The sequence below is a fragment of the Streptomyces sp. R818 genome, assembly GCF_056172735.1.
Window position 1 is genome coordinate 57,672 of record NZ_JAOCNE010000003.1, and the last position, 169,824, is coordinate 227,495.

Genomic DNA, 169,824 nt, shown 5'->3' on the forward strand with positions numbered 1-169,824 from the left:
CAGATGCTCGACTTGCCGTCGCTCTGGTCGTCGACGGACGTGCGGCGGATGTCGACGGTCTCGTCGTCCCCGGCGGTCCAGCGGCCCATCACGTACCAGGGCGTCTTCGTCTTGTCGGTGTACGTGCCCTGGAGCTCGACCTGGATCCAGGTGCCGGGCGGGGTGTGGGCGTTCCAGGAGGCGATGACCTCGGTGGCGGGGACGCGCAGACGGTGGACCGGGGAGGTCCAGGTCGCGTACTCCCAGTCGGACGTCCTGTTCAGGTGCGGGTCGGTGTAGGTGAGCGTGCCGGCCGCCTTGGCGAGGGTCACGCCGGGGCGGGCGCCCGAGACGGCGCGGGTGCCCTTGGCGGTGCCCGAGCGCCAGTCGGTGTACGTCGTCCAGGTGTGGTTGTCCACGGTGCCCACGGGGCGTGCGGGAGCCTTCTTCCGGGCGGCGGACGAGCCCGCCGCCGCCTGCGCGGTGGTGCCGGCGGCCGCCGTGGCGGCGAGCGCGATGCCCGCGGCCGCGGCGAGCACGGTTCTGCGGGCCGGACGGGAGTCCTGATCGGGTCGGTTCATCGGGTGGTCCCCCAGTCGACGGGTCTGACGGGTCGGGCGGATCGGGCGGATCGGGCGGGTCTGACGGTGGTGCGGATCGGTCGGGCGTGCGGATCGGTCGGGCGGGTCGTGTGAATTGGGCGGTTGTGCGGGCGGACGGGACGTGCTGACCGGACGGTCGTGCGGATCAGACGGCCGTACGGGATCGGACGGATCTGACGGTCGCGCGGAATCGGATGGGTCGTGCGGGCGGACAGGCTGTCGCTGATCAGCGGGTCGCACGGATCGGACGGATCGTGCGGACGGACGGGCTAGGGGACCAGACGGGTTGTACGGGCAGACGAGTCATGCGGATCGGACGGATCGTGCGGGCGGACGGGTCGTACGGATCGGACAGGTCGTGCGGCGGACAGGTCGTGCGGGCGGGCCAGGTGCGGCCCCCGCGCTGCTTGTCGTGGTTCAGGGGAAACGGTGCGCCAACTATGGCCGCAGTGACGCGATTTCCACCAGCGTTTCGGGGCCTGTCACCCGTACCAATATTGGTCTCCACCACTGGAATGACCTGCGGCGGCGCACATGAAACCCGCCCGGGCCGGCACGTAACCTGGCGGTTGTGAGCTATCAGCCCGTGCCCCTCGCCGCGTACGCCGACCGCCTGCGCCGGCTGCCGCCCTCGTGCGGCCCCGTACGTCTCGTCGGCATCGACGGGCACGCGGGATCCGGGAAGTCGACCTTCGCGACGCGGCTCGCCGCGGCGCTCGGCGGGGCCCCGGTGCTGCGCCTCGACGACCTCGCGAGCCACGACGCCCTCTTCGCCTGGACGGACCGACTGCGCGAACAGGTACTCGCTCCCCTCTCGCGGGGCGACGCGGCGCACTACGCGACCTACGACTGGCACGCCCGGCGCTTCGACGCCGTACGGGTCATCGAGCCCGCCGAGGTGATCCTCGTGGAGGGCGTGGGCGCGGGCCGGCGCGCTCTGCGGCCCTCCCTGGCGCGGCTCGTGTGGATGGATCTGCCGCGGGAGACGGCGTGGGCGCGCGGGCGGGCCAGGGACGGCGCGGCGCAGGAGAGCTTCTGGGACGGCTGGATACCGGCGGAGCGCGAGCATTTCACTCGGGACCCGTCCCGCCCCTTCGCCGGGGAATTGGTACGGGAGTGCCCCGAGGGGTACGAGGTGCGTGTGGGGCCTGGCGGGACCCTGCGAAACCACCCTGTCGTCACACAGGGTGAGGAACCGCCAGCGGTACGCTGACGCCCTCGATACGGCCTTCCGCCACTTTCTCCGAGTGCCTCAACTCTGCTTGACCGGGGGGCCGTACAGGACTTACGTTTCCAATGAGCGGCCTTCGACGGCCGCCGCCAGACGCGAAGCCCCCGGTTGTTCCCCCGTGATCGGGGGCTTCGTTCTGCCCGCAATGTCCATGTCGATCCGCGCCGGGCCGCTCATCGCTCACCCTGGGTCACCATGCGGCAGGGCGCTCACCTGCGCGAAATCCCGCGTCTCCGGCCCGATCCGGGGCTGCCGCGCCCTACGGCCGACCACGCCCCCGCAGGTACGATGCCTTCGGTGCGGTCTACGGACGGCTCGCTGTCCGCATCGTGACAACTCCCGTCCATGACAGAGCGGTTCATCGGGGGCACGGCTTGTGGGGGACGTGATGGACTTCGGCACCGGCGCGCCGACGGGCCCGGCCGACCTCGCCTGGCTGCGGGGCGTCGACGCGTACACGATGGGCGCGTATCCGCAGGCGGAGGAGGAGTTCCGGACCGCCGTGCGGCTCGATCCGGGGATGGCCGACGGCTGGCTCGGACTGCACGCGCTGCGGATCGACACGACGACGGCGCTGCTGCGGATGTTCCGCCACCGCGACCGGTTCGGCGAGCAGCGCACGAGACACCGCCGCACGCTCAACTCCTGGTACTGGCTGGGCTGGTGGGTGCAGCCGGTCCTGGAACGCCCGCGCGACCTGCTGCTCGCGCACGCCTCGCACTGGCTGGACGGGCGCCACGTCCCGGAGCTGGACCGGGCCCTGTCCACGCTGCCGCAGGCGGACGCGGACCCGCAGGTGCGTTTCCTGCACGCCTGCCGGGCCTACCTGGTCAAGGACTGGGACCAGCTGGTCCGGCAGACGGACTCGCTGATCGACGATCCGATGCTCGGCATCGAGGCCGGGCTCTTCGGCGGCATGGCACGAGTCCGCCTGGAGATGTACGGGCAGGCGGAGCCGCTGCTCTCGTCGGCCCTGATGCGCTGTCGCAGCGAGCAGCCGCAGCGCAAGGAGTTGCGGTACTGGCTGGCGCGGGCGCACGAGGGCACGGGCCGTTCGGCCGCCGCGATGCCGCTGTACCGGGCCGTGCACCGGGTGGACCCGGCGTTCATGGACACCTCGGCGCGGCTCGCGGCGATCGCCGAGGGGGACGGGTACGGGGACTTCGGCGACGGCCCCGATCTCGCCCCGCTCCCCCTGACCGGGTATCAGGACACCGCGGACGGCGGGGAGTCGGTCGAGCCGCTGTACGCGGGCGACGGGCGGGATGTGAAGGTCACCGAGCCCGGTCTGCCGACCCCGAGCACGGTCGGCGCGGACGAGCCCGACATGGTGCGGGAGAAGGCCGTCGTACCGGTCTCCGCGCCGCTGCCCGCCGGGCCCGCCGATCCGGTACTCCTTGAGGAGGCGCTCTCCGAGCTGGAGCTGATGGTCGGCCTGGAGCCGGTGAAGCGGCAGGTCAAGGCGCTCTCCGCGCAGCTCAACATGGCGCGCCTGCGCGCCGGGCAGGGCCTGCCGGTCCAGCCGCCGAAGCGTCACTTCGTCTTCTCGGGCCCCTCGGGCACCGGCAAGACGACGGTGGCCCGCATCCTCGGCCGGGTCTTCTACGCGCTCGGCCTGCTCGGCGGCGACCACCTCGTGGAGGCCCAGCGCTCGGACCTGGTCGGCGAATACCTCGGCCAGACCGCCGTGAAGGCCAACGAGCTGATCGACTCCGCGCTCGGCGGCGTCCTCTTCGTCGACGAGGCGTACGCGCTGTCCAACTCCGGCTACGGCAAGGGCGACGCGTACGGCGACGAGGCCCTGCAAGTGCTGCTCAAGCGGGCCGAGGACAACCGGGACCACCTCGTGGTGATCCTCGCCGGGTATCCGGAGGGCATGGACCGGCTGCTCGCCGCCAACCCCGGCCTGTCGTCGCGCTTCACGTCGCGGGTCGACTTCCCCTCGTACCGGCCGCTGGAGCTGACCTCGATCGGCGAGGTCCTGGCGGCGGAGAACGGGGACGCGTGGGACGAGGAGGCCCTGGAGGAGCTGCGCTCCATCGCCGGGCACGTGGTGGAGCAGGGCTGGATCGACGAGCTGGGCAACGGACGGTTCCTGCGCACGCTGTACGAGAAGTCCTGCGCCTACCGCGATCTGCGGCTCACCGGCTATCTGACCGAGCCGTCCCGCGACGACCTGGCCACGCTGCGGCTGCCCGATCTCATGCAGGCGTACGGAGAGGTGCTGTCCGGGCGGGGGCCGCAGGACCCGATGGGGCTGTAGGGTCCCGCGGCCGTCCCGCCCGGCGGCTACGTCAGCGCCTCCTGCTTCGTCCGGGCCACCGGGACCTCGGGCTCCGCGGGCCGCTCCGGCTCGTCCCGGTGCGCCGGGTCGCGGACCTCGCCGACCAGGAGCTCCAGGACGTCCTCCAGGGCTACGAGGCCGAGGACCCGCCCCGAGGCGTCGGCGACCTGCGCCAGGTGCGTCGCCGCGCGGCGCATCACCGTCAGGGCGTCGTCCAGCGGCAGCTCGGCGCGCAGCGTGGTCATCGGGCGCCAGATCTGCTGCGGGACCGCGCGGTCCGTGCCGGGGCCCTCGATCAGGTCCAGGACGTCCTTGATGTGCAGGTAGCCCATGAAGGCGCCGCCCTCCGCGCAGACCGGGAAGCGGGAGTACCCGGTGCGCGCCGTCAGGGCGACGATCTCGGCCGGGGTGACCGAGGGGCCGACCGTGACCAGGTCCGCGCGGGTCAGGAGGACGTCGGTGACCGGGCGCGAGCCCAGCTCCAGGGCGTCCTCCAGGCGCTCCTGCTCCTCCGGGTCGAGCAGCCCGGCCTCGCCGGAGTCCTCCACCAGGCGGTTGAGCTGCTCGCTGGTGAAGACCGCCTCGACCTCGTCCTTCGGCTCGACCCCGAACAGCTTCAGGATGACGCGGGCGCAGGCGCCGAGCGCGATCGTCACCGGCTTGCACAGCCGGGCGAAGGCGACGAGCCCCGGGCTGAACCACAGCGCGGTCTTCTCGGGCGCCGCCATCGCCAGGTTCTTCGGCACCATCTCGCCGATGACCAGGTGCAGGAAGACGACGGCCGCGAGGGCGATGGCGTAGCCCAGCGGGTGGACCATGCCGTGCGGGATGTGGACCGCCTCGAAGACGGGCTCCAGGAGGTGGGCCACCGTCGGCTCCGCCACCGCGCCGAGCGTCAGCGAGCAGACGGTGATGCCGAACTGGGCCGCCGCCATCATCTGCGGCAGGTGTTCGAGCCCGTACAGGACCTGCCGGGCGCGCTTGCCCGGCAGCGGTTCGATCTGGCTGCGGCGGACCGAGACCAGGGCGAACTCCGCGCCGACGAAGAAGCCGTTGGCGAGGACGAGCAGGATCGCGAAGAAGAGTTGCAGGGCGCTCATCGGGCCGCCTCCAGGACGGCGGCCGGGGCGTCCGCGAGCTTGACGATGCGGACGCGCTCGGCGCGGTAGTGGTCGACCTGGCGCACGGAGAGCCGCCAGCCGGGCAGCTCGGCCCGGTCGCCCGGAGCCGGGATGCGGCCCAAGAGGTCGGCGACGAGGCCGGCCACCGTCTCGTACGGGCCCTCGGGGACGTCGAGACCGATGCGGCGCAGGATGTCGACGCGGCAGCTGCCGTCGGCGTCCCAGGCGGGGCGGCCGTCCTCGGCGGGGGCTGCCGCGAGTTCGGGCAGGTCGAGCCGGTCGTGCTCGTCGCGGACCTCGCCGACGAGTTCCTCCACGATGTCCTCCAGGGTGACGACCCCGGCCGTGCCGCCGTACTCGTCGACGACGACGGCGATCGGCTGCTCGCTGCGCAGGCGCGCGAGGAGCGGCTGCACGGGCAGGGTCTCCGGGACCAGGAGCGGGGCCTGGGCGATGCGCACGACGGGCGTGCGCAGGCGCTCGTGCGCGGGCATCGCCAGGGCGTCCTTGAGGTGGACCATGCCGATGACCTCGTCGATCCGCTCCCGGTAGACGGGGAAGCGGGAGAGGCCGGTGGCGCGGGTCAGGTTGACGACGTCCTCGGCGGTCGCGGAGGCCTGCAGCGCGCTGACCTTCACGCGGGGCGTCATGACGTGCTGCGCGGTCAGTTCGCCGAGCGACAGCGTGCGGACGAACAGGTCGGCGGTGTCCTGCTCCAGGGTGCCCGCCTGTGCCGAGTGGCGGGCCAGCGAGACCAGCTCGCCCGGGGTGCGGGCGGAGGCCAGCTCGTCGGCCGGTTCGACGCCGAGGGCGCGGACGAGGCGGTTGGCGACCGTGTTGAGCAGGGCGATCACCGGGCGGAAGAGGCGGGCGAAGGCGTGCTGGGGGCCGGCCACGAAGCGGGCCACCTGGAGCGGCTTCGAGACCGCCCAGTTCTTCGGTACCAGCTCGCCGATCACCATCTGCACGGCGGCCGCGAGGAGCATGCCGACGACGACCGCGATGCCGCGCGCGGCGCCCTCGGGGATGCCGACGGCGGTGAAGGGGCCGCGCAGCAGTTCGGCGAGGGCCGGTTCGGCGAGCATGCCGACGATCAGCGAGGTGATGGTGATGCCGAGCTGGGTGCCGGAGAGCTGGAAGGACAGCTCCTTGAGCGCCTCGACGACGGTACGGGCGCGCTTGTCGCCGGTGTCCGCCGCCTCCTTGGCGTCCTGGCGCTCGACGGTGACGAGCCCGAACTCGGCCGCCACGAAGAACCCGTTGGCGAGGATCAGGAGAAAGGCTGCCGCGAGGAGCAGCAACGGGATGGTCATGCCGCCGCCTCCGGGGACCTGCGCGCGAGGGGCGCGCTATGTCGGGAGGGGGCGGCGCAGGTACTGCCGGACGATCCGTCCATCGCTGGAGGGAGTCACTCCTTGGTTAGCAGGAGCCCCCGCCCACCCGTCCGGGCGCGTCAGGGGCGGGGCGGCACATGGCGCACGCCCCGCCCAACAGATTAATCAAGTCCACGGCAAAGGTGGCAGGGGCCGGGGCCCTGGTTCAGCCCTGAGGTGCGGTCGGCTCAGTTCTGGAGGCCCGTGCGGGCCTCTGCCAGGGCGCGGAGCGTCTTCGCGTCGCGGATGGCGCTCTGCTTGGCCAGGGCCGGCTGGATGCCCATGGCGGCCAGGCTGGTGCCGTCGGTGAGGTTGAGGAAGACCCAGGGGTCGCCGGGGCGCAGGTTGACCTGGACGATCTCCGCCCAGGCGAGGCGGCGGCCACGGGCGATGTTGACGACCGTGACGCCCTCCTCGTCGGCGACGACCTTGGGCCGCGCGAGCAGCCCGAGCACGCCCCAGAAGAGGGCCGCGGTGAAGACGAAGCTGATCTTCTCCCCCGGGCTCATCGTGTCGATCATCAGGGCGATCGCGGTGATCACGACGAAGCAGGCGGCGCCGAGCGCGTGCAGGATCACACGGGTGTGGCCGGGCCGGAAGGTGACCGGAAGAGCGGGAGGGGCTACGGGGTCGGACATGGCTCGGCGTCCTCAGAGGCGGCAGGCGTGGATGGCCGTGGTGAGGATGGCCCGCGCGCCCAGGGCGTACAGGTCGTCCATGATGCGCTGCGCGTCCTTGGCGGGGACCATGGCGCGCACGGCGACCCAGCCCTCGTTGTGCAGCGGGGAGACGGTCGGCGACTCCAGACCCGGGGTGAGGGCGACGGCCTTCTCCAGGTGCTCGGCGCGGCAGTCGTAGTCCATCATCACGTACGTCCGCGCGACGAGGACGCCTTGGAGGCGGCGCAGGAACTGCTGCACCTTCGGGTCCTCGGCGCTGTCGCCCTTGCGGCGGATGACGCACGCCTCGGACTTCATGATCGGCTCGCCGAAGACCTCAAGGCCCGCGTTGCGCAGCGAGGTGCCGGTCTCCACGACATCGGCGATGGCGTCGGCGACGCCCAGCTCGATGGCGGTCTCCACGGCGCCGTCGAGGTGGACGACGGAGGCGTCCACACCGTGCTCGGCGAGGTACTTGCCGACGATGCCCTCGTAGGAGGTGGCGATCGTCTTGCCCGCGAGATCGGCGAGGTCCTTGACCGCGCCGGGCCGGGACGCGAAGCGGAAGGTGGAGCGGGCGAAGCCGAGCGGCAGGATCGTCTCGGCGTTGGCCCCGGAGTCGATCAGGAGGTCCTGGCCGGTGAGGCCGATGTCGAGCTTGCCGGACGCCACGTAGATCGCGATGTCCTTGGGGCGCAGGTAGAAGAACTCGACCTCGTTGTCCGGGTCGACCGTGACGAGTTCCTTGGACTCCTTGCGCTGGCGGTACCCGGCCTCATGGAGCATCGCCGACGCAGGCCCGGACAGTGAACCCTTGTTGGGGACGGCGATGCGCAGCATGAGGACGGATTCCTTCGCGTAAGGGGGAGAGAGGTGAACGGACTCGGGGGCCGGCTCAGAGATGGGCGTACACGTCGTCGAGGGAGATGCCGCGGGCGACCATCATCACCTGCACGTGGTAGAGCAGCTGCGAGATCTCCTCGGCGGCGGCTTCCTTGCCCTCGTGCTCGGCCGCCATCCAGACTTCGGCGGCCTCCTCGACGACCTTCTTGCCGATGGCATGGACGCCCTTGCCGACCAGCTCGGCGGTGCGGGAAGTGGCGGGGTCGCCGGTGGCGGCCTTCTGCTGGAGCTCGGCGAAGAGCTCCTCGAACGTCTTATTGGACATGGTGGCCCCTACTTTACGCGGCTCTCCCCCGCCCCTAACGCCAGGGTTCGGAGACGGTACGCAGCGTGGTGGCGGTGGCCACGGCCGCGGTGACCGCTTCGTGCCCCTTGTCCTCGCGGGAGCCCTCGATGCCGGCCCGGTCCAGCGCCTGCTCCTCGGTGTCGCAGGTGAGGACGCCGAAGCCGATGGGGACGCCGGTGTCGACGGAGACCTGGGTGAGGCCCTGGGTGACGCCCTGGCACACGTACTCGAAGTGCGGGGTGCCGCCGCGGATGACGACGCCGAGCGCGACGATCGCGTCGTAGCCGCGGCCCGCGAGGACCTTGGCGACGACCGGCAGCTCGAAGCTGCCGGGGACGCGCAGGACGGTGGGCTCGCTGATGCCCAGCTCGCCCAGTGCGCGCAGGGCGCCGTCGACGAGCCCGTCCATGACCTTCTCGTGCCACTGGGCGGCGATGACGGCCACGCGCAGGTCGCCGCAGTTCTTCACGCTCAGTTCGGGGGCACCCTTGCCGCTCACGCGCTTCTCCTCGTACGTAGATGGGTTCAGGGAACAGCTGGACTTACTGGTTACTGGTTGGTGCAGGCGGACGTCTTGGGCGTGTCCAGCCAGGGCAGGTCGTGGCCCATCCGGTCCCGCTTGGTGCGCAGGTAGCGGAGGTTGTGCTCGCCCGCGGTGATCGGCATGGGCTCGCGGGCGGTGACGACGAGGCCGTGCCGGGTGAGGGCGTCGGTCTTGTCGGGGTTGTTGGTCATCAGGCGCAGGGTGCGCACGCCGAGGTCGTCGAGGATCTGGGCGCCCGCCGCGTAGTCGCGGGCGTCGGCGGGCAGGCCCAGCTCCAGGTTGGCGTCGAGGGTGTCGCGGCCCTGCTCCTGGAGCTCGTAGGCGCGCAGCTTGGAGAGCAGGCCGATGCCGCGGCCCTCGTGGCCGCGCAGGTAGACGACGACGCCGCGGCCGTTCTCGACGATGCGGCGCATCGATTCCTCCAGCTGGGGACCGCAGTCGCAGCGCAGGGAGTGGAAGACGTCGCCGGTGAGGCACTCGGAGTGGATGCGGACCAGGACGGGCTCGTCGTCGGAGGCGTCGCCCAGGTCGCCGTGGACGAGGGCGACGTGCTCGACTCCGTCGACCGTGGAGCGGTAGCCGTACGCCGTGAACTCGCCGAAGGCGGTGGGCAGATGGACGGTCGCCTCGCGCTTGACCGTGGGCTCGGCGGAGCGGCGGTAGGCGATCAGGTCCTCGATGGAGATGATCGTCAGGCCGTGCTTGCGGGCGAACGGGATCAGCTCGGGCAGGCGCAGCATGACGCCGTCCTCGCCCGCGATCTCCACGATGGCCCCTGCCGGACGCAGGCCCGCGAGGCGGGCGAGGTCGACGGCGGCCTCGGTGTGGCCGTTCCTGGCCAGGACACCGCCGGTGCGGGCGCGCAGCGGGAAGATGTGGCCGGGCCGGACGAAGTCGCCGGGTTCGGCCGTGCCGCTCGCGAGGAGCCGGAGCGTCACGGCGCGGTCGGCGGCGGAGATGCCGGTGGTGACGCCGTGCGCGCCGGAGGCGTCGACGGAGACGGTGAACGCGGTCTTCATCGACTCGGTGTTGTCGCCGACCATCTGCGGCAGGGCGAGCCGGTCCAGCTCCGCGCCCTCCATGGGCGCGCAGATCAGGCCGCGGCACTCGCTCATCATGAACGCGACGATCTCGGGCGTGATCTTCTCGGCGGCGACGACGAGGTCGCCCTCGTTCTCCCGGTCCTCGTCGTCGACGACCACGACGGGGCGGCCCGCGGCGATGTCGCGGATGGCCTGTTCGACCGGGTCGAGGCCGAGGTCGGTGTCGGCGGTGATCTCGTACAGGTGGGCTGCGGTGCTCATGCGTGGGCTCCTTCGAGCGCGGGGGCCTTGGCCGCGGCGGCGCGGGACCGCAGCCACCAGTCGCGCATGCCCCACAGGACGAGCGCGCCGTAGATGACGTAGACGAAGCCGGAGAAGGCGAAGCCGTTGGCGAAGTTCAGCGGGACGCCGACGAGGTCGACGAGGAGCCAGGCGAACCAGAACTCGACCATGCCGCGCGCCTGGGCGTACATGGCGACGACGGTCCCGACGAAGATGTAGGCGTCCGGCCACGGGTCCCACGACAGCGTCGGGAACGCGGTGAACAGGCCGCCGACGGCGAGGGTGCCGAGCGCGGCGGCGCCGACGAGGGCGCCCCGCTCGCGCCAGGTGGCGAACCGCACGGCGATGGAGCCGTCCTGCGCCGTGCCCTGGCCGCGGTTCCACTGCCACCAGCCGAAGAGGGCGACGACGATGACGACGAGCTGCTTGCCCGCGCTGCCCGAGAGGTGGGCGGTGGCGAACGCGGTGAGCAGGATCGCGCCGGAGACCAGCTGGGCGGGCCAGGTCCATATGGAGCGGCGCCAGCCGAGCGCGAGGGCTATCAGACCGATCGTGTTGCCGATCATGTCCGACCAGAGGATGTGCTGGTCGAAGAGGGTGAACGCTTCCGTGTTGAGCCAGTTCACTTGGTGCCCCCCTGAGCGCTGTTCCGGCCGGTGTGCTGATCGCTGCCCTGGTAACCGAGCATCCGCTCGACGTATTTCGCGAGGACGTCGACCTCGAGGTTGACCGGGTCGCCGGGCTGCTTGATGCCGAGCGTGGTCAGGTCGAGGGTGGTGGGGATGAGGCTGAGGGTGAAGTAGTCGGCGCCCGCCTCGACGACGGTCAGGCTCACGCCGTCGACGGTGATGGAGCCCTTCTCGACGACGTACCGGGCCAGCTCGTCGGGGAGCGAGATCTTGACGATCTCCCAGTGCGTGGAGGGAAGACGTTCGATGATCGTGCCGGTGCCGTCGACGTGGCCCTGCACGATGTGGCCGCCGAAGCGGCCGTCCGCGATCATCGGGCGTTCGAGGTTGACGCGGGAGCCGGTCGCGAGCGCGCCGAGGCTGGAGCGCTTGAGGGTCTCGGCCATGACGTCGGCGGTGAAGGAGTCGCCGTCGTGCTCGACGACGGTGAGGCAGACCCCGTTGACCGCGATGGAGTCACCGTGCTTGGCGCCTTCGGTGACGACGGGGCCGCGGACGCGGAAGCGACATGCCTCGACCGGGCTGCCGAACGTCTCGACGGCGGTGATCTCGCCCAGCTCTTCGACGATTCCGGTGAACACTTCCCGGGTCCTCCCTCTGAGGGACTGGACTCCGGGGCACTGTCGCGCGACGACGACAGAACGTACGGACTGCGGCACCGGTTCATTACAGGGACGACGCCGAACGGCGGGACCGGCCACGACACGTGGACGGCACCCGGAACAGACGGCGACGCGCACCCTGGGGTGCCCGCCCGCCGCGCACTGCCTCCCATCCGGACTTTAACCGTCGGTCCAGGAATTTCACCTGGTCAACCGGCCACTGGACGTGACCGGGTCGCGGACTGTAACCGCCGGTTCGGACTTTCACCGACCCCGGAGTGCGCTGCTTCTGGTACACGGCCAGTGTGCCACGTCCGATCGATGTGCATGCATGGGTGTGCTGTGTGCTGGCTCACAGGGGTGCGGGCGCCGGCGGGCCCGTCTGACAGGCTGCGTACGTGACGACCAGCTCAGCCACCCACCCTGCCGACGGCCCCGGGCGCGCCGCCGAGTTCGAGCGGCACCGCCCGCGGATGTTCGGTCTCGCCTACCGGATGCTCGGCTCCGCCGAGGAGGCGCAGGACGTGGTGCAGGACGCCTACCTGCGGTTCGCCGGTACCGAGCCGGGTTCGATCGAGCACCTCGGGGGCTGGCTCGCCAAGGTCGTCACGAACCTCTGCCTGAACCGGCTGACGTCGGCCCGGGCGCGGCGCGAGCAGTACGCGGGGCCGTGGCTGCCCGAGCCGGTCCTCACCTCCGACGGCGCGCTCGGCCCGCTGGAATCGGCGGAGCAGCGCGACTCGGTCTCCGCCGCGCTTCTGGTGCTCCTCGAGCGGCTGACGCCGACCGAGCGCGCCGTGTACGTGCTGCGCGAGGCGTTCGCGTACGGCTACCGGGAGATCGCCGGGGTCCTGGACCTGGGCGAGGCGCACTGCCGTCAGCTGTACCGGCGGGCGACGGCCCGGATCGGGGAGCCGGGGGCGCGGTTCGAGCCGTCGGAGCGGGTGCGGCGGGAGCTGGCGGAGGCGTTCACCGGGGCGGCGCGCGAGGGCGATCTGGCCGCGCTGGAGAACATGCTCGCCGCCGACGTGGTGTGGTGGAGCGACGGTGGCGGCAAGGTCAGCGCGGCGCGCAGGCCGGTCGCGGGCCGCGAGAAGGTGCTGCGGTTCCTGGTGGGCATCGCGGAACGGTATCTGGTGGGTGCGGAGCTGTCGGTCGCCGAGGTCAACGGGGGTCCGGGGCTCGTCGCCACGGTCGGGGGCACGGTGTTCGCGGTCGTCACGTTCGAGGTGCGGGGCGGTCTCGTGGTGGCCGCGCAGACGGTCGTCAGCCCGGACAAGCTGGAGTTCGTGAACCGTCAGCGGGCCTCGTCCGGAGATTTCTGAGCGGAAATCCCCGGAGGCTGTCACATTCGCGCGGGTCCGCCGGTTCTCAGTTCCGTACGGGTGCTCCACGAGGGAGCGCTCCGGATGCGGAGGAGCTGATGCGGCCGTGACCACGATCGTGGTGACCGGGGGTACCGGGACGCTGGGCCGGCTCGTCACCGAGCGGCTGCGCGAGGGCGGGCACGAGGTGCGGGTGCTGAGCAGGAAGTCCGAGCGGTACGCGGTCGACCTGCGCGAGGGCGGACCCGCGCTCGACCGGGCCGTCGAGGGGGCGGATGTCGTCGTGCACTGCGCGTCGTCGCCGCGCGGCGGGGACGAGGAGGCCGCGCGGAACCTGATCGGGGCCGCGCGCCGGGCGAAGGTCCCGCACCTCGTCTACATCTCCATCGTCGGCGTCGACCGGGTGCCGTTCGGCTACTACAAGGCGAAGCACGCAGTGGAGCGGCTGGTCGAGGAGTCCGGGATCGGCTGGACGATCCTGCGCGCGACGCAGTTCCACGGGTTCGTCCACGACATCCTGCGCACCTTCGCGAAGTCACCGGTGATGGTGCTCCCCGCAGGACTCGACGACCAGCCGATCGAGGTGGCGGAGGTCGCCGACCGGCTGGCCGTGCTGGCCCTTGAGCCCCCGGCGGGCCGGGTCCCCGACATGGGCGGCCCCGAGATCCGCACGTTCAAGGACCTGGCCCGCGCCTACCTGCGGACGGAGGGGAAGCACCGGGCGGTGGTGAGCGTGCCGCTGGCGGGGAGGACGTACCGGGCGTTCCGCTCGGGCGGCCATCTGGCACCGGAGCGGGCGGTGGGGAAGGTGACGTTCGAGGAGTATCTGCGGCGCTGATCCTCCGGGGCGGGGCTAGCCACCCGCCCCGAAGACCTCCTCCTGCGCCGCCTCCCGCGCCATCAGGAGCGCCCCGCGCAGCACCGCTTCGCCGCCCAGCGCCCCGGGCCGGACCTCCGTCGCCAGCGGGGACATGCGGCTCAGGCGGGTGGTGACGCGGTGGGCCAGGGTCTCGGCGCCCGCCCGGCCCACCTCGCCGGCGAGGACCAGGCAGCCGGGGTCGAGGACCGCGACGATCGCGGCGGCGCCGAGGACGACGCGGTCGGCGAGGGCGTCGAGGAAGGCGTCCGCGCCGGCGGCGACCGCGTCGCGGACCACCTCGGCGGCGCGCTCCACCGGCTCGCCCGGCGCCACGAGACCGTGCGCGGCGGCCAGTTCGAGGATCGCGGCGGAACCGGCCAGGGAGTGGTAGCCGCCGCCGCAGTCGATGGCGGTGGGCAGTCCGGTCGTGCCGGGCACGGGCAGGAAGCCGACCTCCCCGGTGCCGCCGGAGGCACCGCGGCGCAGCTTGCCGTCGAGGACGACGGCCGCGCCGATGCCGAGCCCGAGCCAGAGCAGCACGAAGGTGTCCTGCGCGCGGGCGGCGCCGTCGACCTGCTCGGCGAGGGCCGCGAGGTTCGTCTCGTTCTCGACCAGGACCCGGGCGGGCAGCCGCTCCTGGAGCACGGCGACCAGACGGCGGTGCCACTCGGGGAGGCCGGAGGAGTCGCGGAGTTCGCCCGACGCCGGGTCGATCAGGCCGGGGGCGCCGATGCCGACGGTGTGCAGCCGGTCGACGCCCGCTTCCTTCGCCGTGTGTTCCAGGAGGGCGACGGCGCGCTCGACGGCGGCGCCGGTCCGCTCCCCCGCCTCGACCGGCAGGGACGCCCGCGCGAGCACCGTGCCGAGGAGGTCGGCGACGACGAGGCGGACGCTCTCGGTGCGCACGTCGAGCGCCGCGAGGTGCGCGCGGTCGGCGACGATCCCGTACAGCCGGGCGTTGGGGCCGCGGCGCTGGGCGCCCGCCTCCCCCACGACCCTGACGAGCCCGGACGCGGTGAGCCGCTCGACGAGGTCGGCGACCGAGGGCCGGGAGAGCCCGGTGCGGTCCTTCAACTGCCCGGCGGTGAGCGGGCCTTCGTCCTGGAGGAAGCGCAGCGCGAGCCGGTCGTTGATGGCGCGGGCGGTCCTCGGAGTCGCGGGCATGGCGGGATCCTACGCCGAAAAGAGGGGTAACTATCAGGCAGGGTTCCTGATAGTTTACGGCGGCCACCTCGAACGCGCGGTCGGGACGCGTACGGGGACCTACGGGAGGGGCCCGCCGGATGAGTGAAGTGACGTACGCGCTGCCGAGCGTGAAACGGGCGCGCTACGCCGTCGCGACCGTGTTCTGCGTGCACGGCGCGGTGACCGGGTCCTTCGCGACCCGCGTGCCGTGGATCCAGGACCACGCGGGCGTCAGCGCGGGCCAGCTCGGCCTCGCGCTCGCCTTCCCCGCGATCGGCGCGTCCGTGGCGATGCCGCTCGCGGGCAGCGTGACCCACCGGTTCGGCGCGCGGACGGCGCTGCGCGGCCTGCTCGCCCTGTGGACGCTGGCCCTGGTCCTGCCCTCGCTCGCCCCCAACCTGCTCACGCTCTGCGCGGTCCTCTTCGTCTACGGCGCGTCGGCCGGCATGTCGGACGTGGCGATGAACGCGCTCGGCGTCGAGATCGAGACCCGCCTCGACAAGTCGATCATGTCGGGGCTGCACGGCATGTGGAGCGTGGGCGCGCTCATCGGCTCGGCGGGCGGCACCCTCGCCGCGCACATGGGCGCCGACGCCCGCCTGCACCACCTGCTGGCCGCCGCGGTGCTGACCGTGGCCGGTTTCACCGCCTGTCAGTGGGTGCTCGACCTGCGCCCGGCGGAGGACGAGGAGGCACCGCCGCGGTTCGCGCTGCCGCCCAAGTCCGCGCTGCTCATCGGCGCGGTCGGGTTCTGCGCCGTCTTCGCCGAGGGCGCGAGCCTGGACTGGTCGGCGGTCTACCTGCGCGACGTCCTCGACACCTCAGCCGGGCTCGCCGCCGCCTGCACCACGGCGTTCACGCTCACCATGGCGGTGGCCCGGATCGCGGGCGACGCGATCGTGGACCGGTTCGGCGCGGTGCGCACCGTACGGGTGAGCGGCGTCATGGCCACGGTCGGCGCGCTGCTCGTGGTGACCGCCCCGAACCCGCCGGTCGCGATGGCCGGGTTCGGACTGCTCGGCCTCGGCATCGCGGTCGTCGTCCCGCTCGCCTTCGCGGCGGCCGGGCGCAGCGGACCCAACCCGAGCCAAGCCATCGCGGGCGTCGCCACGATCACGTACACCTCGGGCCTGATCGCCCCGTCGGCCATCGGCACGGTCGCCGACATGACGAGCCTGGTGGTGTCGTTCGGCCTGGTCACGGCGTTGACCTGCGGGCTGGTGGTGTGCGCCGGGGTGCTGCGCGGGGCGGACCGGACGACGACGGCCCCGAAGGACGCGTCGGTGGCGCGCACCGACTGAGCGCCACCCGAGTGGCTCGGCGCCGGGCAGGGCTCGTACGTACGTGCCCTTACCATGAGGCGATCGTTTCGAGCCACAGAAAGCAGAACTCACATGGACCTCGGCGTGCGCTGGAAACTCCACGGCGGCGACGGGCGAACCCCGGCCCCCGGCGCCGTCGTCCGCCCCGACGAGCGGCTGACGTGGCCGCGCACGATCGGGCTCGGCGCGCAGCACGTGGTCGCCATGTTCGGCGCCAGCTTCGTGGCCCCCGTACTCATGGGGCTCGACCCGAACCTCGCCATCATGATGTCCGGCGTCGCGACGGTGATCTTCCTGCTCGCGACGCGCGGCCGGGTCCCCAGCTACCTGGGCTGTTCGCTCTCCTTCGTCGGGGTCGCGGCCGTGATCCGGGCGCAGGGCGGCACCAGCGCCACCGTGACCGGCGCGGTCCTCGTCGTCGGCGCCGTGCTCTTCCTCGTGGGTCTCGCGGTGCAGCGGTTCGGGGCGCGGATCATCCACGCCGCGATGCCGCCCGTGGTCACCGGCGCGGTCGTCATGCTGATCGGCTTCAACCTGGCGCCGGTCACGGCGTCCACGTACTGGCCGGCCGACCAGTGGACGGCGCTCCTCGTGATGCTGTTCACCGGTCTGGCCGTGGTGTGCCTGCGTGGTTTCTGGTCCCGCATCGCGATCTTCCTCGGCCTGATCTTCGGCTACGTGATCTCGTGGCTGTTCGACCGGATCTTCGGCAAGATCCACTCGGTGAACGGCGGCACCGCTGCGGTCGACCACTGGCGCCTGGACTTCTCGGCGGTCGGCAAGGCGGACTGGATCGGCCTGCCCACCTTCCACGGCCCGTCCTTCCAGTGGTCCGCGATCCTCGTCGCGCTGCCCGTGGTCATCGCCCTGATCGCGGAGAACGCCGGACACGTCAAGGCCGTCGGCGAGATGACCGGCGAGAACCTGGACGACAAGCTCGGCACCGCGATCTCCGCGGACGGCGTCGGCTCGATCCTCTCCACCGCCGTCGGTGGCCCGCCCAACACCACGTACTCCGAGAACATCGGCGTCATGGCCGCGACCCGCGTCTACTCCACGGCCGCCTACTGGGCGGCGGCCGGTTTCGCCCTGCTCTTCGGCCTGTGCCCGAAGTTCGGCGCGATCGTCGCGGCGATCCCGGGCGGCGTCCTCGGCGGCATCACCGTCATCCTCTACGGCATGATCGGCCTGCTCGGCGCGCAGATCTGGATCAACGCCAAGGTCGACCTGCGCAACCCGCTGAACCTGGTCCCCGCCGCCGCGGGCATCATCATCGGCGTCGGCAACGTCTCCCTGAAGTTCTCCGACAACTTCTCCCTCAGCGGCATCGCGCTCGGCACGATCGTCGTGATCACCGGGTACCACGCGCTGCGCGCGATGGCGCCCGCGCATCTGAAGACGCAGGAGCCGCTGCTCGACTCGGGCACGTCGACGTACGACGAGGAGGCGCGGCGGTAGGTCCCTGTTCGCTCGTTCTGGGGAAGCCGCGAGCGAGGCCGCGCCCGCGGCGTGCCACGGCTGCGACTCTTCGCTCATGGCGCAGTCGCAGCAGCAGTACGAGCCGCCCGCAACGGCACAAGGGGGCCACCAGGGCGTCGCCCTGCAGGCCGCTCAAGGGGTCGACGCGGTGATCGCGCGGATGCGCGTGCTCGCCGCGGAACTGCCGCCCCGGGACGGTGTGGCGGTCTTTCAACCGGGGTCTACCTCGCCGTCACCGAGGCCGTGGACCGGGCCATCGACAGCGGCCCGGCGGGCGGCTTCCCCGACCCACCGCCGCCGTCACCCTCGACGTCCGCTTCGCGGAGCGCTACCTCACGGCCGTCGACGCGGCCTCCCCCGGGCTGCTGCTCGGCCCGGCGTGCTGGCGCCCGCTCCGCCGCCACCCCGGCGTCCGCCGCTCCAGTTCGCGCTGGCCGGATCAACGCGCACATCGGCCACGATCTGGCGCTCGCCGTGTGGACGCGTGCCACGTGCTCGGCTGCGAACCGGCGCCTGGAGGACGAGTTGAGCGCGTCGGCGACCTCCTCGTCACCTGGAGGAGCGGATCCGCGAGGAGCTGATGCCGGGCCCCGACCTCCTCCAGGTCGCCGACCCGCTCACCCACCTGCTCGGTTCGTGGAGCCTGGAGCGGGCGCGCGACGCGGCGTGGGGCGCGGCCCGCGCGCTGTGGGCGCTGCGCGGACTGCCGGGCGTCGCGGCCGAGTTCGCGCGCTCCATGGACACGTCCGTCGGTCTGGTGGGCCGCATGCTGCTGACCCCGCTGCCGGAGTAGAAACGTTCGGCATACACGGAACTCCCGTGCGCCGCTCGCGCGTTGATCCTGCGACATCCGATGCGCACGCGACGAAGGAGCACGGTATGGCGACCCGCCTCGGCCTCGGCCTCCCGCAGATGCGACAGTACGACACCGGCCGCGACATCCCGGACGTGGCCCGCGCCGCGGAGGCCACCGGGTACGACAGCCTCTGGGTCTTCGAGCGGATCCTGTTCCCCGAGCCCGCCCGGCAGGGGCTCTACGGCGTCCCGGGCCTCCCCTGGCCCGACCGGTACCGCTCGGTCGCCGACCCGCTGGTCTCGCTCACCCTTGCCGCGGCGGTCACCTCCCGCGCCCGGCTCGGCACGAGCGTCCTGGTGGCCCCGCTGCACGTACCGTTCCAACTGGCCCGCGCCCTCGCCTCGTTGGACGCGGCGAGCGGCGGACGGGTCGTCGCCGGGCTCGGCACCGGCTGGTCGCACGACGAGTACGCGGCGGCGGGTGTGGCGCCCTTCGAGCGGCGCGGCAAGGTCCTGGACGAGCTCCTCGCGGTCTGCCGCGCGGTGTGGGGCCCGGACCCGGTGGCGTACGAGGGCGAGCTGACGACGATCGCGCCGTCCGTGGTGGGCCCGAAGCCCGCGGGACCGCTGCCGATCCTGCTCCCCGCGAACAGCGCGAAGGCCGCGCGCCGCCTGGTCGACCACGCGGACGGCTGGCTGCCCGCCGCGACCGGCGCCGAGGCGCTGAAGCAGCAGTGGGCCGAGCTGCGCGCGCTCGCCGAGGAGCGGGGCCGCACGGCGCCGCTGCGGAGCGTGCTGCGGGCGAACACGCTCTACACGCGCGAGCCGTACACGGCCGACGACCGCCGCCCGTTCCAGGGCAGCGCCGACCAGATCGTCGAGGACCTGGTCGCGCACGACGAGGTGGGCCTGGAGGAGATCCTCGTCGACCTCCAGGGCGACTGCCGCGACGCCCAGGAGCTGAAGGACGTCGCGGCGGAGGTCTACGAAAAGGCCAGGTCGGCCGGTATCTGAGAGCCTGTCCGCAAGGGCTCAGTCCTCGGGGAGTTCGACCGGCGCGATCTCGTCGTACACGTCGCCGGGCCCGGGGTTGGTCGCGTCGGTGGCGCCGCCCAGATGGTGCATGACGCCCCACACGGCGTTGAGCGCGGTCTGCACGGCGCCCTCGGCCCAGCCCGCCGTCCAGGAGATGTCGTCGCCGGCGAGGAAGATGCCGCGCCGGTCCTCGGGGAGGCGGTCCTGCATGAAGTGGGTGAAGAGGCGGCGCTGGTAGCGGTAGTGGCCGGGCAGGTTGGCCTTGAACGCGCCCATGAAGTAGGGCTCGTTCTCCCAGGAGACGGTGACCGGGTTGCCGATGATGTGCTTGCGGATGTCGACGTCCGGATAGATCTCGCCGAGCGACTTGAGCATGACCTCCATGCGCTCGTTGGCCGAGAGCGGCAGCCACTTCAGGCTGTCGTCGCACCAGGTGTAGGAGAGGCAGATGACGGCGGGCTTGTCGGGGCCGTCGTCCAGGAGGTAGGTGCCGCGCGTCATGCGGTCGGTGAGCGTCATCGACATGGTGTCGCGGCCGGTCGCCGGGTTCTTGTCCAGCCAGAACGGCCGGTCGACCGGGACGAACAGCTTGCTGGACTCCATGTAGTGGGTTCGCTCGATCGCCGTCCAGTGGTCGATCGGGAAGAGCGCGTCGTCGCAGGCCACCTTGGAGAGCAGCATCCAGGACTGCGCGGTGAAGATCGCGGCGCGGTAGGTCCGGATGTCGCCGTCCGCGTCGGTGACGGTGATGTGGTTCCCGGCGGTACGGGCGAGCCGCGTCACGGCGGGCCGGGGCGTCCCCGCCTCGTGCAGCGACGCGAGCGAGGTCCCGGGCGCCCAGTGCACGATCTTCTCGGGCTCGCGCTCCCACAGCCGCAGCGGAAGCTGCTGCGAGCCGCCGACGATGCCGCGGTGGTGGTCGTCGGCCTCGGTGTAGACGACGCGCAGGATCTCCAGGATGGAATTGGGGAAGTCGGTGTCCCAGCCGCCGGTGCCGAAGCCGACCTGGCCGAAGATCTCGCGGTGGCGGAAGGACTTGAACGCCTCGGAGTCGCAGAGGAAGCCGTAGAAGGTCTGGTTGTCGAGCTTCTCGACGAGCTGCGACCAGATCTCGCGGATGCGCGGCACGTCGCGCTCGCGCATCGCCTGGTTCATGTCGCTGAAGTCGGCGCCCTCCTCCAGGCAGGCGCCCCACGCGGCGGCGACGTCGCGGTAGACCTGCGGCAGGTCACGAATCGTCTCGGCGTAGTGGCTCTCGCCCTTGAGGTCGACGACGGTGGAGGGGGTCGCCGGGGAGAGCGGGTTCGGGAACGGCCGCGTCCGGAGGCCCACCAGGTCGATGTAGTGCTGGAGCGCGGTCGAGGACGGCGGGAAGCGCATTGCGCCCATCTCGGCGCTGAGTCCGGCCGCGTCCGGCGGCGTCCCGTCGAAGCCGACCGTGCGCAGCCGCCCGCCGATCTTGTCCGCCTCGTAGACGACGGGCTTGAGCCCCATCTTCATCAGCTCGTACGCGGCGACGATGCCCGACAGGCCGCCGCCGATGACGGCGACCTCGGTGCCGTGCTCGGTCGCCGGTATCTGCCCGAGCCCCGCCGGGTGCGCGAGGAAGTCGTCGTACGCGTACGGGAAGTCAGGGCCGAACATGGTGATCGGCGGCTGCGCTTCGGTGTGCTGGACGGCGGTCGGCACCGTGGACGTCATGGGGTACGGACTCCTTGCGGTTACGGGGTTCGCGGCGACGACGGCATGGCTGTGCTCAGGGACGTACGACCGTGTGGGAGGGGCCGCCGGGGCTGCCGGGGGCCGCTATGACGGTACGTTTCGGCGCGGTCGGCGGGGAAGACCGGACCGTTGCGTCTGTACGTGCGATGCGTTGCGCGCGGCGGAGCCGGAACGGCGATTCGTTGCGCGGAGCCGGACGTGTCCTCAGACGGGTGAGCCCGAGGTGAAGCGGCGCATCAATGGGGAGAGCACGAGCACCGACTTGGTCCGCTCGACGAAGGGCTCCCCCGCGATCCGCTCCAGGACGCGTTCGAAGTGGCGCATGTCGGAGGCGAAGACCTGGACGAGCGCGTCCGCCTCCCCGGTGACGGTGGAGGCGGCGGCGACCTCGGGGTAGCGCTCCAGGCCCCGCCGGATCGCGTCCGGCGAGGTGTTGCTGCGGCAGTAGATCTCGATGAACCCCTCGGTCTCCCAGCCGAGCGCGGCCGGGTCGACCCGCACGGTGAAGCCGGTGATCGCCCCGGTGGCCCGCAGCCGGTCCACGCGCCGCTTCACGGCGGGCGCGGACAGGCCGACGATCTGGCCGATGTCGGCGTAGGAGCGGCGGGCGTCCTCGGCGAGGGCGTGCACGATGCGTTCGTCGAGATCGTTCAGCAAGGCAGGAGGTTCACTTCTGGGGGTGTGCGGGAGCGGCGAGACGGGAGCGGCGCATCCCGTAGCAGAAGTAGAACACGAGGCCGACGGCCATCCAGACACCGAAGACGATCCAGGTGATCGTGGACAAGCTGCCCATCATCCAGAGGCAGAGCGCGAAGCCGACGGCCGGGAAGAGCGGCGAGAGCGGCACCCGGAACGTGCGCTCCATGTCGGGCCGGGTCCGGCGCAGCACGATCACGGCGATGTTGACCAGGGCGAAGGCGAAGAGCGTGCCGATGCTGGTGGCGTCGGCGAGCTGGCCGAGCGGCACGGCGGCGGCGAGCACGCCGCAGAACAGGGAGACGAGGACGGTGTTGACGCGCGGCGCCCCGCTCTTGGCGTGGACCTTGGAGAACACCTTCGGCACGAGCCCGTCGCGGCTCATGGCGAACAGGACGCGGGTCTGCCCGTAGAGCACGGTCAGGACGACGGAGGCGATGGCGATGACGGCGCCCGCGGCGAGCAGCGTCGCCCAGAACGACTGGCCGGTGACGTCCTTCATGATCCCGGCGAGCGCGGCCTCGGAGTCGCTGAACTGCTTCCAGGGCCGGGCCCCGACGGCGACCGCGGCGACGAGGACGTACAGCGCCGTGACGATGATCAGGGAGAGCATGATCGCGCGCGGCAGGTCGCGCTGCGGGTTCTTGGCCTCCTCGCCGGCGGTGGAGGCGGCGTCGAAGCCGATGTAGGAGAAGAAGAGGGTGGCTCCGGCGGCGCTGACGCCCGCCATGCCGAGCGGCATGAAGTGCTCGTAGTTGCCGGACTGGAACCCCTTGAGGCCGATGGCGCAGAAGAGCAGCAGCGACACGATCTTCACGACGACCATGATCGTGTTTGCGCGCGCGGACTCCCTGGCGCCGCCGAGCAGGAACACCATGGCGAGCAGTACCACGATCAGGGCGGGCAGGTTGAAGATGCCGCCGTCGCCGGGCGGCGCCGACAGGACGTCGGGGATGGTGACGCCGATCGTGCCGTCGAGCAGCTCGCTGAGGTACTCGCCCCAGCCGACGGCGACGGCGGCGACGGAGACCCCGTACTCCAGGACCAGGCACCAGCCGCAGACCCAGGCGATCAGCTCGCCCATCGTTGCGTATGCGTACGAGTAGGAGGAGCCCGCGACCGGGATGGAGCCGGCCAGTTCGGCGTAGGAGAGGGCCGAGAAGAGGGCCGTGAGGCCCGCGATCACGAACGACAGCGTGACGGCGGGGCCCGCCTTGGGGACGGCCTCGCCGAGGACGACGAAGATGCCGGTGCCGAGCGTGGCACCGATGCTGATCATGGTCAGCTGCCAGAGCCCGAGCGAGCGCCGCAGGTGACCTCCCTCACCCTGGCCACCCTCCTCGACCAGGCGCTCCACCGGCTTGCGGCGCATCAGACGGGCGCCGAGGCCCGCGTGCGCGGACTCGTCGTGGGGGTTGCGCGGGGGTGCGCCGTGGTCGAGCACGGACTGGCTCCTTCATCGCTGCCGGTTGGGGGCCGGGCAGGGCGAGGGGCGTCTGTTCGGTCACACCGCGAAGGGGGAGGCGCCGAGCAGCGCGTTCCCGCCGTGCCGCGTACAGCGGATGACTCTAGAGGACGCGACTTCCCGGCTGTAATGCAGCAACCTTGCGCGCGGCCGGATGATCGTTGCGCGGATCCCGGTTGCACGGGTGTTCGTTGCGGCGTCCGTTTCGTCTGTTGCGTACGCGGTGTGGTCGGGCTCACACGGGCTCACGTGGCGTGAACACGCACTTCCTGGGTACGCGGTGGGGCCGTCCCGTGCGTCGGCCGCAGGCCGGCCGCCACGGGGCGGCGACGCGTCGGCCCCTGGTCGGCACGGTGAAGATTTGGTGTGTGCATCATGTGTGCGGGGTGCGCAGTCCGTACGGCGAAGATCGAAGAGAACGGTGTGAAGAGGGGCTTGTGAGTACCAGCGAAACCGACATCCGCAAAGTGCTGCTCGCGGCGCTGCGCGATCAGGAGGGGCAGATCGCCGACCGCTGGACGGCGCTCCAGCTGGAGCAGGCGGCCCTCGGCGCGGACCTGCCCGAGAGCGAGCTGCGCGAAGAGGCGCACCTGATCGTCGACGCGCTCACCGAGGCCCTCTCCAGTGACGTCCCCGTCGAGCGGCTCGTGACCTCGCACCACGGTCTGCGGGCGACGGTGACACAGCTCTCCCTGCGCCGGGTCCGGTCCGGCGCCACCCCCACCGACACCGCGCTCGCCCTCCTCTCCCTGAAGGAGGCGCTCCTGGCGGCGGTGCGGCACACCACCCTCGACACGAGCGAGCTGTTCGCGGCGGCCGTCCTGGTGAACCGGATGCTCGACGCCGCGGGCGCCCTCTCCTTCGAGACCTTCGTCGAGGGCCGCGAGGAGATCATCCAGCGCCAGAGCCGGCAGCTGATGGAGCTGTCCACTCCTGTCGTCCAGCTGTGGCGGCACGTGCTCGCCGTGCCGCTGATCGGCACGCTCGACACGGCGCGGACCCAGATCGTCATGGAGTCGCTGCTCCAGGCGATCCAGGACGACGAGGCGAAGATCGCCATCATCGACATCACCGGGGTGCCGACCGTCGACACGGCGGTCGCCCAGCACCTCATGCACACGGTCAACGCGGTCCGGCTGATGGGCGCGGACTGCGTCATCAGCGGGATCCGGCCGCCCATCGCCCAGACCATCGCCCAGTTGGGGATCGATCTGTCCACCATCCTGACCCGCGCGACCCTGGCCGACGCGCTCGCCGACGCGATGCGGCTGGCCGAGCAGCCCGCCGTCGCCCCCGTCCTGACCGGGTCGGCCGCCGAGTGACCACACCACCGGCGCCGCACCCGACGGGCGTCCCCATCCTGCGGCTCGCGGACGTCCTGGTGACGGGGCTCCTCAACGAGCTGGACGACCGCTCCGCGATCGCCTTCACCGAGGAGCTGACCGAGCGGATCGTCGCCGACCGCGCCCGCGGCGTGCTCATCGACATCTCGCGGCTCGAACTGATCGACTCCTTCGTGGCCCGCACCCTGATGGAGCTCACGCACATGGCCCGGCTCCTGGGCGCGCGGGTCATCGTCGCGGGCATGCGCCCCGCCGTCGCGATCACCCTGGTCGAGCTGGGCATCCGGCTGACCGGCGTGGAGACGGCGCTCAACGCCGAGCAGGGACTCGCCGCGCTCGGCTGGCAGCGGACCCCGGAGGGCCCAGGCCGTGACCATGTCCGATGAGCTGGCCCCGCACCCGGTGCGGCACGGCGCGGCGGCCCGGGTGACCGTGCGCCGCGACTACGAGGTGCGCTCCGAGGACGACCTCCTCACGGTCCGGCACGCCGTGCGCGCGGCCACGATCGAGTGCGGCTTCGGCCTGGTCGACCAGACCCGCGTGGTGACCGCGGCGAGCGAACTGGCCCGCAACGCCTACATCCACGGCGGTGGCGGCACCCTGACCGTCGAACTCCTCAAGCGGGGCCCGGCGGACGGCATCCGTCTCGTCATCCAGGACGAGGGCCCCGGCATCCCGGACCTCGGCGCCGCCATGACCGACGGCTGGACCTCGGGCAACGGCCTCGGCCACGGGCTGGGCGGGGCGCGGCGGCTGATGGACGAGTTCCACGTGGAGAGCCGCCCCGGTGCGGGCACGACGGTCTCCGTGGTCCGCTGGACGGTGCGGTGACGGCCTTCGCCGACGTCGCCGTGACCGCACACGTCGTCGTCGACCACCCCAGCGCCGTGCACCACGCGGCGACCCTGACCAAGGACGCCGCGCGGGCGGCCGGTCTCGCCGGGACCACCGTCGAGCGGGCCGCCGTGCTCACCACCGAGCTGGCCGAGAACCTCCTGCGGCACGCCGTGGAGGGCGCGATCTACATCCAGCGCCACGGCGAGCAGGGCGGCCTCGACGTGATCGCCGCCGACCGGGGACCCGGCATCGCCAGCCCCGACCGCGCCATGGCCGACGGCTACAGCACCGCCGGCACCCTCGGCTACGGGATGGGCGCGGCCCAGCGCCTCGCGGACGAGCTGACCCTGCGCACCCTGCCGGGCGTCGGCACGCTGATCTGCGCCCGCTTCCACGCTCCCGGCATCGCTCCCGCGGCATCCGACCTCGGCCTGGTCTGCCTGCCGCTGCGCGGCGAGAAGCTGTGCGGGGACAGCGCGGCCGTGGTCGACGACCCCGCCGGCCGGACCGCGGCCGTCGTGGACGGGCTCGGGCACGGCGCGGAGGCCGCCGGGGCGAGCGCCGAGGCCGTGCGGGTGTTCCGGGAGAACCCCGGCGGCCCCCTGCCCGAGCTGCTCACGACGATGAACCGCGCGCTGCGGGGCAGCCGCGGCGCCGCCGTCTCCCTGCTGCGTCTGCGGCCCGGTACGGTCGAGCACTGCGGGGTCGGCAACGTACGCCTGCTGCTCGTCGGACACGCCGGCATCGCCGCCCGCGACACCGGGCAGCCTGGTGTCGTGGGCTGGAACATGCCAAGGCCGCGAAGCCGTACGCTGCCGATGCCCGAGGACAGCGCGGCGGTCCTGCACAGCGACGGCATCGCGCCGCGCTGGGCGGACTCCGCGCCCCCGTTCCTGCTGGGGCTCCCGCCCCGGCTGCTGGCCGCGGCCCTCGGGCACGGCCACCGCTCGGCGCGGGACGACGCGACCGCCCTGGTCTCCGGGGCGGCAAGGAGGAACACATGACCGACCGGGCAGCCGTGCCCGCCCAGCGCTCGACCCACCGCTCGGCGGCCGATCTGCGGGCCGCCGTGCGGGCGCTGGCGGTGACGTTCCGGCTCTCGGCCGAGCTGCGCACCCGGCTCACCCTCTCGGTGGCCCGCGTCGCCGACCCCGAACTGCGCGCGGGCCGGCCGGTCACCCTGGAGTCGGCGTACGAGCACTCCGCGCACCGGCAGTCCCTGACGGTGCGGCTGCACGCCGCCGCGACACCCTGGGCCGCCGCCGTGGAGACGCTGCCGCTGCCCGGCACCCGCGAGGCGGACACCACGGTGTGGCAGGTGCCGCTGCCGGGCCAGCGCCGCCCGCCGGCCGTGGAGAGCGCCGAGCCCTCCCCCACCGCCCTCCTGGAGGAGGAGCTGCGGGCCGCGGTCGCCCGCGCCGAGGCCCTGGAGGCCGACCGGCGCCGCCTCACCCACGAACTGGACGAGACCAACAGCGGCGTCCTCGCCCTCTACGTCCAGCTGGAGGAGCGCGACGAGCAGCTGCGCCGCGCCCACGGCCAGATGCTGCGCGAACTGGAGGACGCGCTGCGCCCCGGCCCGATGAAGGTGGACGGCCTCGAACTGGCCATCCACTACGCGCCCGCCGAGAGCGACGCGCCGACCGGCGGCGACCTCTACGACTGGTTCCAGCTGCCCGACGGCACCGTGCACATCACGGTCGTCGACGCGCTCGGCCACGGCCTCACCAGTACCAGCAGCGCCCTGAACGTGACGCACGCCGTGCGCACGCTCGCCCTGGAGGGCCACCCCCTGGAGACGATCGTCGCGCGCACCGACGAGATCCTGCTGCCCTACGACCGCGAGCTGATGGCGACGGTCCTGCTCGCCCGCATCGACCCGGCCACGGGCCATCTGGAACTGGCCAACGGCAGCCACCCGCCGCCGCTCCTGGTCTCCGACGACGGCACGGCCCGCTTCCTGGAGGTGCGCGGCCGTGGCGTCGGCTACCCGATGGCCGGCAGCGACCGCCTCTGGCACGAGCAGCTCGCCCCCGGCGACCTGCTCGTCCTCTACACGGACGGTCTGACCGAGAGCCGCCGCGACCCCCACGAGGGCGAGCGCAGGCTCGTCGAGGCCGCCGTCCGCCACCGCCACCGGCCCACCGAGGACATCCCCGGCGCCCTCGCCGAGGACATGCACACCGTGATCCTGCACCCCGACGACACACTCGCCCTGACCGTACGGAGGAGCCGATGACGCACGCGGCACCCGAGTCCATACCCGACGGGCCGCGCCCGGCGCGGGCCCGTACCGTGACAGCCGGTCCCGACGGGCCCGTCATCACCCTCTGCGGCGACCTCGACTACGAGACGGCGCCGGACCTGCTCGCGGCGGTGACGGCGCTCGCCGCGGAGCCCGGCACCACCGTCACCCTCGACCTGTCGGCCGTGCAGTTCTTCGACTCCGGCGGCATCAACGTGCTGCTGCGCGCCCGCGGCCACCTCCAGGAGCGCGGCGCCGCGCTCGCGATCAGCCGCGTCTCCCCCGCCGTGGAGCGGATCTTCCGCATCACGGGCCTCGACACCGTCCTGCCGCCCTCAGGGGGCGGGGACCATGAAGATCCGGCGGCGGGGTAGCTGTCGACTATGGAGATCGTGGTGGACGGTCCCGTCACGGGGACACAGGCCCGGGGCGCCGCTGCCCGGTTCCTCGCCGAGCACTGCACGTGGGCCGATGCCGACGCGGTGCTGCTCGTCGTCTCGGAGCTGGTCACCAACGCGTCCCGGCACACCGGCGCCCTCTCCCGCCTGCATCTGCGGGTGGACGACGGCGGGCTCGCGGTGACGGTGGAGGACGGCGACCCGCGGCCGCCGGTGCCGCGCGCCCCCGACATGGGCGGCGGCGGCGGATTCGGCTGGCACATGGTGGAGCGGCTCGCCGAGAGCCTCGCGGTGCTCCCGGCGCCCGGCGGCAAACGCATCGAGGCGGCCTGGTCGATGCCGTCGGCGCCGGCCGTCTGACCGGAACCGCCCCGCGCCGCCTCTCAGCACATGCAGGACATCAGCTCCAGCTGGCGTGCAGCGGCTTGCCCTCGGCGTAACCGGCGGCGGACTGGATCCCGACCACCGCCCGCTCCTCGAACTCGGCGAGCGAGTTGGCGCCCGCGTAGGTGCAGGACGAGCGGACGCCCGCGATGATCGAGTCGATCAGGTCCTCGACGCCCGGACGCTGCGGGTCCAGGAACATCCGGGAGGTGGAGATGCCCTCCTCGAACAGCGCCTTGCGGGCACGGTCGTACGCGGACTCGTCCGAGGTGCGGTTCTTCACGGCGCGGGCGGACGCCATGCCGAAGGACTCCTTGTAGGCGCGGCCCTGCGCGTCGTGCTGGAGGTCGCCCGGGGACTCGTAGGTCCCGGCGAACCAGGAGCCGATCATCACGTTGGAGGCGCCCGCGGCGAGCGCCATGGCGACGTCGCGCGGGTGGCGGACACCGCCGTCGGCCCAGACGTGCTTGCCGTACTTCCTCGCCTCGGCGGCGCACTCCAGGACGGCGGAGAACTGCGGGCGGCCGACGCCGGTCATCATGCGCGTGGTGCACATGGCGCCGGGTCCGACACCGACCTTGATGATGTCGGCGCCGGCCTCGATCAGGTCCTTGACGCCCTCGGCGGCGACGATGTTGCCCGCCACGATCGGCACCTGCGGGTCGAGCGCGCGCACCGTCCTGATGGCGCTGATCATCGACTCCTGGTGGCCGTGGGCGGTGTCGATGACGAGCGTGTCGACGCCCGCGTCGAGGAGCTGCTTGGCCTTGCCCGCCACGTCGCCGTTGATGCCGACGGCGGCGGCGATGCGCAGCTTGCCGTCCGCGTCGGTGGCCGGGGTGTAGAGCGTGGCGCGCAGGGCGCCGGTGCGGGTCAGGATGCCGGCGAGCTTGCCGTCCTTGCCGACCGCGGGGGCGTAGCGGCGGTTGGCGCCGTCCAGCTTGTTGAAGGCGTCGCGCGGGTCGATGTCCGCGTCGAGCAGCAGCAGGTCACGGGACATGACCTCGGAGAGCTGGGTGAAACGGTCGACGCCGGTCAGGTCCTCGTCGGTGACGACGCCGACGGGGCGCAGCTCGTCGTCGACGACGACGCCCGCGTTGTGCGCGCGCTTGGGAAGGAGCGCGAGGGCGTCGGCGACCGTCTGGCCGGGCGAGAGGATGATCGGGGTGTCGAGGACCAGGTGGCGGGTCTTGACCCAGGAGATGACCTCGGTGACGACCTCGATCGGGATGTCCTGCGGAATGACGACGAGGCCGCCGCGGCGGGCGAGGGTCTCGGCCATGCGGCGCCCGGCGATCGCGGTCATGTTGGCGACGACCAGCGGGATCGTGGTGCCCGTGCCGTCCGGCGAGGAGAGGTCCACGGCCTGGCGGGAGCCGACGGCGCTCCGGCTCGGCACCATGAAGACGTCGTCGTACGTCAGGTCGTACGCGGGCTTGATGTCATTGAGGAAACGCACGTGCGGACATCCCAGTCGGTAGAAGGGGTCCCCGGGAGGAACCCTCCGGGGCACAAAGCACGTACTTCATTTTCCCACGGGCGCCGCGAAGCCGTCTCCGGGCCGAACCTCCCAAGGTCGGAGGCCCGGCTCGGACAATCATCCAAGAGCGACGATCATTGCAGGCGCAGCTCGACGGTGTCCGCCTCGCCGAGCACCGCGCGGGCCGTCGCCCACTCCCCGGGGCACCGTTCGGCGAACGCCGCCCAGCCGGTCACGACGAGCACGAGCTCGCGCTCGCGCAGCACGTCGGCCAGCGCGTCCCAGTTCCGCCCGAACCAGTCCGGCAGGGCGAGCGCGGTGGCGCAGCGCTCCATGAACGCGGCCTTGTCCCCGGCCCCGTCGAGGTCGAGGACGACCGTGTCAGTCATCCGGGTCCGTGCGCTGGAGCGCGGGGCGCGGCGTGGATCCGGCGGCGAGCAGGAAGTCGGCCGCGGCGGTGTCGGTGACCAGGCTGGTGACGAGGCCCGAGCGGAGCACGGCGTCGATGGCGGCGGCCTTGCGCTGGCCGCCCGCGATGGCGACGACCTCCGGTATCCGCCGCAGCCGGTCCGCCTCGACCGTGATGCACCGCTCGCCGAGGTCGCGGCCGACGCGGCGGCCCTGGGCGTCGAAGAGGTGCGCGGACATCTCGGCGGCGACGCCGAGGGACGCGTAGTGGGCGCGCTCCTCGTCGCTGAGCATGTCGTGCACGGTCGAGATGCCGGGCTCCCAGGAGCCGATCGACACACAGGCCACGGTGACCTTGTCGAAGTACTCGAAGGCGCGGGCGATCCCGGTCTGGTTGCGCAGCGCGGTCGCGGTGGCGGCGTCGGGGAGCAGCATCGGCGCGTAGATGGGGTGCGCGTCGCCGCCGGAGACCTGGGCCGCGCGGCGCACGGCCTCCACCGAGCCGCGCTCGGCCGTCCCGGCGTCGTACACGCCGGTGAGCTGCACGACGGTGCACGGCGGGAGCCGGTCGAGGGCGGCGGCCATGTGGATGGTCGAGCGGCCCCAGGCGAGCCCGAGGACATCGCCCTCGGTCACCAGTTCGCCCAGCAGATCCGCGGCGACCTCGCCGAGGTTCTCCGGGTCGGGCGACTCCTCGGCCTCAGCGGGCGACTCGACGACGACCGCGTGCCGCAGGCCGTAGCGGGCGCGCAGCGCGTCGGAGCGCTCGGCGTCCAGCTCGGCCGGGACCCGGATCTCGATGCGTACGAGATCCCGCTCCAGGGCCGTCTCCAGGACCCGGGCCACCTTGAAGCGGCTGACGCCGAACTCCTCGGCGATCTGGATCTTGGACTTGCCCTCTAGGTAGAAGCGACGGGCCATGGCCGCCGCCTGCACCAGCTCCGCGGGCCCCATCCGCAGGGCTGACCGACCTGCCGATGATGCGGACACGGCGATCTCCTCACTGCTCTTCTGCTCTTCTGCACGACTCACTGCGTTCACAACCTGGATACGCGGCTCATCCTTGCAGATCCTTCGGGCTTGATCAGCCCTGATGACGGGCGTTCACGTATCCGTGGCTCAGTGGTCGCATGCCCAGGGCGCGGACGCCATGGCGCTCTGCGCCTGGGTGCGCAGTGCACGTACCGCTTCGGCCGGGTCGTCGGCGCCGTACACGGCCGAACCGGCGACGAAGACGTCCGCCCCGGCCTCGGCGCACCGCTCGATCGTCTTGGCGGAGACGCCGCCGTCGACCTGGAGCCACAGTTCGAGGCCGTGCCGGTCGATGAGCTGCCGGGTCCTGCGGATCTTGGGCAGCATGATGTCGAGGAACGCCTGGCCACCGAAGCCCGGCTCGACCGTCATGATCAGCAGCATGTCGAGCTCGGGGAGCAGGTCCTCGTACGGCTCGATCGGCGTCGCGGGCTTCAGCGCCATGGAGGCGCGGGCGCCCTTGGCGCGGATCTCGCGCGCGAGGCGCACCGGGGCCCCGGCCGCCTCCGCGTGGAAGGTGACGGAACCCGCACCCGCTTCGACGTACTGCGGAGCCCACTGATCGGGGTTCTCGATCATCAGATGGCAGTCCAGCGGGGTGTCCGTCGCCCGCGCCAGCGACTCTACGACCGGCACCCCGAGCGTGAGGTTGGGGACGAAGTGGTTGTCCATGACATCGACATGGAGCCAGTCGGCGCCTTCGACGGCCTTTGCCTCGTCGGCGAGGCGCGCGAAGTCCGCGGACAGGATGCTGGGGTTGATCTGAGCCATGCCCCCACCCTGCCATGGACCGGACCCCGTATCCGCCTCGGTCTGGACCAGTGCGCCGAACCGATGCCGAGCCGTGCCCTCCCGTGCCCTCCCGTGCCATGGTTGGTCGACCACGAAGGGCGAACTGGAGCACCGCGCACGACGCAGCGGGGGGCGCGCCATGGCGGACGTACAGACCGATGCCCGGACCACGAAGCCCGTGCCACGGCGCGGAGTCGCCTGGCTGGTGTGCGGGCGGCGCAGCAAATGGGTCGTGGTCGTGCTGTGGCTGGTGGTGCTTGTCGGGGTGGCGCCGCTGGCCCAGAAGCTCACCGACGCGCAGGACAACGACGCCCAGTCCTGGCTGCCCGGCTCGGCCGAGTCGACCCAGGTGCTCGACCTCTCCAAGGACTTCCGCCCGGAGACCATCCCCGCGATCGTCATCTACGCGCGCGAGGGCGGCCTCACCGTGGCGGACCGGGCCCGTATCGCGGCCGACGCCCGGCAGATCCGGCAGCTCGACGACCACGGCCTGCGCGGCGCGCAGACCGTCGGGCCCGTCCTCGACAAACCGCTGCGGCCGTCGGCGGCGCAGATCGCCGTGCCGATCACGATGGACGAGAAGGGCTGGGAGCGGATCGGGCCCGCCGTCGACTCCATCCGTGACCGGACGGGCCGGTCGGCCGACGGCCTCACCGTCCACATCACCGGCCCCGGCGGCACCTCGGCGGACTTCTCGAAGGCCTTCGAGGGCATCGACTCGACGCTGCTGCTCTCCGCGCTCGGCATCGTCATCGTGATCCTGCTCTTCACCTACCGCAGCCCCACGTTGCTGCTCGTGCCGGTGGTGAGCGTGGTGGCGGCCCTGTTCACCGCGCAGGCGCTGATCTATCTGCTCGCCACGCACGCCGGGCTGACCGTGAACGGACAGAGCGCGGGCATCCTCACCGTCCTCGTGTTCGGCGCGGGGACGGACTACGCGCTGCTCCTGGTCGCCCGCTACCGGGAAGAACTGCGCCGCCACGAGGACCGGCACGAGGCGATGGCGCTCGCCCTGCACCGGGCGGGCCCGGCCGTCCTCGCCTCCGGCGCCACCGTCGTGTGCAGCATGCTGGTGCTGCTCACCGCCGACATGAACTCCACGCGCGGCCTCGGCCCGGTCGCCGCGATCGGCGTCGCCATCGGCCTCCTCGCCATGCTGACGCTGTTCCCCGCCCTGCTCGTCGTCTTCGGACGCTGGCTGTTCTGGCCGGTGATCCCGCACCTGGGCTCCGCGGAACCCACCGAGCGCGGCGTCTGGTCGCGGATCGGCCGCCGCATCGCGCACCGCCCGCGCGTGGTGTGGACGGCGACGGCGATCGCCCTGGCCGTCCTCTCCCTCGGCCTGCTGCAACTGCGGGCCGAGGGGATCAGCAACGCCGACTCGTTCACCGGCGAGCCGGACTCGATCAAGGGCCAGAAGGTCTCGGAGAAGTACTTCCCGGCCGGCGCCGGCGATCCGCTCGTCGTCGTCGCGAACAGCGAGCAGAACGCGCGGGTGCGGCTCGCCGTCGCCCGTACGGACGGCGTCGTCGCGCGCAGCATCACCGTGCCGCCGAACACCGCGCGCGAGCACGACGGCCGCGTCCTGTTCGAGGCGACGACCACGGCACCGTCCGACAGCCAGGCGGCCCGGGACACCGTGCAGCGGGTGCGCGACGCGGTCCACGGCGTACCGGACGCCGACGCCAAGGTGGGCGGCGGCTCCGCGACCCTGCTCGACATGGACCGCGCGACCGCCCACGACAACAAGCTCGTGATCCCGCTGGTCCTGGTGGTCGTGCTGCTGATCCTCGGGCTGCTGCTGCGCGCGGTGGTCGCGCCGCTGCTCCTGATCGGGACGGTCGTCCTGTCGTTCGCCGCGGCGCTCGGCGTGAGTGCGCTCGCCTTCCGCCACCTGTTCGACTACGCGGGCGAGTCGACGGACTTCCCGCTGTTCGTCTTCGTGTTCCTGGTGGCGCTCGGCATCGACTACAACATCTTCCTGACCACCCGCATCCGCGAGGAGGCCGCCCGCCAGGGCACCCGGCCCGGCGTCGTCACCGGCCTCTCCGCGACCGGCGCGGTGATCACCTCGGCGGGCCTGGTCCTGGCCGGCACGTTCCTCGCCCTCGGCACGCTGCCGATGGTCGCCTTCGCCGAGATCGGCTTCGCGGTCGCCCTCGGCGTCCTCCTGGACACCTTCATCGTGCGCTCGGTCCTGGTGACGGCGCTGTTCCTGGACGTGGGGCCCCGCGTGTGGTGGCCCGGCGCGCTGGCAAGGACGTCGGCAACCTCAGGGACCTCAGGCGGTGCGGCGGATCAGCGCTAGGTACATCGCGTCGGTGCCGTGCAGGTGCGGCCACAGCTGGACGTCGGGGCCGTCGCCGACGGCCGGTACGCCGTCGAGCAGGGGCCGCGCGTCGATGAGTTCGGTCCCGCCGACGGACTTGAGCACGTCGTCGACGACGGCCCGCGTCTCCGCCATGTGCGGCGAACAGGTCGCGTAGCCGACGACACCGCCGACCCGCACCGACTCCAGCGCCATGCGCAGCAGGGAGCGCTGGAGCGGCGCGAAGCCCTCCAGGTCCTGCGGGCGGCGCCGCCAGCGCGCCTCGGGCCGCCGCCGCAGGGCGCCGAGCCCCGTGCAGGGCACGTCCACCAGGACCCGGTCGAAGGTGCCGGGCCCCCACGGCGGCCTCGTACCGTCCGCGGCGATCACCTGGTACGGGCCCGGGTTCCCGGCCAGCGCCTTCGCGACGAGCCCCGCGCGGTGCGGCTGCTTCTCCGCGGCGAGCAGCGTCGCCCCGCGCTCGGCGGCGAGCCCGGCGAGCATCGCGGCCTTGCCGCCGGGCCCCGCGCAGCCGTCCAGCCACTTCTCGTCCCGGCCCTCCACGGGGGCGTTCGCGAGTGCGAGTGCGACGAGCTGACTGCCCTCGTCCTGCACCCCGGCCCGGCCGGACCGCACGACGTCGAGCGCGCCCGGCTCCCCGCCCTCGGTCAGCCGCACGGCGTACGGGGACCAGCGGCCGGGAAGCCCGGACTCCTCGCCCACCTCGTCGAGGACGGCGTCGGCGGTGATCCGTCCGGGGCGCGCCACGAGCGTCACCTCGGGCCGCTCGTTGTCCGCCTCCAGGAGGTCCTCGATCCCGGCGCGACCGCCGCCGAGCGAGTCCCACAGCGCGGAGACGATCCATCGCGGATGCGAATGCACCACGGAAAGGTGTTCCTCGGGATCCTCGTCGTAGGGCGGCGCGACCTTCTCCAGCCAGGTGTCGAGATCGTGCTGCGAGACCTTGCGCAGCACGGCGTTGACGAACTTGGCGCGGCCGTCGCCGAGCACGACGCGGGCCAGCTCCACGGAGGCGGAGACCGCCGCGTGGGTGGGGATGCGCGTGCCGAGCAACTGGTGCACGCCCATGTTCAGGACGTCGAGCACCGGCGGGTCGACCTCGCGCAGCGGCCGGTCGATGCAGGCCGCCACGATCGCGTCGTACGTGCCCTGGCGGCGCAGCGTCCCGTACACCAGCTCGGTGGCGAGCGCGGCGTCCCGGCCGTCGAACTTCCCGGGCCCCTCCTTCTCGCGGGCCTTGCGCAGCAGCGGCGGCAGCACGAGGTTCGCGTAGGCGTCCCGCTCGTCGACCGCGCGCAGCGCCTCGAACGCGAGAATGCGCACGGGGTCCTTCTGCGGACGGCGGTGCGGCTTGCCGGGCTTACCGGACCTGCCCGGCTTCTGGGGACGGCGGTTCGACGGGGTCGGCTGGTCGCTCAAAAGTGCTCCGCTGGTGGGGTCGTACAAGGAGTACGCAGAGGTCGTACGGGCGTACGTACATGGTGGACGACGCACGCCGGGATGAACCCTCCCAGCGTACGTCCAGGCCGCCGGCCTGCGGGAACCGGCTCAGCCCAGCCGCTCGCCCGACGTGATGCGCACCCCGCGCGCCCAGTCGGCGGCGGCCATCGGCTTCTTGCCCTGGGCCTGCACCCAGAGCAGCTCGACGGCGTGCGAGCCCGTGCCCACGTACAGGTTCTTCTTGCCGACGCCCAGCTCGCCCGGGGCCAGGTCCGTGCGGTCAGGGGCGAGCACGGCCGTGCGCACCTTCAGGCGCTCGCCGCGGAACTCGGTCCACGCGCCGGGCGCGGGCGTGCAGCCGCGCACCACCCGGTCGACGCGGAGCGCGGGCGTGGCCCAGTCGATCCGGGCGTCCTCGACGGTGATCTTCGGGGCGAGGGAGACGCCGTCGGCGGGCTGCGGCACGGCCTTGAGGGAGCCGTCCTCGATGCCGTCCATCGTGGCGACGAGCAGCCCGGAGCCCGCGAAGGCCAGCCGGGTCAGCAGGTCGCCGCTGGTGTCAGTGGAGCGGACCTGCTCGGTCACCGTGCCGTACACGGGCCCGGAGTCGAGGCCCTCCTCGATGAGGAAGGTGGAGGCGCCGGTGATCTCGTCGCCCGCCATGACCGCGTGCTGCACGGGCGCCGCGCCGCGCCAGGCGGGCAACAGCGAGAAGTGCAGGTTCACCCAGCCGCGGGCGGGCACGTCGAGGGCGACCTTCGGCAGCAGCGCGCCGTAGGCGACGACCGGGCAGCAGTCCGGGCCGATCTCGCGCAGCCGGGCGAGGAAGTCCTCGTCGCGCGGCCGGTTCGGCTTGAGCACCTCGATGCCGGCCTCCTCCGCCCGCTCGGCGACCGGGCTCGCGACGAGGCGTCGGCCCCGGCCCGCGGGCGCGTCGGGCCGGGTCACCACGGCGGCGACCTCGTGCCGGTCGGAGGCGATCAGTGCGTCCAGAGCGGGAACGGCGACCTCGGGGGTGCCGGCGAAGACGAGCTTCATCGGTGGCTTACGGCCTCTCGGGGCAGGGTCACGGGCAGCGCACCAGTCTATGGGGCGCACGCCGGAACACGCGCCCCGCACGGGAACGGATACACCGCAACAGCGTGACCCCTCACTGGATGGCGCGTTGGTCAAGAAAGAGTTGACCAGACCAGGGGTCGTGCTCACCCAGCTCACTCAGGCGTCGGCGCAAGCCGATCGCTTGCTGCGTGCGCGGCCCGACCGTTCTCATCGCCGGTTCGAGAGGCTTGTACATGGCCGACCACGCAACCCACGACGCCCAGGCACGGGCCAGCCTGCACCTGCTTGTGCGGGACATCGAGCGGGTCCGCCGGCAGGTGGACGCACTGCGCACCCTCACCGCACAACTCGGCAACGTCTACCGGCCGCGCCGCTCCGGCCCCGCCGCGGGCTTCGTCGTCTACGGGCGGGCGCCCGCGCCGACCGTCCGCCTCGCCCAGGAGCTGCGGGACAGTGTCGAGACCCTGGTGACCGCCGCCGTGGACTTCGACCGTTCGCTGGGTTTCTCGTGGGACGCCGTGGGCTCCGCCCTCGGCGTCACCAAGCAGGCGGTCCACCGCAGGTACGGGGCGCGCAGGGCGGTCGCCCAGGCGGCGGCCGACGCCGAGCGCGCCGGCGACACGCCCACGTCCCCGCGCCCCGCCCTGCCGCTGACCACGGGCCCCCTGCCCTCGGTACCGGCCGCCCGCGCCATGCCGACCCAGCCGACCGCGAGCAGCCAGGGCCTGCGCGACGAGACCCGTCCGAACGCCTTCCCCGGCCCTCGCAACGGTTGAAGCCGTGCGCTCCTTGCTGCCTCCTCGCCCACCGGGCGGGGAGGCAGCGGCGTTTCGACGCCCCGGGCGACGCGGACCCGCTGCCGGCCGACACCGGGCGGATCCACCCACACCGGGTCCATCCCGCCCCGCGCCCACCCGCACCGGGTCCATCCCGCCCAGCGCCATCGGCGCTTCCCGGCACCTACGGCCCGGGCCCACCGTCCACCGATGCCCGGCGGGTCCACCCGTATCCGCACCGGGTCCGTCCCACCTCGCGCCGTCGGCGCTGACCGGCACGTACGGCCCGGGCCCACTGTCAGCCGATACCGACGGGCCCACCCGCACCCGCACCGAATCCGTCCCACATCGCGCCATCCGCGCTGACCGGCACGGACGGCCCGGGCCCACCCTCAGCCGATACCGACGGGCCCACCCGCACCCGCACCGGATCCGCCCCACATCGCGCCATCCGCGCTGACCGGCACGGACGGCCCGGGCCCGCCGTCAGCCGATGCCGGGCGGATCCACCCGCACCCGCACCGGATCCGTCCCGCCCCGTGCCATGCGTGCCGCCTGTGCCTGTTTCAGGGCGCGGGCCAGGGCGGCGCCGCTGCCCGGCGGTACACGGACCAGGTACCGCTCGCCCGGCTCCTCCGGCGGCGCCGTCCCCGTCCGCCGCGCGGGCGGCAGCGGGACCGGGCCGAGGACCTCCGCGTCCGCGGGCAGGTCGACCGCGCCGAGGAAGTCCGTGAGCGCGTCCGGCGCCCCGCTCACCGACGCCATGCGGGAGACCGGCGGGAAGCCCAGCTCGGCGCGGTCCGCTAGCTCGCGCACCGCGTGCCCCGCCGGGTCCCAGCGGACCAGCGCCTGCACGGGCCGCAGCGTCGGCTCGGCCATGATGACGACGGTGCCGCCCGCCTCCTGTGGCCGGACCAGCGCGGCGGCGGCGATCCAGCGGCGCAGCGCGTCCTCCCCCGCCCGCAGGTCGGGCCGCCCGAGCATGGCCCACCCGTCGAGCAGCAGCGCGGCCGCGTAGCCGCCCTCGGCGACGGGCTCGGCCCCCGGCGTGCTCACGACCAGCGCGGGCGCCGCCGACACCGTGTCGAGCACCTGCTCACGCCCCGACGTGCGCACCGGCACCGTCGAGAAGGCCCGGCCCAGCTCCTCCGCCGTGCGCCGCGCCCCGACGACCTGCGCCCGCAGCCGCGTGCCGCCGCACTCCGCGCAGTGCCAGTTCGCCTCCTCCCGGCCGCACCAGCCGCAGGCCAGGACCCCGGTCGCCTCCCGCGCCTCCAACGGGCCCGCGCAGTGCCGGCACCGGGCGGGCTCCCGGCACCGCTGACAGGCGAGGCGCGGCACATATCCGCGCCGGGGCACCTGCACGAGGACAGGGCCGTCCCGCAGCGCGGCCCGCGCCACGTCCCAGGCGAGGCTGGGCAGCCGGGCGGCCCGCGCCGCCTCGTCCCGCGCTACGTCCAGATCCCCGACGGTCCGTACGAGCGGAGCGACCCGCCGCACCGCTTCCCTGGGCGCGGCCACGGCAGCGGCCCACCCGCTGCGCACCAGCTGAGCCGCCTCGACGGTGCAGCTCCAACTCCCCAGCAGGAACGCGCACTTGTCCCGCGTGGCCCGCAGCTCAAGGACTTCGCGCACATGCGGGAACGGCGCCCGGTCGTCACTGTGGTGCGCGTCCCCGTCGTCCCACACCACCACGAGCCCGAGGTTCCGTACGGGGGCGAACATGGCGGCCCGCGTCCCCACCACGGCCCGCACGGCGCCCCGCCGGACGGCGAGCCACTCCGAATAGCGCCGCTGCTGCCCCGCGTCGGCGGTCAGCAGCGCATGCTGCCCCTCCCCCAGCGCCTCGCGCAACGCGGCGTCGACCCGCGCCGCGAGGCGTACGGTCGGCACGACCACGAGCGCCCCGCGCCCCGAGGCGAGCGTCGCCTGCACGGCGCGGGCGATCTCCCCGGCCCACTCGGGCCCGGGCAGCGCGGTCCACACGGCGCGCGGCGCACCCCCGGCGGCCAGGGACGCGACGAGATCGGCCCCGCGCTCGTACCGCTGCCACGACCCGGGTTCGGGCGCGGGCGGCGCGGGCGGCGGCGCCGGGAACTCCCGTGCCTCCGCCTTGCCGTGCCGGGGCGGCACCGCCAGTTGCAGCACGTCGGCGAGGCTGCCCGCGTACCGGTCGGCGACAGCCCGGGTGAGCCCCAACAGCTCCGCGTCGAGGACGGGTTCGGGCGAGAGGACCTGGGCGAGCGCGGCGAGCGGCCCCTGGTACTCCGCCTCGGCGACCCGCTCGATCAGGAACCCGTCGATGAGGCCGCCGCCCTCGCGCCGCCCGTCCCGCACGTTCTTCGACCCGGCCCCGAACCGCACCCGTACGCGCACACCCGGCTGCGCGACCGCGTCCAGCTCCTCCGGTACCGCGTACTCGAAGTACCGGTCGAGGTGGAGCACGCCCTTGTCGACGAGGACCCGGGCCACCGGCAGCTCCTTGGCGAGCGCCGCCCCCCGCCACGTGCGCGGCTTCGCCTTCGGCGCCTTCGCCCTGCGCACGCTCTCCCGAATGAGCGCAAGCTGCTCCGGTTGCTCGGGGGTGTCGTTCTCGCTGCTCACAGCTGTATTCCTACCAGAGGGCACCGACAGCGCCGGGCCCGGGAAAAACGCCGGGGCCCGGCCCTCCCGAAGGAGAGCCGGGCCCCGGAAACCAAGGCACCCAGGATTTACACGCCCGCGGCCTTGCGCAGCGCGTCCACGCGGTCCGTCTTCTCCCACGTGAAGTCGGGCAGCGGGCGCCCGAAGTGGCCGTAGGCGGCCGTCTGGGAGTAGATCGGGCGCAGCAGGTCGAGGTCGCGGATGATCGCGGCCGGACGGAGGTCGAAGACCTCGGAGATCGCCGACTCGATCTTGTCCGTGTCGACCGTGTTGGTGCCGAAGGTCTCCACGAAGAGACCGACCGGCTCGGCCTTGCCGATCGCGTACGCGACCTGGACCTCGCAGCGCGCGGCGAGACCCGCGGCCACCACGTTCTTCGCGACCCAGCGCATCGCGTACGCGGCGGAGCGGTCGACCTTGGACGGGTCCTTGCCGGAGAAGGCGCCGCCGCCGTGGCGGGCGTAGCCCCCGTAGGTGTCGATGATGATCTTGCGGCCGGTGAGGCCCGCGTCGCCCATCGGGCCGCCGATCTCGAAGCGGCCGGTCGGGTTGACCAGGAGGCGGTAGCCCTCGGTCTCCAGCTTGATGCCGTCGTCGACGAGCGCCTTCAGCTCGGGCTCGACGACGAACTCGCGGATGTCGGGGGCGAGCAGCGAGTCCAGGTCGATGTCGCTCGCGTGCTGCGAGGAGACGACGACCGTGTCCAGGCGGACCGCCTTGTCGCCGTCGTACTCGATGGTGACCTGGGTCTTGCCGTCGGGGCGCAGGTACGGGATCGTCCCGTTCTTGCGGACCTCGGACAGGCGGCGCGACAGCCGGTGCGCCAGGTGGATCGGGAGCGGCATGAGGTCCGGCGTCTCGTCGCACGCGTAGCCGAACATCAGGCCCTGGTCGCCGGCGCCCTGCTTGTCGAGCTCGTCCTCATCGCCCTCGACACGCTTCTCGTACGCCGTGTCGACACCCTGCGCGATGTCGGGCGACTGCGAGCCGATGGAGACCGAGACACCACAGGAGGCGCCGTCGAAGCCCTTCTTCGAGGAGTCGTAGCCGATCTCGAGGATCTTGTCGCGCACGAGCTGCGCGATCGGCGCGTACGCCTTGGTCGTGACCTCGCCGGCCACGTGCACCAGGCCGGTGGTGATCAGCGTCTCGACGGCGACGCGGGACGTGGGGTCCTCGCGCAGCAGCGCGTCGAGAATGGTGTCGCTGATCTGGTCAGCGATCTTGTCGGGGTGACCCTCGGTCACGGACTCCGAGGTGAACAGGCGACGGGACACAACGCTCCCTGTGGTTGCAGCGGCTGCTGGCTGATCATTGTTGGACTGCCGGGAGCTGCGCCCGGCGGTGTCCGCGTTCAGTTTATCGGTCGCGCTCGGTCGCCGGACCACGAATCCCACCCCTTGGGAGGGCTGTGACCTGCGACACGGCATTCTGCGACACGATGAACCGTCTCCGGAAGACTACTGGGCGCCCGGAATCGGCGGGTTTTCAGACACGCCGGACGACATGCCCGACGACACGCGGGACGACCTCGTCCCAGATCCGGTCCGCGAGCGCCTCCTTCGGACCGTACGGGATGGGCGTCTCGCTGCCGTCGGCGCCCAGGATGACGGCCTCGTTCTCCTCGGCGCCGAAGGTCTTGCGCTCCCCGACCTCGTTGACGACGAGCAGGTCACAGCCCTTGCGGGCGAGTTTGGCGCGGCCGTTGGCGAGGACGTCGTCGGTCTCGGCGGCGAAGCCGACGACCACTTGGCCCTCGCGGGCGCGGGTCCGGGACACCTCGGCGAGGATGTCCGGATTGCGGACGAGCGCGATCGGGGCGGGCTCCTCGCCGTCCTTCTTCTTGATCTTGCCGGTGGCGTAGGTCTCGGGGCGGAAGTCGGCGACGGCCGCCGCCATGACCACCGCGTCGGCGTCCGCCGCCGCCTTCAGGACCGCCTCCCGCAGCTGCACGGCCGTGCCCACGTGGACGACGTCGACGCCCGCCGGGTCCGGCAGCGTCGCGTTCGCGGAGAGAAGAGTCACGCGGGCGCCGCGCGCGGCGGCGGTGCGGGCGAGCGCGTAGCCCTGCTTGCCCGAGGAGCGGTTGCCGAGGAAGCGGACCGGGTCGAGGGGTTCGCGGGTGCCGCCCGCGCTGACCACGACGTGCTTCCCGGCCAGGTCCGTCGTGGCCGCGTCGGCGCCGCGCGCCAGGACCCGGCGCACGTACTCGAAGATCTCGACCGGGTCGGGGAACCGGCCCTTGCCGGTGTCGACGCCGGTCAGCCTGCCGACGGCGGGCTCGATGACGAGGGCGCCGCGGCGGCGCAGCGTCGCCACGTTCTCCTGCGTCGCCGGGTGCTCCCACATCTCGGTGTGCATGGCGGGCGCGAAGACGACCGGGCAGCGGGCCGTGAGGAGCGTGTTGGTGAGCAGGTCGTCGGCGAGGCCGTGGGCGGCCTTGGCGAGCATGTCGGCGGTGGCCGGGGCGACGATCACCAGGTCCGCGTGCTGCCCGATCCGTACGTGCGGCACCTCGTGGACGGACTCCCAGACCTCGGTGGAGACCGGGTTGCCGGAGAGCGCGGACCAGGTGGCGGCGCCGACGAAGTGGAGCGCGGAGTCGGTGGGGACGACGCGCACGTCGTGGCCGGACTCGGTCAGGCGGCGCAGCAGCTCACACGCCTTGTAGGCGGCGATTCCGCCACTGACCCCGAGCACGACCTTGGGCTTGGACGACACCGGCTCTCCCCTGGCTTCAGAAAAACGTACGACTCCATGACACACCACAGGCCCGACAGACGGGCTGTCGGGCCTGTGGGAAAGCTGACGGAGCTACTGCGCCGGGCCCTCGATGGCCTCGGACGTCAGCAGACCCGCGTTGATCTCGCGAAGGGCGATCGAGAGCGGCTTCTCGTGGACGTGCGTGTCCACCAGCGGGCCGACGTACTCGAGGAGACCCTCACCGAGCTGCGAGTAGTACGCGTTGATCTGACGCGCGCGCTTGGCGGCGTAGATGACCAGGCTGTACTTCGAGTCGGTGGCTTCGAGCAGCTCATCAATCGGCGGGTTGATGATGCCCTCGGGCGCGGTGATGGAAGAGGACACTCTCTGCCTTCCGATGGGGGCCGGGACCGGGGTCCCGACTGGGGTAAAGATCAAAGAACCTTCATCAAGGCTAGCAGCTCACGCGCCACGTCCTCGACGGAGGTGTTGACCAGGGTCGTGTCGAACTCCGCCTCGGCGGCCAGCTCCACCTTCGCGGCCTCGAGCCTGCGCTCGATGACCTCCGGCGCCTCGGTGCCGCGTCCGGTGAGCCGGCGGACCAGCTCCTCCCAGCTCGGCGGGGCGAGGAAGACCAGCTGCGCCTCGGGCATCGACTCCCTGACCAGGCGAGCACCCTGGAGGTCGATCTCGAGCAGCACCGGCTCCCCCGCCTCCAGGCGGTCGAGCACGGCGCCGCGCGGGGTGCCGTAGCGGTTCCCCGCGAACTCGGCCCACTCGAGGAGCTCGCCGTTGGCGATCAGCTTGTCCATCTCCTCGTCGGTGACGAAGAAGTACTGGACTCCGTGCTGCTCGCCGGGGCGCGGCTTGCGGGTCGTCGCCGACACCGAGAGCCAGACCTCGGGGTGTTCCTTGCGCATATGAGCGACGACCGTGCTCTTGCCGACCCCCGAGGGGCCGGAGAGCACGGTCAGCCGCGGACGTTCACTCATGCAGCGATTATTCCAGTTGTTCCGGAGTGCCCCGGACCAGCCCGGGGGCCGGCCCATGGCCTCAGGCTCCGGTGCTGCCGAACTCGCGCTCCAGGGAGGCGATCTGGTTGGAACCGAGACCGCGCACCCGGCGGGATTCGGAGATCCCGAGACGCTCCATGATCTGCTTGGCGCGGACCTTGCCCACGCCCGGCAGGGACTCCAGGAGGGCGGAGACCTTCATCTTGCCGATGACGTCGTTCTCCTGGCCCTGCTTGATGACCTCGTGGAGGGAGGCGCCGGAGTGCTTGAGTCGATTCTTCACCTCGGCCCGCTCCCGGCGAGCCGCGGCGGCCTTTTCGAGCGCGGCTGCGCGCTGTTCAGGGGTAAGGGGCGGAAGAGCCACGCCTACGTCACCTCGGATGTCGAAACTGTCGGATACGGACCGGTGAGGAACGTAGCCGCCCCACACCTCTCGACGGAGACTAGCGGCCTGGGCCGCCTGAGTCAGCGAGAACGAACGAAAAGTCCTGGTCAGCCTCTATGGAGCCGCGCATTTCCGACAAAACAACCCGCAAATCGGTCAGGATTCGGACGCGGGCCGGAAAGTCGGCACGGAGTGCCACCCCGGAGCACCTCTCATCAGGCGCCTTCGACCGCCTCACGCACCTCGTCCGCGAACCGCACGGCCGCGTCCCGCAGCGCCGCGACCGAGGGCCCGGCCTTGAGGACGCCTCGGCTCACGTTCGGTACGACGTTGCGCACGGCGGCGCCGAAGACCGTCGGGAGATCGGCGGCGGTGGCACCCTGCGCCCCGATGCCGGGGGCGAGGAGCGGACCGTTGATCGCAAGGTCGTACGAGGAGAGGTCGCCCAGGGTCGCGCCGACGACCGCGCCGAAGGAGCCGAGCGGGCTCTCCCCCGCGTTCTCCTCGGCGAGGTGGGCGAGCATCGTCGCGCCGACATTGCGGCCGTCGGCGCGCACCGCGTGCTGCACCTCGCCGCCCTCCGGGTTGGAGGTGAGGGCGAGGACGAAGAGGCCCGCGCCCGACTCGCGCGCGAGGTCGACGGCCGGCTTCAGCGACCCGTAGCCCAGGTACGGGGAGACGGTCAGCGCGTCGGAGAACAGCGGGGAGTCCTTGTGCAGGAAGGTCTCCGCGTAGGCGGCCATGGTGGAGCCGATGTCGCCGCGCTTGGCGTCCATGACGACGAGGGTGCCGGCGGCCCGCAGGTCGGCGACGGCGCGCTCCAGGACGGCGATGCCGCGCGAGCCGAACCGCTCGAAGAACGCCGCCTGGGGCTTGACCACGGCGACGGTGTCGGCCAGGGCCTCGACCGACGTCCGCGTGAAGGTCTCCAGGCCCGCGATGTCGTCGCTCAGGCCCCAGGAGGAGAGCAGGGCGGCGTGCGGGTCGATGCCGACGCAGAGCGGGCCGCGCTCGTCCATGACACGGCGCAGCCGGGCGCCGAAGGGTTCGTTCGCACTCATGCGGCCACCTGCTTGTTCCTGGTGTCGGCGCCGACTGCCTCGGCGAGCGTGGCGTACGGGGAGTTGTTCAGGCGCGCGGCAAGGCCCTTGTGGATGGCGCGGGCGTAGAACGGGCCCTCGTAGATGAAGGCCGAGTAGCCCTGGACCAGGGTGGCGCCGGCGAGGATGCGCTGCCAGGCGTCCTCGGCGTTCTCGACGCCGCCGACGCCGATCAGGGTGAGCTGGTCGCCCACGCGCGCGTAGAGGCGCCTCAGGACCTCCAGGGAGCGCTCCTTGAGCGGCGCCCCGGACAGGCCGCCGGCCTCGTCCACGACGGCGCCCTGGGTGCGCAGGCCCTCGCGGGAGATCGTGGTGTTGGTGGCGATGATGCCGTCCAGGCCGAGTTCGACGGCGAGGTCGGCGACCGCGTCGATGTCCTCGTCGGCGAGGTCGGGCGCGATCTTCACCAGGAGCGGGACGCGGCGCGTGCGCACGGTGCGGTCGGCGGCGTCGCGCACGGCGGTGAGCAGCGGCCGCAGCGCCTCCGTGGCCTGGAGGTTGCGCAGGCCCGGCGTGTTCGGCGAGGAGACGTTGACGACGAGGTAGTCCGCGAAGGCGGCGAGGCGCTCGGTCGACTTCACGTAGTCCGAGGCGGCGTCGGCCTCGTCGACCACCTTGGTCTTGCCGATGTTCACGCCGACCGTCGTCTTGAAGACCGGGTTGCGGGAAGCAAGGCGGGCCGCGACGGCCAGCGAGCCCTCGTTGTTGAAGCCCATGCGGTTGATGAGCGCGCGGTCCTGGACGAGCCGGAAGAGGCGCTTCTTGGGGTTGCCGGGCTGCGGCTCGCCCGTGACGGTGCCGATCTCGACGTGGTCGAAGCCGAGCATCGCCATGCCGTCGATCGCGACAGCGTTCTTGTCGAACCCGGCGGCCAGGCCGAAGGGGCCGTGCATACGGAGGCCGAGGGCCTCGGTGCGCAGCTCCTTGTAGCGCGGCGCCAGGGCGGCGGCGATGTAGGTGCGCAGGACGGGGACGCGGGCGGCGCCCCGGATCCAGCGGAAGGCGGCGTAGTGGGCCTTCTCGGGGTCCATGCGCTTGAAGACGAGGTGGAAGAACAGCTTGTACATGGCGGGGTCCTCAGGAGTCCTCGGGAGTCGGGCGGCCTCATGAAGAGGGGGACACCGTTTCCGGTGTCCCCCTCGGGGCTGCTAGTCGCGGGCCGCGGTCAGGTGTTCCGCGTGTTCCTGCAAGGAGCGGACGCCGACGTCGCCATGGGTGAGGGCGTCGATGCCCTGGACGGCGGCGGCGAGCGCCTGGACCGTCGTCAGGCAGGGCACGGAGCGGGCCACGGCCGCCGTGCGGATCTCGTAGCCGTCGAGGCGGCCGCCGGTGCCGTACGGGGTGTTGACGATGAGGTCGACGTCGCCCGAGTGGATCAGCTGGACGATCGTCTTCTCGCCGTTCGGGCCCTCGCCCTCGGACTGCTTGCGCACGACCGTGGCGTTGATGCCGTTGCGCTTGAGGACCTCGGCGGTGCCGGAGGTGGCGAGCAGCTCGAAGCCGTGGGCGACCAGCTCGCGCGCCGGGAAGATCATCGAGCGCTTGTCGCGGTTGGCGACGGAGATGAACGCGCGGCCCTTCGTGGGCAGCGGCCCGTAGGCGCCCGCCTGCGACTTGGCGTACGCCGTGCCGAAGACGGTGTCGATGCCCATGACCTCGCCGGTGGAGCGCATCTCCGGACCGAGGACCGTGTCGACGCCGCGGCCCTGGATGTCGCGGAAGCGCGACCAGGGCATGACGGCCTCCTTGACGGAGATCGGCGCGTCGAGCGGCAGCGTGCCGCCGTCGCCGTGCTTGGGCAGCAGGCCCTCGGCGCGCAGCTCGGCGACGGTGGCGCCGAGCGAGATGCGGGCGGCGGCCTTCGCGAGCGGCACCGCGGTCGCCTTCGAGGTGAAGGGGACGGTGCGCGACGCGCGCGGGTTGGCCTCCAGGACGTAGAGGATGTCCCCGGCGAGCGCGAACTGGATGTTGATCAGGCCGCGGACACCGACGCCCTTGGCGATGCCCTCGGTGGAGGCGCGCAGGCGCTTGATGTCGAAGCCGCCGAGGGTGATCGGGGGCAGGGCGCACGCCGAGTCGCCGGAGTGGATGCCGGCCTCCTCGATGTGCTCCATGACGCCGCCGAGGTAGAGCTCCTCGCCGTCGTAGAGGGCGTCGACGTCGATCTCGATGGCGTCGTCGAGGAAGCGGTCCACGAGCACGGGGCGGCTCGGGCTGATCTCCGTCGACTCCTCGATGTAGGAGGAGAGGCGGGTCTCGTCGTAGACGATCTCCATGCCGCGGCCGCCGAGCACGTAGGACGGGCGGACGAGGACCGGGTAGCCGATCTCGTCGGCGATCGCCTTCGCTTCCGCGAACGTGGTGGCGGTGCCGTGCTTGGGCGCCGGGAGACCGGCCTCGGCGAGGACGCGGCCGAAGGCGCCGCGGTCCTCGGCGGCGTGGATCGCCTCGGGCGGGGTGCCGACGACCGGGACGCCGTTGTCCTTGAGCGCCTGGGCGAGGCCGAGCGGGGTCTGGCCGCCGAGCTGGACGACGACGCCCGCGATGGGCCCGGCCAGGGACTCCGCGTGGACGATTTCGAGCACGTCCTCAAGGGTCAGCGGCTCGAAGTACAGGCGGTCGGAGGTGTCGTAGTCGGTGGAGACGGTCTCCGGGTTGCAGTTGACCATCACGGTCTCGTAGCCCGCGTCGCTGAGCGCGAAGGAGGCGTGGACGCAGGAGTAGTCGAACTCGATGCCCTGGCCGATGCGGTTCGGGCCCGAGCCGAGGATGATCACCGCGGGCTTCTCGCGCGGCGCGACCTCGGACTCCTCGTCGTAGGAGGAGTAGAAGTACGGCGTCTTCGCGGCGAACTCGGCGGCGCAGGTGTCGACCGTCTTGTAGACCGGGCGGACGCCGAGCGCGTGCCGGACCTCGCGGACGACGTCCTCGCGCAGGCCGCGCAGCTCGGCGATCTGCTGGTCGGAGAAGCCGTGGCGCTTGGCCTCGGCGAGCAGCTCCGCGTCCAGGCGCTCGGCGGCGGCCAGCTCGTCGGCGACCTCCTTGATGAGGAAGAGCTGGTCCACGAACCACGGGTCGATCTTCGTGTAGTCGAAGACCTCCTCGGGCGTGGCACCGGCCCGGATCGCCGCCATGACGGTGTTGATCCGGCCGTCGGTCGGGCGCACGGAGGCTTCGAGCAGCTCCTTCTTGTCGCCGACCGGGCCGACGAAGGTGAACTGGCTGCCCTTCTTCTCCAGGGAGCGCAGCGCCTTCTGGAACGCCTCGGTGAAGTTGCGGCCGATCGCCATGGCCTCGCCGACCGACTTCATGGTCGTGGTGAGGGTGGAGTCGGCGCTCGGGAACTTCTCGAAGGCGAAGCGCGGGGCCTTCACGACCACGTAGTCGAGCGTCGGCTCGAAGGAGGCCGGGGTCTTCTCGGTGATGTCGTTCGGGATCTCGTCGAGCGTGTAACCGACGGCCAGCTTGGCGGCGATCTTCGCGATCGGGAAGCCGGTGGCCTTCGACGCGAGCGCCGAGGAGCGGGAGACGCGCGGGTTCATCTCGATGACGATGACGCGGCCGTCGACCGGGTTGATCGCGAACTGGATGTTGCAGCCGCCGGTGTCGACGCCGACCTCGCGGATGATCGCGATGCCGATGTCGCGCAGGCGCTGGTACTCGCGGTCGGTCAGCGTCATGGCGGGCGCGACGGTGATCGAGTCGCCGGTGTGGACGCCCATCGGGTCGAAGTTCTCGATGGAGCAGACGACTACGACGTTGTCGTTCTTGTCGCGCATCAGCTCCAGCTCGTACTCCTTCCAGCCGAGGATGGACTCCTCCAGGAGCACCTCGGTGGTCGGGGAGAGCGTGAGGCCCTGACCGGCGATGCGGCGCAGCTCCTCCTCGTCGTGGGCGAAGCCGGAACCGGCGCCGCCCATCGTGAAGGAGGGGCGGACGACGACGGGGTAGCCGCCGAGGGTGTCGACGCCCTTGATGACGTCGTCCATGGAGTGGCAGATCACCGAGCGGGCGGACTCGCCGTGCCCGATCTTCTTGCGGACCTCCTCGACGACGTCCTTGAAGAGGTCGCGGTCCTCGCCCTTGTTGATCGCCTCGACGTTGGCGCCGATCAGCTCGACGCCGTACTTGTCGAGAACGCCCTGGTCGTGCATGGAGATCGCGGTGTTGAGCGCGGTCTGGCCGCCGAGGGTCGGCAGGAGCGCGTCGGGGCGCTCCTTGGCGATGATCTTCTCGACGAACTCGGGGGTGATCGGCTCGACGTACGTGGCGTCGGCGATCTCCGGGTCGGTCATGATCGTCGCCGGGTTGGAGTTGACGAGGATGACGCGCAGGCCCTCGGCCTTGAGGACGCGGCACGCCTGGGTGCCGGAGTAGTCGAACTCGGCGGCCTGGCCGATGACGATCGGGCCGGAGCCGATGACCAGGACGGACTGGATATCGGAGCGCTTAGGCACGCTGGCCCTCCATCAGGGTGACGAAACGGTCGAACAGGTAGGCGGCGTCGTGCGGTCCGGCCGCCGCCTCCGGGTGGTACTGGACGGAGAACGCCGGCTGGTCGAGCAGCTGGAGGCCCTCGACGACCTGGTCGTTCAGGCAGACGTGGGAAACCTCGGCGCGGCCGAAGGGCGTCTCGCTGACCTTGTCGAGCGGCGCGTCCACGGCGAAGCCGTGGTTGTGCGCGGTGACCTCGACCTTGCCGGTGGTGCGGTCCTGCACCGGCTGGTTGATGCCGCGGTGGCCGTACTTCAGCTTGTACGTGCCGAAGCCGAGGGCGCGGCCGAGGATCTGGTTGCCGAAGCAGATGCCGAAGAGCGGCGTCTTGCGCGCGAGGACGGCGCGCATCAGCGCGACCGGCCCTTCGGCGGTGGCCGGGTCGCCGGGCCCGTTGGAGAAGAAGACGCCGTCGGGGGCGGCCGCGTAGACCTCCTCCTCGGTGGCGGTGGCGGGCAGGACGTGCACCTCGATGCCGCGTTCGGCCATGCGGTGCGGGGTCATGCCCTTGATGCCGAGGTCGATCGCGGCGACGGTGAACTTCTTCTCACCGACGGCCGGGACGACGTAGGCCTCCTTGGTGGCGACCTCCTCGTACAGGCTGCGGCCCTTCATGCCGGGCTGGGCCTGGACGCGCTCGACCAGCTCGGCGTCGGACGGCAGTGTCTCGCCGGAGAAGACGCCGGAGCGCATGGAGCCGCGCTCGCGCAGGTGGCGGGTGAGGGCGCGGGTGTCGATGCCGCTGATGCCGACGACGCCCTGGGCGCTCAGCTCGTCGTCGAGGGTGCGCTTGGAGCGCCAGTTGGACGGCACGCGCGCGGGGTCGCGCACGACGTAGCCGGAGACCCAGATGCGGGCCGACTCGTCGTCCTCGTCGTTCCAGCCCGTGTTGCCGATCTGCGGGGCGGTGGCGACCACGATCTGGTGGGCGTACGACGGGTCGGTGAGGGTCTCCTGGTAGCCGGTCATGCCGGTGGAGAAGACGGCCTCGCCGAAGGTCTCCCCCACGGCCCCGTAGGCGCGGCCGCGGAACACCCGGCCGTCCTCCAGGACGAGAACGGCGGGAACCTTGCTGGTTCCCCTTGTGGAGGTGGTCATCGTGCGGTGCCTTCCGTCGTGATGTGCTTCTTGCTCATGTCATTGATGGCGGTGACCCACTCGGCCTGCTCGGCGGCGTGGTCCGCGCGGAAGCCGGAGTCGATCAGCTTGTCGCCGTGGGCCCAGGTGACGATCAGGAGACCGCCCTCCGTGAGGACCTTGCCGGCGATGCCCTTGTCGAGCCGGGCCTCGCGCAACGCGTCCGCCGGGACGAAGAAGTCGGCCGCTCCGGGGCGTACGACGTCGAGTCCGGCGTCCGTCAGCGTCAGCTCGACGCGGCTGCGGGTGCCCAGGCCGTGCGCCACGATGCGGTCGAGCCACTGCCCGGCGGTGGTGGAGCCGTGGTAGCGACCGCTCATGCTCAGTTTCGGCTCGCCAGGCGTCTCGGGCGACTGCGGCAGGGGCGGTACGTCGCCTTGCAGCGTGCCGCGCCACTTCCAGCCCTGGCGCATCAGCCAGTACACGAGGGCGACGAAGAGGCCGAGGCCGACGATCCAGCCGATCCGGTCGGGCCAGTCGGTCACGTCCGCCGACTTCTGCTCGGCGGCCAGGACCAGGGGGCGGATGGGGTGCAGAGGTGTCACGCGAGCTTCCCGTCGGCGAGGGTGGCCTTGCCCCGCAGCCAGGTGTGGGTGACGCGCCCCGGCAGCTCACGGCCCTCGTAAGGGGTGTTGCGGCTGCGGGAGGCGAAGCCCGCGGGGTCAACGCTTCCACGGTAGTCCGCGTCGACCAGAACGAGGTTGGCGGGCTCACCTGCCGAGACGGGCCGTCCGTGCCCCTTGGCCTGCCCGATCTCGGCGGGCTTGAAGGACATGCGGTCCGCGACACCGGCCCAGTCGAGCAGCCCGGTCTCCACCATGGTCTGCTGCACGACGCTCAGCGCCGTCTCCAGGCCGACCATGCCCATGGCGGCGGCGGCCCACTCGCAGTCCTTGTCCTCGTGCGGGTGCGGGGCGTGGTCGGTGGCGACGATGTCGATCGTGCCGTCGGCCAGCGCCTCGCGCAGCGCCATGACGTCCTTCTCGGTGCGCAGCGGCGGGTTGACCTTGTAGACCGGGTTGTAGGAGCGCACCAGCTCGTCGGTGAGGAGCAGGTGGTGCGGGGTGACCTCGGCGGTCACGTCGATGCCGCGGGACTTGGCCCAGCGGACGATCTCCACGGACCCGGCGGTGGAGAGGTGGCAGATGTGGACGCGGGAGCCGACGTGCTCGGCGAGCAGCACGTCACGGGCGATGATCGATTCCTCGGCGACGGCGGGCCAGCCGCCGAGGCCCAGCTCGGCGGAGACGGTGCCCTCGTTCATCTGGGCGCCCTCGGTGAGGCGGGGCTCCTGCGCGTGCTGGGCGACGACGCCGCCGAACGCCTTCACGTACTCCAGGGCGCGGCGCATGATCACGGCGTCGTGGACGCACTTGCCGTCGTCGGAGAAGACGGTGACGCCGGCGGTGGAGTCGTGCATGGCGCCCAGCTCGGCGAGCTTCTGGCCCTCCAGGCCGACCGTGACGGCGCCGATGGGCTGCACGTCGCAGTAGCCGTGCTCCTGGCCGAGCCGGTGGACCTGCTCGACGACGCCGGCGGTGTCGGCCACGGGGAAGGTGTTGGCCATGGCGAAGACGGCGGTGTAGCCACCGGAGGCGGCGGCCCGGGTGCCGGTGAGGACGGTCTCGGAGTCCTCGCGGCCGGGCTCGCGCAGGTGGGTGTGGAGGTCGACGAGGCCCGGAAGCAGGACCTTGCCGTCGGCCTCGACGACCTCGTCGACACCGTCGGCGCTGAGGCCGCTGCCGACCTCGGCGATGACGGCCCCGTCGATCAGCACGTCCTGCGGCTCGCCGCCAAGGACCTTCGCACCGCGGATCAGGATCTTGCTCATTGGTTACTTCTCCTCGGTACGAGAGTGGGTGACGGCGGGCTCGGCGCCGCCGAGCAGCAGGTAGAGGACGGCCATCCGGGTGTGGACGCCGTTGGCGACCTGTTCGATGGCGGTGCAGCGGTCGGAGTCGGCGACCTCGGCGGTGATCTCCATGCCGCGCACCATCGGGCCGGGGTGCATCACGATCGCGTGCTCCGGCATCTTCGCCATGCGGTCGCCGTCGAGCCCGTAGCGGCGCGAGTACTCGCGCTCGGTCGGGAAGAACGCGGCGTTCATGCGCTCGCGCTGGACGCGCAGCATCATCACGGCGTCGGACTTGGTGAGCGTGGAGTCGAGGTCGTAGCTGACCTCGCAGGGCCAGGTCTCGACGCCGACGGGCAGCAGGGTGGGCGGGGCGACGAGGGTGACCTCGGCGCCGAGCGTGTGCAGCAGGTCGACGTTGGAGCGGGCCACGCGGCTGTGCAGGACGTCGCCGACGAGCGTGACGCGCTTGGCGTCGAGGCCCTGGCCGATCCCGGCGTCGGCGCCGACGAGGCGGCGGCGCATCGTGAAGGCGTCCAGGAGCGCCTGCGTGGGGTGCTGGTGGGTGCCGTCACCGGCGTTGATCACCGGGGCGTCGATCCAGCCGGAGGTGGCGAGCCGGTACGGGGCGCCGGACGCGCCGTGCCGGATGACGACGGCATCGACGCCCATCGCCTCCAGGGTCTGCGCGGTGTCCTTCAGGGACTCGCCCTTGGAGACGCTGGAGCCCTTGGCGGCGAAGTTGATGACGTCGGCGGAGAGGCGCTTCTCGGCGGCCTCGAAGGAGATCCGGGTCCGGGTCGAGTCCTCGAAGAAGAGGTTGCAGACGGTCCGGCCGCGCAGCGCGGGCAGCTTCTTGATGGGCCGGTCGGCGACGCGGGCCATCTCCTCGGTGGTGTCGAGGATGAGGACGGCGTCGTCGCGGCTGAGGTCGGCGGCCGAGATGAGGTGTCGCATCATCGGGGTGCTCCGTAGGGAAGATCAGAACATAAGGGGCATACGGGCGCGCGAGGGCACACCTGCGGAGGCGTACGGCCCGGTACGGGCGCGCACGCGCGCGGGGTGGGCTACTGCTCGGCCGCCTTGGCGTCCGGCTTGGCACCGAGCAGCACGGCGTCGCGGCCATCCTCCTCGGCGAGCTGGACCTTGACCGTCTCCCGCAGCGACGTGGGGAGGTTCTTGCCGACGTAGTCGGCGCGGATCGGGAGTTCGCGGTGGCCCCGGTCGACCAGGACCGCGAGCTGCACCGCGCGCGGGCGCCCGATGTCGTTCAGGGCGTCGAGGGCGGCGCGGATGGTGCGGCCGGAGAAGAGCACGTCGTCGACGAGGACCACCAGGCGGCCGTCGATCCCCTCGGCGGGGATGTCGGTGCGGGCGAGCGCACGCGGCGGGTGCATGCGCAGGTCGTCGCGGTACATCGTGATGTCGAGGGAGCCGACGGGTACGGCGCGGCCGGTGATCTCCTGGAGCTTCTCGGCCAGGCGGCGAGCGAGGAAGACGCCTCGCGTGGGGATGCCCAGGAGGACCACGTCCTCGGCGCCCTTGGCGCGCTCGACGATCTCGTGGGCGATACGGGTCAGCACCCGTGCGATGTCAGGACCTTCGAGGACGGACCGGGCATCGGAATTCTGCGTGTCCATACGAAACGGACCCCCTTCTCCGCCTCACGGGACGGATCTTAAAGGACGTCGGAATTGCGCCATCCACAGTACCAGGACCCGAACGGCGCTGATCACCCCCCTGGCGGAGCGCACGAGGTGCGAGATCGCCCGATTTGGGAGAAGGTCGGTACGGACCATTCGGCTTGACGCGGCCAAGTAACGCTGCGTAACCTCACAGTGAGTTACCAGCCACGCGGCGCAGCCGCACAGTGATGCAGTGTCCGGGGAGCTATATGTCCAGCGAATACGCCAAACAGCTCGGGGCCAAGCTCCGCGCGATCCGTACCCAGCAGGGCCTTTCCCTTCACGGTGTCGAGGAGAAGTCCCAGGGACGCTGGAAGGCGGTCGTGGTCGGGTCGTACGAGCGCGGCGACCGTGCCGTGACCGTGCAGCGCCTTGCCGAGCTGGCGGACTTCTACGGGGTTCCGGTGCAGGAACTGCTGCCGGGGACCACCCGGGCGGCGCTGCCGAGCCGCCGCCGAAGCTCGTCCTGGACCTGGAGCGCCTGGCCCACGTGCCGCCGGAGAAGGCGGGCCCGCTGCAGCGGTACGCCGCCACGATCCAGTCGCAGCGCGGTGACTACAACGGCAAGGTGCTCTCGATCCGCCAGGACGACCTGCGCACCCTCGCGGTCATCTACGACCAGTCGCCCTCGGTCCTGACCGAGCAGCTCATCAGCTGGGGCGTCCTGGACGCGGACGCGCGGCGCGCGGTGGCGCACGAGGAAGCCTGATCCGGGCCTTTTTACCGATGTAACGAAGAAACGTCACACCCCGAGGGGCGGAGCCACCTGGTTCCGCCCCTCGGGCGTTCTCAGACCGCGTAGAGCCGCCCGATGACCTCCGGCAGCAGCCGCTCGCTCAGCCTCGGCGGCAGCGCCTGCAGGACGGCGAGCACCGGCGCCATCCGCCCGGGCAGCCGGCCGTCCGCGCCGACGCCCGCGAGCGTCAGCGCCAGCTCGACCTCCTCCGGGGTGAGCGCCTCCGGGTCGAGCGACGCGGCGGCCTCGACGATCGCCGGGTCCACCCGTACCGGACCGGCCGCGCGCGCCCGCGCCACCGCCTTCTCCAGATCGGCCAGGAGCAGCCGTACGGTCTCCTCGTCCGCGACGGCGGCGGTCACCGTCAGATGCAGAGTGGCCGGGGACGCGCCGAAGGCGGGCTGCGGCTGGAGGTACCAGCCGTTCCCCCGGATCTCGTCGGCGACCACGAACACGTCGACGTCCGGGTCCTCGGCGGCGACCGCGAGCAGTGCCGCGTCGGGCCGCGCGAGCAACCGCAGCCCGTCGATCCGGCCGATGCCGTCGGCGAGGCCGAGGGTCGCCCTGTGCACGCGCGCCGACAACGCGGCGTAACCCTCGGTCCCGACGCGCTCGGTCACGGCCCAGGCCGCGGCGAGCGGTCCGGCCGCCTTGGTGCCCTGGAGCGTCGCGTTGACCACGGGGTAGCCGGGCCAGGAGGCGTGCGCGAACCAGCCATGGCGGCGCAGTTCGGCGTCCCGGAAGAGGAGGAGCGAGGCGCCCTTCGCGGTGTAGGCGTACTTGTGGAGGTCGACGGAGAGGGAGGTGACCCCGGGGACGCACAGGTCGAACGGCTCCACCTCGGGCCCGCCCGGCACCCCGCGCAGATGCCCCAGGTACCAGCCGCCGATGCAGGCGTCCACGTGACAGAGCACCCCGCGACGCGCGGCCTCCGCCGCCACCTCAGAGACCGGGTCGATGACGCCATGCGCGTACGAGGGCGCCGAGACGACGACCAGGGCGGTGCGGTCGGTGATCGCCGCCGCCATGTCCGCCGCGCGCACCCGGAACGTCTCCGGGTCGACCGGCACGCTCACCACCCGCAGCCCGAACACCTCGGCGGCCTTGTGGAACGCGGCGTGCGCCGTCTCGGGCAGGACCAGCTCGGGGTCGCTCACCCCGCGCGCGCGGCGGGCGTGCTGCCGGGCGGTCAGGGCGGCGAGCAGGCAGCTCTCGGTGCCGCCGCTGGTGAAGGTGCCCGCACCGCCGCCGAGGAGGGCCGTGGCACGGCGCACCAGGTCGTTCTCCAGCTGAACGACGCTGGGGAAGGCCGTCATGTCGAGCCCGTTGACCCCGGCGAAGGCGGCGTGCGCGGCGTTCGCGAGCTCCTCCAGGCCGTCGAGCCCGGAGTCGTAGACGTAGGCCATGGTGCGGCCGCCGCGGACGGGGAGGTCGCCCGCGCGCAGCTCGGCGAGGCGTGCGAGGAGCGGATCGGGCGACGGCGGAAGGGGCACACTCGGCTGAGGCATGGCCAGAACCTAGTGAGGGTCCGGAGAACGCACCAGGCCCGAAGCAGAACATTGTTCAGGTTCTGCTTCGGGCCTGCGGTGGTACGTGCGCTTCGCGGCGGTTACGCCTGGTCGCGGCGGAGCGAGGGCTTCAGGTCCTTGAAACGGCCCAGAAGCCCGTTGATGAACGCCGGGGACTCGTCGGTGGAGAACTCCTTGGCCAGCGAGACGGCCTCGTCGAGCACCACGGCGTCCGGGGTCCCGTCGACCCAGACCAGTTCGTAGGCGCCGAGCCGCACGATGTTGCGGTCGACGACCGGCATCCGGTCCAGGGTCCACCCGACCGCGTACTGCGCGATCAGCTCGTCGATCCGGCCCGCGTACTCCGCGTACCCCTCGACCAGCTCCATCGTGTACTCGCTGACGGGCGGCTGGCGCGTGTCGGTGCGGGAGTGCCGGATCCAGTCCGCGAGGACCGTCGTGACGGAGTCACCGCGCTGGTCCGCCTCGAAGAGGATCTGGAAGGCGCGCTTACGGGCCGTGTTACGGGCAGCCACGGTTAGCTGTTCACCCGGCCGAGGTAGCCGCTGTCACGGGTGTCGACCTTGATCTTCTCGCCCGTGGTGATGAAGAGCGGCACCTGGATCTGGTGGCCGGTCTCCAGGACGGCGGGCTTGGTGCCACCGGTGGAGCGGTCGCCCTGGACGCCCGGCTCCGTCTCCTTGATGGTGAGCTCGACGGCGGCCGGCAGCTCGACGAAGAGCACCTCGCCCTCGTGCTGCGCGACCGAGGCGGTGAAGCCCTCGATCAGGAAGTTGGCGGCGTCACCGACGGCCTTGCGGTCGACGTGCAGCTGGTCGTAGGTCTCCATGTCCATGAAGACGAAGTAGTCGCCGTCCATGTACGAGAACTGCATGTCGCGCTTGTCGATCGTGGCCGTCTCGACCTTGACGCCGGCGTTGAACGTCTTGTCGACGACCTTGCCGGAGAGCACGTTCTTGAGCTTGGTGCGCACGAAGGCCGGGCCCTTGCCGGGCTTGACGTGCTGGAACTCGACGACGGACCAGAGCTGGCCGCCTTCGAGCTTGAGCACCAGGCCGTTCTTGAGGTCGTTCGTGGAAGCCACGGTTGCGGAATCTCCTGGACTGACGTGGACGACCCCGGCGCAGGCGCTCCGCGTCAAGCTAGAGCGCGAGCAGCTCCTTGGTCGTGATGGTGAGTAGCTCGGGTCCGCCGTCCGCCTCGGGGCGGACGACGAGCGTGTCATCGATCCGGACACCGCCCCGGCCCGGGAGGTGGACCCCCGGTTCGACGGTGACCGGCACACAAGCGTCCAGTTTACCCATGGCGGCGGGGGCCAATTGCGGGTCCTCGTCGATTTCGAGCCCCACCCCGTGTCCGGTGAGCTGTGGAAGGGCCGCGCCGTGCCCGGCCGCGTCCAGTACGTGCCGGGCGGCCCGGTCCACCTCGCGGCACTCCGCGCCGGGCAGCAGCGACTCCCTGCCCTGCCGCTGAGCGGCGAAGACGAGGTCGTACAGCTCGATCTGCCAGTCCGCGGGCGAGGTCCCGATGACGAAGGTCCGGCCGACCTCGCAGCGGTAGCCGCGGTAGGTGGCGCCCAGGCAGACGGAGAGGAAGTCGCCCTCCTCGACGCGGCGGTCGCTCGGGCGGTGGGCGCCGAGACCCGAGTGGGGTCCCGTGCCGACGCTCGTCGGGAAGGCGGGGCCGTCTGCGCCGTGGTCGACAAGTCGACGTTCCAGCTCCAGGGCCAGGTGGCGCTCGGTGCGGCCGACGAGGATCGACTCCAGGAGTTCGCCGAGCGCCTGGTCGGCAATCTCGGCGGCGATCCGCAGACAGGAGATCTCCTCCTCGTCCTTGACCAGGCGCAGCTGTTCGACGGCCTTGTGCAGATCGGTGAGGAGCAGGCCGGGGGCGACGGAGCCGATCTCCCGGTGCCTCGCCATCGTCAGATGATGCTCCTCGACGGCGAGCGAACCGGCGCCCTGCGCGAGCGCCACGTCGGCGGCGGCGACCGCCGGGTCACCCCCGGGCGCATCCAGGATCTGCACCCGCAGCCCCTCGTCGGCCCGGCCCTCGGCGGGCTGCCCGCTCGGCTGCCGCGCGCAGAGCAGGACGTCGCCGCTGCCGCCGGCGTCCGGGCCGACGAGCAGCACGGCGCCGGGCGGGGCCGCCCCGGTGAGATAGCGGACGTTGGCGGGGCGCGACACCAGCGCGGACGCGCTGCCGCCCGCTGTAGCGCGCTGTCTGAGCCGGTCCCGTCGTGCCGCGTACGCCTCTGCCATGAGGCCAACGTACGAGCGGGCGCGCCGGGCGGCCGGTTCAGCGCGTCCGGACGGGCGGCGCCGCTACCCGCAAGCCGCTACCCGCACCGGGTCACCACTGGGGCGGGCTCGCGATCGCGCGGGCGAGCACCTCGTCGAGGACCTGCGCCGTGCCCGCCACGTCGAGCTGGGAGTTGTCGATGATCGGCAGGCCCGAGCCGTACCAGCCCGCCATCCGGCCGTGGATCGCGGCGACCTCCTCGTCGCTGAGGCGGCGGTTGCCGCTGCGCTGCGCGTTGCGCTCCAGGACGATCTCCAGGCCCGGCAGCAGGACGACGGGGAGCAGTCCCGGGCCGACGTGCCGCTTCCAGCCGCCGAGGCCGACGACCGGCCGGTCCGGGAAGACGGCGTCGTCGAGGATGCAGGAGATCCCGTTCGCCAGGAAGTTACGGGCGGCGAAGCCGCAGGTGCGGCGGGCGAGACGGTACTGCGCCTCACTGTTGTCGTTCCACCCGGTCTGCGGGTCGGCGAACCCCGAGCGCACCCATTCCCGTACGTCGTCCAGGCTGATGTGGGCCGTGGGGACGCGGCGGCGGTCCGCCCAGAACTTGGCGACGCTGGTCTTGCCCGCGCCCGCGGGGCCGATGAGCAGCACCGCGAGGGTGGTCGCCGCCGGATCGGCGGGCGCCTGCGCGGGCGGCGGGCTCGGCACGGCGACGGGGGCGCCGGGCGGGAGCTGGACGTGGCCCGTGGTGTCGCGCGGCGGGCCCTGCGGGGGCGGAGCCTGCGGGTGCGGCGGCGGGCCCTGCGGGGGCGGGGCGCCGGTGAACCCGGGCGCGCCGGGGTGCTGCTGCGCCTGCTGCGGCGCGGGCCAGGGGCCGGCCGCTCCGTGCCCCGGCCGGTGGGGCGGTGGCAGCGGAGATCCCACTGCGTGCTGCATCCGGTGCCACTCCGTCTCGTACAAGCGTCGTTGGGGCGCCGGCGATCAGGGCGCTACCGAAAGGTACCGTCCCCGGCCGCCGTTGTGTGAACGGCCGGGGCGGTCGCAACGTGCCCTGCGCGCAACCGGCGCGGTTATTCGGCCACTTCGCCGTAGGCGGCGAGGAGGACGGCCGGGTCCGGGCCCTCCAGGACGGTGGGCTTGCCGAGGCCGTCGAGGACGATGAAGCGCAGCAGGTCGCCGCGGGACTTCTTGTCGACCTTCATGTTCTCCAGGAGCTTGGGCCACTGGTCATGGCGGTAGCTCAGCGGGAGGCCGACGGACTCCAGGACGGCACGGTGCCGGTCGGCGGTCGCGTCGTCCAGGCGCCCCGCGAGGCGGCCGAGTTCGGCGGCGAAGAGCATGCCGACGGAGACGGCCGCGCCGTGGCGCCACTTGTAGCGCTCGTTCTTCTCGATGGCGTGCCCGAGGGTGTGCCCGTAGTTGAGGATCTCGCGCAGGCCCGACTCCTTCAGGTCGCTGGAGACGACCTCGGCCTTGACCTTGATGGAGCGCTCGATCAGCTCGGCGGTGTGCGGGCCCGCCGGGGTGCGCGCCGCCTGCGGGTCCTCCTCGATCAGCTCCAGGATCCGCTCGTCGGCGATGAACCCGGCCTTGATGATCTCGGCGAGCCCGGACACGTAGTCGTGGACCGGGAGGGAGTCGAGGGCGGCGAGGTCGCAGAGCACGCCGACCGGCGGGTGGAAGGCGCCGACGAGGTTCTTGCCCTCGGCGGTGTTGATGCCGGTCTTGCCGCCGACCGCCGCGTCCACCATGGCGAGCACGGTGGTGGGGACGGCGATCCAGCGCACGCCGCGCAGCCAGGTCGCCGCGACGAACCCGGCGAGGTCGGTGGTGGCGCCGCCGCCGACGCCGATGACGACGTCGGAGCGGGTGAAGTGGGACTGCCCGAGCGCCTTCCAGCAGTAGGCGGCGACCTCGGCGGTCTTGGCCTCCTCGGCGTTGGGCACCTGGATGGCGACGGCCTCGTAGCCCTGCTCGGCGAGGTCGGCGCGGAGCGCGTCGCCGGTGCCGGCCAGCGCCTCCGGGTGGATGACGGCGACCCGCTTGGCCCGGTCACCGATCAACGAGCCGAGTTCGCCGAGGAGTTGGCGGCCGATCAGGACCTCGTACGGGTCGGCGCCGGCCGTGCCGCCGACCTGGATCCGGGTCACTTCGTCAGTCATGCCTGCTTCAACTCCAGTGCGTCGAGGACGGCCTCGGCGACCTCCTCGGGGTCACGGCCGTCGGTGGCCACGACGACCGCGGCCACCTCGGTGTACAGATGGCGCCGCGCCTCCATCAGCTCGCGCCACTGCTTGCGCGGGTTGACGGCGAGCAGCGGCCGGGCCACGTTCAGGCCGGTCCGCTTGGCGGCCTCCTCGACGTCCATCGAGAGGTAGACGACGGGGTGCCCGGCGAGCAGCGCGCGCGTGCCGTCGTCGAGGATCGCGCCGCCGCCCAGGGCGAGGACGCCGCTGTGCTCGGCGAGCGCGGCCGCGACGGCGGCCTTCTCCAGGGCGCGGAAGTGCGCCTCGCCCTCGTCGACGAAGATGTCGGCGATGGCGCGGCCCTGCGCGGCCACGATGTCGTCGTCGGTGTCACGGAAGGCGGTGCCGAGCCGCTCGGCGAGCAGTCCGCCCACCGTCGACTTGCCCACGCCCATCGGACCGACGAGGACGACGGTCGGGCCGCTCACCGGATCTGCAGGTTGTCGAGGTAGGACGTCACGTTGCGGCGCGTCTCGGTGACGCTGTCGCCGCCGAACTTCTCGGCCACCGCGTCCGCGAGGACGAGCGCGACCATCGCCTCGGCGACGATCCCGGCCGCGGGCACCGCGGAGACGTCGGAGCGCTGGTGGTGGGCCTGCGTGGCCTCACCGGTCGCCACGTCGACGGTCTTCAGGGCGCGCGGCACGGTCGCGATCGGCTTCATCGCGGCGCGCACCCGAAGGAGTTCGCCGGTGGACAGGCCGCCCTCGGTGCCGCCCGCGCGGCCGGAGACGCGGCGGATGCCCTCGTCGGTCCTCACGATCTCGTCGTGCGCCTTGGAGCCCGGCACGCGCGCGAGGTCGAAGCCGTCACCGATCTCGACGCCCTTGATGGCCTGGATGCCCATGAGCGCACCGGCGAGGCGGGCGTCGAGCTTGCGGTCCCAGTGCACGTGCGAGCCGAGGCCCACCGGCACGCCGTAGGCGAGGACCTCGACGACGCCACCGAGGGTGTCGCCGTCCTTGTGGGCCTGGTCGACCTCGGCCACCATCGCCTTGGAGGCGTCTGCGTCGAGGCAGCGCAGCGGGTCGGCGTCCAGCTTCTCCACATCGGCCGGGGTTGGGTACACGCCCTGCGGCGCCTTCACCGAGCACAGCTCCACGACGTGGGAGACGATCTCGATCCCGGCCGTCTCCTTCAGGTACGACCGGGCGATCGCGCCGAGCGCGACCCGTGCGGCGGTCTCGCGCGCGGAGGCCCGCTCCAGGATCGGCCGCGCCTCGTCGAACCCGTACTTCTGCATGCCCGCGAGGTCCGCGTGGCCGGGCCGGGGCCGGGTCAGCGGCGCGTTGCGCGCGAGGCCCGCGAGGACCTCGGGGTCGACCGGGTCGGCCGCCATGACCTGTTCCCACTTGGGCCACTCGGTGTTGCCGACCATCACCGCGACCGGCGAACCGAGGGACAGGCCGTGCCGGACACCGCCCAGGAACGTGATCTCGTCCTGCTCGAACTTCATCCGCGCGCCGCGCCCATAACCGAGCCGCCGCCTGGCCAGGTGGTCCGCCACCAGCTCCGTGGTGATCGGAACGCCGGCGGGAAGCCCCTCCAGCGTCGCGACAAGTGCGGGTCCGTGCGACTCCCCCGCGGTCAGCCAGCGCAACCTGCTCAACGGTGCTCCTCATGCTCGCGCTCTGCGTTACGGCTCACAGGGCGGGCACCGAGCGCGGCCCGGCCCGACCGTGTGTTCCCGAATCCTCCCATGCCGCGCCGACACGCCGTCGCCCTGTCCGTCCTCCGGACCGGGTACGGCGACGTCAGCCGAGCGCGCGCAGGCCCGCCTCGCGCATGGCGGCGAGCACGGGCCGCGTCTCGCCCGTGAACTGCTCGAACTGGAAGACCGCCTGGTGCACGAGGAGGTCGAGGCCGCTGAGCACGGCGCCGCCGCGCTGCTGCCAGGCCGCCGCGAGCGGGGTCGGCCAGGGGTCGTAGACCACGTCGAACAGCGTGCCCACGCGCGCGGGCAGCTTCTCCGTGAGGTGGTCGGTGCCGCCCTTGGGTGTCGTGGAGATCACGAGCGGGGCCTCGAACGCGTCCGCCGCGCCGGACCAGTCGGCGGTGCGCACCGCGACACCGAGCCGCTCGCCCCAGCCGCGCATCTCCTCGGCCCGCCGCTCACTGCGGACGTAGGCGACGACCTCGCCCGAGCAGATCCGGGAGAGCGCGGCGAGCGCGGAGGACGCGGTGGCGCCCGCGCCCAGGATCGCCGCCGAGGGGACCTTGTCGACGCCCTGCTCGTGCAGCGCGGCGACGAGCCCGGGGATGTCGGTGTTGTCGCCGGTCCTGCGCCCGTCGGCGTGGAGGACGACGGTGTTCACGGCCTCGACGGACGCCGCCGTGTCCGTGATGCCGTCGAGCAGGGGTATGACGGCCCGCTTGAGCGGCATGGTCAGCGAGAGCCCGGCCCACTCGGGCCCGAGCCCGGAGAGGAACTCCGCGAGCCCGGCCTCGTCGACGTCGAAGCGGCCGTAGGTCCATTGCTCCAGGCCGAGCGCCTCGTACGCCGCGGTGTGCAGGTGCGGGGAGAGCGAGTGGGCGATGGGCGAGCCGAGGACGGCCGCCTTGCGCGGGTCAGTTGTTCTGGCTGGCATTGAACTTGTCCAAGAGCCTCTGGAACTCGGCATGGGTCTTCGCGAACTCCGTCTTGTCCATGCCGTCGGTGGCGACGAAGTACATCCAGCCGTCCTTCGTCGGGCTGAGTGTCGCGGCGAACGCCTCGTCGCCCGGGTTGTCGATCGGCCCCGGCGGCAGGCCCTTGTTCGTATAGGTGTTGTACGGGTCCTTGTCCTTGTTGATCTCGGACGTCCCGATATTGATCTTGCTCTGGTTCTTCAGGTAGTTGTACGTCGAGTCGAACTGCAGGAGCTGGTTGGTCTCCGTGTTCGTCGGCTTGAGGCGGTTGTAGACCACCTCGGCCATGCGGCGGAAGTCGTCGTGGGTCTTGCCCTCGGCCTGGACGAGGCTGGCCACGGTGAGGACCTGCCAGGGATCTTCGAGGCCGAGGCTCTTCGCCTTCCCCTCCAGATCCAGCTTCTGGTAGCGGTCACTGGCCTGTTCGACCATCTGCTTCAGCACTTCCTCGGGCTTCATGCCCTTGGCGGCCGCGTAGCGCGACGGGAAGAGGAAGCCCTCCAGCGGGTCCTTCACATCGGCGTGGTTCAGCGCCCAGTCCGGCAGGCCGAGGTTCTTGTACTCGCTCTTCGCGACCTTCGCCGTGGTGCCCTTGGCCAGCTTGAGCTTCTCGTCGATCTTCTCGTAGACGACGATGTTGCGCATGCCCTCGGAGATGATCAGGTTCGCCTGGCCCTTGGGGCTGAGCATCAGGTCGACGGCGCTCGCCGCCGACATCTCCTTCTGCAGCAGATAGGCGCCGGCCTGGATCGACTCGCCCTTGGGGTCGTTCGACTGCGCGGCGACGAACGCGTCGACGCTCTGCACGACCCCCGCTTCCTTGAGCTCCTGGCCGATGGCGTAACCGCCCGCGCCCTTGGGGATCACGACGGTGACCGTCTCGCCATTGCCCTCGCCCGCGTAGTCCGGGGCCGCGCCGAAACGGTCCTGGTAGAACTGGTAGCCGAAATAGCCGACGCCGCCGACACCGGCCGCGAAGATCACGGTCAGGACGAGGCAGGCGCAGCCGCTGCGGCGCTTCTTCGGCTTCTTCTCGCCGCGGCCCCGGCGCTCGCCCCGGCTCGCGGACGCGTCGTCCTCGTCGTACTCGTCGTCGTCACCGCCGCTGAAGAACGCGTGCTCGCCCTGGTCGGGGCCCGCGTCCCACTCCGTCTCCTCCGGCGCGGCCCCGGGCGCGCGGCGGCGCCCCGGCGGCTCGGGCGGCGGATAGGCGCCGGGTGTGTCGTAGTAGTCGGGCTGCTCTCCGCCGAAGGCAGCGCTACGCCCGGTGTTGTAGGGGTCCGTCGGGTCGGCGACGTAGGGTGCCTGGCCCTGCGCGGCGCTGGGGTCCCAGCCCTGCTGCTGCTGTCCGCCGTACGCCTGCTGCCCGTAGCCGGGGTCCTGGCCGTAGCCCTGGTCCTGCGGATAGCCGTATCCGGCGTCCTGTCCGTACCCCTGCTGCCGCGGCGGCTGCGGATATCCGGCGTCCTGGCCGTAACCGGGCTGGTGACCGTGCTGGTGGTGCTGTCCCTGCTGACCCGTCGCCCAGTCGCCGTCGTACGACTGCTGTTGCGGCTGCTGCGGGTCGTAACCGCCCTGGCCGCCGTAGGCAGGCTGGCCGTGTCCGGCCTGCTGCCCCCACCCCTGGTCCCCGTACAGGGGATCCTCGGGGTGCCACGGTTCGGAGCCTTGGCCCCGGCCATACTCAGTCATCGATCCCCTACAAGCCGCGAGGCGGGGGAATCCAGGTCCGATCCCGAGTCCGATCGGTCACGAGGGAAACCGTTCCGCCTCTTGATGCTGTGCGGCAGCTGTTCGAACGCCGCCGCTCGCGCGGAACGTTACCGTATCGCGATCAGACAACCACTTCGACGCCCTCGCCCGGAGCAGTTCCTGACGCCCGTTCGGACTCCAGGGCCTGCTGCAGGATGATGACCGCGGCCGCCTGGTCGATGACAGAGCGGCCTTTCTTGGACTTCACGCCCGAGGCGCGCAGCCCCTGGCTCGCCGTGACTGTGGTCATCCTCTCGTCGACAAGTCGTACGGGGACGGGCGCGATGCCCCGCGCGAGCTCGGCCGTGAAGGCGCGGACCTTGGTGGCCGCCGGGCCCTCGCCCCCTTGAGGGAGCGGGGCAGTCCGACGACGACCTCGATCGGCTCGTACTCCTCGACGAGCGCGCGCAGCCGCCGGTGGGCGGCCGGGACGTCGCGCCCCGGCACCGTCTCGACGGGGGTGGCGAGGATCCCGTCGGGGTCGCAGGACGCGACCCCGATCCGGGCGTCCCCGACGTCGATCGCCAGCCGGCGGCCTCTGCGCATCAGTTGGCCGTCTCGCCGACGAGGCGCTCGACGGCGTCGATGGCGTCGCCGATCGCGGCCGCGTTCTGCCCGCCGCCCTGGGCGACGTCCGGCTTGCCGCCGCCACCGCCGCCGAGCGTCTTGGCGGCGGTGCGGACCAGGTCACCGGCCTTGAGGCCGCGGTCGCGCGCGGCGTCGTTGGTGGCGATGACCGTGAGCGGCTTGCCGTTGACCGTGGTGAACAGAGCGACGACCGCGGCGCGGCCGCCCTGGATGCGGCCCCGCACGTCGAGGACCAGCTTGCGCAGGTCGTCGGCGGTGGTGCCGTCCGGGACCTGGCCGGTGACGAGCGCGACACCGCGGACGTCCTTGGCGGAGTCGGCGAGCCCGCCCGCGGCCTGGAGGACCTTCTCCGCGCGGAACTTCTCGATCTCCTTCTCGGCGTCCTTCAGCTTGCCGAGCATCGCGGAGATCTTCTCCGGCAGCTCCTCGCTGCGGCCCTTGACCAGCTCCTGGAGCTGGGCGACGACCGTGTGCTCCTTGGCGAGGAAGTTGTACGCGTCGACGCCGACGAGCGCCTCGATGCGGCGCACGCCCGAGCCGATGGACGACTCACCGAGCAGCTTGACCAGGCCGAGCTGGGCGGTGTTGTGCACGTGCGTGCCGCCGCACAGCTCCTTGGAGAAGTCGCCGATGGTGACGACGCGGACGCGCTCGCCGTACTTCTCGCCGAACTCGGCGATGGCGCCCTGCTTCTTCGCGTCGTCGATCGACATGACCTCGGCCTGCACGTCGAGCTCGCGCGCCAGGACCTCGTTGATCTTCTGCTCGACGTCCGTCATCACGGCCGTGGGCACGGCGGACGGCGAACCGAAGTCGAAGCGGAAGCGGCCCGGCTGGTTCTCCGAACCGGCCTGGGCGGCCGTCGGGCCGAGCGCGTCGCGCAGCGCCTGGTGGGTCAGGTGCGTCGCGGAGTGGGCGCGGGCGATGGCCCGGCGCCGCGTCACGTCGATGACGGCCTGCGCCGGGGCACCGACCGTGACCTCACCGACCTGGACGACACCCTTGTGGACGTAGACGCCCGGGACCGGCTTCTGGCAGTCGCGGATCTCGATGACGGCGCCGCTGTCCAGCTTGATGCGGCCGGTGTCGCCGATCTGGCCGCCGCCCTCGGCGTAGAACGGGGTGCGGTCGAGGACGACCTCGACCTCGTCGCCCTCGGTGGCGGCGGGCGAGGAGACGCCGTTGACCAGGAGGCCCACGATGGTCGACTCGCCGGTCGTCGAGGAGTAGCCGATGAAGTCCGTGGCACCGGCGGCGTCCGCGATCTCGCGGTAGGCGCCCATGTCGGCATGGCCGGTCTTCTTGGCCTGCGCGTCGGCCTTGGCCCGCTCGCGCTGCTCCTTCATCAGGCGCCGGAAGCCGTCCTCGTCCACGGACAGGCCCTGCTCGGCGGCCATCTCCAGGGTGAGGTCGATCGGGAAGCCCCAGGTGTCGTGGAGCAGGAACGCCTGGTCACCGGCGAGAACCGACTTGCCGGCGGCCTTCGTCTCGGCGACGGCGGTGTCGAGGATGTTCGTGCCGCCCTTGAGCGCCTTGAGGAACGCGGCCTCCTCGGCGAGCGCGACCGTCTCGATGCGCTTGCGGTCGGTGACCAGCTCCGGGTACTGCAGACCCATCGTGTCGATGACGACGCCGATCAGGTCGTTCACGACCGGGCCCGTGGCGCCGAGGAGACGCATGTTGCGGATCGCGCGGCGCATGATGCGGCGCAGGACGTACCCGCGGCCCTCGTTGCCCGGCGTCACACCGTCGCCGATGAGCATGGCGGAGGTGCGGATGTGGTCGGCGACGACGCGCAGGGAGACGTCCGTGTCGTGCTTGGCTCCGTAGCGGACACCGGTCAGCTCGGTGGCCTTGTCCATGACGACGCGCAGGGTGTCGGTCTCGTACATGTTCTGTACGCCCTGGAGGATCATGGCGAGACGCTCAAGACCCAGACCGGTGTCGATGTTCTGCGACGGCAGGTCGCCGAGGATCTCGAAGTCGTCCTTGCCGGTGCCCGCACCGCGCTCGTACTGCATGAAGACCAGGTTCCAGATCTCCACGTAGCGCTCGTCGTTGACCGCAGGGCCGCCCTCTTCGCCGAACTCGGGGCCGCGGTCGTAGTTGATCTCGGAGCAGGGGCCGCAGGGTCCGGGGACGCCCATGGACCAGAAGTTGTCCTTCTTGCCCAGGCGCTGGATGCGCTCCTTCGGCACGCCGACGACCTCGTGCCAGATCCGCTCGGCCTCGTCGTCGTCGAGGTAGACGGTGATCCAGAGCTTCTCCGGCTCCAGGCCGTAGCCACCCTTGTCCTGAGGAGTCGTGAGCAACTCCCAGGCGTACTTGATGGCGCCTTCCTTGAAGTAGTCGCCGAAGGAGAAGTTGCCGCACATCTGGAAGAACGTGCCGTGGCGCGTGGTCTTGCCGACCTCTTCGATGTCCGGCGTACGCACGCACTTCTGCACGCTGGTGGCGCGCGGCGCGGGCGGCTTGACCTCACCCAGGAAGTACGGCTTGAAGGGGACCATGCCCGCCGGGACGAGCAGCAGAGTCGGGTCGTCCGCGATGAGCGACGCCGAGGGCACGACCTTGTGGCCACGCTCCTCGAAGAAGCTCAGCCAGCGGCGACGGATTTCTGCCGACTCCATCAGTGGTCCTCATTCCGGTTGGTGTAGTGCGTGTTCTCTAGGGATTTGGGTGCTGCCCCGGCGCGCTTGTCGAGGATCGTGAAGCGGCGCTCGGGCAGTTCGTCCGCGGCCGGCCCGGTCAGGCCGAGCGCGTCGCCGAGCTCGGCCTCGCGGTCGGCCATGTTGGCGCGGACGTCGAGTGCGAAGTCCTTGAGCCGGTGGCCGGTCTCGACCGCCTTGTTGGCGGCCTGGACGGCGAGGTTCTCCGGCGACAGCTGCTTGAGCTTGCGGTTGACCTTGGTGGTGGCCCACACACCGGCGGCGGCGCCCGTGGTGAACCAGAACGTACGACGGAACATCGCTCGGGTCAGTCCCTCTTATTCCGGTCGGCCCGCCGGGAACGGCGCGCCCCGGGTACCGGGCGCCCCACGATCACGGTGCGGCGGGCCTGCTTGACGGGGGCGTCCTTGGTGCGCCCCCCGATGGCCCGGCGTACCCCGTATCCGAACGCGGCCACCTTCACGAGCGGACCGCCGAACGTCGAGGCCACCGTGGAGGAGAGCGCCGACGCGTTCGACGTGACCTCCTGGACGTCCGAGGCGATGGCGTCCACCCTGTCGATCTGGGTCTGCGCCGAGCGCACCGCGGTGGAGGCGTCGGCAAGGAGCGGGACGGCCTGGTCGGTCACGTCCGCGACCAGCTTGGTGGTCGCCCTGAGCGTCTGGGCCAGCCTCGCGAGGGCCACCGCGAGGAAGGAGACCAGGATCGCCCAGAAGACAGCCACCAGGATCCCGGCCACCTCTCCACCGGACACTCGGCACCGCTCCCTAGTCGTCGTCGGACATCGTCGTCGCCGAACGATCGTCGTCGTCCGTCATCGAAAAGTCGTCCCCCGAGCCTATCGCGCCCCGCGCCGCACTCCGTACCGCATTCCGGCGGCGCACGGGGCCGTTTCGGCACATGCGATTGTACGGAACGCGTACGGATGGGTACGCTCCGTACCTCATGCGACGCCTTCCGCGCCCCGACGACCTGTCCGCCGCGCCTCCGCGCCCCGGCAACCTGCCTCCCGAGATGAACCGATTCGTCGGCCGCGCGGCCGAACTCGGCGCCCTGCGCGAGACCTTGGAGGCCGCGCGCCTGGTGACGGTCACCGGCGCGGGCGGCGTCGGCAAGTCCCGCTTCGCCGCGCACGTCGCGGCCCGCACGCCCGAGCGGCTGCGCGAGGACGGCGTGTGGCGCGTGGAACTGGCCGCGGTCCGCGACCCCGATCTGGTCGAGTACACGCTCGTCGAGGCGCTCGGCCTCACCGACCACACCACCCGGGCGCCGCGCCGCGTCCTCGTCGACCACCTCGCCGAGCGCCGCCTCCTGCTCGTCGTCGACGGCTACGAACACCTCGTGGACGCCTGCGCCTCGCTCGTCCGGGATCTGCTGCGGGCCGCGCCCGGCCTGCGGGTCCTCGCGGTGGGCCGCAGGCCGCTGGCGCTGGAAGGCGAGCACCTGTTCCCGCTGGCGCCGCTGACGCCGCAGGACGCGGTGGAGCTGTTCACGGACCGGGCGCGGGCCCTGCTGCCCGGCTTCACCCTCGACGAAGGGCAGGGCGCCGACGTCCTGGAGGTGTGCCGGCGCCTGGACTGCCTGCCGCTCGCGGTGGAGCTGGCGGCCGGACGCCTTCGGGCGCTCTCCGCCGCGCAGCTCATGGAGCGGCTCGACGACCGGTTCAGGCTGCTCACGGGCGGCTGCCGGGACGCGCTGCCGCGCCACCAGACGCTGCGCACGGCGATCGGCTGGAGCCACGAGCTGTGCACGGCGCAGGAGCGGCTGCTGTGGGCGCGGCTCTCCGTCTTCGCCGGCCAGTTCGACCTGGAGGCGGCCGAGTACATCTGCTCCGGCGAGGGGCTCCCCGCGGAAACGGTCCTGGACGCGCTGCACGAGCTGCTCACCCAGTCCGTGGTGATCCGCGAGGAGTCACGGGCCGGGGTGCGCTACCGGATCCTCGACACGGTGCGCGCGTACGGCGCCGAGTGGCTGGAGCAGATCGGGGACGCGGGCCGGATGCGCCGCCGCCACCGCGACTGGTACCTGGGCCTCGCCACCTGGTGCGAGCTGGACTGGTTCTCGCCCCGGCAGAGCGAGGTGGCGGCCCGCGTCGACGTGGAGCTGCCGAACCTGCGGGCGGCCCTGGAGTTCTGCCTCACCGAGCCCGGCGAGACGCACCTCGGGCAGTACCTGGCGAGCACGCTGTGGTTCTACTGGGCGGGGTGCGGGCGGCTCATGGAGGGGCGGCACTGGCTGGACCGCAGCATCGATCTCGACGACCCGGCCGACGGCGACGACCTCCCGGACTACGGCCCCTCCCGCCTGAAGGCGCTGTGGGTGCTGGGTTACGTGGCGGTCCTCCAGGGCGACACCGTGCCCGCGCTCGCGGCGCTCCAGGAGTGCCACGACGAGGCCGAGCACCGCGGCGACCCGACGGCGCTCGCCTACGCGATGCACCGCACCGGCTGCCTCGCCCTGATCTCCGACGACCTGCCGCGCGCCGAGCGGCTGCTGCGGGCGGCGCTCTCCAGTTACCGCGAGATCGGCGAGCTGAACAGCAATGTCCTGATGGGCCAGGTCGAGCTGGCGATGGCGGTGGCCTTCCAGGGCGATCTGGAGCAGGCGGTGGCGCTGTGCGAGGACGTCCGGCAGGTGTGCACGGACCACGGTGAGCGCTGGACCCTGTCGTACGCGCTCTACGTCCTGGCCTACGAGGCGTGGCACAAGGGCGATCTGCCGCGGGCCCGGCAGCTCCTGGAGGAGTGCCTCGCCATCGACCACGAGTTCCACGACCTGCTCGGCACGGTGCTCTCGATGGAGCTGCTCGCGCTGGTCACCCTCGGGGAGGGGGACGCCGCCGAGGCGGCGGTCCTTCAGGGCGCGGCGGGCGGCATCTGGCCGTCGGTCGGCCTTCCGCTGTTCGGCTCGGACCACTACAACGAGCCGCACCGGCTGTGCGAGACCCGGGCCCGCGCGGCCCTGGGCGATGTCCGCTTCGACGAGCTGGCACGGGCGGGCGAGCGGCTCGGCCACGACGAGGCCGTGGCCCGCGCACTCGGCCAGGGCGAGCGCAAGCGGCTCGCGGCCACAGTGCGGCCCGCGCTCGCCAAGGTCCTGGAAAAGCGAGAACCCGCCGCCTCCCCGTACGTGAACGACGGGGAGGCGACGGGCTGAAACGCAGGGTGAGCTACGTCCGCCGGTCGGTCAGCGGGCGTAGTACTCGACGACGAGCTGCTCGTCGCAGATCACGGGGATCTCCTTGCGGTTCGGGTCACGGTCCAGGCGGAAGGCCAGGGCCTTCAGGTTGACCTGGAGGTAACGCGGGGTCTCGCCGTCGGCGGCGAAGCCACCCTCACGCGCGACCTGGAACAGCGGCTTCTCGCGGCTGCGCTCGCGGACCATCACGACGTCGTCGGGACGGACGCGGAACGACGGCTTGTCGACCTTGCCGCCGTTGACCTCGATGTGGCCGTGGACGACCATCTGACGGGCCTGGTAGATCGTGCGGGCGATGCCCGAACGCAGAACCAGGGCGTCCAGACGACGCTCCAGCTCGATGACCAGGGCCTCGCCGGTCTTGCCCTCGGCCTTCTTGGCGCGGTCGTAGGCGCGGGCCATCTGCTTCTCGCTGATGTCGTACTGCGCGCGCAGACGCTGCTTCTCGAGCAGACGGACCTTGTAGTCCGAGTTCTGCTTGCGGCCGCGGCCGTGCTCGCCCGGCGGGTAGGGGCGGGCCTCGAAGTACTTGACGGCCTTCGGGGTCAGCGCGATGCCGAGGGCACGCGACTTCTTGACCTTGGGGCGGGACTGGTTCGTCATGAACCAAACACCTCATGTTTTTCGATGCGAATACGGCTTCACCAGGGTTCGGGGAGGTCGCATCCGCAGTCCGGGAAACCCTTCCGCGTCACAAGGACGGGCTGGGCAGCCGCTCCCGGGGCTGGGCACGTACGTGCAGCACGCGAGTGGCCCACCGACCTGTTCCCGGAACCGGGGGGTGGTGGGCTGCCCGCGACACCTTCGAGGTGCGCGACGCTCCTGGATCCCCTTGCCTGACGGTGTGGGGGACCCGGCTGGATGCCCCGCTCTGGTGGTGCCGGTCTCCCTTTCGGGACACCGGGCGCGGGACGCAGCACTTCGGACGAGTCTACCGGACGCGGCCGGGGCGGATCACCGGCGGTCGGTCAGGCGCCCGATTCGCCGCGCAGCCGCTCCCTGACCCGCTCCACCACGTCCGCGTACCGGGCCTCCGCGCCGTACCGCGTGGGCTCGTAGTAGCGCCGGCCGGCGATGGCGTCCGGGGCGTACTGCTGGGCCGCGATGCCGCCGGGCACGTCGTGCGGGTACACGTAGCCCTGCGCGTGGCCGAGCTTGGCGGCGCCCTTGTAGTGGCCGTCGCGCAGGTGCGGCGGGACCGGTCCCGCGAGCCCCTTGCGCACGTCCTCCATGGCGGCGCCGATCGCGGTCGTCGCCGCGTTGGACTTCGGGGCCAGGGCGAGGGCGATGGTGGCGTGGCTCAAGGTGAGCGCGGCCTCGGGGAAGCCGATCATGGCGACGGCCTGGGCGGCGGCCACGGCCGTGGGCAGCGCCGTCGGGTCGGCGAGGCCGATGTCCTCGCTGGCGGAGATCATGAGGCGGCGGGCGATGAAGCGCGGGTCCTCGCCCGCCTCGATCATGCGGGCCAGGTAGTGCAGGGCCGCGTCCACGTCCGAGCCGCGGATCGACTTGATCAGGGCGCTCGCCACGTCGTAGTGCTGGTCGCCGTCGCGGTCGTACTTCACCGCCGCGCGGTTGACCGTCTCCTCGACGCTCTCCAGGGTGATCGACGTCTCCCCCTTGTCGAGGGCCGCTCCGGCCGCCGCCTCCAGGGCGGTCAGCGCGCGGCGCGCGTCCCCGCCCGCGACCCGCAGCAGGTGTTCCTCGGCGTCCTCGTCGAGCTCCAGGGCCTCGCCGAGGCCGCGCTCGTCGGCGAGCGCGCGGGCGAGCAGGCCGCGCAGGTCGTCGTCGGTGAGCGGTTCCAGGGTGAGCAGGAGGGAGCGGGACAGGAGCGGGGAGATCACCGAGAAGTACGGGTTCTCCGTCGTCGCCGCGATCAGGGTCACCCAGCGGTTCTCCACGGCGGGGAGCAGGGAGTCCTGCTGGGCCTTGCTGAAGCGGTGGATCTCGTCGAGGAAGAGGACGGTCTCCTTGCCGTGGCCGCCCATCGCGCGCCGGGCGCCCTCGATGACGGCGCGGACCTCCTTGACGCCCGCGGTGATCGCGGACAGCTCCACGAACCGTTTGTTGGTGGCCTTGGAGACCACGTAGGCGAGGGTCGTCTTGCCGGTGCCGGGCGGGCCCCACAGGATCACCGACGACACCCCGGCCGGGCCCGAGCCGCTCTCGCCGACCAGGCGGCGCAGTGGCGAGCCCTGCTTGAGCAGGTGCTGCTGGCCGACGACCTCGTCGAGGGTGCGCGGGCGCATCCGGACGGCCAGGGGGCTCGCGGACGGGTCCTTCTCCTGGCGGTCTTCGGCTGCGGCGGTGAACAGGTCGGGCTCCACGACGAAAACCCTATGTCACCGCACTGACAACGCGGCGAGCAGCCGTCAGGCCCAGAGCTTGTCGCCCCAGCGCGTGAAGATCAGGACGGCGATGATGCCGATGTGCACGACGGGCAGCGCCCAGGTGAAGTCCGTGAAGAACGACTTGAGCCAGCGCGGGGCCGGCAGGAAGTCGTTGCGGATGTTGAACGACGTCACGTACCAGAACATCAGGATCGTGGCGACCCAGGCGAGGGAGCACCACAGGCACAGCGCGTTGATCCGGTACAGGGACTGGAACTGCAGCCAGGTGACGAAGCCGACGCCGAAGAGGCAGCCCGCGTTGAAGGTCAGCCAGTACCAGCGCGGGAAGCGGGCCCCGGCGAGCAGGCTCACGCCGACGCAGATGACGATGCCGTAGGTGACCAGGCCGAGCATCGGGTTCGGGAAGCCGAAGACCGACGCCTGGTCGCTCTTCATGATGGAGCCGCAGGAGATGACCGGGTTGATGGAGCAGCCCGGCGTGAAGTTCGGGTCCTCGAGCAGCTTGAACTTGTCGAGCGTGATGACCCACGCGGCGAGCACGCCCGCCGCCCCGGTGATCACCAGGAGCAGCGCGAGGGCGCGGCTGCCGCCGACCGAGCGCGGGGCGGCCACGGCGCCGCTGTCGTGGGAGACGCTGTCGCTTGCTGTGGCGGTCCTGGTCGTCTTGCTCATCACGCCGATCCGTAGGTGAGGGGTGGGCCTCGGGCAGGGTCATTGTGCCGTACGGGGGCCGCTGTTCACCGTTCGATCGGCATAAGCACCGCTACGGGGGCGGGACCCGAGGCGCGTGCCTCGGACCCCGCTGTCAGGACCCGTCTCAGCCGAGCCTGCCCTTGAGGACGGCCACGATCTCGTCGACCGCGACCGCGCTCTGCTCGCCGGACTCCATGTCCTTGAGCTGGACGACGCCCTCGGTGAGATCCCGCTCACCGGCGACGATCGTGTAGCGGGCGCCCGAGCGGTTGGCGTTCTTCATGGCGCCCTTGAGCCCCTTGCCGCCGAACGAGAAGTCCGCCGAGACGCCTGCCTTGCGCAGCTCGGTCACCTTGGTGAAGAGCACGCGGCGCGCCTCGTCGCCGAGCGGCACCGCGAAGACGCTGGTGGTGGCGGGCAGCTCCAGCTCGATGCCCTCCGCCTCCAGGGCGAGGACGGTGCGGTCGACGCCGAGGGCCCAGCCGACGGACGGCAGCGAGGGGCCGCCGATCATCTCGGAGAGCCCGTCGTAGCGGCCGCCGCCGCCCACCGCGGACTGCGAGCCGAGCCCGTCGTGGACGAACTCGAACGTCGTACGCGTGTAGTAGTCCAGGCCGCGGACGAGCTTCTCGTCGTCCTCGAAGGCGACGCCCTCGGCGAGCAGCAGCTCGCGCACCTGCTCGTGGTAGGCATTGCACGCGTCGCACAGGTAGTCGCGCAGCGAGGGCGCGCCCACGAGCTGCTTCTGCACGTCGGGCCGCTTGTCGTCGAGGACGCGCAGCGGGTTGATCTCGGCGCGGCGCAGCGTCTCCTCGTCGAGGTCGAGGCCGCGCAGGAAGTCCTGCAGTGCGGCCCGGTAGACGGGTCGGCACTCCTTGTCGCCGAGCGAGTTCAGCAGGATGCGGAAGTTCCGCAGGCCGAGCGAGCGGTACGCCTGGTCGGCCAGGATGATCAGCTCGGCGTCGAGCGCCGGGTCCTCCGCGCCGATCGCCTCGGCGCCGACCTGCGAGAAGTGGCGGTAGCGGCCCTTCTGCGGGCGCTCGTAGCGGTAGTACGAGCCCGAGTACCAGAGCTTGACCGGGAGGTTGCCCGCCTTGTGCAGGTTGGCCTCCAGGGCCGCGCGCAGCACGGACGCGGTGCCCTCGGGGCGCAGGGCGAGCTTGTCGCCGCCCTTGGTCTCGAAGGCGTACATCTCCTTGGTGACGATGTCGGTGGACTCGCCGACGCCGCGCGCGAACAGCTCGACGTTCTCGAAGCCGGGCGTCTCGATGTAGCCGTAGCCGGAGTTGCGCAGCGGCCCGGAGATCGCCTCGCGCACCGCGAGGTACTTCGCGGAGTCCGGCGGGATCAGGTCGTACGTGCCCTTGGGGGCCTGAAAGGTGCTCACGGGAGGTCTTCTCGTCACATTCCTCGTCGGGGAGCCTCGGTCGAGGGTCCCTGGCCGGCGGCCACCTGCCGCAGATACGGGTTGGTGGCGCGCTCCTGGCCGATGGTGGTCTGGGAGCCGTGCCCGGAGAGGACCACGGTCGAGTCGTCGAGCGGCAGGCACACGCGGGCCAGCGATTCGAGCATGTCGTCCATGGAGCCACCGGGCAGGTCGGTGCGTCCGACGGAGCCGGCGAAGAGCAGGTCGCCCGAGAAGAACACCGGAGGGATCTCCGGGGACTCGGGCATCCTGAACGCCACCGACCCCTTGGTATGGCCGGGCGCGTGCGCGACGGTGAACTCGAGCCCGGCGAGCTTCAGCGCGGCGCCGTCGGTCAGCTCCCGCACGTCGTCGGGCTCCCCCACGGTCAGCTCGCCCATCAGCGGCATGCCGATGGAGCGGCCGATGCCCGCCTCCGGGTCGCTCATCATGTAGCGGTCGGCGGGGTGGATCCACGCGGGGACGTCGTGCGCCCCGCAGACCGGGACGACCGAGGCGACGTGGTCGATGTGGCCGTGGGTGAGGACCACCGCGACCGGCTTGAGCCGGTGCTTCTTGAGCGCTTCCTCGACGCCCTGGGCCGCCTGGTGGCCCGGGTCGATGATCACGCACTCCTCTCCCGCGGCGGGGGCGACCAGGTAACAGTTGGTGCCCCAGGCCCCGGCGGGGAACCCGGCAATCAGCACGATCGTCCTTCGTATGTCGTCGGAAACCACGGAATGCGGCAGATCAGAGCCTACCGGCGCTGCCGATTCCACAGCGAACCCATATACGGTACGGGGCACCAACCGACGGCCCGGCCCGCACACAACAAGGTCACTAGACGTACGAGGAGACACCCGGTGGTCAGCAAGGATCAGCGGCAGCGCCAGCTCGCCCGGGAGAAGTTCCTGCGCCAGCAGCAGCGGCGCGAGACCGCGCGGCGCAAGGCGCGCACCCGCAACACCGTGATCGCCGCGGTCCTCGCGGTGGTCGTCCTCGGCACGGGTGGCGCGTACGCCGCCGGCGCCTTCAAGAGCGACGACAAGAAGACGACCACGGACGCCGCGCCGAGCGCGAGCCCGTCGGCGTCGAAGGCCCCGGACCCGTGCGAGAAGCCGGCCGAGGGCAAGGCGAAGACGGCGACCTGGAAGAAGGAGCCGGCGATGTCCATCGACAAGTCGGCGACGTACGCGATGAAGCTCGCGACGACCTGCGGCGACATCGGCATCGACCTGAAGGCGTCGGCCGCCCCGCACACGGTGAACTCGTTCAACTACCTGGCGGAGAAGGGCTTCTTCGACCACACCAAGTGCCACCGCCTGACCACCGAGGGCATCTACGTCCTGCAGTGCGGCGACCCGACCGGCACCGGCCAGGGCGGCCCCGGGTACACGATCCCGGACGAGAACCTGAAGGACGCCTCGCTGAAGAAGGCGGAGAAGTCCCAGGGCACGCAGCTCTACACGTTCCCCGCGGGCACCGTCGCGATGGCGAACACCGGGCAGAAGCACACCGGCGGCAGCCAGTTCTTCCTCGTCTACAAGGACAGCAAGCTCCCTGCCACGTACACCCCGTTCGGCACGATCTCCGACTCCGGGATGAAGGTCCTGGACAAGATCGCGAAGGCGGGTGCGCAGCCGGCCGACCAGACGACCGGCAACACCGCGCCGAACGCGACCGTGGTGATCGACAAGGGGACCGTGACCAAGTCCTGACCTGCCAGCTGCCAAACTTCGGTCGCGCGGGATGCGGACAGCCGCCCCGCCGGTCGCCTATGTTGGCGGGGACGAAACTGTGGACGATGCCCGGGGGCCCGAGAGACCTCCGCAGGCATCATGTGGAGGAGGCGCTGTGAGCAGCGACCCGTGGGGCCGCGTCGACGAGACGGGGACCGTGTACGTGCGTTCGGCCGACGGCAGTGAGCGAGTCGTCGGCTCGTGGCAGGCAGGCTCTCCTGACGAGGCGCTGGCCTACTTCAAGCGCAAGTACGACGGCCTGGTCGTCGAGATCGGGCTCCTCGAGCGCCGGGTGCAGACGACCGACCTGTCGGCGAAGGACGCCACGACCGCGATCGAGCACCTGCGCGAGCAGGTCACGGACGCGCACGCGATCGGGGACCTGGAGGCGCTGGGCAAGCGCCTCGACAAGCTGGTCGAGACGGTCGAGTCGCGCCGCGAGGAGCGCAAGGTCCAGAAGGCCAAGCAGTCCGACGAGGCGCGGCACGCCAAGGAGGAACTGGTCGCCGAGGCCGAGCAGTTGGCCCAGTCCGAGCAGTGGCGGGCCGCCGGTGAGCGGCTGCGCGCCCTGGTGGACATCTGGAAGGGCCTGCCGCGCCTCGACCGCAAGTCGGACGACGAACTGTGGCACCGCTTCTCGCACGCGCGCTCGGCGTTCTCCAAGCGCCGCAAGGCGCACTTCGCGTCGCTCGACGCGCAGCGCGAGGAGGCCCGCAAGGCCAAGGAGCAGCTCGTCGCCGAGGCCGAGGCGCTGTCGAACTCGCAGGACTGGGGCGCCACGGCGGCCCGGTACCGCGAGCTGATGACGGACTGGAAGGCGGCGGGCCGGGCCCAGCGCGAGCACGAGGACGACCTGTGGAACCGCTTCCGCGGCGCCCAGGACGTGTTCTTCGCGGCGCGCAGCGCGGTCTTCGCCGAGCGGGACGCCGAGCAGGGCGAGAACCTCAAGCTCAAGGAGGAGCTGGCCGCCGAGGCGGAGAAGCTCCTGCCGGTCGGCGATCTGAAGTCGGCCCGCGCCGCCTTCCGCTCGATCAACGAGCGCTGGGAGGCCATCGGCCACGTACCGCGTGACGCCCGGCCGAAGGTCGAGGGGCGGATGCACGCCGTGGAGCGGGCCCTCCAGGAGTCGGAGGAGGCGGAGTGGCGCCGGACGAACCCGGAGGCGCGGGCGCGTGCCGCGGGCCTCACAGGTCAGCTTCAGGCGGCCGTCGACAAGCTGACGGGCCAGATCGAGCAGGCTCGTGCGCAGGGCAACAACGCCAAGGCGGACAAGTTGCAGCGTGAGCTTGATGGGCGGCAGGCGCTGCTGGACTCGGCGCTGAAGGGGTTGCACGAGTTCGGGGGCTGAGGTTGTAGCCGTACGAGAGCGGGCCGGGGCTTCTGAAAGCCCCGGCCCGCTCTTTTACGCCTTGGCGTCTGCCTTGTTCCGCTCGTCACGCGTCTGACGCTCGTCGTGGCTTCTCGCGCAGTTCCCCGCGCCCCTGGCGGGGCGTTTACGGCCTCCGCGCCGATGTGACTCGGTAGACGTCGTAGACGCCCTCCACTCCCCTGACCGCCTTCAGGACGTGGCCCAGGTGTTTCGGGTCGCCCATCTCGAAGGTGAAGCGGGACGTGGCCACCCGGTCGCGGGACGTCTGGACCGCCGCCGACAGGATGTTGACGTGCTGGTCCGAGAGGACGCGGGTGACGTCCGACAGGAGGCGCGAGCGGTCCAGGGCCTCCACCTGGATGGCGACCAGGAAGACGGAGGACTGGGTGGGTGCCCATTCGACGTCGAGGATGCGCTCGGGCTCACGGGAGAGCGAGTCCACGTTGACGCAGTCGCTGCGGTGGACCGAGACACCGCTGCCGCGCGTGACGAAGCCGATGATCGGGTCGCCCGGAACCGGCGTGCAGCAGCGTGCCAGCTTGACCCAGACGTCGTCGACGCCCTTGACCACGACGCCCGGATCGGCGTTCGAGCGGCGCTTGGAGCGGCCGCGTGACGGCGGTGCGCTCTCGGCGATGTCCTCGTTGGCCGCTTCCTCACCGCCGAGCGCCTGGACGAGCTTCTGCACGACGGACTGGGCCGTGACGTGCCCCTCGCCGATGGCCGCGTAGAGCGACGAGATGTCGGGGTAGCGCATCTCGTGCGCGAGCGTGACCAGGGAGTCACCGGTCAGGATGCGCTGGATCGGCAGGTTCTGCTTGCGCATCGCGCGCGCGATGGCGTCCTTGCCCTGCTCGATCGCCTCGTCGCGGCGCTCCTTGGAGAACCAGGCGCGGATCTTGTTGCGCGCGCGGGGCGACTTGACGAAGCCCAGCCAGTCGCGGGACGGGCCCGCGCCCGCCGCCTTGGAGGTGAAGACCTCCACCAGGTCGCCGTTGTCGAGGGTCGATTCGAGCGGTACGAGGCGGCCGTTGACCCGCGCCCCTATGGTGCGGTGGCCGACCTCGGTGTGGACCGCGTACGAGAAGTCGACCGGGGTCGCGCCCGCCGGGAGCGCTATGACGTCGCCCTTCGGTGTGAACACGAACACCTCGTTGCGCGACAGGTCGAAGCGCAGGGACTCCAGGAACTCTCCCGGGTCCTCGGTCTCCTTCTGCCAGTCGAGCAGCTGGCGCAGCCACGCCATGTCGTTGAGGTGGTCGTCCTTGCCGGTGGTGCGGGGCGCGTCGCTGCGCACCTTGGAGGCGCCGGCGACGGCCTCCTGCTTGTACTTCCAGTGCGCGGCGATGCCGTACTCGGCGCGGCGGTGCATGTCGAACGTACGGATCTGCAGCTCGACGGGCTTGCCGTTCGGGCCGATGACCGTCGTGTGCAGCGACTGGTACATGTTGAACTTGGGCATCGCGATGTAGTCCTTGAACCGCCCCGGAACCGGGTTCCAGCGGGCGTGGACGGTGCCCAGTGCCGCGTAGCAGTCGCGGACCGTGTCGACAAGGACCCGAATTCCCACCAGGTCGTAGATCTCCGCGAAGTCACGGCCGCGGACGATCATCTTCTGGTAGACGCTGTAGTAGTGCTTCGGGCGGCCGGTGACGGTGGCCTTGATGCGGGCCGCGCGCAGGTCGCTCTGCACCTCGTCGGTCACTATGGCCAGGTACTCGTCGCGCTTGGGGGCGCGCTCGGCCACGAGCCGCACGATCTCGTCGTACATCTTGGGGTAGAGGATCGCGAAGGCGAGGTCCTCCAGCTCCCACTTGATGGTGTTCATGCCCAGGCGGTGGGCGAGCGGCGCGTAGATTTCCAGGGTCTCGCGCGCCTTCTTCTCCTGCTTCTCGCGCTTGAGGTAGCGCATGGTGCGCATGTTGTGCAGGCGGTCGGCGAGCTTGATGACCAGGACGCGCGGGTCCTTGGCCATGGCGACGACCATCTTGCGCACGGTCTCGGCCTGCGCGGCCTCGCCGAACTTGACCTTGTCCAGCTTGGTCACGCCGTCGACGAGGAGGGCGACCTGGTCGCCGAAGTCCCGCTTGAGGGTGTCCAGGCCGTACTCGGTGTCCTCGACGGTGTCGTGCAGCAGCCCCGCCATGAGGGTCGCCGGGTCCATGCCCAGCTCGGCCAGGATCGTCGTCACGGCGAGCGGGTGCGTGATGTACGGGTCGCCGCTCTTGCGCTTCTGCCCGCGGTGCCAGCGCTCGGCGACCTGGTAGGCGCGCTCGATCTGGCGCAGCGTCGACGTCTCGATCTTCGGGTCGTTGCCGCGCACAATCCGCAGCAAGGGTTCGAGGACCGGGTTGTACGGGTTCGAGCGCTGCACGCCGAGACGGGCGAGGCGGGCCCGGACGCGGTTGGAGGAGCCGGAGCGGGCGGCCGGCTGGTTCGCGGCGGAGCGGATCGCGGGCGGCGGGGTGGCACGCGTGTGCTCGGCGGAGGGCCTGGAACGTGGCTGCTCGGCCGCCTTGCCGTTCGCGGAGCCCGCGGGCTGCGCGGGGCTCTGCCCGTTCTGGCCGTTCTTCGCGGGCGCGCCGGAGGACGCCGCGGCCGGATCGGCGTGCTGGTCGGGCTTGGCGGCGGTGAGTGGCTTGGCCTCGTCTGGCAACGGCGCTCCTCGTGCGCGACGGGTCCCCGTGCAGGTCCCGGAACGTCCATGGTATCGATCCGGCGGCCTTGACACGTATTCGGCCGAGGGGACGCCTGTGTACTGGGGAAACGCAAGAGGCGGGCGCCGGATTCCGCCGGGCCCGCCCCTTGTGTCCGTGCCTACACGGTGAGCAGGGCGTCCAGCGGGGCGCCGTCGAGCGCGGGCTCCACGCGCGCGCGGCCGGGGAGGAAGCCCAGCTCCATGAGGACCGCGACGCCCGCGACCTGGGCGCCGGCCCGGCGGATCAGGTGCAGGGCGGCCTCGGCGGTGCCGCCGGTGGCCAGCACGTCGTCGATGACCATGACGCGGTCACCGGCGGCCAGGTCCTCGGCGTGCACCTCGATCTCCGCGGACCCGTACTCCAGGTCGTAGGACTGCGCGAGGGTCGCTCCGGGCAGCTTGCCCGCTTTGCGTACGGGGATGAACCCGAGGCCCGCGCGGACGGCGACGGGGGCGCCCAGGATGAAGCCGCGCGCCTCCAGGCCGACGACCTTGGTGGCGCCGTGGCGCACGCACCGCTCGGCCAGCGCGTCGGTGAGGGCGGTGAATGCCTCGGGATCGGCGAGGAGCGGGGTGATGTCCTTGAACATCACGCCCGGCTCCGGGTAGTCGGGAACGTCCCGGATACGGCTGAGGAGCAGGTCCTTGATGTCGGTCATTTCTGCACCTCAGGCACGTGGGATGGACTTTTGGCGGACGAAACCTTAGCAGCCGCCGGTGTCTGCGACGCATCCGGGGAGCCAGGGCTGCGACGGGTCCGAGCACCCCTGCGGGGGCACCGCCGCGCCCCGGGCCACCGGCACATCCTGCGGCCCTGGGCTGAGACCGGGGCGCGGGAGGCAGCACGTGAAGCCCTGGCCCGGGCGAAGGCACACGGGGCGGCACGGCAAGCCCTGGCCCAACGCGAACGCGCCCCGGAGCGAGGCGAAGGCGCATCAGGCGGCACGTCGAGCCCCGGCCCAGGGCGAAGGCACACCGGGCGGCACGGTAAGCCCTGGCCCACATCGAACGCACACCGTGATTACGGCAAGCCCCGGCCCGAAGCGAACGCGCACCGGGCGGCACGGCAAGGCCCGGCCTTAGACGAACGCGCCAGGACAGCACGGCAAGGCCCGGCCCGAGACGAACGCGCCAGGACAGCACGGCGAGCCCCGCGCCTCGTCCGCGTCCGGGCACAAGAGCCGACGGGCACGCCGGGCCCGGCGCGTGCAGGCCGCACGGCCAGGTGGCAGCGCCGGCGCCGACGCCCCCGCGCGCACGTCGCACCGCCCCCGGCAGGCCCCGGCGGCACCGCGCGACACGGCGTTCGTGTGGACGTACGGCCACCGCAAAGGCAGCCGCGCCCCCCGGACGGCCCTCACGGGCCTCTGGGCCGAGGCGGCAGCCGGGCCGGGCCCGGCGAACCCCCTGCCCCGCCGCCCGGCAACGGCAGGGGCGCCCGGAGCCTTCACGGCTCCGGGCGCCCCTGTCACGTACTGCCGCCGCAGGCTCAGCGGCGCTTGCCCGACGGGCGGCCGCGGCCGCGGTTGCGGGCCGGCTGGTTGCGGGGGCCGGCGCCCGCGGGGGCGGCGTCCTCCGGCTCGTGCTCCGGCTCGTCCGCCTGGTGGCCGACGACGGCGGCGGCGGTCTCCGCCTGCGCCGCGGTGGAGGCCCGCTTGGCGAGCACCCGCTTCTTGAGCGCCTTCATCTTCGGCTCGCGCTCCTTGAGGTCGGCGACCAGCGGAGTGGCGATGAAGATCGACGAGTACGCACCGGCGGCCAGACCCACGAAGAGCGACAGGGAGATGTCGTTCAGCATGCCGGCGCCGAGGAAGCCGCCACCGATGAACAGCAGACCGGCGACGGGCAGCAGCGCCACGACCGTGGTGTTGATCGAGCGCACCAGGGTGCTGTTGATCGACCGGTTGGCGATGTCGCTGTAGGTCCAGCGGGTCTGCTTCTCGATGCCCTTCGTCTGCTCCTTGAGGGAGTCGAAGACGACGACCGTGTCGTAGAGCGAGTAACCGAGGATCGTGAGCAGACCGATCACCGTGCCCGGCGTGACCTCGAAGCCCACGAGGGCGTAGATCCCGACGGTGATGGTGATGTCGTGGATCAGGGCGACGAGCGCGGCGAGCGCCATGCGCCACTCGAAGGCGATCGCCAGATAGATCACGACGAGGACCATGAAGATCGCCAGACCTTGCCAGGCCTTGTTGGCGATCGTGTCACCCCAGCTGGGGCCGACCAGATCGGCGTTGATCTTGTCCTGGGCGATGCCGAGGTCCTTGGACAGGTCGGCGGCGATGTCGTCCGACTTGCCCGTGTCGATGCCCGCGATCTGGATGCGCAGGCCGCCCGTGCCGAGCTCCTGCACGATCGCGTCGTGGCCCGAGGCGTTCTCCGCGTACTCCTCCGCCTTCGCGGCCGAGACGCTGGTCTTGGGCGTCGTGAAGACGGCGCCGCCCTCGAAGTCGATGCCCATGTTCAGGCCGCGCACCGCGAGGCCGACGATCGCCGTGATGGTGATCAGGATCGAGACGCCGTACCAGATCTTGCGCTTGGCGATGAAGTCGTAGCCGACCTCACCGCGGTAGAGCCTGGCGCCGAGATTGCCGAGCTTCGACATCTCACGCCTCCTTCGGGTCGCTGGAGCCGGCGGCGGGGGCGGTGCGGCGGGTCGAGCGCCGGCGCAGCGGCGGCTGGGCGCCGAGCCGCTTCGGGTCGAGACCCGACCACTTGTGGCCGCTGGAGAAGAACTTCCTGCGGGCCAGGAGCGTCATCAGCGGCTTCGTGAAGAGGAAGACGACGACCACGTCGAGCAGGGTGGTCAGGCCGAGCGTGAACGCGAAGCCCTGCACCTTGCCGACGGTCACGATGTAGAGCACCGCGGCCGCGAGGAACGACACGAAGTCGGAGACCAGGATGGTGCGCCGGGCACGCGGCCAGGCGCGCTCGACGGCGGGCCGCACGGAGCGGCCCTCGCGGACCTCGTCCCGGATGCGTTCGAAGAACACGATGAACGAGTCCGCGGTGATACCGATGGCCACGATGGCACCGCAGACGGCCGGGAGGTTCAGCGCGAAGCCGATGGCCGGGCCGAGGAGCGTCATCAGCGTGTACGTGAGGATGCCGGAGGCGACCAGCGAGGCGAGGGCGATGACCGACAGGCCCCGGTAGTAGACCACCAGGTAGATGACGACCAGGGCGAGGCCGATGGCGCCCGCGATCAGACCGGCGTGCAGCTGCTCACCGCCGAGCGCGGCGGTCACCGTGGTGACGCTCTGCTCGTGGAAGGTGAGCGGCAGGGCGCCGTACGACAGCACGTTCGCCAGGTCCTGGGCGGACTCCTGGGTGAAGCTGCCGGAGATCTCGGCGTTGGCGCTCAGCGTCGAGCTGACGCTGGGGGCGGAGACCACGTCGCCGTCGAGCACGATGGCGAACTGGTTCATCGGCGACTGCTGGTCCTTGAGCTTGCTGGTCGTCGCCGCGAACTTCTTCGAGCCACCGCCCGTGAAGTCCATGTTGACGACCCACGCGCCGGACTGCTGGTTGATGACGGCCTGGGCCTTCTTGACGTCCTTGCCGTTCACCTCGGACGGGCCGAGGATGTACTTCTCCCACTGCCCGGCCGAGTCCTTGCCGCAGGCGACGATGGTGTCGGCCGGCTTGGCGCCCTCGTTGACCTTCGTCCGGGCGGCCTTGTCGGTGCAGTCGAGGTCCGTGAACTTCTTCTGCAGCGCGGTGGTCGCCGGGTCGGCGGAGGCGGAGGTGCTGGCGGACGGCGTCGGCGAGGCCTTGTCGTCGTCGGCCTTCAGGGCGTCGGTGACGGCGCGGCCCTGCGAGGTGGCGGTCGGGGTCGGCGTGGCGGACGAGGACGCCTTGTCGTCGCCCTTCTCCGTCGCCTTGTCGGTCGCCTTGTCGGTCGCCTTGTCGCCGGACGAGGCGCTCGGGGACGGGCTCGCGGTGGGGTCGCCGGTCTTGGCGCCCGCGGCCACCGTCAGCACGGGGCGGAAGTAGAGCTGAGCGGTCGTACCGACCTGCTCACGCGCCTGCTTCTGGTTCGTGCCCCGGGGGATGTTGACGATGATGTTGTTGTTGCCCTGCGTCTGGACCTCGGCCTCGGAGACACCCATGCCGTTGACGCGGCGGTTGATGATGTCCGCCGCGGTGTCCATGTTGGTCTTGTTGATCGCGTTGGGCTGGCCCGGCTCGTTCTTGGCCTCCAGCGTGATGCTGGTGCCGCCCGCGAGGTCGATACCGAGGCGCGGCGTGAACTCACCGGCGAGGAACATGCCCCCGACGAGCGCCACCATGATGATCACGATCAGGCTCAGAGCACGCCCCGGCCTGCTCTGGGTCCCTGACCCTCGGCTCTTTGTAGGTGTGGCCACCTTCTCGTACTCCCTCTCCATCCGCTCTGCATCGGGGATTCGTGCTCGAGCGGCCATGAAATGGTCGAGAATCCACGCGGGTCACGCACGGGGCGGGACCGCGGCGACGCAAGCGGTCGCCCCGCGGTCCCGGCCGTGACTACTTCGCGTCGGACTCGCCGTCGGTCTTCTTCGGCTCGGCGTCGGCGGCCTTGTCGGCCTCGGCGGCGGGCTCGCCGGCCGTGTCGGCCGCGTCCTTCTTGCCGAGGTCGATGCGCGAGTCGTCAGCGGCGGCGGGCTCGTCGGTCCCGGTGAGGGAGGACGCGTCGTCGGGGACGACGGCGGGGTCGGTCAGCTCGTCGTCCTCGGTGGCTTCCGCACCGTGGACGATGCGGTTGTACTCGTCGTCGGAGAGCACCGCGCCGATCGCGTTCTTCGCGAACATGAGGTGCACGCCGGGGCCGGCGTCCAGGAGGACCGTGTCCTCGTTGACCTCCTTGACCGTGGCGTACATGCCCCCGATCGTGCGGACGCCGGAACCGGGCTGCATGTCATTGCGCATCGTCGCGGCCGCCTGCTGCTTCTTCTTGGCGGAGCGGGTCATCAGGAACATGGCCCCGATGAGCACGATGAACGGGAGGAGGGTCACGAGACTCACGGGTGGGAACTTCCTTCAGCGACCGCAAGGGAAGCGGCCTTGTTGGGTTTGGGGGTGCCGTCGCCGAGAAGGCGACTGTCGGCGGAGTCTAAGCGAGTCCGCACGGTGGGAACAACGCTCAGCATGGCACCGGGGTTCCAGCCCCGGCGAGTACGCGCGCCGTCTCGCCTTCGGTCACGCCCCGAAGAGGTCCTGTTGTCCGGAAGCGCCCGCTCGCTCCTGGGGCGGGGTGAGGCCCAGGTGGGCCCAGGCGGCGGGGGTGGCGACACGGCCCCGCGGCGTACGCGCCAGCAACCCCTCCCGTACGAGGAAGGGCTCGGCCACCTCTTCCACCGTCTCGCGCTCCTCCCCCACCGCGACCGAGAGCGTCGACAGGCCCACGGGTCCGCCGCCGAACAGCTTGAGCAGCGCCTCCAGGACGGCACGGTCGAGGCGGTCGAGCCCGCGGCCGTCCACCTCGTAGACGGCGAGCGCGGCACCGGCGATGTCCCGGGTGATGTGGCCGTCGGCCTTGACCTGCGCGTAGTCGCGGACGCGGCGCAGGAGGCGGTTGGCGATGCGCGGGGTGCCGCGGGAGCGACCGGCGATCTCGGCGGCGCCCTCGGCGTCGATCTCCAGGTCGAGCAGGGTCGCGGAGCGGTGGATCACGCGCTCCAGCTCGGCGGGCTCGTAGAACTCCATGTGCGCGGTGAAGCCGAACCGGTCGCGCAGCGGGGGCGGAAGCAGCCCCGCGCGCGTGGTGGCGCCGACGAGCGTGAAGGGCGGCAGTTCGAGCGGGATGGCGGTGGCGCCGGGCCCTTTCCCCACGATCACATCGACGCGGAAGTCCTCCATCGCCATGTAGAGCATCTCCTCGGCGGGCCGCGACATGCGGTGGATCTCGTCGAGGAAGAGGACCTCGCCCTCCTGGAGGGAGGAGAGGATCGCGGCGAGGTCGCCCGCGTGCTGGATGGCGGGGCCCGAGGTGATGCGGATCGGGGCGCCCATCTCCGCGGCGATGATCATGGAGAGGGTGGTCTTGCCGAGGCCGGGGGCGCCGGAGAGCAGGACGTGGTCGGCGGTGGCGCCCCGCGCGCGTGCGGCGCGCAGCACCAGGTCGAGCTGGACCCTGACCTTCTCCTGCCCGATGAACTCACCGAGGTCCTTGGGGCGCAGGGCCGCTTCGACGGCCTGGTCCTCGCGGTCGGCGGCGGAGCCCACCAGACGCTCGGGGTCCGGCGCCGCGTCGGTCGGGTCGTCCCAGTTCATTACGTGTGCCTCGCGTTGCGGGTCGGAGTCGGTCGGGCGGTGGGGAGTCGGCGGGTCAGCGGGTGCGGTTCAGGGTCTGCAGGGCCGCCTTGAGGAGCTGTCCCACCTGCGGCGTGGTCTCGGACGCCTCGGCCTGCGGGGTGACAGCGGCAACCGCCTCATCGGCTTCGCGGGTCGCGTATCCGAGCCCGATGAGAGCGGCGTGCAGCTGATCGCGCCAGCCGCTGGTGACGGCGGTGCCGATGGCGGGCCCGCCGGGTCCGACAGGCTCGCCGAGCCGGTCCTTCAGCTCGAGAAGCAGCTTCTGGGCGCCCTTCTTGCCGATGCCGGGGACGGCGGTGAGCGCCTTCTCGTCGCCGGTGGAGACGGCGCGGCGCAGGGCGTCGGGGCTGTGCACGGCGAGCATGGCCTGGGCGAGGCGCGGGCCGACGCCGCTGGCGGTCTGGAGCAGCTCGAACGTCTGCCGCTCGTCGTCGTCCGCGAAGCCGTACAGGGTGAGCGAGTCCTCCCGTACGACGAGGGAGGTGGCGAGCTTGGCCTGCTGGCCGACGCGGAGCGTGGACAGCGTGTTCGGCGTGCACTGGACGGCCATGCCGACACCGCCGACCTCGACCACCGCGGTGTCGGGGGCGAGGGCGGCGACGGGCCCGCTGACGAAGGCGATCATGCGGTACGGCCTTTCAGCTTTGTTACTTCGGATGCGTGAGCAGCGTGCAGGGCGACGGCTTGCTGGAGTCTGTTCTGCGCGGGGGCGCGCCAGATGTGGCAGATGGCGAGGGCGAGCGCGTCGGCGGCGTCGGCGGGCTTGGGCGGCGCGTCCAGTCTCAGCAGCCGGGTCACCATGGCACCGACCTGCGCTTTGTCGGCGCGTCCGCTGCCGGTGACGGCTGCCTTGACCTCGCTGGGCGTGTGCAGGGCGACAGGGATGCCGCGGCGTGCGGCACACAGCATGGCGACGGCGCTGGCCTGGGCGGTGCCCATGACGGTCCGCACATTGTGCTGGCTGAACACCCGCTCCACGGCGAGGAGTTCGGGGTCGTGCTCCTCGATCCACTGCTCGATGCCGCGCTCGATGGCGACGAGACGAAGGCCCAGCTCGGCGTCGGCCGGCGTCCGCACGACGCCGACGCCGCGCATCGTCAGGGGCCGCCCCGCGACCCCTTCGACCACACCGACACCGCACCGGGTCAACCCCGGGTCCACGCCCAGCACGCGCACGCCCAGCCCCCACTCCACTCGCCTGTTCGTGCAGGCTATCGGGTGCCACTGACAAAGCGGCGGGCCGACGGGGTGTGTGTCCCGTCGGCCCGCCGCCACTGCCGTTCAGGCCGCTCGAAGCGACTCAGGCGTCGACCTTCTCCATGACCTCGTCGGAGACGTCGAAGTTGGCGAAGACGTTCTGCACGTCGTCGCTGTCCTCCAGCGCGTCGATCAGCTTGAAGATCTTGCGGGCGCCGTCCTCGTCCAGCTCGACCTGCATGGTCGGGACGAAGTTGGCGTCGGCCGAGTCGTAGTCGATGCCGGCGTCCTGGAGGGCCGTGCGGACCGCGACCAGGTCGGTGGCCTCGGAGAGCACCTCGAAGGACTCGCCCAGGTCGTTGACCTCCTCGGCGCCCGCGTCGAGCACGGCGCCCAGGACGTCGTCCTCGGTCAGCTCGCCCTTGGGGACGACCACGACGCCCTTGCGGTTGAACAGGTACGACACGGAGCCCGGGTCGGCCATGTTGCCGCCGTTGCGCGTCATGGCGACGCGGACGTCGGACGCGGCGCGGTTGCGGTTGTCGGTGAGGCACTCGATGAGCACCGCGACACCGTTGGGACCGTAGCCCTCGTACATGATCGTCTCGTAGTCGGCGCCACCGGCCTCGAGACCGGCTCCGCGCTTGACCGCGGAGTCGATGTTCTTGTTCGGCACCGAGCTCTTCTTGGCCTTCTGGATGGCGTCGAAGAGGGTCGGGTTACCGGACGGGTCGGCGCCGCCCGTGCGGGCCGCGACCTCGATGTTCTTGATCATCTTCGCGAAGAGCTTGCCGCGCTTGGCGTCGATCACGGCCTTCTTGTGCTTCGTCGTAGCCCATTTAGAGTGGCCGGACATCTGCCTGTCTCCTTCGCGTAACCAACCTCAGTACGAACGCAGCGATCCTACAAGGAACCCGAAGCGTCCTTCGCCCGCACCATCTCGACGAAGAGCCCGTGCAGACGATGGTCGCCCGTCAGCTCGGGATGGAAGGACGTCGCGAGCGCGTTGCCCTGCCGCACGGCGACGATGTGCCCCTCGTGTTCGGCAAGCACCTCCACGGCGGCGCCCACGGACTCGACCCAGGGGGCGCGGATGAAGACGCCCTCCACGGGCCCGTCCGCCACACCCCGTACATCGACGGCGGCCTCGAAGGACTCGTTCTGTCGCCCGAAGGCGTTACGCCGCACGATCATGTCGATGCCGCCGATGGTCTCCTGGCCCGAGCGAGGGTCGAGGATCTTGTCGGCAAGCATGATCATTCCCGCGCAGGTGCCGTAGACGGGCATACCGGCACGCACGCGCGCGCGAAGCGGCTCCATGAGGCCGAACAGCTCGGCGAGCTTGGAGATGGTGGTCGACTCACCCCCCGGCACGACGAGACCATCGACCTCGGCCAGTTCCTCGGGCCGCCGCACCGGTCTGGCGACGGCATCGGCGGTGGCCAGAGCGACAAGATGCTCCTGCACATCGCCCTGAAGAGCCAGAACGCCGATTACGGGCATGTCACTCACGAGTCCTACCAGCCCCGGTTCGCGTAACGCTCGGCCTCGGGGAGGGTGTCGCAGTTGATGCCGACCATGGCCTCACCGAGATTCCGGGAAGCATCCGCGATGATCTTGGGGTCGTCGTAGAAGGTGGTGGCCTTCACGATGGCGGCGGCGCGCTTGGCCGGGTCGCCCGACTTGAAGATGCCGGAGCCGACGAAGACACCCTCGGCACCGAGCTGACGCATGAGCGCGGCATCGGCAGGGGTGGCGACACCACCGGCGGAGAACAGCACCACGGGCAGCCTGCCGAGCTCGGAGACCTCCTTGACCAGCTCGTACGGGGCGCGCAGGTCCTTGGCGGCGGCGTACAGCTCGTTGTTGTCGAAGCCGCGCAGACGGGCGATCTCGTTCTTGATCTGCCGCAGGTGACGGACGGCCTCCACGACATTGCCGGTACCGGCCTCGCCCTTGGACCGGATCATGGCGGCACCTTCGGCGATACGCCGCAGAGCCTCACCCAGATTGGTCGCACCACACACAAAAGGCGTCGTGAAGGCGAACTTGTCACTGTGATTGACCTCATCGGCCGGGGTGAGAACCTCGGACTCGTCGATGTAGTCGACACCAAGCGACTGAAGCACCTGGGCCTCGACGAAGTGCCCGATCCGGGACTTGGCCATGACCGGGATGGAGACGGCGCCGATGATCTCCTCGATCATGTTCGGGTCGGACATCCGGGCGACGCCGCCGTCCTTGCGGATGTCGGCGGGGACCCGCTCCAGGGCCATGACCGCGACGGCTCCCGCGTCCTCGGCGATCTTCGCCTGCTCGGCGTTGACCACGTCCATGATGACGCCGCCCTTGAGCTGCTCGGCCATGCCGCGCTTGACGCGGGCGGTGCCGGTGGCAGGGGCGTCGGAGGAGACGGCGGGCTGCGGAATGCTGGTGGACACGGAAGACCTCATTCGATGACGAAGGCGTTGCTGCGCCACCGAGGAAACCAACGCGCACCAGTCCACTACAAGAGCCAATGAACAGCCGGTGGCTCTTTTCGCCTGTGATTTCAAGCGGTGGCGCGATCGGCAAGTGCGGCCGGCGGCTCATCGTCCATCTCGAAGGCGAGCGGAAACGGAGCATGCCCCGCAAGCCGGAACCAGCGGACCTTGCGGTGCCGGCGCAGAGCGCGCGCCGCCCGCACGGCGTCATTGTGAAAACGCCGGGCCATCGGCACCCGCCGCACAGCCTGCGCAAGCTCCTCGGCGGCGGCCTCACCCCCCGGAGCCTCCCGCACGGCCTCGACCTGATCGACTTCCCCGAACACAGCCCGGAGCGCCTGGCTCAACTCGCTCTCGGCGACCTCCCGCTGCTCCTCCTCGGCTTGCCGCGCGGCGTGCGCGGCCTCGTAGAGCACGATGGAGGCGGCTGGATCGAGCACACCGGAGGTGGCCAGCTCCTGAGCGACGGAGGCCCGCCGCAGCAACTGGGCGTCGAGGGCGGCCCGCGCCGCGTCGATCCGGGCATGCAGCCGATCGAGCCGCCCCGCGGTCCAGCTGAGGTAGAGCCCGATCGCGAAAAGGCCGACGGCGATCCAAACAAGGGTGGCGGTCACGGGCGGCAAGATTACCGCCCAGAACGACCACGCCCGCAGAACGGACCACCGGACCGCCACACGCACGACAACGGAAGGGGCCGTGTCGGTGTGCCCCCGCAGGACTCCGCAGGAACGAAGCACAGGATGCCGCGCCTATGGCGGACAGAAGACCAGGACACCAATCCGGCCGAGGAGGTACACCGGCACGGCCCCGCCCCACGACGGACACAAGGCGCAACGCGGAACGGAACACAAGGCGCAGCGCGGAAAGCCGCTCAGTCCCGGGCGAGCCCGAACCGCGCCCGCAACCCGGTCCGCTCATCGGCGGCCACAGCAGCCGCCCCGTGCGTCACCGTCTCGTAGACGGACAGGATGTCCGCTCCCACGGTCGACCAGTCGAAGCGCCGAACATGCTTGCTCCCACGTTCGCGGAGTTCGGCACGGCGCCCGGGATCAGCAAGAAGACGCAGAGCAGCCCCGGCAAGGGCATCGGCGTCCTCGTTGGCAAAAAGCTCCCCGGCCGCCCCCTGATCCAGTACCTGAGCGAAGGCATCAAGATCGGACGCAAGCACAGGAGCCCCGGCGGACATCGCCTCGACGAGAATGATCCCGAAGCTCTCGCCCCCGGTATTGGGAGCGACATAGACATCGACGCTCCGCAGAAGCCGAGCCTTGTCGACATCACTGACCATGCCAAGAAACTCCACACGGCGGCGCATGTCCTCGGGAAGCGAGGCAACGGCCTCTTCTTCATCACCACGCCCGGCAACGAGCAACCGAGCCTCAGGCCGCTCAGCAAGAATCTTGGGCAGCGCCTTCATCAGCACCGGCAGCCCCTTGCGAGGCTCGTCGATCCGCCCGATGAACCCGATGGTCTGGCCCTGCCACTCGGCCTTTGGCTCGGCCCGGGCGAAGAAGTCGACATCGACCCCGTTCGGGATGACCACCGCATCGCCGCCCAGATGTTCGACGAGGGTACGCCGCGCATACTCACTGACAGCGATCCGCGCACTGATCTTCTCGAGCGCGGGCTGCAGAATCGGATAAGCGGCGATCATGGCCCGCGACCGGGGGTTGGACGTATGGAAGGTGGCCACGATGGGCCCCTGCGCCGCCCAGCACGTCAGAAGCCCGAGCGACGGCGACGCCGGCTCGTGGATATGGATGACGTCAAAGGTCCCGTCATGCAGCCAGCGACGTACGCGCGCGGCGCTCAAAAAGCCGAAGTTCAGCCGTGCGACAGAGCCGTTGTAGGGCACAGGAACCGCGCGCCCCGCCGACACGACGTACGGCGGCAGCGGGGTCTCGTCGTCCGCGGGGGCGAGGACGGAGACCTCGTGCCCGAGGGCGATGAGGTGCTCCGCCAGATCGCGGATGTGGAACTGGACGCCGCCCGGCACGTCCCACGAGTACGGGCAGACGATTCCGATCCTCACGCGGACCGCTCCTCGAAGTTTTCCAGGTCAGCGAGCCACAGACGTTGCAGCATGTGCCAGTCCTCCGGATGGTCCGCGATCCCCGTGGCGAAGGCATCGGCCAGCGCCTGTGTCATGACGGACGTCTTCTCGGCCCGCGTACCTGTCTCCGGCACGTCGACGGGCGGATGGACGCGGCCCCTCATGACGGACGACGAGTCGTACCAGAGGGTGACGGGCAGGAGCAACGCGCCCGTCTGCTGGGCGAGCATGGCGGGCCCGGCGGGCATCCGCGTGGTCTCGCCGAAGAACTTGACCTCGACGCCGGACGAGGACAGATCACGGTCGGCGACAAGGCACACGAGGCCCCCCGCGCGCAGCCGCCGCGCGAGGGTGCCGAAGGCGGAGCCCCCGGTATGGGGAAGCACCTCCATGCCGAGCCCTTCGCGATAGGCGACGAACCGGTCGTAGAGGGTCTCGGGCTTCAGCCGCTCGGCGACGGTCGTGAACGGCGTGTCCAGCTTGGTGGTCACCCAGGCACCGGCGAGATCGTAGTTGCCCATATGAGGCAGAGCGAGGACAACACCCTTCCCCACCGCCAGCCCCTCGGTCAGATAGTGCACATCCTGAGGAGTGAACCCGTCCGTGATGCGCTCCCGGCTCCAGGCGGGCAGCCGAAAGGACTCCATCCAGTACCGCAGGTAGGACCGCATACCGGCCTTGGACAGCTCGGCGAGCCGCTGCGGCGTGGCGTCGGGCACCACGCGCGCGAGGTTGGCCTCAAGACGCAGCACGCCCTTGCCGCGCCGTTTCCAGACCTGGTCGGCGATGGCGCGCCCGAGCCGCCGCGCGACCGGCTCGGGCAGCTTCTTCACCCCGGCCCAGCCGAGCCCGTACAGCGCGTCGGTGACCCGCTCCTGGCCGCCGCTCACGAGGCGGTCTCCTCCCGGGCGGCGGCAGCGGCGGCCGCGTCGGCCTCAGCGGACTCACGCCGGACGGTCACCACACGCTGGATCAGCGTCACGAGGCTGCCGACGGCGACGATCCACAGGGCGACGGGCAGCAGGTACTGAATGCCGGGCACGCCGAACTTGTGCAGCCCGGCGAAGCCCGCGGCGACGAGCGAGATGACGAGCCGTTCGGCGCGCTCCACGAGGCCGTTGACGGCGACGGGCAGCCCGATCGCCTCACCGCGCGCCTTGGTGTAGGAGACGACCTGGCCGCTGGCGAGGCAGAAGATGGCGACGGCGCACAGGACGTTGTCGTCGCCCGACCCCGCGTACCAGAGGGCCATGCCGCCGAAGATGGCGCTGTCGGCGACGCGGTCGAGCGTGGAGTCGAGGAAGGCGCCCCAGCGGCTGGAGCGGCCGAGCTGGCGCGCCATGTTGCCGTCGACGAGGTCCGAGAAGACGAACAGCGTGATGACGACCGTGCCCCAGAAGAATTCTCCGCGCGGGTAGAAGACCAGCGCTCCCGCCATGACGCCGGCGGTGCCGACGAGCGTCACCGCGTCGGGGCTGACCCCGCGACGGATGAGAAACGCGGCGAACGGTGTGAGGACACGCGTGAAGAATGCACGCGCGTACTTGTTCAGCATGGCCTTCCCGAGGGTCGGTGCCAGGGTGGCCCCTCTGGCCACCGGCTGGCCCATCGTAGCCACGCGCGCGCGGGAACGACCGCCGGGCCACCACGCGCGCGTGCGATCGCGTACGACGTATGGACGCACAGTGACCGGAGTGGAAAGCTCGATGGCACCGCGGGCGTCGCCGAAGCCGCCTCCGCACGCGGGTTCGCGTGTCCGCTGTGTACGTCCCACAGGTACCACCTCACCGTGCAACCGGGAGGCTGCGCATGGGCGACAAGGCGAACGGACATCCCGGAGCCGCCGGCAGGGCGGCGACGGCCGACCATCCCGCCTCCGTACGGAATGTGGTGCTGGTCGGCCACAGCGGATCGGGCAAGACGACTCTGGTGGAGGCCCTCGCGCTGACTGCGGGGGCGGTGAACAGGGCGGGCCGGGTCGAGGACGGCACGAGCGTCTCCGACTACGACGAGATCGAGCACCGCCAGCAGCGCTCGGTCCAGCTCTCCCTCGTCCCGGTCGAGTGGGGCGGCTACAAGATAAATCTCCTCGACACCCCCGGCTACGCGGACTTCGTCGGGGAGTTGAGGGCCGGTCTGCGCGCCGCGGACGCGGCCCTCTTCGTCGTCTCGGCGGCGGAGAGCCCGGAGACGATGGCGGGCGCGACGCGCATGGTGTGGGAGGAGTGCGCGGCGGTCGGCATGCCCCGGGCCATCGTGGTGACGCACCTGGAGGCGGCGCGCTCGAACTTCGAGGAGATGACGCGCACGTGCGCGCGCGTGTTCGGCGGCGACGACCCCGACGCCGTACTCCCCCTGTATCTGCCGCTGCACGGCGCGCAGGGCGCGGACGGGCACGCGCCCGTGACGGGTCTGGTCGGCCTCCTGTCGCAGCGCGTGCACGACTACGCGTCGGGCGAACGCAAGGAGTCCGAGCCGGGCGAGGACCAGCTGCCCGCGCTGGAGGAGGCGCGCAACCGGCTCATCGAGGGGATCATCGCGGAGAGCGAGGACGAGACCCTCATGGACCGCTATCTCGGCGGCGAGGACATCGACTTCAAGACGCTGGTGGAGGATCTGGAGCGGGCGGTGGCGCGCGGTGTCTTCCACCCGGTCCTCGCGGCGGCCCCGGCGCCCGAGGGCGCGCGGCAGGGCATCGGCACCGTGGAGCTCCTGGAGCTGATCACGGGCGGTTTCCCCTCACCCCTGGAGCGCGAGGCGCCCGCGGTGACGTCGCGCGGCGGCAAGGTCCGCCCGGTCGGCGCCTGCGACCCGGAGGGCCCGCTGGTCGCCGAGGTCGTGAAGACGGCCTCCGATCCGTACGTGGGCCGGGTCTCGCTCGTACGGGTCTTCTCGGGCACCCTGCGCCCGGAGGAGACGGTGCACGTGTCCGGGCACGGCCTCACGGACCGCGCGCACGACGACCGCCCGCTGCACGAGTCCGACGAGCGGATCGGCGCGCTGTCGGCGCCCTTCGGCAAGCAGCAGCGCACGCTCACCCAGTGCATAGCGGGCGACCTCGCGTGCGTGGCGAAGCTGAGCCGGGCCGAGACCGGTGACACCCTCTCGGCGAAGGACGACCCGCTCCTGATGGCGCCGTGGGACATGCCGGACCCCTTGCTGCCGCTCGCGATCCAGGCGCACAGCAAGGCAGATGAGGACAAGCTGTCCCAGGGCCTCGCGCGGCTCGTCGCGGAGGATCCGACGATGCGCCTGGAACAGAACCCGGACACGCACCAGTTGGTGCTGTGGTGCCTGGGCGAGGCGCACGCCGACGTGGCGCTGGAGCGGCTGCGCAGCCGGTACGGGGTGCAGGTCGACGTGGTCGCGCACAAGGTCTCCCTGCGGGAGACGTTCGCGACGAAGTCGGCCGGGCGCGGCCGGCACGTCAAGCAGTCGGGCGGGCACGGCCAGTTCGCGATCTGCGAGATCGAGGTGGAGCCGCTGCCGGGCGGTTCGGGGATCGAGTTCGTCGACAAGGTCGTCGGCGGCGCGGTGCCGCGCCAGTTCATCCCGTCGGTGGAGAAGGGCGTGCGGGCCCAGGCGGCGCGCGGTGTCGCGGCCGGATATCCGCTGATCGACGTGCGGGTGACGCTGCTCGACGGCAAGGCGCACTCGGTGGACTCCTCCGACGCGGCGTTCCAGACGGCGGGCGCGCTCGCGCTGCGCGAGGCCGCGGCGGACGCCAGGATCCATCTCCTGGAGCCGGTGGCCGAGGTGCAGGTGCTGGTCGGCGACGACTACGTGGGCGCCGTGATGAGCGACCTGTCCGGGCGCCGGGGCCGGGTCGTCGGCACCGAACAGGCCCCGGGCGGGCGCACCCTCGTACGGGCCGAGGTGCCCGAGATCGAGATCGGCCGGTACGCGGTGGATCTGCGGTCGTTGTCGCACGGCACGGCCCGGTTCGACCGCGGCTACGCCCGCCACGAGCCGATGCCGCCGCAGTTGAGCGAACGGATCCGCGAACAGGCGCAGGACACCGCGTAGGCGCGGCCCCGCCGCCGGACGCGGCCTTGCCGTCCCCTGCAACCACCGACATCCTTCTGTCCGAGAGGGGATGTCGGTGGTGGCCGTTACGCTGGTCCACGATCGGGTGGATCAGGACGATCAACCGATCAACAGGTGTGCGGGGTGCGGAAGTCGGGAATGGCCGCAGCCAAGACGTGTGGTGATGGGGGCGGCAGTGGCGGACGACGTATTCGATTTCAGGCCGGGGGCACAGGTCCCGCTGCAGGGCTCCGCGGGGCAGACCGCGGCGACGTTCGCCATCGCGTCGGCCGCTTACCGCGACGACAAGGCCTCGAAGATAGAGGACGCCAACAACGAGTGGCACAAGACGGAGGCGAAGGCGGGCACATGGTCGCTGTTCGCGCCGAATCTCGGTGAGGCGTTCTCCCGCGCCGTGCAGGTGCGGATGCTCGGCGGCGGCCGCAAGCCGCTGATCCAGTCGTTCGGCACGGAGCCCCAGGTCGTCGTCGAGCACTGCCTGGCCGCCAACCGGATCCGGCGCCAGCGCGACAGCCTGCTGACCATCATCACCGTCGTCTTCGGCGTCCTGTTCCTGCCCGGGTTCCTGCTGTGGCTGGCCGCTTTCCAGATCCGCCGCTCGAACAACGCGCGGGTGGAGACGGCCGAGAAGGTGGTCAAGGAGACCGCGGACAAGTCCACCGCGGAGCGCAGCGCGGCGAAGAAACTGGAGCGCGCGGCCCACGCCCGGGCCGCCGTGGCCACCACCATCATGACGATCATCGGCATCGGCATCGTGATCCTGCTGATCAAGCTGCCGTCCGACAAGCTGTGGGTCTGGTACCTGCGGGCGTCCTTCGTGGCCCCCGTCATCGGCGGTCTCTGGGCCCGGCAGGTCTGCGAGCGCACCGCGCGGGACCTGCGCGACCGGTGGGACGGGCTGCTCTCGGGCGGCGGCGTCGGCGCGAAGATCCCGGAGGCGGTGCCCGGCAGCCCCGGCGAGACCGCGGCCGAGCAGCTGCGTCAGAGCCTGGCCCGGCTCACCGCCGAGCAGCAGGCGACCACGGTCTTCTACGCGGGCCCCAAGGGCATCCTGGGCATGGGCACCCGCTGGGGCAGCTGGCAGCTCGCCGAAGACCTGATTCCGGCCGAGGAGGGCAAGGAGATCCACCCGTTCCGCAGCTGGGACGTGATACGGGCGATCCAGGACCAGCTCCGCATGTTGCAGCGCGGCCCGCTGCACACGGGCGGCTTCCCGGCCCCGTCGGTGAAGAACTGGGTGGTCACCCCGATCGGGGAGAACGCGAAGGCGGTGTCCCGCCCGACGGGCGAGGACGTCGACGCGTACCAGATGAAGTCGCACGAGATACAGCGGATCTGCAACGAGCAGCAGTTCGGCAGCGGCGACCGGCACTACCTGGGCGTGCAGTTCACGCTCTGGGACGGCCAGTTGGTCATCACCATGCTGATCACGGTGACCGTGCTGCACGAGACGCTGCGCATCGAGGTGACGGGCCACGCCCTCGGCCCGGTGAACTCCCTGTTCACCTCGAAGCCCGAACCGAAGACGAAGACGACCCCGAAGTCGATACGGTTCTGGGAGACGACCACGAAGACGCTGCCGCTCATCGACGCGGACGAGGCGGTCCGGGTCGCGGTCCGCGCCCCCCTCACCTGGTACCCGCCGCTCCTGGACCACCTGGGCGGCAAGATCGTCCTGCCCGAGCCGTTCGGTCTGCGGCACGCCTGGGCGGACCAGCCCTGGCGCCACCGCTTCATGGCGGACGACGCGCTGCGCACGGCGACGCCGGTGCTGCGGGTGGTGCACGCGGCGGCCATCAAGGTCCTCGCCGAGCACGGCGTGAACACCGAGAAGTTCGACAACCGCTCGGGCGTGCTCAGCGGCCTCGTCCAGGACCCGGCACCGCGCAAGGCCGACGTGTACGACGCGTAGACCTCACCCGGTGCCCGCACCACGGGCCGCGGGCCCGGACACCGGCCGGACGCTTCTCAGGCGTCCGGCCAGGCCTTCGCCAGGGCCGTTCGGGTGTCGCCGAGCAGCTGCGGCAGCACCTTCGTGTGGCCGACGACCGGCATGAAGTTCGTGTCCCCGCCCCAGCGCGGCACGATGTGCTGGTGCAGGTGAGCGGCGATACCGGCGCCCGCGACGGCGCCCTGGTTCATGCCGATGTTGAAGCCGTGCGCCCCGGACGCGGCGCGCAGCGCCGTCATGGCCCGCTTGGTGAACACGGCCAGCTCGGCAGTCTCGGCCAGGTCGAGGTCGGTGTAGTCGGCGACGTGCCGGTAGGGCAGCACCATCATGTGCCCACCGTTGTACGGGTACAGGTTGAGGATCGCGAAGACGTGCTCGCCGCGCGCCACGATCAGCGCGTCCTCGTCCGTTTTGCCGGGAGCGGCGCAGAAGGGACAGCCGTCGTCGGCCCCGGGGCCCGTCGGCTTGCCCTCACCTTGGATGTAGGCGATGCGGTGCGGGGTCCACAGACGCCCGAACCCGTCCGGTTCACCCACAGGACCGCTCTGCTGCTCCGGCTCACTCGTCATGAAGTGCAGCATATGGCGTCACCTGGGCGTGGCGTGTCGGCGGGTGTCGCCGCCGCCGGGCAGGGGCGATGCTGTCCGGATGACCGAAAGACCCCTCGAACGCTGGGAGCGGCGCAACGGCGTCGTCCTCGCGGTGGCGTCCCTGCTCTTCCTCGCGGCGTACGCGGTCCGGGTCCTCGGCGACGGCCTGCCGGACGCGGTGCGCAGTCTGTGCGTGGTGCTCCTCCTCGCGTCATGGGCGCTGTTCGCCGTGGACTACGCGGTCCGCTGGCGGCTGAGCGGCCGGCGCCTCCCCCGCTTCGTGCGCACGCACCTCCTGGACACGCTCGTCCTGCTCCTGCCGCTGCTGCGGCCGCTGCGGATCGTGCGGGCCTACGAGCGGGTGCAGGGCCGCAGGGACGCGCCGCGCCTGCCGCTGTACGGCCGCGTGATCGCCTACACGGGCGTGTCGGCGGCGCTGCTCGGCTTCGCCGCCTCCCTCGCCGTCTACCAGCAGGAGCACACGGCGCCGGACGCGTCGATCCGTACGTACGGCGACGCGGTGTGGTGGACGTGCTCGACCTTGTCGACCGTCGGCTACGGGGACATGGTGCCGGTGACGCCGCTCGGCCGGCTCGTCGCGGTGGGCCTGATGGCCTGCGGCCTGGCGCTGATCGGCGCGGTCACGGGATCGTTCTCGTCCTGGCTGATCCAGACCTTCGCCCGGGAGGGCGAGAGGCCCCCGGGGAGCTCCCCGGGGGCCTCCGGCGACAAGCCGAACGACTGAGGTCAGACCTGCGCGCGCTCCTCGACGACCTTGAGGATCTTGGCGATGGCCTCGTCGGCCGGGATGCCGTTCTCCTGCGAGCCGTCGCGGTAGCGGAAGGAGACGGAACCGGCGTTCATGTCCTCGTCGCCCGCGATGACCATGAAGGGCACCTTGGCCTTCTGCTGGTTGCGGATCTTCTTCTGCATCCGGTCCGAGGACGAGTCGACCTCGACGCGCAGACCCTGGGCGCGCGCCTTCTCGGCGAACTCCTCCAGGTACGGCACGTGCGCGTCGCCGATCGGGATGCCGACGGCCTGCACGGGCGCGAGCCACGCCGGGAAGGCACCCGCGTAGTGCTCAAGGAGCACGCCGAAGAACCGCTCGATGGAGCCGAACAGGGCACGGTGCAGCATGACGGGCTGCTGGCGCGAGCCGTCCGCGGCGGTGTACTCCAGGCCGAACCGCTTGGGCTGGTTGAAGTCGACCTGGAGGGTCGACATCTGCCAGGACCGGCCGATGGCGTCCTTGGCCTGCACGGAGATCTTCGGGCCGTAGTAGGCGGCGCCGCCCGGGTCGGGCACGAGCGGCAGGTTCTGCTTCTCGGCGGCCTGGCGCAGCGCCTCGGTCGCCTCGGCCCAGTCCTCGTCCGTGCCGATGAACTTGTCGGAGTCGTCGCGGGTGGACAGCTCCAGCTCGAACTCGGTCAGGCCGTAGTCGCGCAGCAGGTCGAGGACGAAGGTCAGGAGCGTGTCGAGCTCCTGCGGCATCTGCTCCTTGGTGCAGTAGATGTGCGAGTCGTCCTGGGTGAAGCCGCGCGAGCGGGTCAGGCCGTGCACGACGCCGGACTTCTCGTAGCGGTACACGGTGCCGAACTCGAAGAGCCGCAGCGGCAGTTCACGGTAGGACCGGCCGCGGGACTTGAAGATCAGGTTGTGCATCGGGCAGTTCATCGCCTTGAGGCGGTAGTTCTGCTCGTCGAACTGGATGGGCGGGAACATGCCGTCGGAGTAGTGCGGCAGGTGCCCCGAGATCTCGAAGAGGTGCTCCTTCGAGATGTGCGGGGTGTTCACGAACTCGTAGCCGGAGACCTCGTGGCGGCGGCGCGAGTAGTCCTCCATGACCTTGCGGATCACCCCGCCCTTGGGGTGGAAGACCGCGAGGCCCGGGCCCAGCTCGTCCGGGAAGGAGAACAGGTCCAGCTCGGCGCCCAGCTTGCGGTGGTCGCGCTTCTCGGCCTCGGCGAGGAAGTCGAGGTAGCCCTTCAGCTCGTCCTTCGACGGCCACGCGGTCCCGTAGATGCGCTGGAGCTGCGGGTTCTTCTCGCTGCCGCGCCAGTACGCGGCGGCCGAGCGCATCAGCTTGAACGCCGGGATGTTCCGGGTGGTGGGCAGGTGCGGACCGCGGCAGAGGTCCTTCCAGCACAGCTCGCCGGTCTTGGCGTCGAGGTTGTCGTAGATGGTCAGCTCGCCGCCGCCGACCTCGGCGTCGGCGCCGTCGGCGGCCTGCGCCGCGTTGCCCTTGAGGCCGATGAGTTCCAGCTTGTAGGGCTCGTCGGCCAGCTCGACGCGGGCGTCCTCGTCGGTGGTGACGCGGCGCGAGAAGCGCTGCCCCCGCTTCTGGATCTCCTGCATCTTCTTCTCGATGCGCTTGACGTCCTCGGGGGTGAACGGCTCCTTGACGTCGAAGTCGTAGTAGAAGCCGTCCTTGATGGGCGGGCCGATGCCGAGCTTGGCCTCGGGGAACAGCTCCTGGACGGCCTGCGCCATGACGTGCGCGGTGGAGTGCCGCAGGATGGCGAGACCGTCCTCGGAGGAGATCTCGACGGGTTCGACGGTCTCGCCGTCGGCCACGGCGTACGCGAGGTCCTTCAGCTCACCGCCCACACGGGCCGCGACGACGCTGACCTCACCGGCGAAAAGCTCGGCGGCCGTAGTGCCCGTCGTCACCACGCGCTCTTCCCGCTCGGAAACGCGTTGGATGACTACACGGACGTCTGACACCGGTCTCTCCTGCCTGAAGGTGGAACGCCACGCCATTACCTGTGACGTGCGCACCAGGAATCGTACCGAGTCGCGGGGGCCGCCCGCGAAGCGGTTGCGCGGCCGGCCGGTCCCGGCCGGCTACTCCTCCCCCGCGCAGGCCTCCTCGAAGAAGTCCAGATTCTCCTGGAGGGACTGCCGCGACTTCATCAGCCGGTCCCGTTCGGCCTCCTCCACTTGTACGGGGACGACGTCGCAGGCGCCGGTGAGGCGCCGGAAGCCGCCTCTGGACTCCAGGCGGCCGTGCACCCGGATCGGCAGGCCGACGAGGTGGGCGTGGCCCGCGGTCCGGTACGCCTCCTCGTCGAGGGTCAGCCGGATGTGCGGGACGTCGGCGCCCGCGATGACCTGCAGCCGCACCGTCCCCGCCCCGCTCGGCCCGGTCCTGCGCAGGCGGACGACGGTGCCGGTGACGCGGACGGCGACGGACGGCTCGGCGTGCAGGTAGCGGTGGCCGGCCGCGCGCAGCACGTCCAGGTCGCCGGGCGAGAACTCGACCGGCGCGTCCCCGTCGGTGCACTCCTCGGGGACCCCGGCGGCGGGCGCCCAGGCGACGCCGACGCGGGCGCCCTCGGTGCCGCGCACCAGGGCGACGACCGCCTCGGTCAGCTCGTGGCTGACGCCCGCCTCCGTGGCGCCGTCGAAGGCGTCCATGCCGCCGGTGGCCCGCCGGTAGTCGACGGCCTCGCGGACCGCGTAGAGGGCCTGGTGCAGCCGTACGGCGAGGTCGCGCCCGGCGTCGACGGGCACGAACGCGGTCAGGCTGCGGCCGTCGGGCGCGGCCTGCACCAGGACGTTCTCCAGGGCCGCCGCGGCGGCCCCGCGGTGCCGGGCGCCGTAGTACCCGGCGCGCTCCCGTGCGGCGAGCGCCCCCGCGAGCAGCATCCGCCGCGCGGCGGAGCGCAGCTGTTCCTCGACGGTCCAGGCGGACGCCCCCGCAGGGCCCTCGGGCACATCGCGCCACCAGCGGATCTCGTCACTGGGCACGGCGAGCGAGACGAGGACCTCCCGGGCGGAGGGGGCGCCGCTGCGCTCAAGGGCGGTCAGCGCCTCGCTCAGCAGCTCCTCGCTGTCGGGGAAGGCGCGGCTCTCCGGCACGAGGAGGCTGGTCCGGTCGCCGGTGCCGGGCGGCGTCCAGCGGGCGTAGCGCCCGGGGGCGCCGCCGCGCCGCTGCCAGCCGTGCCGGTCGAGGAGGGCGCCGAGGACGGCGGGGTCGACCAGGCCCGGATCGGGTCCGGCGACGTCGACGGGGCGGGCGCGGACCACGCCGAGGGACCGTACGGGCCTGTCGGCCGAGCGGTGCTGCATCACCATTCACTCCCATCCGGGACGGCCGGTCAGGGCCGCCCGCCCGTCCCGACGCGGGTCATGATCTCGCACAGCGCGCGGTCGTCGAAGATCCGTGCGGTCGGCACGCGCACGGTGGTCCGGCGCCGGCCGGTGACCGGGTGGCCGGCGAGGTTGGTCCAGTAGCAGCAGTGGCGCAGGTCGAGCCGGTCGTGGCCGGCGCGCAGCCAGTCGTCCTGGGAGCGCGGTACGAGCATCACGACGAGGATCTTGTGCACCGAGACCGGCGTCCTGGCGAGCTTCTCCAGGTGCGCGTTGTCGAGCACGAAGGAGAAGGCGGGGCCCGGTGGGTCGGGCGGTATCTGGTACGTCGCCTTGAGCTGCACCTTGATGGTGACCTCGTCGTCGACGGTGTGCCCGGGGGCGCTGTGGCTGACGTGCCAGTCGATGCCGTTGTCCGGAAAGGGCTGCGAGAGCGAGCACCCGGCGGCCGCGGCCACGGCGTGGAGATAGCCCACCTGGAGCGTCTCCATACAGGCGGTGGTGGCGAGTGTGCCGCGCGGCGGTGCGTTCCGCTCGGGCAGCAGCCCGCCCTGTTCGGGCTGCGCGAGCGCCATGGTGCGACTGCCCTTTCGACGTGGTGAATCCCCGTGGATGAATTCCGCGGCAATGACGCGGAGTTCAAGAGATCGATCAAGGGCAGGTCAACGGCACCCCGCTGAACTGCCATGACTCGTAACTGTGTTGTCACCGCTCCGCGTACGACGCAAACGGCCCGGGTATCACCGAAGCGGGCAGCGGGCGCAATTCGACGGGACGTCACCTGCCACATTCCGACGAGGAGTTGCATTGTCATGACGTGCTGGTACGAAGGCCCACTCGCCGCCTTCGACACGGAGACGACCGGGGTGGACGTGGAGAGCGACCGCATCGTGTCGGCCGCGCTCGTGGTGCAGGACGCGCCGGGCACGCGGCCCAGGGTGACGCGGTGGCTGGTCAATCCGGGGGTGCCGGTGCCGCCCGGGGCGACGGAGGTGCACGGCCTGACCGATCTCCACCTGCAGCGCAACGGACGCTGGCCGTCGCCGGTGATGGAGGAGATAGGCCACGAACTGGCGGACCAGGCGGCGGCGGGGCGGCCCGTGGTCATCATGAACGCGCCGTTCGATCTGACCCTGCTCGACCGCGAGTTGAAGCGTCACCGCGCCTCGTCGCTGGCCCGCTATCTGGGCGACGCGGCCTTGTGCGTCCTTGATCCGCGCGTCCTGGACAAGCACCTGGACCGCTACCGCAAGGGCCGCCGTACGCTGACGGACCTGTGCGCGCACTACGAGGTCGAGCTCGCGGAGGCGCACGACGCGGCGGCGGACGCGCTGGCGGCGCTCGATGTCGTACGGGCCGTGGGCCGGCGCTTCGCGGCCCGCCTGGAACGCCTCTCCGCCCATGAGCTGCACACGCTGCAGACCTTCTGGCACGCCGCCCAGGCACGCAGCCTCCAGGCGTGGTTCACGCGCAGCGGCACCCCGGAGGTGGTCGACACGGCGTGGCCCCTGCGGCCGGAACTTCCTGCGGCGGCCTGATCGTCTCGCGCCGTGGCCCCGATCATCCCTCGCCGGAACTCCGGGCGCCGGACCGCTCGTTCCCCCGCTGGGGGCCCGACATGCAGAAACGAAAAACCGGCCCGTCAATCGACGGACCGGCCTTCTCCGGGTGGGCGATACTGGGTTCGAACCAGTGACCTCTTCGGTGTGAACGAAGCGCTCTCCCACTGAGCTAATCGCCCGGGAACGGGTTGAACCATACAGGGCGCGGCGGGCTGTGTTCAAACCGGTCGCAGGTGGTCCCGCAGACCGCGCCGGCCGCCGCGCATCATCCACGCGTGATTGGCGAGGAAGACGGGCCTGCCCGGCAGGGCGAAGCGCCGCATCAGGGGCCGGCGCACCTCGACCCGCTGCTCGTAGACGACGCGCGTGCCGTGGCCTCGCGCGGTCAGCGTCCACCGGGCCCAGCCCGCGAGATCCCCGTCCATCGCGACCTCCAGGATCCCGGCATCGGCGTCGCGCCGCCGCTGGCGCGCCGTGACCGTGAGCTCGTAGGGCAGGAAGGACCGGAAGACGGCGACGCCGCTGGTGTCGTCCAGCGGCGTCACCGACCGCACCTGCGGCCACCAGCCCGGATACTCCTCGGCGCGCTCCAGGACCGCGAAGACGGCGGCCGGTGGCGCGGGCACGTCCCAGACGCTGCGGAAGCGGTACCGGCTCAGGGGGCTGAGGTCCATGGACCGAGTCTGCCCCCGGAACCGCGCGTTCGGGCGCCTGTGTCAGGACTTGTCGTCCGGCATCCTGTCCCCCACGAGGGCCAGGTTCTCGATGGCGGCGAGGCCGTACAGGGCGGTGTCGTTGGTGTAGACCCAGTTCGCCTCGGTGCCCGCGACGAGCGTGACCGGGCCGCCGACCTTCTCCGTCCGCCACGGCGAGGACTCGGTGTAGCCGTCGCTCCTGTAGAACTTCTCCCACGCGCGCGTGGCGAGTTTTTCGTCGCCGGTGCGCACGGCGGCGTACGCGTCGAGCCGGGAGTGCCCCTGGAAGAGGATCAGGGAGCCGAAGTTGGTCCCGTAGCGGGCGGCCTGTTCGGTCTTGGTGGCGTTGAAGTAGCGGCAGTAGTCGTAGTACGCCTCCTCGAAGGCGGGCATGTCGACGAGGTCGATCAGCTCGGCGCACAGTTCGTTGAGGCCGAAGACGGCCGACAGGTGCGAGACGCCGACGACCGGTTCCCCGGCGATGGCGAACCTGCCCGTGTCGAGGTCGTAGAGCCCGCTGCCCTGGACGAACCCGTTGGGTTGTGCGGCGATCGTCTCCATCGTCGACAGCACGCGTGACCTGGCCTTCTCCCACTTCGGGCCGCGCCGCTCCCACTCGGTGAGCCAGGCCGAGACGAGGCCGCTCCAGTCGGTGCCGAAGCCGATGGAGAGGGCGTGCGGGTCGGGCTCGTAGTCGGGGTCGGGGCGGACTTTGCGCTGCGGGTCGAGGACGAGGAAGGTCTCGTCGGAGTCGACGTTGGCGTGGCAGAGGTCGCCGACGCGTTCGTCGCCGGTGAGGAAGTAGTAGTAGCGGCGGTACGTGGTGTTGGCTATGCGCTGCTGCTTCGCGGAGTCGGCGTAGTGCTGGACGCCGTGGCGGGTGCCGAGCCCGGCCCATTTGCCCAGGTGGTAGACGTCGACCTCGCCGGTGTGCCGGGTCATGGCCTCGGCGAAGCGGAAGATGTCGGCGCGGCCGCTGCGCAGGTAGGCGAACCAGAGCCACAGGTCGGGCGAGAGCTCGGAGTTGTCCCAGGCGTAACCGCCGACGTCGTAGCGCCACTGGTGGCGGGCGGGGTCGTAGGAGTGCATGACGTCGCCGTAGTCCCAGAAGCCGTACCAGCGCCGCATCTCCACCTGGTCCTTGTAGTAGGTGAAGAGGAAGTCGAGGTGGTCCTCGATCTTGGCCTTGGCCGGGGTGGAGCGGTCGGGTTCGGAGTAGAGCCCGGGGCCGAAGACGCCGGCCTTGATGAGCTGTTTCGGCGGTGCGGCGAGCTGTGGCAGGACGCGGACGGCCTCGACCTGCCGGGCGAGCGCCTCGGGCGCCGGGGTGGCCGCGTTGGCCCAGAACAGCAGTTCGCTGGTGCGGGCGATGCCGTACGGGGTGCCGAAGCCGGGCTCGTAGTCCTCGTAGGTGATGTTGAGGCCTTCGAGCTGTTCGGCGTACGTGTCCTGGCCGAGGCCGTCGTGGTAGAAGCGCAGGTCCATGGGTTGCGCCTCGGGCGACCAGAGCCAGAGGGTGACCTCGGCCTCGTCGGTGTGGGCGCCGCGGATGTCGAGTCCGGCCGGGTGCTTCTCCCAGAAGTCGCGCAGGCCGAAGGAGAGGCCGCCGCTCGGCCCGCCGACGTAGCCGAAGCCGCTGGCCCGTCGGCCACCGCCCGCCGCGATCCAGCCGTGCCCCTTCTTCGTGCGTTTGCGCAGGGTGAAGCCGTCGGCGGAGAGCTGGGAGAGGGTGTAGTCGCCCCAGTGCGGGATGTACTGGAGGCGGGTGGTGACGCGCTGGTCCCAGGTCGCGGGGTCGGGGAGCTTCTCGCCCGCGAACTGGGCCGCCTGGACGGTCGCGCCCGGATCGCGGCGCAGCCCGGTGATGCCCTGGACGGCCTCGCGGAGCAACCCGGTGTCCTCGCCGCCGATGCGGATGTGCCGGTCGTACGCGGCGTCGCGCATCGGGACGGTGAAGCGGACGCCGAGCCCCCGGATGAAGTCGCCGGACGCCTTGCCGGGCTCCTGGGTCCCGTCGAAGGTGATCGTGTGCACCATGCGGAACGACTCGGCACCCGCGTAGAAGTAGAACCGGACAGAGAAGGGCAGCCAACTTCTGTTCCCCTTGCGGTGCTTGCCGTCGATACGGACGACGGCGCGGACCGGACCGTCCTGCTCGACCTTCGTCTCCTCGACGACGCTCTCGAACCGCTCGTACTTCTGGGTCCCCTGGTCGCCGTCCTCGATCTCGCCCTGCCGCAGCAGGACGAGGCGTCCGTCCTTGGCGATCTCGGTGGAGCCTCGGGTCACGGACTGGACGAGGGTGGAACCGCTCTTGCCGAGCTTGGCGACGATCACGCCCGTGTCGACGGTGACGACGCCGCCCTTCGTCGACACGCTGACCTTTTTCTCGGGCGCGGCGGCGTCCCCGGCGGTGAGGGTCAGCTTCCCGGCCGCCACTCCTGGGCCGACGGCGTGCGCGGTCCACTTCAGCGACCCGTCCGGCCACTGCGCCAACGGCCAGGTCTGCACCGGCACTTGCCTGCCGTCGGCGTCCGTGAGCGCGAACTCCTGGCCCTTGTCGTACGCGCCCTTCGGCCACGGCACGCCGACGGTGGAGCCGGGCGCGGCGCCGAGCCCGCCGTCCTCCAGCCAGCCGAGGGTGACGGGCTCGGGCCCGGCCGCCGGGGCGTTCGGCGCGGCCTGCGCCTCTTTGCCGCCGAGGGCCCAGCTGAACTGGGCGGCGGCGCCCGCGACGGCGGCGGCCTTGAGGAGGGATCTGCGGGGAATGGGGGACATCGGCGTTCCTTTCCGTGCATGCCAAAGGTGCTGTACGAGAAGGGGTGGTGCTGCGAAGCGGCTCAGCGGGCCCGTTCCTCAGGTGCTGTACGAGAGGTGCTGTACGAGAAGGGGGCGAGCTGCGAAGCGGGCTCAGCGGGCCCGTTCCTCCACGGCGACGGCCGCCGCCGCGAGGACGCCGAGCGCGGGCACGGCGAGCGGCGGGAGGAATCCGGCGCACAGGATCACGACGGCGAGGCCGCACACGAGGAGGAGCGATCCGCCGGGGCCCCGTACGGTGCGGCGGGCCGCGGCGGCGAGGAGGGCCGCCAGCGCGTTTCGGGGGCCCAGACGGCGGCGGCGCGCAGCACGGTGACAGCAGCGCCGAGCAACGCGAACACGCCGACCGCCGCAGCGAGTTGACCGCCGGGGAGGCCGGACCGCGCGACCCGCAGGTCGATCCAGACGGCCGCCCAGGCCGCGACCCCGGCGAGTCCGACGAGCCATCCACGGCGCGCCGCGAGCCGCCAGTCCGCGAAGAACTCGCGCCGGCCGCCGACCCGCGCGCCGAGGTGGCGGCGCAGATGCCGGGAGCCCGCCGCGAAGGCGGCCGGCGCGGTGACCACGGGCACGGACGCGAGTGCGATCCACACCCCGGTCAGCAGGCACTCGGCGAAGACGCCGAACCCGACGCGGCGCCGGGACTCGGCCGGCGGCGTGGCCCTCATCCCTTGAGCCCGGAGGTCGCCATGCCGTCGATCAGGTAGCGCTGGAAGGCGAGGAAGAAGGCGATGACGGGGATCAGCGCCACCATCGACATGGCGATCATGCCGCCGTAGTTGGAGATGCCCTCCTGGTCGCGGAACATCATCAGGCCGAGCGAGACGGTGTACTTGGACGGGCTGTTGAGGTAGATCAGCGGCCCCATGAAGTCGTTCCAGGCGTTGATGAAGGTGAAGATGGCGCTGGTGATGATCGCGGGGCGGCTCAGCGGCAGCACGATCGACCAGTACGTGCGCAGGTGCCCGCAGCCGTCGAGCTTCGCGGCCTCGTCCAGTTCCTTCGGCAGCCCGCGCATGAACTGCACCATGAGGAAGACGAAGAACGCCTCGGTGGCGAGGAACTTGCCCGCGACGAGCGGCACGAGCGTGTCGATGTAGCCGAGGTTGCGGAACAGTACGTACTGCGGGATGAGCAGCACGTGGTAGGGCAGCAGGAGCGTGCCGATCATCAGCGTGAAGAGCAGGTTCCGCCCGGCGAACCGGATCTTGGCGAACGCGTACGCGGTCAGCGAGCTGGACAGCACGACGCCGACGACGGCGAGGACCGCGTACATCAGCGAGTTGACGAAGAAGCTGCTGATGGAGATCCCGGAGATGCCGTCGGCGAGCCCGGAGAAGTTCGACCAGACCGGCTGCACGGGGAGCAGGTCGAGGCTGCCGACGATGTCCTTGCTGGGTTTGACGGAGGCGCCGACCACCCAGATCACCGGGTAGAGGACGACGGCGAGCACGACGAGCGCGCCCACGTGCCAGACGACGGAGCCGGTGCGCCGCCGCTCGCTCGTGTTACGTATGACTTCGTCCGTTGTACGTATGACGGGGTGCGGGGCGCTGGTCATTTGGCGGCCTCCGTGCTGTGCGTGTCGTCGTCGTAGTGCACCCACTTCTTCTGCGACCAGAACAGGACCGCCGTGACGAGCGCGACCGCGATCACGAGCGTCCAGGCCATCGCGGAGGCGAAGCCCATCTGGGACTCCTTGAAGCCCTTCTGGTAGAGGTAGCAGGTGTAGACGAGGGTGGCGTCGGCCGGTCCGCACCGGGTGTCGGAGACGACGTAGGCGGAGCCGAACACCTGGAAGGCGTGGATCGACTCCAGCAGGACGTTGAAGAAGAGCACCGGGGAGATCATCGGCAGGGTGATGTTCCAGAACCGGCGCAGCGGCCCGGCCCCGTCGACCTCGGCGGCCTCGTACAGCTCCTGCGGGACCTGCTTGAGCCCGGCCAGGAAGATGACCATGGGCGCGCCGAACTGCCAGATGGAGAGGGCGACCAGGGCGTACAGGACGTAGTCGGGGTTGCCGATCCAGCCGCCCACGTCGAGGCCGAAGACCTTCTGCGTGCGGTCCACGACGGCGTCGTCGGAGAACAGCGCTCGCCAGACGAAGCCGACGGAGACGCTGGCGCCGATGAGCGAGGGCAGGTAGAACGCGGCGCGGTACAGGGCCTGGCCGCGCCGCCGCTGCGCGAGCAGCAGGGCGACGCCGAGCGCGAGCAGCAGTTTCAGCGGCGTGGCGACGACGACGTACTTGAGCGTGACCTGCACGGACTTCTGCCAGCGCGGGTCCTGGAACATGGTCGTGAAGTTGTCGAGCCCCACCCACTGCGGCGGGGTGAAGAGGTTGTAGCTGGTGAAGGCGTAGTAGAGCGAGGCGATCATGGGTCCCGCGGTGAGCAGCAGGAACCCGGCGAGCCACGGCGACATGAAGAGATAGCCGGCGAGGTTCTCGCGGCGCCGCCCGCGGCGCCCGGGGGCGGGCGCGGCGGACCGGCCCGTCCCCAGTGCGGCGGGGGCTTCCTTGACGAGCGTCATGTGTTGCGTCCCCTCGCTCAGCCCGCGAACGCGGCCTCGGCCTCGCCGAAGAACTGACGTGCCGCGGCGGCCGGCTTGTTCTTGCCCTGGGCGACCTCGCCGCCGATGCGCAGGAACGCGGCCTCGATGACGTCGGCGCCCGAGGGGTGCGGGGTGATCTTGCCGAGGACTCCGGCGTCGGCGACCTCGTCCTCGTAGGCGGCGACGCCCTTGTTGTTGGCGTCGTCGGGCTGGTAGGCGTCGTACTGCTCGGTGGTGGCGAGGATGCCGCGGTCGTAGCCCATGATCTTGCCGACCTCGGGGTCGTGCACCATGAAGTCGATGAACTGGGCGGCTTCCTTCGGATGCTTGGTGCCGGTGAAGGCGCTGAGCATGAGCGAGCCGAGGTACTGGCCGGTGTCCTTGCCGTCGGTGGTGGGGATCGGGGCGAGCCCGTAGTCGGACGTGCCCTCGCCCTCGTAGCGGATGGAGAAGTTGTCCCAGGTGAATTCGGACGCGGCGAGCCCGGCGGAGAGGCCGGACTTGGGCTTGGCCTGTTCGATCTTCTTCGGGTCGGCGACGAGGCCGGACTTGACGCGCTTGTAGCCGTCCTCCCACCACTGCGTCAGATCGGCCTCGGTGAAGCCGAGTTCCTTGTCGGTGAAGAAGGCCTTGCCGTTCTGCCGGAGGTAGAGGTCGTAGAGGTACATGATGGTGAAGTAGCCGGTGTCGCCGGATATCTTCTGGGTGTCCTGGATCTTCTGGAGCGCGTCGAAGTAGTCGTCCCAGGTCCAGCCCATCTCGGGTGAAATACCCGCCTTCTTGAAGACTTTCAGGTCGACGACGAGCGACATGGTGTTGGCGCCGACGGGTATGGCGATTTGCTTGTCGTCGACCTGACCGACCGTCAAAACGCCGTTCCGGAAGTTCTTCAGGCTCAGATTCCCGGCGTCCGCCTGCGACTTCAGATCCATGAGGACGCCGCGCTTGTCGTACTTGCGCAGAAAAGCCACCGAATTCTGGAACACGTCCGGCGGATTCCCGCCGGAAGCCTGTGTCTGGAACTTCTCCCAGAACGATTCGTAGTCGGTGAATTCGGGCTTGATCTTGATCTTCGGATACTTCTTCTCGAAGAGCGCGATCGTCTTCTTGATCGCGATCGTCCGGGGCTCCCCGCCCCACCACGCGTACCGAAGGGTGACGGGGCCGTCGCCCGAGCCGCTTCCGCCGCCGCAGCCGGCCGCCGTCAGGCCGAGCGCGGCTAGCGACCCTCCCGCGACCTTCAGCAGTCCACGCCGGTCAAGATCCCTGATCGTAGGCATAGTTCGCCCCTTCACCCGCTGGGTCGATTCGCATTGAATCGTTTTAGGTAAGCGCTTGCCGGGCCAAGGTAGAGACGGCGCGGGGGCGCGTCAACGGTTCGGGCAAGAATTCCGTCGAAGCGCTTCGAAGCCGCAGGTCGGCGGGCGCGCCGACGGGCGCGGGAACGCCGAAGGCCCCGGAGACTCGATGTCTCCGGGGCCTTCGGTCCGGGTGGGCGATACTGGGTTCGAACCAGTGACCTCTTCGGTGTGAACGAAGCGCTCTCCCACTGAGCTAATCGCCCGGGCGCAGGAAGAACATTACCCCATGTCAGAGGGTGCCTGGGACCACCCCGCGCCCCGCCGCCGCACCGGCGTCACTGCTTGATGTTCCACGGCATCTCGAGGCCGAACTTCCACACGTAGATCCCGACCAGGACGGCGATGATCACCAGGCCGACCGTGGTCAGGATGATGTTGCGGCGGCGCACCTTCGGATCGAGCGCCCGCTGCGTCGCCTCCGTGACCTTGCGCTTCGTCCAGCGCAGCACCAGCTGCGCCCAGACGAACTCCGTCGCCCAGATCGCCATGCCGCCGAAGATCACCAGCCAGCCCGGCCCCGGCAGCGGCAGCATCACGATGCCCGCGGCCACGACCGCGAGCCCCACGACGAAGACGCCCACCTGCCAGCTCAGGTGCAGCGTCCGGCTGCGCTGGATGAACCCCGGCGCCCGCGAGCCCAGCGGCTTCGCCTCCGGCGTCCCCGACGCGTCCGGCCTGCCCTCATCGACCCCGACGACCTGGCCGGCCGCCTCGTCACTCCCCGTATTCATGGTGCCAAACCTACCGGACCCATTCATGTCACCGGAATGGCCGTTACTCAGCGGATAAGACTCGGCCGTACGAGCTACCTAAAGCAGCCCAAAACACTCAGAGGGGTTTACAACGGCACCGTAGGTGGCATGTCGATTTCGCCGACGTGCGAATCCCCGAGCGCACACTGAGCGAAAGGCCCTGGCGCTTATGAACACCACGGTCAGCTGCGAGCTGCACCTGCGCCTCGTTGTGTCGAGCGAGTCCTCACTGCCTGTACCCGCAGGACTGCGGTATGACACGGCCGATCCGTATGCCGTGCACGCCACTTTCCACACCGGAGCCGAGGAGACGGTCGAGTGGGTTTTCGCCCGCGATCTCCTCGCCGAAGGCCTTCACCGGCCGACCGGCACCGGCGACGTCCGAGTCTGGCCGTCCCGCAGCCACGGTCAGGGCGTTGTCTGCATCGCCCTGAGCTCTCCGGAGGGCGAGGCTCTGCTCGAGGCCCCGGCGCGGGCCCTGGAGTCGTTCCTGAAGCGGACCGACGCCGCTGTGCCTCCGGGCACGGAGCACCGTCATTTCGATCTCGACCAGGAGCTCTCGCACATCCTCGCGGAAAGCTAGCCGCGCGGGAGGTTCGCGTCGGCAGCCGGCCGCCGCGAGCAGAGCGAGGGCGCCTCGCGCCGTCCACTCGGGGAGACGGCGCGGCCGTACACGTGCACGACAACCGCATAGTCCAGACACCGGCGTCGCCGCCGTGGGAGTCTCCACGGGGGCGACGCCGGCGTGTGCCATGGCGGGGGCCGGGGCGGGCGGGGCGGACCGGTGTGCGGCGCGGGCCGGGGTGGGGCACGGCGAGCCGGTGATTGGCGCGGGCCGGGCCGGGGGCCGCGAACCGGTGCGTGGCACGTACCGGGCCGGGCACGGCGAACCGGTGCACGGCGCGGGCCGGGGCAGGGCACGGCGAGCCGGTGACTGGCACAGGCCGGGCCGGGGGCCGCGAGCCGGTGCACGGCACGTACCGCCCCGGCCCGCGCCGCGAACCGGTGTGCGGCGCGGGCCGGGCCGGGCGCCGCGAACCAGAGCGCGTTCCCGCCGGAGGCTCCGTTCGGCCGGGTTCGCGCGGGCACGGAGGCGCTAGGCTCGGCCAGCACCGGCGGGTGTGGGCCCGCCCTCCAGGGCAGGGAGCTAATCGTGCTGATCACCCATGACACCCGGTGTGCGCTCGACACCGTGGTCGATCTGGTGAACACCGCACCGGACAGCCACACGGACGCCGGCGGCCCCGACGGCCTCGCGAGTGTGGCGGCTCTGGCGGACTTCGTGGCGAAGCACGAGATCAGCGACGTGGAGGTGGGGGTGCTAGCGGAGCGTGACCTCGACTCCGTACGCGCCATACGGGCCCAGTTCGCCCAGGTGTTCGCGGCCGCGGATCCGCGCGGCGCGGCGACGGTGATCAACGACCTCGTCGCGGCCGCAGGCACCACGCCCCGCCTCACGGACCACGACGGCTACGACTGGCACGTGCACTACTTCGCGCCCGGCGCGTCCGTCGCCGACCACCTGGCCGCCGACTGCGGCATGGCGCTGGCCTTCTTCGTGGTCGCGGGCGAGCAGGAACGGCTGCGCCGCTGCGAGGCCCCGGACTGCCGGTACGCGTTCGTGGACCTGTCCCGCAACCGCTCCCGCCGCTACTGCGACAGCCGCACCTGCGGGAACCGGCTGCATGTGGCCGCCTACCGGGCACGCCGCAAGGAAGCGGCGGGCTGAGCGCTCCTCAGAGGAGCAGCAGGTCGTGCAGGGCGGCCAGGAGAAGCAGGGAGCCGATGACTCCCAGGAAGATCATCAGTGGTGGCTGGGAGAGGGCGAAGAGACACCCTCGCTGGTTCTGGGTCGGTACGGGCGTGGGCGGCGCGGCCACACTGCGCGGCGGCGTCTGCCCCTGTTCGGCGTCGAGCTGGTCGGCCAGCTGCGGTGAATCCAACATCTCGTCGCGATGATGGCGCAGGTCATGACCGGCACCTCACCAACGAGCGCCCCGCGGGCGGGAGTTCGCCGGATTACGTGACCCCCGACCGGGCACGTGCGCGAAAAGTCCGGGACTTGTCGTACGTACGTCCAGTCGTACGAGCCCCTCGGCTCCGCCGGTACGAGTGGTCCGGCCGTCCTGGGCTCAGATGCCGTGCTTCTTCAGGATCGCCTCGATGTCGCTGAAGTCGTCGGCCCCGCCGGCCGTCTCCTTCTCCTTGCGCTTCGGCTGAGCGGCCTGCGCGGGCGCGGGACGCGCACCGCCGCCGAGGGACGGGGCCGACGCCGCCGGGGCCACGGCCTCGCGCCGGGCCGCCTTCGCCGCCGCCCTGCCCTCCTTGCGGGTGCCGCCGCCGCGCCGCTCGACCGCCCGCGTCCCCATGAACATCAGCCAGGCCGCGCCGAGCACGCCGAACCCGGCCCACGCGGTGGGGCTGAACGCGGTGTCCACGACCCAGCCGACCGCGCCGGTCATCACCAGGCCCAGCGGGACCAGGGAGTAGGCGGCGAGGCGGGCCGCCGTCAGGAACCGCTTGCGGTACGCGGTGACCGCGGCGATACCCAGACCCGCCACGGCGACGGCGGAGCAGACGGTCTCGGCAATCATCCGGTCCTCCTGGGCTCGGGCGTTCGGTACTCGGGCATTCGGTACTCGGGCGTTCTGTACCTGTGCGGGGGCTTGCGTCCCCTTCCATCCTGCACCGCCGGGGCGGTCCGGGGCCACGGTCGGGGCGGACCTCAGGGAGATCTCGGGGTCGCGCCTCCTCCGCAGGTCCAGGTTGGGGCCGCCGGTCCGCGCCTGGAAGACTGGCCTCATGAACGCCCCGAAACCCATCCTTGACGTGTGGTGCGAGCTGCAGTGCCCCGACTGCCGCTCGGCCCTGGACGACGTACGCGCCCTGCGCGAGCGCTACGGCGACCGGCTCGAGCTGCGGCTGCGCCACTTCCCGCTGGAGAAGCACAAGCACGCCTTCGCGGGCGCGCAGGCCGCCGAGGAGGCCTTCGAGCAGGGCAAGGGGTGGCCCTACGTCGAGGCGGTGCTCGGCCGGGTCGAGGAGTTCGACCGCGCGGGCGAGCCGTTCCTCGTCGAGGTGGCGCGCGAACTGGGCCTGGACGCCGAAGAGTTCGACACCGCGCTGGTCGACGGCCGGCACATCCTGATCGTCGACGCCGACCAGGCCGAGGGCAAGGCGATCGGCGTCACGGGCACGCCCACGTACGTCATCGGCGGCGAGCGGCTCGACGGCGGCAAGAGCCAGGACGGGCTGCGCGCCCGCATCGAGGAAATCGCCGACCGCCTCCTCGCCGAGCAGTCCTGAACCGGGCTGACCGCCTCTCGCCGAGCAGGCCCGTACCGGACAGGCAGCCGTCAGAGCAGCTGCTTGTACAGGTGGTGCACCGTCGTCTCGTAGCCCAGCGACGCGTACAGGCGCTGCGCCGGGGTGTTCCCCGCGAACACGTTGAGGCCGATGCGCGTGGCGCCCGCCGCCAGCGAGTCGGCCTCGGCGAGCAGCATCAGGGAGCGGCCATGCCCCCGCCCCCGGTGGGCGGGGTCGACCTGGACGTCGTAGACGTACGCGCCGTCGCCGCGCTGGGCCAGCCACAGGGTGCCGACGCGCTGCCCGTCGTGCTCCAGGACGCTGACCAGGACGTCCGGCGTGGCGACGCCCTCGGGCAGCAGGGCCGCGTGGTCGCGGTCGGCCTTCTGCCTGGCCTCCTCCTCGGTGGCCCCGCGCTCCCGCACCGTGCGCGCGTACTGCTCCTTGCCCCGTGCCAGCCACGGCCCGAACTCGGCCTCCGTCATCCGGCGCCCGGCGCTGCCCGCCGGGAGCGTCGGCGGCCGGCCGGGCAGCGCCTTCGCCATGGTGCGGTTGCGCTCCACGTAGCCGAGCGCGGTGGCGAGGCGGAGCAGCCGCTCCTGGTCCGCGGGGACCGACGCCTCGATGCGGCGGCAGTTCCAGGAGCGGGCCACTTCCTCGGCGGCGAGCGCGGCGACGGTGCCGCGCCCGCGGCCGCGGTCCGGCTCGTCGACGCTCAGGTCGAGGACCTGGGCGACCGACGGGCCGTACGCGGGGTGCGTGGCGAGGTGGAGCGTGCCGACGGGACGGCTGTTCACGCACACCGCGTAGTGGCGCGAGCGCGAGCCGTCGACCGTGCGCTGAAGCGGCTCGGTCGGCCGCAGGGTCGTGGTCATCAGGGCTGTTCTACCCGCCCGTACGCCCGGGACCCCAGCGGTTTACGTCGCCCGCGCACCTGGCACCCAGCGGTTCAGGGCTCCGGCTCACGGGTCCAGGTGGTCCGCGGCCCGCTCGTCCCAGACGCGCATCGCCTTCGCCGTGACGGGTCCCGGGGCGCCCGGCAGGTCGCGGTCGTCGACGCGGTGCACGGCCTGGACGTCGCGCAGCGTCGAGGTCAGGAAGATCTCGTCGGCCTGCGCGAGCACGTCCAGCGGCAGGTCGGTCTCCTTGGCGCCGGTCCACTCGACGGCGAGGGCGCGGGTGATGCCCGCCAGGCAGCCGGAGGCGACCGGCGGGGTGTGGATCTCGCCGTCCAGGACGACGAAGACGTTGGACCCGGTGCCCTCGCACAGCCGGCCGAGCGTGTTGGCGAACAGCGCCTCGGACGCACCGCGTTCACGCGCGCGTGCCAGGGCGACGACGTTCTCCGCGTACGAGGTGGTCTTCAGGCCCGCGAGGGCGCTGCGCTCGTTGCGCGTCCAGTCCACGGTGATCACGGCGGTGGTGTCGGGGCGCCGGGAGGTCTCGCCGAGCGCGACGACGAGCGTGGTGCCCTCCTCGCCGCGGTCGGAGCCGAGCGGGGAGAGACCGCCGGTGTAGGTGATCCGCAGGCGGCCGAGCGCCATCGGGTTGGCGTCGAGGACGGCGGCGCAGGCGCGGCGCACCTCGTCGAGGTCGGGCTCGGGCAGCCCGAGGCCGCGCGCCGAGCGGGTCAGCCGGTCCAGGTGCCGGGTGAGGGCGAACGGCTCGCCGTCGACCGCCTTCACCGTCTCGAAGATGCCGTCGCCCACGGTGAGCCCGTGGTCGAGCACGGAGACCCGCGCCTCCTCGGTCTCCCGCAGCCTGCCGTCGAGCCAGATCTTCACGTGAGGTCCCCTCCGCCTTTCCCGGGTACCGGCCCGGTCGTCCCCCGGGCTGTCAGGCGTCCGCCTGCCCGGCGCACCCCTGCGAGTGCCCCTCCGACGCTACCGCCAGCAGCCGGGACGCCTTCAGCTCGGTCTCCCGCCACTCCCCCTCGGGGTCCGAGCCCCAGGTGATGCCGGCGCCGGTGCCGAAGCGCAGGACCGCGTCCGCGCCCGTACGGTCGATCCAGAACGTGCGGATGCCGACGGCCAGTTGTCCGGTGCCCCGGTCCGCGTCGACCCAGCCGATGCCGCCGCAGTACGGGCCGCGCGGCGCGGTCTCGAGATCGTCGATGACGCGCAGGGCGCTGGACTTCGGGGCGCCGGTCACGGAGCCGGGCGGGAACGTGGCGTCGAACAGCTCGGCCCAGCCGGCGCCCTCGCGCAGTTCGCCGCGGACCAGCGACACCAGGTGGACGAGGCCGGGGTGCTTCTCCACGACGCACAGGTCGGGGACGGTCACGGTGCCGGGCGCGCAGACGCGGCCCAGGTCGTTGCGGACCAGGTCCACGATCATCACGTTCTCCGTGAAGTCCTTCTCCAGGAGGTCCGCCTCGGTCCGCCCGGTCCCCTTGATCGGCCCGGACTCGACGAGCGTGCCGCGCCGCCGCAGGAACAGCTCGGGCGAGGCCGTCGCGATCTCCACGCCGTGGCCGGGCAGCCGGATCGTGCCCGCGTACGGGGCCGGGTTGCCGCGGGCCAGGAGGGCGGTGAGCGCGTCCACGTCCGCGTCGGCGGCGACCGGGGCGGACAGCACGCGGCAGAGGTTGGCCTGGTAGACCTCGCCGGTCGCGATGCGGGCCCGTATCTCGCGCACGCCCTCCGTGTACGCGGCGTGGCCGAGGGACGACGTCCAGTCCGCGGGCGCGGGGCCGCGCCAGGCGCCGGGGCGCGGGGCGGGCACCGGGACCTCCCGCACGTCGTCGAAGCGGGCGCAGACCAGGCGCCCCTCGAAGTCGGCGGCGACCGCCCAGAAGCCGGACGACTCCAGGGCCGCGGGGTCGCTGGTCACGTCGCGCAGACCGGTCGCGAGGAGTTCGCCGAAGCGGGCGAGAGGGGGGAGGTCGATCACGGTGTCGAGTCTAGAAGGGGCCGGTCCGGGTGACGGTGCGGTGACCTGGAGTGGAACCCCGAGCGGAGGACGCGCGCTCGCGCGGGTGTCGCGCCGGTGGCCGCCCGGGTGATCGCTCACGGGGTCGCTCGTGGGGTCGCTCCGGTCGTCGCACCTCAGCACGCTGCGCAAACGCGTTTTTGTACTGGCCCAGGAATCCGCTAGAGTTCAACACGTCGCCGGGACGCGCAAGCGGATCGGAAAGACACGCGAACGTAGCTCAGTTGGTAGAGCGCAACCTTGCCAAGGTTGAGGTCGCCGGTTCGAACCCGGTCGTTCGCTCGATGTGGGGGATCTTCCCGAACCCCTACGCTCCTGGTGGAGTGGCCGAGAGGCGAGGCAACGGCCTGCAAAGCCGTCTACACGGGTTCAAATCCCGTCTCCACCTTTTTGCGCGATTAGCTCAGCGGGAGAGCGCTTCCCTGACACGGAAGAGGTCACTGGTTCAATCCCAGTATCGCGCACTGGATCTTCGGACTCCGGTTCGTCGTCGATCCGTCCCGCGCGATTAGCTCAGCGGGAGAGCGCTTCCCTGACACGGAAGAGGTCACTGGTTCAATCCCAGTATCGCGCACGCAGCACCACGCAGTACCTGGTAGCACCCCCTGCGGAGCCTGATAGAGTCTGGCCCGTTCCCGCGCGATTAGCTCAGCGGGAGAGCGCTTCCCTGACACGGAAGAGGTCACTGGTTCAATCCCAGTATCGCGCACCAGCAAGAAGCCCCCGGTCCTCGGACCGGGGGCTTCTTCGTTATTCAGGAACCGGTGTCAGGAGGAGAAGAGCATCCTGCCGAAGCCGCCCTTGTGGTGGCCGTGGTGCCCGTAGTGGCCGCCGTGCCCGCCGTGCTGCGGCGCGCCCCAGGCCGGGGCCGGGGCGGACGGATACGCCTGCGGTGGGGCCGGCGGGGCCTGCTGCTGCCACTGCGCCTCCAGGCGCGTCAGCGACTCCAGCTCGCCGTAGTCGAGGAATATCCCGCGGCAACCGCTGCACTGCTCGATCTGGACGCCGTTGCGGTTGTACGTGTGCATCGGTGCGTGACACTTGGGACACTGCATGATCGGGTCAACTCCTCGCCGTTCGGCACTGCTTCGCCGGAACACTGCCCGGCTTCCGTCCTCGGCACCCTACTTGGCGGCGACGTGACCCAACTGGGTCGGTACGCCCACCATTCGGTCACAGGCGTCGACGACGGCCACCTCCACCTCGTCCAGGGGGCGGCCCGCCTCGACGGCCTTCGTGATGGCGAGGGCGGCGGTCTGCACGGTCAGGGCGCGCGCGGGGATGTCGAGCGCGGGCCACGGATCCGGGCCGCTCAGCTGGGGCGCGCCGCCCGCGCTCCGGTAGGCGGCGAGGAAGCGGGCCCAGTCCGCGGCGGGCAGCAGACCGCAGGCGAACCAGGCCGCCGGACGTGCCAGGTCCCACGCCGGGTCGCCGACCCCCATGTCGTCCACGTCGATGAGCAGCCAGGGGCCCGAACCGGCCGGGCTGCGGACCAGCTGGCCGAGGTGCAGGTCGCCGTGGCAGAGAGCGCGGGCGTGCGCGTACGGGGCCTCGGCGCGGGCCCATGGTGGGAGCGTGCGCCATGCCCTCCGGACGGGTTCGGCGGCGGGGTGGTCCGGGGCGGTGGCCTGCAGCCTGGCCAGGGCGCGGGCCGCCTTGAGGGGGCCCCGCATCCACGGCAGGGCGTCCGGGAGCCGGTCCACGGGCGTCGCGTGCAGCCGCGCCAGCAGCTCGGCGGCGGCTTCCCAGGGGGCGTCCTCCGGGCGGTCCGGGTCGACGGGTGTGCCGTACGGCCAGAACGAGACGAGCCGCCCGTCCGCGGGCGCTGCCGCCGGGCGCAGGGGTGGCAGGAGGACGCCGTCCAGTTCCGGGTGCGCGGCCACGGCCAGCCGCACCGCCAGCTCCCCCGGGTCCGTACCGCCGGCATGGGCCTTGACCACGACGTCCCCGTGCCGGACGACGGTCCCGTCCACCCGATCGGCAAGCGTCCCCACCCCACACCCACAGGCCTCGACCCCGCGATGCAACACCCACCGAGCCGAGTCATGAAGCGCGGACGCGCTGAACGTGGTCACGGGGTCGAGCGTACGGGGAGGCCGGCGCGGGGTTGCTGGGTGCCGGGCGCTTCGCGTGCGGGTGGGCGGGGCGCGTCGGACACGGCGGCTGGGGGCGGACAGGCTCTGCGCCGGGTACGGGGCCGAGCCTCCCCCGGGTACGGGGCCGAGCCTGCCCCAAGTACCGGCAGGCTGCGCCTCGGGTGAGGGCGCCCACCGCGCCGGTCATGGGCCAGCCCGACCAGCCCAAGGACGGGCGCCCATCGCCCGGTCACGGGCCGACGGAAGGGCAGGCGCCCGGGACGGGCCCCGACCACTACCGCCCGCCCCGGGGCGGGATGACAGTCGGCCTCGTGGTGCAGGCACAGCCTTGGTGCCCCGCGCGGGCTGCCCGCCGGCCCCCGTCGCGGTCGGGGCGGGTGCGCTTCGTCGCGGTGTGGGCGGGCCCCGGTCGGGGCTGAGTGGGGCCGGTCCGGTCCCGTCTCTCTGGTGCCTGACCAAGTCGCCCGGCGCGGCTGCCCGGCGCGGACCCCCGGCGGGAGCTCATCCGGCACCGCGGTCCGCGCACCGCATCGCTCAGCGCGGCGACGGTCGCGCCCGTCGGCGCACTGCAGCCCGCGCCTCCGCGCAGTCGTGCCGTCGGCGAAGCCTGCAGCCCGCACCCCCGGCGCAACCATGCCCGCCAGGCGCCGACGGCCCCGCGCCCCAGCGCATCGCGCCGCGTGCCCAATGACCCGCCGAACCCGCGGAGCGCATGGCAATGCCGCGTGCAGCTCCCCAGCTGCACGCGGCATTTGTGCCGTCCGCCGCACCCCCGTCCCCACGGGGTTTCCTGGTCGGATGTCCCCGCCCGGACCGCTCATCCGGGCCTGGAGGCGCCGCTCAGCGCCCCAGCATCACGCCCACGGACGACGCTTGCGCGACCACCGCGTCCCAGCCGCCGAAGACGACGACCAGGAGGGCGGCGAGGGGGAGGACCATGGCCGTGGCCACCAGCGGGTGGCGGCGGCCGGTCGCGGGGCTGCCGTACGGCGCAGTCCTGCGAGCCCACGTGCTGCGGAACGCTGTCGTCCGCGGTGTCGTGTCCGCCATGGTCCTCTCCCGGTCGCAAATCTCGGGTCCGCCGGTCGGGCCCGGCGGGATGTCGAGTTGTCGAGTTGTCGGCAGCGGCGGGTACCTGACCTCGGGGGACGAGAGCTGCACCCGCCGCTTGACCTCAAATCTATGGGCGGGGGTCATTGGGGTCGTCATGCCCTCGTACCGATTGCCGGGCCTCCCGGAGGATGAGCGGTGCCTCTTCACGTACTCCCCTGGGTGGAGACGGCGCCTCGGCTCTCGGGGTCTTCCCGGAGGGGGCCGGGCGTCTCACCGGGTGACTTCTCTCACTTCATCGCGGCGCCCGCGACCCGGCCGGTTCCGTCTCGGGCGTCCGCGTCCTCTTCCCCGTGTCCCGACACGCCGCCGACCGGCCGTCTTTCACGGCGTCAAAGTCCGGCACGGCCGCGGCGATTGGCCGACTCGGCCACCGCAAGCCCCGTCAGGCGCAACCTTCCTGATCGCGTTTCACGTATAACCTCCCGCACCCACAATCGAATCGAGCGCGAGGGCGCGGCCTGAGCACACAGTCGGCCGCGTAAACGTAAGCTGTCGCTCGTCAGACGAGACCGGGCAGCAGCGGGGATGAACATGGCGATGATGCGCCTGAGGCGCGAGGACCCGCGCGTCGTCGGCTCGTTCCGGCTGCACAGACGTCTCGGGGCCGGCGGGATGGGCGTCGTCTATCTCGGCTCCGACCGGCGCGGGCAGCGGGTCGCGCTGAAGGTGATCAGGCCGGATCTGGCGGAGGACCAGGAGTTCCGCTCGCGGTTCGCGCGCGAGGTGTCCGCCGCGCGCAGGATCCGCGGCGGCTGCACCGCGCGCCTGGTCGCCGCGGACCTGGAGGCGGACCGCCCGTGGTTCGCCACGCAGTACGTGCCCGGGCCCTCGCTGCACGACAAGGTCGCCGAGGAGGGCCCGCTGCCCGCTTCGGACGTGGCCGCCGTCGGTGCCGCGCTGTCGGAGGGGCTCGTCGCCGTGCACGAGGCCGGGGTCGTCCACCGCGACCTCAAGCCGTCCAACATCCTGCTGTCCCCGAAGGGACCGCGGATCATCGACTTCGGCATCGCGTGGGCGACCGGCGCCTCGACGCTGACCCATGTGGGCACGGCTGTGGGCTCCCCCGGCTTCCTCGCCCCCGAGCAGGTGCGCGGCGCGGCCGTCACCCCGGCGACCGACGTGTTCTCCCTCGGGGCGACCCTCGCGTACACGGCGATGGGCGACTCCCCCTTCGGGCACGGCAGCTCCGAGGTCATGCTCTACCGCGTCGTGCACGAGGAGGCCCAGCTGCGCGGCGTGCCGGACGCGCTGGCGCCGCTGCTGCGCGCGTGTCTCGCCAAGGACCCGGAGGAACGGCCCAGCACGCTGCAGCTCTCGCTCCGGCTCAAGGAGATCGCCGCCCGCGAGGCACAGGGGCTGAGCGAGGCACGGCCGCCCGCGCCCCGCACCGAGGCCGACCGGCCGACGGGACGGCTGGCCGAGAGTTACGCGGATCAGCGCACCCAGCGCAGTACGCAGCGCAGCACCCAGCGGCGTACGCAGCCGGGCACGCCCGCGCCGCGCACCGGGAACGGCCGCACCACGGACGGCAGGACCACGGACGGCAGGACCACGGACGGCAGGACCACCGGCCGGAACGGCAGCGGGCGCACGGGCGGCGGCTCCGGGCCGCGCTCCACCGCCTCCCGCTCCGGGAACAGGCCCGCGCCGCGCAGCGGCACCGGGCGCCCTGCTCCCCGTACGAACTCACGGACGAACGGGACGGGCGCGGGCAAGAAGCTGCGGCCCGCGAACCCGAGGCTGCTGCGGCAGCGGCTGTTCGTGTTCGTGGTGGTGACGCTGCTCGTGGCGTTGGTGATCGCGGTGGTCCAGAGCCTGTGAGAGCGGCCGTGGTCAGAGCCTGTGAGAGCGGGCCGCGGCCAGAACCTGTGAGGCCGGGCCGCGGCCAGAGCCTGTGAGGCCGGGCCGTGGTCAGAGCCTGTGAGGCCGGGCCGTGGTCAGAGCTCCGGGCGGCCCGTCGCCACCGCGTAGAAGGCGACCGCGGCCGCCGCGCCCACGTTGAGCGAGTCGACGCCGTGGGCCATCGGGATGCGGACCCATTCGTCGGCGGCCATGAGCGCCTTGGTGGACAGGCCCTCGCCCTCCGCGCCGAGCAGCAGCGCGACGCGGTCCATGCGGTGCGGGGCGACCTCGTCGAGGGACTTGGCCTTCTCCGCCGGGGTGAGCGCGAGGAGGTTGAAGCCCGCCTCGCGGACCGTCTCCAGGGACCTCGGCCAGGAGTCGAGACGCGCGTACGGGACGGAGAAGACCGCGCCCATGGAGACCTTCACCGAGCGGCGGTAGAGCGGGTCGGCGCAGTCGGGTGAGAGGAGCACCGCGTCCATGCCGAGGGCGGCGGCCGAGCGGAAGATGGCGCCGATGTTGGTGTGGTCGTTGACCGACTCCATGATCACGATGCGGCGGGCCGTGGTGAGGAGGTCGTCCGCCGTCGGCAGCGGCTTGCGCTGCATGGAGGCGAGGGCGCCGCGGTGCACGTGGTAGCCGGTGACCTGTTCGGCGAGGTCGGGGGCGACCGCGTAGACCGGCGCGGGGACCTCGTCGATGACGTCGCGCATGACGTCGACCCACTTGGCGGAGAGCAGCATCGAGCGCATCTCGTAGCCGGCCTGCTTGGCGCGGCGGATGACCTTCTCGCCCTCGGCGATGAAGAGGCCCTCGGCCGGCTCGCGCTTGCGGCGCAGCTCGACGTCGGTCAGGCCCGTGTAGTCGCGCAGACGCGGGTCGTCGGGGTCCTCGATGGTGAGGAGACCTTGGGGTTCAGCCACGGGTCGATACTGCCTTGTCCTGGTGTTGGTGCCAACGGTTGAGCGCTGCGCTTGTTACCGCTGGTTACGTGTGGGGCTCTCGTGCACCACGGGGCCGATGACGATGACGGCGGGGGGCCGGACGCCTTCCGTCGTCACTCTCTCGCCGACCGTCGCCAGGGTGGCGTCGACGCGGCGCTGGGCCGTCGTGGTGCCTTCCTGGACGAGGGCGACCGGGGTGTCGGCGGCCTTGCCGTGCGCGATCAGCGCCTCGGCGATCTTCCCGATCTTGTCGACGCCCATGAGGATGACGAGGGTGCCGGTCAGCTGGGCGAGCGCGGCCCAGTCGACGAGGGAGCGCTCGTCGTCCGGCGCCACGTGGCCGCTGACCACGGTGAACTCGTGCGCGACGCCGCGGTGCGTGACCGGGATACCGGCCGCGCCCGGCACCGAGATCGAGCTGGAGATGCCGGGGACGACCGTGACCGGGATGCCCTCGGCGGCCAGCGCCTGCGCCTCCTCCATGCCCCGGCCGAAGACGAACGGGTCGCCGCCCTTGAGCCGGACGACGGCCTTGCCCTGCTTGGCGTGCTCGATCAGCGCGTTGTTGATCGCCTCTTGCGCCATGAAACGGCCGTACGGGATCTTTGCCGCGTCGATGACCTCGACGTGCGGGGGAAGCTCGTCGAGGAGGTCGCGGGGGCCGAGGCGGTCGGCGATGACGACGTCGGCCTCGGCGAGCAGGCGGCGGCCTCGCACGGTGATCAGATCGGGGTCGCCGGGGCCGCCGCCGACCAGGGCGACGCCCGGGGTACGGGTCCGCTCGGCGGTGACGGTGCCGTCGCGCAGGGCCTCCACCAGGGCGTCGCGGACGGCGGCGGTGCGGCGCGGGTCGCGGTCGGCGGCCTCGGCGGACAGGACCGCCACGGTCACGCCCTCGGTGCGGCCCGTGGCCGGGGTCCAGGCGGTGGCCGCCTCCGCGTCGTCGGAGCGGACGCACCAGATGCGGGCCGCTTCCGCCTCGGCGCTGGCCTGCTCGTTCGCCGCGCGGTCGCCGGTGGCGATGAGCACGTACCAGGCGCCTTCGAGGTCGCCCTGCTCGTAGCGGCGCTTGATCCAGGTCAGTTCGCCCGCGTCCGCCATGGCCTCTACGGAGGGGGTCGCCGACGGGGAGATCAGGGTGAGGTCCGCGCCGGCCGCGATCAGTGCGGGGAGGCGGCGCTGGGCCACCTGGCCGCCGCCGATCACTATCGTCCTGCGGTTGGTGAGGCGGAGGCCCACGGGGTAGGCGGGGTGCTGTGCGGCGGGCATGTTGTTCGGCTCCTGGGCGGCTGGGCTCTGGGGGCTGCGTCTTTGGAGCCCTGTGACGTGCGGGTTCGGGTGACGTCAGCTTATTGCCTGGCCCGTCGAGACGGTTGCCCGGCGCTGTAGCGCTGTGCCCACCCGTTCCTCCCCCAGACTCCGTCCGGGGGGACCCCCAGCGGAACGCCTGCGCGCAACCAGGCATGCGGGCGTTCCCCGGGACGGCGGGCTACTTCTCGGTGACGCCCGCTGAGTCGAACGTGGCCACCTCGTGCATGGCTCGGGCCGCGCTCTGGACGATCGGGAGGGCGAGGAGGGCGCCGGTGCCCTCGCCGAGGCGGAGGTCGAGGTCGACCAGGGGGCGCAGGCCCAGCTTGTTCAGGGCCGCGACGTGGCCGGGTTCGGCGCTGCGGTGGCCCGCGATGCAGGCGGCCAGGACCTCGGGGGCGATGGCGCGGGCGACCAGGGCGGCCGCGCCGGCGCTGACGCCGTCGAGGATGACCGGCGTCCGCAGCGAGGCGCCGCCCAGGAGCAGGCCGACCAGGGCCGCGTGCTCCAGGCCGCCGACCGCCGAGAGGACGCCGATCGGGTCGGCCGGGTCCGGCTGGTGCAGATCGAGGGCGCGGCGGACGACCTCGACCTTGCGGGCGTGCGTCTCGTCGTTGATGCCGGTGCCGCGCCCGGTGACCTCGGCCGGGTCGGCCTCGGTGTAGACGGAGATCAGGGCGGCGGACGCGGTGGTGTTCGCGATGCCCATCTCGCCGGTGAGGAGCGCCTTGTTGCCCGCCGCGACGAGGTCGCGGGCCGTCTCGATGCCGACCTCGATGGCCGCCTTGACGTCCTCCCGGGAGAGGGCGGGGCCGGTCGTCATGTCGGCCGTGCCCGCGCGGACCTTGCGCGGCAGCAGGCCTGGCGTGGCCGGGAGTTCGGAGGCGACGCCCACGTCGACGACGCAGACCTCGGCGCCGACCTGGTTCGCGAACGCGTTGCAGACCGCGCCACCGCCCAGGAAGTTCGCGACCATCTGGCCGGTGACCTCCTGCGGCCAGGGGGTGACGCCCTGGGCGTGCACCCCGTGGTCACCGGCGAAGATCGCGACGGCCGCGGGCTCCGGAACCGGCGGCGGGCACATCCGGGACAGTCCGGACAGCTGCGCGGAGATGATCTCCAGCATGCCGAGCGCGCCCGCGGGCTTCGTCATCCGCTTCTGCCGCTCCCACGCCTCGCCGAGCGCCTTCGCGTCGAGCGGGCGGATGTTGGAGACGGTCTCGGCGAGCAGGTCGTGCGGGTCCTCGCCGGGCAGGGCCCGGCGCCCGTACGTCTCCTCGTGCACGACCCACGACAGGGGGCGGCGCTTGGACCAGCCCGCCTGCATCAGCTCGGGCTCCTCCGGGAACTCGTCGACGTAGCCCACGCACAGGTAGGCGACGACCTCGAGGTGCTCGGGCAGGCCCAGGGTGCGGACCATCTCGCGCTCGTCGAAGAAGCTGACCCAGCCGACGCCGAGGCCCTCGGCGCGGGCGGCGAGCCACAGGTTCTCCACGGCGAGCGCGGAGGAGTACGGGGCCATCTGCGGCTGCGTGTGGCGGCCGAGGGTGTGGCGGCCGCCCCGGGTCGGGTCGGCGGTCACCACGATGTTGACCGGGGTGTCGAGGATGGCCTCGATCTTCAGTTCCTTGAACTGCTTCGCGCGGCCCTTGGGCAGCGACTTGGCGTACGCGTCCTTCTGGCGCATCGCCAGTTCGTGCATGGTGCGCCGGGTCTCCGCCGAGCGGATGACGACGAAGTCCCAGGGCTGCGAGTGGCCCACGGACGGCGCCGTGTGGGCCGCCTCCAGGACGCGGAGCAGCACCTCGTGCGGGATCGGGTCGGAACGGAAGCCGTTGCGGATGTCGCGGCGCTCGCGCATGACGCGCAGGACCGCCTCGCGCTCGGCGTCGTCGTAGCCGGACGCGGCGGCGGCCTCCGGCTCGAGGTCCTCGGGGACGGCGTCGGGCAGCGGCTCGGCCTCGGGGGCTGCCTCGAAGGTCTGCGCGGTCTCGGGCTTCGGGGCGACCTCGATCAGGTCGGGCTCGTCGGCCTCGAAGTCGTCGGCCACCGGTTCGGCGGGCGCGGCCGGGTCGCCCTCGCGCGGCGCGGGGACGACGGCCAGGATCTCCGGCTCGGCGAGCTCCTCGACGGGCTCGGCGACGGGCTCCACGACCGGTTCCGCGGCCTGGTCGTCGACGGGGGCCGGGGTCTCGACGGCGGCCGGGGCCTCGGCGGCCGGAGCTTCGGCGGGCGCGGGCTCCTGCGCGGGCTCCTCGACGGGCAGGGCCTCGGGCGCCACGACCTCCACGACCGGCTCGGCGGGCGCCTCGGCGACGGGCTCGGCAACCGGCCCGACGACGGGCTCGGCGACAGGCAGCGGCTCCGCGACCGGCGGCTGCTCCGCCACGACCGGCTGCTCCGCCACGACCGGCTGCTCAGCCACGACCGGCTGCTCCGCCACGACCGGCTGCTCCGCCACGACCGGCTGCTCAGCCACGACCGGCTGCTCAGCGGCGACCGGCATCTCGGCGCCCACCGGCTCCTGCACGGCCACCGGCTCCTGCGCGGGCTCCGGCACCTCCGCGTCCGCCACGCCCTCGGGGAGCACCGGCTCCTCCGGCAGCGGCGGCACCACCATGGCCTGCGGCGGCGTCGGCGCCAGGTGCGGCGTCGTCGGGACCGTGCCCTCGACGGGCACGAACTGGCCGAGCGGCTGCTCGGGCGCGGGCTGCTGCGCAGACTCGTACGCCTGCGGCTCGTGCACCGCGTACTCGCCCGACTGCTCGCCGCCGTGGCCCGCGTACGCGGCGACCGGATCGGCGGCGGGCGCGAACTGCTGGGAGGCGTCGGGGTGCTGCGGGTGCGGGAAGTGCGGGGTCTGCTCGGCGTAGAGACCGGGCTGCGGCTCGGCCGGGGCTTGCTGCTGCCCGGACTCGGCGGGCGCCCACGGGGTGCCGCCCTGCGGCGGGATGTCCAGGTACTCGGGGCCCGTGGTGGGCGGACCCGCCTGCCGTACGGGCGTCGGGTGCGCCGGGGTCTGCTGCGCGGGGCCGCGGTCGGCCAGCGAGCGGACGGGGCCGACACCGGCCGCCGGGGTGGGCGGGCCCATGTGGAGCGGGCGGCGCGGGGCGGCGGGCGCCTGCGGGGCCTGCGGCTGGCCCTGGGCCTGGATCGCGCCCATGTCGTGGTGTCCGCTGTCGCGGCCGGCCATCTCGTGCGGGCCCGGCTCGTGCGCGGCGAACGCCTGCGCGTACTCGGCGTACTCCGGCGCCTGCACGTACTGCTGCGGCGGGGGCGTCGGCGTCTGCGGCTCGCCCCAGGCGCCCTGGGAGCCGGGCATGAGGAGCATCTCGTCCTCCTCGCCGCCGGTGGCGGCGGGATCGAGGTAGGTGTACGCGCCCGGAGCGGGAACGCCCGGCTGTCCCACCGCGCCTGCGTTCTCCGGCAGCCCTTCGCCCGGAACCTGACCGGTGTCGGTCATGCCTACCCCTCGCCCATCGATGAGAACTTCCCTGCCGCTCCCGGCCGTCCGCCGGAGCCGCGCGCCCCTTGCGAGCCGCTGACCGGAGTGACCCGGCGTCCGCCCTCCTTGGAAACATCTCCTTGGAGAACGAGCACGCGAGCCGCACGGCACGAACCGCCCCGGACAACAGGTATTGTCCCGGCCGGATCGCGACTGTGGCAGGTGGTTCGGCCACGGTCTCCTGTGGACTGCGCCACGTTGCGCGTCCTCCGGTCGCCGCCGTACCACAAGCGCGCCAAGAGTGGTGCGTTTCCCGGACATTGGCCGACGAAGCGGCGTACGTCCCGGTGCGGTACAACGATCGGCCAGCCTACCGCGCGCGCCGGTCCTCCAGGGTCACGGGTGGCGGTCGGGAAGACGACCCGAAAGAAGGAACCCCACGGTCCGCTCCTTCTCCGTCCAGGCACGTGTGTCCAGTTCGACGGATTGCAGGAGCGCGCACTCGACGTCGTACCCGTGTTCGGTCAGGTCCCGGCCTACGAGTTCGGCGGCGTCGCGTGTCGCGGCGTGGGTGACGATGCGCGCGGGCCGCCGGTCGACGACGGCGGAGACGACCGCCGCTCCCCCGGCCCCGACGCGTACGACGTCGGGTTCGGGCAGGTTCTCCAGGACGTGCGGGGCGGTGCCGTGGACGATCTGGGCCTGGACGTTGAAGCGGCGGACGGTGGCGAGGGTGCGGGCGCAGGCGTCGGGGTCGCGGTCGACGGCGATCACGGCGGCGCCGAACCGGCCCGCCTCCGCGGTGAAGGCGCCGCTGCCGCAGCCGATGTCCCAGACGAGGTCGCCGGTGCGCGGGCCGAGCCGGGCGAGCTGGGCGGCGCGCAGCTGTTCGCTCTCGCCCTCGCCGAAGGGGCCCGCGTACTCGGCGGCGGGCAGCGCCCAGCCGCGCGGGGTGGTGTCGGGGTCGCCGCCGAAGAGCCAGCCCCCGTTCTCCGGGGTGCCCACGGTGACCGTGCCGCCGACGACGATGACGACGTTGGGGTCGCGCCAGCTGTGGTCGGCGGCCTTGTCGGAGGTGACGACGGTGACCTGTTCGCGGTCGGTGCCGAGCTCCTCGCAGATGACGAAGGTGCGGTGGACGCCTTCGAGGAGGAGGCCGAGTTCGGCGGGGCCCGCGCCGGGCGAGGTGAGGACGGCGACCTTGGTGTGGGCGCGGCAGACGTTGACGGCGCGGCGCAGGGTGCGGCGGTGGGCGACGACGACCTGGGCGTCGTCCCAGGGCATCCCGGCGCGGGCGAAGGCCTGGGCGACGGCGGAGACGGCGGGCACGACCTCCACCTCGAGGCCGTACTGCGGGGCGCGCAGGGTGCGCACGACGCCGAAGAAGCCGGGGTCGCCGTCGGCGAGGACCACGGCGGTGCCGCGGTGGCCGGTGATGCGGCGGGCGGCGAGCGCGACGCTGCCGAGCCGGATGCGCTCGGCGTGGGCGGGGATCTCGGGGAGCGCCAGGTGGTGGGCGGCGCCTGCCACGAGGGTGGCCGCGCTCAGCGCGGAGCGGGCCGCCGCGGTCGGCGGAGAGCCGTCCCAGCCGATCACCGTGACCCGGTCGGCCATCGTCGTCAGTCTCCAGGGTGTGCTCGGGTGCGTACGCGCGAAGGGGCGTACACGGGTCGGGGGGATGCCGCCGGCGGGTGGGGAGCCGGGATGGGCACCGGAGAGCGTACCTGCTGGGCCTGGCGACCGCCTGTGCGGTCCGGGTCGGTTCCGGTCCGGTCCGGGTCGGTTCCAGTTCGGTCCGGGTCAGTTCCAGTCCGAGAAGGCGGTGAAGCCGCCGGCCTCCGCGAGCTGCTCGGTGACGCCCTCGATGTCCTCGGGGAGCAGGCCGTACACGATGAAGTCGGTGCGGACCTCGGCCAAGCCGCCGTCCTCGGTGCGGGTGCGCGCTATGCAGGCGTTGCGCAGGACGCCCTCGCTGATGCTGCCGATCTTCTGCGCGACCTGCTGGGAGGCGGTGTTGTCGGCGGCGGTGCGCATCTCGATGCGCTCCATGCCCTGGTCGCGGAAGAGCCACTGGGCCATCGCGAGCGCGGCTTCGGAGGCGTAGCCCTCGCCGCGGGCCCAGGGGGCGACGATGTAGGAGAGTTCGGTGGCGCGGACATGCCAGTTGGTCTTGGTGAGCTGGACGATGCCGACGAGGCGCTGAGTGAGGAACTCGGTGACGGCGAGGTCGAGTCCGGTGCCCGCGGCGCGTTCCTTCGGCGCGTACTTGGTGATCCAGCGGCGCGCGTCGTCCTCGGTGAAGGGCTGCGGCACGGAGGTCCAGGCGGCGACGAGTTCGTCGTTCATCATCTCGGCGAGCGCCGGGGCGTCGTCGTCTTCGAGCGGACGCAGCACCAGTCGCTCCGTACTGATGGAGATGTCGGGGAAGGTGTTCGTCATACGCCGCTCCGTAACCTTCGTGGCGGCCCGCCGGGCATCGCGCCGGCCGCCGGGTGAAGTGCCCAGCATGCAGCATGAAGGCACGTAACCGCACATGGGGGCCGCCCCCGATGGCCGGGAGCGGCCCGCCGTGCGCGGCAGGTGAGGCGGGGTCAGAACGAGGGCAGGACCGAGCCCTTGTACTTGTCCTCGATGAACTTCTTGACCTCGGGCGACGTCAGGAGCTTGGCGAGCTTCTTGACACGCGGGTCGTCCTCGTTGCCCTCCTTGACCGCCAGCACGTTGTTGTACTGGTTGTTCTCGGTGGACTCCAGGGCGAGGGCGTCCTTGGCGGGGTTCAGGCCCGCGCCGATCGCGTAGTTGCCGTTGATGACGGCGCCGTCGACGTCCTTGAGGGAGCGCGGCGTCTGGGCCGCCTCGACCTCCTTGAACTCCAGGTCCTTGGGGTTCTTGTCGATGTCCTGCGGCGTCGCGGTGGCCTCGGAGCCGGACTTGAGCGTGATGAGGCCGCTCTTGGCGAGGAAGCGCAGGGCGCGGCTCTCGTTGTCGGCGTCGTTCGGGAGGGCGATGGTGCCGCCCTTCTTGATGCCGTCGAGCTTGTCGGCCTTCTCGGAGTAGAGGCCGAGCGGCTCCAGGTGGACGACGGCGACCGAGGCGAGGTGCGTGCCCTGCTTCTTGTTGAAGTCCTTGAGGTACGGCGTGGTCTGGAAGTAGTTGGCGTCCACGGACCCGTCCTCGGTCGCCGTGTTCGGCGTGACGTAGTCGGTGAACTCCTTGACCTCGAGGTTGAGGCCTTCCTTCTTCGCCAGGTTGTCCTTGATGTACTCGAGGATCTCGGCGTGCGGGACGGGCGTCGCGGCGACGACGAGCTTGTCGGACGCCTTGGCCTTGGTGTCGCCCTTGTCGTCGGAGCCGCAGGCGGTCAGACCCAGGGTGAGGGCGCCGGTGGCGAGGACAGCTGCGGTGATCTTGGTGGTGTTACGCACGAAAAGTGCCTTTCTCCATGGGTGGTGCAACCCGCCGGGTGGTGCGGGGAGTCAGGGGGTCTTGACCGGGGCCTTCGATGCGGGCGCGGCCGCGGCCGGGCCGCCGGGCAGGAAGCCGCCGAGGGCGCGGAAGCGGAGCGGTTCGCCGCCCTTGCCCGCGCGGCGGTGCAGGACACGGGCGCCGCTGTCGCCGGCGAACTGGATGACGGCGATGGCGACCGCGAGGAGGGCCACGATGATCCACATCATCTCGGTCTCGAAGCGCTGGTAGCCGTAGCGGATGGCGAGGTCGCCGAGGCCGCCCGCGCCGACCGTGCCGGCCATGGCGGAGTAGCCGATGATGGCGACGATCGTCGTGGTGGTCGCGGAGATCAGCGACGGCAGCGACTCGAGGACGAGCACCTTGCGCACGACGGTCCAGGTGTTGCCGCCCATCGACTGCACGGCCTCGACGAGTCCGCCGTCGACCTCGCGCACGGACGTCTCGACGAGCCGGGCGAAGAACGGGATGGCGCCGACGGCGAGCGGCACGATGGCGGCCTCGCGGCCGATGGTGGTGCCGACGATCCAGCGCGTGAAGGTCATCAGGGCGACCATCAGGATGATGAACGGCATCGAGCGGACGATGTTCACGACCTGCCCGATGACCTTGTTCGCCACGACGTTCTGCAGCAGTCCGCCGCGGTCGGTGAGGACGAGCAGGACGCCGAGCGGGAGTCCGGCGACGACGGCGATCAGCGTGGACCAGCCGACCATGTAGAAGGTGTCCCAACACGCCTGGGACAGCAGGGGCTGCATCTCCGACCAGGTCACTTGGTGACACCTTCCTTCAGCAGTGCGGACGCGCGGTCGTCGCGGCCCTGTACCTCGACCTGGAGCCCTTGTTCGCGCAGGAATCCGATGGGGACGACGTTCTCCTCGTACGGTCCCGGCAGCTCGATGCGCATGCGGCCGACCTGCTTGCCCGCGACGGTGTCCATCGCGGCGCCGAGGATCGAGATGTCGATGTTGTAGGTGCGCGCGAGCTGCGAGATGACGGGCTGGGTCGCCGACTCGCCGTGGAAGGTGACGTCGATGACGGTGCGGTCCGCGCCGGAGGCGTCGCCGCTGACCGGGAAGAGCGCGGCGGCGAGCTCGGAGCCCGGGGTCGCGAGGAGTTCGCTGACCGTGCCGGACTCGACGATCTGCCCGCGCTCCATCAGGGCCGCGGAGTCGCAGACGGTCTTGACGACGTCCATCTCGTGCGTGATGAGCAGGACGGTCAGGCCGAGCTGGCGGTTGAGGTCGCGCAGGAGCTGGAGGATCGAGCGGGTGGTCTCCGGGTCCAGGGCGCTGGTCGCCTCGTCGGAGAGCAGCACCTTCGGGTCGCCGGCGAGGGCGCGGGCGATGCCGACGCGCTGCTTCTGGCCGCCGGAGAGCTGGGCCGGGTAGGACGTGGCCTTGTCGGCGAGGCCGACGAGGTCGAGCAGTTCGAGCGCCTTGGTGGAACGTTCCTTCCCCGACTTGCCGAGAATTTCGAGCGGCAGCTCGATGTTGTCCTGGACGGTGCGCGAGGACAGCAGGTTGAAGTGCTGGAAGACCATGCCGATCCGGCTGCGCGCCTCGCGCAGCTCCCGTCCGGCGCGCGGTCCGCGGCCGGCGAGAGCGGTGAGGTCCTGGCCCGCGACCGTCACGGTCCCGGTGGTGGGGCGTTCGAGGAGGTTCACGCAGCGGATCAGCGAGGACTTTCCGGCGCCCGACTGGCCGATGACGCCGTACACCTCGCCTTCGCGCACGTGCAGATCCACGCCGTCGAGTGCGGTGATCTCGCGGCCGCGCGAGCGGTAGACCTTGGTGAGGCCCTGGGTGGTGATCACGTGGGTTTCCGTCACTGTCGAGTGCGCGGCACGGGTGGCGCCGGGCACGGGGCATTCATTTCGGGAACTTGGCTGGAGTTCCGGGCGCGGCAGGCTCGTGCTCCGAGGTGCGGAGCGGTACTGGCAGCAGTACGGAAGCTGTGCGCGGGCAGACCCGGGGGTCTCGCTTCGGGGCGCGAAACAGGCAAGGTGCGGGGGCCCTCAGAAGGCGCACATTCGACACATACAACGAGCACCGGGCGTCATCGTCGCCTCGGTCGCAAGGGTGCGGCTGCTCGTCGTGGTCATGCGGGCAAGTAAAGCAGACGTGAGGACGGCCGCGGCCTGCGTTGTCCGAATAGCGGACAGCGCTGGACGGCGCACAAGAGGCCGCAGGCTCCCGCGGTGATCTTCACGTCGGCCCCGGTGGCCAGTGCTGACGCGGCGGACGGCTCGTCCACCACCGGGCCCGCGAGAACCCGCGCGCCTCGCGGGTTGTGGTCAACGCCACGGACGCGGCGGACAGCGCAGGGCCGAGCGCATCGGGCCTTTTGGCCCGTAATAGGGTGCGCCCATGCTTGATGCCCTGACCCTGGTGACGGGTCTCGCCGCGCTCGCGCTCGCCGCGTGGTGCGGTTTCGCCGCCTACCGCGACCAGCCGACCAAGGACTGGCACTTCATCGGTATGGCCGTGGTCTCGGCGCTCGCCCTGGTGCAGCTCGTGATCGGGATCGTGCAGCTGGCGCGGGGCGAGAAGCCGGAACAGGGCACGACGATCTTCGTCGCGTATCTGATCGGGGCCTTCGCCTGTGTCCCGGCGGCCGGGTTCATGTCGCTGGCGGAGCGCACGCGCTGGGGCTCGGTCACGGTCGCCGCGGGCGGCGTGGTCCTCGCCGTCCTCGAAGTACGGCTCTATGACATCTGGGGAGGATGAGGTGGCTGTGGCTTCCGAGGACACCGATCACGGGACGAGTGCGGCCGGCGGCTCGCGGCGGCTGACCAGCGGGCCCGGCACCCTCCTCGTCTGGCTGTACGGGGTGATGGTGGTCGGCGCCGTGTCGCGCTCCGTCTTCCAGATCGCGACCGACTTCGGCAGGGCGCCGCTCGCCTACTCGCTCTCCGCCGTCGCGGGCGTCGTCTACGGCTTCATCACGTACTCGCTGGTGCGCGGTGGCGAGACGGCCCGCAAGGCGGCGCGGGTGTGCTGCGCCGCCGAGCTCGTGGGCGTCCTCGCGGTCGGGACGTGGACGCTGGTGGAGCCCTCGGCGTTCGCGGACTCCACCGTCTGGTCCGACTACGGCATGGAGTACCTGTTCATCCCGGTGCTCCTCCCCGTCTCGGCGCTGTTCTGGCTGCGCCGGGCCCGGACGTCCACGGCCGCTACGCGCTAGCCACGAACGCCCCGGCCGCCGGCGCCGCGGCCACCGCCTCGACGTCCTTGGCCAGCGTGATCAGCGTCAGCCGCTCGTCGACCCGCTTGGTCGAGACGGCCGTGTAGCCGTGCTTGCGGTACAGGCGCAGATTGTGCTCGCTGCGGTGGCCCGTGAACAGCTCGATCCGCTTGGCCGTGCCCGGCGAGGTGAGCGCGGACTCGACGGCGGCGAGCAGGCGCCCGCCCAGCCCGTGGCGCTGCATGCGCGGGTGCACGATCAGCTTGTTGATCCGGGCCGTGCCGTCGGCGCCGACCGTGCCGCGCACCGACGCCACCACTTCGTCGCCGAGGCGGGCCACCAGGACGGTGCCGCCCGCCAGTTCCGCCCGGACCGAGTCCAGGGACTGGGTGAGCGGCTCGATGGAGTAGTCGCCGTAGAGCTGTGCCTCGCTCTGGTAGCAGAGGTACTGCAGCTTGAGGATCTGCTCGGTGTCCGCTTCGGTCGCCGCAGAGATGGTCACGCTCATGCCCATGTGTGCATGCCTCCCGCTCACCTGTTCGCCGGTTGTTCCCTCACCCTTTTCCCCTGGGGGCCACGGGCGCAACCTCGCCCGCGAGGATTCTGCGGAGGCATCCCAGACATCTGGCACGTTCCGGTCCAAGACTGCCCTGTGAGATACCCAACTCGCCTGCGATCTCACGGTAGGTGAGGTCTTCGGGGGACAGAAGCGCATGCATGAGGCGCGGACACCGCCCGGGCAGCCGGCGGATCGCGGCGTACAGCGCGCGGGCGCGTTCGCGGTCCAGGGCGCGGCGCTCGGGGTCCGACCTCTCCCGCTGGGCGGCGCCCTCATCGGCGTACGGGAGTTCCCGCAGGTCCGCGCAGCGCTGGCGGCTCGCCTCGGTGCGGACCGTCGCCGTGAGCCAGGCGGCCGGGTCGGGCGGCGGGCCCTGTGCGGCGAGGTGTTCCAGGAGGCGGACCCAGACGGCCTGTTCGAGGTCGCGGGGTTCGGCGGCGCCGGGCAGTTCGGCGCGGACCTCGGCCGCGAGGAGGGGCCGCAGCGCCTCGATCACCTTGTCGTACGTCATGCCCGGCGGGACGCGGCCGCCCCGGCGCCGGGTTGCCGGGGCGGCCGCGTCTCACTCCAACCGGGGCGGAGCGGTCGGCCGTTGACGGGTCCGCGGAGGCCGGTTCAGCCGTTGAGGAAGTCCTCACGGGCGAGGAGGCCGGTGTCGCAGTTGTCGGTGAAGATGCCGTCGATGCCGGTGGCGAAGTACGCCTGGAAGGCGCCGAACGCGTCGCCGTACGCGTTCGGGTCCGTGCCCTTCTTGAAGTCGGCGGGCAGGAAGGTGTTCTCGTTGCGCATCGTGTACGGGTGCAGGATCAGCCCGGCGCGGTGCGCGTCCTTGACGAGGGTGGTCGGCTGAGTGAGCCTGCCCGCCGCGTCCTTGGGGATGATCAGGTCCAGGGTCGGGCCGATGCCCTGCGCGTACGTCGCGATCTCCTTGAGGCCCTTGGGGGTGATGAGGTCGGCGACGGTGCGCGGGTCGCCGATGTCGACGAAGTCCGCCGGGCGGGAGTTCGCCGTGGAGAGCAGGACGACGAGCGGGTTGCCGACCAGCCTGTTCAGGCGCTGGATGCTCGTCGGCTCGAAGGACTGCAGGAAGGCGGGCGAGTCCTTCTTGTCGAGGCGGTGGGCGCGCAGCAGCTTGGCGAGGCGCTCCTCCAGGCCCAGGCCGAGCTTGCGGAAGTAGGTGGGGTGCTTGGTCTCGACGTGGATCCACACCTCGCGGCCGAGCTTCCGGCTCTGCACGGCGCGCCATTCGAGGACCTCTTCGAAGGTCGGTATCTCCCAGCGGCCGTCGTAGAGGGTGTTGTGCTGGCGGGTGCCGGGGATGCGCTCCTTGGCGCGGAGCGTCTTCAGCTCGGCGAGCGTGAAGTCCTCGGTGAACCAGCCCGTCGTGGAGACCCCGTCGATGACCTTCGTGGTTCTGCGCCCGGCGAACTCGGGGTGCGCCGACACGTCGGTGGTGCCGCCGATTTCGGGCTCGTGACGGCATACGAGATGACCGTCCTTGGTGGGGACGATGTCACCCGCCTCGATGACGTGCGCGCCCATGTCGAGCGCCAGCTGGTACGAGCCCAGGGTGTGCTCGGGGCGGTAGCCGCTGGTGCCGCGGTGCGCGACGATCGTGGGCACGGGCAGGCTCTTGTACCCCTTTCCGGAGTGATGTCCACCACTGTCCCGGGCGCTGTCCCGCCCGGCGGCCGTGGCCACGCCGGGCGCGGCGAGCGCGGCGGCGCCCGCGCCGAGCACGGCGGCGCCGAGCAGCGTGCGGCGGCCGAGGGCCCCCTCGGCACGTGACTCCTGTGCGCCCTGCGCCCGCTGCGACTTCTCGTTCCCCATCAAGCACTCCTCCCACCGATGACCGCCTTGCGCCCGTTGAGGCGCGACCGATCGTAGGTGGGCGGAAGTGACCGGGGGGAGACCCCGGACGGAACGTCAGGGCGATGCGAGATGGATCCTGGGTGTCCTTTTCGCCATGTACGGGACGTCTGATTCGCGTCAACTGTGCGTTTCAGGTCCGTGAACCCGATGTGCGTGGGGTACCCGGCCGCGAGTATCGTCCTCACCTGCACAGAACCCATCACCCATTCCTTGACACCGGAGGGCCCGTTGTCCCGCTTCGCGTTCATCAAGGCAGTGCTCGGACCGGTCATGCGCCTGATGTTCCCCACGCGTGTGGAAGGCGCCGAGAACATTCCGGGCACCGGTCCCGTCATCCTGGCGGGCAACCATCTGACGTTCATCGACTCGATGATCCTGCCGCTCGTCTGCGACCGGCAGGTCTGCTTCATCGGCAAGGACGAGTACGTCACCGGCAAGAGTCTCAAGGGCCGCGCGATGGCCTGGTTCTTCACCGGCGTCGGCATGATCCCGGTCGACCGGGACGGCGCCAACGGCGGTGTCGCCGCGCTCATGACGGGTCGCCGCGTCCTGGAGGAGGGCCGCATCTTCGGGATCTACCCGGAGGGCACCCGCTCCCCCGACGGCCGGCTGTACCGCGGCCGGACCGGTATCGCCCGGCTCACCCTCATGACGGGCGCGCCCGTCGTCCCGTTCGCGATGATCGGCACGGACAAGCTGCAGCCGGGCGGCGCGGGCATGCCGCGCCCCGGCCGGGTGACCGTCCGGTTCGGTGAGCCGATGGAGTTCTCCCGCTACGACGGCATGGACCGCGACCGCTACGTGCTGCGGGCCGTGACGGACTCCGTGATGACGGAGGTCATGCGGCTGTCGGGCCAGGAGTACGTGGACATGTACGCCACGAAGGCGAAGGCCGCGTAAGCCCCGCCACGCACACATGCGTGAGCCCCGGTCGGTGACCGGGGCTCACGCATGTGCGGAACGGGGCGTCACTTCTCCAGGTGCTGGCCCCTGAGCAGGAACCAGGCCGCCACCGCCGTCGCGAGGAGGACGGCCGCGCCGATGCCCGCCGCGACCTGGAGCCCGTCCACGAACGCGGTCTGCGCCGAGGTCAGCAGGGTCTGCGCCTGGCCGGCCGGGAGCGCGGCGGACGCCTCGACCGCGCCGCCGAGCGACTCGTGCGCCGCCGACGCCACATCCGGCGGGGTGCCCGCGGGCGCGGTGAAACCGGCGTAGACGCCCGTCACGATGGAGCCGAGCAGGGCGATGCCGAGCGCCGCGCCCAGTTCGTACGCCGTCTCCGAGACCGCCGAGGCCGCGCCCGCCTGCTCCTTGGGGACGCTGGAGAGGATCACGTCCGCGGTGACCGTGAACGAGAAGCCCGCGCCGACGCCGACGACCAGGAGCACCGCGCCGAGCAGCGGATAGCCGGTGTCCTTGCTCAGCGTCGTGAGCGTGGCCAGGGCGAGGCCGACCGCCGCGAGGCCGCCCGCGACGACGAGGCGCACGGAGAAGCGGCGCGCCACCACCCCGGCGACGAGTCCGGCCACCACCGCGCCGACGGCGGCGGGCAGTTCGGCCATCCCTGCCTCGAACGGCCGCCGCCCCTGCACGAGCTGCAGGAACTGGGAGAGGAAGAAGACGAGCCCGGACAGGCCGAGGACGGTGAGCAGGTCGGCGAGGACCGCGCCCGAGAAGCCGCGCCTGCGGAAGAGCCGCATGTCGAGCAGGGGCGCGGGCAGCGTGAGCTGGCGGCGGACGAACCAGGTGAGAGCGGCCGCGCCGAGGACCGCGGACACCGCCACGTCCCAGCGGAAGCCGTGTGCCGCCGCCTCCTTCACCGCGTACACGACACCGATCATGCCGACGAGGGAGAGGACGACGCTGATCAGGTCCCAGGGGCCGGGGACCGGGTTCTTCGACTCGGGGATGAGCTTGACGCCGACCACGACCAGGACCGCCATGACGGGCAGGTTGATGAGGAAGACCGAGCCCCACCAGAAGTGTTCGAGCAGGAACCCGCCGACGACCGGGCCGACCGCCGCGCCCGCCGACGCCATGGCGCCCCAGATGCCGACGGCCAGGGAGCGTTCGCGCGGGTCGTGGAAGATGTTGCGGATCAGCGCGAGGGTCGAGGGCATGAGTGTCGCGCCGGCCACGCCGAGCAGGGCGCGCGCGAGGATCATCAGCTCCGGCGAGGTGGCGTACGCGTTGAGGACGGAGACCGCGCCGAACGCGACCGCGCCCACGAGCAGCAGCTTCTTGCGGCCGATGCGGTCGCCGAGGCTGCCCATGGAGACGAGGAGTCCGGCGATGACGAACGAGTAGACGTCGCCGATCCAGAGCAGCTGGGTGCCGGAGGGCTTCAGGTCCTCGCTGATGTACGGGGTCGCGAGGCCGAGGACCGTCGCGTCGACGGCGACGAGCAGCACCGCGAGCACGAGGACGCTGAGCGCGAGCCACCGTGCGGGGCGCGACACCACCTCCGCCTCGGGGGTGTGCTGCTGCGTGCTTGTCATGGTTCCACTCTCCGTCGTGCGCCGCCGAGCAGCAGCTCGGCGATCATGTAGGTGAAGTCCTTCGCGGCGACCCGGCCGTCCTGCACGGCCCAGGCGCCGCTGCCGATGAGGCCGTAGAGCGCCTCGGTCAGCCATACGGGCGTCAGGTCGATCCGGAACTCGCCCGCTTCCTGGCCGCGCCGGAAGAGTGCCGCTATCCGGGCGTCCAGGCGGGCCCAGCCCTCGTTCATCTCGTCGCCCTCGAAGAGCTGGTTCTCGGTGACGAGGAAGGCGAGCAGCGGGGCCGCGTCCTCCATCGCGCCGATGAGCCGGCGCAGCGCGTCCTCGGCCCGGTCCTCGTCGAGGCGGGCCGCGTCGAGCGCGGTCTCGCACGCGCGGATGCCGAGATCCTCCAGGGCGCGGACGAGGGCGTCGCGGCCCGCGAACTGGCGGTGCAGGGTGGCGCGGCTGATGCCCGCGGCCCGTGCGACCTCGTCCATCGTGGCCGTGGACTTACGGGTGAGCAGGGCGGCGGCGCTGCGCAGCACCTGTTCGCGATCGACTGGCATGAGACGAGAGTAACGCATGTGAGACATCAACGTCTCATTCTGGGCGCCCACTCCGGGCGCGCGAGGTCACTCCAGTAGCCGGTCCGTTCACCCAGTGTTACGACTGTGGGGAGTGTGGTCGGCTGGTTCGGGAGGTTCGGGCATGGGGTGCTGCGTCTTCGCGGTGATGGCGGCGATCGGGCCGCGGGTCGCGCTCGTGCTCGCCTGGCTGTTCACGAATGTGGTGGACCGCGCCTTCACCGGCAGGCTCCTGCCGTTCCTCGGCCTGCTGTTCGTGCCGTGGACGACCCTGGCCTACGTCTTCGCGTACGCCCCCGTCGTCGGGGTGCAGGGCATCGGCTGGTTCGTGGTGCTGATCGGGCTGCTGCTGGACATGTCGAGTTACGGGAGCGGGGCGCGGTCCCGGCGCTGAACCGCTCCCGGCGCTGAACCATGAGAACGCGCGGGGGCCCGGCCCGTCCGCGTACGGACGAGCCGGGCCCTCTGCTGTGCGCTGGTGCGGCTACTGCTTGGCGTCGGCCCACGCCCGCTGCACCGTCAGGTCCCGCTTGACCTCGGCGAGCTGGACGGCGACCGCGCTCGGTGCTGTGCCGCCGCGGCCGGAGCGGGAGGCGAGCGCCCCCGGCACGTTCAGGACCGTACGGACCTCGGGGGTGAGGTGCTCGGAGATCTTCGCGAACTGGTCGTCGGTCAGCTCGTCGAGCTCCTTGTCCTCGGACTCGGCGACCTTGACGCACTCGCCCGCGACCTCGTGCGCGACGCGGAACGGCACGCCCTGCTTGACCAGCCACTCGGCGATGTCGGTGGCGAGCGAGAAACCGGCCGGGGCCAGCTCCTCCATCCGCTCCCGGTTGACCGTGAGCGTGGCCATCATGCCGGTGAACGCGGGGAGCAGGATCTCCAGCTGGTCGCAGGAGTCGAAGACCGGCTCCTTGTCCTCCTGGAGGTCGCGGTTGTACGCGAGCGGGAGGGCCTTGAGGGTCGTCATCAGGCCGGTCAGATTGCCGACGAGGCGGCCGGATTTGCCGCGCGCCAGCTCGGCGATGTCCGGGTTCTTCTTCTGCGGCATGATCGAGGAGCCGGTGGAGAAGGCGTCGTGCAGGGTGACGAAGGAGAACTCCTTCGTGTTCCAGATGATGACCTCCTCGGCGATCCGAGAGAGGTTGACGCCGATCATCGCCGTGATGAACGCGAACTCGGCGACGAAGTCCCGCGAGGCCGTGCCGTCGATGGAGTTGGCGGCGGAGCCGTGCTCGAAGCCGAGGTCCGCCGCGACCGCCTCCGGGTCGAGGCCGAGCGAGGAACCCGCGAGCGCGCCCGAGCCGTAGGGGGAGACCGCCGTCCGCTCGTCCCACTGGCGCAGCCGCTCCGCGTCCCGCGACAGCGACTGGACATGGGCCAGGACGTGGTGGGCGAAGAGCACCGGCTGGGCGTGCTGGAGGTGGGTGCGGCCCGGCATGGCGGTGTCCGGGTGCGCCTCGGCGAGGCCGACCAGCGCCTCCTGGAGGTCGGCGATCAGGCCGCCGATGATCCGGGCGTGGTCGCGCAGGTACATCCGGAAGAGCGTCGCCACCTGGTCGTTGCGCGAGCGGCCCGCGCGCAGCTTGCCGCCGAGGTCCGGGCCGAGGCGCTCCAGGAGGCCGCGCTCCAGGGCGGTGTGCACGTCCTCGTCGGCGATGGTGCCGACGAAGGAGCCGTCCGCGACGGCCGACTCCAGCTCGTCGAGGCCCGCGATCATGCGGGTCAGCTCGTCCTGGGTGAGCAGCCCGGCCTTGTGCAGCACGCGCGCGTGGGCGCGGGAGCCCGCGATGTCGTACGGGGCGAGGCGCCAGTCGAAGTGGACGGAGGCGGAGAGTTTCGCCAGGGCCTCGGCGGGGCCGTCGGCGAACCGGCCGCCCCAGAGGCGGACATCGCCGGTGTTGCTGCTCACGTGCTGCTCCTCAAGCCGGTCCGGTAGCGGTCCAGTGTCGCTGTGCATGATTATGCAGAGTTCCGCATGAATCGTCAATGCGGCGGGCGGCAAGGGCCATAATCCCGGCATGGGTAAAAGCTACGAGCGCATAGACGGTCGCCTGCGCACCTTCATCGAGTCCCAGCCGGTCTTCTTCACCGCCACGGCGCCGCTCGACGGCGACGGCACGGTCAACCTCTCCCCCAAGGGCCTCAAGGGGTCCTTCGCCGTGGTCGACGAACTGACCGTCGCCTACCTGGACTTCGCGGGCTCCAACGCGGAGACCATCGCCCACCTCCGCGAGAACGGCCGGATCACGCTCATGTGGTGCGCCTTCCAGGGCCCGCCCAACATCGTCCGGGTGCACGGGCGCGGCGAGCCCGTCTTCCGCGACGACCCGCGCTTCACGGAGCTGCTCGCCCACTTCCCCGACATCGACCCGACGCAGCACGGCCTGCGGGCGATCATCGTCGTACGGGCCGAACTCGTCCGGGACACCTGCGGGTACGGGGTGCCGTTCATGACGTACGACGAGGACCGCGACCTGCACGGCAAGCGGTTCGCGCGCGAGGACGACGCCTCGCTCGACGCCTACTTTCAGAAGAAGGAGTACATCGGAACCAGCCTGGACGGGCTACCGGGGCTGCCGTTGCCGCTGCCGCCCGCTACGTTCTGACCATGCGTCCCTCACTCGCCGCACGAGCAGGTCTCGCCGGCGCCGTGGCCCTCTGCGCCGCGCTCGGCGCCGTGCCCTCCGCCTCCGCCGCCGTCCGCTGCCCGCCCGTATGGCGGACACGGGCGGCGGCAGCCAGCTGATCACCGCGCAGGCGGCGCGGACGTCCTCCACCAGCGGCACCGTCACGTGGTGGAACCGGCTGCCGGACGGGCGCTGGGTGAAGGCCGGTGCGGCGCGGGCGCGGTTCGGCGCGAAGGGGCTCGTCGAGGGGGTGCGGCGCAAGCAGGGCACGAACACGACGCCGACCGGGCTCTACGACCTGCCGTTCGCGTTCGGCAAGGCGGCGGCCCCGGCCGGCACCTCGGTGTCGTACCGCCGGGTGCGCTCCACCTCCTGGTGGTGCGAGGACAACCGCTCGCGCTCCTACAACCGGTGGACCGATCCGCGCCCGCGCGACTGCCGCGCCGCCGAGTCCGAGCGGCTCGCGTCCTTTCCGACGCAGTACGCGCACGCGCTGGTCATCGGGTTCAACTACCAGCGCCCGGTGCGCGGCCGGGGGGCCGGGATCTTCCTGCACGTCAACGGGCGCGCGGCGACGGCCGGTTGCGTCTCCGTGCCGAAGGCGGACATGCGGCGGATCCTGTCGTGGGTGCGGCCGGGCAAGGCTCCGCACATCGCGATCGGGACGGCGGGCGGGGCGACGGCGCTGACCAGGTACTGAGCCCCGCATCCCGCTGTATCCCGCTGGCACGCGAAGCGCGTGTAGCGACCACATATCGAGACGCGATTGCGTCCGCGCAGGTCCACGGCGTTGCATCGGCCTGTGCACAGCGAAACCGAACACACGACCTCCGCCTCCGCCGAGACCGGGACCAGGACCGGATCTGGGACCGGGACGCCGTCCGGGGCGGGCGGGTCCGCCGACCGGGCTGCCCGGCTCGCGGTCACCGTCTTTCCCGTCCTCGTCCTCGCCGCGGGCGCGCTGGGGCTCGTCACTCCGGACACCTTCGCCGGATGGGGCACCAACGTGCCCTATCTCCTCGGCGTCGTGATGTTCTGCATGGGTCTGACGATGACGCTGGGCGACTTCAAGGGCGTCGCCCAGCGGCCGTGGGCCGTCGCGCTCGGGCTCGTCGCGCACTACGTCATCATGCCGGGGCTCGGCTGGGCCATCGCCCACGCGCTGGGCCTCTCCCCGCAGCTCGCGGCCGGTGTCATCCTCGTCGGCTGCGCGCCGAGCGGCACCGCGTCCAACGTCGTGACCTATCTGGCGCGCGGCGACGTCGCCCTCTCGGTCTCCGTCGCCACGGTCTCCACCGTCCTCGCGCCGCTGATCACGCCGCCGCTGACGCTGCTGCTCGCGGGCGCGTACCTGCCGGTGGACGCCGGGTCGATGATGACGGACATCCTGAAGACCGTGCTGCTCCCCGTGTTTGCGGGGCTCGTCGTGCGGTTGCTGCTCAGCCGGTACGTGGACCGGGTCCTGAAGGTGCTGCCGTGGCTCTCCGCGCTGACCATCGCCGTGATCGTGGCGGTGGTGGTGGCGGGCAGCGCCGAGGCCATCAAGTCGGCGGCGGCGCTCGTCTTCCTTGCCGTGGTGCTGCACAACGGGCTTGGGCTCGCCCTCGGCTACGGTGCCGGGAAGGTCGCCCGGCTCGGGCCGCCCTCGTCGCGGGCGATGGCGTTCGAGGTCGGTATGCAGAACTCCGGGCTCGCCGCGTCCCTGGCCACGGCCCACTTCAGTCCGCTGGCCGCGCTGCCCGCCGCGGTGTTCTCCGTGTGGCACAACGTGTCCGGGGCGCTGGTTGCCGCGTGGATGTCTTATCGGGCCCGGAGTTCTGAGGTTGCCAAGCGGGGCTGATCTTGCACCGGTGCTGGGGCCGAGGTCACGGGGCTCTGCCCCGGACCCTGCTCCTCAATCGCCGGAGGGGCTTGATTTGCCGGACCGGCGCTGAACACTGCCGGAGGGCTCAGTGCTCGTTCTGTGCCAAGCGGAGCAGGTGTTCCGCCAAGGACTGGCCGCCCTCCGGGTCTCTGCTGATCAGCATCAGCGTGTCGTCGCCCGCGATCGTGCCCAGGATGACGTGGAGTTCGGCCTGGTCGATCGCGGAGGCGAGGAACTGGGCCGCGCCCGGGGGCGTGCGGAGCACCACCAGGTTGGCCGAGGCCTCCGCCGAGATGAGCAGCTCACCGGCGAGGCGGCGCATCCGCTCCTCCTTGGCCGACTCGCCGAGCGGTGCCTGCGGGGTGCGGAAGCCGCCCTCGCTGGGCACGGCGTAGATCAGCTCGCCGCCGGTGTTGCGGATCTTGACCGCGCCGAGTTCGTCCAGGTCACGGGAGAGCGTGGCCTGCGTGACGTTGAGCCCGTCGTCCGCGAGGAGCTTCGCCAGCTGGCTCTGGGAGCGCACCGGCTGCCGGTTGAGGATGTCCACGATCCGGCGGTGGCGCGCGGTGCGCGTCTGCGGGACGGCAGGGCCGTGGGGGCTCTGCGCGAGCGCGGCGTTGGTCGCGGCCCGCGCGTCGTTCTCCGCCTTCTCCGCTTTGCTGGTCATCGTCGTCGTCCCATTCCTCAGATCCCTGCTTCCCCGTCGGCCGCGGCCGTGTCCAGGACGGCGGGCAGCGCCGCGAGGAACGCGTCCGCTTCGGCGTCGGTCAGGTTCAGCGGCGGCATGAGCCTGACGACGTCGGGTGCGGGCGCGTTCACCAGGAGGCCCGCGTCCTGGGCCGCCTGCTGCACCTGCGGTGCGCGCGGCCCGGTGAGCACGATACCCAGCAGGAGGCCCGCGCCCCTGACATGGCCGACCAGCGGGTGGCCGAGCGATTCGATTCCGGCCGTGAGCTTCTCGCTCACGCGCTTGGTGTTGGCGAGGAGGTCCTCGGCGGCGATGGTGTCGAGGACGGCGAGCCCGGCGGAGCAGGCGACGGGGTTGCCGCCGAACGTCGTGCCGTGCTGGCCGGGCTTGAGCAGCTTCGCCGCCTCGCCGAAGGCGATCGTCGCGCCGAGCGGGAGGCCGCCGCCGAGCCCCTTGGCGAGCGTGACGACGTCCGGGTCGATGCCGTCCTCCGCCTGGTACGCGAACCAGTGGCCGGTACGGCCGACGCCGGTCTGCACCTCGTCGAGGACGAGGAGGGTGCCGGTGGCGCGGGTGATCTCGCGGGCCGCCCTGAGGTAGCCGTCGCCCGACATCACGACGCCGTTCTCGCCCTGGATGGGCTCGATGATGACGAAGGCCGTCTCCTCGGTGACGGCGGCGCGGAGTGCGTCGGCATCCCCGTACGGGACGTGCGTGACGTCGCCCGGGAGCGGGGTGAAGCCGTCTTGCTTGCCGGGCTGGCCGGTGAGGGCGAGGGCGCCCATGGTGCGGCCGTGGAAGCCGCCGGTCGTGGCGACCATGTGCCGGCGGCCGGTGAGCCGGCCGATCTTGAACGCGCCCTCGTTCGCCTCGGCGCCCGAGTTGCAGAAGTAGACGGCGCCGTCGCGGCCGAAGAGCTGGAGCAGCCGCTCGGCGAGTGCGACGGGCGGCTCGGCGATGAAGAGGTTCGAGACGTGGCCGAGGGAGGCGATCTGGGTGGAGACCGCCTCGACGACCGCGGGGTGGGCGTGGCCGAGCGCGTTGACCGCGATGCCGCCGACGAAGTCGAGGTACTCCTTGCCGTCGGCGTCCCACAGCTTTGCGCCGGCGCCCTTGGCCAGGGGCAGGCGCGGGGTGCCGTAGTTGTTCATCAGGGCGCCCTGCCAGCGCGACGTCAGTTCTTCGTTGCCGCTCATACCTCGGTCTCCCCCTCCGCGTCGGGCACGACCATCGTGCCGATGCCTTCGTCCGTGAAGATCTCCAGCAGGATCGAGTGCTGGACCCGGCCGTCGATGACGCGGGCGGTGTGCACGCCGTTGCGCACGGCGTACAGGCAGCCCTCCATCTTCGGCACCATGCCGCTCGCCAGTTCGGGGAGCAGCTTCTCGAGTTCGGTGGCGGTGAGCCGGCTGATGACCTCGTCGGAGTGCGGCCAGTCCTCGTAGAGGCCCTCGACGTCGGTCAGGACCATCAGCGTCTCGGCGTCCAGCGCAGCAGCGAGTGCCGCAGCCGCCGTATCAGCATTGACGTTGTAGACATGGTGATCGTCCTGGGAGCGGGCGATCGAGGAGACGACCGGGATGCGGCCGTCGGCGAGCAGGGCCTCGATGGCGCCGGTGTCGATCTCGGTGATCTCGCCGACGCGACCGATGTCGACCAGCTCGCCCTCGATGCGGGGCTGGTGCTTGGTGGCGGTGATGGTGTGCGCGTCCTCGCCGGTGAGGCCGACGGCGAGGGGGCCGTGCTGGTTGAGCAGGCCGACCAGCTCGCGCTGGACCTGCCCGGCGAGCACCATCCGTACGACGTCCATGGCGTCCTCGGTGGTGACGCGCAGGCCCGCCTTGAACTCGCTGACGATGCCGTGCCGGTCGAGCGCCTTGCTGATCTGCGGTCCGCCGCCGTGCACGACGACGGGCTTGAGCCCGGCGTGGTGCAGGAAGACGACGTCCTGCGCGAAGGCGGCCTTCAGCTCCTCGTCGACCATGGCGTTGCCGCCGAACTTGATGACGACGGTCTTGCCGTGGTGGCGGGTCAGCCAGGGCAGCGCCTCGATGAGGGTGCGGGCCTTGGGCAGCGCGGTGTGCTTCCGCGCGGTGGGCTGACTGCTGCTGTGCGTCTCGGTCATGACGAGTACGCGCTGTTCTCGTGGACGTAGTCGGCGGTCAGGTCGTTCGTCCAGATGGTGGCCGTCTCGGTGCCCGTGGCGAGGTCGGCCGTGATGGTCACCTCGCGGAAGCGCATGTCGACCTTGTCGCGGTCCTCGCCGACGCCGCCGTTCTTGCAGACCCAGACGCCGTTGATCGCGACGTTCAGCCGGTCCGGTTCGAAGGCGGCCTTCGTGGTGCCGATGGCGGACAGGACGCGGCCCCAGTTGGGGTCCTCGCCGTGGATGGCGCACTTGAGGAGGTTGTTGCGGGCGATGGAGCGGCCCACCTCGACGGCGTCCTCCTCGCTCGCCGCGTTGACCACCTCGACCTTGATCTCCTTGCTGGCGCCCTCGGCGTCACCGATGAGCTGGCGGCCGAGGTCGTCGCAGACGGTGCGGACGGCTTCCGCGAACGCGGCGTACTCGGGGGCGATCCGCGAGGCGCCGGAGGCGAGCAGCAGCACCGTGTCGTTGGTGGACATGCAGCCGTCGGAGTCGACCCGGTCGAAGGTGAGGCGGGTGGCGTCGCGCAGCGCCTTGTCCAGCACCTCGCTGTCGAGGTCGGCGTCGGTCGTGAGGACGACGAGCATCGTGGCGAGGCCGGGGGCGAGCATGCCCGCGCCCTTGGCCATGCCGCCGACGGTCCAGCCGTCCCCCTCGTACACGGCGGTCTTGTGCACGGTGTCGGTGGTCTTGATGGCGATGGCGGCCTTCTCGCCGCCGTGCTCGGAGAGCTTGCCCGCGGCGATGTCGACGCCGGGGAGCAGCTTCTCCATGGGCAGCAGGACGCCGATGAGGCCGGTGGAGGCGACGGCCACCTCCCCCGCGTTCAGGCCGAGGACCTCGGCGGCCTTCTCGGCGGTGGCGTGCGTGTCCTGGAAGCCCTGCGGCCCCGTACAGGCGTTGGCGCCGCCGGAGTTGAGGACGACGGCCGAGACGAGGCCGCCCTTGAGGACCTGCTCGGACCAGAGGACGGGGGCGGCCTTGACGCGGTTGGAGGTGAAGACGCCCGCGGCGGCCAGGCGGGGGCCTCGGTTGACCACGAGGGCCAGGTCCGGGTTCCCGCTCTCCTTGATCCCGGCGGCGATGCCCGCGGCCTGGAATCCCTTGGCTGCCGTCACACTCACGGCGCGACTCCGATCGTCGAGAGCCCGGTGGTCTCGTCGAGACCCAGGGCGATGTTCATGGATTGCAGGGCGCCGCCGGCGGTGCCCTTGGTGAGGTTGTCGAGGGCGCTGATGACGAGGACGCGGCCGGCCGCCTCGTCGTACGCGACCTGGATTTGTACGGCGTTCGACCCGTACACGGCGGCCGTGGCGGGCCACTGCCCTTCGGGCAGCAGGTCGACGAAGGGCTCGTCGGCGTACGCCTTCTCGTACGCGGCGCGCACGGTCTCGGCGGTGGTGCCCGGGGCGGCCTTGGCGCTGCACGTGGCGAGGATGCCGCGCGGCATCGGCGCGAGCGTCGGCGTGAAGGAGACGGAGACCCGCTTCCCCGCCGCCGCGCTGAGGTTCTGGATCATCTCGGGGGTGTGCCGGTGGCCGCCGCCCACGCCGTACGGCGTCATGTTCCCCATGACCTCGCTGCCGAGGAGGTGGGGCTTGGCGGCCTTGCCCGCGCCGGAGGTGCCGGACGCGGCGACGATCACGGCCTCGGCCTCGACGAGCCCCGCCGCGTACGCGGGGAACAGGGCGAGGGAGACGGCGGTCGGGTAGCAGCCGGGTACGGCGACGCGCTTGCTGCCCGCGAGGGCGGTGCGGGCGCCCGGCAGCTCGGGGAGCCCGTAGGGCCAGGTCCCTGCGTGCGGGCTGCCGTAGAACTTCTCCCAGTCCGCCGCGTCCTTCAGCCGGAAGTCGGCGCCCATGTCGACGACGAGGACGTCCGGGCCGAGCTGTTCGGCGACGGCGGCGGACTGCCCGTGCGGCAGCGCGAGGAAGACGACGTCGTGCCCGGCGAGCACGTCGGGGGTGGTCTCCTGGAGGACGCGGTCGGCGAGCGGGCGCAGGTGCGGCTGGAGCGCGCCGAGCCGCTGTCCCGCGTTCGAGTTGCCCGTCAGGGCGCCGATCTCCACCTCGGGGTGGGCGAGCAGCAGGCGCAGCACTTCGCCGCCCGCGTACCCACTCGCTCCCGCAACCGCAGCGCGTACCACCATGGAACCCTCCTCCTCGATGGCATGACTATACGTCTCCATGCACGTTTATGCAATCAAGGAAGCCGTCGAGGAGAAGGGGTGGAGCCTACGCGTACCTGCTCAGCGCTGCTTGATGCGCAGGAACGTGACCGAGTTCGCCGGGAACGTATACGTGAAGGTGTCGGCGACGCCCGTGAACGTGGAGGTCACGGGGGCCACCGGGGTCTCGGTCGCGGTGTTCGTGGCGTCGGGCGCCGCGGCGAGCGTGGTCACGGCCGCGGTCCTCGCGACCCTGCCGCCGAGCTCCACCCTCGTACGCGCCTGGGCGTCCTGGGCGTTCACGACCTTGACGATCAGGTCGCCGGTCCTCTTGTCGCGCGTGACGACCTGGCGGAACGGCTCGGCGGGCTTGTCGTCCTTGAAGGAGCCCCATTCCTGGCCGTCGAGGTACAGGGTGACCTGGCGGCCGCGCACCTTGATGTCGATGTCGTAGGCGCGGCCGGTCTCGATCGAGCCCGGCTTGGCGACGAGGGTCGACTTGCCGCCGTTCACCGCCTGCTCGACGGCGCTCTGGGTGTTGTTCCAGCCGCCCAGGTTCCACCAGTAGTAATCGCCGGTGTCCTTGACGCCGAACGCGACGAGGAAGCCCTCCTTGCCGGCCTTCTTCGTGGCCTTCACGTGCAGGTCGTAGTCATGCCAGGCCGGGTCGCCCGCGGTGACCATGGTGTTCTCGGCGGCTTCGTCGCTCTGTACGTACTGCCCGTCCTGGACGCTCCAGCTGCCGCTGCCGGACCCGGTCCACTGCGAGGCGTCGCCGCTGAAGTCGTCGCTCAGCAGGCCCGCGCCGTCGGCGCCCGTGACCCGTACGTCGTCGTAGGCGGCGCTGGTCGCCCACGTCGACAGGCCGACGGCGCCGGTGACGGGCGCGGTCGTGGCGGGCGTGGCCGTGGCGGTGGACGGGACGACCTGGTCACCGACGTTGCGCATGAAGAGCTTCTGCACCTCGTAGGAGGCGGAGCCCCACGCCTTCCGGTCGTCGAACCAGATCATGTCGGGCCGCCACTGCACGGTGTCCTCACGGGCGAGCAGCGGCGCGTAGGAGGCGAGCTTCACCACGTCCGCGTTGCGCTCCAGGCCCGTCATGTACGCGGCCTCCGACAGGGCGTTGCCGAAGGTGTTGCCGCCGGAGGCGTACTCGCCGAGGAAGACCTCGGGGCCGCTCCGGTCGTAGGAGTCGTAGCGGTCGTTGTTCTGGAGGAACCACTGCGGGCTGTTGTAGTAGTGCTCGTCGACCATGTCGACATCGGCGTCCTTGTTGAGCTTCCAGGCGGTGTCGAAGGTGGTGCCGCTGTCGTCGGGCCCGGAGTTGGAGATGACGGTGACGTCGGGGTAGCGCGCCTCTATGGCCGCGCGGAACTGTGTGAAACGCGCGAAGAACTGCTCGGGCAGGTTCTCCTCGTTGCCGACTTCCAGGTGGGTGAGGTGGAAGGGCTCGGGGTGGCCCATCTGTGCGCGCTTCCTGCCCCACTCGCTCGTGACCGGGCCGTTGGCGAACTCGATGAGGTCGAGCGTGTCCTGGATGTGCCGCTTGAGCAGAGCGTCGTCGTCGGTGGCCTTGTTCTGGCCGCAGCCGGTGACGAGGGCGGGCACGACGGGCAGGGGCATCGCGCCGATGTCCTCGCTGAACTGGAAGTACTCGTAGTAGCCGAGGCCGTAGCTCTGGTTGTAGCCCCAGAAGTTGGCGTTGGTGGCGCGCCGCTCGACCGGGCCGATCGTGTCCTTCCACTGGTACGCGCGCTTGCGCTGATAGCTGGAGGCGGCGTCGTAGCCCTCCATGGAGCCGGTGTTGACGAGGCAGCCGCCGGGGAAGCGCACGAAGCCCGGCTTCAGGGCGGCGATCTTCTCGGCGAGGTCCTTGCGCAGGCCGTTCGTGCGGCCGTTATACGTATCACGCGGGAAGAGCGACACCATGTCGAGCGCGGCGGCCCGGTCGGCGGCGACGGTGAGGCGGCCCGTCGTGCTCGCGCGCGTGGCGGTGAAGGTCGCCGTGTACTTGGCCCAGCCGCCCCGCGTCGCCACGCGCCTGGGTGCGGCGAGGGCGCCGTCCGCGTCGGCGAGGGTGACGGTGAGCGCGGCGTCGGCGCGGGCCCAGACCGAGAAGTCGTAGCGGGCGCCCTTGCGGACGGTGAGGCCGGTCCCGTAGCCGGAGTTGGTGACGGAGGATCCGGCGCCGAGGGCGAGGTAGGTGCGGTTGCGGTCGTTCAGGCGGCCGTCGTCGTCGACGGTGCGGGCCGTTCCGCTGGTGGTCCAGGCGGTGAGCGGGGTGTACGCGGCATTGTCGGCGGTCGTGTACTCGAAGGAGCGGTTCTGGACCAGTTCGGCGTAGAGCCCGCCGTCGGCGGCCCGGTTGATGTCCTCGAAGAAGACGCCGTACATGGTGTCGTCGATGGCCGCGCCCGTGCGGGCCGGGTCGACGGTGACGGTGTAGTCGGTCGCCGCCGAGACCCCGGTCGTCCCGGCGGCCGCCGTCGACGGCAGTACGGCGGTCCCGGCGAGCAGGGAGCCCACCGCGGCGCCGAGTCCGATCCTCCAGTGTGTGCGTCGTCGTTCTCGCGTCATGCGTGCACCCTTTGTCCGTAGCCTGATCATGCGCGGTCTGGTTCGAGATTTCGTACGACGTCCTAAACTGCGAACGGCAAGATAGGAAGCGGCGGTACGCGCGTCAACGGTTCGCGCAGAGGTGTACGGGAGTGATGGGTGTGGCGGGCGAACTCTGGCCGGTTTCCGACGCGTTGGCGTTCCTGGCCGGGACCTGGAGCGTGGAGCGGACCGTGCGGGATCTCGCCGAGGACGTGACCGGCACGTTCACGGGCACCACGGAGTTCACCACCGAGGGTGGCGGCGGGCTCCTGCACTTCGAGTCAGGCACGTTCGAGTGGCGCGGCGTCGCGCGCCCCGCCGAGCGGACCCTGCGCTATTTGCCGGGCGAGGAGCCCGGCACCGCGGTCGTCCACTTCGCCGACGGCCGCTTCTTCCACGGCCTCGACCTGCGCGACGGTCACCACATCGCCGATCACCCCTGCTCGGCGGATCTCTACCGGGGTGAGTTCGAGGTGTACGACGCCGACAGCTGGCGGACGGTGTGGCGGGTGCGCGGCCCGGCCAAGGATCTGGTCCTCGTCACGGATTACCGAAGGCCGCCGCAAGACGCCGTACGCCCTCGGTGATCTCGCCCGTCCCCGCCACCGCCACGAAGCTCAGCCGCAGGTACGGGGCCGGGGGCTCCGCCGCGAAGTACGGGCGCCCCGGGGCCACCGCGACGCCCGTCCGCAGCGCGCCCGCGGCGAGCCGGCCCTCGTCCGTGCCGTCGGGCAGGCGCGCCCACAGGTGGTAGCCGCCGACGGGGACGTGGCCCACGGCCAGCTCGGGCAGACGGGCGGCGAGCGCGGCGGCCAGCGTGTCCCTGCGGCCGCGCAACTCCCGTGCCACGGTGCGCAGATGGCGCGGCCAGGCCGGTGAGCCGACGAGTTCGAGCGTGGCCTCCTGCAGGGGGCGCGGCACGAAGAAGTGGTCGACGACCTGGATGGCGCGCAGCCGCTCCAGGACGGGGCCGCGCGCGGCGAGGCAGCCGATGCGCAGGCTCGGCGAGGTCGCCTTGGTGAGCGAGCTGACGTGCACGACGACTCCGTCCGGGTCGTCGCTCGCCAGCGGGGGCAGCAACGGGCCCGCGTCCTCGTGCGCGAGGCGGCGCACGAAGTCGTCCTCGACGACGAAGGCCCCGGCCTCGCGCGCGATGCGCAGCACTTCGGGGCGGCGTTCGGCGCTGAGCACCGCGCCGGTCGGGTTCTGGAACAGCGGCTGGCACACGAACAGGCGGGCGCCGCTGGCCCGGAACGCCTGCGCGAGCAGTTCGGGGCGGACGCCGTCCCGGTCGACGGGGACGGGCACGGGGCGCAGGCCCGCGGCCCGCGCGAGCGCCAACATGCCGGGGTAGGTGGGCGACTCGACCAGGACCGGGGCGCCGGGCGGGGCGAGCGCCCGCAACGCGGTGGCGAGCGCCGACTGGCCGCCGGAGGTGACCAGGACCTCGGCGCCGGTGATCGCGCCGCCGATGCCGCGCGCGAACCAGTCCCGCAGCTCGGGCAGGCCGTCGATGGGCGGCCGGTTCCAGGCGCCGGGGCGGCGCCCCGCGCGGGCGAGGGCGGCGGACATCGCGCCGACGGGTTGCAGCGCTTCGTGCAGGTAGCCGCCGTTGAACTCGATGACGCCGGGCTGCGCCGCGGCCAGCGTGACGAGCACCCCCGAGGCGTCGACCGAGCGCGGCACCGCCTCGGTGGCGGAGTCGGCGCTGAGGGCCACCTCCTGCCAGGAGGTGTCGCCGACGGGGGCGGTCGCGCGCGGCGCCGCCTTGAAGGCTCCCGCTCCCGGGCGGGTCACCACGAGCCCCTCCCCGGCGAGCTGGGCGAGCGCGCGGGAGACGGTGACCGGGCTGACCCGGAACCGGTCGACGAGCGCCCGGCTCGACGGCAGCTTCTCACCCTCGGAGTAGCGGTCCAGCTCGCCCCTCAGCTGTTTCGCCAGTTCACTCACGCTGCTACGCTCTTGCATGAGGACACAGAATAGCGCTACCGCCAGGCCCCGGATAGCAGTCGCCGCCTCCGGAGAACCAGAAGCCGTCACCGCCTCCGGGGAACCGGGAGCCGTCACCGCCTCCGTAAAACCAGAAGCCGTCACCGCCTCCGGGGAAACGGGGGCCGTCTCCATCTCCGGAGTACCGGAGCCCGCCACCGCCCCCGCTCGACAGCGGGCCACCGCACCCGGCACGGTCCTGGCCGCACTCGGCGTCCTCGCCTTCTCGCTCACCTTCCCCGCCACCGCCTGGGGCCTCGAAGGATTCGGCCCCTGGTCGCTCGTGGCCGTCCGCAGCGTGCTCGCGGCGCTCGTCGCGGGCGGCGGCCTCCTCGTCCTGCGCGTTCCCGTACCGGAGCGGCGGCACTGGGCGGGCCTGGCCGTCGTCGGCGCGGGCGTGGTCCTGGGCTTCCCCATGCTGACCACGCTGGCCCTCCAGTCGGCGACGACCGCGCACTCGGCGGTCGTCGTGGGCCTGCTGCCGCTGACCACGGCCGTGTTCTCCTCGCTGCGCACCGGGGCCCGGCCCTCCCGCGCCTTCTGGATCGCGGCGTGCGCGGGCGCGGCGGCGGTGATCGCGTTCACGGTGCAGCAGAGCGGTGGCGCCCTGACCAGGGCCGACCTGTATCTGTTCGGTGCGCTGCTGATCTGCGCGGCCGGGTACACCGAGGGCGGCCGGCTCGCCTCGGCCATGCCGGGCTGGCAGGTCATCGCCTGGGCCCTGGTCCTGTGCCTGCCGCTCGCCGTGGCGGGCGCGGCGGTCGCGCTGGCGGCCGAGCCGGTGCGGCTGACCGGGCACGCGGTCGCGGGCCTGCTGTGGGTGGCGGCGGGCTCGCAGTTCCTCGGCCTGGTCGTCTGGTACAAGGGCATGAGCCTCATCGGCATCCCCAAGGCCAGCCAACTCCAACTCGCGCAGCCCTTGTTGACGCTCGTGTGGTCGGTGCTCCTGCTCGGCGAGTCGCTGACGGCCGCCGCCCCGCTCACCGCGGTCGCGGTTCTGGTGTGCATCGCGGTCACCCAGCGCGCTCGCGGCTGACCGAACGACCGGGGTCCCAACTCCCCTGTCCCGCCGTAGACTTGCCGCAACATACGGGCACGGCGAGGGGGTCACTCCTGATGCACGCAACCGTAGGCGACCGGCTCCTGATGCACGGTCGGATCGTCGGTCAGCACGACCGGGTCGCGCAGATCATCGAAGTCCTCGGCGCCGACGGCGGCCCCCCGTTCCGCGTCCGGTTCGAGGACGGCCACGAGGCCATCATGTCCCCGGGCCCGGACGCGGTGGTCCAGCCGGTCACCGGCCGCAAGGAGTGAGCCGGGCCCCTGGGGGCCCGTCCTGGAACGGGGACCTGTCCTAGAACCGGCCGTAGTGGTCCGCGACGGCCCGTGCCAGGGCGCCGTTCGTGTCCTGGCCGACCTCTTTCGCGGAGAAGTAGACGTGCCCGCGCGCCTCGGGGAACTGCCCCGCGAAAGTGAGGTGCCGGGACAGCTCGGCGGGGTCCTGCCAGGCGGCGGGCTGCGCGGGGTCGCCCGCCTTGTAGAGGGCCTCACCGATGTAGAGGTCGACGCCCGTGCCCCGTACGGTCGCGGCCCACCACGGCACGAGCTTCGCGTAGTCGGCGGCGGGGAAGCCGAGATTCCAGTACACCTGCGGCACCACGTGGTCGATCCAGCCCTCGCGCACCCACTTACGGGTGTCCGCGTGCAGGTCGTCGTAGGTCTGCACGCCCGCCGTGGTGTCCGAGCCCTCCGGGTCGGTGGCCCGGTTGCGCCACACCCCGAAGGGGCTGATCCCGAACCGGGTCCCGCGCCGGGTCCGCTCGATCCGGCCGGACATCTCGCGCACCAGGCGGTCGATGTTGTCGCGCCGCCAGGCCGCCCGGTCCGGGAAGCCGTCGCCGTACCGCGCGTACGCCGCGTCGTCGTCGAAGGTCTGGCCCGCGACCGGATACGGATAGAAGTAGTCGTCGAAGTGGACGGCGTCGATGTCGTACTTCCTCACCGCGTCGAGCATGGCGTCCTGCACGAACCGGCGTACCTCGGGAAGCCCCGGGTTGTAGTACAGCTTCCCGCCGTACGGGACGACCCAGCCGGGGTGGACGCGCGCGGGGTGCGTCGCCACCAGCCGGGACGGGTCGGTGTGGTTGGCGACGCGGTACGGGTTGAACCAGGCGTGCAGCTGGAGCCCGCGGCGATGGGCCTCGCGCACGGCCGTGCCGAGCGGGTCCCAGCCCGGGTCCTTGCCCTGCACCCCGGTGAGCACCTGCGACCACGGCTCGTGCGGGGACGGCCACAGGGCGTCGGCGGTGGGCCGCACCTGGAAGATCACCGCGTTCAGCTTGCGGCGCACGGCCGTGTCCAGGTGCGCGAGCAGCTCGGCGCGCTGCTGGTCGGCGGTGAGGCCGGGGCGCGAGGGCCAGTCCCGGTTCGCGACGGTCGCCAGCCACATGCCGCGCATGTCGTGCCGGGGCCGGTGGCGGCGGTGCCCGCTGCCCGCGACGGCGTCACCGGCGGTCAGCCCGGCCAGGGCGAGCCCGGCGCCGAGAGCGAAGGCGCGGCGTGAGATACGTCCCATGGTTCCCCCCGATGTCGTGTGTCACGGTAGTCCCTGGATGAACAGGCGTTAACCCAGGCTGCACCCGCCCCAGGTGTACGGGGTAACGTGCAGCTCCGAGAAGGCCCGGGAGGATTCTGCCTGCCGGCGGCCCCGGACGAAACAGCGAAAGGCACGAGGTGACGGACGCCTTGACTGACATCACACGCGTGGGCGTGGTGGGCTGTGGCCAGATGGGGGCCGGCATCGCCGAGGTGTGCGCCCGCAGCGGCCTGGACGTGATGGTGGCCGAGACCACCGGCGAGGCCCTGGAGATCGGGCGGACCCGGCTGCTCAACTCACTCGCCAAGGCGGCCGAGCGCGGCAAGATCACCGAGGCGGAGCTGGCGGAGACGCAGGAGCGGCTCACCTTCACCACGGACCTCGGCGAGTTCGCCGACCGGGACCTCGTCATCGAGGCGGTCGTGGAGAACGAGCAGGTCAAGACGGAGATCTTCCAGGTCCTCGACCAGGTCGTGACCCGTCCCGACGCGATCCTCGCCTCGAACACCTCGTCCATCCCGCTGGTGAAGCTGGCCGTGGCGACGTCCCGGCCCGACCACGTCATCGGCATCCACTTCTTCAACCCGGCGCCCGTGCAGAAGCTCGTCGAGCTGATCCCGGCGCTCACCACGTCCGAGGGCACGATCAGCCGCGCCCAGGCCCTGGTGGAGAAGATCCTCGGCAAGCACGCGATCCGCGCCCAGGACCGCTCCGGGTTCGTGGTGAACGCGCTGCTGGTGCCGTACCTGCTCTCCTCGATCCGGATGTTCGAGTCCGGCATCGCCAGCCGCGAGGACATCGACAACGGCATGGAGCTGGGCTGCGCCCACCCGATGGGCCCGCTGAAGCTGTCGGACCTGATCGGCCTCGACACCATCGCCTCGATCGCGGACTCGATGTACGCCGAGTACAAGGAGCCGCTGTACGCCGCTCCGCCGCTGCTGCAGCGGATGGTCGACGCGGGAAGGCTCGGCCGCAAGACCGGCTCGGGGTTCTACACCTACGCCTGACCGACCGATCCGATACGGACCCGAACACACTCCGTGTTCGTCAGTGGGCCCGGTGCTCTTCGGAGCACCGGGCCCACTGCGTTCGCACGGGGAGTGCGACGGTGACCCGCATATGCCTTCCGCACACGCTGTCGCCGCGTCCACCTGGCGAGTTCACTTTTGTTGCGTACATCAGGGATGAGACGACTACAGAAAGGAGCGGATCAGTGACCACCGACCCGGAGTATTCCGTGGTCCCGGAGGAACTCGCTGAGTTACGCCGTGTCTTCGAGGTAGGTCTGACTCGGATCGACGGCCAACTCACCCTTCTCGCTCACCGTGACGACCAGACCGTCAAGGATCAGGACGATCTGTCCTCGCGGATCAGCGCGTTGGAGCACACCCGATGGCCCTTGCCCGCGGTCGCCGCGCTGACGGCGATCGGAGCCCTGGCCATCGCGATCTGGCAGGCGGTCGGGCATTAGCGCGCGGGAGGCGCTAGCCGAGCCGCATATGGTGCAGGAGCAGTAGCGCGGCCGCCATATTGGCGGCCGGGACCTCTCCACGAGCGATCATGTCGGGGACGAGCTTGAGCGGGACCCACTCTCTGCGGTCCGACTCGAAGTCGTCCTGGGGGTGGCCGAGGTATGTTCCCTCGTCGGTCCAGTAGATGTGGTGCCGGGCGTCCGTGAGCCCGTTGGACGGTTCGACACTCATCAGGTGCCGCAGAGGTCCCGGTCGCCAGCCGGTCTCCTCCTCCAGTTCCCTCGCGGCCGCGTCCGCGATGTCCTCGCCGTCCTCGACGACGCCCGCGGCCAGTTCCCACCCCCAGCTGTCGGTGATGAAGCGGTGCCGCCACAGCAGCAGCACCTCGTTGGCCTCGTTCACCACGGTGGCCACCGCCACCGGCCGCAGCCGGATGAGGAAGTGGTCGAGGTGTCGGCCGTCCGGGAGTTCGACGTCCGCCAGATTGACGGTGAACCACCGGTTTTCATACACAGTTTGTTCGTTTTGTTTCGTCCACTGCACGGTTCTGCCACCTTCCGCCGAGTTGCTGGCAATATCGCAGCAGTGGCGGAACCGGGCTCCCCGGTGAGGGCTCAGAGGGGAACGCGCAGCGCCCCGTCGATCAGTTCGGCGGCCTCCGCCGTGCCGGCGCAGCCGCTGCGCATCAGGTGCTCGCGGACCATCCGGAGTCTGTCGCGCAGGCGCTGGGACTCCATCCCCCGCGCGGCCTCGGCCATCTCGACGGCGGTGGCGACGGCCTGTTCGGTGTTGCCCTGTCTGAGCTGGATCTGGCTGAGCACCGCGAGCCGGTGCACCCGGCCGCGGTCGTGCGCCGGGGTGTGCACGGCCTCGGTGGCGTGCTCCCGGGCCCCCGCGTAGTCGCCGAGGCTCAACAACGCCTCCGCGACCTGTACGTTGACGAACCCGGGCTGTACGTAACCCGTCTCGTCCGGTTCGTGCCCCCGCCGGATGCGGTCGGCGGCGGACTCGGCACGCCGGATGCACTCCAGCGCGCTCGTACCGTCGCCGAGGTGGGCGTACGCCTTCGCCTGCATGGCATACAGATCGGAGGCGAGCGCCGGGGTGATGTGCCGCCCGGCGGCCCGCAGCGCGGCCTCGGCGAAGGCGACGGCCTGCCGGTGCTCGCGCATGTGCAGCGACTGGTTCACCAGGAGCGCTATCACGTACGCCCCGAGCCCCCTGTCCCCGCTGGCCTTCGCCAGGCGCAGCGCCTGGTGGAAGTAGCGCTGGGCGAGGCCGTGCGCGTCGGAGTCGTAGGCGCAGATGCCCGCGATGGCGACGAGCCCGCCGGTGGCCCGGTGCAGCTGGCGGCCCGTGGCGTCGGTGTAGCTGCCGCGCAGCAGCGGTGTCGCCTCCGCGTTGAGGAAGCCGACGATCCGGGTGCGCGTCGCGATGCCGCCCGCCTTGCGGTACATCTGCTCGTAGTGGGTGCGGGCGGAGCGCATCATCTCGATGTCGGCGGGGCTGACGACATGGCGCCCGCCGCGTGAGACGTCGGTGTCCTCGGGCGGGTTCTCCCACTCCCATACGGGCATGACCGCGGGGGTGCCGGTGACGGCGGGGGCGTCGAGGATGTGCCGGCGCTGCTGTTCGTCGGAGCGCCAGACCGCGGTGGCCCGCTCCACGAAGCCGGAGAGCGAGGAGGCGTGCGGGGCCACCGGTTCGCCGGGGATGCCGAGGCCGATGTCGTCGAGGGTGACGTGGCGCTGGAGGCGCCCGCTGAGCACCTCGCAGATCAGGTCGGGGACCTGGCCCCGCGGGCGCTGGCCCTTCAGCCAGCGGGCGACGGCGGTGTGCTCGTAGCGCAGCGCCAGACCACGGGTGCGGCCCGCGTGGTTGACGTGGGCCGCGAGGCCCGCGTGGGAGATCCCGGCCTCGTCGAGTATCGCGTCGAGCAGGGTGTTGGGCTGCATGGATGCCCTCCGTAGGCTCACTGCTGCCCAGCGTAGTCCCGGTGCCTTCACACGGGGTGTGAACGGAATGCCCAACTCCGGGCCGTCTGCACTCTGTTCTGGCCGGTTTCCACCCGCTTGACTGAACTGCCTCGCAAGAGGCCGACCGGGCCGCCGGCTCCCCCTCGTTCCAGACGGCGGTCCGATCCCGCGCCGTCCGCCCGCTCGCCTGCCCACAACTCCGCGGCGGGCGGACGGCGCCCGGCGCCGCGATCCACGACAGAGAGATCAGTGCACCCGCTGCGCGGAGCGTGCGGCGGGCTCCGGGTGCTGGACGGGGACGCGCCCCCGGTCGTTGCGCAGGACCAGCAGGGCCGCGTCGTCCCCGGGGTGGCCGCCCGCGTGGCCGAGGAAACGGCCGTACACGGCGCGGACGACGGCCTCCGGCACGATCGTCCTGCGGCGGCGCACCACGGCCCTGAGCTCGTCCTTCAGGGGAAAGAACCGGCCATGAACGTCGCGGGCGTCCTCCATGCCGTCGGTGTGCAGGAGCAGCCCCTCCCCCGGCGCGAACCACCCGATCCGCGCGGGGGCCAGACCGGCGGGCAGCGGGAACATGCCGACCGGCGGCATCGGTTCGCCGCCGGTCAGCGGTTCGGCGCAGCGCGCGGCGCCCGGCCGCAGCAGGTACGGCCAGGGGTGGCCGCAGTTGAGGGCGTACACGGTGCCGTCCCGCCGGATCTCCAGGAGCAGCACGGTCACGAACTCCTCGGAGAGCGGGCAGTCGGACTTCTCGTCCGGGACGGCCGGATGCTCGTCGCGTGCGTGCCTGCGCAGATGACGGTCGTGGGCCCGCTCCAGTCTCCGCAGCACACCGGTGAGTTCGGCCTCGTCGTGGGCGGCCTCGCGGAAGCTGCCGAGGACGGCGCCGACCCCGGCGAGCGCGCCGAGCCCGTGGCCGCGCACGTCGCCCATGACGACCCGGACGCCGTGATCGGTGGCGACGACGTCGTACAGGTCGCCGCCGATGCTGGCGGCGGGGTCGGCGGAGAGCTGGCCCGCGGCGAGCGCGAACCCGTCGAGCCGCGCGGGCAGCGGCCGCAGGAGCACGGACTGGGCGGCGCCCGCGACGGCCTTGACGTCCCGCAGCTCCCGCAGCAGCCCCTGCCGTACGTGGAGGATCAGCCCGCTGCCGACCAGGAAGAACACCGCGCTGCTGACGATCCGCGCGGTCAGGGTGTCCTGCCGGGCGAGCGGGCAGGTCAGCTCCCAGGTGACGGCGGCGCCGCCCCACAGCGTGGGCAGTCCGAGCAGCGCCGCGCGCCGGAAGCGGGCCCGGAAGGTGGTGCGGGTGGGCGCCCTGGTCCTGCTCCGCATCGTCATGCCGACGGCCCCCTCGGCCCTGTGTGCAAGCGCGCACGCCGGAGGACCCGGCGGCGGTTCCACAACGCCTGCCCGCGATCAGGACGCCTCATGGGAGGTCGTCACCCGAACGAGTGAGGGGCGCACCCGGAGTTACCGGATGCGCCCCTCACGGGAGCCGTGCGCTCGCCGCTTACGCGCCGCGCAGCACCGCGCCCGTGGTCTCGGCCGCCCGCGCGACCGCCGTGTCACGGGCCGCGCTGGCCTCGTCGACGGTCAGCGTGCGGTCGGCGGCACGGAAGCGCAGCGCGTAGGCCAGGGACTTCTTGCCCTCGCCGAGCTGCTCCGCGTTCTCGTACACGTCGAACAGGCGCAGCGACTCCAGGAGTTCACCGGCGCCCGCGCGCAGCGCGTCCTCGACGGTCGTGGCCGGGACGTCCTTGTCGACGACGAGCGCGACGTCCTGGGTGGCGACGGGGAACGTGGAGATCCGCGGCGCCCGCACGACACCGGCACTGGCCTCCTCGACGAGGTCGAGGTTCAGCTCCATCGCGCTGGTGCGGGCGGGCAGGCCGAGCGCCTTGACGACGCGCGGGTGCAGCTCACCGGCGTGCCCGACGAGCGTCTTGGCGCCGTCGACCGTGACGTACAGGGCGGCGCACCGGCCCGGGTGCCACGGCCCGTACTGACCCTGCTCGACGACCAGCTCGGTGCCCGCCTCGTGGGCGACGACGCGCGCCGCCTCGACGGCGTCGGCCCAGGTCGCCGGGGTGCCCTTGCCCCACCAGCCGGTCTGCTCACGGGCGCCCGCGAGGACGACCGCGACGTGCCGGGGCTGGTTCGGGAGCGCCGCCGTGAGCGCGGCGACCTCGTCCTCGGTGGGCCGGCGGTCCACGCCCAGGCGGGTGGCGATGCGCAGCTCGTCCTGCGGGTGGAAGACCAGGCCCGTCTCGAAGAGGGCCAGGTCGTGGCTGCCGCGCCCGTCGTTGCGGCGCAGCGCGGACAGCAGGCCCGGCAGCAGCGTCGTACGGAGGGCGGGCTCCTCGTCGGAGAGCGGGTTGACGAGGGTGACGACGCGGCGCTTCGGGTCGTCCTTCTCCAGACCGAGCTGGTCGAAGACGGACTCCCCGATGAACGGGTAGCTCAGCGCCTCCACGTATCCGGCACCGGCCAGGGCGCGACCCACACGCCGGTGCGTGCGCTGGCGCTCGGTCAGGCCGCGGCCCGCCGGGGGCTTCGGCAGCGTGGAGGGCAGGTTCTCGTAGCCCTCAAGACGGATGACCTCTTCGGCCAGGTCGTTCGGGTCGGTCAGGTCCGGGCGCCAGGACGGCACGGTGACCGTCAGGGAGTCCTGCCCGTAGACGTCGCAGCCGACTTCCTGGAGGCGGCGCACCACGGTCTCGCGGCCGTACGCGACGCCCGCGACCTTGTCCGGGTGGTCGGCCGGGATCGTGATGGTGCGCGGGGCGCCCGGCGCGATGACCTCGGTGACGCCCTGCTCGGCGGTGCCGCCCGCGAGCAGCACGAGCAGGTCGACGACGCGCTGCGCGGCGGCGGCCGTGGCCTGCGGGTCGGTGCCGCGCTCGAAGCGCTTGGACGCCTCGGAGGACAGCTTGTGGCGGCGCGAGGCGCGGGCGATGGTCAGCGCGTCGAAGTGCGCGGCCTCGACGACGACGTCGGTGGTCCCGGCGCCCTCCTCGTGATCGGCGATCTCCGTGTTGGCGCCGCCCATGACACCGGCGAGGCCGATCGGGCCCCGGTCGTCGGTGATGACGAGGTCCTCGGCGTCGAGGGTGCGCTCGGCGCCGTCGAGGGTCTTGAGCTTCTCGCCGGGCAGCGCGCGGCGCACGCCGATCGCGCCCTGGACGAGGGAGCGGTCGTAGGCGTGCAGCGGCTGGCCGAGCTCCAGCATCACGTAGTTCGTGACGTCGACGGCGAGCGAGATCGGGCGCATGCCCGCCTTCTGCAGGCGGCGCTGGAGCCAGATCGGCGAGCGGGCCTCGGGGCTGAGCCCGGTGACCGTGCGGGCGGTGAAGCGGTCGCAGGCCATCGGGTCGGCGACCTTGACCGGGTAGCCGTGCGCGTTCGGCGCGGGCACGTCCAGGAGCGCCGGGTCGCGCAGCGGGAGCCCGTACGCGGTGGCGGTCTCGCGGGCGATGCCGCGCATGGACAGGCAGTAGCCGCGGTCCGGGGTGACGGCGATGTCGAGCACCTCGTCGACGAGCTGGAGCAGCTCGATGGCGTCGGTGCCCACCTCGTGCTCCGGCGGCAGCACGATGATGCCGTGCGTGCCGTCGTCGCCCATGCCCAGCTCGTCGCTGGAGCAGATCATGCCGTGCGAGGTCTTGCCGTACGTCTTGCGCGCGGCGATCGCGAAGCCGCCGGGCAGCTCGGCGCCGGGCAGCACGACGACGACCTTGTCGCCGACGGCGAAGTTCCGGGCGCCGCAGACGATCTCCTGCGGCTCACCCGTGCCGTTGGCGGTGCCGACGTCGACGGTGCAGAACCGGATCGGCTTCTTGAAGCCCTCCAGCTCCTCGATGGTAAGGACCTGGCCGACGACGAGGGGGCCCTTGAGGTCGGCGCCGAGCTGCTCGACGGTCTCGACCTCAAGGCCTACGCCGACCAGCTTGGCCTGCACGTCACGGCCGGTCTCGGTGGCGGGGAGGTCGACGTACTCCCGCAGCCAGGAAAGCGGGACCCGCATCAGATCTCCATCCCGAACGGCCGGGTGAACCGGACGTCACCCTCGACCATGTCTCGCATGTCTTCGACGTTGTGGCGGAACATCAGCATCCGTTCGATGCCGAACCCGAAGGCGAATCCGCTGTACTTCTCGGGGTCGACGCCGCACGCGGTGAGCACGCGCGGGTTGACCATGCCGCAGCCGCCCAGCTCGATCCAGCCCTCGCTGCCGCAGGTGCGGCAGGGACGGTCCGGGTTGCCGACGGACTCGCCGCGGCACACGTAGCAGACCATGTCCATCTCGGCGGACGGCTCGGTGAACGGGAAGTAGTTCGGGCGCAGGCGCGTCTTCATGTCGTCACCGAAGAGCGCCTTGACCATGTGGTCGAGGGTGCCCTTCAGATCGGCCATGGTCAGGCCCTCGTCCACCGCGAGCAACTCGATCTGGTGGAAGACGGGGGTGTGGGTGGCGTCCAGCTCGTCGGTGCGGAAGACCCGGCCGGGGCAGACGACGTAGACCGGCGGCTCGCGGTCGAGCAGCGTGCGGGCCTGCACGGGAGAGGTGTGCGTACGCAGAACGACACCCGACTCGTCGCCCTCGGTGCCCTCGGGGCCCTGGACGAAGAAGGTGTCCTGCATCTGCCGCGCCGGGTGGTCCGGCGTGAAGTTCAGGGCGTCGAAGTTGAACCACTCCGCCTCGACCTCGGGGCCCTCCGCGACCTCGTACCCCATGGACACGAAGACGTCGGCGACGCGCTCCATCATGGTCGTCAGCGGGTGGCGGGCACCGGCAGGGGTGCGGTCGTAGGGCAGCGTGACGTCCACGGCCTCCTCGACCAGGACGCGCGCGTCGCGCTCGGCCTCCAGCTCGGCCTGGCGGGCGGCGAGGCCCCGGCCGACGGCGGCGCGGGCCTGGCCCACGAGCTTGCCCGCGGCGGCCTTGGCCTGCGGGGGCAGCGCGCCGATCTCGCGGTTGGCGAGCGACAGCGGCGACGTGCCGCCGGTGTGCGCGACCTTGGCCTCCTGAAGCGCCTCGAGCGAGTCCGCGGCGGCGAAGGCGGCGAGCGCCTCGTCCCGCACGCGCTCGATCTCTTCCGGTTTCAGTGCCTCGACCTCGACAGGGTCGTACGACTTGTTCGGTGCCGACATCTCTTCCCGTACTTCCGATTGGCTGGCGGATGGCCCCGTCTGAGACTCGTCCCTGACGCGTCAAGACGTGGAGACGCAATGTGCCAA

General features: G+C 71.7%; 150 protein-coding genes, 7 tRNA genes, 5 pseudogenes and 1 riboswitch (1 of these 163 cut by a window edge). Of the genes and pseudogenes, 46 read left to right on the forward strand and 116 right to left on the reverse strand.

The features are described from left to right. Positions 1 to 560 carry the 5' portion of a peptidase C39 family protein gene (locus N5I75_RS05340; protein ID WP_476674842.1) on the reverse strand. Its footprint begins 835 nt before the window's first position, so only the first 560 of its 1,395 coding nucleotides appear in the window; the start codon lies at positions 558 to 560; the stop codon falls past the left edge of the window. A 592-nt stretch (positions 561 to 1,152) separates the two neighbouring features. Here N5I75_RS05340 and N5I75_RS05345 point away from each other — a divergent pair. Together N5I75_RS05345 and N5I75_RS05350 are read left to right on the forward strand one after the other, a co-directional pair. Then, positions 1,153 to 1,794 carry a uridine kinase family protein gene (locus tag N5I75_RS05345; protein ID WP_476674844.1) on the forward strand — a complete coding sequence of 214 codons (642 nt, stop codon included), beginning with the start codon at positions 1,153 to 1,155 and terminating at the stop codon, positions 1,792 to 1,794. A gap of 406 nt (positions 1,795 to 2,200) precedes the next feature. Then, positions 2,201 to 4,075 carry an AAA family ATPase gene (locus N5I75_RS05350; protein ID WP_476674846.1) on the forward strand — a complete coding sequence of 625 codons (1,875 nt, stop codon included), beginning with the start codon at positions 2,201 to 2,203 and terminating at the stop codon, positions 4,073 to 4,075. Positions 4,076 to 4,101: 26 nt separating this feature from the next. Here the strand turns inward: N5I75_RS05350 and N5I75_RS05355 are convergent, their stop codons facing one another. From N5I75_RS05355 to N5I75_RS05395, 9 genes are all read right to left on the reverse strand, one after another. Then, on the reverse strand, positions 4,102 to 5,196 hold the full coding sequence (locus N5I75_RS05355; protein ID WP_476674848.1) for a hemolysin family protein: 1,095 nt from the start codon (positions 5,194 to 5,196) through the stop codon (positions 4,102 to 4,104). After that, entirely contained in the window at positions 5,193 to 6,530 is a 1,338-nt protein-coding gene (locus N5I75_RS05360) for a hemolysin family protein (RefSeq protein WP_476674850.1), read from the reverse strand. Before N5I75_RS05360 ends, N5I75_RS05355 begins: the two co-directional genes overlap by 4 nt. Positions 6,531 to 6,778: 248 nt before the next feature. Then, complete coding sequence (locus N5I75_RS05365) at positions 6,779 to 7,228, reverse strand: PH domain-containing protein (protein ID WP_476674852.1); 450 nt, start codon at positions 7,226 to 7,228, stop codon at positions 6,779 to 6,781. A 12-nt stretch (positions 7,229 to 7,240) separates the two neighbouring features. After that, complete coding sequence (gene hisG / locus N5I75_RS05370; RefSeq protein ID WP_398204140.1) at positions 7,241 to 8,089, reverse strand: ATP phosphoribosyltransferase; 849 nt, start codon at positions 8,087 to 8,089, stop codon at positions 7,241 to 7,243. 55 nt (positions 8,090 to 8,144) lie between these two features. Continuing rightward, positions 8,145 to 8,417: a phosphoribosyl-ATP diphosphatase gene (locus N5I75_RS05375; RefSeq protein WP_361079704.1), complete on the reverse strand. Its 273-nt coding sequence runs from the start codon at positions 8,415 to 8,417 to the stop codon at positions 8,145 to 8,147. 34 nt (positions 8,418 to 8,451) lie between these two features. After that, a complete protein-coding gene (gene ribH, locus N5I75_RS05380; protein WP_389722182.1) occupies positions 8,452 to 8,937 on the reverse strand; it encodes a 6,7-dimethyl-8-ribityllumazine synthase in 486 nt (161 codons plus the stop codon). Positions 8,938 to 8,987: 50 nt separating this feature from the next. After that, positions 8,988 to 10,286, reverse strand: a complete 1,299-nt coding sequence (locus tag N5I75_RS05385; RefSeq protein ID WP_476674855.1) for a bifunctional 3,4-dihydroxy-2-butanone-4-phosphate synthase/GTP cyclohydrolase II — start codon at positions 10,284 to 10,286, stop codon at positions 8,988 to 8,990. Then, positions 10,283 to 10,933, reverse strand: a complete 651-nt coding sequence (locus N5I75_RS05390) for a nicotinamide mononucleotide transporter family protein (protein ID WP_476674857.1) — start codon at positions 10,931 to 10,933, stop codon at positions 10,283 to 10,285. Before N5I75_RS05390 ends, N5I75_RS05385 begins: the two co-directional genes overlap by 4 nt. Then, entirely contained in the window at positions 10,930 to 11,577 is a 648-nt protein-coding gene (locus tag N5I75_RS05395) for a riboflavin synthase (RefSeq protein WP_476674859.1), read from the reverse strand. The genes N5I75_RS05390 and N5I75_RS05395 overlap by 4 nt, the downstream gene beginning before the upstream one ends. 176 nt (positions 11,578 to 11,753) lie before the next feature. Continuing rightward, positions 11,754 to 11,884, reverse strand: a riboswitch (FMN riboswitch). A 112-nt stretch (positions 11,885 to 11,996) separates the two neighbouring features. Between N5I75_RS05395 and N5I75_RS05400 the strand changes: the two genes are divergently transcribed. Both N5I75_RS05400 and N5I75_RS05405 read left to right on the forward strand, forming a co-directional pair. Continuing rightward, positions 11,997 to 12,923 carry an RNA polymerase sigma-70 factor gene (locus N5I75_RS05400; RefSeq protein ID WP_476674861.1) on the forward strand — a complete coding sequence of 309 codons (927 nt, stop codon included), beginning with the start codon at positions 11,997 to 11,999 and terminating at the stop codon, positions 12,921 to 12,923. A gap of 106 nt (positions 12,924 to 13,029) precedes the next feature. Continuing rightward, complete coding sequence (locus N5I75_RS05405; protein ID WP_476674863.1) at positions 13,030 to 13,761, forward strand: SDR family oxidoreductase; 732 nt, start codon at positions 13,030 to 13,032, stop codon at positions 13,759 to 13,761. 15 nt (positions 13,762 to 13,776) lie between these two features. Here the strand turns inward: N5I75_RS05405 and N5I75_RS05410 are convergent, their stop codons facing one another. Further along, entirely contained in the window at positions 13,777 to 14,946 is a 1,170-nt protein-coding gene (locus N5I75_RS05410; protein WP_476674865.1) for an ROK family transcriptional regulator, read from the reverse strand. A gap of 119 nt (positions 14,947 to 15,065) precedes the next feature. Here N5I75_RS05410 and N5I75_RS05415 point away from each other — a divergent pair, with 119 nt between their 5' ends. The 4 genes and pseudogenes from N5I75_RS05415 to N5I75_RS05430 all read left to right on the forward strand — a co-directional run bounded on the left by N5I75_RS05415 (position 15,066) and on the right by N5I75_RS05430 (position 19,577). Further along, on the forward strand, positions 15,066 to 16,268 hold the full coding sequence (locus N5I75_RS05415) for an MFS transporter (RefSeq protein ID WP_476674867.1): 1,203 nt from the start codon (positions 15,066 to 15,068) through the stop codon (positions 16,266 to 16,268). Between the two features lie 93 nt (positions 16,269 to 16,361). After that, complete coding sequence (locus N5I75_RS05420) at positions 16,362 to 17,747, forward strand: uracil-xanthine permease family protein (protein ID WP_476674869.1); 1,386 nt, start codon at positions 16,362 to 16,364, stop codon at positions 17,745 to 17,747. A gap of 181 nt (positions 17,748 to 17,928) precedes the next feature. Further along, positions 17,929 to 18,561 (forward strand): annotated as a pseudogene (locus tag N5I75_RS05425) (DUF5995 family protein). A gap of 86 nt (positions 18,562 to 18,647) precedes the next feature. After that, positions 18,648 to 19,577 carry an LLM class F420-dependent oxidoreductase gene (locus tag N5I75_RS05430; protein ID WP_476674871.1) on the forward strand — a complete coding sequence of 310 codons (930 nt, stop codon included), beginning with the start codon at positions 18,648 to 18,650 and terminating at the stop codon, positions 19,575 to 19,577. A gap of 18 nt (positions 19,578 to 19,595) precedes the next feature. On the opposite strand, the gene N5I75_RS05435 is transcribed toward N5I75_RS05430, so the two are convergent. The 3 genes from N5I75_RS05435 to N5I75_RS05445 all read right to left on the reverse strand — a co-directional run bounded on the left by N5I75_RS05435 (position 19,596) and on the right by N5I75_RS05445 (position 23,460). After that, a complete protein-coding gene (locus N5I75_RS05435; protein WP_476674873.1) occupies positions 19,596 to 21,299 on the reverse strand; it encodes a flavin monoamine oxidase family protein in 1,704 nt (567 codons plus the stop codon). A gap of 225 nt (positions 21,300 to 21,524) precedes the next feature. Beyond that, positions 21,525 to 21,977: an Lrp/AsnC family transcriptional regulator gene (locus tag N5I75_RS05440; RefSeq protein WP_361079730.1), complete on the reverse strand. Its 453-nt coding sequence runs from the start codon at positions 21,975 to 21,977 to the stop codon at positions 21,525 to 21,527. Between the two features lie 10 nt (positions 21,978 to 21,987). Further along, on the reverse strand, positions 21,988 to 23,460 hold the full coding sequence (locus N5I75_RS05445) for an amino acid permease (RefSeq protein WP_476674875.1): 1,473 nt from the start codon (positions 23,458 to 23,460) through the stop codon (positions 21,988 to 21,990). A gap of 458 nt (positions 23,461 to 23,918) precedes the next feature. Here N5I75_RS05445 and N5I75_RS05450 point away from each other — a divergent pair, with 458 nt between their 5' ends. Genes N5I75_RS05450 through N5I75_RS05480 form a run of 7 tightly spaced genes read left to right on the forward strand, consistent with a single transcriptional unit; the run spans position 23,919 to position 28,664 of the window. Next, positions 23,919 to 24,803 carry an STAS domain-containing protein gene (locus N5I75_RS05450; RefSeq protein WP_476674877.1) on the forward strand — a complete coding sequence of 295 codons (885 nt, stop codon included), beginning with the start codon at positions 23,919 to 23,921 and terminating at the stop codon, positions 24,801 to 24,803. Beyond that, complete coding sequence (locus N5I75_RS05455) at positions 24,800 to 25,210, forward strand: STAS domain-containing protein (protein ID WP_476674879.1); 411 nt, start codon at positions 24,800 to 24,802, stop codon at positions 25,208 to 25,210. The genes N5I75_RS05450 and N5I75_RS05455 overlap by 4 nt, the downstream gene beginning before the upstream one ends. Beyond that, positions 25,200 to 25,655 carry an ATP-binding protein gene (locus tag N5I75_RS05460; protein ID WP_476676925.1) on the forward strand — a complete coding sequence of 152 codons (456 nt, stop codon included), beginning with the start codon at positions 25,200 to 25,202 and terminating at the stop codon, positions 25,653 to 25,655. The genes N5I75_RS05455 and N5I75_RS05460 overlap by 11 nt, the downstream gene beginning before the upstream one ends. Next, a complete protein-coding gene (locus N5I75_RS05465; RefSeq protein WP_476674881.1) occupies positions 25,652 to 26,665 on the forward strand; it encodes a SpoIIE family protein phosphatase in 1,014 nt (337 codons plus the stop codon). Before N5I75_RS05460 ends, N5I75_RS05465 begins: the two co-directional genes overlap by 4 nt. Further along, on the forward strand, positions 26,662 to 27,900 hold the full coding sequence (locus N5I75_RS05470) for a PP2C family protein-serine/threonine phosphatase (protein ID WP_476674882.1): 1,239 nt from the start codon (positions 26,662 to 26,664) through the stop codon (positions 27,898 to 27,900). The genes N5I75_RS05465 and N5I75_RS05470 overlap by 4 nt, the downstream gene beginning before the upstream one ends. Further along, complete coding sequence (locus tag N5I75_RS05475) at positions 27,897 to 28,280, forward strand: STAS domain-containing protein (protein WP_476674884.1); 384 nt, start codon at positions 27,897 to 27,899, stop codon at positions 28,278 to 28,280. The genes N5I75_RS05470 and N5I75_RS05475 overlap by 4 nt, the downstream gene beginning before the upstream one ends. A gap of 9 nt (positions 28,281 to 28,289) precedes the next feature. After that, the gene (locus N5I75_RS05480; protein WP_476674886.1) at positions 28,290 to 28,664 is read left to right on the forward strand and encodes an ATP-binding protein; all 375 of its coding nucleotides are present in this window, start codon (positions 28,290 to 28,292) and stop codon (positions 28,662 to 28,664) included. Positions 28,665 to 28,704: 40 nt separating this feature from the next. Here N5I75_RS05480 and N5I75_RS05485 read toward each other — a convergent pair whose 3' ends face one another. The 4 genes from N5I75_RS05485 to rpe form a co-directional block, all read right to left on the reverse strand. Further along, complete coding sequence (locus tag N5I75_RS05485; RefSeq protein ID WP_476674888.1) at positions 28,705 to 30,147, reverse strand: GuaB1 family IMP dehydrogenase-related protein; 1,443 nt, start codon at positions 30,145 to 30,147, stop codon at positions 28,705 to 28,707. Positions 30,148 to 30,302: 155 nt separating this feature from the next. Continuing rightward, positions 30,303 to 30,557 (reverse strand): barstar family protein, encoded by a 255-nt coding sequence (locus tag N5I75_RS05490; RefSeq protein ID WP_476674890.1) that lies wholly within the window; start codon positions 30,555 to 30,557, stop codon positions 30,303 to 30,305. Further along, positions 30,550 to 31,530, reverse strand: a complete 981-nt coding sequence (locus N5I75_RS05495; protein ID WP_394438460.1) for a sugar-binding transcriptional regulator — start codon at positions 31,528 to 31,530, stop codon at positions 30,550 to 30,552. Before N5I75_RS05495 ends, N5I75_RS05490 begins: the two co-directional genes overlap by 8 nt. Before the next feature lie 165 nt (positions 31,531 to 31,695). Further along, entirely contained in the window at positions 31,696 to 32,379 is a 684-nt protein-coding gene (rpe, locus tag N5I75_RS05500; protein ID WP_476674892.1) for a ribulose-phosphate 3-epimerase, read from the reverse strand. Between the two features lie 160 nt (positions 32,380 to 32,539). Between rpe and N5I75_RS05505 the strand changes: the two genes are divergently transcribed. Next, positions 32,540 to 34,708 carry an MMPL family transporter gene (locus N5I75_RS05505; protein WP_476674894.1) on the forward strand — a complete coding sequence of 723 codons (2,169 nt, stop codon included), beginning with the start codon at positions 32,540 to 32,542 and terminating at the stop codon, positions 34,706 to 34,708. Here the strand turns inward: N5I75_RS05505 and N5I75_RS05510 are convergent. Both N5I75_RS05510 and fmt read right to left on the reverse strand, forming a co-directional pair. Further along, the gene (locus N5I75_RS05510; RefSeq protein WP_476674896.1) at positions 34,682 to 36,148 is read right to left on the reverse strand and encodes an RsmB/NOP family class I SAM-dependent RNA methyltransferase; all 1,467 of its coding nucleotides are present in this window, start codon (positions 36,146 to 36,148) and stop codon (positions 34,682 to 34,684) included. The two genes, N5I75_RS05505 and N5I75_RS05510, sit on opposite strands and share 27 nt — an antisense overlap. A gap of 129 nt (positions 36,149 to 36,277) precedes the next feature. Then, entirely contained in the window at positions 36,278 to 37,207 is a 930-nt protein-coding gene (gene fmt / locus N5I75_RS05515) for a methionyl-tRNA formyltransferase (protein WP_476674898.1), read from the reverse strand. Positions 37,208 to 37,461: 254 nt separating this feature from the next. Between fmt and N5I75_RS05520 the strand changes: the two genes are divergently transcribed. Next, positions 37,462 to 38,004 carry a hypothetical protein gene (locus tag N5I75_RS05520; RefSeq protein WP_476674900.1) on the forward strand — a complete coding sequence of 181 codons (543 nt, stop codon included), beginning with the start codon at positions 37,462 to 37,464 and terminating at the stop codon, positions 38,002 to 38,004. 486 nt (positions 38,005 to 38,490) lie between these two features. Here the strand turns inward: N5I75_RS05520 and N5I75_RS05525 are convergent, their stop codons facing one another. From N5I75_RS05525 to pyrR, 14 genes are all read right to left on the reverse strand, one after another. After that, positions 38,491 to 40,608, reverse strand: a complete 2,118-nt coding sequence (locus tag N5I75_RS05525) for a primosomal protein N' (protein ID WP_476674902.1) — start codon at positions 40,606 to 40,608, stop codon at positions 38,491 to 38,493. Positions 40,609 to 40,715: 107 nt separating this feature from the next. After that, entirely contained in the window at positions 40,716 to 41,924 is a 1,209-nt protein-coding gene (gene metK, locus N5I75_RS05530) for a methionine adenosyltransferase (RefSeq protein WP_476674904.1), read from the reverse strand. A 211-nt stretch (positions 41,925 to 42,135) separates the two neighbouring features. Then, positions 42,136 to 43,368, reverse strand: a complete 1,233-nt coding sequence (gene coaBC / locus N5I75_RS05535; protein WP_476674906.1) for a bifunctional phosphopantothenoylcysteine decarboxylase/phosphopantothenate--cysteine ligase CoaBC — start codon at positions 43,366 to 43,368, stop codon at positions 42,136 to 42,138. 93 nt (positions 43,369 to 43,461) lie between these two features. Continuing rightward, positions 43,462 to 43,734, reverse strand: coding sequence for a DNA-directed RNA polymerase subunit omega (gene rpoZ, locus N5I75_RS05540; RefSeq protein WP_005319902.1), 273 nt, complete (start codon positions 43,732 to 43,734; stop codon positions 43,462 to 43,464). 50 nt (positions 43,735 to 43,784) lie between these two features. After that, positions 43,785 to 44,342 (reverse strand): guanylate kinase, encoded by a 558-nt coding sequence (gene gmk / locus N5I75_RS05545; protein ID WP_476674913.1) that lies wholly within the window; start codon positions 44,340 to 44,342, stop codon positions 43,785 to 43,787. A 61-nt stretch (positions 44,343 to 44,403) separates the two neighbouring features. Further along, complete coding sequence (locus N5I75_RS05550; protein ID WP_026246651.1) at positions 44,404 to 44,727, reverse strand: integration host factor; 324 nt, start codon at positions 44,725 to 44,727, stop codon at positions 44,404 to 44,406. A 236-nt stretch (positions 44,728 to 44,963) separates the two neighbouring features. Continuing rightward, complete coding sequence (gene pyrF / locus N5I75_RS05555) at positions 44,964 to 45,809, reverse strand: orotidine-5'-phosphate decarboxylase (RefSeq protein WP_476674916.1); 846 nt, start codon at positions 45,807 to 45,809, stop codon at positions 44,964 to 44,966. After that, a complete protein-coding gene (locus N5I75_RS05560) occupies positions 45,806 to 46,915 on the reverse strand; it encodes a quinone-dependent dihydroorotate dehydrogenase (protein WP_476674918.1) in 1,110 nt (369 codons plus the stop codon). Before N5I75_RS05560 ends, pyrF begins: the two co-directional genes overlap by 4 nt. An 81-nt stretch (positions 46,916 to 46,996) precedes the next feature. After that, a complete protein-coding gene (carB, locus tag N5I75_RS05565) occupies positions 46,997 to 50,305 on the reverse strand; it encodes a carbamoyl-phosphate synthase large subunit (RefSeq protein ID WP_476674920.1) in 3,309 nt (1,102 codons plus the stop codon). Then, on the reverse strand, positions 50,298 to 51,440 hold the full coding sequence (gene carA / locus N5I75_RS05570; protein ID WP_476674922.1) for a glutamine-hydrolyzing carbamoyl-phosphate synthase small subunit: 1,143 nt from the start codon (positions 51,438 to 51,440) through the stop codon (positions 50,298 to 50,300). Before carA ends, carB begins: the two co-directional genes overlap by 8 nt. Continuing rightward, on the reverse strand, positions 51,437 to 52,015 hold the full coding sequence (locus tag N5I75_RS05575) for a PH-like domain-containing protein (protein WP_476676927.1): 579 nt from the start codon (positions 52,013 to 52,015) through the stop codon (positions 51,437 to 51,439). Before N5I75_RS05575 ends, carA begins: the two co-directional genes overlap by 4 nt. 5 nt (positions 52,016 to 52,020) lie before the next feature. Beyond that, positions 52,021 to 53,310, reverse strand: a complete 1,290-nt coding sequence (locus tag N5I75_RS05580; protein ID WP_476674924.1) for a dihydroorotase — start codon at positions 53,308 to 53,310, stop codon at positions 52,021 to 52,023. A 3-nt stretch (positions 53,311 to 53,313) separates the two neighbouring features. After that, the gene (locus tag N5I75_RS05585; RefSeq protein WP_476674926.1) at positions 53,314 to 54,291 is read right to left on the reverse strand and encodes an aspartate carbamoyltransferase catalytic subunit; all 978 of its coding nucleotides are present in this window, start codon (positions 54,289 to 54,291) and stop codon (positions 53,314 to 53,316) included. A 107-nt stretch (positions 54,292 to 54,398) separates the two neighbouring features. Further along, positions 54,399 to 54,971 carry a bifunctional pyr operon transcriptional regulator/uracil phosphoribosyltransferase PyrR gene (gene pyrR, locus N5I75_RS05590; protein WP_476674928.1) on the reverse strand — a complete coding sequence of 191 codons (573 nt, stop codon included), beginning with the start codon at positions 54,969 to 54,971 and terminating at the stop codon, positions 54,399 to 54,401. 254 nt (positions 54,972 to 55,225) lie between these two features. Here pyrR and bldD point away from each other — a divergent pair. Next, positions 55,226 to 55,725: pseudogene (gene bldD / locus N5I75_RS05595) on the forward strand (transcriptional regulator BldD). 80 nt (positions 55,726 to 55,805) lie between these two features. On the opposite strand, the gene N5I75_RS05600 reads toward bldD, so the two are convergent. The 14 genes and pseudogenes from N5I75_RS05600 to N5I75_RS05665 form a co-directional block, all read right to left on the reverse strand. Then, positions 55,806 to 57,260: a pyridoxal phosphate-dependent decarboxylase family protein gene (locus N5I75_RS05600; RefSeq protein WP_476674930.1), complete on the reverse strand. Its 1,455-nt coding sequence runs from the start codon at positions 57,258 to 57,260 to the stop codon at positions 55,806 to 55,808. Between the two features lie 101 nt (positions 57,261 to 57,361). Then, entirely contained in the window at positions 57,362 to 57,796 is a 435-nt protein-coding gene (nusB, locus tag N5I75_RS05605) for a transcription antitermination factor NusB (protein ID WP_476674932.1), read from the reverse strand. Between the two features lie 2 nt (positions 57,797 to 57,798). Continuing rightward, positions 57,799 to 58,365, reverse strand: a complete 567-nt coding sequence (gene efp / locus N5I75_RS05610) for an elongation factor P (RefSeq protein WP_476674934.1) — start codon at positions 58,363 to 58,365, stop codon at positions 57,799 to 57,801. Positions 58,366 to 58,423: 58 nt separating this feature from the next. Then, positions 58,424 to 59,542: an aminopeptidase P family protein gene (locus N5I75_RS05615; protein WP_476674936.1), complete on the reverse strand. Its 1,119-nt coding sequence runs from the start codon at positions 59,540 to 59,542 to the stop codon at positions 58,424 to 58,426. Between the two features lie 91 nt (positions 59,543 to 59,633). After that, positions 59,634 to 60,461, reverse strand: coding sequence for a Pro-rich N-terminal domain-containing protein (locus N5I75_RS05620; RefSeq protein ID WP_476674938.1), 828 nt, complete (start codon positions 60,459 to 60,461; stop codon positions 59,634 to 59,636). A gap of 134 nt (positions 60,462 to 60,595) precedes the next feature. Next, entirely contained in the window at positions 60,596 to 61,687 is a 1,092-nt protein-coding gene (gene aroB, locus N5I75_RS05625; protein WP_476674940.1) for a 3-dehydroquinate synthase, read from the reverse strand. Beyond that, positions 61,684 to 62,199 carry a shikimate kinase gene (locus tag N5I75_RS05630; protein ID WP_476674942.1) on the reverse strand — a complete coding sequence of 172 codons (516 nt, stop codon included), beginning with the start codon at positions 62,197 to 62,199 and terminating at the stop codon, positions 61,684 to 61,686. Before N5I75_RS05630 ends, aroB begins: the two co-directional genes overlap by 4 nt. Further along, a complete protein-coding gene (gene aroC, locus N5I75_RS05635) occupies positions 62,196 to 63,380 on the reverse strand; it encodes a chorismate synthase (RefSeq protein WP_476674944.1) in 1,185 nt (394 codons plus the stop codon). Before aroC ends, N5I75_RS05630 begins: the two co-directional genes overlap by 4 nt. A gap of 145 nt (positions 63,381 to 63,525) precedes the next feature. Next, positions 63,526 to 64,359 (reverse strand): shikimate dehydrogenase, encoded by an 834-nt coding sequence (locus N5I75_RS05640; RefSeq protein WP_476674946.1) that lies wholly within the window; start codon positions 64,357 to 64,359, stop codon positions 63,526 to 63,528. Continuing rightward, entirely contained in the window at positions 64,340 to 66,091 is a 1,752-nt protein-coding gene (gene mltG / locus N5I75_RS05645) for an endolytic transglycosylase MltG (RefSeq protein ID WP_476674948.1), read from the reverse strand. Before mltG ends, N5I75_RS05640 begins: the two co-directional genes overlap by 20 nt. A gap of 142 nt (positions 66,092 to 66,233) precedes the next feature. Continuing rightward, positions 66,234 to 66,697, reverse strand: a pseudogene (gene ruvX / locus N5I75_RS05650) (Holliday junction resolvase RuvX). Continuing rightward, positions 66,697 to 69,369, reverse strand: a complete 2,673-nt coding sequence (gene alaS, locus N5I75_RS05655; RefSeq protein ID WP_476674950.1) for an alanine--tRNA ligase — start codon at positions 69,367 to 69,369, stop codon at positions 66,697 to 66,699. Before alaS ends, ruvX begins: the two are co-directional and overlap by 1 nt. Beyond that, complete coding sequence (locus N5I75_RS05660) at positions 69,369 to 69,707, reverse strand: DUF6167 family protein (RefSeq protein ID WP_476674952.1); 339 nt, start codon at positions 69,705 to 69,707, stop codon at positions 69,369 to 69,371. Before N5I75_RS05660 ends, alaS begins: the two co-directional genes overlap by 1 nt. Positions 69,708 to 69,715: 8 nt before the next feature. Next, complete coding sequence (locus N5I75_RS05665) at positions 69,716 to 70,162, reverse strand: DUF948 domain-containing protein (protein WP_398204008.1); 447 nt, start codon at positions 70,160 to 70,162, stop codon at positions 69,716 to 69,718. Between the two features lie 191 nt (positions 70,163 to 70,353). On the opposite strand from N5I75_RS05665, the gene N5I75_RS05670 reads away from it, so the two are divergent. Continuing rightward, positions 70,354 to 72,564: an ATP-binding protein gene (locus N5I75_RS05670; protein ID WP_476674956.1), complete on the forward strand. Its 2,211-nt coding sequence runs from the start codon at positions 70,354 to 70,356 to the stop codon at positions 72,562 to 72,564. A 30-nt stretch (positions 72,565 to 72,594) separates the two neighbouring features. On the opposite strand, the gene rpsD is transcribed toward N5I75_RS05670, so the two are convergent. From rpsD to N5I75_RS05695, 5 genes are all read right to left on the reverse strand, one after another. Then, positions 72,595 to 73,209 carry a 30S ribosomal protein S4 gene (rpsD, locus tag N5I75_RS05675; RefSeq protein WP_394435526.1) on the reverse strand — a complete coding sequence of 205 codons (615 nt, stop codon included), beginning with the start codon at positions 73,207 to 73,209 and terminating at the stop codon, positions 72,595 to 72,597. Between the two features lie 365 nt (positions 73,210 to 73,574). Beyond that, positions 73,575 to 74,933, reverse strand: coding sequence for a replication-associated recombination protein A (locus N5I75_RS05680; RefSeq protein ID WP_476674958.1), 1,359 nt, complete (start codon positions 74,931 to 74,933; stop codon positions 73,575 to 73,577). A 45-nt stretch (positions 74,934 to 74,978) separates the two neighbouring features. Next, positions 74,979 to 75,629 carry a vitamin K epoxide reductase family protein gene (locus N5I75_RS05685; protein ID WP_476674960.1) on the reverse strand — a complete coding sequence of 217 codons (651 nt, stop codon included), beginning with the start codon at positions 75,627 to 75,629 and terminating at the stop codon, positions 74,979 to 74,981. Positions 75,630 to 75,774: 145 nt separating this feature from the next. After that, positions 75,775 to 77,037: a histidine--tRNA ligase gene (hisS, locus tag N5I75_RS05690; RefSeq protein ID WP_476674962.1), complete on the reverse strand. Its 1,263-nt coding sequence runs from the start codon at positions 77,035 to 77,037 to the stop codon at positions 75,775 to 75,777. A gap of 14 nt (positions 77,038 to 77,051) precedes the next feature. Then, complete coding sequence (locus tag N5I75_RS05695; RefSeq protein ID WP_476674964.1) at positions 77,052 to 77,762, reverse strand: MBL fold metallo-hydrolase; 711 nt, start codon at positions 77,760 to 77,762, stop codon at positions 77,052 to 77,054. A 156-nt stretch (positions 77,763 to 77,918) separates the two neighbouring features. Between N5I75_RS05695 and N5I75_RS05700 the strand changes: the two genes are divergently transcribed. Together N5I75_RS05700 and N5I75_RS05705 are read left to right on the forward strand one after the other, a co-directional pair. Continuing rightward, positions 77,919 to 78,773 (forward strand): peptidylprolyl isomerase, encoded by an 855-nt coding sequence (locus N5I75_RS05700; protein WP_476674966.1) that lies wholly within the window; start codon positions 77,919 to 77,921, stop codon positions 78,771 to 78,773. 136 nt (positions 78,774 to 78,909) lie between these two features. Continuing rightward, positions 78,910 to 80,142 (forward strand): DUF349 domain-containing protein, encoded by a 1,233-nt coding sequence (locus N5I75_RS05705; protein ID WP_476674968.1) that lies wholly within the window; start codon positions 78,910 to 78,912, stop codon positions 80,140 to 80,142. 145 nt (positions 80,143 to 80,287) lie between these two features. On the opposite strand, the gene N5I75_RS05710 is transcribed toward N5I75_RS05705, so the two are convergent. The 15 genes from N5I75_RS05710 to pgsA all read right to left on the reverse strand — a co-directional run bounded on the left by N5I75_RS05710 (position 80,288) and on the right by pgsA (position 96,503). Beyond that, the gene (locus N5I75_RS05710) at positions 80,288 to 82,819 is read right to left on the reverse strand and encodes a RelA/SpoT family protein (RefSeq protein ID WP_476674970.1); all 2,532 of its coding nucleotides are present in this window, start codon (positions 82,817 to 82,819) and stop codon (positions 80,288 to 80,290) included. 161 nt (positions 82,820 to 82,980) lie between these two features. Next, on the reverse strand, positions 82,981 to 83,520 hold the full coding sequence (locus N5I75_RS05715) for an adenine phosphoribosyltransferase (protein WP_476674972.1): 540 nt from the start codon (positions 83,518 to 83,520) through the stop codon (positions 82,981 to 82,983). An 830-nt stretch (positions 83,521 to 84,350) separates the two neighbouring features. After that, positions 84,351 to 85,469 (reverse strand): protein translocase subunit SecF, encoded by a 1,119-nt coding sequence (gene secF / locus N5I75_RS05720; RefSeq protein ID WP_476674974.1) that lies wholly within the window; start codon positions 85,467 to 85,469, stop codon positions 84,351 to 84,353. 1 nt (position 85,470) lies between these two features. Further along, positions 85,471 to 87,234 carry a protein translocase subunit SecD gene (secD, locus tag N5I75_RS05725; protein ID WP_476674976.1) on the reverse strand — a complete coding sequence of 588 codons (1,764 nt, stop codon included), beginning with the start codon at positions 87,232 to 87,234 and terminating at the stop codon, positions 85,471 to 85,473. 139 nt (positions 87,235 to 87,373) lie between these two features. After that, positions 87,374 to 87,871 carry a preprotein translocase subunit YajC gene (yajC, locus tag N5I75_RS05730; protein ID WP_476674978.1) on the reverse strand — a complete coding sequence of 166 codons (498 nt, stop codon included), beginning with the start codon at positions 87,869 to 87,871 and terminating at the stop codon, positions 87,374 to 87,376. A gap of 174 nt (positions 87,872 to 88,045) precedes the next feature. After that, positions 88,046 to 89,119 carry a Holliday junction branch migration DNA helicase RuvB gene (ruvB, locus tag N5I75_RS05735; RefSeq protein ID WP_476674980.1) on the reverse strand — a complete coding sequence of 358 codons (1,074 nt, stop codon included), beginning with the start codon at positions 89,117 to 89,119 and terminating at the stop codon, positions 88,046 to 88,048. Between the two features lie 55 nt (positions 89,120 to 89,174). Then, on the reverse strand, positions 89,175 to 89,786 hold the full coding sequence (gene ruvA, locus N5I75_RS05740) for a Holliday junction branch migration protein RuvA (RefSeq protein WP_476674982.1): 612 nt from the start codon (positions 89,784 to 89,786) through the stop codon (positions 89,175 to 89,177). Beyond that, on the reverse strand, positions 89,783 to 90,337 hold the full coding sequence (gene ruvC / locus N5I75_RS05745) for a crossover junction endodeoxyribonuclease RuvC (protein ID WP_476674984.1): 555 nt from the start codon (positions 90,335 to 90,337) through the stop codon (positions 89,783 to 89,785). The genes ruvA and ruvC overlap by 4 nt, the downstream gene beginning before the upstream one ends. A 124-nt stretch (positions 90,338 to 90,461) precedes the next feature. Continuing rightward, positions 90,462 to 91,214, reverse strand: coding sequence for a YebC/PmpR family DNA-binding transcriptional regulator (locus N5I75_RS05750; protein ID WP_476674986.1), 753 nt, complete (start codon positions 91,212 to 91,214; stop codon positions 90,462 to 90,464). Between the two features lie 47 nt (positions 91,215 to 91,261). After that, positions 91,262 to 91,870, reverse strand: coding sequence for a pyridoxal 5'-phosphate synthase glutaminase subunit PdxT (pdxT, locus tag N5I75_RS05755; RefSeq protein WP_476674988.1), 609 nt, complete (start codon positions 91,868 to 91,870; stop codon positions 91,262 to 91,264). Positions 91,871 to 91,875: 5 nt separating this feature from the next. Beyond that, a complete protein-coding gene (pdxS, locus tag N5I75_RS05760; RefSeq protein ID WP_476674990.1) occupies positions 91,876 to 92,811 on the reverse strand; it encodes a pyridoxal 5'-phosphate synthase lyase subunit PdxS in 936 nt (311 codons plus the stop codon). Positions 92,812 to 92,909: 98 nt separating this feature from the next. Then, positions 92,910 to 93,455 carry a LemA family protein gene (locus N5I75_RS05765; RefSeq protein WP_476674992.1) on the reverse strand — a complete coding sequence of 182 codons (546 nt, stop codon included), beginning with the start codon at positions 93,453 to 93,455 and terminating at the stop codon, positions 92,910 to 92,912. A 257-nt stretch (positions 93,456 to 93,712) separates the two neighbouring features. Continuing rightward, positions 93,713 to 94,873 (reverse strand): glycosyltransferase family 4 protein, encoded by a 1,161-nt coding sequence (locus N5I75_RS05770; protein WP_476674994.1) that lies wholly within the window; start codon positions 94,871 to 94,873, stop codon positions 93,713 to 93,715. Next, positions 94,870 to 95,784, reverse strand: a complete 915-nt coding sequence (locus N5I75_RS05775) for a phosphatidylinositol mannoside acyltransferase (RefSeq protein ID WP_476674995.1) — start codon at positions 95,782 to 95,784, stop codon at positions 94,870 to 94,872. Before N5I75_RS05775 ends, N5I75_RS05770 begins: the two co-directional genes overlap by 4 nt. Continuing rightward, positions 95,781 to 96,503, reverse strand: coding sequence for a phosphatidylinositol phosphate synthase (pgsA, locus tag N5I75_RS05780; RefSeq protein WP_476676929.1), 723 nt, complete (start codon positions 96,501 to 96,503; stop codon positions 95,781 to 95,783). The genes N5I75_RS05775 and pgsA overlap by 4 nt, the downstream gene beginning before the upstream one ends. Before the next feature lie 200 nt (positions 96,504 to 96,703). On the opposite strand from pgsA, the gene N5I75_RS05785 reads away from it, so the two are divergent. Together N5I75_RS05785 and N5I75_RS05790 are read left to right on the forward strand one after the other, a co-directional pair. After that, positions 96,704 to 98,920, forward strand: a complete 2,217-nt coding sequence (locus N5I75_RS05785) for an elongation factor G-like protein EF-G2 (protein ID WP_476674997.1) — start codon at positions 96,704 to 96,706, stop codon at positions 98,918 to 98,920. A gap of 184 nt (positions 98,921 to 99,104) precedes the next feature. Then, positions 99,105 to 100,853 carry a hypothetical protein gene (locus N5I75_RS05790; protein ID WP_476674998.1) on the forward strand — a complete coding sequence of 583 codons (1,749 nt, stop codon included), beginning with the start codon at positions 99,105 to 99,107 and terminating at the stop codon, positions 100,851 to 100,853. Positions 100,854 to 100,909: 56 nt separating this feature from the next. On the opposite strand, the gene N5I75_RS05795 is transcribed toward N5I75_RS05790, so the two are convergent. Beyond that, a complete protein-coding gene (locus N5I75_RS05795; RefSeq protein WP_476674999.1) occupies positions 100,910 to 101,473 on the reverse strand; it encodes an HIT family protein in 564 nt (187 codons plus the stop codon). A gap of 67 nt (positions 101,474 to 101,540) precedes the next feature. Here N5I75_RS05795 and N5I75_RS05800 point away from each other — a divergent pair, with 67 nt between their 5' ends. Further along, the gene (locus tag N5I75_RS05800; protein ID WP_476675001.1) at positions 101,541 to 102,227 is read left to right on the forward strand and encodes a potassium channel family protein; all 687 of its coding nucleotides are present in this window, start codon (positions 101,541 to 101,543) and stop codon (positions 102,225 to 102,227) included. Positions 102,228 to 102,229: 2 nt separating this feature from the next. Here N5I75_RS05800 and thrS read toward each other — a convergent pair whose 3' ends face one another. The 3 genes from thrS to N5I75_RS05815 all read right to left on the reverse strand — a co-directional run bounded on the left by thrS (position 102,230) and on the right by N5I75_RS05815 (position 106,152). Continuing rightward, positions 102,230 to 104,209, reverse strand: a complete 1,980-nt coding sequence (thrS, locus tag N5I75_RS05805) for a threonine--tRNA ligase (RefSeq protein ID WP_476675003.1) — start codon at positions 104,207 to 104,209, stop codon at positions 102,230 to 102,232. Positions 104,210 to 104,329: 120 nt separating this feature from the next. Next, entirely contained in the window at positions 104,330 to 105,556 is a 1,227-nt protein-coding gene (locus N5I75_RS05810) for a hypothetical protein (RefSeq protein WP_476675005.1), read from the reverse strand. A gap of 29 nt (positions 105,557 to 105,585) precedes the next feature. Continuing rightward, the gene (locus N5I75_RS05815; RefSeq protein WP_476675007.1) at positions 105,586 to 106,152 is read right to left on the reverse strand and encodes a DUF4365 domain-containing protein; all 567 of its coding nucleotides are present in this window, start codon (positions 106,150 to 106,152) and stop codon (positions 105,586 to 105,588) included. Between the two features lie 237 nt (positions 106,153 to 106,389). On the opposite strand from N5I75_RS05815, the gene N5I75_RS05820 reads away from it, so the two are divergent. Further along, positions 106,390 to 107,115 carry an exonuclease domain-containing protein gene (locus tag N5I75_RS05820; RefSeq protein WP_476675009.1) on the forward strand — a complete coding sequence of 242 codons (726 nt, stop codon included), beginning with the start codon at positions 106,390 to 106,392 and terminating at the stop codon, positions 107,113 to 107,115. 131 nt (positions 107,116 to 107,246) lie between these two features. Here N5I75_RS05820 and N5I75_RS05825 read toward each other — a convergent pair. The 9 genes and pseudogenes from N5I75_RS05825 to N5I75_RS05865 form a co-directional block, all read right to left on the reverse strand. Further along, a tRNA-Val gene (locus tag N5I75_RS05825) sits at positions 107,247 to 107,318 on the reverse strand. A gap of 39 nt (positions 107,319 to 107,357) precedes the next feature. Further along, entirely contained in the window at positions 107,358 to 107,813 is a 456-nt protein-coding gene (locus tag N5I75_RS05830; RefSeq protein ID WP_476675011.1) for an SRPBCC family protein, read from the reverse strand. A gap of 42 nt (positions 107,814 to 107,855) precedes the next feature. Continuing rightward, positions 107,856 to 110,612, reverse strand: a complete 2,757-nt coding sequence (locus N5I75_RS05835; protein ID WP_476675013.1) for an exo-rhamnogalacturonan lyase family protein — start codon at positions 110,610 to 110,612, stop codon at positions 107,856 to 107,858. A 132-nt stretch (positions 110,613 to 110,744) separates the two neighbouring features. Beyond that, positions 110,745 to 111,319 (reverse strand): annotated as a pseudogene (locus N5I75_RS05840) (hypothetical protein). Further along, a complete protein-coding gene (locus tag N5I75_RS05845) occupies positions 111,316 to 112,212 on the reverse strand; it encodes a carbohydrate ABC transporter permease (protein WP_476675015.1) in 897 nt (298 codons plus the stop codon). Before N5I75_RS05845 ends, N5I75_RS05840 begins: the two are co-directional and overlap by 4 nt. After that, positions 112,209 to 113,183 (reverse strand): carbohydrate ABC transporter permease, encoded by a 975-nt coding sequence (locus N5I75_RS05850; RefSeq protein ID WP_476675017.1) that lies wholly within the window; start codon positions 113,181 to 113,183, stop codon positions 112,209 to 112,211. The genes N5I75_RS05845 and N5I75_RS05850 overlap by 4 nt, the downstream gene beginning before the upstream one ends. Positions 113,184 to 113,200: 17 nt before the next feature. Continuing rightward, the gene (locus N5I75_RS05855) at positions 113,201 to 114,484 is read right to left on the reverse strand and encodes an ABC transporter substrate-binding protein (protein ID WP_476675019.1); all 1,284 of its coding nucleotides are present in this window, start codon (positions 114,482 to 114,484) and stop codon (positions 113,201 to 113,203) included. Positions 114,485 to 114,696: 212 nt separating this feature from the next. Then, a tRNA-Val gene (locus tag N5I75_RS05860) sits at positions 114,697 to 114,768 on the reverse strand. A gap of 72 nt (positions 114,769 to 114,840) precedes the next feature. Continuing rightward, complete coding sequence (locus N5I75_RS05865; RefSeq protein WP_476675020.1) at positions 114,841 to 115,296, reverse strand: TIGR02611 family protein; 456 nt, start codon at positions 115,294 to 115,296, stop codon at positions 114,841 to 114,843. A gap of 190 nt (positions 115,297 to 115,486) precedes the next feature. Between N5I75_RS05865 and N5I75_RS05870 the strand changes: the two genes are divergently transcribed. Continuing rightward, on the forward strand, positions 115,487 to 115,900 hold the full coding sequence (locus tag N5I75_RS05870; protein ID WP_004002642.1) for an SsgA family sporulation/cell division regulator: 414 nt from the start codon (positions 115,487 to 115,489) through the stop codon (positions 115,898 to 115,900). 570 nt (positions 115,901 to 116,470) lie between these two features. After that, positions 116,471 to 117,046: a CGNR zinc finger domain-containing protein gene (locus N5I75_RS05875; protein ID WP_476675022.1), complete on the forward strand. Its 576-nt coding sequence runs from the start codon at positions 116,471 to 116,473 to the stop codon at positions 117,044 to 117,046. Between the two features lie 7 nt (positions 117,047 to 117,053). Here N5I75_RS05875 and N5I75_RS05880 read toward each other — a convergent pair whose 3' ends face one another. Beyond that, positions 117,054 to 117,263 (reverse strand): hypothetical protein, encoded by a 210-nt coding sequence (locus tag N5I75_RS05880; RefSeq protein ID WP_476675024.1) that lies wholly within the window; start codon positions 117,261 to 117,263, stop codon positions 117,054 to 117,056. 186 nt (positions 117,264 to 117,449) lie between these two features. Further along, a complete protein-coding gene (locus N5I75_RS05885; RefSeq protein WP_476675026.1) occupies positions 117,450 to 117,911 on the reverse strand; it encodes a hypothetical protein in 462 nt (153 codons plus the stop codon). Between the two features lie 208 nt (positions 117,912 to 118,119). Here N5I75_RS05885 and N5I75_RS05890 point away from each other — a divergent pair, with 208 nt between their 5' ends. Next, on the forward strand, positions 118,120 to 118,623 hold the full coding sequence (locus N5I75_RS05890; protein WP_476675028.1) for a DsbA family protein: 504 nt from the start codon (positions 118,120 to 118,122) through the stop codon (positions 118,621 to 118,623). A gap of 50 nt (positions 118,624 to 118,673) precedes the next feature. On the opposite strand, the gene N5I75_RS05895 is transcribed toward N5I75_RS05890, so the two are convergent. The 3 genes from N5I75_RS05895 to N5I75_RS05905 form a co-directional block, all read right to left on the reverse strand. Then, the gene (locus N5I75_RS05895) at positions 118,674 to 119,498 is read right to left on the reverse strand and encodes a GNAT family N-acetyltransferase (protein ID WP_476675030.1); all 825 of its coding nucleotides are present in this window, start codon (positions 119,496 to 119,498) and stop codon (positions 118,674 to 118,676) included. 87 nt (positions 119,499 to 119,585) lie between these two features. Next, a complete protein-coding gene (locus tag N5I75_RS05900; RefSeq protein ID WP_476675032.1) occupies positions 119,586 to 120,407 on the reverse strand; it encodes an aminotransferase class IV in 822 nt (273 codons plus the stop codon). Between the two features lie 52 nt (positions 120,408 to 120,459). Next, positions 120,460 to 121,515, reverse strand: a complete 1,056-nt coding sequence (locus N5I75_RS05905) for a chorismate-binding protein (RefSeq protein WP_476675034.1) — start codon at positions 121,513 to 121,515, stop codon at positions 120,460 to 120,462. A 248-nt stretch (positions 121,516 to 121,763) separates the two neighbouring features. Between N5I75_RS05905 and N5I75_RS05910 the strand changes: the two genes are divergently transcribed. The 5 genes from N5I75_RS05910 (at position 121,764) to N5I75_RS05930 (ending at position 122,266) form a co-directional block, all read left to right on the forward strand. Continuing rightward, positions 121,764 to 121,836, forward strand: a tRNA-Gly gene (locus N5I75_RS05910). 35 nt (positions 121,837 to 121,871) lie between these two features. After that, a tRNA-Cys gene (locus tag N5I75_RS05915) sits at positions 121,872 to 121,942 on the forward strand. Between the two features lie 4 nt (positions 121,943 to 121,946). Further along, positions 121,947 to 122,018 (forward strand) — tRNA-Val (locus N5I75_RS05920). A 38-nt stretch (positions 122,019 to 122,056) separates the two neighbouring features. Next, positions 122,057 to 122,128 (forward strand) — tRNA-Val (locus tag N5I75_RS05925). A gap of 63 nt (positions 122,129 to 122,191) precedes the next feature. Then, positions 122,192 to 122,266, forward strand: a tRNA-Val gene (locus N5I75_RS05930). Between the two features lie 55 nt (positions 122,267 to 122,321). Here the strand turns inward: N5I75_RS05930 and N5I75_RS05935 are convergent. The 3 genes from N5I75_RS05935 to N5I75_RS05945 all read right to left on the reverse strand — a co-directional run bounded on the left by N5I75_RS05935 (position 122,322) and on the right by N5I75_RS05945 (position 124,700). Continuing rightward, complete coding sequence (locus N5I75_RS05935) at positions 122,322 to 122,609, reverse strand: TFIIB-type zinc ribbon-containing protein (RefSeq protein ID WP_476675036.1); 288 nt, start codon at positions 122,607 to 122,609, stop codon at positions 122,322 to 122,324. Between the two features lie 69 nt (positions 122,610 to 122,678). Beyond that, positions 122,679 to 123,629: a phosphotransferase family protein gene (locus N5I75_RS05940; protein WP_476675038.1), complete on the reverse strand. Its 951-nt coding sequence runs from the start codon at positions 123,627 to 123,629 to the stop codon at positions 122,679 to 122,681. Positions 123,630 to 124,490: 861 nt separating this feature from the next. Next, the gene (locus tag N5I75_RS05945; RefSeq protein WP_398203886.1) at positions 124,491 to 124,700 is read right to left on the reverse strand and encodes a hypothetical protein; all 210 of its coding nucleotides are present in this window, start codon (positions 124,698 to 124,700) and stop codon (positions 124,491 to 124,493) included. Positions 124,701 to 125,288: 588 nt separating this feature from the next. Between N5I75_RS05945 and N5I75_RS05950 the strand changes: the two genes are divergently transcribed. Then, on the forward strand, positions 125,289 to 126,584 hold the full coding sequence (locus N5I75_RS05950; RefSeq protein ID WP_476675041.1) for a serine/threonine-protein kinase: 1,296 nt from the start codon (positions 125,289 to 125,291) through the stop codon (positions 126,582 to 126,584). 116 nt (positions 126,585 to 126,700) lie between these two features. On the opposite strand, the gene N5I75_RS05955 is transcribed toward N5I75_RS05950, so the two are convergent. The 8 genes from N5I75_RS05955 to N5I75_RS05990 all read right to left on the reverse strand — a co-directional run bounded on the left by N5I75_RS05955 (position 126,701) and on the right by N5I75_RS05990 (position 137,583). Next, complete coding sequence (locus N5I75_RS05955) at positions 126,701 to 127,528, reverse strand: TrmH family RNA methyltransferase (protein WP_476675043.1); 828 nt, start codon at positions 127,526 to 127,528, stop codon at positions 126,701 to 126,703. 54 nt (positions 127,529 to 127,582) lie between these two features. Next, positions 127,583 to 128,818 (reverse strand): uroporphyrinogen-III C-methyltransferase, encoded by a 1,236-nt coding sequence (gene cobA, locus N5I75_RS05960; RefSeq protein ID WP_476675045.1) that lies wholly within the window; start codon positions 128,816 to 128,818, stop codon positions 127,583 to 127,585. A 220-nt stretch (positions 128,819 to 129,038) separates the two neighbouring features. Further along, positions 129,039 to 132,320 (reverse strand): nicotinate-nucleotide--dimethylbenzimidazole phosphoribosyltransferase, encoded by a 3,282-nt coding sequence (gene cobT, locus N5I75_RS05965; protein WP_476675047.1) that lies wholly within the window; start codon positions 132,318 to 132,320, stop codon positions 129,039 to 129,041. 378 nt (positions 132,321 to 132,698) lie between these two features. Next, positions 132,699 to 133,916 (reverse strand): precorrin-6y C5,15-methyltransferase (decarboxylating) subunit CbiE, encoded by a 1,218-nt coding sequence (cbiE, locus tag N5I75_RS05970; protein WP_476675049.1) that lies wholly within the window; start codon positions 133,914 to 133,916, stop codon positions 132,699 to 132,701. A 186-nt stretch (positions 133,917 to 134,102) separates the two neighbouring features. Further along, the gene (locus N5I75_RS05975; RefSeq protein WP_476675051.1) at positions 134,103 to 134,741 is read right to left on the reverse strand and encodes a GNAT family N-acetyltransferase; all 639 of its coding nucleotides are present in this window, start codon (positions 134,739 to 134,741) and stop codon (positions 134,103 to 134,105) included. A 152-nt stretch (positions 134,742 to 134,893) separates the two neighbouring features. Beyond that, on the reverse strand, positions 134,894 to 135,727 hold the full coding sequence (locus tag N5I75_RS05980; protein WP_476675053.1) for a MetQ/NlpA family ABC transporter substrate-binding protein: 834 nt from the start codon (positions 135,725 to 135,727) through the stop codon (positions 134,894 to 134,896). 51 nt (positions 135,728 to 135,778) lie between these two features. Then, a complete protein-coding gene (locus tag N5I75_RS05985) occupies positions 135,779 to 136,540 on the reverse strand; it encodes a methionine ABC transporter permease (RefSeq protein ID WP_476675055.1) in 762 nt (253 codons plus the stop codon). After that, on the reverse strand, positions 136,537 to 137,583 hold the full coding sequence (locus N5I75_RS05990) for a methionine ABC transporter ATP-binding protein (RefSeq protein WP_476675057.1): 1,047 nt from the start codon (positions 137,581 to 137,583) through the stop codon (positions 136,537 to 136,539). Before N5I75_RS05990 ends, N5I75_RS05985 begins: the two co-directional genes overlap by 4 nt. 553 nt (positions 137,584 to 138,136) lie before the next feature. Here N5I75_RS05990 and N5I75_RS05995 point away from each other — a divergent pair. After that, positions 138,137 to 138,496 (forward strand): hypothetical protein, encoded by a 360-nt coding sequence (locus N5I75_RS05995; RefSeq protein WP_476675059.1) that lies wholly within the window; start codon positions 138,137 to 138,139, stop codon positions 138,494 to 138,496. Continuing rightward, positions 138,477 to 138,953: a hypothetical protein gene (locus N5I75_RS06000; RefSeq protein ID WP_476675061.1), complete on the forward strand. Its 477-nt coding sequence runs from the start codon at positions 138,477 to 138,479 to the stop codon at positions 138,951 to 138,953. The genes N5I75_RS05995 and N5I75_RS06000 overlap by 20 nt, the downstream gene beginning before the upstream one ends. On the opposite strand, the gene N5I75_RS06005 is transcribed toward N5I75_RS06000, so the two are convergent. The 3 genes from N5I75_RS06005 to N5I75_RS06015 all read right to left on the reverse strand — a co-directional run bounded on the left by N5I75_RS06005 (position 138,943) and on the right by N5I75_RS06015 (position 141,342). Then, a complete protein-coding gene (locus tag N5I75_RS06005; RefSeq protein WP_476675062.1) occupies positions 138,943 to 139,467 on the reverse strand; it encodes a GNAT family N-acetyltransferase in 525 nt (174 codons plus the stop codon). The genes N5I75_RS06000 and N5I75_RS06005 overlap by 11 nt on opposite strands. Before the next feature lie 40 nt (positions 139,468 to 139,507). After that, positions 139,508 to 140,023, reverse strand: coding sequence for a sigma-70 family RNA polymerase sigma factor (locus N5I75_RS06010; protein ID WP_476675064.1), 516 nt, complete (start codon positions 140,021 to 140,023; stop codon positions 139,508 to 139,510). 104 nt (positions 140,024 to 140,127) lie between these two features. Beyond that, positions 140,128 to 141,342: a glycerophosphodiester phosphodiesterase gene (locus tag N5I75_RS06015; RefSeq protein WP_476675066.1), complete on the reverse strand. Its 1,215-nt coding sequence runs from the start codon at positions 141,340 to 141,342 to the stop codon at positions 140,128 to 140,130. A 189-nt stretch (positions 141,343 to 141,531) separates the two neighbouring features. On the opposite strand from N5I75_RS06015, the gene N5I75_RS06020 reads away from it, so the two are divergent. After that, positions 141,532 to 142,284 carry a lysophospholipid acyltransferase family protein gene (locus tag N5I75_RS06020; protein ID WP_476676931.1) on the forward strand — a complete coding sequence of 251 codons (753 nt, stop codon included), beginning with the start codon at positions 141,532 to 141,534 and terminating at the stop codon, positions 142,282 to 142,284. Positions 142,285 to 142,352: 68 nt separating this feature from the next. Here the strand turns inward: N5I75_RS06020 and N5I75_RS06025 are convergent, their stop codons facing one another. Together N5I75_RS06025 and N5I75_RS06030 are read right to left on the reverse strand one after the other, a co-directional pair. Further along, positions 142,353 to 143,882: an MFS transporter gene (locus N5I75_RS06025; protein WP_476675068.1), complete on the reverse strand. Its 1,530-nt coding sequence runs from the start codon at positions 143,880 to 143,882 to the stop codon at positions 142,353 to 142,355. Beyond that, complete coding sequence (locus N5I75_RS06030; protein ID WP_476675070.1) at positions 143,879 to 144,430, reverse strand: TetR/AcrR family transcriptional regulator; 552 nt, start codon at positions 144,428 to 144,430, stop codon at positions 143,879 to 143,881. The genes N5I75_RS06025 and N5I75_RS06030 overlap by 4 nt, the downstream gene beginning before the upstream one ends. A gap of 142 nt (positions 144,431 to 144,572) precedes the next feature. Here N5I75_RS06030 and N5I75_RS06035 point away from each other — a divergent pair, with 142 nt between their 5' ends. Then, positions 144,573 to 144,842: a hypothetical protein gene (locus N5I75_RS06035; protein ID WP_476675072.1), complete on the forward strand. Its 270-nt coding sequence runs from the start codon at positions 144,573 to 144,575 to the stop codon at positions 144,840 to 144,842. Between the two features lie 90 nt (positions 144,843 to 144,932). Here the strand turns inward: N5I75_RS06035 and argH are convergent, their stop codons facing one another. Next, positions 144,933 to 146,360, reverse strand: a complete 1,428-nt coding sequence (argH, locus tag N5I75_RS06040; RefSeq protein WP_476675074.1) for an argininosuccinate lyase — start codon at positions 146,358 to 146,360, stop codon at positions 144,933 to 144,935. Positions 146,361 to 146,469: 109 nt separating this feature from the next. Here argH and N5I75_RS06045 point away from each other — a divergent pair, with 109 nt between their 5' ends. From N5I75_RS06045 to N5I75_RS06055, 3 genes and pseudogenes are all read left to right on the forward strand, one after another. Continuing rightward, positions 146,470 to 147,057, forward strand: coding sequence for a pyridoxamine 5'-phosphate oxidase family protein (locus N5I75_RS06045; protein ID WP_476675076.1), 588 nt, complete (start codon positions 146,470 to 146,472; stop codon positions 147,055 to 147,057). Positions 147,058 to 147,059: 2 nt separating this feature from the next. Further along, positions 147,060 to 147,778: pseudogene (locus N5I75_RS06050) on the forward strand (L,D-transpeptidase family protein). Positions 147,779 to 147,880: 102 nt separating this feature from the next. Beyond that, a complete protein-coding gene (locus N5I75_RS06055; RefSeq protein WP_476675078.1) occupies positions 147,881 to 148,918 on the forward strand; it encodes a bile acid:sodium symporter family protein in 1,038 nt (345 codons plus the stop codon). Positions 148,919 to 149,027: 109 nt separating this feature from the next. Here the strand turns inward: N5I75_RS06055 and N5I75_RS06060 are convergent, their stop codons facing one another. The 6 genes from N5I75_RS06060 to N5I75_RS06085 all read right to left on the reverse strand — a co-directional run bounded on the left by N5I75_RS06060 (position 149,028) and on the right by N5I75_RS06085 (position 156,526). After that, positions 149,028 to 149,609, reverse strand: a complete 582-nt coding sequence (locus tag N5I75_RS06060; protein WP_476675080.1) for an arginine repressor — start codon at positions 149,607 to 149,609, stop codon at positions 149,028 to 149,030. 17 nt (positions 149,610 to 149,626) lie between these two features. Further along, positions 149,627 to 150,826 (reverse strand): acetylornithine transaminase, encoded by a 1,200-nt coding sequence (locus tag N5I75_RS06065; protein WP_476675082.1) that lies wholly within the window; start codon positions 150,824 to 150,826, stop codon positions 149,627 to 149,629. Continuing rightward, positions 150,823 to 151,755 carry an acetylglutamate kinase gene (gene argB / locus N5I75_RS06070; RefSeq protein WP_476675084.1) on the reverse strand — a complete coding sequence of 311 codons (933 nt, stop codon included), beginning with the start codon at positions 151,753 to 151,755 and terminating at the stop codon, positions 150,823 to 150,825. The genes N5I75_RS06065 and argB overlap by 4 nt, the downstream gene beginning before the upstream one ends. Next, complete coding sequence (gene argJ, locus N5I75_RS06075; RefSeq protein ID WP_476675086.1) at positions 151,752 to 152,903, reverse strand: bifunctional glutamate N-acetyltransferase/amino-acid acetyltransferase ArgJ; 1,152 nt, start codon at positions 152,901 to 152,903, stop codon at positions 151,752 to 151,754. The genes argB and argJ overlap by 4 nt, the downstream gene beginning before the upstream one ends. Then, complete coding sequence (gene argC, locus N5I75_RS06080) at positions 152,900 to 153,928, reverse strand: N-acetyl-gamma-glutamyl-phosphate reductase (RefSeq protein ID WP_476675088.1); 1,029 nt, start codon at positions 153,926 to 153,928, stop codon at positions 152,900 to 152,902. Before argC ends, argJ begins: the two co-directional genes overlap by 4 nt. 99 nt (positions 153,929 to 154,027) lie before the next feature. Further along, positions 154,028 to 156,526: an alpha-L-arabinofuranosidase C-terminal domain-containing protein gene (locus N5I75_RS06085; RefSeq protein ID WP_476675090.1), complete on the reverse strand. Its 2,499-nt coding sequence runs from the start codon at positions 156,524 to 156,526 to the stop codon at positions 154,028 to 154,030. Between the two features lie 134 nt (positions 156,527 to 156,660). Between N5I75_RS06085 and N5I75_RS06090 the strand changes: the two genes are divergently transcribed. Further along, on the forward strand, positions 156,661 to 157,134 hold the full coding sequence (locus N5I75_RS06090) for a DUF6314 family protein (RefSeq protein ID WP_476675092.1): 474 nt from the start codon (positions 156,661 to 156,663) through the stop codon (positions 157,132 to 157,134). Here N5I75_RS06090 and N5I75_RS06095 read toward each other — a convergent pair. After that, entirely contained in the window at positions 157,088 to 158,515 is a 1,428-nt protein-coding gene (locus N5I75_RS06095) for an aminotransferase-like domain-containing protein (protein ID WP_476675094.1), read from the reverse strand. The genes N5I75_RS06090 and N5I75_RS06095 overlap by 47 nt on opposite strands. Between N5I75_RS06095 and N5I75_RS06100 the strand changes: the two genes are divergently transcribed. Together N5I75_RS06100 and N5I75_RS06105 are read left to right on the forward strand one after the other, a co-directional pair. Further along, a complete protein-coding gene (locus tag N5I75_RS06100; protein ID WP_476675096.1) occupies positions 158,514 to 159,572 on the forward strand; it encodes a DMT family transporter in 1,059 nt (352 codons plus the stop codon). The genes N5I75_RS06095 and N5I75_RS06100 overlap by 2 nt on opposite strands. 80 nt (positions 159,573 to 159,652) lie before the next feature. Further along, on the forward strand, positions 159,653 to 159,850 hold the full coding sequence (locus N5I75_RS06105) for a DUF1918 domain-containing protein (RefSeq protein ID WP_476675098.1): 198 nt from the start codon (positions 159,653 to 159,655) through the stop codon (positions 159,848 to 159,850). A 40-nt stretch (positions 159,851 to 159,890) separates the two neighbouring features. On the opposite strand, the gene N5I75_RS06110 is transcribed toward N5I75_RS06105, so the two are convergent. Then, positions 159,891 to 161,111: a glycoside hydrolase family 10-like protein gene (locus N5I75_RS06110; RefSeq protein WP_476675100.1), complete on the reverse strand. Its 1,221-nt coding sequence runs from the start codon at positions 161,109 to 161,111 to the stop codon at positions 159,891 to 159,893. 170 nt (positions 161,112 to 161,281) lie between these two features. Between N5I75_RS06110 and N5I75_RS06115 the strand changes: the two genes are divergently transcribed. Both N5I75_RS06115 and N5I75_RS06120 read left to right on the forward strand, forming a co-directional pair. Beyond that, positions 161,282 to 162,142, forward strand: coding sequence for a 3-hydroxybutyryl-CoA dehydrogenase (locus N5I75_RS06115; protein WP_476675102.1), 861 nt, complete (start codon positions 161,282 to 161,284; stop codon positions 162,140 to 162,142). Positions 162,143 to 162,348: 206 nt separating this feature from the next. Continuing rightward, positions 162,349 to 162,606 (forward strand): hypothetical protein, encoded by a 258-nt coding sequence (locus N5I75_RS06120; protein WP_394435435.1) that lies wholly within the window; start codon positions 162,349 to 162,351, stop codon positions 162,604 to 162,606. Between the two features lie 13 nt (positions 162,607 to 162,619). Here N5I75_RS06120 and N5I75_RS06125 read toward each other — a convergent pair whose 3' ends face one another. The 5 genes from N5I75_RS06125 to pheS form a co-directional block, all read right to left on the reverse strand. After that, complete coding sequence (locus tag N5I75_RS06125; protein ID WP_476675105.1) at positions 162,620 to 163,150, reverse strand: NUDIX hydrolase; 531 nt, start codon at positions 163,148 to 163,150, stop codon at positions 162,620 to 162,622. A gap of 71 nt (positions 163,151 to 163,221) precedes the next feature. Continuing rightward, on the reverse strand, positions 163,222 to 164,562 hold the full coding sequence (locus N5I75_RS06130; protein WP_476675107.1) for a tetratricopeptide repeat protein: 1,341 nt from the start codon (positions 164,560 to 164,562) through the stop codon (positions 163,222 to 163,224). Positions 164,563 to 164,829: 267 nt separating this feature from the next. Further along, on the reverse strand, positions 164,830 to 165,924 hold the full coding sequence (locus N5I75_RS06135) for a PP2C family protein-serine/threonine phosphatase (RefSeq protein ID WP_476675109.1): 1,095 nt from the start codon (positions 165,922 to 165,924) through the stop codon (positions 164,830 to 164,832). A 172-nt stretch (positions 165,925 to 166,096) separates the two neighbouring features. Next, complete coding sequence (pheT, locus tag N5I75_RS06140) at positions 166,097 to 168,610, reverse strand: phenylalanine--tRNA ligase subunit beta (protein ID WP_476675111.1); 2,514 nt, start codon at positions 168,608 to 168,610, stop codon at positions 166,097 to 166,099. Further along, a complete protein-coding gene (gene pheS, locus N5I75_RS06145; RefSeq protein ID WP_476675112.1) occupies positions 168,610 to 169,737 on the reverse strand; it encodes a phenylalanine--tRNA ligase subunit alpha in 1,128 nt (375 codons plus the stop codon). The genes pheT and pheS overlap by 1 nt, the downstream gene beginning before the upstream one ends. Positions 169,738 to 169,824: the final 87 nt, after the last annotated feature.

What these genes read in the sequence shown, in the direction of transcription:
- N5I75_RS05350 (WP_476674846.1), top strand. Translation starts at nt 2,201, where the DNA reads ATGGACTTCGGCACCGGCGCGCCGACGGGCCCGGCCGACCTCGCCTGG.
- N5I75_RS05355 (WP_476674848.1), bottom strand. Translation starts at nt 5,196, where the DNA reads ATGAGCGCCCTGCAACTCTTCTTCGCGATCCTGCTCGTCCTCGCCAAC.
- N5I75_RS05360 (WP_476674850.1), bottom strand. Translation starts at nt 6,530, where the DNA reads ATGACCATCCCGTTGCTGCTCCTCGCGGCAGCCTTTCTCCTGATCCTC.
- N5I75_RS05365 (WP_476674852.1), bottom strand. Translation starts at nt 7,228, where the DNA reads ATGTCCGACCCCGTAGCCCCTCCCGCTCTTCCGGTCACCTTCCGGCCC.
- hisG (WP_398204140.1), bottom strand. Translation starts at nt 8,089, where the DNA reads ATGCTGCGCATCGCCGTCCCCAACAAGGGTTCACTGTCCGGGCCTGCG.
- N5I75_RS05375 (WP_361079704.1), bottom strand. Translation starts at nt 8,417, where the DNA reads ATGTCCAATAAGACGTTCGAGGAGCTCTTCGCCGAGCTCCAGCAGAAG.
- N5I75_RS05385 (WP_476674855.1), bottom strand. Translation starts at nt 10,286, where the DNA reads ATGAGCACCGCAGCCCACCTGTACGAGATCACCGCCGACACCGACCTC.
- N5I75_RS05410 (WP_476674865.1), bottom strand. Translation starts at nt 14,946, where the DNA reads ATGCCCGCGACTCCGAGGACCGCCCGCGCCATCAACGACCGGCTCGCG.
- N5I75_RS05415 (WP_476674867.1), top strand. Translation starts at nt 15,066, where the DNA reads ATGAGTGAAGTGACGTACGCGCTGCCGAGCGTGAAACGGGCGCGCTAC.
- N5I75_RS05420 (WP_476674869.1), top strand. Translation starts at nt 16,362, where the DNA reads ATGGACCTCGGCGTGCGCTGGAAACTCCACGGCGGCGACGGGCGAACC.
- N5I75_RS05430 (WP_476674871.1), top strand. Translation starts at nt 18,648, where the DNA reads ATGGCGACCCGCCTCGGCCTCGGCCTCCCGCAGATGCGACAGTACGAC.
- N5I75_RS05435 (WP_476674873.1), bottom strand. Translation starts at nt 21,299, where the DNA reads ATGACGTCCACGGTGCCGACCGCCGTCCAGCACACCGAAGCGCAGCCG.
- N5I75_RS05460 (WP_476676925.1), top strand. Translation starts at nt 25,200, where the DNA reads ATGTCCGATGAGCTGGCCCCGCACCCGGTGCGGCACGGCGCGGCGGCC.
- N5I75_RS05470 (WP_476674882.1), top strand. Translation starts at nt 26,662, where the DNA reads ATGACCGACCGGGCAGCCGTGCCCGCCCAGCGCTCGACCCACCGCTCG.
- N5I75_RS05475 (WP_476674884.1), top strand. Translation starts at nt 27,897, where the DNA reads ATGACGCACGCGGCACCCGAGTCCATACCCGACGGGCCGCGCCCGGCG.
- N5I75_RS05480 (WP_476674886.1), top strand. Translation starts at nt 28,290, where the DNA reads ATGGAGATCGTGGTGGACGGTCCCGTCACGGGGACACAGGCCCGGGGC.
- N5I75_RS05490 (WP_476674890.1), bottom strand. Translation starts at nt 30,557, where the DNA reads ATGACTGACACGGTCGTCCTCGACCTCGACGGGGCCGGGGACAAGGCC.
- N5I75_RS05495 (WP_394438460.1), bottom strand. Translation starts at nt 31,530, where the DNA reads ATGGGGCCCGCGGAGCTGGTGCAGGCGGCGGCCATGGCCCGTCGCTTC.
- rpe (WP_476674892.1), bottom strand. Translation starts at nt 32,379, where the DNA reads ATGGCTCAGATCAACCCCAGCATCCTGTCCGCGGACTTCGCGCGCCTC.
- N5I75_RS05505 (WP_476674894.1), top strand. Translation starts at nt 32,540, where the DNA reads ATGGCGGACGTACAGACCGATGCCCGGACCACGAAGCCCGTGCCACGG.
- fmt (WP_476674898.1), bottom strand. Translation starts at nt 37,207, where the DNA reads ATGAAGCTCGTCTTCGCCGGCACCCCCGAGGTCGCCGTTCCCGCTCTG.
- N5I75_RS05520 (WP_476674900.1), top strand. Translation starts at nt 37,462, where the DNA reads ATGGCCGACCACGCAACCCACGACGCCCAGGCACGGGCCAGCCTGCAC.
- gmk (WP_476674913.1), bottom strand. Translation starts at nt 44,342, where the DNA reads ATGAGTGAACGTCCGCGGCTGACCGTGCTCTCCGGCCCCTCGGGGGTC.
- pyrF (WP_476674916.1), bottom strand. Translation starts at nt 45,809, where the DNA reads ATGAGTGCGAACGAACCCTTCGGCGCCCGGCTGCGCCGTGTCATGGAC.
- N5I75_RS05560 (WP_476674918.1), bottom strand. Translation starts at nt 46,915, where the DNA reads ATGTACAAGCTGTTCTTCCACCTCGTCTTCAAGCGCATGGACCCCGAG.
- carA (WP_476674922.1), bottom strand. Translation starts at nt 51,440, where the DNA reads ATGACCACCTCCACAAGGGGAACCAGCAAGGTTCCCGCCGTTCTCGTC.
- N5I75_RS05580 (WP_476674924.1), bottom strand. Translation starts at nt 53,310, where the DNA reads ATGAGCAAGATCCTGATCCGCGGTGCGAAGGTCCTTGGCGGCGAGCCG.
- N5I75_RS05585 (WP_476674926.1), bottom strand. Translation starts at nt 54,291, where the DNA reads ATGATGCGACACCTCATCTCGGCCGCCGACCTCAGCCGCGACGACGCC.
- pyrR (WP_476674928.1), bottom strand. Translation starts at nt 54,971, where the DNA reads ATGGACACGCAGAATTCCGATGCCCGGTCCGTCCTCGAAGGTCCTGAC.
- N5I75_RS05600 (WP_476674930.1), bottom strand. Translation starts at nt 57,260, where the DNA reads ATGCCTCAGCCGAGTGTGCCCCTTCCGCCGTCGCCCGATCCGCTCCTC.
- N5I75_RS05615 (WP_476674936.1), bottom strand. Translation starts at nt 59,542, where the DNA reads ATGGCAGAGGCGTACGCGGCACGACGGGACCGGCTCAGACAGCGCGCT.
- N5I75_RS05620 (WP_476674938.1), bottom strand. Translation starts at nt 60,461, where the DNA reads ATGCAGCACGCAGTGGGATCTCCGCTGCCACCGCCCCACCGGCCGGGG.
- aroB (WP_476674940.1), bottom strand. Translation starts at nt 61,687, where the DNA reads ATGACTGACGAAGTGACCCGGATCCAGGTCGGCGGCACGGCCGGCGCC.
- N5I75_RS05640 (WP_476674946.1), bottom strand. Translation starts at nt 64,359, where the DNA reads ATGCCAGCCAGAACAACTGACCCGCGCAAGGCGGCCGTCCTCGGCTCG.
- mltG (WP_476674948.1), bottom strand. Translation starts at nt 66,091, where the DNA reads ATGACTGAGTATGGCCGGGGCCAAGGCTCCGAACCGTGGCACCCCGAG.
- alaS (WP_476674950.1), bottom strand. Translation starts at nt 69,369, where the DNA reads ATGGAGTCGGCAGAAATCCGTCGCCGCTGGCTGAGCTTCTTCGAGGAG.
- N5I75_RS05660 (WP_476674952.1), bottom strand. Translation starts at nt 69,707, where the DNA reads ATGTTCCGTCGTACGTTCTGGTTCACCACGGGCGCCGCCGCCGGTGTG.
- N5I75_RS05670 (WP_476674956.1), top strand. Translation starts at nt 70,354, where the DNA reads ATGCGACGCCTTCCGCGCCCCGACGACCTGTCCGCCGCGCCTCCGCGC.
- rpsD (WP_394435526.1), bottom strand. Translation starts at nt 73,209, where the DNA reads ATGACGAACCAGTCCCGCCCCAAGGTCAAGAAGTCGCGTGCCCTCGGC.
- N5I75_RS05685 (WP_476674960.1), bottom strand. Translation starts at nt 75,629, where the DNA reads ATGAGCAAGACGACCAGGACCGCCACAGCAAGCGACAGCGTCTCCCAC.
- N5I75_RS05715 (WP_476674972.1), bottom strand. Translation starts at nt 83,520, where the DNA reads ATGACCGACATCAAGGACCTGCTCCTCAGCCGTATCCGGGACGTTCCC.
- secF (WP_476674974.1), bottom strand. Translation starts at nt 85,469, where the DNA reads ATGTCGAAGCTCGGCAATCTCGGCGCCAGGCTCTACCGCGGTGAGGTC.
- ruvB (WP_476674980.1), bottom strand. Translation starts at nt 89,119, where the DNA reads ATGAACTGGGACGACCCGACCGACGCGGCGCCGGACCCCGAGCGTCTG.
- ruvA (WP_476674982.1), bottom strand. Translation starts at nt 89,786, where the DNA reads ATGATCGCCTTCGTCAGCGGGCCCGTCGCCGCCCTCGCCCCCGACACC.
- N5I75_RS05750 (WP_476674986.1), bottom strand. Translation starts at nt 91,214, where the DNA reads ATGTCCGGCCACTCTAAATGGGCTACGACGAAGCACAAGAAGGCCGTG.
- pdxS (WP_476674990.1), bottom strand. Translation starts at nt 92,811, where the DNA reads ATGAGGTCTTCCGTGTCCACCAGCATTCCGCAGCCCGCCGTCTCCTCC.
- pgsA (WP_476676929.1), bottom strand. Translation starts at nt 96,503, where the DNA reads ATGGGCCAGCCGGTGGCCAGAGGGGCCACCCTGGCACCGACCCTCGGG.
- N5I75_RS05785 (WP_476674997.1), top strand. Translation starts at nt 96,704, where the DNA reads ATGGGCGACAAGGCGAACGGACATCCCGGAGCCGCCGGCAGGGCGGCG.
- N5I75_RS05790 (WP_476674998.1), top strand. Translation starts at nt 99,105, where the DNA reads ATGGGGGCGGCAGTGGCGGACGACGTATTCGATTTCAGGCCGGGGGCA.
- N5I75_RS05795 (WP_476674999.1), bottom strand. Translation starts at nt 101,473, where the DNA reads ATGCTGCACTTCATGACGAGTGAGCCGGAGCAGCAGAGCGGTCCTGTG.
- N5I75_RS05800 (WP_476675001.1), top strand. Translation starts at nt 101,541, where the DNA reads ATGACCGAAAGACCCCTCGAACGCTGGGAGCGGCGCAACGGCGTCGTC.
- N5I75_RS05810 (WP_476675005.1), bottom strand. Translation starts at nt 105,556, where the DNA reads ATGCAGCACCGCTCGGCCGACAGGCCCGTACGGTCCCTCGGCGTGGTC.
- N5I75_RS05815 (WP_476675007.1), bottom strand. Translation starts at nt 106,152, where the DNA reads ATGGCGCTCGCGCAGCCCGAACAGGGCGGGCTGCTGCCCGAGCGGAAC.
- N5I75_RS05820 (WP_476675009.1), top strand. Translation starts at nt 106,390, where the DNA reads ATGACGTGCTGGTACGAAGGCCCACTCGCCGCCTTCGACACGGAGACG.
- N5I75_RS05830 (WP_476675011.1), bottom strand. Translation starts at nt 107,813, where the DNA reads ATGGACCTCAGCCCCCTGAGCCGGTACCGCTTCCGCAGCGTCTGGGAC.
- N5I75_RS05835 (WP_476675013.1), bottom strand. Translation starts at nt 110,612, where the DNA reads ATGTCCCCCATTCCCCGCAGATCCCTCCTCAAGGCCGCCGCCGTCGCG.
- N5I75_RS05845 (WP_476675015.1), bottom strand. Translation starts at nt 112,212, where the DNA reads ATGACCAGCGCCCCGCACCCCGTCATACGTACAACGGACGAAGTCATA.
- N5I75_RS05850 (WP_476675017.1), bottom strand. Translation starts at nt 113,183, where the DNA reads ATGACGCTCGTCAAGGAAGCCCCCGCCGCACTGGGGACGGGCCGGTCC.
- N5I75_RS05855 (WP_476675019.1), bottom strand. Translation starts at nt 114,484, where the DNA reads ATGCCTACGATCAGGGATCTTGACCGGCGTGGACTGCTGAAGGTCGCG.
- N5I75_RS05865 (WP_476675020.1), bottom strand. Translation starts at nt 115,296, where the DNA reads ATGAATACGGGGAGTGACGAGGCGGCCGGCCAGGTCGTCGGGGTCGAT.
- N5I75_RS05870 (WP_004002642.1), top strand. Translation starts at nt 115,487, where the DNA reads ATGAACACCACGGTCAGCTGCGAGCTGCACCTGCGCCTCGTTGTGTCG.
- N5I75_RS05880 (WP_476675024.1), bottom strand. Translation starts at nt 117,263, where the DNA reads ATGTTGGATTCACCGCAGCTGGCCGACCAGCTCGACGCCGAACAGGGG.
- N5I75_RS05885 (WP_476675026.1), bottom strand. Translation starts at nt 117,911, where the DNA reads ATGATTGCCGAGACCGTCTGCTCCGCCGTCGCCGTGGCGGGTCTGGGT.
- N5I75_RS05890 (WP_476675028.1), top strand. Translation starts at nt 118,120, where the DNA reads ATGAACGCCCCGAAACCCATCCTTGACGTGTGGTGCGAGCTGCAGTGC.
- N5I75_RS05895 (WP_476675030.1), bottom strand. Translation starts at nt 119,498, where the DNA reads ATGACCACGACCCTGCGGCCGACCGAGCCGCTTCAGCGCACGGTCGAC.
- N5I75_RS05935 (WP_476675036.1), bottom strand. Translation starts at nt 122,609, where the DNA reads ATGCAGTGTCCCAAGTGTCACGCACCGATGCACACGTACAACCGCAAC.
- N5I75_RS05945 (WP_398203886.1), bottom strand. Translation starts at nt 124,700, where the DNA reads ATGGCGGACACGACACCGCGGACGACAGCGTTCCGCAGCACGTGGGCT.
- N5I75_RS05950 (WP_476675041.1), top strand. Translation starts at nt 125,289, where the DNA reads ATGAACATGGCGATGATGCGCCTGAGGCGCGAGGACCCGCGCGTCGTC.
- cobA (WP_476675045.1), bottom strand. Translation starts at nt 128,818, where the DNA reads ATGCCCGCCGCACAGCACCCCGCCTACCCCGTGGGCCTCCGCCTCACC.
- cobT (WP_476675047.1), bottom strand. Translation starts at nt 132,320, where the DNA reads ATGACCGACACCGGTCAGGTTCCGGGCGAAGGGCTGCCGGAGAACGCA.
- cbiE (WP_476675049.1), bottom strand. Translation starts at nt 133,916, where the DNA reads ATGGCCGACCGGGTCACGGTGATCGGCTGGGACGGCTCTCCGCCGACC.
- N5I75_RS05975 (WP_476675051.1), bottom strand. Translation starts at nt 134,741, where the DNA reads ATGACGAACACCTTCCCCGACATCTCCATCAGTACGGAGCGACTGGTG.
- N5I75_RS05995 (WP_476675059.1), top strand. Translation starts at nt 138,137, where the DNA reads ATGCTTGATGCCCTGACCCTGGTGACGGGTCTCGCCGCGCTCGCGCTC.
- N5I75_RS06000 (WP_476675061.1), top strand. Translation starts at nt 138,477, where the DNA reads ATGACATCTGGGGAGGATGAGGTGGCTGTGGCTTCCGAGGACACCGAT.
- N5I75_RS06005 (WP_476675062.1), bottom strand. Translation starts at nt 139,467, where the DNA reads ATGGGCATGAGCGTGACCATCTCTGCGGCGACCGAAGCGGACACCGAG.
- N5I75_RS06010 (WP_476675064.1), bottom strand. Translation starts at nt 140,023, where the DNA reads ATGACGTACGACAAGGTGATCGAGGCGCTGCGGCCCCTCCTCGCGGCC.
- N5I75_RS06015 (WP_476675066.1), bottom strand. Translation starts at nt 141,342, where the DNA reads ATGGGGAACGAGAAGTCGCAGCGGGCGCAGGGCGCACAGGAGTCACGT.
- N5I75_RS06020 (WP_476676931.1), top strand. Translation starts at nt 141,532, where the DNA reads ATGTGCGTGGGGTACCCGGCCGCGAGTATCGTCCTCACCTGCACAGAA.
- N5I75_RS06025 (WP_476675068.1), bottom strand. Translation starts at nt 143,882, where the DNA reads ATGACAAGCACGCAGCAGCACACCCCCGAGGCGGAGGTGGTGTCGCGC.
- N5I75_RS06030 (WP_476675070.1), bottom strand. Translation starts at nt 144,430, where the DNA reads ATGCCAGTCGATCGCGAACAGGTGCTGCGCAGCGCCGCCGCCCTGCTC.
- N5I75_RS06035 (WP_476675072.1), top strand. Translation starts at nt 144,573, where the DNA reads ATGGGGTGCTGCGTCTTCGCGGTGATGGCGGCGATCGGGCCGCGGGTC.
- N5I75_RS06045 (WP_476675076.1), top strand. Translation starts at nt 146,470, where the DNA reads ATGGGTAAAAGCTACGAGCGCATAGACGGTCGCCTGCGCACCTTCATC.
- N5I75_RS06060 (WP_476675080.1), bottom strand. Translation starts at nt 149,609, where the DNA reads ATGACCAGCAAAGCGGAGAAGGCGGAGAACGACGCGCGGGCCGCGACC.
- N5I75_RS06065 (WP_476675082.1), bottom strand. Translation starts at nt 150,826, where the DNA reads ATGAGCGGCAACGAAGAACTGACGTCGCGCTGGCAGGGCGCCCTGATG.
- argB (WP_476675084.1), bottom strand. Translation starts at nt 151,755, where the DNA reads ATGACCGAGACGCACAGCAGCAGTCAGCCCACCGCGCGGAAGCACACC.
- argC (WP_476675088.1), bottom strand. Translation starts at nt 153,928, where the DNA reads ATGGTGGTACGCGCTGCGGTTGCGGGAGCGAGTGGGTACGCGGGCGGC.
- N5I75_RS06085 (WP_476675090.1), bottom strand. Translation starts at nt 156,526, where the DNA reads ATGACGCGAGAACGACGACGCACACACTGGAGGATCGGACTCGGCGCC.
- N5I75_RS06090 (WP_476675092.1), top strand. Translation starts at nt 156,661, where the DNA reads ATGGGTGTGGCGGGCGAACTCTGGCCGGTTTCCGACGCGTTGGCGTTC.
- N5I75_RS06100 (WP_476675096.1), top strand. Translation starts at nt 158,514, where the DNA reads ATGAGGACACAGAATAGCGCTACCGCCAGGCCCCGGATAGCAGTCGCC.
- N5I75_RS06095 (WP_476675094.1), bottom strand. Translation starts at nt 158,515, where the DNA reads ATGCAAGAGCGTAGCAGCGTGAGTGAACTGGCGAAACAGCTGAGGGGC.
- N5I75_RS06105 (WP_476675098.1), top strand. Translation starts at nt 159,653, where the DNA reads ATGCACGCAACCGTAGGCGACCGGCTCCTGATGCACGGTCGGATCGTC.
- N5I75_RS06110 (WP_476675100.1), bottom strand. Translation starts at nt 161,111, where the DNA reads ATGGGACGTATCTCACGCCGCGCCTTCGCTCTCGGCGCCGGGCTCGCC.
- N5I75_RS06130 (WP_476675107.1), bottom strand. Translation starts at nt 164,562, where the DNA reads ATGCAGCCCAACACCCTGCTCGACGCGATACTCGACGAGGCCGGGATC.
- N5I75_RS06135 (WP_476675109.1), bottom strand. Translation starts at nt 165,924, where the DNA reads ATGACGATGCGGAGCAGGACCAGGGCGCCCACCCGCACCACCTTCCGG.
- pheT (WP_476675111.1), bottom strand. Translation starts at nt 168,610, where the DNA reads ATGCGGGTCCCGCTTTCCTGGCTGCGGGAGTACGTCGACCTCCCCGCC.
- pheS (WP_476675112.1), bottom strand. Translation starts at nt 169,737, where the DNA reads ATGTCGGCACCGAACAAGTCGTACGACCCTGTCGAGGTCGAGGCACTG.